This is a genomic window from Frigidibacter sp. MR17.24 (assembly GCF_037095655.1).
Classification (GTDB): domain Bacteria; phylum Pseudomonadota; class Alphaproteobacteria; order Rhodobacterales; family Rhodobacteraceae; genus Frigidibacter.
In genome coordinates this window covers 206935-434935 of the sequence record NZ_JBAWKE010000003.1, presented here as the reverse complement: position 1 = coordinate 434935, position 228001 = coordinate 206935, and the positions used below count along the sequence as shown (strand labels likewise).

Sequence of the window (228001 nt, the reverse complement as noted above, 5' to 3'; positions counted from 1 at the left end):
GCACCATCTCGCGCGCCATGCCGTAGCGGATCACGCGGTTGCCGCCGGCATTGGTCCCGAGGTTGCCGCCGATCTGGCACGAGCCGCGCGCCCCGAGGTCGAGCGGGATGAAGAAGCCCTCGGCATCGGCGGCCTTCTGGATCACCTCGAGCGGCGTGCCCGCGCAGACCGTCAGGGTCGAGGCGGCGGGGTCGATCTCCTCGATGCCGGTCAGCCGCTCGAGCGAGATCATCACCGCGCCCGCGACCGGGTGGCCGCCGCCAGCAAGGCCGGTCAGGCCGCCCTGCGGCACGAAGGGCACGTGGTGGCGCGCGCAGATCGCGACGGCACGGGCGACGCCGGCAGGGTCGGCGGGGCGCACGACGGCCAGCGGGCCTACGGCGGGCAGATAGCTCGTGTCCTGCAGGTTGCGTGCCGGGATCGCATCCCCGGCAAGAAGCGCCGCGCCGGGGAAGGCCTCGGTCAGAGCGGTGAGACAGCCCTCGGGGTCGGGGCGGGTGGCATGATCGAGCATGGGGAACCTGTGAAACCGGCTTGCGGCAGGGAACATTTGGCGGAGGAGGAGGCGGGGCCCGCGCCGGGGCCCCGCCGGGGGGAACGGTCAGTTCCCGCGCAGCTTCTTCAGCTCGGCCATCAGCAGGTCGTAGTTTTCCTGGCCGATGGTCGGGATCGCGGCGTCATAGGCGGGAACGACCAGCTCGCGCAGGTGGTCCATCGCCTCGGGCGTCAGGTCGTTGACCTCCATGCCCTCTTCCTTCAGCGTCGCCAGCGCCTCGTCGACCGCGGCCCGCGACCGGGCGATCTGCGCGGTGCGGCCCTCGGCGGCGCAATTGCGCGTCAGCGCCTGCTCGTCGGCATTCAGCCCGTCCCAGACCTGCTTCGAGATCAGCACCGGGGTCGGCGAATAGGCGTGGCGGGTCAGCGTGAGGTAGCTCTGCACCTCGTAGAAGCGGCTGGCCTGGATCAGCGGCAGCGGGTTTTCCTGCCCGTCGACGGCCCCGGTCTCGAGCGCGGTGAACACCTCGCCGAAGGCCATCGGCACCGGGTTCGCGCCGAGGCGGCGGAAGGTGTCGAGGAAGATCGGGTTCTGCATGACGCGGAAGTTCATGCCGCCGAAGTCCTCGGCCTTCTCGATCGGGTGCTTCGAGTTGGTCGTGTTGCGGAAGCCGTTTTCCCAGATCGACAGCAGGATGAGGCCGTGACCCGGCATCTTCTCGGCGACGTGGTCGAAATAGGGACCGGTCATCACCGCGTCGACCTCTTCGTCCGACGAGAACAGGAACGGCAGCTCGAAGGCCGACATCGCCGGCTCGATGCCGCCGATCGCGGCGGCGCCGGTCACGACCATCTCGATCGAGCCCGAGCGCACCGACTGCGTCGCCTCGGCATCGTCACCGAGCTGGCCGTTGTAGAAGCCGCGCAGCTTCATCTTGCCGTCGGACCCGGCCTGCATGCAGGCCGACATCGCGTCGACGCCGGCCGAGACCGGGTGATCCTCGGCCGCGCCGTTCGACACCTTGAAGGTGTGGCGCCCGTAATCGGCGGCCGCCGCCGGCAGGGCGGTGCCCAGCGCGGTGGCGAGGGCCAGGGCCGCGGTCGCGCCGCGGGCGAGGGTGGTGGCTTTCATGGTCATTTCTCCTCCCATGAGACATGAAGACGTGAAGGCAGGCGGCCGCTCAGCGCAGCCATTCCATCGGGGCGAGCACGAGCTGCGGGAAGATCACCAGCAGCAGCAGCACGAGGACCTGCATCGCGAGGAACGGCATGTTGCCGCGCGCGACCCGGTGCATCGGCACCCCCGAGACCCCGGCCGAGACCGACAGCACGATCCCCACCGGCGGCGTCACGAGGCCGATCGCGGTGTTGATGACGAAGATCACCCCGAAGTAGACCGGGTCGATCCCAGCCTCTTCCACCACCGGCAGCAGCACCGGCGCGAGGATCAGGATCGAGGGCCCCATGTCGAGCATGGTGCCGACGACGAGGATCACGAGCATGATCGCGAGCAGCAGCAGCGTCGGCGTGTCGACCAGCGGCTCGACAAGGCCCAGCACGATGCCCGACAGGTCGGCGATCGAGATGAACCACGAGGTGGCCAGCGCGGCCGCCGCGAGCAGCATCACCACGGCGGTGGTGGTCGCGGCCGAGCGGAACACCTCGAACAGCTGCGAGGGCTTCAGCTCGCGGTAGACCACGAGGCCGACGAACAGCGCGTAGACGGCGGCGATCACGGCGGCCTCGGTCGGGGTGACGACGCCGAAGCGGATGCCGCCCAGGATGATCACCGGCAGACCCAGCGCCCAGAGCGCCTCGCGGAAGGTGCGCAGCCGGGTGGCCCAGCTCTGGCGGGGCAGCGGCTCGACCTTGTCGTGGCGCACCACGATCATCCAGGCGATCAGCGCGCCGATGCCCATCATCGCGCCGGGCACGATGCCGGCCATGAACAGCTGGCTGATCGACAGGTTCGTCGCCACGCCGAAGATGATGTAGGCGATCGAGGGCGGGATGATCGGGGCGATGATGCCGCCCGAGGCCATGAGACCGACCGAGCGGGCCTCGTCATGGCCGGCCGCGCGCATCATCGGCAGAAGGATCGAGATCAGCGCCGCGGTATCGGCCGCGGCCGAGCCCGAGAGCGAGGCGAGGATGATCGCGGCGAAGATCGCGACCACGCCGAGCCCGCCGCGCAGGTGGCCCACCAGCGACATGGCGAAGGCGATGATGCGGCGCGACATGCCGCCCGCGTTCATCAGCTCGCCCGCCAGCAGGAAGAACGGGATCGCGAGCAGCGAGAAGTTGTTGGCGCCCACGATCAGCCGCTGGCTGATGATCTGGGGATCGAACATGTCGAGCGTGATGCCCATCGTCACCGCGCACAGGATCAGCGCGAAGGCCACGGGGACGCCGGTCGACAGGGCCGCGCCCAGCGTCACCAGGAAGATCACGAGGCTCATTGGTGGATCTCCTCGGCGGTATGCGCCTCGGTCTCGCGGCCGGTCGCGTAGCCGATCATCCGCCAGGCCGCCATCGCCCCGATCGCGATCGCCGCCGGGACGGCGACGCCGAACACGACCGACATCGGCAGGCCGGTCACTGGCGCGCGGTTGGTCGCGTTGATCTGCCACTGCTGCAGGGTGCCGGTCAGCAGCAGGCCGCAGCAGAAGACGATCAGCGCATGGGCGATGGTCAGCAGCACGCGGCGCGTGCGCGGGCCGACGACGGTGATGACGAGGTCAAAGCCCATGTGCTGATGGCGCCTCATGGCCGAGATCGACCCGAGGAAGATCAGCCACACGAAGCAGAAGCGCGACATCTCCTCGGAGATGTCGATGCCCGAGCCGAAGCCATAGCGCAGAACCACGTTGCCGAAGACCATGATCGTCATCGCTGCCAGCAGCAGCACGAGCAGCAGGTCGATGATGCCGTAGAAAAGGGAATCGAGTCGTTTCACTTGCGTCCTCCTCCGACGCGGATGATTTCCCCGGTCACGTAGCCGGCGCCGAACAGCAGCCAGTCGGCTGCCTCGGCGACCTCCTCCGGCTGCCCGACCCGGGCCAGCGGTATGCCCGACGCGGTCGCGGCCAGCGCGGCGCGGTCGGCGAAGACGGTCTTCTGGATGTCGGTGTCGATGATCCCGGGCGCGATCGCGTTCACGCGCAGCTCGGGTGCCAGATCGCGCGCCATCGCCGCGGTCAGCGCCAGCATCGCCCCCTTGGTCGCCCCGTAGACCGCATGGCCGGGCGCGCCGCCGTTGACCCCGGCGATCGAGGCCATGTTGACGATCGCGGCCTGGGGATGGGGCACCCGGGCGCGCAGGAAGGCAGAGGTCACCAGAAGCGTGCCGCGCAGGTTGATCGCCAGCGCGCGGTCGATCTCGTCCGCGTCCATCTCGGACAGCGCCATCGGGCGCCCGAGGATGCCCGCGTTGTTGACCAGGTGCGTCGGGGGCCGTTCGGCCAGCCGCGCCTCGGCGGCGCGGATCGCGTCGGCATCGGCGACGTCGACGACCGCGGCATGCGCCTGCGGCCCGATGTCGGCCGCGGTGCGCGCCAGCGCCTCGGCGTCGCGGTCCCACAGCCAGACGTCGGCGCCGCGCGCCGCCGCGGCCAGCGCGACCGCGCGGCCGATCCCGGCCGCGGCGCCGGTCACGAGGATGCAGGCCGTGCCGATCATGCCTCGAACTCGTGCGCGAAGTGCTGGTGCTCGGCCAGGTCGACGAGGCCCGAGAAGCCCGCGTAGTCGAAGGCCTCGGCCGACGGGTCGGGGCGGCCGGCCTGCCGCAGCCGCCCGAGCGCCGCCGCCTGCGCGCCAAGCCCGGCCAGAAGGACGGTCAGCGCGAACAGGCAGATGCGGAAGTCCATCTGCTCGAGCGTGTCGAGCGTGACGCGCGCCGCGTCGGTGCCATCGACGATCGAGACGATCTTGGGCGCCTTCAGGCCCTCGGCCACGGCCTCGACCTGTGCCTCGGTCTTGATCCCGTCGACGAAGACCAGGTCGACGCCGGTATCGGCGTAGCGGCGCGCGCGTTCCAGCGCGCCCTCGATCCCCTCGACCCCGAGCGCGTCGGTGCGGCCGATGACCAGCATCCCCGACCCGGTCGCGTCGCGGGCGGCGACGGCGGCGCGCAGCCGGGCGGCGGCGGTTTCGGCCGAGACGAGCCGCGCCCCGGCCAGCTGGCCGCAGCGCTTGGGCATCTCCTGATCCTCGACGTGGAACGCGGCGACGCCGGCGCGGGCATAGTCGTCGATCACCCGGCGCAGGTTCAGCGGCCCGCCATAGCCGGTGTCGGCATCGGCGATCACCGGGATCGCCGTCGCCGCCGCCATCGCGCGCGCCTGGTCCGACATCTCGGTCTGCGACAACAGGCCAAGGTCGGGGCGCCCGATCCGGGTCGCCGTGGCGCCGAGCCCGGTCATGTACACCGCCTCGAAGCCCTGCGCCTCGACCAGCCGCGCGGTGAGCGCGTCGATCGCGCCCGGCGCGGCGACGATCCCGGGGCGGGAGAGGCGATCGCGCAGCCTTTGCGCGGCAGGTGTGGGGATCATTTCGTGTCTTCCCTGCGAGAGGTCAGTTGCTGGCTCGCCACGCGCCGGGTGCGGTCGACGTGTTCGTGCAGAATGGTTTCGAAGGTCGCGAGATCGTCGGCCCTGAACGCGGCCAGCATCTCGCGGTGCTCGTCGAAGCTCGACCGGCGGCGCTCGTCGTATTGGGCGGTGAGAACCGTGCGCAGCGTGGCGATGCGCGCATCCGCCAGCTGGTAGGCGTTGCGCACGAGCGCGTTGCCGCACAGGTCGAAGAAGGTGGTGTGGAACGCGGTGTCGGCCTGGGCATAGGCGCGGGTGTCGCCGGCCGCCTCGGCGCGTTCCATCGTGGCGATCAGGGTCTCGATCGCCGCGATCAGGACGTCCCTGTCGGCGGCATGCGCAAGCCGCGCGGCCTCGCGTTCAAGCATGAAGCGGAACTGGCACAGCTCGGCCACGTCGTCGAGCGAGGGCGAGAAGACGAAGCTGCCGCGCTTGGGGCGGACCTCGACGAGACCGGTGAACTGCAGCGCCGCGAGCGCGTCGCGGACCGGCGAGCGGCTGACCCCGAAGACCGAGGTGAGACGGTCTTCCGAGATGTTTTCGCCCAGTGCGAACTGTCCGTCGATGATCGCCTCGCGCAGGCGGTCGGTGACCATGGCGGTCAGCGACTGCGGCTGCACGAGCCTGAGATCGTTGATCCCGGCCATAATACCCTCACTCCCTTACATGTAACATGTAACACATAAGCGAACGGATCAAGCCCGGTTCTTCGGCGGGCGTCGGATGCCCGCTCGGCGCGCGGGCACCGTCCGGAATCTGCTGGTGGGAGACGAGGTTGCGACGGCGCCGGTCAGGCCCGCGCGCCGCGCGCGGCCGAGGGGGGGGAGGCGCCGGCCGGCGCCTCCGGTCGCGAATCGTCGCGGGTGGTCGAGGGGGATCGGGGGGGGGGATCGGGGGCGTCAGCCCCAGTGGTGGTCGGCCTCGTCGAAACGTTCGAGCCCGACGATCTCGGAGAACTCGGCATAGGCGACCATGCGGTCGGCCACGCCCCGGGGCGTGCCGTCGCTTTCCAGCCGGCCAAGCACGTCCGACACCGCGCGGACCGAGGCGAACAGCGCGGTCAGCGCGTAGAACACCATGCTGAAGCCCATCTCTTGCAGGTCCGCGGTCCGCAGCGCCACCGTCTCGTTGCCGTCGACGATGCTGACCACCTTCGGCCCGGGCACGCCGCGGGCGACCGCCTCGACATCGGCGATCTGCTTGATGCCGTCGACGAAGACCAGGTCGACCCCGGCGTCGCGATAGAGGTTCGCGCGCCGGATCGCCTCGTCGATGCCATGGGCGCCCAGCGCGTCGGTCCGGGCGATGATCATCATGTCCGAACTGCCGCGCGCCTCGACGGCGCAGTGCAGGCGGCGCAGGTTCTCCTCGGCAGGGATGACGCGGACGCCGGCGCGCTGGCCGCAGCGCTTGGGCATCTGCTGATCCTCAAGATGGATCGCGGCGACGCCGGACTGGGCGTATTCCTCGACCGTGCGGATCAGGTTGGCGATGCCGCCATAGCCGGTGTCGGCATCCGCGATCACCGGGAGTGCGGTCGCGCGCACCATGTCGCGGGCATGGCCGGTCATCTCGGTCTGCGACATCAGCCCGATGTCGGGCAGGCCGAGCCGCGCGGCGGTGGCGCCGAAGCCAGTCATGTAGACGGCCTCGAAGCCCGCGCGTTCGACCAGCCGCGCGGTCAGCGCATCCGGGGCCCCGGGCGCGCGGACCAGCGTCCCGGCATCGATCATCGCGCGCAGGCGGGCGGCGGGGGTGGGGATCTGGGTCATGTCCGGGCCCTCCTCAGCGGCCGCCCGAGACATCGACGAGCACGGCGGTGATGTAGCTCGACGCGGGCGACAGCAGCCAGACCGCCGCTTCGGCCACCTCGGCCGCGGTGCCCAGCCGGTGCATCGGGATCACGTTCGACATCGCCTCGATCTTCGCGGGATCCGCGAAGACGTCCTTCTGGATCGCGGTGTCGATGACCCCGGGCGCCAGCGCGTTCACGCGGACCTCGGGGGCCAGCTCCTTCGCCAGCGCCACGGTGAACGACGCGATGGCGCCCTTGGTCGTGGCATAGGCGATGTTGCCGACCATGCCGCCCGTGCGCCCGGCGATCGACGAGAGGTTGACGATCGAGCGTCCCTCGCGCGCCGACATGTTCGACACGAAGGCATGCGAGACATGGAAGGCCGAGCGCAGGTTCACGCCCAGCACCCGGTCAAGCTCGACCGGGTCGTAGTCGCGCACCGACATCCGGCGCCCGATGATGCCCGCGTTGTTCATCAGGTGGTCGATCGGGCCCCAGTCCGCCGCGAGCTTCGCCATCGCCGCCTCGACCGCGGCATAGTCCGAAACGTCGACCTTCTGGGCATGGACCATGTCGGGATGGGCATCCGACAGGTCGGACAGCGCCGCATCCTGCAGGTCCCAGACCGCGACCTGCGCGCCGTGCGACAGCAGCAGGTCGGTGGTCGCGCGACCGATGCCGGCGGCGCCGCCGGTCACGAGGATCTTGCGTCCCGCAAAGAACGACGCGGGGGCAGGGGCGAATTGCATGGTCAGTCTCCTCCGGTGTGGGCTGCCCCTTAGATCCGTCCGCGTCCGCCGGAAGTCAACTGGTATCCCAGTTAATGTATCCTACTTGCGGAATTTCAGATCGGCCCTATAGTCCGGCCCCGGAGGGTCCCGAGTGGGGGACGGACAACAGGGAGGGTTTCCATGGCAACCGCAGCCATTCGTGCATCCGCGACATCCGAGGTGCGCGACCGCACCATCCGCAAGCTGAACATGCGCATCGTGCTGTTCGCCTTCATCTGCTTCATGGTGAACTACCTCGACCGGGCGAACCTCGGCTTCGCCGCGCTGCACATGAACGACGACCTGGGGCTGACGGCGCAGATGTTCGGCCTGGGCGCGGGCATCTTCTTCATCGGCTACATGGCGTTCGAAGTGCCGTCGAACATGATGCTGCACCGGTTCGGCCCCCGGGTCTGGATCGCGCGGATCATGGTGACCTGGGGCATCGTGTCGTGCTGCATGGCGCTGGTGACCGGCCCGGCCAGCTTCTACATCCTGCGCTTCCTGCTCGGGATCGCCGAGGCGGGCTTCGCGCCGGGCGTGCTGCTGTACCTGACCTACTGGTTCCCGAAGAAAGAGCGCGGCCGCGCCGCGGCGCTGTTCATGACCGCGACGGTCCTGTCGATCGTCCTCGGCGCGCCGCTGTCGGGCTGGCTGATCGACGCCTCCGAGGGGCTTTTCAGGCTGCACGGCTGGCAGAACATGTTCATCCTCGAAGGCGTGCCGGCGGTGCTGCTGGGCATCTTCACCCTCTTCTACCTCATCGACCGGCCCGAGAACGACACCCGCTGGCTGGCCGAGGACGAGCGGCGCTGGCTGATCGCCGAGCTTGAGGCCGAGCGGCGCGAGCATGGCGACGATACCCGCCACAGCCTGCGCGAGGCCCTGTCGGACGGCCGGGTCTGGCTGCTGACCGCGGTCTACATGTTCTACGGCATCGCGGTGTACGGCGTGCTGATGTGGCTGCCGCAGATCGTGCGGTCGCTGGGCGACTACACGGCGCTGCAGACCGGCTTCATCTCGGCGATCCCGTTCTGCTTCGCCGCCGCGGGTCTGGTGGTGCTGTCGCGCAGCTCGGACCGCACGGGCGAACGCAAGTACCACAACGTCGCCGCGGGCGTGTTCGGCGGCCTGCTGCTGGGCCTGAGCGCGCTGGTCGCAAGCCCGGTGCTGGGCCTGGCGATCCTGTGCGTCTGCGCCTTCTTCCTGTGGTCCTATCTCGGGATCTTCTGGACGCTGCCCACGCAGTTCATGTCAGGGGCGGCCGCGGCCGGCGGCATCGCCGCGATCAACGGCTTCGCGCAGCTTGGCGGCTTCACCGGCCCCTACATCGTCGGCTTCGTGCGCGAGACGACCGGCAGCTTCCAGATCGCGCTGCTGACGCTGGCGATCTTCCCGCTGATCGGGGCGGCGCTGCTGATGACCTTCCGCGCCCGGCGCGACTGACCGCGCGGCCACGGGGCGGCGGCGCGGCCCGCGGGGCCGCGCCATCCGCGTCTTGACCGCGGCCCGCGCCCCCCGCATCTATGCACCATGTCCAGACAGCCCGCCGCCCCTCGCGAGAACCTTGCCGCCCGCATCGCCGAGCACATCCGCGCGGCGATCATCGACGGTGAGCTGGAGCTGGGCGAGAACCTGTCCGAGGACAGCCTCGCCACCGCCTTCGGCTGCAGCCGGACCCCGGTGCGCGCGGCGCTGAACCAGCTGCAGATCGAGGGGCTGGTGCATGTGGTGCCGCAATCGGGCACCTACATCTTCCGCCCCACGCACGAGGACGTGGCCGAGCTGTGCGATTTCCGCGCGACGCTGGAAATGGCGGCGGCGCGCGACATCGCCGGGCGGCCGCAGCCCGCGCTTGCCCGGCTGCTCGAGGATCAGATCGCCGCGATGGAGCGCGCCGCCGCCGCCGGCGACAGCGAGGGCTACGGCCGGGCCGACACCGCGTTCCACCGCGCCATCGTCGAGGCCGCAGGCAACCGCCACCTGCAGCAGGCCTATCTCAACATCCTTGGCCGGGTCGCGGCGCTGCGCACCCATCTCGTGCGCCATGCCGAGGGCGAGCCGGCGCGGTCGTTCGCCGATCACCGCCGGATCGCCGCGATGACGGCCTCGGGCGCGATGGCCGAACTGCCGGCCCTGCTCGAACATCACATCCTGCGCACGCGCGAGAACTACCTGAACGCGATGGCGCGGCGGGCGTCGGGATGGGGCGATCCGCGGACCGAGCGGCTGCGCCGCCGGCTGCTGCGCGACGGTGCCGAGACCTTCGCGACCGAGGCCGCCGGCGCCCGCGCGCCGCGTGCCGCGCCCGGTGAGACGGTGCCCGGCCCGAAAGGTTAGCGCGCCCGGGCGCGGGTCCTGCCCGAACGGGGCCCGGTCGCGCGGCCGGTTGACGGACCGCGTCGCGCCGCCCCTAGCGCGCGCCGGCGCCGCAGCTTTCGCGGATCACGAGGCTTGGCGTCAGCCAGTGCACCGAGGGTGCCGCACCGCCCGAGGCCTGCTCGATCAGGAGTTCCGCCGCAAGCCTGCCGAGCGCCGCGATCGGATGCGCGACCGTGGTGAGGCGCGGGACGGAATAGCTGGCCTCGCGGATGTCGTCGAACCCGACGACGGCAAGGTCGTCGGGCACGCGCAGGCCGCGATCCGCCGCGGCGCGCAGGACCGAGAAGGCGATGATGTCGTTGCCCGCGAAGATCGCCGGCGGCCGGTCCTCGGACAGAAGCCGGCAGGCGAGCGAATAGCTGCTGTCGCGGTCGTAACCGCTGTGATGCAGCTCCGGCGTCAGCCCGGCGGCTTCCATGCAGCGCCGATAGCCCGTCGCGCGTTCGTTGCCGAGCGAGGCCGGGCCCGCCAGCGCCACGATCCGCCGGTGGCCAAGCGACATCAGGTGGCGGGTCGCGATCTCGCCGCCCAGGATGTTGTCGGTCTTGATCAGCGTCGTGGCACCGCTGTAGTTCATTGCCCGGTCCAGCAGCACGCAGGGCACGGCCAGCTCTCCGATCAGGCGGCGCAGCTCCTCCGAGGTGCTGCCCGAGATCAGGACCACGCCGTCGACCCGCCGGTCGACGAGCGTGCGGACATAGTTCAGCTCGCGCCCGGCATCCTGATCGGAATTGCACAGGATCAGCGAATAGCCGCGGCTGTCGACCTCGGCCTCGATCGCGCGCGCAAGCTCGGCGTAATAGGGGTTGGCGATGTCGGGGAAGACAAGGCCCAGCACCTTCGAGCGGTTGCCGCGCAGCGCCTGCGCCAGCAGGTTCGGCCGATAGCCAAGCTCTGCGATCGCGTCGAGCACGCGCTGGCGCGTCTCGGCCGCCACCGGGCGGGGCCCGTCGTTGATGACGTAGCTGACCACGGCCGTCGAGGTTCCCGCCCGTTTCGCGACGTCCGCCCGCGTGACCATTCCCTGTGCCGCCTCCGTTATCCCGCGCTCACCGCCGCCGGTCGTATCCTGCCGGCTTTCTCAAGAAAAGCATCCGAACATGTGCGCAACGACCCGCTGGCACAGCAGGCTGTCGGGATCGCCGAAGCCGGTGTTGGCGGCATGGTGGTTGGCCCCGGGGATCGGCATCAGCTCGGCCCGGTTCCCGGCCGCCTGCCAGGCGGCGCAGAAGTCGGTCGACTGGCGGTGGAACTCGTCGCTTTCCTCGGCCCCCCAGGCGACAAGCTGGGGCGGAAGGTCGGCCCGCGCGAGGACCATGGGCGAATTGCGGGCGATCTGCTGGCCGGTCAGCTGGATCTTGGGCTGCAGCCATGTCCACTGGAACGGCTGCAGGTCGTACAGCCCCGAGATCGGGCAGCCGCCCTTCACCGTGTCGGCGGGCAGGTCGTAGTCGCCGGCCCAGTCGGTCAGCGAGACCATGGCCGTCAGGTGGCCGCCGGCGGAATTGCCGGTGACGTAGAGGCGGTCGCCGTCGGCGCCCAGGGCCGCGGCATTGGCATGCAGCCAAGCGACCGCCGCGCGGCACGAGCGGGTGATCTCGTCGATCGTCACCTTGGGGCAGACGTCGTAATCGATGACCGCGACCGACACGCCATGCGCGTTCAGGCCGCGCGCGACCCACGAATAGTTCTCCTTGCGCAGGCGGCCGTCGAACCAGTAGCCGCCGTGGATGAAGACAAGGATCGGGCTGCCGGCGCCGGCCGAGAAGAAGTCGAGCGACTCGAGCCGGGTCGGGCCGTACTTGAGCCCGGCCTGCATCTTCAGCTCGCGCCGGGCCGCGGCGGCCCATTCGATGCGCGAGGCGATCACCTTCTCGAAGATCGACGGGTCGGTGATCCGCGCCTCGGGGCGGTATTCGTCGTCAAGCTCTTCCTGGGTGCGGAACTGTCGGTAGAGGGTCATGGGTGCGGTCTCCGCGCAGGTTCAGCCGGTCATGCCGCTGCGGGCGACCGAATTGACGAAATAGCGTTGCAGCCAGAGCATCAGCCCGGCCGGGACGATCGACAGCACGAGCGCGCCCGCGAACATCTGCGAGAAGTCGACGGTGCCCGCGAGGCTGACGAGGCTGGCCAGCGCGACCGGCCCCACCTGCATGTCGGGCCGGGTCGAGATCAGGAGCGGCCAGAGATAGGCCTGCCACTGGAAGACGAACAGCGTCAGCCCCGCCGCGATCACCGGGCCCTTTGAGATCGGAAGATAGACGCTCCAGAGCACGCGCAGCCAGCTGGCGCCGTCCAGGCGCGCCGCCTCGGCCAGGGATTTCGGGATGCCGGCGAAGAACTGGCGCAGCAGGTAGATCGCGAAGCCGTTGCCCAGCCCCGCCAGCGACAGCCCGAAATACGAGTTTGTCAGCCCCAGATCGCGCACCGTGGCCGACAGCGGCACCGCGACCGCGTCGAAGGGCACGCTGAAGCCGATGACGAAGAAGCCGAACAGCAGGTTCTGGCCGGGGAAGGTCAGCACCGAAAGCGCGAAGCCGGCAAGAAGCGCCATCGAGATGCCGACGACGGTGGTGATCGCGGTCACGATCAGCGAGTTCAGCAGCGACCGCCCGAACCCGGTGCCCATCAGCCCCGAGATGTTGGCCAGCGTCCATTCGCGCGGCCAGATCGAGTGCCAGCTCAGCGGGTGGAAATGGGCGAAGATCTCGGCGTTCGGGCGCAGGCTCGAGGTGAACATCCAGATCACCGGCAGCATGAACGCGAGCGCCGCGAGGAAGCCCAGAAGGGTGAAGACGATCTGTCGCGACAGGCGGGCGAAGCGGGTCATCAGGTATTGCTCCGAAGCAGGCGGAACTGCAGCGCCACGATCGCCAGCATCACGATCAGCACCAGCACGATCTGGGCATTGGCAAGCGAGACGTCGCCCTGCAGGTAGGCCTGCGTGTAGATCTCGTACATCAGGAAGCGGGTCGTGTAGTTCGGACCGCCCTGGGTCAGGATCGCGGCCGGCACGAACTGCAGGAAGTTCGCGACGGTGTTGGCCACGACGACGAAGGCGAGCGGGCGGCGAAGCAGCGGCAGGGTGATCGAGAAGAAGGTGCGCAGCGCGCCCGCCCCGTCCATGGCCGCGGCCTCCTTCACGTCCTCGGGGATGTCCTTGAGGCCGGCGATCAGGAAGACCATCCAGTAGCCGACCCCGATCCACGAGGCGGTGAGCACCACTGACCACAGCGCCTGGTCGGGCGAGGCCAGGAAGGGTTGCGCGGCGATGCCAAGGCGTTCGAGCGCCGCGTTCAGGATGCCGTCGCCGCGCATGGCGGTGCCCCAGACCACGGCCGAGACCGCGACGGGGATGGTGATCGGGATGAAGACCAGCGTGCGCCAGAACGACATCGCCCAGCCGCGCTGCACGAACAGCAGCGCCAGCAGCAGCGCCGCCACCGTCTGCACCGCGACGGTGACAATCACGAAGGTGACCGTCACCTTCATCGACTGCAGGAAGGTCGGAGACTGGGTGAAGAGGAAGACGTAATTGTCGAACCAGACCCAGATTTTCTCGTCCGGATTGAAGAAGGAGGCCTGGCGGAAGCTGTCGACAAGCGCGATCAGCGCCGGCACCACGCGCAGCACCAGCAGCGCGAGGATGGCCGGCGCGCAGAGCAGCCAGCCCATGGCCCAGTCGTTGCCAAGGCCGAGGCGGGCGCGTCGGCGTGCGGCGGGGGGAGTGTCGGTCATCTGCGTCTGCCTGTCGTTTCGGGTGCGGCCCGGCCGCCGGGCCGGGCCGCGCGGTGTCAGCGGATCCGCGACAGCGTCGTCTGCAGCTGCGACTGCGCCTGGTCGAGGCGCGCCGCGGCGTCGGTGCCGTTGATGATGTCCATGTTCGCCTGCAGGAATTCCGTCTCGAACTGGATGTAGCCGACCGAGGCGGGGCGATGGACGCAGGTGGTGCTCACCTCGTGCTCGATCAGCTCGGTCAGCCCGTCGAGGTTCGGGCTCGCGCTTTGCATCGCTTGCGAGACCTTGTTCATCACCAGCAGGTTCGCGGGCACGTTGGGCGATTCCGCCGCCGCCGCGAGGCCGCCCTCTTCGGTGGTCGCAAGCCACTTGAGGAATTCGACCGCCTGGGCCTGGTGCTTGGAATACGGGTTCACGCCGATCGCGAAGCTGTCGCAGGGCGTGTAGGGCGTTCCGCCCTCCCACATCGGGAAGGCCGCGACGCCGAAGGTCTTGCCCTGCTTCTGCAATTCGCGGACCCGGTCGCTGGTGGTGGCAAGGAACGGGGTCTGGCCGGCAAGGAAGATGCTGTCCATCTGGGTGAAGGGCACGCCGCGCGGCGCGAGCCCGTCGGCGTAAAGCCCGCCATACCAGGCCATCGCGGTCTTCCATGCCGCGCCGTTGACGTTCGGGGTCAGCATGTTCGGACCTTCAAGCCCGATCGAGCCGCCCGCCGACATCACGATCGGCTGCAGCTGGTAGAAGGTGTGCCCCTGCGAGAAGGCGATGCCGTAGTCGAGCGACAGCTTTTCCTTGATCTCCTTGGCCTCGGCAGTCAGCGCCTGCCAGGTGATGCGCTTGTCGGGGTCGATCGACGGCGGGGCGACGCCCGCCTTCTCAAGCAGTTCGGGGTTGTAGATGAGGATCTGGGTCGAGTTGAAGACCGGCACCGCGTAGAGCTTGTCGCCGTAGGTCACGGCCTTGAGCGATTCCGGGTTCGTCGTCTTTTCGAGATCGGCGCCGAGGATCGGGCCCAGGTCGGTGAGAAAGCCGCGCGCGGCCTGCGAGGCGGTGCGGGGGGGATCGACGATCAGCATGTCGAAGGAATCGTCCTTCGAGCGCATCCGCGCCTCGATCACGTCGTTGAGCTGGGCGAAGGGGATCACCTCCTGCTCGATCTTGATGTCGGGATGCGCGGCGCTCCAGGCCTCGATCGCCGGGCCGAAGTAGGTGGCCTTGCAGCACGAGACGTAGTGCAGGGTGACCGGGCCGGTGTCGCCGGCGCCGGTGATCTGCTGGGCGAGGGCGGGAACCGCGGTGGCGACAGTCATCACCGTGGCGGTGACGAGGCGTTTCAGCATGGTGTCTCTCCGTTGGTGAGTTTCAGGGCCGGTCATTCCAGGCGCCGGCCGCTTTCGGTGTCGAACAGGTGGACCCGGCCGGTCGGCACGCCGATCTGCACCGGCTGGCCGGGATGGTCGGCCACGCGGTCGCGCAGCACCGCCGACAGCGTCTCGCCGCCGGCGTCGAGCCGGACCTGGGTGTCGGCGCCCATCGGCTCGACCAGTGCGACCTGTGCCGCAACGCCGTGGCTGACAAGCGAGAGGTCCTCGGGGCGGATGCCGTAGGTGACGCCGGGCCGGTCGCGCGCCGCCGACGGCGGCACCGGCAGCGCGAGGCCGCGATCGGACACGAAGCGTCCGTCGCGGATCGCGCCGGGCAGCAGGTTCATCGCCGGCGAGCCGATGAAGCCCGCGACGAACAGGCTTTCGGGGCGGTCGTAAAGCGCGAGCGGCGCGCCCATCTGCTCGATCCGGCCGCCGTTCATCACGACGATCCGGTCGGCCATGGTCATCGCCTCGATCTGGTCGTGGGTGACGTAGATCGTGGTGGTGGCAAGACGCTGGTGCAGGGCCTTCACCTCGCTGCGCATCTGCACGCGCAGCTTGGCATCGAGGTTCGACAGCGGCTCGTCGAACAGGAACACCGCCGGATCGCGCACGATCGCCCGGCCCATCGCCACCCGCTGGCGCTGGCCGCCCGACAGCTCTCGCGGCAGGCGGGTCAGGTAGTCGTCCAGCCCCACGATCGCGGCCGCCTGGCGGACCCGGGCGTCGATGTCGGCGCGCGACAGCCCCTTGATCTTCAGCGAGAACGCCATGTTCTGCGCCACCGTCATGTGGGGGTAGAGCGCGTAGTTCTGGAACACCATCGCGATGTCGCGGCCCTTGGCCGGCACCTCGTTCACGCGCTGCCCGCCGATCGACAGATCGCCGCCCGTGATCGTCTCGAGCCCGGCGATCATGCGCAGCAGCGTCGATTTCCCGCAGCCGGAGGGCCCGACCAGGGCCACGAACTCCCCGTCCGCGATGTCCATCGAGACGGACCGGACCGCTTGCACGGTGCCGTAGAACTTCTCGACCTGTGTGAGTGAAACCTCAGCCAATGTGACGCCTTCCGCTGGGCAGACCGGAAATCAACGCGGTTGTCTTTTCGATCTACTCGTGTAGATAACGACTCATCGGTAACAAGATCCAGCCCCCCTGTCAAAGACTGGATGCAGGCCCGGCAGGGGACGCGGGAGCAGAGACGGAAGGACAGACATGTCTGCGCTGAAAGTGCTGATCGTGGGCGAGACCTGGATCACGACCTCGACCCATACGAAGGGCTTCGACTCCTTCATCACCTCCAGCTACGGCGAGGGATACTCCTACCTGAAGACGGCGCTCGAGGACGGCGGTGCCGAGGTGACGGTCATCACCAACGAGCGCGCGCCGATCGATTTCCCCGACACGGTCGAAAAGCTGGCGGCCTATGACGTGCTGGTCCTGAGCGACATCGGCGCCAACACGCTGCTGCTGACGCCCGACACCTGGAAGCTGGCGCGCGTGGCGCCGAACCGCCTCGAGGTGATCCGCGATTACGTGATGCAGGGCGGCGGCCTGGTGATGGTGGGGGGGTATCTCACCTTCACCGGGATCGACGCGAAGGGCTTCTGGAAGGACACGCCGGTCGAACCCTGCCTGCCGGTGCGGCTGATGGCGACCGACGATCGGTCCGAGCAGCCGCAGGGCATCAGCGGGACCACGGTGAAAGCCGATCACCCGATCCTGGCGGGCGTGCCCGAGGGCTGGCCGGCGGTGCTGGGCTACAACCGCACGACCCTGGCCGAGGGGGCAGAGCTGATCGCGACCATCGGCGCGGATCATCCGTTCATCGCCGCCGCCGACTGCGGCAAGGGACGCAGCGTCGTCTTCACCTCGGACTGCAGCCCGCACTGGTGCCCCGAGCCCTTCCTTGCCTGGGAGGGCTATCCGGTGCTGTGGCGCAACATCTGCGCCTTCGCGGCGGGTCGCTCCTGATGGTGCTCCCGCTCCTGCTCGATTGCGACCCCGGCAATGACGATGCCGTCGGCATCCTCGCGGCGATGGGCGATCCGGCGCTGCGTCTTCTCGCGGTGACGACCTGCTTCGGCCATCTCTCCGGAGCGAGGACGGCGCAGAACGCCGCGATCGCGGTCGCGGTCGGCGGGGGCGGGGTGCCGGTGCACCGCGGTGCGGACGAGCCGCTGAAGCGCGAGCGGATGGTGGCGCGGTTCCTCGATCTCGAGACGGCGCTCGACGCCGAGCGGCCCGACCTGCCGAGCGTCGCGCTGTCCCCGGCCACGAGCGTCGAGGCGCTGTCGGCGGCCCTTGCCGCCGAACCCGGCGCCACGATCGTCACGACCGGCCCGCTGACCAACATCGCGCTGCTTCTGGAACGGGATCGCGATGCCCGCGACCGGATCGGCGCGCTGATCTCGCTCTCCGGGGCGTGGGGCCTCGGGACCAAGACGCCCGCGGCGGAATGGAACGTGCTATCCGATCCCGATGCGGCGGCCGCGGTCTTCTCGGCGGGGCTCGACCTGACCCTGATCCCCGTCGACGCGGCCGTGCACGTTCCGATCGAGGCGGCGACCATCGCCGCGCTGGCGGCCTTGCCGGGCCCGGTCGGCGGCTTCGCGGCCGAGCTTCTGCGCTCGTTGCAGGCGGTGCACCGCGCGCCGCCGGTCGGCCCCGCCGCCGCGCCGCTGAACGACCCCTGCGCCGTGCTCGTCGCCGCCCAGCCCGATCTGGCCGAGACCCGGCCCGCGCAGGTGACCGTGGACCGGCGCGACGGGCTGACCTATGGGCGCACGGTGTTCGATTTCGCCGGAGATCACCCGAATGCCCGGGTGGTGACCCGGATCGATGCCGCCGGGCTGAACCGCCGCCTCACCGAGGTCGTGGCCCGTCTGGCAAGCCGCGAGACGGCGTGAGCCCGGGGACGGCCCTTCCAACCGGCCGGCGAGGCTTCCCCCCCGGCGCCGAGCGTCGGTGACATCAGCCGCGAAGGCGGGCGAGATGTCGCCCGCTTTCCGGCGGTCCGGGGGGGGGGAACTGACGCCGCGCGGACCGGACGCCCCTGCGGGCGAGGCGGCGGCGACCGGCCAGCCCGGTGCGCGCTCCGTCGCGCGGGGGCTTCGGCCTGCCTCGTGCCCGAGGTCTCTCCCCGGCCGCGAGACCGGCACGGGCCTGTCGCCACCTGCCGATCTCTCGCGGCGGCGTCGGAGGCGCCTGCGGCGTGCCATGGCGTCAGGAAAGCGCGCGTTGGCCGGATGGCGAAGATCGCGCGCCGGCGGGTAGCCGCCCGGGCCGATCCCGCCGCCGCGCGCCGAAGACTGGCGCGTCAGCTGGCCATCTCGGGGCGCTCGAACGGGCGCGGCGCCTCGGCCGGTCCGGCGGCCCGGATCTCGACCAGGCAGGAATGGGCCGTGCACCCCTGGCTGATCGCGCTTGCCGGTCGGTCGTCCGTCAGCGCATTGGGGTTGCCGTGCCGTTCCCGCCCGTCAACGCCCGGGTCGTACCAGGCGCCGGTCGAAAGGCGGACCACCCCGCGCCGGACCTCGCCCGACAGGCGCAGCGTCGCCAGGCAGGCGCCCCGGTCGTTGAACAGCTCGACCACTTCGCCCTCCATCAGGCCGCGGTCGGCGGCGTCGGCGGGATGCATGGTCACGGGCTCGCGGCCGCCGGGCTTGCCGGCCACGGAATGGGGCGAGCTGTCGAGCTGGCTGTGCAGTCGCCGCTCGGGCTGGTCCGAGATCAGGTGCAGCGGCAGCCGTTCCGCCGCCGGGGCACCCAGCCATTCCCGCGGCGGGATCCACACCGGGTGCCCCGGCTGCCCCTCGAGCCCGAAGCCCGCGATCCGGTCCGAGAAGATCTCGATCCGGCCCGAGGGGGTGGTGAGCGGCTGGCCGGCGGGATCGGCGCGGAACGACGACAGGAACACGCGGTCGGGCTCGTCCCAGGGCGACAGGTCGATCAGCCCGCGCGCGCGGAACGCGTCGAAGCCGGGCAGATCGACGCCCTTCGCCTGCCAGCGGCCGCGCGTCTCGTCATAGAGGTGGCGCAGCCAGTCCTCGGCGCTCCGGCCCTCGGTGAAGGCCTGCGCGACCCCCATCTTCGCCGCGATCTCGCTCAGGATGGCGAAGTCGTCGCGCGCCTCGGCGAAGGGCGCGGCAAGGGCGCGCGAGGCGACCATCCAGCCCTCGAGCGTGGCATAGCCGATGTCCTCGCGCTCGGTCGTCGTCGTCACCGGCAGCACGATGTCGGCGCGGCGCGCGGTCGCGGTCCAGAACGGCTCGTGCACGAAGATCGCCTCGGGCCGGCGCCAGGCACGGTCCAGCCGGGCGAGGTCCTGGTGGTGGTGGAACGGGTTGCCGCCGGCCCAGTAGATCAGGCGGATGTCGGGATAGCTGTAGCTGGCGCCGTTGTAGCTGAAGGGCGCGCCGGGGTTTTCCAGCATGTCGGCGATGCGCGCCACCGGGATGAAGTCCGACACCGGGTTGTCGCCCTGCGACAGGGTCGGGCCCGAGAGTTCGGCGCTGGACGAGCCGAGCAGGTTCTCGCAGCCGTAGCCAAGGGCGAAGCCGCCGCCGGGAAGGCCGACCTGGCCCAGCATCGCGGCCAGCGTCACCGCCATCCAGAACGGCTGCTCGCCGTTGTCGGCGCGCTGCAGGGCCCAGACGATGTTGATCGTCGTGCGCTTCGTCGTCATCTCGCGCGCAAGCTCGCGGATCCGCGGGGCGGCGATGTCGCACAGGGGCGCCGCCCAGTCCGCGTCCTTGGGCTGCCCGTCCGAGGCGCCGGTGAGGTAGGGCTCGAACCGGTCCCAGCCGGTGCAGTGGCTGGCGAGGAAGGCGCGGTCGTGGCGGCCGAGGCGATGGATCTCGTGCGCCAGCGCCAGCATCAGCGCCGTGTCCGACCCGGGCCGCACCGGCAGCCAGTCGACCGGGCCGCCGGTCTCGAGATTGCTCGAGATCGGCGAGATGTTGACGAAGCGGCAGCCGGCGCCGGCCATCGCGCGCAGCCCGTAGCGGACCCGGTGCCGTCCCGCGCCGGCCTGGCTGATCTGCGCGTTCTTCGCCGGCACGCCGCCGAAGGTGACGAACAGCTCGCAATGGCGGGCGAGCATCTCCCAGGTCGTGTGCTGCTTCATCAGCACGCCCATCTCGCCCACGACATGCGGCAGGATCACGTGCGCGGCGGCGAGCGAATAGCTGTCGCGGTGGCGCACGAAGCCGCCGATGCAGTTCAGGAAGCGCTTGAGCTGCCCCTGCGCGTGGTGGAACCGCCCGGCCGAGGCCCAGCCATAGCTGCCGCCGAAGATCGCGCGGTTGCCATGCGCGCGACGCACGCGGTCAAGTTCGCCGGCGACGAGGCTGGTCGCGGTATGCCAGTCGACTTCGACGAAGGGCTCGCGCCCGCGCAGGTCGGGGCGCGCGCCCGGTCCCTCGGTGATCCAGCTGCGCCGCACGGCGGGGCGCTGCACGCGGGTCCGCTCCACGTCGGGCGAAAGCTGGTGCAGCCCGATCGGCGAGGCGTCGGGATCGCCGGCCATCGGGCGCAGGCGCGGGCCGTCCCGGCCGTCGACGGCCTCGTAGATGCCCCAATGGGCGGTGGTGTAGCGGGGATCGGTCATTCTTGGGCCACCGGGGCTTAGTGCTGGGTCTGGGAGCGGGCGAGGAACCCGGTGCGGGGCAGGGTGCCCGGCACCGGCTCGTCGAGCCCCCCGAGCGATAGCAGACCGGGCGGGCCGTTGCATCCCCCGGCGTCGGCCCGCAGGCCCGCGGATGCAGGCCGGCCCCATGGGCGGGGCCGTCGCGCATCGAAACGCCTAGGGGCACCGGGGGATCGGACATGCCGCGCCATCTCCCGGGGGCGGTGTCGCGAAGACCGGGACGTGCCTTGCGCCCGGCAGCCGGGGCGGCAACCGGCCTTGCGGGCTGTCGGACCTGACGCTTCGCCGGACGGGCGTGATGGAAACGTCGGACCGTCCTCGCGAACATCGCCGCGACAGGCTTTGGCGGCCCTGCCGACAGGCCGCGGGCGACGTTTCGCATCGCCCGCTGACGCGCTCAGTAGCCGCGGCCGCTGTCGACGAGGTCGATCATCTCGCGGCCGCCGAGGTAGGCGTCGAGATTGGCAAGCACCTTGGCGCGGAAGCGCGTCTCGTCATCGCCCCCCTTGTAGGAGATGTGGGGCGTCAGCAGGACCTTGGGATGTGTCCACAGCGGGTGTCCCTCGGGCAGCGGTTCGGGCGTGGTGACATCGAGCGTGGCGGCGGCGAGACGCCCGGAGTCGAGCGCGTCGATCAGCGCCTCCTGATCGACCAGCCCGCCGCGCGAGACGTTCACCAGGTGCAGGCCCGGCTTGGCGCGGGCCAGCAGCGCGGCATCGACCAGCCCCTGGGTCTGCGGCGTGAGCGGCGCCGCGATCACCAGGTGGTCCGCGGCGGCGATCACCTCGGCCGGCGAGGCGCAGGCGGTGATCCCCGGCTCGTCCGAGACCCAGGGGCCGCGGCGGCTGACAAGCACCTGCATCCCGAAGGCGCGCGCCCGGGTGGCGGTCTCGCGCCCGATGGCGCCGAAGCCGATCAGCCCGAGGACCTTGCCGCGCAGCGAGCCGACGGGCGCGTCCTTCCACGCCGCGCGCGCGGTCACGCGCAATGCCGAAAGATCCTTTTCGATCCGCAGCATCGCCGCCAGGGCATATTCGCCGATCTGGTCCGAGTTCAGCCCGCGGCCGCAGGTCAGCAGCCGCCCCTCGGTCAGCCAGGCCGGATAGATCTCGACCCCGGCGGAATAGGTCTGCTCCCATTTCAGCGATCCGAGGTCGGCCGCCGTCGGGGCCGCCCCCCGCCAGGCCGGCAGGGCGCGGGTGATCAGGATCTCGGCGCCCTCGGGCAGGTCCCAGGGGCGCGCGCTGTCGAGGTGGTCGATCACCCGCGGGGCCGAGGGATGGGCGGCCAGTGCGGCGCCGAACGCCGGGTTGATCTGGTTGATGATGACGGGTCCGGTCTTCGCGGCGGCGGTCATGGCAGGTCCTTCCAGGGCAGGGGGCGACGGTGTCTGCCGGGGGGGGCGCCGGTCCGGATCGTCACGGGGCAAGCTTTAGGGGACTTCCGTGGTCCGGTTCAACCGCTTCAACCGCGCGCGCGTCGCCCGTGGACCCTGGCGGATGCCTGATGACGCCGCAGATCGAGACGCGCGACGGCCCTGTCCCCGGCGGTGCGATCGGATGCGACATCGATCTTCTCCGGAAGGATGGCTGCACCTAGGCGAAACGCCTGCCCGCCGGGGACTGCCCAGGGGCTGCCGAGCCTTGGGTTCGGAAAGCAGCGCCCGCGCGGCTTGCGCCGCGGCTGACCGGCCACGACTGAGCGCAGCGATGCCACTCGCAGGTCGTGCGATGTCAGGGCGGACCGGACACCCGGCGCGCCCCCTTGGCCATCGCGACCCGCCGGGTTCGGACCGCCCGCGCGGCGTCAGAAGATGCGCCCCGCATTGAGGATGCCGTCCGGGTCCAGCGCACGCTTCAACCGCCGCATCGTGGCCAGCTCCGCCGGGCTGCGGGTCAGCGCCAGCCACTTGCGCTTGTTCAGCCCGATGCCATGCTCGGCCGAGATCGAGCCTCCGGCGGCGGCGACCAGTTCCATCAGCCGCGCCTCGGCGGCCTGCTGGTGGCGCGTCTGGAAGACATAGTGCAGGTTGCCGTCGGCGATATGGCCGAAGATCAGGAACCGCGTGCCGGGATCGATCTCGCGCAGCGCGGCCCGGCTGTCGGCAAGGAACCGCGCCAGGCTCGCCGGGGGCACGCTGATGTCGGCATTCACCCGCTGCCCGAGCGTGCGCAGATAGTCGGCGCAGGCGTCGCGCATGTCCCACAGCGCGAGGTATTCGCGCCGAGACTGGGCGATGACCGCGTCGAGCACCTGTCCCGCCTCGATCGCCGCCATCAGGCAGGCGGCGAAGGCCTCGGCGCAGCCGTCACCGGCAAGTTCGGACTGGATCTCGGCCAGGACGTAGACCGGGGCCGCGGTCGTCAGGGGCGGGGTCATCTGGAGATGCGCCGTCACGCCGTCGTAGATCTCGTCCAGCATGATCTCGAAGGCCGAGAGCTGCCGCCCGACCGCGTCCCGCAACCGCGACAGCAGCGCCAGCGCGGCCTCGGCCGAGGGCAGCGCGAGCAAGGCGTTGGCCTCGGTCACCGGACGCGGGTGCAGCCGCAACAGCGCGCGGGTGACGATGCCGAGCGTCCCCTCCGAGCCGACGAACAGCCCGTTCAGGTCGTAGCCGCTGTTGTCCTTGTCGAGCCCGCGCAGCCCGGTCAGCACCGTGCCGTCGGCCAGCACCGCCTCGAGCCCCGCCACCTGCGCCCGCAGCGAGCCGTAGCGCAGGACCCGGATCCCGCCGGCATTGGTCGCGATGTTGCCGCCGATCAGCGCCGTGCCGCGCGCGCCGATGTCGACGCCGAACATCAGCCCGGCCCCGTCGGCCGCCTCCTGGATGCGCTGCAGCGGCACGCCCGCCTCGGCAAGGATCGTGCGGGCGTCGGGATCGGCCGGCGACAGCGCCGTCATCCGCTCCAGCGACAGCACCGCCTCGCCCTCGAGCACCCGGTGCCCGCCCGACAGGCCGGTGCGGCCGCCCTGCACGACAAGCCGCTGGCGCGCGTCGCAGCAGGCGGCCAGCGCGGTCGAGACCTCGGCGGTGGAGCCCGGGCGCAGAACGAAGCGCGGCACGGCCGAGGGCCCGTCGCGCATGTCCTCGCGGTAGCGCGATCCGATCGAGTCGCCGGTCAGCAGCGCGGCCGCCGGCAGCGCCCGCGACAGCCGCTGCAGCAGCGCCGCGGTTTCGGGCCCGTCGTGATCGGTCATGATGTCCTCCCCGGGCGGCGCCGCAGGGCACGCCCCCGTCATCGCCGCAGCGCGCGCGTCCGCACGGGGCCCGCCGCCGCCCATCACGTCGCCGCCCATCACGCCGTTTCCCGCGCGAGGTCGGCCGCGGCGTCGCGCAGCAGGAACTTCTGGATCTTGCCCGTCGAGGTCTTCGGCAGCTCGGCGACGATCACCCGGGCGGGCGCCTTGAACCCCGCGAGCGCACCGCGGCAGTGCGCCAGCAGCTCGGCCCCGGTCGCGGCGTGTCCGGGGCGCAGCTCGACGAAGGCGCAGGGGCGTTCCCCCCAGGTGCGGTCCGGCATCGCCACGACCGCGCAGAGCGCGACCGCCGGGTGGCGGAACAGGACCTCCTCGACCTCGATCGACGAGATGTTCTCGCCGCCCGAGATGATGATGTCCTTGGACCGGTCCTTGATCTGGACATAGCCGTCCGCATGCATGACGCCGAGGTCGCCGGTGTGGAACCAGTCGCCCGCGAAGGCGGCCTCGGTGGCCTCGGGGTTCAGCAGGTAGCCCTTCATCAGCGTGTTGCCGCGCAGCATGACCTCGCCCAGCGTCCGGCCGTCGGCCGGCACCGGCCGCATCGTGTCGGGATCGCGCACGGACACCGCTTCGAGCGACAGGAACCGCACACCCTGGCGCGCCTTCAGCGCCGCGCGGTCGCGGGCGGGAAGCCCGTCCCAGTCCGCCTTCCACTCGTTCACGGTGGTCGGGCCGTAGGTCTCGGTCAGCCCGTAGACATGCAGCACCTCGAAGCCGGCGGCGGCCATCGCCTCGAGCACGGCCTCGGGCGGCGGGGCGGCGGCGGTGGTGAAGGTCACCGGGCCCGCGACGCTGCGCCGCTGGTCCTGCGGCGCGTTCAGCAGCGTCGACATGACGATGGGCGCGCCGCTCAGGTGCGTGACGCCGTGATCGGCGATGGCGTCGAAGATCGCGCCGGCGCGGACCCAGCGCAGGCAGACATGCGTGCCCGCCTGGATCGAGACCGCCCAGGGCAGCGACCAGCCGTTGCAGTGGAACATCGGCAGCGTCCACAGGTAGACCGGATGACGCCCCATGCCCGCGTGCAGCGTGTTGTTGATGGCCGACAGCGCCGCGCCGCGATGCGAGTAGACGACGCCCTTGGGGTTGCCGGTGGTGCCCGACGTGTAGTTGAGCGCGATCGCGTCCCATTCGTCGCCGGGGGGCGTCCAGTCGAACCCCGGATCGCCCTCGGCCAGCAGCGCGGGCCAGTCCAGGTCGCCGATGCACGCGCCCTTCGGCCGCGGGGCGTCGGCGGGATACTGGTCGTCGTCGACGTCGATGACCAGCGGGCGGGTCCGGGCCAGCGCCAGCGCGGCCGCCGCCACGGCCGAGAATTCGCGATCGACGATCAGCACGCGCGACCGGGCATGGTCGAGCTGGAAGGCGATCGCCGCGGCGTCGAGCCGGGTGTTGAGCGCATGCAGCACCGCCCCGTCCGCCATGGGCACCCCGTAATGCGCCGCGACCATCGGCGGCGTGTTCGGCAGCAGCACGCTGACCGTGTCGCCGCGGCCGATGCCGCGGCGGGTCAGCGCCGAGGCCAGTCGGCGGCAGTCGCTCCAGAGCGCGCGATAGCTTTGCCGCGCCCGGCCGTGGATCACCGCCACGCGGTCCGGATGCACCTGCGCCGCGCGCTCCAGCCAGGAGATCGGCGTGAGCGCCCGGTGATTGGCGGGCCGGCGTCCCAGCCCCTCGTCGTAGATCGACATGTCGTCCCCCCTCGTGCCCGTCCGCGCCGTCAGCCGGACTTGCGCTCGGCCACGGCGCGGCCGGCCGCCTTCCAGGCCGAGAAGCCGCCCCGCAGCGACCGCGCTTCCAGCCCCATCTCCTGCGCGAGCCGCGCCGCCAGCAGCGACCGCCAGCCGCTCGCGCAGTAGAAGACGTAGGTCGCGCCCTCGGCGAAGCGGGGCTTGTGATAGGGGCTTTCGGGGTCGATCCAGAACTCGAGCATCCCGCGCGGCGCGTGGAAGGCGCCGGGGATCATGCCCTCGCGTTCCAGCTCGCGCGGGTCGCGGATGTCGACGAGGATGGTCCCCGGCGCGTCCTCGGCGGTGTCGTCGATGGTGACCGAGGTCACCCGCGCCTCGGCCTCGGCAAGCATGTCCTTGTATCCCTTGGCCATGATCAGCGTCCCAGCGCGTAGAATTCGGGGTTCGGCCGCATCGAGGTGACATTGGCCATCCGGTTCGACATGCCGAAGAAGGCGGCGATGGCGGCGATGTCCCAGATGTCGTCCTCGGTGAAGCCGTGGCCGGCGAGCGTGGCGAAATCGGGCTCGCCGACCTCGTAGGCCGCGGCCGAGACCTTCATCGCGAAGTCCAGCATCGCCTTCTGCCGCGGCGTGATGTCGGACTTGCGGTAATTGATCGCGACCTGATCGGCCACCAGCGGGTCCTTGGCGCGGATCCGCAGGATCGCGCCGTGGGCGATCACGCAGTACTGGCACTGGTTCGCGGTCGAGGTGGCGACGACGATCATCTCGCGCTCGGCCTTGCTGAGGTTGCCGGGCCGGTCCATCAGCGCGTCGTGATAGGCGAAGAAGGCGCGGAATTCGTCGGGCCGGTGCGCAAGCGTCAGGAAGACGTTCGGGATGAAGCCGGATTTTTCCTGCACCGCCTCGATCCGGGTGCGGATGTCCTCGGGCATGTCCCCGAGCGCGGGGACGGGAAAGCGGCTGACCGGCGGGGCGGCCTGCAGGGGCGCGGGTGTGTTCATCATCTCCTCCCAGGGGTTGAAACGGGTGTGGGGCAGGGCTCAGCCGTCGGGCAGGATCTCCGCCAGCTGGGCCTGATAGGTGTCGATGGCGTCGCGGTTGTCGCCGGGGTGGCGCGCGACCCGCACCAGGCAGGTATGGGCCGAGCAGCCCTGCCCGAAGGCCGAGGTGCCGATGTCGAGCGTCAGGACGTTGGGGTTTCCGGCCAGGTCGGTGCCGTCGCTGCCGATGGTCATCCAGGCGCCGGTCGGCAGCACCGCGACGCCGCGGGCGGTGCCCGGGTCGAGCCGCGCGGTGGCGAGGCAGGCGCCGCGGGCGTTCCACAGCCGGACCGTCTGGCCGTCACCGATCCCGCGCACCTGCGCGTCGCCGGGGTTCAGGCGCACCTGCTCGCGCCCGGCGCGCCGGTGCACGAGGCTGGCCGGCGCGGTCTCGAGCTGGCTGTGCAGGCGCCCCTCGGGCTGGTGCGAAATCAGGTGCAGCTCGTCCGCGGCGCCGGCGCCCAGCCATTCGGCAGGCTCCAGCCAGGCCGGGTGCGGCGGGCAGTCGGGCAGCGCGAGCGCGGCGAGCGTCCGGCTGCCCAGCACGATCCGCCCGCTCTCGGTGGCCAGAGGCTCGGCCTCGGGGTCGGCGCGGAAGCCAGACAGGTAGGTGTGGTCGCGCTGCACCGGGGCGGGGGCGTGGCCCTCGGCCCAGAAACGGTCGAACGGCGGCATCTCGAAGCCCAGCCGCTCGGCCGCGTCGGCGCGGCTCTGCTCATAGAGATGGCGGATCCATCCCATCTCGTCGCGGCCCTCGTTGAAGGCGGGACCGGTCCCGAGCCGCTCGGCCAGCGCGTTGAAGATGTCGAAATCGGCCCGCGCCTCGCCCAGCGGCGGGATCGCCCTGTGCATGGCCAGCACCATGTCGCTGCGCTTGTTGCCCGCGATGTCGTTGCGCTCGATCGAGGTCGAGGCGGGCAGCACGATGTCGGCGCGCCGCGCGGTCGCGGTCCACATCGGGTCCTGCACGACGATCGTCTCGGGCCGGGTCCAGGCCGCCTGCAGCCGGTTCAGGTCCTGGTGGTGATGGAAGGGATTGCCCCCCGCCCAGTAGACCACGCGGATGTCGGGATAGGTCCGGTCCTCTCCCTGATAGGTGTAGCTGCCGCCCGGGCAGCTCAGCAGGTCGGTGATCCGGGCGACGGGGATGAAGCTGTCGATGGGCTTGCGGCCCTGCGACATGCCCGGCGACCTGCCGATGGCGAAGGGGGCGCCGACCCCCCCGAGCGAGCCGTAGCCATAGCCGACGCCCCCGCCCGGCAGGCCGATCTGCCCAGTGACCGCCGCCAGCCCCAGCGCCGCCCAGAACGGCTGCTCGCCGTGATGGGCGCGCTGCAGCGACCAGCTGACGGTCAGCATCGCGCGGGTGTCGACCAGCCGCGGCGCCAGCGCCCGGATCGCCTCGGCCGGCAGGCCGGTGATCGCCGCCGCCCAGCGGGCGTCCTTGACCACCCCGTCCGGGCGGCCGCGCAGGTAGTCGAGGTAGAGGTCCGCGCCGCTGGTGCAGCGGGCGAGGAACGCGTGGTCCTCGCGCCCCGCCGCGACGACCTCTCCGGCAAGGCCCAGCATCAGCGCGGCATCGGTGTTGGGCCGGATCGGCCACCATTCGGCCCCCACCCAGCCGGGCAGGTCGTCGCGCAGCGGCGAGACGTGGATGATGCGGGTCCCGCGCGCAACGATCCGGCGCAGGAACTGCTCGAGCTGGTGGGTCCCGATCCCGCCCGCCTCGGACTGCGCGGTGCGCGGAGACATCGCGCCGAAGACCACCAGCGTCTCGGTATGGGCGGCGACGGTGTCGAGCGTGTTGGCCTGGCCGCCGCAGGCGCGGTCGTCGCCCAGCGTGTGGCGCAGGATCACCGGGCCTGCCGCGATCGAATAGGTGTCGACATGACCGGTATAGCCGCCCGAAAGGTTCAGCATCCGCTTGAGCAGCGACGAGGCATGGTGGAACCGTCCGCAGGAGGTCCAGCCATAGCTGCCCGCGAAGATCGAGGCCGGTCCGTGATCGGCGGTGACGCGGGCGATCTCGCCCGCGACCATGTCCAGAACCTCGTCCCAGGGCAGGGCGACGAAGGCCTCCTGCCCGCGGCCGGCGCCGGTCGCGCCGCGCGCCGCGCCGCCGCGCGCGGCAAGCCAGCCCTCGCGGACCATCGGGCGCAGGACGCGACGCCCGGGCCGGGCCCAGTCCGCGACCGACTGGATCAGCGGCGAGGGCGCCGGGTCGAGGGCGAAGGGCTCCACGCCGACGATCCGGCTGGCGGCGCCCTCGCCCTCGACGAGGATCGTGTAGGCGCCCCAGTGGCTGCAATGCGGTACGCGGCGGATCATTGGCCCTGTCCTCAGATGACGGCTTCGATCAGGAACGGCCCCTTCGATGCCAGCGCGGCGCGGAGGATGTCGCAGAACCCCTCGATCGTGTCGGCCCGGGCGGCCTCGACCCCGAGCCCGTTGGCGATCTTCACCCAGTCCAGCGCCGGGTCGTCGAGGTCGAGCATCTTGCGCGCATTGTCGACCGCCCGGGTGATGCCGACGTTCTTCAGCTCGCCGTGCAGGATCGCGTAGCGGCGGTTGGCGAAGACGATCGTGACGACGTCGAGCCGCTCGCGCGCCTGGGTCCAGAGCCCTTGCACGGTGTACATGCCGCTGCCGTCGGCCTGCAGCCCGATCACCTTGCGGTCGGGGCAGGCGACGGCGGCACCGGTCGTCATCGGGATCCCCAGGCCGATGGCGCCGCCGGTCAGCTGCAGAAAGTCGTGCGGCTCGGCGCCATGGGTGAAGCGGAAGAAGTCGCGGCCCGAGCTGACGGCCTCGTCGCAGATGATGGCGTGCGCCGGCATCATCCGGGCGATGGCGGCGGCGATCGCATCGGGGGTCAGCGCGCCGGCCGGCAGGTCCGGGACCAGCCGCTGCGCATGGCGCGGGGCCGCGACGCCGTGCGCGCCGGTCTCGTCGGCGAGGGCCGCGACGGCGGCGGCAAGGTCGTCGTCGGGCCCGGCCAGCGCGATGACCCGGCAGTGTTCGGGCAGCATGCTCGACGGCTTGCCGGGATAGGCGAAGAACCCGACCGGGGCCTTCGCGCCGATCAGGATCACCGTCTCGGTCGCGGCGAAGGTCGCGAGCGCCTGGTCGATGACATAGGGCACGCGGTCGACCGCGACGCGGCCCGCGCCGCGCTGCATCCGGCCATTGGCCTGCTGCGCCATCAGCCGCGCCCCGGTCTTCTGCGCGATCCGGTCGAGCAGGTCGAGCTGCGCCTCGCGCAGCGCGAGGCCGGTCACGAGGATCGTGACCGCGCCGCCCGCCGCGAGCGCCCCGGCGGCCTCGCGCAGCGCCGCGGCGTCGGGGCCGTCGCATCCCGGCGCGGCGACCGGCGCCGGGACCGCGGCCGCGGTGTCGGTCCAGGCCGCGTCGGCCGGCAGGATCAGCGTGGCGACGCCGCCCGCGCCGGTGATCGCGGCGCGGATCGCCTCGGAGGTGGCCTGGCCGAGGTCGTCTGCGGTCGCGGCGCGGCCGACCCAGTGCGACATCGGCCGCGCGAGGCTTTCGATGTCCGCGGTCAGGGGGGCGTCGTAGGGCAGGTGGTAGCCCGCGTGATCGCCGACGACATTGACCATCGGCGTCCGCGCCCGGCGCGCGTTGTGCATGTTGGCCAGCGCGTTCGCGAGGCCCGGGCCGGTGTGCAGCAGGGTGGCCGCCGGCCTGTCGGCCATCCGGGCATAGCCGTCGGCGGCCCCGGTCACCACGCCCTCGAACAGGCCCAGGACGCAGCGCATCCGCGGCTGGCGGTCAAGCGCCGCCACGAAATGCATCTCGGACGTGCCGGGGTTGGCAAAGCAGGTGTCGATACCGTTGGCGAGCAGGGTTTCGCACAGGAGATCAGCGCCGTTCATCTTCTTCCTCCATCAGCCCTTCCGCCTCTGCCCGCAGGTCCGCGAGCGCGGCCCAGTGGCGGGCCGCCGCGTCGACCGTGGCGGCGAAGAGCGCGTATTTGCGGGCGGCATAGGCCGCGACAGCCGGGCCCGCGGGCACTAGACGGTCTTCCGGCGCGCCGAGCCAGTCCCGACCAAGCGTCACGGGATCCGCGCCCAGCAGGAACCGCGCGCCGATCGCGGCAAGCCCGCGCAGCCCGGCCTGATCGTTGGGGCTGCGCTCGACGGGGCCGCCGGTCAGCGTGGCCAGGAACTGCGCGAAATGGCCGTCGCGGGCGAGACCGCCGCCCAGCGACAGCGTGCCCTCCGGCGCCGCCATCATCGCGTGGCTGCGATGGGTGACGAAGGCCAGCGCCTCGCGCCCCGCCCAGGCGATCTCGGCCGGGGTGGTCGCGGCGGTCAGGCCGAATGCGGCGCCGCTGGCCGCCGGATCGGTCCAGGGCGCGCGCTCGCCCCCCGGTTCGAGGAACGGGTGCAGCACCAGCGCTGAGTAGCATGGCGCGGGATGGGCGGGCAGGGCGCAGAAGGCCCGCGACAGGTGGTGCAGCGCGGTCGCCCCGTTGAAGCTCGGGTGCAGGCAGATGAAACCCGGGCCGAGCGCGAAGCGCTGCACCATCGCCCCGGCCGGGCGCGCGGGCATCGCGTCGGGGTCGTCATGCAGGCAGGCATGGATCGCCGAGGTGCCGAAGATCGACGCGCGGGTGACGCCGGCGCGGGTGCCAAGCCCGAGACCGATCAGCGTCGACTGCACGTCGCCGGGGCCGAGCAGCACGGGCAGTCCCGCCGGCAGGCCGAGGTCGGCGGCGGCGGCGGCCGAGAGGCCGGCGCGACAGGCGCCGATCTCGGCCAGCCCGGGCAGCAGCCGCTCGGCACCCGCCAGCCCGAGCGCCTCGCCGACCGCGGGCAGGATCGCACCGCTGCGCCAGTCGCCCCAGACCGGCAGCAGCGCGCTCGGCTCGGCCATCACCCGCCCGGTCAGGCCGAGGAACAGCCACTCCTTCAGCCTCAGCGCATGGGCGATGCGCGCGAAACGCTCGGGCTCGTGGCGGCGCAGCCACAGCAGCTGCAGGCTCGCCGCGGCGGCGGTCGGGCGCGAGCCGGTGGCGCGCTGGATCGCGTCGAGCGCGCCGCCCAGGCCGGCCGCGAGATCCCGCGCCCGGCCGTCAAGCCAGGTGATGGCCCGGCCGAGCGGCCGGCCGTCGCGGTCGACCGGCCAGAGCCCGTCGCCCTGCCCGGTGACCACGATCCCTTCGACGCGCCCGGGACCGCCCAGGCGCGCAAGGCAGTCGCGCAGCACCGCGAAGGCCTGATCGCGCGAGCGGTCCATGTCCTGCTCGACCCGCGGGCCATCGCGGTGCAGCGCGGCGTTCGGCGCCTCGGTGCAGGCCAGCAGGCGCCCGGCCGCGTCGAGGGCCGCGGCCTTGACCGCCGTGGTGCCGGAATCGAGACACAGGAGCAGGTCGGACATGGGTCAGGACGCCTGGCGCAGCCCTTCGAGCGCGGCGCTGGACTGCTGGCCATAGGTCTTGAACTTCACCAGCACCTCGGCGATCTGCGCGTCGGACAGCACCGGCGGCTCGCAGACCGGCAGGCACAGCAGGTACTGATGCGCCAGTTCCTCGACCGTCACGGCCAGCGCGAGCGCGCGCGCGATGCTGACATGCCCGGTGATGACGCCGTGATGCGCCATCAGGCAGGCGCGGCGCCCCTCGAGCGCGACGACCACCCGGTCGGCCAGTTCCTGCGAGCCGAAGATCTCGTAGGGGGCGCAGCGGATCGTGCTGCCGCCGGCGGCGGCGATCACGTAGTGGATCGCCGGGATGTCGCGCCCGAGGATCGACAGCGCCGTCGCATGGGTCGAATGCGTGTGCACCACCGCGTTCAGGTCGGGCCGCGCCCTCAGGATGTCGCGGTGGAAGCGCCATTCCGAGGAGGGCTGGACCTCGCCCTCGTAGGTCGCGTCCCAGCTCATCGCGACGACATGCTCGGGTTCGAGCTTGTCGTAGGGGATCCCGGTGGGCGAGATCAGGAAGCCGTCGCCGTGGCGGACGCTGATGTTGCCCGAGGTGCCCTTGTTGATGCCCAGCCGGTTCATCGACCGGCAGGCCTCGATGAGTTCGCTGCGCAGCGCGCGGTCTTCGTCGGTCATGATGGCCTCACTTGCAGGGATGAAGCGGCGGCTGGCCGCTCTGGATCAGGGCGATGTCCTCGGCGATCATCCGCGCGGCCTTGAGCGCGGAATAGCGCGAGGCCCCGGCGATATGCGGCGAGAGCGTGACATTGGGCAGCTTCAGCAGCGGCCAGTCGGCGGGCGGCGGCTCGGGGTCGAAGGTGTCGAGCGCGGCGCCCTTCAGGTGGCCCGAGCGGAGCGCGTCGTAGAGCGCGGGATAGTCGAGCACCTGCCCGCGGGTGGTGTTGACGATGTAGCCGCCGGGCTTCATCGCCATGATCCGGTCGCGCGACATCATGCCTTTGGTCTCGGGCGTGACGCGGGGATGCAGGGTGACCACGTCGGCGCGGGCGATCAGCGCGTCGAGCCCGCATTTCTCGAAGCCCGCCGCCTGTTCCTCGGGGGTCAGGTCCTTGAACGGGTCGTAGATCAGGATCGCGCAGCCGAAGGGCCGCAGCAGCCGCGCGACGCGGGTGCCGATGTCGCCGTAGCCGACGATGCCCACGGTCAGCTCGCACAGCTCGGGGCCGGTGTGGTCGTAGTGGTAGAAGCTGCGCCCGAACTCGCCGCGCGCGACGGTCTGGTGGCCGCGGATCAGGTTGCGGGTCTCGGCCAGCAGCGAGGCCACGGTGAACTCGGCCACGGCCGAGGCGTTGCGGCCGGGCGTGTTCACCACGGCGATGCCGCGTGCGCGGGCCGCCGCCATCTCGATGTTGACCGGCCCGCCGCGCGACACCGCGATGGTCTTCAGCCGCGGCGCATGCTCGAGGCTGCGGGCCGTGATCGGCGCGAGATGCGTGATCAGGATGTCGAGATCGGCGAGGAAGTCGAAATAGTCCTCGGGGCGTCCGACGAATTCGCCGACCGGCAGCGTCGGGTCGACCTTGGTCGATTTCAGCCGCAGCGGCCAGTCCAGCTCCATGGTGCGGATCTCGGGCGCGGGTCCGGCGAGGGTGGCGCGCAGCGCCTCGGCGAAGAAGGCGGGCTGCATGAAGCCGTCGCCGATGATGCCGATGGTGGGGGTCTTGCTCATCTGGTCCTCAGGCCGTCTTTTCGGGCAGGGCGGGGCCGATCAGCGCCTCGGCGTAGCGCTCGGGCTCGAGGCCGGCCTCGGCCAGCACCTCGGCGCTGTGCTGGGCGAAGCCGGGCGGCGCGCGGCGATAGCTTGCCGGGGTGCGCGACAGCTTGATCGGGCTGCCGGTGCCGCGGTAGGCGCCGATGTCCACGACCATCTCGCGGTGAAGCGTGTGCGGGTCCGCGACGACCTGGTCGATCGACCGCACGGCGCCGCAGGGGACCCCGGCCTTGATCAGCGCATCGGCAAGCGGGGCGCAGTCGAAGTCCGCCAGCGCGGCCTCAAGCTCGGCCTTCAGCGCGTCGCGGTTGACGACGCGTTCGGCATTCGCGGCGAAGCGCGGATCGGCGGGCAGGTCGGGTCGGCCGATGACCCCGCACAGCGTGGTGAACTGGCGATGGTTGCCGACGGCGAGGAAGATCGGATCGCTGCCGGTGGCGAAGGTGTCATAGGGGCAGATGTTGGGATGGGCATTGCCCGACCGCCCCGCGACCTGGCCCGACAGGTACAGGTTCGGCAGGTGCGGATGCAGCAGCGACACCCCGCAGTCGTACAGCGTGGCCTCGACGAACTGGCCCTTGCCGCTGGTCGCGCGTTCGTTCAGCGCCATCAGCACGCCCAGGGCCGCGTTCAGGCCGGTGACCATGTCGACGACGGGCAGCCCGACGCGCAGGGGGGTGCCCCCCGCCTCGCCGTTGACGCTCATGATGCCGCAGACCGCCTGGATCGCGGCATCGTAGCCCGGCAGCCCGCCCATCGGCCCGTCGGCGCCGAACCCCGAGATGCGGCAGTGCACCAGCCGCGGAAAGCGGCGCGACAGCTCGTCATGGCCAAGGCCCCAGCGCTCCAGCGTGCCGGTCTTGAAGTTCTCGAGCAGCACGTCGGCATCGGCCAGCAGGGCCAGCAGCACCTCGCGCCCCGAGGCGAGCGTCAGGTCGAGGGCGATGCCGCGCTTGTTGCGGTTCAGCCCCAGGAAATAGCTGGCGGCATCGCCGAGGAAGGGCGGGCCCCAGCCGCGGGTCTCGTCGCCGGTCGGAGGCTCGATCTTGATCACGTCGGCGCCGTGGTCGGCGAGGATCTGGCCCGCATAGGGCCCGCCGAGCACGCGGCTGGCGTCGATCACGCGCAGGTTCTGCAGCGATCCGGGTGTCATGCGGTGGCTCCTTCCGGGGCATGGGCCGCCAGGTCGCGGGCCCAGTCGGCCGCGAAGGCGGGGTAGGTCTCGGCCAGCTCCTCGAGGATGCGGCCGCGCATCAGCCGCAGCGTCGCCGCGTCGGGTCCGGGGGTCGTCGGCGGCGCCGGGTCATGGGCGAAGCCGAAGCCCGTGGCCTGCCGGACATCGTCGAGGGTCTGGCCCGGGTGCAGGCTGGCGAGGGTGAAGCCGGGCCGGGCGCGGTCGAAGCCGAACAGGCAGCGGCTGGTCAGCAGCGCGACCGGTCCGCCGGGCCGGTAGACGCCGGGCGGGCTGGTGCCGGGGGCCGAGATGAAATCGACCTTGTCGACCATCACCCGGGGCGAATGCTCTTCGCGGAACAGGATCACCTTCGGGACGGTGAAATACAGGTAGGCCGACCCGAACGACCCGGGCCAGCGGACATCGACCTTGGGATAGTCGCCGGTGCCGACGAGATTGACGTTCGCCTGCCCGTCGATCTGCCCGCCGCCAAGAAAGAACGCGTCAAGCCGGCCCTGCGCGGCGCTGTCGAACAGCTCTGCCGAGCCGTTGGTGAAGAAGTTGTGCCGGACCGAGCCGAGGATCGAAAGGCGCACCTCGCGCGCGGCCTCGTCCAGCGCGCGGCGCAGCATCGCCCCCGCGGCCGGGATCGGCGAAGAGGCCCCGACCGCGACATGGCGCACCCCGTCGAGCAGGCCGGCGATGGTGTGGATCAGGATCTCGCGCGGCAGGGCGGGGCTCATGCGGCGACCTCCGATCCCATGTAGGCCGCGAAGCCGTCCTCGGTCCGGGCCGCGGCGGCGTAGCGCTTGAGCGCGTCGGTGTCGGTCGGGTAGGCGCCCCACAGACCATAGGGCCAGGCGCCGCGCGGAGCCTCGGCCACGGCGGTGACATACAGGGCGGGCAGGGTGCCCGCCGCGGTGGTCTCGTCGGCCAGAAGGTCGTCCTCGACGATGCGCTCGGCGGTGACGATGGTTTCGGTGGCGGCATAGGCCATGGCCGCAAGCTCGCGCCGGCGCCCGATCCAGACGTTGCCGGACCGGTCCGCCATCGGCACGTGGAAGATCGCCACGTCGGGGCACAGCGCCGGGATCAGCACGATCGGATCGCCCGCGGCCGCGAAGGGGTTGTCGATCACCCGCCAGTCCGGCCGCCGCGCCAGCACGTCCGACCCGATCAGCCCGCGCATCGGCACGAAGGGCACACCCTTCTGCGCCGCCATCAGGCCCGCGTGGATCGCCGGGCAGGTGGCGTCGAGGATCTCGATCCGGCCGGCCTTCACCGCCGCGTTGAAGCGCGGCGCGCCGCCCGCCTCGCCCAGCGAGACCGCGCTGGTCTCGACGCGCCGGACCAGACCGGCGCCGATCAGCTGGTCGACCTGCAATCCCCCGGTCGGCACGCAGATCAGGTGCAGATCGCCCGCGCCGTTGTCGATCAGCGGTCGCGTCATCGCCATCGAGACGCCGGCATAGTCGACCGGCAGCGCCACGGTCATGCCGGGGCGGATGCGCCGCGCCAGTCGCGCGAGATCGCTCGTCATAGCTGTTCCTCCCTGTGGATCCGCGCCTCCCAAGCGGATCCAATGTCGTTCCATATAATAGAACGCCATTCTGTTAGTTAGCGTACCCACGGCGAGAGGGCTGAGTCAATCGCGGTTGTGTCGCCGGCAGGCCGAATTCCGGGAATCGCCGGTTTTTCCAGTTAGAACCGATGGATAAGGATTTTGTTGACAAGATCGGCGCTGCCCCGAAAACTAAATACGGGAAGCCGTTCTATAATATGGAACGGAGGGAGGATGACATGGCTCAGATACTGGCGCGGCGCGACATGGGCGCCGAGGCGCCCCGGGAAACCGTGACCGCAGCCGCCGGCGGGCGCGAGGTGATCGGCGCAGGCATCGAGATCCGGGAGATCACCAAGAAATACGGGGCGTTCCTGGCCGCCGACCGCATCAGTCTGGACATCGAGCCGGGCGAGTTCATCACGCTGCTCGGCCCGTCGGGCAGTGGCAAGACCACGCTTCTGAACCTGATCGCCGGCTTTCACAGGATCGACGGGGGCCAGATCCTCGTCGATGGCAAGCCGGTGCAGCACGTGCCCACGCACCGGCGCGGCTTCGGCATGGTGTTCCAGAGCTATGCGCTGTTTCCCAACATGACCGTGGCGCAGAATGTCGGCTTCCCGATGCGGATGGCCGGGATGGATCGCGCGACCACGGACCGCCGCGTCGCCGAGACGCTGGACATGATGCGGCTGTCCGAACACGCGGGGAAATCGCCCGCGCAGATGTCGGGCGGGCAGCAGCAGCGCGTCGCCATCGCCCGCGCCATCGTCATGCGGCCGCGGGTGGTGCTGATGGACGAACCGCTGAGCGCGCTGGACCGCCGCCTGAGGGAATCGATCCAGATCGAGCTGCGCGACCTGCACCAGGCCCTGGGCAGCACGATCCTGTTCGTCACCCACGACCAGTCCGAGGCGCTGACCATGTCGGACCGGATCGCGGTGATGGATGCCGGCCACATCGTGCAGGTCGGCCGCCCGACCGAGATCTATCGCCAGCCGCAAAGCCGGTTCGTGGCCGGCTTCGTCGGCGAGAGCAACCTGATCGAGGCCGAGGTCGTGGCCCGGCGCGAGGGGGCGCTGACGTTGAAGATGCCCGGCGGCCAGATCTTCGAGGCCGAGGCGCGCGCGATCGTTCCGGGGCGCATCGCCACCGTGCTGGTCCGGCCCGAGCGCATCGCGCTGCACGAGGCCGCGCAGCCCGGGACCATGCCGGCCACCGTCACCTCGGCCCTGTTCCTGGGCGAGGTGCTGCGCATCGAGGTCGCGCTCGAGGACGGGCAGACGCTGCTGGTGCGCTGCACCGACACGGCGGCGCGCAGCCTGCCGCGGATCGGGACGCGGGTGCATGTCGGCTGGGGGGCGGCGGATTGCTGGGTGCTGGCATGACCGATGCCGCCGCCCCGCCCCGTCTCTCGCCCCACCTGCCGCCCACCCGTCCGCCCGCCACCGTGACCGCCACGGGGCCGGGGCTGTCGCAGCGGCTGACGTCGCCCGCGCTGCTGCTGCTGCCGGCGGTGCTGTTTCTGGCCGTGATCTACCTGATGCCGCTTGTCGACCTGACGCGGATCAGCTTCACCGGCCCCAGCTGGTCGGCGCATTTCGAACGCGTCTTCGCGACGCCGCTCTATTTCGACTCGCTCGTCCGCACGATGCAGATCGCCTTCACCGTCGCCTGCCTTTGCGCGGTGCTGGGCTATCCGACCGCGCTTCTGATCCACCGCAGCCGCGGCAGCGTGCAGATGCTGGTCGCCGTGGCGGTGATCCTGCCCTACTTCATCGCGATCCTGATCCGCACCTATGCCTGGATGGTGCTGCTGGGGCGCAACGGGCCGATCAACAAGCTGCTTGGCACGCTGGGGCTGATCGACAGCCCGCTCGCGCTGCTGTTCAACCGCGGCTCGGTGCTGCTGGGGATGACCGCGGTGCTGCTGCCGATCATGGTGCTGAGCATCTATGCCAGCGTCGCGCGCCTCGACCAGAGCCTGACGCGCGCGGCGCTCGCCTCGGGGGCGGGGCCGCTCGCGGTGTTCTGGCGGGTGCTGCTGCCGCTGACCTTCCCCGGCATCGGCGCGGGCTTCCTGCTGGTCTTCGTCGCCGCGCTCGGCTTCTTCATCACGCCGACGCTGCTCGGGGGCCCGGGCGACCAGATGTTCGCCATGCACATCACCCAGCAGGCCGATTCCGTGACCGGCGAGGGGTTCCTGCAGGCGCTTGCGGTGGTGCTGCTGGTGATCACGCTGGTCACCGTCGGCATCGCCGGGCGGCTGATCGGCTTCGAGTTCATCTGGGGCGGCGGCAAGCTGGACGAGATGGCCAGGCGCCCGAAGGCGCGCGCGGCACGACGGTCGCGGCGTGGCCCCGGCACGCTGCTTGCCGATGCGCTGGGCTGGCCGCTCTTGCGGCTGATGGGGCCGCTGCTCGCGTCGGCGGGCCTGTGGACGGTGCGGATCATGGGCGGGCTCGTCGTGGCCACGCTGATGGTGCCGATCATCGTGGTGATGGTGATCTCGTTCAGCAAGGCAAGCTACCTCACCTTCCCGCCGCCGGGCTGGTCGCTGCGCTGGTACGAGAAGTTCTTTTCGGACAGCAACTGGATGGACGCGTTCTGGAACTCGCTCGGGATCGCCGCGCTCTCGGCGCTGATCGCGGTGACGCTCGGGGCGACGGCGGCGATGGGGATCGTGCGCAGCCGGATCCGCTGCAAGTCGGCGCTGATGCTGCTGCTGGTCAGCCCGATGATCGTGCCGCCGGTGGTGTTGGGGCTGTCGCTCTACAGCCTGTTCCTGCAGCTCGGGCTCGTGGGGACGCACCTCGGGCTTGCCGCGGCCCATGCCGTCGGCGGGATCCCGATCGTCGTGGTGATCGTCGCGGCCTCGCTGCAGGCGGTGGACCGCCGGCAGGAGCAGGGCGCGGCCGTGCACGGCGCCGCGCCGTTGACCGTGTTCCGGCTGGTGACCCTGCCCGCGATCGCGCCGGGCCTGGCGGCGGCGGTGTTCTTCGCCTTCCTGCATTCCTTCGACGAGCTGGTGCTGTCGCTGTTCCTGTCGAGCCCGCGGATGAAGACGCTGCCGCTGATGCTCTGGGCCGACGTGAACTACCAGCTGAACCCGGTGCTCGCCGTCGTCTCGACGCTCGAGGTGCTGCTGGTCGTCGGCGGGATCATCCTGTGCCGCCCGGTCCTGACGCGGGGCCAGGCACACTGACGTTCGACCCACAAATTCCAGAGGAGGAGATGGAATGCGTGCTTTTGAAGCAAGCCGGGGCCTTGTGTCGTCCCTTGCGGTGATGTCGCTGCTGGCGGGGCCCGCGCTCGCCGAGGGCGAGGTGGTGATGCAGGACCCGGGCGGTGCCTATGGCGACGCCCTGCGCGAGGTGATGTACGACCCGTTCGAGGAGGAGACGGGCATCGACGTCGTCACCGTGCAGGAGGCGCGGTCGGGTCCGCGGATCAAGGCCCAGGTCGAGGCGGGCAAGACCGAGTGGGACCTGACCTTCATCTTCGACCAGGAGACGAAGCTGCTGGGCGACTGCTGCCTGTCCGACATCGACTATTCCAAGCTGTCGCCCGAGGCGCAGGAGACGCTGGCGACGATGCCCGAGAACCTCAAGCGCCCGAAGGGCGTGGCGCTGCAGGTGATCGGGGTGGCCATGGTCTACAACACCGACACCTATGCCGACGACAAGCCGCAGAGCTGGGCGGATTTCTGGGACACCGAGCGGTTCCCGGGCCGGCGCTGCCTTCCCGCCTGGCCGCGCTTCGTGATGGAGGCGGCGCTGATGGCGGACGGGGTGGAGAAGTCGGACCTCTACCCGGTCGATGTCGCGCGGGCGCTGAAGAAGATCGAGGAGATCAAGCCGCACGTGTCGAAATGGTGGACGACCTCGGCCCAGGCGCCGCAGCTGCTGCTGGATGGCGAGGCCGACATGTGCATGGCCTATACCGGGTCGTCCTCGGTGCTTGCGCTCGAGGGCGCGCCGCTCGAGGTCGAATGGAACCAGGGCTTCGTCTACTACGACTTCTTCGCGATCCCCAAGGACGCGCCGAACTACGACAACGCGCTCAAGCTGCTGTCGTGGCGGCTCGACGCGACCCGCGCGGCCGAGCTGACCTCGGCCTACCCGGTCGCGCTGCCCTCGCGGCTGGTGTTCGAGGCCGCCGACCCCGAGCGCAGCAAGTACTGGGCCAACAACCCGACCAACCTTGCCAAGGCGATCGAATGGAGCCCGGACTACTGGGGCGCGATGGCCGAGAGCGGCACCATGACCAACGAGGAATACGGTCAGGAACAGCTGAACGCGCTTCTGGCCAAGTGAAACGACGTGCGGGCCATGGCATCGCGCCACGGCCCGCGCTATGGCAGACCGATCAGCGAGCAGGCCGGGCAGCTAAGCAGGCCGGGCAGCAGGCAGGCCGGCATCGAGCAGGCGGGCACCGATCAGGCGGGCACCGAGCAAGCGGGACGTATGGACAAGGCATTCATCAAGGGCCTGCGCCTGATCGAGGCGTTGGCATTCAGCGACCAGCCCCGCGGCATTTCCGAACTCGCGCGCGAGCTCGAGCTGACCAAGAGCAACGTGCACCGGCTGCTCGCCACGCTGATCGACCAGGGCTACGTCCGGCAGGTCCCGCCGATGAGCCATTACGAGCTGACGACGCGGATCTGGGAACTGGGCAACCGCGTGTTCCGGCGCATGGACCTGACCGAGATCGCCCGTCCCGCGATGCTGCGGCTGGCCGAGGCCACCGGCGAGACCGTGCACCTTTCGGTGCTGCAGGGCACGGAGGTGCTGTATCTCGACAAGATCGAGAGCGCCCACCACGTCCGCGCCCATACCAGCGTCGGCGCGCGCGCGCCCGCGCATACCGTCGCCACCGGCAAAGCGATGCTGGCGCAGATGCCCGAAAGCTATCTCGACCGCTTCGGCCAGACGCTGGAGCGCTATACCGACACCACGCGCACCACGATCGCCGAACTGCGCGAGGACATCCGCATCGCGCGCGAGCAGGGCTATGCGCTGGTGCCGGAAGGCGAGTGGCGCGAGGGCATCGCCGCCTGCGCCTGCGCGATCCTCGACGGCTCGGGCGAGCTTGCCGGCGCCATCGGCATGTCCGGGCCGGACTCGCGCATCAAGCGCAAGCAGCTCAAGGAGCTGGCGCCGCATGTCGTCGAGGCCGCGCGGATGATCTCGGCCGCGCTGGGCTACGTGCCGAAACCCTAGGGCGGGCCGGGACCGACCGCGCCGGTCCCGTTGCTGCACATACCGCACCGCGCGGCGCCAGTGTGCGCGGCCATGGCGCGCCCGGCGCTTGGCGGCGCGATGCCGCCGGGCGCGGGGGTCAGATCACGTCGTCATAGGCGAAGATCGCGGGCATGCCGCCGGTGTGCAGGAACACGCTTGGCCCCTCGAGCCGCCCTTCCTGCGCCAGCGCGATCAGCCCGGCCATCGCCTTGCCGCTGTAGACCGGGTCGAGGAAGATCGCCTCAAGCTCGGCGACCGTCTGCAGCGCGGCGCGCATCGCCTCGGTCGGCTGGCCATAGCCCGGGCCGACGAAGCGGTCGTCGACAAGGATCTCGCGTCCGGCCGCGCCGGCAAAGGCGGGAAGGCTGCGGGCCCCCTCGGCGACCAGCGCGCCGACCTTCGCCGCAAGCTCGGCCGCCGACGACGCGACCGAGATGCCCAGCACCGGGATCGCGGTGCCCAGCACCAGCCCCGCCTGCGTGCCCGCCGACCCCGAACCGGTCACGATCCGTGCCGGCGCCAGACCGATGGCGGCGGCCTGCTCCTCGATCTCGGCCGCGGCGCGGGCATAGCCCAGCGCGCCCGTCAGGTTCGACCCGCCGACCGGGATCGGGTAGACCCGCGCCCCCCGGGCCTCAAGCTCGGCCACGGTCTCGGCGAAGGCGGCGGCCCCGTCGCTGCCCGCGGGCAGACGGCGGATCTCGGCGCCCAGCAGCCGGTCGAGCGCGAGGTTCCCGCCCCGGTCATAGGCGGCGGTGCGCCCGGCGACGGCCTCGGTCAGGACCAGCACCGCGCGCATTCCCAGCCGGGTCGCGGCGGCCGCGGTCTGACGGGCATGGTTCGACTGCAGCGCGCCCGCGGTCACCACCGTGTCGGCGCCCGCGGCCTTCGCCTCGGCCATCAGGTATTCCAGCTTGCGCACCTTGTTGCCGCCGCCGGCAAAGCCCGTGAGGTCGTCGCGCTTCATCCAGATCTCGGCGCCCAGATGCGCCGACAGCCGGTCCAGCCGCTCGAGCGGGGTGGGCAGCTGCGCGAGCAGGACGCGCGCCGCCCCCGTGGTGTCGGTGTGGTCCTTCATGCCTTGATCGCCTTTCTGTCGGTCCTGCGCCCGGCACTGCCGGCCGTCGTCGTCGCGTGTGTCGTCCGGTCCCGGGCCGAACCAGGGTCCGGACCGGGGTCCGTTGCGGGGGGCGTGCCCATCCGCGCGGCCATGCTTTTCGCGCAGATGAAGCCCATGGTCATGTGCGGCCCGATCGTGGTGCCCGCGCCGATCGCGCGGGTGCCGATCGGGTTCGCCATCGCGTTGCCCGCGGCATAGAGCCCGCCGATCGCCTCGCCCTCGGTGTCCAGCACCCGGCCCTCGGCATCGGTGCGCGGCCCGCCCTTGGTCCCGAGGATCGAGCGGTTGACCGGCATCGCGTAATAGGGCCCGCGATCGGCGATCCCGCCGAGGGCGGCGTTCGTCTCGCCGTCCTTCCAGTTGCCCGAGCGGAAGCGTTCCCAGACCGGCTCGCCCCGGTGGAAGTCGGGGTCGCGGTTCTGCGCGCAGTGGCCGTTGAACCGCGCCACGGTGGCGGCGAGCGCCGCGGGATCGAGCCCGATCTGGCCCGCGAGCGCCGCCAGCGTCGGCGCCTTGCGCACCCAGCCCGGCGCGCGCAGCGCGTACCAGGCGAAGGGACGCGACTGGCGCAGGAACCGCCCGTCGCAGATCACCCACGCGGGCAGGTTCAGCGGCTGGCCGTCCGCGCCGCGGCGGTTCAGGTGGTCGCCGAGGTTGTAGTCGTATTCGCTGGCGAAGCGCTGCGCCTGCCCGTTGACGATGATCCCGTTCGGCCCGACATGCCAGGCCACCGGCATGCCATGCGCACGGCCCTCGTAACGCGTGGGCAGCGCGGGGTGGACATTCGCCTCTTCCATCTGGTCGAGCGCCGCGCCCGCCGCCTCGGCCAGTGCAAGGCCGCCGCCCGCGTTGGTGTCGGGGGTGCACAGCCAGTCGGTCTGCCCCGGGAAGTGCCGGGCATAGCGGTCGCGGTCCCATTCGAAGCCGCCGGTCGCGATCAGCACGCCGCGCCGGGCGCCGATCGTCCGGCCGTCGGCCAGCGTGACGCCGGTGACCCGGCCGCCTGCCTTCGTCAGCGCGCGCACGGTGGTCTCGGGCCGGATCGCGACGCCCCTGGCCAGCGCGCCGCCGATCAGCCCGGCCATCAGGGCCGAGCCCTGGCCGCCGGAATTCGTCAGCCAGCGGCGCAGCAGTTCGGGCCCCATGCTCAGCACCGTGCGCACCGGCCGCTTCCAAGGATTGGGCGAGAACATGTCGTGGTAGGTGAAGAGATGCGGCAGGGTCGAGCGGCGCAGCCGCTTCGCGAAGGGCCCGGCATGGCGGCGCGGCAGCGCCAGCGGCGAGACCATGCGCCCGCGCCGCTTCGCCCCCGGCACGTCGATCGGATCGGGTTCGGGCGTGATCGCGAAGGTCAGCGGCGTCTCGGCCTCGACCAGCCTCAGCATCGGCCCGGCGGCATCGGCCAGCGCCTTCCACAGCGGGCGGAAGCGGTTGCCAAGCTCGGGGCCAAGCGCGTTCTCGTAATAGGCCAGCGCCTCGTCCGGGCTGTCCGCGATCCCCTCGGCGGCGGCGAGGTGGTTCGCGGGCACCCAGGTGCCGGCGCCCGACATCGCGCTGGTCCCACCGACGAGGCGGCTTTTTTCAAGCACGACCACGGACAATCCCTCGGTCGCCGCGGTCAGGGCGCAGGTCATGCCCGCCGCGCCGGAGCCCAGCACGATGACGTCGAATTCCTCGTTCATTGGTGAAACTGCCTGTTTATTCATCTTGTATGATCTCTTGGCCGGTGCCCGGGCCGCGGCGGGGTTGCCGGTGCCGGTCGGCGCGGTACGGGCTGGGGCCCGGGCGGCAGCGATCGCCGCCCTGCCGCCCGCGGGTCGCGCGGGCCCTGGACGACGCATGGACACGAGACTTCCCGCCCGCGGCTTCGACAGCACCGATCTCGACGACGAACGGCTGGGCCTGATCGTCGCCTTCATGGCGGTGGTGGACGCGGGCAGCTTCGCGGCCGCGGCGACGCGGCTGCGCCAGACGCCCTCGACCGTCAGCCGCAAGGTCGCACGGCTTGAGGAACGGCTGGCCGTGCGGCTGCTGAACCGCACGACGCGCAGCCTCGCGCTGACCGAGGCGGGCGCGGTCTACCTGCGCTACTGCCGCTCGATCTCGGAACTTCTGGGCGCGGCCGAGGCCGAGGTCAGCTCGCTCTCCAGCTCGCCGCACGGGCTGGTGCGGGTGACGCTGCCCGTCGCGTTCGGCCAGCGCCATGTCACCAAGCTTCTGGCCGAATTCCTGGAGATCTATCCCCGCATCGAGATCGAGGCCGCGTTCAACGACCGCTTCGTCGACATGATCGCCGAGAACTACGACCTGTCGATCCGCATCGGCAACCTGCCGGATTCGAGCCTCGTGGCGCGCAAGCTGACCTCGAACCGCCGGCTTCTGGTCGCGGCGCCGGTCTATGTCGAGCGCTTCGGCACCCCGGCCGAGCCCGCCGACCTCGCCCATCACGACTGCATCCGCTACCTGCTCTATCGCTCGTCGGGCAACATCTGGCGCTTCAGCCACCGCGACAACCCGCGGCGCGAGCAGACGGTGAACGTCGTCGGCTCGTTCCGCTGCGACAACTCCGAGGCGGTGAACACCTTCGCGCTGTCGGGGCTGGGGGTGGGGATCGTGGCAGACTACATCTGCCACGACGCGCTGGAGCGGGGCGAGCTGGTGCAGCTGCTGCCCGACTGGCGGGTGGTGCCGGAATCGGGGATCTACGCCTGCTGGCCGGGCACCCGGATGCTGATGCCCAAGGTCCGCCACCTGGTCGATTTCCTGGGCGCGCGGCTGTCGCAGCAGACCTGGTCGCGCTTCGGCTGAGCGGGGGGCGGAGGCGGGGCGCATCAGTAGCGCCCCGTGAAGACCGGCCGCGCGATCGCGGCGCGGACATGGTCGATCATGGTGATGAAGTCGAAGACCGGCAGGCCCGTCGCCTTCTGCACCGCGGCCGAATAGGGCGGCAGGTTCGAGCATTCCAGCAGCAGCATCCGGATCCCGGGGTGCCTCTCGACCAGAGCCGTGGCCACCGCGACCGTCTCGGCCTCGACCTGGTCGGTGTCGAGCCGGCCCTGTTCGTCCAGGATCGCCTCGCGGAAGCCGGGGCAGTCCTGCATCCCGGCCACGCGCACCGTGCGGTCGCGCCCCGGCCAGGCGCGGTCCAGCACGCCCGCGTTCATCCGCTCCTCATGCGCGCAGACAAGGCCGATCTCGGCGCCCGGCGGGATCAGGCTGCCCATGAATCGCAGCTGCAGCAGGCTCGACATCATCACCGGCACGCTGACCGCCGCGGCCACCAGGTCCTGGTAGGCCAGCATGTAGCCGCAGTCCGAGGTGATCGCCTTGACCCCCTCGCGCTCCAGCTTGCGCGCGGCGGCGACCATCGCGTCGATCGCCGCCGTCTCGCCCCGTTCGACGAGGCTCTCGATCGTCACGCCCTCCACCGTCTCGTAAAGCACCGGGTAGCCGTAGGTCGAGGCATTGCCCACGTCGCCGGGCGGGAACGGGTTGAAGCATTCCATCAGGAGGATCCCGATGTCGTGCCCATAGCTCTGGGCGCCGCGGCGTCCGTGGTAGATCGGCATGGAGCGCTCCGGTCTCAGGCGTCGGCCGCGAGGGCTTCGAGATAGCGGAACGGGTCCGAGTTGAAGATCGCGCCGCCCGCGACCAGCAGCGTCGCGCCCGAGACATAGGCCGCCACGTCCGAGGCGAGGTAGACCGCGGCGCCCGCGACGTCCGAGGGCTGGCCGATGCGGCCGAGCGGGTAGAACTTCGAGCGGTCCTTGATGATCTCGGGGGTCGACAGGAACGGGGCCACCAGCGGCGTCTGCACCACGCCCGGCGCGATCGAGTTCACGCGGATGCCGAAGCGGCCCAGCTCGGTCGCCAGGGTGCGGGCGATGTGGGTGATCGCCATCTTGGCCGCGCCATAGCAGCCCTCGCCGCCGGGGCAGGCGTTGAACGCGTCGAGCGAGGACATGAAGATCAGGCTGCCGCCGGTGCCGCCCTGCTTCATCGCCCGCGCCGCAGCCTGCGCGCCGTAGACATAGGACGAGACGTTGAGCGCCCACATCTGGTCCAGCGCCTCGGGCGTCACGTCGACCCAGTCGACCATCGCGCCGTCGATGAAGCCGCCGGCATTGTTGACCCAGATGTCGACCTTGCCGAAGGCGGCAAGGGCCGCGTCGGCCAGCGCGTCGATCGCGGCCTTCGAGGTCACGTCGGTCGGCACGGCCAGCGCGGCGCCGCCCGCGGCCTCGATCTCGGCCTTCAGCGCGTCGAGGTCGGCGGCGCTGCGCGCGGCCAGGACCACCTTGGCGCCCTGTTCGGCATAGGCCAGCGCGATCGCGCGGCCAAGGCCCTTGCCGGCCCCGGTGACGACGGCGACCTTGTCGGTGAGGGTGAAGTTCATGGGAGGTCCTTTCGGGGTCTGGTCAGGTCAGAAGCGTGGTGTTGCGGTAGATCCGCATCCCAAGGTCGAGCGCCGCGCGGCGCATCGCCCGGGCGGGGCGGGGGGCGGCGGGCTCCAGCGGCAGCGGCCGCGGCCCGTCGCGGCCCATCGCGATATCGGCGAGCATGGCGCCGAAATAGCTGTTCGGCGCGATGCCGCGGCCATTGCAGCCGATGGTGCCGATCAGACCGTCTTCGGGCGAGATCAGGCGTGGCATGCCGTGGCTGGTCAGGCCCAGCGTGCCCTGCCAGACGTGGCTCCAGCCCGGATCGGGCAGGCCGGGCCAGAGCCGCGCGAGCGCGCGCGCCGCCCAAGCTTCGGGGCCGCGGCGGCCGTCGCCGAGAAAGCCGAGCGAGCCCACCATCAGCCGCCCCTCGGGGTCGTAGCGGAAGAACAGCGGGATCTTGTGGGTGTCGTAGAGCGAATGGCCCTGCGGCAGCACCATGGCGCGCGCCGCGGTATCGAGCGGCTGGGTCGCGACGCCGAAGGCGCCCGAGGTGACGAGGGTCTGCGCGAAGGCGGGGTGCAGCGCGCCCGTGTAGGCATTGGTGGCAAGGATCACCTTGCGCGCGCGCAGGGTCACGCAGCCGCGCACCTGCGCCCGCCACAGGCCGTTCTCGCGCACGAGGCCCGTCACCGGCATCCGCTGCGCCAGCCGTGCGCCCGCCCGTTGCGCGGCGCGGGCAAGGCCGCGGGCATAGGCGAGCGGCTGGATGGTGAAGCCGCGCCGGTCGAGCATCGCGGCCTCCCACCGGTTCGATCCGGTGAGCGCGCGCAGCTCGGCGCCGCGCACCATCTCGACCGGCTGGCCGAGCGCCGCCCATTGCCCGGTCTGCGCGCTCAGCATCGCGGCCGAGGCCGCGTCATGCGCCGCGCGGATCACCGGGCGGAAATCGGCGTGGCAGTCGATGCGGTGGCGGTCGATCAGGTCGGCCACCAGCGCTGGGGCCGCGCCCAGTTCGCGCAGGAAGACCTCGCCGTGGTCGGCGCCCAGCACCTTGCGGATCTCGTCCGGGCCTAGGAACTGGCCGGGGTTCACCATGCCGGCGTTGCGCCCCGAGGCGCCCTCGCCGATTTCGCCCGCCTCGACCAGCAGCGCATCGGTGCCGCATTCGGCCAGCCGCAGCGCCGCCGTGAGGCCGTTGAAGCCGCCGCCGATCACCAGCACCTCGGTGCTGGCGTCGGTGGTCAGGGCGGGCGCCGCGATCGGGGCGCCGGCGGTCGCGTGCCACATCGAGGCCGGCAGCGCGGGCTCGGCCGCGGCCAGCGCGCTTCGGTCGCGGCGGGGAAGCCTGTCCTCAGGCATGGGCGGCCTCGCGCGCGGCAAGCTCGTGCTGCCAGTCGCCGACACGCAGGCAGGCGACGCGGCGGCCGGGGGCGGGCACTTCGTCGGTGGGCGCCGTGGTGGCGCAGAACGGCGCGGCGAAGGGGCATCGGGTGCGGAACCGGCACCCCGAGGGCGGGTTCATCGGGCTGGGCAGTTCCCCCTCGAGGACCAGCGGTGACAGCCCCTCGTCCCGGGCCGAGAGCGTGTTGGCGATCAGCGCGCGGGTGTAGGGATGTTGCGGATCGCGCCAGACCTGCTCGACCGGGCCGGCCTCGACGATGCGGCCGAGGTACATCACCGCCACCTCGTGGCTGACGTAGCGGATCACGTCGAGGTCATGGCTGACGAACAGCATCGCGAGCCCGCGTTCGGCCTGAAGGTCCACCAGCAGGTTCAGCACCTGCGCCTGAACCGAGACGTCGAGCGCCGAGACCGGCTCGTCGCAGATCAGGAGTTCGGGGTCGAGGATCAGCGCGCGGGCGATGCCCACCCGCTGGCGCTGACCACCCGACAGCTGGTGCGGCAGGCGGTCGAGGAAGGCGCGCGGCAGGCCCACGCGGTCCAAGAGCGCCGCGGCCTTGCGGGCGCGGTCGTCGCGGGTGCCAAGGCCGTGGACATGCAGCGGCTGCTCGACGAGGTCGCGGATCGTCGATCGCGGGTTGAGCGAGCCCATCGGGTCCTGGAACACCATCTGGATCCGGCGCGCGCGCTCCAGCCGGGCGCGGGGGCCAAGGCTTGGCAGCGCGTGCCCGTCAAGGCTGAGCCCGCCGCGCGAGGGCCGTTCCAGCCCGGTCAGCGCCCGCGCGAGGCTCGACTTGCCGCAGCCGGATTCCCCCACCAGCCCCAGCGTGCGCCCGCCCGGAATGGCCAGCGTCACCCCGTCGACCGCATGCACCGTGCCGCGGCGGGCGCGGTAGCTGACAGTCAGGTCGCTCACGTCGAACATCTGCATCAGGCGGCTCCTTGGATGATCGCGGTCCCGGCGTGGTGGCAGGCGACACGGCCGTCGCCCAGCGGCCGGACGGCGGGACGCTCGGCCGCGCAAAGCGCGGTCGCGGCCGGGCAGCGCGGCCGGAAGGCGCAGCCCGAGGGCCGGTCCGAGGGCTGCGGCACGGTGCCCGGGATCTCGGTCAGGCGCGGGGCGCCGGCGGCCATCGCGCCTTGCGGGCGCGCCGACAGCAGGCCGCGGGTATAGGGATGCGCGGGGGCGGCGAAGATCGCGTCGGCACCGCCGGTCTCGACGATGCGGCCGGAATACATCACCGCCACCCGGTCGGCGATCATCCGCACCGCCGGCAGGTCATGGGTGATCAGCAGGATCGCCAGCCCGATGTCGGCGCGCAGCTGGTCCAGAAGCGTCATGATCTGCGCCGAGATCGTCACGTCGAGCGCGGTCGTGGGTTCGTCGGCCAGCAGAAGGCCCGGCTCGCCCGCCAGCGCGATCGCGATCATCACCCGCTGGCGCATGCCCCCCGACAGGCGGTGGGGATATTCGTCCAGCCGCTTCGCCGCCTCGGGGATGCGCACCAGCTCCAGCAGCTCGATCGCGCGGGCGCGGGCGGCGGCGCCGGTCAGGCCCTTGTGCAGCTTCAGGCTTTCCATGATCTGGCGCCCGACGGTCAGCACCGGGTTCAGGCAGCTGAGCGGGTCCTGGAAGATCATCGCCGCGGCGCCGCCGCGGATCTGGCGCAGCCGCCGGGGCGCGGCATGGGTGATGTCCTCGCCCCCGAGCACGATCCGCCCGCCGGTCACGCGGATCGCATCGGCCGGCAGCAGGCCCAGGAGCGCCATCGCCGACAGCGACTTGCCGGCGCCGGATTCGCCCACCAGCGCCAGCGTCTCGCCGCGCGCCAGGGTGAAGCTCACGTCCTCGATCAGCGCGGCGGGCTTGCGGCCCGTCGTCTCGATCCGAAGACCCTCGACGGAGAGAAGGGGGGCGGTCATCGGGTCACCGCTTGCGCAGATGCGGGTTGAAGGCGTCATTGATCGCGTCTCCAAGCAGGTTGAGGGCAAGGACGGTCAGGATCACGAAGCCGCCGGGGATCAGGGCGATGTACCAGGTGGTGCGGATCGAGGGCCGCCCGAGGTTGATCATCGTGCCCCAGCTCATCACGTTCGGGTCGCCCAGCCCGAGGAAGGCGAGGCCGGCCTCGGTGATGATCGCCGAGGCCACGAGCACCGAGGCGATGACGATCACCGGCGAGAGCGAGTTGGGGATCACCTGCGTCAGGATGATGCGCGCGTCGGACATGCCGATGACCTTGCAGGACTGCACGAACTCGCGCTTGCGCACGCTCAGCACCTCGGCCCGCATCAGCCGCGCGACGGCCGGCCAGCTGACCAGCGAGATCGCCAGCACGATCGAGGTGATCGAGGGCGAGACGACGGCGACGATCACGATGGTGAACAGGAACGCGGGCACGGTCTGCACCGCGTCCGTCAGCCGCATTAGCACCGCGTCGGTGCCGCCGCCGAAATAGCCCGCGACCGAGCCGACCGCGATGCCCAGCACCAGCGACACCGCCGCCGACACGAGGCCCACCAGCAGCGAGATCTGCGCGCCCCAGAACATCGCGGCAGTCATGTCGCGGCCCAGCACGTCGGTGCCCATCAGCGTGGTGCCGGCCCCCGGCCAGATGTAGGGCCGCCCGACCATCGCCCAGGGTCCGAGCGGGAACAGGATCGGCGCCAGCGCCGCCATCGCGGCGATGCCCAGCATCAGCAGAAGCCCGATCACCCCCTTGGGCGAGCCGAGCACGCGGCGGGTGGTGGCGAAGCGCGGCGGCCGCGGCGGCAACGCCTCGGCCAGGGCCGCGGCGTCGGTGGCGGACAGGGTGGTGTCGATGGCGGTCATTGGTCGAGCTCCACGCGCGGGTCGAGGCGGGTGTAGAGAAGGTCCACCGCGAGGTTCACGAGGACGATGATGAACGAGCACACGATCAGGATGCCCAGCATCAGCGGGAAGTTGCGCGAGAAGACCGCGTCATAGGCCAGCCGCCCGACGCCGGGCAGGCCGAAGATCGTCTCGGTCAGGACCGCGCCGCCGAACAGCTCGGTGATCTGCAGGCCGGCCATGGTCACCACGGGCAGCATCGCGTTGCGCAGCGCGTGGCCGAGGATCACGTTGACTTCGGACAGGCCCTTGGCGCGGGCGGTGCGCACGTAGTCCTGCGTCATCACCTGCAGCATCGAGGCGCGCGCGAGGCGGGCGTAGATCGCGATGTAGAACATCGACAGCGACGCGACCGGCAGCACAAGGTGTTCGGCCATGTCGAGCGCGGTGGCGAACAGCCCCTCCTGCGCGCCGGCGGTGGTCAGCCCCGCCAGCGGCAGCCAGCCGAGCTTGACCGAGAAGATCAGCATCATGCCCAGCGCGGTCAGGAAGATCGGGGTGGCGTAGAAGGCCAGGACGATCATCGACAGCACGATGTCGACCGCGCGGTGCGCATGGCGCGCGGCCAGCACCCCGGTCACCGTGCCCACCAGCACCGAGACCATGACCGACAGCACCACCAGCAGCGTCGTCGCGGGCAGGCGCTGCAGCACCACGTCGAGCACCGGCTGCGAATGCGGCCAGCTGTAGCCGAGGTCGCCGGTCAGCACGTTGCCCACGTAGTCGATCATCCGCACCGGCAGCGGCTGGTCGAGCCCGAAGCGTTCGCGCAGCGAGGCCATCAGCTCGGCATCCATGTCGCCGCCGCGGCCCGCCATGACATCGACGAGATCGCCCGGCACGGAATTGAGCAGGATGAAATTGCCCATGATGATCACGAGGATCACCACGACCGACTGCAGCAGCCGCCTGCGAAGATAATGGCCCATCTGGCTCTGGCCCCCGGTGTGCTGGATGAGGAAGGGCCGGCCCGGGCGCAGGGAGAGGATCGCGCGCCGGGCCGGGTGTCGAGGCGGCTCAGGCCTTGGGGTCGAGCCAGACCTCGGCGAAGTTGGCATAGGTGCCATGGGCGTTGATCGTGTGGTTGTGCACGCGCTTGTTGGCGACGGTCACGCTTTCCACGGCCACGATCGGCAGCACCGGCAGGTCGGTCATCGCGAGCACCTGGAACTGGTGGTACAGCTCCTTGCGCTTGGCCTCGTCCATCTCGGCCGAGGCGGCCTCGATGATCTTGTCCATCTCGGCCGAGACGTAGTGCGACCCGTTCGAGAAGCCGACGCCGGGCTTGAAGCTTTGCGACCAGAAGGTGCGGTGGGTGCCGATGGTCGGGTCCGACCCGCCCGTCAGCAGGTTGACGGTGAACTGGAAGTCGCGGTCGGTGTAGACCCGCTTGACGAAGCCCGCGAAGTCCTCGTTGCGCACCGTCAGCTTGACGCCGATCGCGCGGAAGGCCTCGCGCATGTAGTTGGCGGTCATGTTCTGGTATTCGCCGTAGGGCAACGGATCGACCGTCAGCTCGAGCGTGCCGCGCGGATAGCCGGCTTCTTCCAGCAGCGCCACGGCGCCCATCGGGTCATAGTCGTACTTCGGCACGCCGTCGGTGTCGTAGAGCGCCGAGAGCTGATAGTGCAGCGGCGTCTCGGCGGCCTTGCCATAGCCGAAGAACACGTTGTCGACGATCCACTGCTTGTCGATCGCCATCGCGATCGCCTTGCGCACCTTGGGGTTCGACATGACCGGATCGTCGAGGTTGAACTCGATCATCTGGACTTCGTTCTGGAACTCGTAGCCCTTGGTGGTGATGTCGAACTTGCCGCTTTCCTTCAGGCGCGGCAGGTCGGGCTTGGGCAGCAGCGACTGGTTCACCAGATCGAACTCGCCCGATTCAAGGCCTGCGGTGACCGTGGCCGGGTCCGACACGAAGCGGAAGACCAGCGTGTCGATATGGGGCTTATTCTCGTCCCAGTAGTCGGGGTTCTTCTCGAGCACGAGGTTGTCGCCGGCGACGAACGAGACGAACTTGAACGGGCCGGTGCCGACCGGCTTGAGGTTGTAGGGGTTCGTCATCGGGTCCGTGCCCTCGTAGAGGTGCGCGGGCAGCAGCTGGGTCTGCTGGGCGGCGAGCGACTTCAGCATGCCGGGCGAGGGCTTGCTCATCACGAAGACCGCGGTGTGATCGTCGGGCGTCTGCACCTCGGTCACGTTGCCGAAGATCGTGCGGCCGCGGCCGTGCAGCACCTTCCAGACCTGCATGCAGGTGTAGGCCACGTCCTTCGAGGTGAAGGGCGTGCCGTCGTGCCACTTCACGCCCTGGCGCAGGTTGAAGGTCACCTGCAGCCCGTCGTCGCTGACCTCGAAGCTTTCGGCCAGCTGCGGTTGGATGGTCATGTCGAAGTCGTAGGTGAACAGGCTGTCCGAGATCTTCGAGGACACGACCTGCTCGGCGCCCGAGGTGGTCATGGCCGAGGTCAGGATCTGCGGGCTGGGCGAGATCACGAAGGTCAGCGTGCCGCCTTCGCTTTTCGCGGGTTCGATGGCCGCGAAGACCGCGCGGGGGGCGAGGGTCGCGAGGGCCAGGGTCGAGAGCGATGCCATCAGCATCTGTCTGCGATTGAGGGTCATGGGGTGGCTCCGGTCCTGTTGGGAGGGGGGCAGTCTTTTTCCCGCGCGTCCGTGCCGGGCGCGGGGGTCTTGGTCAGCCTTCCGGCGACGAACTCGGGGGCGGAATGCACCCGAATGGGTGGAAGCGACGAGCGCCAGGCCTCGATCTCGACAAGGCAGCTTTGCGCGGCCGACCCGCCCGAGAGGCTCGAGGTCGGCCGGTCGTGGGTCAGCACGTTGGGGTTGCCGTGCACGTCGAGGCTGCCGGGCTCGCCGGGGTGGATCGGGTCGAACCAGGCGCCGGTCGCCATTTCGACGACGCCGGGCAGCAGGTCACCGCTCAGCGCGATCCCGACAAGGCAGGCGCCGCGGTCGTTCCAGACCCGCGCGACGTCGCCGTCGCGCAGGCCGCGCTCGGCCGCGTCGCGGGGGTGGATGCGCAGCGGCTCGCGGCCCTGGATCTTCGACGCGCGGCTGCCCGCGACCGGGTCGAGCTGGCCGTGCAGGCGGTGCTGGGGCTGGGTCGACAGCAGGTGCAGCGGGAAGCGGCGGGCGAGGGGCGCGCCAAGGCCTTCGCGCGGGCGCATCCAGACCGGGTGGCCGGGGCAGTCGGGGTAGCCGAAGCCCGCGACGGTCTCGGAATAAAGCTCGATCCGGCCCGAGGGCGTGCCGAGCGGCGCCGTCGCGGGATCGTCGCGGAACGCGGCGAAGGCATCGAACGGGGTGTCGTTCAGCGGCTTTTCGAACACGCCGGCCGCCCGCCAGTCCTCGTAGCCGGGCAGGGTGACGCCGCGGGCCGCGGCGCCCTCGCGCGTGGTCTCGTAAAGGTGGCGCACCCAGTCGGCGGCGCTGCGGCCCTCGGTGAAGGCCTCCTCGGCGCCCAGCCGGCGCGCAAGTTCGGTGAAGATCCAGAAGTCGTCGCGCGCCTCGCCATGCGGCGCGGCCAGCTGGTGCATCGCCACGAGATAGCGGTCGTTCGAGGACGAGGCGATGTCGTCGCGCTCGATCGCCATGGTCGCGGGCAGCACGATGTCGGCGTGGCGGGCGGTCGCGGTCCAGACATGGTCGTGCACCACGACCGTATCGGGCCGGGCCCAGCCGCGCAGCAGGCGGTTGAGGTTCTGGTGATGGTGGAACGGGTTGCCGCCGGCCCAGTAGATCATGTGGATCTCGGGCAAAGCGATCTCGCGCCCGTCGTAGGGGATCGTCTCGGTCTCGCGCAGCAGCAGGTCGGTCAGGCGCGCGCAGGGGATGGCGAGGCCGGTGGGGTTCGCGGGCGCGGGCAGCACCGGGCTTGGCAGGCGCGCGACGGGATTGCCGGTGCCGTTCATCGACCCGAAGCCGAAGCCCAGCCCGCCGCCCGGCAGGCCGATCTGGCCAAGGATCGCGGCCAGCGCGACCGCCGCCCAATAGGGCTGCTCGCCGAAATCGGCGCGCTGAAGCGACCAGTTGAGGTTGATGAAGCAGCGCGTGCCCGCCATCTCGGCGGCAAGCGTGCGGATGCGCGTGGCGGGCAGGCCGGTGATCTCGGCCGCCCAGTCCGCGTCGAAGGCGCCGCCCTCGTTGCCGGTGCCGAGATAGGCCTCGAGCCGCCCGGCCCCCACGGTGCAGCGCGCGAGGAAGTCGCGGTCCGCGCGGCCGGTCGCGAACAGCTCGTGGCAGAGCGCGAGGATCAGCGCGGTGTCGGTGCCGGGCCGGATCGCCAGCCATTCCCCCGCCTCGGGCGCGTCCGAGCGCATCGGCGAGACGTTGATCATCCGGCCACCCGCGGCGCGGTAGGCCGCGCGGTAGTCGCGCTGGACATGGGTGCCGACGCCGCCGCTCTCGATCTGGCCGTTGCGGGCGGGCAGGCCGCCGAAGCTGACGAACAGCCGGGCCGAGGCGCAGATCGCGTCCCAGCCGGTGGTCGGGCCATAGAGCATGCGGATATCGCCCACCACATGCGGCAAAAGCACCATGGCGGCGCCGAAGCTGTAGTTGTTCAGCTGCTCGACGCAGCCGCCGACGGTGTTGATGAAGCGCTTGAGCTGGGTCTTGGCATGGTGGAAGCGCCCGGCGCTCGACCAGCCGTACGATCCCGCGAAGATCGCCTCGTTGCCATGGGTCTGGCGGATGCGTTCGATCTCGCCCGCGACGAAGTCGAGCGCGGTGGGCCAGTCGACCTCGACGAAGGGCTCCGCGCCGCGGCCGGGGGCCGGCTGACCGGGGCCCGCCTGCAGCCAGCCCGCCCGGATCGCGGGGCGCAGGATGCGGGTCTCGTGCGTGCGGTACTCGGCCATGCCGCCGATCAGGGCCGAGGGATCGCGGTCGGCGGCGACCGGGCGCAGGGCCAGCGGTTCGCCGGGGCGCGAGCTGGATTCGAATGTTCCCCAATGGGCGGCGCTGACAGGCAAGTCTTTCTCCGTCGGAGAGGATTGGCTTCGGCCAGAGCCTAAGGTCCCGTCCTGTCCGGCGTGAATATGGTGGTCGCGCACGTGTTTCGTGCGGCGGGCGCACGAATGGGCCCGCTCGCGCGGGGCGGTGGTCAGCGTCTCGGGGGCGTCTGTTCAGGGCGGACCGGGGCGACGCCCGGGCCCGTGGGGCGGGCCGGGGTGCCGCGCGGGCGGCCGCCACGGGGGGGGCGCAGAGGGGCCGCGCAAGGCCCCTGTGGCCGGGGCGGTCTGTCACCCGCCGGGCCGGCAGCCGTCGACGGCCCCGCCGCGGTGGACCAAGCCACCGCGGTCAGAGCCGGCGGCCCGGCCGGTCATTCGCCGTAGGGCACCCAGATGTTCTTCACCTGCGTCGCCCGGGCAAGGAAGCCGCGGCCCTGGCCCTCGGCCCCGGCCCAGCCGCGCGCGGCGCCGTCCTCGGTCCAGGTCTGCTTGAGGTTGCCGGCCGAGGCGGCCTCGACCATCCGCGCGCCCGCGGCGGTGCCGAAGTACCAGACCGCATCGACGTCGTCATGCTCGGCCAGCGTCTTCGCCATCGGGTCGCGTTCGCCGGTGACGATGTTGACCACGCCGCCGGGCAGGTCCGAGGTGTCGAACACCTGGTAGAGATCCGTGGCCGCCAGCGGATGCACCTGCGACGGGATCGCGACCACTCGGTTGCCCATCGCGATGGCGGGCAGCACGAGGCTGACGAAGCCCAGCAGCGGCAGCGCCGTCGGGCAGGCGATGCCGACCACGCCCAGCGGCTCGTGCATCGCCAGCGTCACATGCGCACTGCGCGTCTGGTGCACCGCGCCGTCGAACTTGTCGGCCTGCGCGGCATACCAGAAGATCCGGCGGATCGCGGTCTCGACCTCGGCCTTCGCGGCCGAGGAGCCCTGCCCGAAGCCGCGCAGCCGCTCGGTGAACTCGGCCTCGCGCGCCGAGAGGTTCTCGGCCAGGTAATACAGCACCTGCGCGCGGTTGTGCCCGGTCTGCGCGCCCCATCCGGCGGCCTTGTGCGCGGCCTCGACCGCGTTGCGGATGTCCTTGCGGCTGCCCATCGCGGCCAGCCCGACCGGCCCCTTGGCCCCGGCGACCGCGTAGGAATAGCCGCTGTCGGGCCGGGCCTGCTTGCCGCCGACATAGATCTTCGCGGTGCGGTCGATCCCGGTCGCCGCCAGCCCCGCGACCGGGGTCGCGACCGGGGCTGCGGGCGTCTCCTCGCCGCGCCGGGCCTTGGGCGCGGGATGGGCGAGATAGGCCGCCATCCCCTCGCGTCCGCCCTCGCGGCCAAAGCCGCTCTCGCGGTAGCCGCCGAAGCCGGCGCCGGCGTCGAAGATGTTGGCCGAGTTGATCCAGATCACCCCCGCCCGGATCTTCGCCGCCACATCCAGCGCGAGGTTGATGTTCTCGGACCAGACCGACCCGGCCAGCCCGTAGCGGGTGTTGTTGGCCAGCGCGACCGCCTCTTCGGGGGTGCGGAAGGTCGAGAGCGTGACCACGGGGCCGAAGATCTCCTCGGTGGCGAGGACCGAGGCCGCCTCGACGCCGGTCGCGAGGGTCGGGGGATAGAAGCAGCCGCCCGCGACCCTGCCCGCCGGGGCGCTGCCCTGGTGCAGCGTCACGCCCTCGGCCTTGCCCTGCGCCACGAGGCCGCGGATCCGCTCCAGCTGCACCGGGTGGACGATCGCGCCGATGTCGGTCGATTTCTCGAGCGGGTCGCCGGTGATCAGCTTCGCCAGCCGCCGGCGCAGCAGCTCCTCGAAGCGCGGCGCGACGCTTTCGGCCACCAGGATGCGCGAGCCCGCGCAGCAGACCTGGCCCTGGTTGAACCAGATCGAATCGACCACGCCCTCGACCGCCGCGTCGAGATCGGCATCGGCGAAGACGACGAACGGCGACTTGCCGCCCAGCTCCAGCGTCAGCGCCTTGCCCGAACCCGCGATCTGGCGGCGGATGATCCGGCCGACCTCGGTCGAGCCGGTGAAGGCCACCTTGTCCACCCCCGGGTGGCCGGTGATCGCGGCGCCGGTGCGCCCGTCGCCGGTGACGATGTTCAGCACGCCCTTCGGCAGCCCGATCTCGGCCGCGATCTCGGCCAGCGCGAGCGCGCTCAGCGGCGTGTATTCGGCGGGCTTCAGCACCACCGTGTTGCCCGCGGCGAGCGCGGGCGCGACCTTCCACGCCAGCATCAGCAGCGGGAAGTTCCACGGGATCACCTGGCCGCAGACTCCATGCGGCGCCGCGCCGGGGAATTCGTCGGCCAGGATCTCGGCCCAGCCGGCGTGGTGGTAGAAGTGGCGCACGACCAGCGGCACGTCGATGTCGCGGCTTTCCCGGATCGGCTTGCCGTTGTCGACGGTTTCCAGGACCGCGAGGAACCGCGCGTGCTGCTGGATGTGCCGCGCAAGCGCGTAGAGATATTTCGCGCGCTCGTGGCCGGGCAGCGCCGCCCATTTCGGCTGTGCCGCGCGCGCGGCCTTCACGGCGGCCTCGACATCGGCCTCGCCGCCCTGCGAGACCCGGGCGATGACCTCGCCGGTCGCGGGGTTCGAGACGTCGAACAGCTCACCCGGGCGGGTGAAGCCGCCGTCGATGAAATGGCCGAAGCCCGCGTCGTGCCGGGCCAGCCAGTCGCGCACGATGGTCGCATCCTCGGGGGCCGGGCCGTAGTCCATGCGTTTCAGAATGTCCGTGATCGTGGTCATCTCTTGTCCCTCTCAGGCGAGCGCGTGGCGCGACGAGGCGGCGTAGCGGCCGGTGACGAAATGCTCGAGCTGGCGCTCGATGTCGCCCAGCATCGACGAGGCGCCGAGGCGGAACAGATGCGGCTCGAGCCAGTCGCGCCCCATCTCCTCCATCATCAGGAATTCCCAGTTCAGCGCGTCCTTGGCGGATTTCATCCCGCCCGCGGGCTTGAAGCCGACGCGGTGGCCGGTCGCGTCGAGGTAGTCGCGCAGCGCGCGCAGCATCACCAGCGAGACGGGGATCGTGGCGTTGACGCCTTCCTTGCCGGTCGAGGTCTTGATGAAGTCGGCCCCCGCCTGCATCGACACCATCGAGGCCGCGTAGACGTTGCGGTAGGTCTGCAGGTCGCCGGTGGCGAGGATCGCCTTGAGATGCGCGGCGCCGCAGGCCTCGCGCATCTGCGCGACCTCGTCGTGCAGCGCCTGCCAGTTGCCGTTCAGGACATGCTCGCGGGTGATGACGATGTCGATCTCGTCGGCCCCCTCGGCCACGGCATAGCGGATCTCTTCCAGCCGCAGCTTCAGCGGCATCAGCCCCGCCGGGAAGCCGGTCGCGACCGAGGCCACCGGGATGCCGCTGCCCGCCAGCGCCCGGACGGCATGCGGCACCATCGTCGGGTAGACGCAGACCGCCCCCGTGGTGAGCGCGCCAAGACCGAGCCCTTCCATGATGTGCGGGGCGAGCGGCTGGCGCGCCTTGGCGCACAGGCGCTTCACCCGGCCCTCGGTATCGTCGCCGGCCAGCGTGGTCAGGTCGATGCAGCGCACGGCATTGATCAGCCAGGCGGCCTGCCACTGCTTCTTGACCGAACGGCGCGCGCCCAGCGAGGCGGCGCGGCGCTCGGCCGCCGGGCGGTTGACGGCATGGGCCTCGAACATCTCGGGGCGCAGGCCGGTGCCGGGGTTGCGGGTGTCGTTGGACTGCGGCGCGGGGGGATGCAGCGCGGGGACGGCATCGGCCACCACGCGCGAGGCGTCAACGGTCATGGGCATGCTCCAGTGCGAAGGTTGCGGTCGCCTCGTCGGTGACGAGGACGTTGATCAGGCCCGCCTGCAGCGCGCCCAGGGTGACGTCGTGTTTCGCGGCCCCGGTGGCGATGCCGATCACCCGCTCGCGGGCGCGCAGGTCGGCAAGGCCGAGGCCGATGGTGCGGGCATCGAGGTCGCTGTCCACGACCTCGCCCCGCCGGTTGATGAAATGCCCCAGCACGTCGCCGACGGCGCCGGCGCGGATCAGCTGCGCCATCTCGTGCTTGAGGATGTTGCCCGAGCGCAGCAGGACCGAGTCGTCGCCGACGATCCCCAGCGAGAAGGCGAGCACCTGCGCCGAGCGCGCGAGGCGCAGCACGTCGGTGACGATGCGGTCGCGTTCGAGCACCTCGCGCGTCTCGCGGTGCCCGACGATCGCGGGCACCGGCAGCGGCACCATGCGCCCCTTGCCCTTGCGGGCGAAGACCTCGGCCACGTCGTTGTGATGGGCGAGGCCGGGGGTGGGCGCGACGGTGCCGTTGATCTGCACCACGGTGACGCCGTCGGCCCAGTCGGGCGGCAGCCAGTGGGCGATGCTGCCCATCGTGCGCCCCCAGGAGACGCCGATCAGCTGCGGGCGCGGCTTGATCTGGGCCAGGTACTGGCCGGCGGCCTTGGCCACCGCGTCGATGCCCTGCGGGCTGTCGTCCGGCCCGGGGACCACCAGCGCGTCGCGCAGCCCGAAGGTGCGGGCGAGCGCGGTCTCGAGATCGGGGTGGCGCAGCGTCCGGGGCACGATCTCGATGCGGACGATGCCGGTGTCGCGGGCTTCCTGCAGCAGCCGGCTGACCTGCCAGCGGTTGAGGCCGGTCTCGGTCGCGATCTCGGTCAGCGTCCGGTCCTCGTGGTAGGTCATCCGCGCGACCTGGACCATCAGCTGGTCGCGGGCGGCGTCGTCGACGGGCAGCCGGTTCGGCGCGCGGTCCTGGGGATCGTCCTTCATTGCGCGGCCTCCTGCCGATGCTCTGCCTGGCGGGACGTGCCATCGGCGAGGGCATGCAGGATCGGGGTCAGGATTTCCACCGCCTCGCGATACTGCGCAAGCAGGCGCCGATACTGGGCGTGGCGCGCCATGTCGGGTTGCAGCATCCGCACCGGGGCGCGCAGCGCATGCGCCGCGGTGACGAGATCGGGCTGCAGGCCGATCCCGACCGTCGCCGCGACGGCATTGCCGATCAGCGTGAGGTTGTCGTCCTCGGCCAGGCCGACCGGCTTGCCGATGGCGTCGACGGTGGCGCGCAGCCAGACCGGGTTGCGCATGATCCCCCCCGCCATCACGATCCGGTCGACCCGCACCCCCTGCCGCTCGAGGTCGAAGATCACGTTGGCGGCCCCCAGCGCGACGGCGGTCAGCGCCGCGCGGTAGATCGCGGCGCGGTCATGCGACAGCGACAGCCCCAGGAACGCGCCGCGCAGCCGGGCGTCGCGATAGGGGGTGCGGTTGCCCATCCAGAAATCGAGCGCCATCAGCCCGGTCGCGTCCGGCTCGATCCCCTCGACCTTCTCCAGCAGCGTCGGCAGCTCGGTGTCGGCCATCCCGAAGATGTCCTGCGACAGCCACCTGAGGATCGAGCCGGCCGAGACCTGGCCGCCCTCGATCATCCGCATGCCGGGGGTCAGCGCATGGGGATAGGGCCCCCAGACGCCGGTGATCTCGGCGCCGTCGTCGGGCACCTGGGTGATGTGGACGTTCGAGGTGCCGCCGATCAGCAGCATGGTGCCGGGCGTCACGCAATCGGCACCGAAGCTGCCCATGTGCGCGTCGATGCCGCCCTGCACGACGACGGGGGTGCCCCTGATGCCAAGCGCCGCCTTCGCCGCCGGCGTCACCGGGGCGATCACCGCGCCGATGTCGACGATGCGCCGGGGCAGGCGGTCGGCGATCTCGGGAATGCCGAGCGCGTCGTAGAGATCGGGGCAGAAGGCGCGGGCGCGGCTGTCATAGTTCCACTTGCAGGTCGCGTTCATCAGCGAGCCGGCCCATTCGCCGGTCAGCCGGAAGTTCACGAAATCCAGCGCCTCGCAGATCACCCCGGTGCGCGCCCAGAGGCCGGGATCGTTCCGGGCGACCCACATCGCCTTCGGGATCAGCCATTCGACCGCGTTCGAGCCGCCCGACAGCGCCAGCACCGGGTGCTCGACCCCGGCCGAGAACGCCGCCTCGGCCGCGGCGCGGGCATCCATCCACAGGATCGCCGGGGCGAGCGGCGTGCCGTCGCGGTCGGCCAGCACCACGGTCGAGGCGAAGGTGGCGACGGTCACCGCCGCGATCTCGGGATCGCCGGCCTCGGCCAGCACCTGCGGCACCACCCGGCACAGCGCCTGCCACCAGTCCTCCGGGTCCTGCTCGGCCCGGTCGGGCGGCAGGTGGCGGGTCGGATAGCCGGCCTCGCCCCGGGCGATCAGGCAGCGGGCATCGGTGTCGAAGACCCCCGCCCGGGCACCGTTGGTGCCAAGGTCGAGGCTGAGAACATGGGGCATCCGGGCCTCCTCTCCCGAATGGCGGCCCCGGGTGCCGGGGCCGGGTTCCGATACGGCGTCAGGGTCGGAAAAGGACCTTCGAGAAATGCAGGTCCTTCGCGTCGAACCGCCGGAAGATCTCCGGCAGCTCGGCCAGGTCGAGGTCGTGCGAGATCATGAATTCCCACTTCAGCTCGCCGGTGCCGAATTTCTCCAGCGTCGTGGTCCATTGCGGGCCGGGGAAGGGCGCGCCGAAGCTGTTCCACGACCCGTGCAGCGAGATCTCCTGGCGCAGGAAGTACTGGAAGGTGGCGTTCGACAGCTTCACGTCCGGCACCGGGATGCCGATGAAGGCGACATGGCCGCCGGGGCCCGCCAGCATCACCGCGCCGTTGATCGTCGCATCAAGGCCCACCGCCTCGATCACCACATCGGCCTTGACCGTGTTTTCGGCCAGCGCGCCCGACAGCACGCAATGCGTCGCGCCGGCCTCGCGCGCGAGCGCGAGCTTCTCTTCGGACACGTCGACCGCGACGACCTGCGAGGCGCCCATGATCCGCATCCACTGGATCGCGAACAGGCCGATCGGACCGCAGCCCATCACCCCGCCGGTCTGGCCCACTGTCATGCCGCCCGCCTTCCAGATCGCGTGCAGCGCGATCGACGCCGGATCGGTCATCGCGATCGCGCGGGGGTCGACATGCTGGGGCGCCTTCAGCAGGTTGGCGGTCGGGACCGCGACGTATTCGGCATAGGCCCCGTCCCGGCGCGAGCCGAAATAGTCGTAGTCCTTGCAGCGCGAGAAATTGCCGGTGCGGCATTCGTCGCAGTCATAGCAGGGCAGCAGCGGCGCGATCGCGACCAGCTCGCCCTTTTCCCAGCCGCTCACCCCCTCGCCAAGCTCGGTGATGTGGCCCGAGAATTCGTGCCCGGTGATCAGCGGCATCTTCCATGCCCCCTTCACCAGCATCCGCGGCAGGTCCGAGCCGCAGACCCCGACCGAGGCGACTTTGACGACCACCTCGCCCGGTCGGGCCACCGGGGCCTGACGTTCCTCCAGCTGAATGTCCTTCGCGGCATGCAGAACGATCGCGCGCATGGGTTCTCCTCCCGATTCTACGCCCGTGATGTCTCCTCACATCCGTGATACGAAATCACCGATGTGATGATCAAGCACGAATGTGCTATGCGGCGCTGGAAAGCGAGCGCGAGATCCGGTTGAACAGCGGCGACAGCGACTGCAGCGCATCGATGTAGGCGTCGACATAGGGCGCGTAGGCGCGGGTGAGGTCGGGGCGGGCCTCGGCCGCGGGGCGGGTGTCGCCGGCAAAGCGCCGCGCCGTCGCGGCGAGATCGAGGAACAGGCCCACGGCGTGACCGGCGACGATGGCCGCGCCGAGGGTGCCGAATTCCTCGCGGTCCATGCAGCGGTAGTCGAGGCCCAGCGCGTCGGCCTTGATCTGGCGCAGCACCTGGCTTTTCGCGCCGCCGCCGATGTTGACGGCAAAGCGCGGGTCGTAGCCGGGGGCGATCTCGCGGACCGCGCGCAGGTAGAGCGCGTATTCGTAGGCGATGCTCTCCATGATCGCGCGCACCATGTGCGGCTTCTCGTGCCGCCAGGTCAGGCCGAGGAAGGCGCCGCGCATGTCGGGATCGTTCGGGGTGTTGCGCCCCGACAGATGCGGCAGGAACAGCAGCCGCTCGGCCCCGGGCGGAACGCCGCCCGCCGCCTCGGCCAGCGCGTCGTAGGGATTGCGCCCGGCCTGTTCCCACTGCGCCTTCTCCATCGGCGAGAGCGTGTCGCGGAACCAGCGCAGGTTCAGCCCGCCGCCCGCGACATAGGCCATCGGGAACCACAGCCCGGGGATGACGTGCGGACAGGTCATCAGGCAGCGATAGGTGGTGTCGGTGCCGAAGCTGTCGATGACGGTGGCGAAGACCGAGGCCGTGCCCGAGGTGTCGAAGACCACGCCCGGATCGACGAGCCCCCCGCCCAGCACGTTCGCGCTCTGGTCGCCGCAGCCCGCGGCGATCGGCAGCCCCTCGGGCAGGCCGGTCCGTGCCGCCCAGTCGGGCCGCAGGTGGCCCACGATCTCCCACGGCTCGCAGATCCGGGGCAGTTTCTCGGTCGTCAGCCCGAAGCGCGCCAGCAGCGGCTCGTTCCAGGTGAAGGTCTCGCCCGAGGCGAAGCCCGAGAAGACGACATAGGTGCGGTCCATGAACGCGTCCGCGCCCGCCAGCCCGGCCAGCCTGCCCGCGACGAAGGCGGCCGGTTGCAGGAATGCGGCGATCCTGGCCCATGTCTCGGGCTGGTCGCGCCAGTACAGCAGCTTCGGCGCGTGGTTGAAGGCCAGCGCCATGCCGCAGGTGCGGATGATCTCGTCCTCGTGCGGGCGGAGCTCGTCCAGCCAGGGCGCGCAGCGGGTATCAAGCCAGCTGTCGTAATGCGTGACCGGGTTCCAGTCCGCATCCACGGCCATCAGCCCCGCCATCTGCCCGTCGAGGGCGATCGCGGCGATCCGGTCCGGCGCCAGGCCCGAGGCCTGCATCGCGCTGCGCACCGTGTTGACGACAGAGCTGAAGATGTCCTCGGGGTCCTGCTCGACCAGGCCGGGGCCGGGATAGATCAGGCGGCTTTCCTCGAAGGCCTCGCCCTTCAGGCGCCCCTCGCTGTCGTAGATCCCGGCCTTGGTGCCGGTGGTGCCGATATCGACACCGATGACGTGATCCCGCATGCGCCGGGTCTCCTCCCATACGCACGGCGCGGCGGATCGCCGCCGCCGTTGCTCCTCCCTTCGCCCGGGCGGTCCTCCTCGACCCCCCCGACGCTCTCACCGCAGCATCGCACGCTCGTCGCGCCGACCCCACCGGTCTTTCACCGGCTGCAGGGACGCCTCGGGGCGGCCCGGATAGATGACGATCTTGCCCGAGACCGCGCCCCCCGCCACCGCCTCCAGCGCGGCGGGCAGGGCGTCAAGCCCGGCCACGGCCTTGATGTTTGCCGCAAGGTCCAGCTCTCCGGCCAGCACCCGCGCCATCACGCCCTGCATGTCCTCGACCGAACAGCCCGTGGACCCGGTCAGCCGCAGCCCGCGGGCGACGCGCGCAAGGTCGAGCGGGATGCCCTGTCCGAAGGGAAAGCCCGCGAAGACGTTCAGCAGGCCGTCCGTGGCAAGCCAGCCCGCCGCCGTGGCGATGGCCTGCGGATCGGGCGCGACCACGACGGCATCGTCGAGCCCGCCCGGGGCATGGCGGGCGACCGCGTCGGGCAAGGCGGCGGTGTCGACGACGACCAGGCGCTTGCCCCGCGCCGCCGCGAGCGGTGCGAAATCGGCCTCCAGATCGGCGAGGCGGCGCCCCTTGCGCGACGAGGCGAGGATCGTGCGCGGTCCCTCGGCCAGGCCGATCAGCCGGTGGACATGGATCCGGCCCATCGCCCCGCCCGCGCCATGCACAAGCGCCACGCCGCCGGGGCGCGCGTCGAACCGGGGCCGGAACGCGGTCTCGAGCGCGGTCTCGGTGGTGCCCAGAAAGCTGAGCGCGTCGTAGTGGATCCGCGCGGGATCAAGCGCGACCGGCCCCGGCGAGGGCGCGCGGCGCCCCTGCAGCAGCAGCCCGCCCGGCGCCAGCGCCTCGGCAAGGCGCCCGAGGGTCGCGGCGTCGTGGTCACCCAGCGCGAGGATGTCGTCATAGGGACCGGTTACCGCCGTGACCGGATCCGCCTGCGGCGCGAAGGCGGGGGCGGGTCCGCCCAGCACCTCGACCGCGGACCAGCCCGGCCCCTGGCCGAGCGTGAAGACCTCGCCGTCGGACGCCATCGCGATCAGCGCCCGCCCGCCGGGCCGCAGCGCGGTGCGCGCGTTGATCCGCCAGGCGCGTTCGACGCAGCCATAGGGTTCAAGCAGGGCGACAGCGGCGGCCGACAGGCTTTCGGGCACGTCGAAGACGTAGTCTGCCAGCGCCTCGGGGCCCAGCACGATGAACTGCGCGAAGCCGCCGGGCAGGTCCATGCCGATGATCCGCCGCGCGCCGCCGACCCGCATCGCGGGCTGCAGCCCGAGACGCTGCCCGGGGCGGAAGCGGCCACGCTGCGCGGCGCCGACCGCGTGGACGCGCAATGCGACCTCGTGGCCCAGCACGGTGTCGACGGCGCCCTCGCGAAACAGCGGGTGGTCCGAGCCCATGCGCACGACCTTGATGTCGGAGGAGCAGATCGACACCGCCTCGACCCGGGCGACAAGCTCGTCGGGGCCGGGCTGCGGGATCGCGGCCTCCTCGGGCCGGCTGGCGAGAAACGCGTCGAACGAGCCGCCGCGATAGGGCCAGTGGCGGTTGGTGCCGAAGCTGCGGGGCGGATCGACCGTCATCGCCCGCCCTCCGGCCGCCGGGCCGACCGGCTGTCCTGGATGAAGGCGTCGCCGCGCTTGACCGCGGCGACCGAGGCGTCGAACTCGGTCAGCGCGACCAGCGAGTACAGCGCGTCGATCGCCACCAGCTGGCCGATCTTCGACACCATGCTTTCATATAGCGGCTCTTCGTTCGGCTGGTAGCCGGCGGGGGTCACCAGGGTCAGGTCCGCGATCCGCGCCAGGGGCGAGTCGGCGAAGGCCGTCAGCGCGATGGTCGGCACCCCGGCCGCGCGCGCCGCGGTGAGCGCGAGCACGGTCTGGTTGGTCCGCCCCGAATCGCTGATCGCGATCCCCAGCGACCCGCGCCGCAACGAGCCCGCGAGCAGGATCTGGTTGTTGCGGTCGCGGTGGAAGATCGCGGGCTTGCCGATCCGGGCAAACCGCAAGAGCGCGTTCTCTGCCGACAGCGCCGACAGGCCCGCCGCGAAGAAGTAGACGGTGTCGGCGGCCCGGATCATCGCCGCCGCCCGTTCCAGCGCCGCGGGGTCCAGCGTCGAGAGGCAGGCGCGCGCCACGTCGGCGGTGCGGTGCGCGACCTTGGTCAGGATCGTCTGCGCAGTGTCGGCGCGGCCGATGTTTTCGTAGATCTGGCCCTCGTCGGGCACCTGCGACCGGGCGGGCAGGGTGGTCGCCGCATCCTCGACCATCCGCAGCTGGAACGCGCGATAGCTCGGCAGTCCGATTCCCCGCACGAAGCGGCTGATCGACGCCTCGGACACGCCGCAGGCGGCCGCGAGTTCCTTGATGTTCATCGACCGCGTTTCGGTCGGACGGGCCAGAACCGCGTCGGCCACGACCTGGAGGGTCGGCTTCAATCCGCCCCTAAGGCTTTGTATGTGTTCGAGGATGCTGATTTCGGCCGTCATCTGTGGCTTTCCCTTCAGGGGACGCGCCGGTGTCGCCCCGTCGTGAAATTATCCATCGGTGAAACTTACTTTCAAGGCGTAAATTTTTCTAGACAGCTAATTTTCAGGTGTTACCGTTCCGACATCCGGTTGCTGCGCCGGGAGGACATCGCCGCCAGGGCGATGCGGATGCCAGCACCGCAGACATCGGAGGACATCATGTTTCATGCCATTTCAGGGCGGCGCCGCGCCGTCCTCGGTTGCCTCGTTTCCGGCACGTTCGCGGCCCTTGTCGCGCTGCCCGCCGCGGCGCAGGAGGGGCGGACCTATGTCTATGCCTCGCAGCTTCAGGGGCATCCCTACCTGCTCGATAGCCTGCTGGGAATGGATTACGCCCAGTCGAAGTTCGGCGTGAAGATCGAGCGGCTGGGCCCGCAGGGCTGGGACCCGGTCGCGGGCGCCGAGGCGGTGGAACAGGCCATCGCGCGCAAGCCCGACGGCATCATCACCACGCTGTGGGAGCCGGGCGCGGTGCCGGGCATCCGTCGGGCGATGGAACAGGGCATCCCGGTGGTCGTGATCGAGGCGGTGACGCCCGACGACGGCGGTGCGCTGACCTTCATCGGGCTCGACAATTACGAGGCCGGGGTCGACACCGCCAAGGAGCTGATCGCGCGCGGCGGTGACGAGGGGACCTATGTCGCCTCGGGCAACTGGGGCGCGTCGAACACCGACGCCAAGTTCCAGGGCCTGCAGGACTATCTGAGCGCCCATTCGAAATGGACGCTGGCCGGCCGGATCGACGACAAGGCGACGACCTCGACCGCGATCGACGCGGCCAAGACGATGTTCAACACCTATCCCGACATCACGGCGGTGGTCGGCCTCGACAGCTCGTCGGGCACCGGGATCTGCCTGGCGGCAGAGGAACTTGAGAAGGACATCGAGGATCTCACGGTCATCGTCCACGACCGCGAGGACCCGGTGCTGGAATGCATCGCCGACGGGGTGATCGACGCGACGATCATCAACAAGACCGCGCTGCAGGCCTATCTCGCGGTGCAGATGCTCGAGGCCTACAACGATGCGGATGTCGGCCTGGCAGGGGTTCCGATCTCGTCCGACAACCCCGCGGCCGGGGTCAATCCGTTCCCCAAGGCGATCTACATGGGCACCGAGGTGATCGACGCCGAGAACGTCGAGTACTTCGAGCGCAAGGCCCTGCCGCAGTTCTGAAACCGACCTGGATCCGGCCCGCGCCCCACCGGCGCGGGTCCTCGCGCGGGAGGATGCGATGACGATTGCCGAACGGATCTCGATGGAGCGGTCTGCCCCGGCGCCGGGCCCGATCCTCGAGCTTGAGGGCGTGAGCAAGAGCTATGGCGCGGTGCAGGCGCTGCGCGGCGTGTCGTTCCGCGTCGCGCGGGGCGAGGTGCATGCGATCCTGGGCGAGAACGGCGCGGGCAAGTCGACCACGCTCAAGATCATCAACGGCGAGATCGAGCCCGACGAGGGCCGCGTGCTGGTCGCCGGCCAGGCGACCGAGGCGCGCGAGCGCAAGCGCGGCGACATCGCCATGGTGCACCAGGAACTCGCGGTCTTTCCCAACATGTCGGTGGCCGAGAACATCTTTGTCGGCCGCATCCCCCTGACCGGCCGGCGGATCGACTTCGAGCGGATGCATGCGCGCGCGCGCGACCTGCTGCGCCTGTTCGGGCTGCGGATCGACACGCGCGAGATCCTCGGATCGCTGACCCCCGGTCAGCAGCAGATCGTCGAGATCCTGCGCGCGGTGGAAAGCGAGGCGAGCCTTCTGATCCTGGACGAGCCGACCTCGGGGCTGAACAACCACGAGGCGGCGACGCTGATGGGGTTGATCAAGCGGCTGCGCGACGATGGCCAGACCATCCTCTATGTCTCGCACCGGCTGCCCGAGGTGCTCGAGATCGCCGACCACGTGACGGTGCTGCGCGACGGCCAGTTCATCGAGACGCTGCGCAACGCGGATCTGGGCGAGGATGACCTGATCCGCCGGATGGTCGGGCGCGACCTCGGGCCGGTCGCCGCCGCGCCGCGCGCCGCGGCACGGGACGCCCCGGTGCTGTTTGCCGCGCGCGGCCTGTCGCAGGCCGACCAGTTCCGCGACATGGACGTCGAGATCCGCGCCGGCGAGATCGTCGGCGTCTTCGGCCTGGAGGGGTCGGGGGCCGAGCAGTTCTCGCAGGCGCTGTTCGGGATCGTGCCGCCGACCTCGGGGACGATCGAGCTGAAGGGGCGCAGGGTCGCCTCGGTCAGCCCCGCCGCGCTGGTGCGCGCGGGCATGTCCTACCTGCCGGGAAACCGGAAGGAGGCGGGGCTCTACATGGAGCGGTCGATCGCCGACAACGTTTCGGCCCCGGTGCTGGACCGGCTGTCGCGCTGGGGCGTCGTCGATGCGCGCCGGGTCGACGCGCAGGCGAAGGACGACATCCGCCGCTTCGCGATCCGGGTGCCCGGGCCGCAGGGGCTGCCCAGACAGCTGTCGGGCGGGAACCAGCAGAAGGTGATGGTGTCGGCCTGCCTCGCGACCGGGCCCGAGGTGATCGTGCTGAACGAGCCGACGCGCGGCGTCGACGTCGGCGCCAAGGCCGAGGTGCACGAGGCCGCGCGGGCCGAGGCGGCGAGAGGGCGGGCGGTGCTGGTCTTCTCGTCCGACCTGCCTGAGCTTTTGCGGCTGTCGCACCGGATCGTGGTGATGCGCGGCCGCCGCTTGGCGGGCGAGGTCGCGGGCGCGGCCATGGGAGAGGAAGCGGTGATGGCGCTGGCCGCCGGAACGCGCTGAGGAGGGCGAGATGAGCATGACGCAACCCGCGGGTGTCGCAGAGCACCGGCCCGGCCCCGCCGCGCGGCGGCGCGGCTGGCTGGCCGGAAACGGCTTTGGCGCGAACATCCTGCCGCTGGCGGTGATCACGCTGGCCGTGGCGCTGTTCCTGGCGCTGACGCGCGAGAATTTCGCCACCGGGTCGAACATCAGCTCGATCCTGTTCGGGGTCTCGATCGAGTTCCTGGCGATCATCGGCTTCACCTACGTGATGGTCATGCGCGAGATCGACCTGTCGGTCGGGTCGGTCTTCGCGCTGACCGGGATGCTGACCGGCGCGCTGCTGGTCGCCGACTGGCCGTTCTGGCCCGCGGCGCTGGTCGCGCTGGTCGTCGCGGCCGCCATCGGCTTCGTCAACGGCTTCCTCGTCGTGCGCTTCCAGATCAACTCGCTGATGCTGACGATCGGCACGATGCTTCTGGTGCGCGGTCTTGCCAACGTGCTGGCGAATGCGCTGGGCGGGCAGACCTATCCGCGCGCCTTCCGCCAGTTCGCGCGGACAGACCTGTTCGACATCCGCATCACCATCGTCGTGATGGTCGCGGCCGTGGTCGCGGCCTGGTGGTTCCAGCGCCGGATGGGCCTGTTTCGCAAGATGTGCTTCATCGGCGAGAACCCGAGGTCGGCGGTCGTCCACGGCATCCGCGTCGGGAGGATCAAGATCGCGGCCTTCGTGGCGAGCGCCGTGACCGCCGGCATCGCCGGGATCTTCACCGCCTCGCGCATCACCCATGCCGACAACCAGATGGGCATGGGTCTGGAATTCGTGATGGTCACGGCCGCGATCATCGGCGGCGCCAGCCTCTATGGCGGCAAGGGCGACCTGCGCGGCTCGGCCCTCGGGCTGCTGCTGCTGGCGCTCGTGCTCAACGGAATGATCATGTACGACATCGAGCCCGTCTTCCAGCAGTTCGTCATCGGGGCGCTGCTGATCGCGACGGTGGCCTTCGACACGCTGGTGAACCGGAGGACGAAATGACCGACCAGATCCGCAAACCCTCGGTGCTGCGCGCCGCCCGGCTCGAGCAGGAAAGCCTGACCTGCGGCGTGGTGATCGCGCTGGCGCTGGTGCTGGCGGTCGTCTCTCCGGCCTTTCTCGATCCCAACAACCTCGCCTCGCTGCAGACGGCGGTGGCGCCGAACCTGATCGTGGCGCTGGGGATGATGACCCTGTTCATGATCGGCCGCTTCGATCTGTCGGTGGGCGCGGTGATGGGGATCGCGGGCATCGCCTCGGCGATGGCGCTGAACGCGGGCTGGCCGGTGCCGCTGGCCTTCGCGGCGGGCATCGGCACGGGGCTCGCGATCGGGGCGTTCAACGGCGCCATGGTCGCCTTCGTCGGCATCAATCACCTGATCGTCACGCTGGGCGTGCTCTACATGACGCGCGGCGTGATCGAGGTGGTGATGTCGGGGCAGGCGCTCGCGGGGTTCACCAGCTTTCCGCCGGGGTTCGTGACGCTGGGAACCTGGGGCGTGGCGGGGCTGTCGGGGCTGTTCCTGTTCGCGCTGCTGCTGTCGCTGTGCTTCGAGGGCGGGCTGCGGCTGACGCTGACGGGGCGCAAGCTGCTGTTTCTGGGCGGCAACCCCGCCGCGGCCGAGGCGACGGGCATCCGGCGCCGGCGCACCGAGTTCTGGTGCTTCGTCCTCTGTGGCGGGCTTGCGGCGCTGGCGGGCGTGCTGATGACCGCACGGGTCGGCATGGCCAACCGCTACATGGGCGAGGGGCTCGAGATGCAGATCTTCATCGCCTGCCTGATCGGCGGCGGCTCGATCGCGGGCGGCAAGGGCAGCTATGTCGGCGCCCTGGCCGGCGTCGCCTTCGTCACCCTGCTGACCAATGCCTTCAACCTGCTCTCGGTGCCGTCGGCCTGGCAGGCGGTGGTGATCGGCGCCGTGCTTGTCGCGGTGGTGGTGGTCGACGGGGTCATGGTCCTGCGCAAGGCGGGCCGCCCCTGGAGCGCGATCCTCGGGCTGTTCCCGAACCGCATCGCCGCCGGCCGGGCCTGACTGCCCAAGCCGCAGGCCGGACGGCAAAAGGGCCGGGTGACGGAACGCGTCACCCGGCCCTTTTTCGTCCTGGCGCGGATGCCGCCGCCGCCCTCACGCCTCGAGCGGGTTGCCCGAGACGAAGCCGCCGTCGACCTCAAGGCACATCCCGGTCACGTAGCCGGCCGCCGGCGAGGCGAGGAACAGGCACGGGCCGACCAGATCCTCGGTCGTGCCCCAGCGCCCGACCGCGGTGCGGGTCGAGACCGCCTTGTCGCCGAACGGATCCGACCAGATCGGCCGGGTCATGTCCGTCTTGTGATACCCCGGCGCCACCGCGTTGACGCGGATGCCGTCGCGGCCCCACTTGTGCGCCAACGCCCGGGTCAGCCCCAGCACCCCGGTCTTCGACGCGGTGTAGGCCGGGACATTCGCGTCGGCCATGTAGGACAGCATCGAGGCGATGTTGATGATCGCCCCGCGCGCCGCCGCCAGCTGCGGCTTCAGCGCGACCGACAGGAAGAACTGGCTGTTGAGATTGACATCCATCGTGTCGAGCCAGATCTCCTCCTCCCATTCCGCGCCGCCCCGCGCGATGCCGGCGCCGTTGAGCAGGACGTCGCAGCGGGTCTGGCGGGCGGCGAAGGCGCGGATCGCCTCGCGGTCGCGCACGTCGAGACGCTCGAAGCGGATGCCGGGCTCTTCGGCAAGCGCTGCGATCTTGTCGGCCGAGGAGCCCGTGGCCGTCACCTCGGCCCCGAGCGCCGCGAAGCCGCGCGCGATCGCAAGCCCGATGCCGCTGGTCGCGCCCGCCAGAATGACGTGCTTTCCGGCAAAGAGATCCGGGCGGAAGGTCGCGACGATCTCGTCCGCGGGGGGCAGGTCTTTCATCTCGGGCTCCTCATGCCAGTTCGCGCAGCGCCGCGACGACCATGTCGGGCGTGACGCGGATCGGTTCGTTCTCCATGATCTCGCCGGGACGGCAGGCGCGCGCGGCGATCGTCTCGAGCTTGGCGTCGGTCACCTCGGCGATGCCGAGGTCGGCCAGCCGCGTCGGCAGCCGGACCGAGGCGCAATAGTCGCGCACCTGCGCGAACTCGTCGCGCCGCCCGTGGATCAGCAGCGTGGCCAGCACGCCGATCGCGACCTTCTCGCCGTGCAGGTGATGGTGCACGTCGGGCAGTTCGCACAGCCCGTGGTGGATCGCATGCGCGCCGGCGACGCCGCCGGATTCGAAGCCCGCGCCCGACAGCAGGATGTTGGCCTCGACCACCTTCTCGAAGGCGGGCCCGGCGGTGTCCGCATCGCATTCGGCCAGCGCCGCCGCGCCGTGTTCGAAGATCGTGTCGCCGCACAGGCGCGCGATCTCGAAGGCGAGGGGCGAGCCGTGCGTGCCCCAGCAGTTCGGGGCATCGGCGCGTCGGGAGCTCTCGGCCTCGTACCAGGTCGCCAGCGCGTCGCCGATCCCGGCGGCCAGGAAGCGGGCAGGGGCCTTGGCCACGACGTCGGTGTCGACCAGCACGAGGTCGGGGTTGCGCGGCAGGAAGGCGTCGTGATCGACGGTGTGATCGTCGCGGTAGATGACGGCGAGCGCCGAGCAGGGCGCGTCCGACGCGGCGATCGTCGGCACGATGACGCAGGGCACCCCGCCGAGGCGATGGGCGACCGCCTTGGCGGTGTCGAGCGTCTTGCCGCCGCCGATGCCGATGACGATCTCGGCGCCGGCCGCGGTTCCCGCCTCGACGCCGCGGTCGATCTCGGCCTGCGAGCATTCGCCGCCGTGCACCAGCAGGTTCAGCTCCAGCGGGCTGGCGCCGCGGCGCACGGCCTCCTCGAGGAAGGTCACGTTGCCGTCGAGCAGGCAAAGCGCCCGGGTGCCAAGCGGCATCGCCTCGGCCCCCAGCCGGGCCAGAAGCCCCGGGGCCTGGATGTATCGGCCCGGGAAGCGGGCTCCGGTCACGCGCATGTCAACCTCCTCACCAGCAGGTATAGCCGCCATCGGCCAGCACGATGGACCCGGTCATCAGGCTCGCGGCCTCGGACGCGAGGAACAGGATCACCGCGGCGACCTCGTCGGGCCGGCCCATGCGGTTTTGCGGGGTGCCGCCGACCCAGTGGCGCATCAGCTCGGGGTCGTCGTAGACGTAGTTGTTCATCTCGGTCGCGATGTAGGTGGGCGCCACGGCATTCACCCGCACGCCCCGCGCGGCCCATTCGGCGGCGAGCGACCGCGTCAGCTGGTGCACCGCCGCCTTCGAGGCGTTGTACTGCGCCTGTTCCTGCGGGCGGTTGACGATGAAGCCCGACATCGAGCCGACGTTGACGATGCTGCCAGATCCGCGCTGCAGCATCCGCGCCCCGAAGGCGCGGCAGCACCAGAACAGGCCGTTGAGGTTGATGTCGATGACGCTCGACCAGACATCGTCCGACATGGTCTCGGCCGGTTCGTTCGACCGGGCGATGCCGGCGTTGTTCACCAGCACGTCGATCTGCGGATAGCGCGCGGCGAGGGCCTCGACCGCGGCCGAGCTGGTCACCTCGAGCCCGGCGGCGGTCACGTCGTGGCCCTTGGCCCGCAGGGCCTCGGCCGAGGCTTCGGCCGTGGCGAGGTCCCGGTCGGTGAGGATCACCGCCGCGCCGGCCTCGGCCAGCGCCTCGCAGGTGGCAAGGCCGATGCCGCGGGCGCCCCCGGTGACGAGGGCGGTCTGCCCGGCCAGGCGGAAGCGGTCGAGATAGGGGGTCATGCGGTTCTCCGGTGGGGATGCGCCGGCGTCGGCGCCTGCGCGGCGTCGAGCGCGTCGAGGTCGTCGTAGAAGGTCTGGGCCGAGGCATAGAGGCGGTCGAAGACCGGCTGCATGCGGGCGTAGGTGTCGGCCCAGGCCGGATCGGGGCGGATCTCGCGGCCGTGGCGCACCAGCCGGCCGGCGGCCTCGGCCACGTCGCGCGCGGCACCGGTCGCGACCGCGGCCAGGATCGCGCAGCCGACGAGGCCGCATTCGGCCTCTTCCGGGATCAGGATCGGGCGGTCGTAGATGCTGGCCTTGATCTTCAGCCACAGGTCGGCCTTGGCGCCGCCACCCGAGGCGATCAGCGCCTCGGGCCGGGTGCCGGTCGCGCGTTCCATCACCGCGAGGTGGCGGTTGACCGCGAAACCCACGCCCTCGAGCACCGCGCGGTGCATCTCGGGCAGGCCGTGCCGGGCGGTCAGCCCGAAGAACTGCGCGCGCGAGTTGCGATGCGCGCCCAGCCGTTCGCCGACCAGATAGGGCAGGAACAGCAGGCTGCGCGACCCGGCCGGCGCCTCGGCCGCCTGGTCGAGGATCTCGGCATAGGACAGCGCGTTGCCATGGAAGGCGCGGCGGGCCCAGCGCGCGGCGTCGCCGCCGCTTTCCAGCAGCACGAACCCGCCCCAGTTGCCCTCGGCCGTGCCGACGTTGCTGATCTCGGGGTCCAGCAGCGGTGCCTTCGCGACCAGGGTCAGGATCGCCGATGTCCCGGCGACCTCGGAGGCGAGGCCCGGCCGGCAGACGCCCGATCCCAGCAGCGCGACCGGATAGTCGCCGCCGCCGCACAGGACCGGCGTGCCCTGCGACAGCCCGGTCTCGCGCGCGGCCTCGGCCGTGACCCGGCCCACGATCTCGGTCGGAAGCCGGATCGGCGGCATCCGGGTGATGTCGAGCCCGAGCCGGTCGAAGATCCGCGGCGACCAGTCGCCGGTCGCGGGGTCCATGAGGAAAGAGCACGCCGCCTCGGTCCAGTCCATCGCGCGCGCGCCGGTCAGCCGAAGGTTCACCCAGTCCTTGGGCATCATCACCGTCCGGGTCCGGGCCCAGGCGGCGGGATCGTGGTCGCGCAGCCACTGCTGCTTGAAGGCGGGCCAGGCGGGGGTGGGCGGGTTGGCCGTGGCCGGCAGCCACTCGGCGAGGTCTTCCCGCGCCTCGAAGGCGCGCACATAGTCGAGCGTGCGCTTGTCGTTCCAAAGCGGCACGGTCTCGCGTGCGGCGGCGCCGGCCTCGTCGACCAGCACCGTGCCGTGCATCTGGCCGCAGGCGGCGACGGCGGCGATGGTGTGGCCCGCGGCGCGGGCCGCCGCGGTCACCTCGCGCAGGGCGGCGGCGGCGGCCGACCACCAGTCGGCCGGGCGCTGCTCGGACCAGCCGAAGGCGGGCACGATCTGCTGGTATTCCCGCACCGCGAGCGCCAGCACCCGCGCATCCGGTCCCATCAGCGCGGCACGGGTCGACCCGGTGCCGATGTCGATGGCGATGGTGCAGTCCATGGTCTTGCCGTCCATGATCAGCGGCGCAGCAGGGTGGAGCCGTTCTGCAGCACCACGGCGATGACGATGATGACCCCCAGGTAGACCTGCTGGTGATAGCCCGGCACGCCCGCGAGGTTCATGATGTTGCCGATCACGCCCAGGATCATCACCCCGAGGAAGGTGTTCACCACGCCGCCGCGTCCGCCCATCAGGCTTGCGCCGCCGATGACCACGGCCGCGATCACGTCAAGCTCGTTGCCCTCGCCGACGCTGGCCGACCCGACGCCCGAGCGCGAGGTGATGATGACCCCCGCCACCGCCGCCAGCGCGCCCGAGATGACGTAGACCGACAGCACGTACCACGGCACCGAGATGCCCGAGAGGCGCACCGCCTCCTCGTTCGAGCCGATGGCCTTCACCAGCCGCCCGAAGCGCGAGAAGTTCAGCACCACGAGCGCGATCAGGAACAGCGCGAACATCAGCAGCGCCGGGTTGGGGAAGCCGAAGGTGAACGAGGTGCCGAAGCTTGACAGCGCCTTGCCGGGCGCGCCGAGGGTGATCGGCTGGCCGTTCGACAGGATCAGGGCGAAGCCGCGGGCGGCGGTCATCATCGCGAGCGTGATGACGAAGGCGGGCAGGCGGAAGAAGGCGATGAAGATGCCCGACAGAAGGCCGCAGGCCGCGCCGATCCCCACCACCATCGCGATGCCGACGGGCAGGGGGTATTCCCTGAGCAGGATCGCCGAGGACACCGATCCCAGCGCCGCGATCGAGCCCACCGACAGGTCGATGCCCCGGGTCAGGATCACGAACAGCATGCCGATCGCCATGATCCCGATGCCGGACATCTGGCGCAGCACGTTCATCGCGTTGCGTTCCGACAGGAAGGCGTCCGACTGCGCGGCGGCGACGACCAGCAGGATCAGGAAGATCACGAAGGTTCCATAGGTGTGGAACGCCTTCATGAAGTCGAAGCGGCGCGCGGGCGAGGCGGGCTCGGGGTTGGTGGCGGTGGCTTCGGTCATGCGTGTGTCTCCCTGGCCGTCTGGGGCCTGACAGTTCCGGGCTGCGACTGGCGCATCATCGACAGCGCGAGCAGCTTCTCTTCCTCGAAATCCTGCGGCTGCAGCTCGCCGCGCAACTCGCCCTCGCCCATGACGAGAACGCGGTCGCACAGGCCGAACAGCTCTGCGTGTTCCGAGGAGATGACGATCACCGCCTTGCCCTCGGAGGCGAGGCGATGGATCAGCGAATAGATCTCGGTCTTGGCGCCGACGTCGACGCCGCGGGTCGGCTCGTCGAGGATCACGAGGTCGGGATTCGCGTTGAACCACTTGGCGAGCACGACCTTCTGCTGGTTCCCGCCCGAGAGCGAGGAGACCGGGTCGTGCATCGAGCCGAGCTTGATGCGCAGCGAGCGGATCAGCTCCTGCACCAGCGAGGCCTCGGCATCGGGGCGGAAGAACCCGGCGGTGGTCACCCGGGCGCTGTTGGCCATGGTCGCGTTCTTCGCGATCGCCATGTCCAGCACCACGCCCTGGCCCTTGCGGTCCTCGGGCACGAGGCCCACGCCGCGCCGCACGGCCTGCTTGGGCGTGCGGGGGCTGTAGGGCCGGCCCTTCAGCACCATCTTCCCCGCGCTGACCGGGTCGGCGCCGAAGATCGCGCGCGCGACCTCGGTCCGGCCCGAGCCCACGAGGCCGCCAAGGCCCACGACCTCGCCGGCGCGGATCGCGAAGCTGACGTCGCGCACGCCGTTGGGCAGGCACATCCCGTCGACGCGCAGGATCTCGTCGCCGATCGTCGTCTCGGGCTTGTCGCCGAACAGCTGCGACAGCGGGCGGCCGACCATCATCGGGATCAGGTCCTGCACCGGCACTTCGGCCGGTGTCACGGTGCCGACCCGGCGGCCGTCCTTCATCACGGTGATCCGGTCCGAGATGGCGTAGATCTCGTCAAGCCGGTGCGAGATGTAGACAACGCCCACGCCGTCGGCGCGCAGGTCGCGGATGATCTGCAGCAGCCGCGTCGCATCGCCGGTCGACAGCACCGCCGTCGGCTCGTCGAAGACGATCGCCTTGACATCGCGCGACAGCGCCTTGGCGATCTCGACGACCTGCTGGTGCGCGACCGGCAGGCTCGAGACCTCGGCGCGGGGCGAGATCGCGAAGCCCAGCCGCTCGATCAGCTTGCGGGCCCGCTCGTTCAGCCGCGACCAGTTGATCTGCGCGGGCAACTGGCCAAGGAAGATGTTCTCGGCCACCGTCAGGTCCGGGGCCAGCGCCATCTCCTGGTGAATCACCGCGATGCCGCGGCGGATCGCGTCGGTCGGCCCGGCCAGGCGGATCTCCTCGCCCTCGATCAGCTGCCGCCCGCCGCTCGGGCGCATCTCGCCGCCCAGCACGCGCATCAGCGTCGACTTCCCCGCGCCGTTCTCGCCGACCAGGGCATGGACCTCGCCCGCGTTCAGGTCGAAATCGACCTCGCGCAGGGCGTGGATGCCCGAGAAATTCTTGGAAATGGCCTGAAGTTCGATCAGTGCCGTCACGCGCGCCCCTCCCGGTCGTGCCTGTCGCGACCGGTGTCGCGCGGGCCTCCTCGCCCGCGCGACACCGGCCCTGTGCTGGGCTCAGAACAGCGACTTGTCGTTGTAGTACTTGTCCACGTTGTCCTTCGTCACCACCGCCGGATCGGTGAAGGTGAACTTGGTCAGCGGTTCCTGCGTCCCGGCAAGCGTGTCGAGCCCGATCTTCACCGCAAGCTCGGCGAGCGCCTTCGGATCGTTGAGCCCGGTCGCGCCGTACTCGCCGTTCTTGATCATCTCGTAGGCTTCCTTCTGGCCGTCCGCGGCCGCGACCAGCAGCACGCCGTCCAGCCGGTTCGCGGCCTTCAGCGCCTCGCGCGCGCCGATGACCATCGAGTCGTTCTCGCCCAGCACGACGTCGATGTCGGGATGCGCGGTCAGCAGATCCTCCATCGCCGTCAGGCCGCCCTCGGTCGCCCAGTTGCCCCAGCCCTGGCCGACGATCTCGTAGCCGGCGTGGCCGTAGTTGTTCAGCTGCGCATCGACGAGACCGGCCAGAACGCCCATCCGGCGCGCCTGGCCGACGACATTGCCCTGCGACCCCGACAGCAGCGCGATCTTGATCGGCTCGCCGTTGGTCTGCTTGGCCAGCCATTCGCCGACCAGCTTGCCGTTCGCCTCGTTCGAGGCCGAGACGTTGGTGATGAAGTCGGCGGAGGGGTCGAGCATCGAGTCCATCGCGACGACATGCACGCCCTGCGCGGTCGCCGCGTCGACGGCGGGCACCAGGCCCAGCGAGTCCCGCGGGTTGACGATCAGCACGTTGACGCCGGCAGCGACCATGTCCTCGATGTCGCCGATCTGCTTGACCATGTCGTTCTGGCCGTCGGCGGTGCGGACCTCGCAGCCGGCGGCGGTGGCGGCCTCGCGCGCCGCGACCTCCTGCGCCGCGAAATAGGGCGCGCCGAGCGTGTACATCGAAATTCCGACCGAGCAGTCCGCCGCCTGGGCAGAGGCCGCAGCTGTCAGGGCCGTGGCAGCCGCAAGGGCCCCGGCAATCGTTCTGGTTTTCATGTCTTCCTCCCTAAAGGAACCGGCCGTCGGCGCAGTCCGCGGATCGGGTCCGTCGGGCGTCGTCGACGCTGGCTCGGGATGGAGGCTAGGGCCGGCACATCGGCGCGTCAATGGGTTTGATTGCCTGTTCGGTACTAAAATTACAGAATATGACTTGCCACCTCGCAAACTGACCCGTAGTTTCGGGCTGAAAGGGTAGCTGTGCTACGCCTTGAGGGAGGATATCATGAAATTTGCGGAACCGCGTCTCTGCGACGTGTCGATCCCGGACGGGCTGCTCAGGGGCGGCGACGGCCATTATCGCAAGCACTACAGCGATCTGGAGGGGCTTTACGCCGATTCCGCGGCCTTTGCCGCGATCCTGGCCGAGAAGGCGGGCGAGGTCGCCTATGAGGTGACGTCCTACACGCCCGGGGGCAAGACGTCGGACATCATCACCGGCGTGACCCGGATGGAGCCCGGCAAGGTCGGGCGCGAATACTACCTGACCCGCGGCCACATCCACGCGCGGGGCGACCGCCCGGAAGTTTACTACGCGCTGGCCGGTCGCGGGCTGATGCAGATGGAAAGCCCCGAGGGCGACGTGCGGCTGGTCGAGATGCAGGCGGGCCAGATCTGCTACGTGCCGCCCTACTGGATCCACCGCTCGGTCAACCTCGGCACCGAGGACCTGGTGATGCTGTTCGCCTACCCGGCGGATTCGGGCCAGGACTACGGAATCATCGAACGCTCGGGCGGGATGCGCGTGCGGGTGATGGACGACGGCAACGGCGGCTGGGTGGCCGAGGACAATCCGGCCTGGCGCCCGCGCACCGCGCAAGAGGTCGCGCAGATCGTCGGCGAGGAGGTGGCGGCATGACGGCGGGACCCGAAACCCAGGTGTTCGAGCGGGTGGCGGCCATCGGCGTGGTGCCGGTGATCGCGATCGAGAAGGTCGAGCATGCGGTGCCGATGGCCGACGCGCTGCTCGAGGGCGGGCTGTCGGTGGCCGAGGTCACCTTCCGCACCGAGGCCGCCGCCGACGTGATGGCGGTGCTGCACGACCGGCGGCCCGAGCTGCTGCTGGGCGCGGGGACGATCCTGAACCCCGACCAGGTCACGCGGGCGCTGCAGGCGGGGGCCACCTTCGGCCTTGCCCCCGGCTTCGACCCCGAGGTCGTGCTGGCCGCCGACGAGGCGGGCCTGCCCTTCGCGCCGGGGATCATGACTCCCTCGGACATCTCGCTTGCCGCGGCCCGGGGCTGCCGGCTGATGAAGTTCTTCCCCGCCACGCCCGCGGGCGGCCCGTCGATGCTCAAGAACATCTCGGCCCCCTTCGCGCATCTCGGGCTGCGTTTCATCCCGACCGGCGGCGTGACGCCCGAGACGATGAAGGACTGGCTCGCGCTGCCGCAGATCGCCGCCGTCGGCGGGACCTGGATCGCCAAGCCCGAGGACATGCGCGCGGGCGACTGGTCCGGCATCGCCGCCAAGGCGCGCGACGCCGTGGCCCGGGCCCGCGCCCTGCGCCCCGAGGGGGTGATCGCATGACCGAGATGCCCCGCGCCCTCGCGCCGCCCTATCCGCCGGCGCGCAAGCCCACGCTCTATTTCATCGGCGTCACCACCGCCAAAAGCTCGATCATGAAGGTGTTCCCGGCCTGGGCCGAGGAGCTTGGCCTTGGCGATGTCGAGATCCACGGCATCGATTTCCCGCTGCATGCCGACCCTGCCGCCTACCGTGCGGCGGTCGAGTTCATCCGCGACGATCCGCTGTCGGCCGGCGCGCTGGTGACGACGCACAAGATCGATCTCTTCGAGGCCTGCCGGGACCTGTTCGACGTGATCGACCCGCTCGCGCGGCTGATGGGCGAGACGTCGTGCATCTCGAAGCGCGACGGCCGGCTGGTCTGCCACGCGAAGGACCCGATCTCGTCGGGGCTGTCGATCGACGGCTTCCTCGGCCCCGACTATTTCGCCCGCACCGGGGCCGAGGTGTTCTCGATCGGGGCGGGGGGATCGACCATCGCGCTGACCTGGCACCTGATGCGCCGTGCGCGCGGCGCCGACGTGCCGGCGCGGATCGTGGTGTCGAACCGCTCCGCGCCGCGCCTGGACGAAATCCGCCACGTGCATGCCCAGATCGACAGCGACGTGCCGGTCGATTACGTCCTCGCGCCGACGCCGGCCGACAACGACGCGGTGTTGCCGGGGCTTCGGCCCGGCTCGCTCGTGATCAACGCGACGGGGCTTGGCAAGGATGCGCCCGGCTCGCCGCTGGCGTCCCCGGCCTTCCCGCGCGACGCGGTGGTCTGGGACCTGAACTACCGCGGCGATCTCGTGTTCCTCGACCAGGCGCGGGCGCAGGCCTCGGCCCGCGGCCTGACCATCGTCGATGGCTGGACCTATTTCATCCACGGCTGGACGCAGGTGATCGCCGAGGTCTTCGACATCACCATCGGCACCGATGCCGCCACCATCGACCGTCTGACCGCCAGCGCCACGCGCGCGGCAAGGGGGTAACCCATGGCCCGGATCCTGATCACGCCGCGCTCGCTGACATCCGACCCGCCGGCCGCGCTCGACCGGCTGCGCCATGCCGGGCACGAGGTCGTCTTCTGCACGCCCGGAAAGACCCCCGGCGAGGCCGAGCTTCTGTCGCTCGTGCCCGGCATCGACGGCTGGCTTGCGGGGGTCGAGCCGGTCTCGGCCAGCGTCATCGCCGCCGCCGACCGCCTGCAGGTCATCAGCCGCAACGGCACCGGAACCGACAGCCTGCCGATGCCCGAGATCGAGGCGCGGGGCATCCGCGTCACCCGCGCGCTGGGCGCCAATGCCACCGGTGTCGCCGAGCTGGCCCTGGGGCTGATCCTGGCCGCTTGCCGGCACCTGCCCGACGAGGCGATGGGGATTCGCGCAGGGCAGTGGCCGCGCCTGAAGGGCCGCGAGATCGAGGGCGCCGTCGTCGGTATCGTGGGCATGGGCGCGATCGGGCGCAGGGTCGCGCGGGTCCTGTCCGAGATGGGGGCCGAGGTCATCGCCCATGACCCGTTCCGCCCCGACCTCGGGGCGCTGGCGGGGCGGGTGAGCTATGTCGGGCTTGTCGAGCTGCTGTCGCGGGCCGAGATCGTCTCGCTGCACTGCCCGATGCCCGAAGGCGGCCGGCCGCTGTTGGACGGCGCGGCGCTGGGGGTGCTGCCGCAGGGCGCGATCCTCGTGAACACGGCGCGGGCGGGTCTCGTCGACGAGGCCGCGCTGATCGCCGCGCTGGATGCCGGCCGGCTGGCAACCTACGGCACCGACGTGTTCGAGCCGGAGCCGCCGGCGCCGGGCGGGCTGGCCTCGCATCCCCGGGTGATCGCCACCAGCCATATCGGCGGGCTGACGGATGCGAGCGTGCGGCGCGCGACCGAGGTCGCGGTCGAGAACCTGCTGGCGGCGCTGGCCATGACGACGTTCGACCATGCCGCGCAGTGACCTGAGGCTGGGCGACGAGGTCGCCGCCGGGGCAGGCGGTGCGGGTGGTGCAGGTGGCGCGGAGGCGGGCGGCGGCTGGACCGCCGCGCCGCGCTCGGCGCCGCTGGCGGAACTGCTGGCCGCGCCGCCGGGTGCGGCGCTGCGGATCCACTGGCTGGGGCAGGCGGGTTTCGTGATCGACGGCGCCGGTCGGCGGGTGGTGATCGACCCCTACCTGTCCGACTGTCTGGCCGAGAAGTATCGCGGCAAGCCCTTCGATCACCAGCGGATGATGCCCGCGCCGGTGCGCGCCGACGAGATCCGCTGCGTCGACATGGTGGTGTCGACCCACGCCCACACCGATCACCTCGATCCCGGCGCGCTGCCGCAGCTGATGGCCGGCAACCCCACCGCGCGGCTGCTCGCCCCCGAGGCCAGCCGCGAGATCGCGCTCGGCCGGGCGGGGATCGGCGCCGACCGGTTCATCGGGATCGACGCGGGCGGCGTGGTCGAGATGCCCGGCCTGCGGATCGTTGCCGTCCGCGCCGCGCATGAAGCGCTCGAGACGGATGACGCGGGGCGGCACCGGTTTCTCGGCTACGGCATCACGCTGGGCGACGTGACCGTGTTCCATTCCGGCGACACGGTGCCCTTCGCCGGCCAGCTCGCCGAGGTCGCCGCGCTCGGGGCGGCGATCGCGCTGCTGCCGGTCAACGGCCGGCGGGCAGAACTGGCCGCGGCGGGCGTGCCGGGAAACCTGACCATGGCCGAGGCGGTGGCGCTCGTGCGCGGCGCGGGCATCCCGGCGATGATCGGCCATCACTTCGACATGTTCGCCTTCAACACCGTCCCGCGGGCCGAGGTCGAGCGCGCCGCCTTGGAAGCCGCACCGCTTTGTGTCATGGCAGCGCGGGTGGATCGGACCTATCTTCCGGGGCGGAACAATGACGGGAAACGACCGCGCGATGAATGAGGCCGGGCACACCACTGGAACCGCCAGTCCGCGCAACGTGCTCGAACTCGTGCGCACGCTGCGCGCCGACCTGCGCAAGTCCGACCGCAAGGTCGCCGACGCGCTGCTGGAAAACCCGCACCGCATCCTGAGCGCGACCGTGGCCGAGACCGCCGAGATCGCCGAGGTCAGCCAGCCGACGGTGATCCGCTTCTGCACCGCCATCGGCTGCGACGGCTATCAGGACTTCAAGATCCGGCTCGCGCAGAGCCTCGCGCTCGGCACGCCCGCCACGCAGTCGGCGATCGACGAGGAGGACACCCCCGAGGAGGTCTCGGCCAAGATCTTCGACTACACGATGACCTCGCTCGACTGGGCGCGCCACAAGCTCGACATCGTGCAGATGAACGCGGCGGTCGACCTGATCCTGAACGCGCGCAGCCTCGAGATCTTCGGTTTCGGCGCCTCGGCGATCGTTGCGCAGGATTTCCAGCAGAAATTCCCGCTGCTGGGCATTCCCGCCCATGCCACGCTCGACAGCCACCAGCAGGTCATGGCGGCCTCGATGATGCGGCCCAACGACGTGGCGGTCACGATCTCGAACACCGGCGCGACGATGTCGATCGTCGAACTCGCGCGGCTGGCGCGCGAACAGGGCGCCAAGGTGATCTCGATCACGGGCGACAAGCACACCGCGCTGGCGAACTATTCCGACATCCTGATCAACGTCGAGACGCTGGACAATACCGACCTGTTCACGCCGACCACCTCGCGGATCGCGGCGCTGGTCACCGTCGACATCCTGTCGACGCTCGTCGCCCGCCGGCTGGGTCGCGCCCACAACCAGCGACTGGTGCGGATGAAGCGCTACCTCGCGCAGATGCGCAAGAACGAGGTCTTTTGACGGATGCGCTCACCCGCCCGCGCCGGGGTCGTTCCGGCACGCGGGCACCTGTGCGCTGCATCACGACCGGCGGGGGCGCTCGCCGTCGAAGGCCTGTGCCTGCGGCCCGGCGGCGGCGTGGCCCATCGGCATGAGGTCCACAGGCCCCCCGTCGTCGATTTTGCCGCTCTCGGAGTTCCCGACGCGGCCGTCCGGCACAGCGACGTCCAGCCATCCCGCCCTGTTCCACATGGGCTTGGTACGCATGTCTGGGCGTGTGGCCCTGCCTCTTGGGGTGGCTGTGCTGGCCATGAAGCGGAAGCTGTCGTTTCCGGTCTCCAAAACGTGGCAGCTGTGGGTGAGGCGGTCGAGCTGCGCGGTGGTCATCGTGGCGTCGCCGAAGGTGAGCCATCAAGGCGCCATCGGTCCGGGCCCGATGGCGACTGGCCATTCGCTTAAGATGAGACTCGTGGTGATCACCACGCTGGTGCGCTCGTGAAGCTTGCACGAGAGGTGGAAGAGTGGCGCCGCCTGAGGCGCTGAACGGCAGGTACCCCAGCCCGTCCCGGATCGATGAAGATCAGAAAGTGATCCTTGGGGATCATTTTCCTGAGGAGCGGGGCGGGGCGAGCCAAGTTCTCTGCGGTCTGCCCCGCCTTGCCCCCGGCCTTCTCCTGCTCGGGCGTGTTGACCGGTTCGATCGTCGAGAAAGAAGCAGACCTTCCGGCGGTGATGCTCGCTCGCCTCGAAGCCGAGCGCTGTCGCGATATGGGCCCTGCCGGTGCCGGGCCTGCCGATGAGCACGACGCGTCTCGCGCGCCATCGATGATCGAGCCGGCGTGTCGCCACCGGGCCGGGACCGCCGGCGAGGGCAGCGGCCCATGTGCCGGACCGTGGCCTCGTTGACCTCGGCCGCGGCGAAGTCACAGCCAGCCAAGACCTTGCAGACCGGGAAGCGCGCGGCCTTCATGGGATAGGCAATTGAGTACCGGTGCGCTCCTCGCCATTGTCCTCGGACCACTGGCATACCATGGCATTGATCGATGCGATCGGTTGCCGCTGGGCCATGCCATACATCTTCATGCTTCGCACCATGATGCCGAGGGCGCCGCTGCCGGGATCATGACGCATGGCGCCCCTCGGTGCTGGACACGCGCGAGGCTTGTCATATCGACCGACATCGGCCTTTGGCTCAAGACGCAGGAGCAATGCCTCTGAGGTATCGACGTTCGGTCCATGACGGCGAGGATATCGACCATCTCCCGATTCCCGCCCACGCGCTTCAACCTCCTACAGCCGACGGAGGCCGTCAGGCAGGTCGACAAAGGGGGCGTTCCCGGTTCCGTCACCGCTCACTGCGCAGTCCGCCCGGCCTGCGCTGAAACTCTGTCAGGTTATGCGCCTAGTCGTAGATCGCCCGCGGCGGCAGGGGATGTGACCGGTCGGTCCGGAGCTCGTGTTCACACATGATCTGCCCCTCGGCCACGATCACGAGGCGGTCCGGGTAGATCCTGCGGCTCACCGGCCGGTTGGCCAAGGGGGTGCGGGGGCCGTGTCCCCGGCGGAGCCGCGCAGGCCCGCAGCATGGGACGCGTGTCACGATTGCGCTCGTATCTGATCAGGAAGGTCAGCTAGGCCCGGTTGCGTCTCTCGACGAAGCCATCGAATGCTGGCGGTACCGGCATCAGCGCGGCCTGCCCATCGGCGAAGACGTCCGCGATCGTGCCGGGGAGGCGGCCATGCGGCATCTCTTGCGAAAGCTCGCGGCACCGCCGATCAAGTCAGGCATTGAGGCCATCGATGTCGGGGACGTTCGGTATCGGTTGCCGGAGCCGCGGCCGCGCATGGCTCACACGTTCTCCGTGACCAGCCCCTGCGCGAGCGGGCTCGGACCGATGGCGCCTCGCCGGCTCGATCCCGGCCGGACGCGGGATTGCAGAACTCCGGCTCGACGACCTCGTGGTTGGCCATGACAAGGACGCGCATGTTGATCTGCCGCTTCTGGCCGCGACCGATGCGGTCCACCGCAGTCTTCCCTCGCCATGGGCCCCGGAGTTGCCGGTGGTGCGCCGCTGGTCCGAGTGCCACTGGCGACGGCGGCACCATGGCTCGATGTCTTGCGTCCACCGGTCAGACACGCCGCAGAAGGCGCGGAAGGCATGCCAATGGGCGTCGAACATCCAAGCTTCGGGCGCCATCGGTCCGGGCCCGATGGCCGAGGTCGCGGGTCTGCGAGCCGGATAGGCCCGCACCGTGAAGGCGCGGCTGTGCAAGCGCTTCGTGTGCGCGGCCTGCAGGCTCGTCCGTTCGCTGTTGATGATGGCAAGGTCTTCGCTCCGGTCGAGTTGGAAGGCTTCACCGGGCCGGAACGCCAGCGGCACGAACGTGCCGCGCCCCGGTTGCAGGCGCCGGTGTCGCGGGGCGCCACGAGATCGGCATGCGGATGCGTCGCGGGCCGGCGCCGCTTGCGTGACTTCGCGGCCTCGGTCTTTGGCCAGCCAGCGACTGTGTCGGCGAAGGGATCGATTTTTCCGGACGTTCGGGCACCGAGACCTCCCGCCAGATCGTGTGGGCGCTCAGATATGTCTTGATGCCTCAGCCATGGGCCTCGGACCAACGGGGGCCCATGTCTTCGATCCGCGTGAGCCCGGTGCACCGGGCGATCTCCCGGATCGGCAGCTTCTGACGAAGCGCCAGGTCATGCATGACGTCCAAAAATGTCATGTCGGTCACTCCATTCGTCCCCCGTCACTTGCGGCGCTCGGAGGAAGGGTCACATGGGTCAAATCGCATTGGAACTCAGGCGCCAACCCGGACCGGTTCTGCTTGGAAAGCAACAGCCTGCGTGGACATCCGGGCTGATGGGGCCGCTTTCGTTCATCGGAGCCAACAGCGCCGCCATCTGACGAAACTGCCATGCCGCGATGTGGCCGGGCACATGGCTCGGCAGCCTGTCGACACCCAACCTGCCGGTGTCGGTCAGGATGGGATCGACCGACAGGATGGCGCGCTTCGTTCAGGCCATGCTGAAGACGAGGCAGGTCTACCGGGCTCCGGCCGTGGCGGCACAAGAGCCATCAGCGGTCGTGAGACGGCATTGGCAAGGCCGGAACGCGACCAAGGCCATCGTGCGGCGGCATTGATCTGGTGCTGATCCGCGACTACCGCTCTTGCCCACAGCAGCCTAATCGGTCTGCTGCGAAGCCTGATCGAAGCGGACAGGGCAGAGCGGACGTCTGACGCGGCCATCTCGGTGATCTACGGCAGCCGGACGCGGCTGGGGCCGAGCCTTGGCGGCATGTCGGCCAGCCGAGAACTGCTGCCGGGCGCGCGGATCGACGAGATGCCCGATCGCGCCGAGGCGTGGGGGCGATGATGGGGCCGTGCCGCATCCTGATGGTGCCCACGGGGCGCGGTCTGACGACGGCGACGCGCAAGCCGGCCGGACATCGTCGGCCGCGCGGCTCAGATCGCGGGCAGCACGAAGTCGGGCAGGATCGCCGCGCGGCGCAGCTGCTCGTCGGCGGGCACCTCGCGCAGGGCGCCGTGCCCGGTCACCAGCGCGGTCGCGAAGCCCCGCGCCGCGCCGCCCAGAACATCCGTGTGCAGCGTGTCGCCGACCATCAGCACCCGGTCGGGCGCCACCGGAACCGGTTGCCGGGCCAGCGCCATGTCGAAGATCTCGGGGAAGGGCTTGCCGAGAAACTCGACCCTCGCGCCGGCCTCGGACATCAGCCGGTGCGCCCAGTAGCCGGGTTCCAGCGACAGCCCGGCGTCGCGGGGCGCGACGAGATCGGGATTGCCGCAGAGCACGGGACGGTCGCCCTCGCGCAGCGCCTCGGCTAGCAGCGACTGGCGCCGCTCGGTCCAGTTGCCGGCACCGATGAGCAGGAAGCCCTCGACCGCGGCGTAATCCGCGGCGCAATCGCCAAGCCGGCGCAGCGACAGGGTGCGCAGGTTCCCGAGGTCATGCCCCTCGTCCAGCATCGCGCCCCAGTGCCGGCGCAGGCCGGCGATGCGCGCGAGCAGGGCGTCGCGGCTCGACACGACCTCGTCGTCGGTGAAGTCGAATCCGAGCCGGCGCCAGCGGGCCATCATGTGCGCCCGCGGGTAGGCGGCGGAATTCGACACCACCATCACCGCCTTGCCCGCCGCCCGCAGGGCCGCCACCCGCGCGGCGGCGCCGGGGATCGCGGTTTCGCCGCGGTTGAGCACGCCGTAGGCGTCGAGCAGCACGAGGTCGTGGCCGCGCGCCGCCTCGGACAGGTCGGCGCAGGGCTTGGCGCGCCCCTGTCGCGGGCAGGGCGGCAGCCGGCCGCGGATGCCGAGATAGGCCGCGAAGGCCGCGGCCGGCTCCAGACCCGGCGCCCCTGCGGCCGGCACGCGGGGGGCGGCGACGCGGGCGGACACGGTCACAGGATCCGCCGGCGCAGCCAGGCCGAGATCACCTCGCCCAGCACGACCAGCGCGAGGATGCACAGAAGCACCGTCGCCGCCTCCTGCCATTTGAACGTGTCGATGGCCGATTGCAGGATGATGCCGATCCCGCCGGCGCCGACCAGGCCCAGCACCGTCGACTCGCGCAGGTTGATGTCCCAGCGCAGGATCGTCACCGCCCAGAACGTCGGCATCACCTGCGGCACGATTGCGTAGAGGATGACCTTCATCCGGCTGGCCCCGGTCGCCTCCAGCGCCTCGACCGGGCGGGTGTCGATCTCCTCGATCGCCTCGCCCAGCAGCTTTCCGACGAAGCCGATCGAGCGCAGCATGATCGCGACGATCCCCGCCACGATGCCGGGACCGAAGATCGCGACGAAGAGAAGCGCCCAGATGATGGTGTTGATCGACCGCGACGAGACCAGGATGAACCGCCCCAGCCAGAGCGTCGCGCGGTTCGGGGTGGTATTCTGCGCGGCAAGCCAGGCCACGGGCAGAGAGACGGCGACCGCGAAGATCGTCGCGATCGTGGCGATGTTCACCGTTTCCCACAGCACGGCGAGGATGGTCGCGAGGTTGGTGGTGTCGGGCGGCACCATGCGCCCGAACAGATCGCCCATCTGTTGGGGCGCATCCCAGACCCAGGCCCAGATCACGTCGATCGAGCCGACCGACCAGCCGATCGCGATGGCGGCGGCCAGAAGCCCGGCCCAGCGCGCGAGCCGCTGGCGCGGGGTGAAGCGGTCCCAGTGGTCGGGAATCGCCGTGCGCAGCGGCGGCGCGGAAAGGGGCGTGTCGGTCATATCCGCTTCCTGATCTGGCCGCTGATGGCCTCGGACACGAGGATCGCGCCGACGATGACGATGGTGATCGCCAGCGCGAAATCGTAGTCGTAGCGCCCGAAGGCGTTGGCGAGCGTGGCGCCGATGCCGCCCGCGCCGACGATGCCGATCATCGCCGAGGCGCGCAGGTTGCTGTCGAGCTGGTAGATCGACAGGCCGATCTGGCGCGGCAGGATCTGCGGCATGATCGCGTAGGCCAGCGTCGACAGATAGGGCGCGCCGGCCGCGCGCATCGCCTCGACCTGGCCGAAGTCGATCTCCTCGATCCGCTCGGCCAGCATCTTGGCGACGAAGCCGACCGAGTAGACGATCAGCGTCAGCACCCCGGCGAGCGGGCCGAAGCCCACCGCCTTGACGAAGAGGATCGCGACGATCACCGGATGGAAGCTGCGCGCGACGATGATCAGCGCACGGCCCAGGTAGAAGACCGGCAGCGGCGCGATGTTGCGCGCGGCCATGAAGGCGATCGGGATCGACAGGATCACGCCGCCGAAGGTCGACAGGATCGCGATCTTCAGGCTTTCGAGGAACCCGTCGATCAGCAGGCCGCTGCGCTCGAAGCTCGGGGGGAAGGCGCCGCCGAAGATGCGCCCGGCGCGGGTGAAGCCCTGCGCGACGCGCGGCCAGTCGATCGGCAGCGAGGCGAGCGTGCCCAGCACATAGGCCGCCAGTGCCAGCCAGACCGCCCAGCGCAGCACCGGGTTGGCGATGAATCGCGGCTTTTGCCAGCTGTCGCGCACCGCGGTCGTCATGTCGCGGCCTCCATGCGCAGGGCCGGGGCCGGCTCGGCCTCGCGGTCGCGCGCGGGGACGCCGGCATAGATCTCGTCCATCGCCTCGGGTGTCAGGTCGTCGGGCACGCTGTCGAAGATGATCCGGCCATAGCGCATGCCGACGATCCGGTCGGTGTATTCCTTGGCCTCGGCGACGTTGTGGATGTTGATCAGCACCGGCAGCTTCAGCTCTCCGGCCAGGTCGCGCAGCAGCTGCATGATCTGCTCCGAGGTCTTGGGGTCGAGCGAGGCGGTCGGCTCGTCCGCCAGCAGGATCTCGGGGCGCTGCATCAGCGCGCGCACCACCCCGACGCGCTGCCGCTCGCCGCCCGAGAGCGCGTCGGCGCGCTTGTCGGCGTAATGCGCGATCCCCACCCGCTCCATCAGTTCGTAGGCGCGGCGGATGTCCTCTTTCGGATAGCGCCGCGTCAGCGCGGCCCAGGTCGAGATGTAGCCCAGCCGCCCCGACTGGACGTTCTCCATCACCGTCAGCCGGTCGACGAGGTTGAAGCCCTGGAACACCATCCCGATCTTGCGCCGCGCCTCGCGCAGCGGTCGCCCGTGCAGTCCGGTCAGCTCGGCCCCGTTCAGCACGATCGAGCCCGAGGTGGGTTCGACCAGCTTGTTGATGCAGCGCAACAGCGTCGACTTGCCGGCCCCGGACGAGCCGATGATCGACACGACGCTCTCGCCCTCGATCGTCAGGTTGAGGTTCTTCAGGACCGGCTCGCCCGAGCCGTATCGTTTCACGAGGTCGGTGATCTTGAGCATGCGGGGGGGCTCCGTGCGGCAGGCAGGGGCGGCAGACAGCGGCTGTCGGGGGCTGACGGTGAGGAAGGGCAGACGGGGCCCGGGCCCCGTCCGCGCCGCTCACTTCTCGGCGGCAAGGCCTTCGGGCGTGTACTGCACGCCGTTCGCGGCCTGGATGTCGCGGATCACCGCCCAGTCGTCCTTGTAGGTGACCGGCACGAATTTCGACACGCCGTCGAATTCCTCGCCCAGCGCGGTGCCGGTGAAGTCGAAGTCGAAGAAGGCCTGCTTGATCTTCTCGACCAGCGCCGGGTCAAGGTCGTGGGCATAGGTGTAGGACGTGGTCGGGAAGGGCTTCGATTCCCAGACGATCTTCACCTCTTCGGGGTCGTAGAGGCCGCGTTCGGCCATCCGGTCGACGACCTCCGAGGCGACCGGGGCCGCGTCGTAATCCCCCGCGACCACGCCCAGCATCGACTGGTCGTGCGAGCCGGAATAGACCACCTCGTAATCCTTCTCGGGCGTGACGCCCAGCTCGGGGAACAGCGCGCGCGGCGCGAGGTTGCCCGAGTTCGAGGTCGGCGAGGTATGCGCCACCCGCTTGCCCTTCAGATCCGCCATCGTCTCGATCCCGCTGTCTTTGCGGGTGTAGACCTGCAGCTTGTAGCCGAATTCGCCGTCCTCCGATCCCATGATCGCGAAGGGCACCGCCCCCGCGAGGTTCACCGCGAAGGGCGTGGGGCCGGTCGAGAAGCCCGCGATGTGCAGGCGGCCCGAGCGCATCGCCTCGACCTCGGCCGAGTTCGACTGCACCGCGAAGAACTGCACGTCCTTGCCGGTGACCTCCTCGAGATGGGCGATGAAGGGCTCCCAGATGTCCTCGTAGATCGCCGGGTCCTCGACCGGGGTATAGGCGAAGACCAGCGTGCCGGGGTCCTGCAGCTCCTCGGCCGGCGCATCCGCCACCAAGTCTCCGTCGGTGTCGCAGAACATCGTGTCCAGCGTGCCGCGCTCGCAATCCTGGGCAAGGGCGGGGGCGGCGCTGGCAAGCGCAAGGATCGAGCCCGCGGCAAGGCCGCGGATCAGCTGGGTCTGGGGCATGTGGTCCTCCTCGGGGGTCATCCCACGCCGGTCCTCCCCCGGCTGAATGTGGGAATTTCCACAAAGCATGCACCGTAATGTCCGAATTGCAATGAATACGTTACATTTCTGTTGTAATTCGGTGGTGCGAATTGGGGAGAGCTTGGGTGAGCGAGCGTCTGCGCAAGACCGAACGCCAGGAAAGAATCCTGTTGGAGCTGCGGCTTAGATCGCATCTTCGCATCGCCGACCTGGCCGAGGGCTTCGGCGTCGCGACCGAGACGATCCGGCGCGACGTCGCGGAACTCGAGGCGGCGGGACGACTCAACAGGGCCTTCGGCGGGGTCACCGGCATGGCGGCCGACGGGGTCCCCGACGTCGAGACCCGCAACCGCGCCCGCAAGGACGAACGCGAACGGATCGCGCGGCGCGCGCTGCAGCTGGTCCGGCCCGGCGACACGATCATGATCGACGCCGGGTCGACGACGCAGCAGCTGGCCCGCGCGCTGGCCTTCGCGGGGATCCGCGTCACGGTGATCACCAACAGCCTGAACGTCGCGCTGATCCTGGGGCAGGGCGCTGATGTCACGGTCCGTGTCTGCCCCGGCGACCTGCTGCCCGGCGAGGCCGCGGTGACGGGGACCGACACGATCGACTACCTGCGCCGCTTCAACGCCGCGACGGCCTTCGTCGGCGCCTCGGCCGTCGGCCCGCGCGGCGTGACTGAGGCGGTGCCCGGCTTTGCCGCCGTCAAGCGCGCTATGCATGCCCAGAGCGACGCGCTGGTGGTGCTGGCCGATGCCAGCAAGTTCGGCATGACCCATTCGGACACCGTCGCCGCGCTGTCGGCCGGGGTCACGCTGGTCACCAGCGACTGGCCCGCGCCCGACACGCTGGCCGGGATGCGCGCCGGGGGGGCGACGATCCTCGTGTGACGGGCGATCCCGGGCCGGCAAGGCCCGGTCCGGCCCGATCGAAGGGCGCGGCGGCCGAAGGGCCGCCGGCGGAAACCTGCCGCCCGGTCCCGGGCTGCGGCGATCCGTCGGCACCGGAATGCCGCCCTTGGCGTTGGGGGGCTTGCCGGCGGGCCGCGATCTCTGCCATTTGCGCCGAGCGGCGAGACGGTGCCTTCGGGCCAGCCCGATATTTCCTGCGCTTGAAGGTAGGCGGACGTGACGCACAGACGTGACCTGGACGGAGTGCGGGGCCTCGCGGTCCTGTCGGTGGTGCTGTTCCATGCCGGGGTGAGCGGCTTCGACGGCGGCTATGTCGGTGTCGACGTCTTCTTCGTTCTCAGCGGCTACCTGATCGCGGCGGCGGTCGGCGCGGGGCAGGCGACGGGCCGGTTCGGGCTGGGCCAGTTCTACGCGCGGCGTGCGCGGCGGATCCTGCCCGCGCTGTTCGTCGTGGCCTTCGCGGTGGTGCCCTTCGCCTGGATCGTCATGCTGCCGGGCCAGTTCCGGCAGTTCGGCGAAAGCCTGGGCACGCTGCCGCTGATGCTGCAGAACTTCTATTTCCTCAGCAAGCTCGGCTATTTCGGCCAGGAGGCCGAGGTGCAGCCGCTTCTGCATACCTGGAGCCTCGCGGTCGAGGCGCAGTTCTACTTGCTGGCCCCGCCGCTCCTGCTTGCCGCGCGGCGCTTCGGGCGTGGTGCCGCGGGGGTGGTGATCGTGCTGCTGGCGGTGGCAAGCTTCGGCTTCAGCGAATGGGCGATCACCGAGAACGCCGGGCGGAACTTCTACTTCTCGGGCTCGCGGCTCTGGGAATTCCTTGCCGGAGCGCTTTGCGCGGGGCTGCCCCGCGGCGGCTGGCCGCGGCTGGCCGGCCCGGCCTGCGCCGCGGGTCTTGCGGCGATCCTGTTGCCGGTGGCGCTCTATTCCGAGCGGCTGCCCTCGCCGAGCGGCTGGACGCTGATCCCGGTGGCGGGCACCATGCTTCTGCTGCATTTCGGGCGCGAAGGCACGCTGGTCGACCGGCTGCTCGGGCTGCGCCCGCTCGTCTGGCTGGGGATCATCAGCTACAGCGTCTACCTCTGGCACCAGCCGCTGTTCGCGCTGGCGCGGCTCGCGCAGGACAGCGCCCCATCGCCGTGGCTGACGGCGGGGCTGCTGGCGGCGACGCTCGCTCTTGGCTGGGCGACATGGGCCTGGGTCGAACAGCCGTTCCGCGTCGCGCGCGTCCCGGCCGGGGTGCGGCGCGCACGGGCCGCGCTGCTGGCCGGCGCCGGGGTGCTGGCGTTTGCGTTCGGGGTCACGGCCAGCGTGACCGAGGGGTTCCGCAGCCTCTGGATCGGCAGCAACGGCGCCGACCGCGTGGCGCTTCTGAACGCGATCGAGGATGCCGAGCGCATCGACATCGCCTTCGGCGGCGCCTGCCAGCTGAAGGCCAAGGCGCTGGATGCCGCGCTGCGCGATCGCATCGACGACTGTGCGGCGCGGCATGGCGCGGGGATCCTGCTGATCGGCGACAGCCATGCCGAGGACCTGTTCGACATGGTGGCCGGGCCGGATCGCGACCCCTTCGTCATCGCCGTCGCGGACGGGGGCTGCCGCGTCGCCTCGGCGCGCGAGGATGGTGACGGCGATGGCGACGACGACGGCCGGGCCGAGTGCCATTTCCGCCAGATCCACGACTACCTGCGCGACCATGGCGACCGGTTCGAGATGGTGATCTACGAACAGGCGGGCTTCTACCTGTTCACCAGCTACGACGAGCCCGCCTCGCGCGAGACCTTCACCTCGGTCCCGGTCGACCGCGCCGTGCCGGGGCTTGGCATCGATGCCGCGGCGACCGCGGCCGTCGCGGAGTATCTCGCCTCGCTCGACGCCTTCGTGCCGACGATCTGGCTGGGGCCGCGGCTGGAACATCACGTGCCGCTCGAGATGGTGGTGGCGGGCCTGTGCGACGGCCGCGCGCCGGTGCGCCCCGACACGGTGCAGACCTTCACCCGGCTCGAAGCCGCGCTCGACGCGCAGGCCGCGGCCGCCGGCATCGACTACCTGTCGCAGAACGACGTCGTCGGCTACAGCTTCCCGCGCGACTACGGCACCTGCGGCCGTCTCTACTGGAACGACGGCGACCACCTGAGCGACATGGGCGCGCAGGCCTTCGGTGCCCGCGCGGACCTTGTCGACGCGATCCGCCGCGACAGCCCCGACGTGCCGGACGACCGCGCCGGGTCCTGAGACTGCCGGCGGGCGCGGGTGCGCGCCCGGCAGGGTCCCCGCACTCTCGGCCGCCGCGACGATCAGCCGGCCACGAGCAACCCGCGCCGCGTCTGCGTCAGGCGACGCCCGCCGTCCGGGGTGACCACCACCGTCTCCGAAAAGCCCAAGCCCTCGGCCGTCGTGTAGACGTGGAACACCATGTTCTTCTCCAGCGCCCAGTGCTGGTCCGGCAGGAACACGCGCGAGAAGTCGCTGCTGCGCGGCGTGCGGCTGTAAAGGCCGAGGGTATAGGCGGTCACGTTGGTGTAGTCGTCGCGCAGCCCCGCCGCCACCACGCCCTCGCGCAGGATCGCGTCGACCTCGGCGGCGATGGCCCCGGGGCGCATCGCGGCGATCTGGGCATCCTGAAGCGCGAGGAGAGCGGCCGCGACCTCGTGCTGGCGCCGCGTCGGCGTGCCGATCACGACCGGCCGCATCATCCGCGCGCCATAGCGGGCGACATAGGGGATGAGTTCGACATGCAGCACGTCGCCGGCGGCGAGCGCGTCGGTGCGGAACAGCCCGTGCAGGAATTCATGGCTGCCGCGTCCCAGCACGATCGGACCGGTCTCGCCGGTATCGGCGCCATTGCGCAGGAAGCAGGCGGCGGCGATGGCGGCGGCGTCGCGGGTGGTGGTGCCGGGGCGCGCCGCCGCGGCGATCTCGGCCATCGCCCGGTCGGCGATGGCCGCGGCCGCCGCGAGATGGCCGATCTCGGCCGCCGATTTCACCCAGCGCAACGAGTCCGTCAGCCCCTCGAGGCTGACGAAGGCCGCCGCCGGCAGGGCCGCGGCCAGCCGGTCCATCCGTGCCGGGTTCCAGCTGATCGAGGCGAAGTCGACCCCGATCCGGGCCGCGCCGAAGCCGCGCCGCGCGATCTCGGCCGCGATCACCGTCTCGGGGCGGTCGGTGTCGAGATAGCCTATGATGTCGCGCAGCCAGCCGCCCTCGCGGCAGGGCCCGGCATCGAGATGGCGCAGCACGATCCAGGGCAGCCCGTCGCGCGGCAGGAACACCGCGCGGTACATCGTCTCGGACACGCTGTAGCCGGTGAGCCAGGCCAGACTCTCGCCGCTGTCGAGGATCAGCAGCTCGCAGCCGGCCGCGGCCATCGCCGCCTGCGCCTTCGCGACCCGCCAGGCGTATTCGGCAGGGATGTCAGGCCGCATCGTCGACGCCGCAGATGTCCATGATCGTCAGCATGTAGACCCGGATCAGGTCGAGGTAGTCCGCGATGTCGACGCGTTCGTCCGGCATCGTGTTGTACCGCCCGCCGCTGCCGCAGACGATGCCCTCCATCCCGCCGAGCGCGCAGAGGTGACCGGCATCCGACCCGTAGAAGCGGGTCGGCGTGATCGGCCCGGTGGGCTGGTCCTCGCCGCGCACGGTCCGGTAGGCCGCGTTGATCGCGGTGACGATCGGGCTGTCGCGGCGCACCTCGTAGGGCGGCATCAGCGCAAGGCCCTTCTCCTCCATCGTGTCCATCGAGATCAGCCGGGTCTTCAGGCCCGGGAACCGCTCGCGCAGCGATGCAAGCTCGACCTCCATGTCGGCCAGCACGCTGTCGCGGGTCTGGCCCGGAGCATAGCGCGACGATCCCTTCAGCACGCAGAAGTCGGCGACCTGCGGCGGGCGCCATTCCTCAAGCTCGCGCCCGAGCGCCGCCTTGAACACGCCGACATGGCAGCGGTTGACCGAGGCGTGGTCGTCGCTGGCCGCGCCCGAGAAGGTCATCGCGTTCAGCCGCCCGACAAGGTCGCAGCCCGCCACCAGCGCATCGACCGCCTCCTCGCGCTTGGACAGGTGGCGGGTGTCACCGGTCAGCTCGATCTGGAACTTCAGCGCGGCGGCATGCATCGTCACCGCCACCAGGTCGCTCGGCTCGCCGTTGATGAAATAGTCCGCCCGGATCCCGTCGCGCAGGAAGGCCTCGGTCCCGACGCCGCCCTGAAGCTCGCCCACGACATAGGTCAGGATCACGTCGCCCTTCAGCTTCACCCCGGCCGCCTGCAGCGCGCGGACCGCGCAGAAGAAGGCCGCGTTCGAGGATTTCATGTTCGACACGCCGATCCCGTAGATGAACCGGTCGTCGACGAGCCCGCCCCAGGGATCGACGGTCCAGCCCTCGGTCACCGGGTTGGTGTCGACATGGCCGTTGTACATCAGGCTGCGGCCGCCGCCGGTGCCCTTGAGCGTGCCGATCGCGTTGCTGCGGCCCTTGTCGCCGAAGCCGTGGACATCGGCGTCGATGCCGATTGCGCGCATCTCCTCGACCATGCGGCGGACCATGACGGTCTCGCCCTCGGTCTCGGAATAGGTCTTGTGCCTGACCATCATCGACACGAAGTCGAGGCAGGCCTTGTCGTCGACACTGGCCATCAGTGCGGTGCGGTCCATCGTCTGGGTCCTTGCAGTCAGTCTTGGGGCGTCGTCGCGAGGCGCGCCGAGGCCGGGGGCGTCACCGCCTCCAGCAGCTGGCGCGTGTAGGGGGCGCGGTCGGGGTCGGCGATGCGCTCGGCATCCGCGATCTCGACCAGGTCGCCGCGGTACATGACCGCGATGCGGTGCGCGATCTGGCGCACGAGGTTGATGTCGTGGGTGATGAAGACATAGGCCGCGCCGGTGTCGCGGTGCAGCTCCATCAGCAGCTCGATCACCGAGGCCTGAACCGAGACGTCGAGCGCCGAGGTGATCTCGTCGCAGATCACCAGCCGCGGGTTCGACAGGAAGGCGCGGGCGATCGCGATGCGCTGCTTCTCGCCGCCCGACAGCTGGTGCGGATAGCGGTCGACATAGCTCGCGGGCAGGCGCACCCGTTCAAGCATCGCCGCGATCCGGGCGCGCGGATCGCCCTGGCCGCGGCCGTAAAGCCGCAGCGGCCGCGCGAGGATCTCGGCGATGCGCTGGCGCGGGTTCAGCGAGGCGTCGGGATGCTGGAAGATGATCTGCACGTCGCGGCGATAGGCGCTGTCCATGTCCGACAGCCCCGTCACCGGCCGGCCGTCGAAGTCGATCAGCCCGTCGAACCGGTTGAGCCCGGTCATCGCCTTGGCCAGCGTCGACTTGCCCGACCCGCTCTCGCCGACGATGCCCAGCACCTCGCCCGGGCGCAGCTCGAGCGTCACCGCGCGGCTGCCGACGACCGGCGCGTAGTCGCGCCGCAGCAGCGTGTCGAGCAGCGACTTGCGGCCGTAGTTCACCGTCACGTCGCGGACCGACACCAGCGGTGCGCGGGTGGTGTCCAGCGGCGTGACCAGGCGCCGGTCCGGCTGCGGGGCGGCGGCGATCAGGGCCTTGGTATAGTCATGCTGCGGGGTGCGGAACAGGCCGGCGGTTTCGCCCTGCTCGACGATCACGCCCTTCTGCAGCACCGCGACCCGGTCCGCGGTCTGCGACAGCAGCGCGAGGTCGTGCGAGATGTAGAGCGAGGCGACGCCGGTCTCCTGCTGGAGCCCCGCGAAAAGATCGAGGATCTGGCGCGCCGTGATCACGTCGAGCGCCGTCGTCGGCTCGTCGAAGATGATCAGCTCGGGATTGCAGGCGAAGGCGGTGGCGATGACCACGCGCTGCTTCTCGCCGCCCGACATCTCGTGCGGCATCCGCGCCATCATCTCGCGCGGGGTCTTCAGCCCGACATGGGCCAGGCGCGCCTCGCCCTCGGCCCAGGCCTGCCTGGGCGTCAGGCCGCGGTGGCGCACCAGCACCTCGGCCAGCTGCTCGCCCAGCCGCAGGGTGGGATTGAGAGAGGTTGCGGGGTCCTGGAACACCATCGAGACCCGGCGGCCGCGGATGTCGGACATCTGCCGCTCCGTCTGCGCGCGCAGGTCGGTCCCGCCCAGCCAGATCCGGCCGTCGTTCTCGCGCGCATTGCCCGCGAGATGGCGCATGATCGCGCTGGCCATGCTGGACTTGCCCGAGCCGCTTTCGCCCACCAGCCCCAGGATCTCGCCGCGCCGAATCGACAGGTCGATCCCGTTCAGCACCCGGGCCTGTCCGCCCTTGACGTCATAGGCGAGCGAATAGCCCTCGACGCGCAGCGCCATGTCGGTGTCGGTCATGCCACGCTCCTCAGGTCCTGGGGTTCAGGGCATCGCGCAGCCCGTCGCCGAGAAGGTTGAAGCCGATCGCGGTCAGCGCGATGGCGGCACTGGGCCACATCAGGATCCAGTACGAACGGTGCAGGTACTGGCGCGCCTCGGACACCATGAGGCCCCAGTCGGTCGCGGGCGGCTGCGCGCCAAGCCCGAGGAACGACAGCGTGGCGAACAGCATCACCGCGAACGAGACCCGGATCGTCATCTCGACCACGATCGGGGCGATGACGTTGGGCAGCATCTCGCGCAGCACGATGTAGGCGGCGCCCTCGCCGCGCGCGATCGCGGCGCTGACATAGTCCTGCTTGCGCACGGTCAGCGCGACCGAGCGGCTGATCCGCGCCATCGAGGGCATGAAGGCGATGGCGATCGCCAAAAGCGCGTTGGCCGAGTTCGACCCGAGCAGCGAGACCACCATCAGCGCCATCAGAAGCGACGGGATCGCCATCACCGCGTCGTTGGTGCGCATGATGAACTCGTCGGCGCGGCCGCCGAGATAGGCCGACCCGGTCCCGAGGATCGCACCGCCAAGCGTGCCGATCACCGTCGCCGCGACGGCCATCACCACGGTCGACCGCGCGCCGTCCAGCAGCCGGCTGAGGATGTCGCGGCCGTACTGGTCGGTGCCCAGCCAGTGCGCGGCCGAGGGATCCTTGTAGCGCGCGAGGGGCTGCATGTCCTCGGGGCCGTACGGGGTCAGGTAGCTGCCGAACACCACCGCGACCAGGATCAGGCCGACGATCAGGCAGCCCAGCGCTCCCTGCGGGCTCCGCAGCAGCCGGCGCAGAAAGTCAGTCATACTGGATCCTCTTGTCGAGCCACGCGTACATGAGGTCGGCGGCGAAGTTCACGATCGAATAGGTGGCGGCCATGATCATCACGCCGGCCTGGATCACCGGCAGGTCGCGCGACTGGATCGCCGACATCAGCGCGCGGCCGATCCCGGGGATCGAGAAGATCTCCTCGACCACGATGATCCCGCCCAGAAGGTAGCCGACGTCGAGCGCGACGATGGTGATCGTGGGCAGCAGCGCGTTGCGCAGGCCGTGGCGGATCAGCACCCGGCGCGGGGTCAGCCCCTTCAGCCGTGCGGCGCGGATGTAGTCGGTGTGCATGACGTCGACCAGCTCCGAGCGCACCATGCGCGAGACATGGGCGATCATCATGATCGACGCGACCGACACCGGCAGGATCAGGCGCTGCAGCCCGCCCCAGAAATCCTCGGCCAGCGGGACATAGCCCGCGGGCGGCAGCAGGCCCCAGATGTCGGCCACGACCACGACGGCAAGGGTCGCGGTCACGAATTCGGGCAGCGACACCCCGATGTAGGAGACGAAGCCCACCACCAGGTCCGCCGCCCTGCCACGGCGCACCGCCGCGAGGATCCCCATCGGGATCGCCAGCACCAGCATCACCGCCAGCGCCAGCACCGCCAGCGTCAGCGAGGTGCCGAGCGCCGAAAAGAGCGCCGGCCCCACCGGCTGGCCCGTGCGCAGCGAGGTGCCGAAATCGCCCTGCACCACGCCCGTCGCCCAGTGCAGGTACTGCGCCCAGATCGGATCGTTCAGCCCCATCTGCTGGCGCAGCGCCTCGAGCGCCTCGTCCGTCGCATTCTCGCCCAGCATCATCACCGCCGCGTCGGCGGGCAGGATCTGGGTGATGCCGAAGACGAGGATCGAGACGATGAAGAGCGTGTAGAAGATCAGCGCGATGCGCTTGAGGATATAGCTCGCCGACACGTCAGCTCCCTGTGGCTTGGCCTGCCCCGGGAAGGGCAGGCCGGTCAGTGACGGGCGTCAGCCCTTGGTCGGCGCCGCGGCGTCGAGCCAGGCGAAGTCCAGCCGGAAGACCGAGGCGCGCGGGTGGATGTCATAGCCCTGCATCCAGGCGCGCTTGGCGCCCAGCACGTCGAAGAACGCGGGGATGATCGCGGGGACCTCGTCGTTCATCAGGGTCTGGGCCTCGGTGTAAAGCTCGGTGCGCTTGGCCGGGTCGATGGTGCTGCGGGCCTGCGCGATGAGCGCGTCGAAGGCGGTGTTGTTCCAGCGCGTCTCGTTCCAGGCCGCGTCCGAGGTGAACAGCAGCTTCATGATCCCGTCGGGGGTGGGCTGCATGTTGTAGAAGCCGACGTAGAAGGCGCCCTTTTTCCAGACCTGGTCGAGGTAGGTCGCATGCGGCATGGTGGTCACGTTGATCGTGATCCCGGCCTCCTTGGCCATCTCGCGCAGCGCGACGGCCAGCTGGGTGCGGATCGCGGGGCGGTCCGAGGCGATCAGTTCCGCCTCGAACCCGTCGGCGAGGCCCGCCTCGGCCAGAAGCTTCTTGGCTTCCGCGATGTTCTGCTCGCGCTGGGGGATCTGCTTGAAGAACGGGTACGAGCCGTTCAGGGGCGTGTCGTTGCCCTTGGTGCCCAAGCCCTCGGTCATGAAGTCGACCATGGCGTCGCGGTCGATGGTCAGGGCCAGCGCGCGGCGCACGCGGGCGTCGTTGAAGGGCGCGATGTCGGTGCCGAAGTTGACGTTGCAGAACTGCCCCGAGGCCGAGCGCAGCACGTCGATGCCGTCCTGGCCGTCAAGGCGCATGAAGTCGTTCGGGCCGAGCGTCGCGATCATGTCGATGTCGCCGGCGAGCAGCGAGGAGACCTGGGCGCCGAGATCGGGGAAGACGTGCAGCTCGACCCGGTCGAGGTAGGGGCGCGCGGGATCGTAGAAGTCGGGGTTCTTCTCGACCACCACCAGCCGGTCGGGTTCATAGCTCACCAGCTTGAACGGGCCGGTGCCGTTGGCCGAGGTGCGCAGGCTCTCGAACGAGCCCTCGACGACCGAGGCCTGGATGATGCGCGCGTTGTTGTAGGACAGCGCGACCGGGAAGTCGGCATAGGCCGTCTTCAGCGTGAAGCGCACGGTGGTGTCGTCGACGGCCTCGATCGTGTCGATCGGCCCGACGTTGTTGCGCGCGGGCGAGGCGAAGTCGGGGTTCAGGATCGCCTGGAAGGTCGCGACGACATCGGCGGCGGTGCAGGCGGCGCCGTCGTGGAAGGTCACGCCCGGGCGCAGCTTGAAGGTCCAGACGGTGAGGTCGTCGTTGGCCTGCCATTCGGTGGCGAGGTCGGGCTCGGCCTGCATGTCGCGGCCCAGGCGGGTCAGGCCGGAATACAGCAGCTCGGCCGTCATGTACTCGGGGTTCACCCGGGTCAGCAGCGGGTGGATGACGCTGACGGCCTGGTCGATTGCGACGCGCAGCACGCCGCCGGCCTCGGGCGTGGCCTGCGCCATCGCGACGCGGGGCAGCACGGTGGCCAGCGCCGCGACGGCGACGCTGGTGCCAAGGAAGGCGCGACGATTGAAGGGCATGGGGACTCCTGTCGGACGTTAGTTATTGGGGGTGGTCGGGTCGGGGGCGGCGGCGGCGGCGGGCGCAGCCATCAGCTCGGGGTTCAGCTCCGGCGCGAAATCCGCCGCCAGGTAGCACAGGATCGCCTTCGCCAGCGCGGCAAGGTCGGCACGGGTCGTGTGTTCCTCGGCGCCGTGGGCATTGGACCCCGGCCGGATCAGGCCGCCCAGGTTGATCTCCTGCAGCACCCCGGCCTGCTGGACGTAGCCGGAATCCGAGGCGCTCGCGGCCGCGTATTTCACGAACTCCTCCGGCGCATAGCCGAACCCCTCCTGCACGGCGCGGATCCAGCGCGGGGTATGGCTGCCTTCGGGGTCCGCGGTCGGCGTCAGGTGGCCGATCAGGTCGAAGTCGAGCGTGGCGCCGGCGGGGCAGGCGTCGCGGATCGCGGTCTCGATCTCGGTCCGGGCGGTGGCGAAATCCTCTTCGGGGGCATAGCGGCGCGACACGAGGAAGACGAAGCGGTCGGGCACCTGGCCGCCGCACGTGCCGCCCTCGGCGACGGTGATCGCGATCTGGGCCGCGAGCGGCGGCTGCCCGGGCGCGACCGGCAGCGCCGAGATCCGCGCGGCGACGGCGGGGCGCAGCGCCTGCACCGCCTGCATCATCGGCAGCGCGGCCTCGATCGCGTTGATCGCGTGCTTCGAGCGGTCGGCGGCATGGGCGGCAAAGCCCCGGACGGTGACCTGCAGGTTGAAGCTGCCGAAACAGCCGCCCCAGATCCGCGGGCCGGCCGATCCGTTGAAGTTCAGCAGGTGCCCGGCGATCATTCCCTGCTCGGCCAGGTGGCGGATCCCGGGATACAGCCCGCCCTCCTCGTCGGTGCACAGCAGCAGCTGCGGCCGATAGGCGAGCGTCAGCCCCAGCCGCTGCGCCACGCGCAGCGCATGGACCGCCGCCGCGATCGCGCCCTTCATGTCGGCCGTGCCAAGCCCGTAAAGCCTGCCGTCCTCCTCGGTCAGCACGAAGGGATCGCGCTGCCAGCCGCCCGCCGCGCAGACGGTGTCGACATGGAAATACAGGCTGCAGGCGGGGCCGGTGCCGGGCGCCTCGGCGATCAGGTTGATCCGCTCGCCCCGCGCCGGTCCGCGGGCGACCTGCCAGAGCGCGTCGGGAACCGTCTCGCGCCGGGTCGGCAGCGGCAGGTCGGCAAGCAGCTCTTCCATCAGCGTCGCGAAGGCGCCGTAGCCGGCCCCCGGCGGAAACCGGGTGTCGACCGCAACCATCCGCGCGAGATCCGCCACCGCGCGATCCAGCTCTGCCTCGATCAGCGCCATCGCGGCGCCGCGCCTGTCCGTCCCGGTCATCGTGTCCGTCCCGGTCATCCTGCCCTCGCGTGGTCGCCTGACCACGTCGTGTTAAACTATAAACTATATAGAAATAAACCGAAGACCGAGGCTTGACGTCAATGGCAAAGCAGCGAAGGTCTGCGCAAGGGCATGTGCCAGCGTCTAGATCCTGCCGGAGCGGTCAAATTTCAGTCAATCAGCCCCTCAATGTGCCGATCTATCGGGCGGTGTATGAACAGATCGCCGCGAGAATCGACACCGGCATCTGGCCGGCCGGAACGGTGCTGCCGTCCGAGACGGCGCTGGCGCAGGAATTCCGCGTCTCGGTCGGCACGATCCGCCGCGCACTGGGCGAGCTGACGGCGGGCGGCGCGCTGTCGCGGCGGCGCAAGACCGGAACGGTGGTGACCGGGCGGACGCCGCGCCATTCGTTGCGGTTCATCTACAACTACTTCCGGCTGCATTCGCGCTCGGGCGAGTTGCAGAACTCGACGCCAAGCGTGCTGGGCATCACCCAGCGGCTCTCGACCCCGGCCGAATCCGACCGCCTCGCGCTGTCCGAGCCGGCGATGATCCACGAGATCCGCCGCCTGCGGTCGGTGGGTGGCCGCGCGGTCATGCACGAGACGGTGATCCTGCCGATGAGCCTCGTGCCCGGCTTCCCCACCACGCCCGAGGCGGTGCCGCAACTGATCTACCAGGCGCTCTGGCATGACTACGGCCTAAAGATCTCGGCCATCCGCGAGCAGGTCGAGGCCGAGCTGGCCAACGAGGACGACATCGCGCTGCTCGGGCTGACGGCGCCGGCGGCGGTGCTCGTGCTGCAAGAGGTCGCCTATGACGAGATGGCGCAGCCGATCCTGCTGAACGACCACCGCGCCTGCACCCGCGACGACGTCTACATCAACGAGATCCAGTGATCCGCCGCGGCGCCGCGCGGGCCGGCCGTCGCGTCAGCCGCCCGCAGCGCGGACGTGGTCGATGAAGGCGCGCAGCGGCGGCGGCAGGAAGCGGCGGTTGGCGTAGTAAAGCCGCGGGCCGTCATAGCTTGGCCACCAGTCGCGCAGCACCGGCACCAGCGCGCCGCTTGCGAACCGCGGCTCGAGCCAGTTGCGGAACATGCAGCACAGCCCGAGCCCGGCCGCGGCATGTTCGATCACCGCCATCGGCGCCGCGACCCCGACGGTCAGCCGCGGCTCGGGATCGACCCGCACCACCTCGCCCGCGCGCTCGAACTCCCACCGCGCCATCGCGCCGCTGGTGAAGCGCACCATCAGGCAGTCATGCGACAGAAGATCGGTCGGATGCGCGGGCGTGCCCCTGCGCGCGAGATAGCCGGGCGCCGCCGCGAGCGCGCTTTGCTGCACCCGTGGCCCGATCGGCACCGCGATCATGTCCTGCGCCAGCGCCTCGCCATAGCGGATGCCCGCGTCGCAGCCCGCGGCGACGGCATCGACCATCCGGTCTTCCACCATGATCTCGACCCGGACCTCGGGATGGCGGGCGAGGAAGCCGTCGATCAGCGGCGGCAGGATGTCGACCATCACCGCGCCGGGCACGTTCAGCGTCAGCCTGCCGCGCACCTCGCCGCCCCGGCTCATCGCCGCATCGACCGCGGCCGCCGTCTCGGCCAGCAGCGGCGCCAGCCGCGCGGCCAGGTCGCGCCCGACCTCGGTCGGGGCCACGCTGCGCGTCGTGCGCGTCAGCAGCCGCGCGCCCAGCCGCGCCTCGAGCCGGGTGATCGTGTCGCTGACCGTCGAGGGCGACAGCCCGAGATCGCGCGCCGCATCGCGGAACCCGCCGCGCCGGACCACGGCCAGGAACACGGACAGGTCGTCGAAGGAGGGGGCGCTGTTCGGCATACCGAACAGGGTATCCGGGATTGCCCGGATTATCAAATCCCGCCGCATCCGCCATCTTCACCGGGACACAGCATAGGAGCCTTCCATGACCACCCGCTTCACCTTCCCCGGCACCACGCTCAGCGTGAACCGCATGGGCTATGGCGCGATGCAGCTTGCCGGTCCGCATGTCTTCGGCCCGCCGCAGGACGAGGACGAGGCCCGCGCCGTGCTGCGCGAGGCGATCGCGCTGGGCATCGATCACATCGACACCAGTGATTTCTACGGCCCGTTCCACACCAACCGCCTCATCCGCGAGGCGCTGTTCCCCTATCCCGAGGCGCTGGTGCTGGTGACGAAGATCGGTGCCTGGCGCGACGACGGCGGGGCGTGGAACCTGCGCCGTGACGACGATTTCCTGCGCCGCTCGGTCGAGGACAACCTCGGGCGGCTCGGGCTGTCGCGGATCCCGGTCGTGAACCTGCGCATGGGCACGCCCGAGGACGACGTCGCGGCGCCGATGCGGATGATGCGCCGGATGCAGGACGAGGGGATCATCGGCCACATCGGCATCAGCACGGTCACCGGCGCGCAACTGGCCCGGGCGCGCGACATCGCCCCGATCGTCTGCGTGCAGAACCACTACAACCTCGTGCACCGGGTCGATGATGCGATGATCGATGCGCTGGCGGCCGACGGCATCGCCTACGTGCCCTATTTCCCGCTGGGTGGCTTCTCGCCGCTGCAGTCCGAGGGGCTCGCGGCCGTCGCGGCCGAGATGGGCGCGAGCGCGCAGCAGGTCGCGCTGGCATGGCTGCTCGCGCGCAGCCCGAACATTCTGGTGATCCCAGGCACCTCGCGCCGCGCGCACCTGCGCGAGAATGTGGCCGCGGCGGCGCTGCGGTTCACCGATGCGCAGAAGGCGCGGCTTGACGGGCTCGCCGCCGGCTGAAGCGGCCCCGGCCCTGCCGCCGCAGGTCCCGGCGGTCCCGCGGCGGGCAGTGGTGACCCGGGGCCGGGCCCCTGCGCCGCCCGTGCCGGAACGGCGCGGGCGGCAGGCCCGCCTCGGCCTCAGAAGCCGCGGGTGAGCGGGCGGCGGGCGTTGTCGACGATGTTGTGGATCATCGTCATGATCGCGATCTGCGTTGCCCCGGTGGTGCCGTCGACACCCTTGGCCTGGCGGGCGGTCAGCCCGTCGACCGCGCCCGCCCGGGCGCAGGCCGCCAGCATGTCGGCCTCGACCTCGAGGTCATGGAGCGCCTCGGGCCGGCCGGTGGCCAGCGCGAGCCCGCCCGCGATCGCGTAGCCCGCCCAGTTCGAGATCGCGGCGACAACCAGCACGTCGGCCGGCACCACCGTGCCCACGCCGCCACCGCAGCCGCAGCGGCAGGCGCGGCCATATTGCTGGATCTCGGCCACAGCCTCGGGGATGCGGCCGAAGCCGACCTCGTTGCCGCCGTCGCCGATGCCCAGCGTCGGGATCCCGGCCGCGACCGCCGCCGCGTGCAGGTGGTCGGCGCTGGCCATCACCGTGCGGTCGCGGCCCATGCCGGTGATCGTGTGGAACACGCCCCGGTCGTTCGGCGCGCCCTTCTCGACGAAGATCACCATCGACGGCGCGTGGCGCGCGATCAGGTCGCGCGCCTGCGCCGCCGTGTCCTCGGGGGCGAGCGCGAGCGCCTCGCAGAGCGCGGCCTGGGGCCGGGCGGCGAACAGCTCCTCGCTCAGGCACGACAGGCCCGCGGCCTCGGCCGAGGCGATGATCGGGCCAAGGTTGCGGTCCTCGGACAGGAACACGGGCTTGGCGCCCAGCCCGCGGTCAAGCGCGTGGCCGATGGCGACCGCGCCCAGCGGGCCGTCGGTCTCGCCCACGGGCAGGAAGGGCGGCGCGCCGGCGCCGGTCACGATCAGCACCCGGTCGCCGGGCTTGACGGCGGCGATGATCGCCTCGACGGCGAGGGTGGTCAGGGGCCGGCCCTGCTCGGCGCGGGCGGCGTCGTAGAGGCGATGGATGATGCCGCGCGGAACGCCCGAGGCATAGCGCATCTCAACGTTGATCAGGCGGTCCAGCGCTTCGCCGATGATGTCGTCCAAGGGTCGTCTCCGTATCTTCGTCTTCCGGGGGCCCGGCCCCTCGGGCCCGGCCGTCGTGTCGGGGCCCGCGCGGCGGCACCAGGGCACCGCCGCGCGGGTGGGAGGGCCTGCCGTCACGCCGGGAGGGGGGCGGAGGCGGGCCCCGGCGGCCCGGCCGGGGGAGAGGGTCCGGCCGGGCCACGTTCGAATGCCGGGGCGGGCGACCGGGCCGCGCGGCGGCGGCGCCGTCGCAGGTCCCGGTCGCGGGGCCCGGTCGCTGGGCCCGGTCGCAGGGCCCGCCGGCGCAGCAGGTGGCGCAGCCGGCGGCGGGGTGGCTCAGTTCGTGGCCTTCAGCCCGGTGATCGGGCCGACGATCGCGTCGAACTTCTCGGCGCAGTCGGCACCGCAGCGGCCGACCCAGGCGGGGATCACCACCGACGACAGCTTTTCCTTCAGCGCCGCGGTGTCCGCGTCCGAGGCGTTGGTGACGCTCATCGCCTGATCGCCGGTCACGACCTGGCCGATCTTGCAGTTGGCCGCGTCGCCGGTGTTGCAGGCGACGCCGTCCTGGGTGCCGGCGGCGGCCAGCGCCCATTCCTCGTCCGAGATCTTGGCATAGAGATCGCCCACGAAGTTCTGCACCGCCGGGTCGAGGCTGTCCCACCAGGCCTGGCTCACGTAGTAGCCGCCCGTGCCCCAGCTGACGGGGATGTTCAGCATCGATTCGGTGACCTCGTACCACTTGGCGGCATTGCCCGAGAGCGCGGCGGTGACGGCGCAGTCGGCGACGCCGGTTTCCAGCGCGCCGTAGACCTCGGGGAAGCCGATCGAGACGGTCTGGGCGCCGAAGCTTTGCACCAGGTCGTTCTGCGACGGGCCGAAGGTGCGCACCTTGCGGTCCTTCAGATCGGCGAGGCCCTTGATGTCGCCCTTGCAGAACATGACGTTGGCCGGGAAGGGATAGGTGCCGATGATGCGGATGCCGTATTTCGACAGCGCCTCGTTCGAGCTGTCGATCACCGCGTCGGTGACGGCCTTGGCGGTCTTGACGTCGGGCGAGAGGCCCGCGAGGTCCGCGATCTCGAGGAACGGCACCTGGCCCGACACCTGCGCGAGCGGCGCCGCGCCGACGTCGATCTGGCCCTGGCGGACCAGGTTCAGGATGTCGGCGGCCTGCACGCCGTACTCGGCCCAGGTCGAGGCCTCGATCTTCACCCGGTCGTTCGACCAGGCGGGGACCTGGGCGTAGTTCGGCTGTTCGACCTTGGTGTACTGGGTCAGCGTCGGCAGGGTCTGGGTCACGGTCTTGAGCGTGACCGCGTCGCCGGCCTCGGTCAGCGAGGGATCGGCGGCGAAGGCGGGCATCGCGCAGGCCAGCGCCAGCGCCGAGGCGGTGAGGAAGGTCTTCATGGTTCGTCTACCCTGTTGTTGTCGTTGGGATGGTCGCTCTCAGCCCTTGGGCATGAGGATCGGGTTGCGGTCGAAGCCGGTCAGCTGTTCGAAGCCGGTCTCGGTCACCAGGTACGTGTCCTCGATGGCGAAGCCGCCGTGGACGGGGTCGAGGAACAGCGTCTCGACGTTGATCATCATGTCCGCCTCCAGCACCGCCTCGCCCGTGCCGATCAGCGGCGGGTTCTCGTGGTGCTCGACGCCCAGCCCGTGGCCCACGTGTTCCATGCGGAAGGTGGGGATCCGGTCGCGGGCGGTGCGGATCGCGATGTCGTAAAGCTCGCGCACCGGGCGGCCGGCGCACAGCAGTTCGGCCGCCGCGCGCTGGCTGTCGAGACAGCCGCGATACAGGTTCTCCTGCGCGGGGGTCATCTGCTTCCACATCCGGGTCACGGCCGTGTCGGCGTGATAGCCCTTGTAGCGTGCACCAAGGTCGAAGCGGATCGCGTCGCCCGGGGCAAGGCGGCGCTCGCCGGGGATCGCGTGGCTGACCGCGCCGCCGGGGCCGAAGCCCAGCACGAAGTTCGCGATGTTCTCGCAGCCGCGCGACGAGACGCCGGTGGCGTAGATCCGGCCCATCTCGGCCTCGGTGATGCCGTCATGGGCGGCGGCGAACATGTCGCCCACCGCGGCCTCCATCGCGCCGGTGGCGATGCGGATGCGTGCGATCTCGTGCTCGGTCTTGACCATGCGGATGTCGCGGACCGACCGCTGGGCATCGACCAGCGTCAGCTCGGGGCGCAGGCCCACGATCACGTCGCGGATCCATTTCGGCAGATAGCGTTCCTCGACCCCCATGCGGCCGGTCTTCGGCAGCCAGCGGTCGAGCGCGACCTTCCACGACGGCAGCAGCCCCTCGTCGCGGTCGGTCGCGAACTCGGTGTAGCCGACCGACTCTGTCACCCAGCTGCGGACCCGGAAATCGTCGATGTCCCAGCTGGGCACGATCGCCTTCGTCGTCGCGCCGTCGACCAGCGCCAGAAACGGCCGGTCGAGGAACGAGAAGGTCGAGGGCGCGGTGAAGTCGGTGGCGTAAAGGAAGGTGCGCGGGTCCGACAGCAGGATCAGGTCGAGCCCGTCGCGCTCCATCACCCGCGTCGCGCGGTCGCGGTTGAAAAGCATCACGCCCCCCATGCCGCTTTGAGCACGCGCAGCGCGTTCAGCCCGCAGATCCCCTCGACCTCGGCCGCGGAGAAGCCCGCGGCTTCCAGCGCGGCCGGCAGGTTCGGCAGGTCGCGGTGATCGGCCAGACCCTCGGCATAGAGCGTCTCGAAGACATAGGGGCCGACCATCTCGGGGTACATCCGGCGGGTGCCGTTCTCCCACTTGATCTTGGAATGCGGGAAGTAGTCGGTGCCGATCGCCACGTGCTCGGGGCCCACCAGATCGGCCACGTAGCGGAAGTGCCTGAGCACGTCGTCGAGCGTGGGCCGCGCATCCGTGCCGCAGAAGGGCGAGTAGGGCGAGATGCCGATCACGCCGCCGGTCTTGGCGAAGGCCCTGATCTGCTCGTCGGTCAGGTTGCGGCCCGACGGCGTCACGGCCTTGGCGTTCGAATGGGTCGCCGCCACCGGCACCTCGGACATCTCCGCGATCTCGAGGCTGGTGCGCTCGCCCGCGTGGCTCACGTCGATCAGGATGTTGCAGCGGTTCAGCTCGCGCACCGCGCGCCGGCCCATCAGCGTCAGCCCGGTGTCGATCGGGTCGAGACAGCCCGCGCCGAACTGCGTGGCCTCGTTGTAGGTCAGCGCCGCGACCCGCAGGCCGAGCGTGGCGAGGATCTGGATGTAGGGAGTCTGGTCCTCGATGAAGTGCAGGCCCTGCACGCCCTGGATCACCCCGAGCCGGCCCGAGGCGCGCGCCTCGAGGATGTCGGCGGTGGTCTTGACGTGCAGCAGCCGGTGCGGCGCGTCGGCAAACAGGTTCTGGTAGTCGAAGAACTCGACCAGCACCGGTTTGATGTCGCGCGCATAAAGCGCCATCGTCAGGTTCACGGCCGACAGCCCGCCGTCGGTCAGCTTCTTGCCATAGGCCAGCGGATCGGTCGCGGGCGGGGTCAGCAGGCCCACCGCGCCGCCCAGCATGTCGATCATCAGCGGGGTGTTGGGAAGAGTGTCAGTCATCTCGTCAGGCTTTCGTCAGAGGAACATCAGCGCGAGGCCGGGGAAGAACAGCAGCAGCACGATCACCGCGAGGTAGGCCCCCACGAAGGGGATCACGCCCTGGAAGATGTCGGTGATCGGGCCGGACTTGCGCAGGCCCTGCAGCACGTACATCACCGTGCCGTCGGGCGGCGTGATCAGCGCGATCTCGACCAGCAGCGTCACCATGACGCCGAACCAGATCGGGTCGTAGCCCAGCTGGACCACCACCGGGAAGATCACCGGGATCGTGGTCACGACCATCGAGAAACCCTCCATGATCGTGCCCATCGCCAGGTAGACCAGCACGATCGCGGCCATGATCACCCAGCCCGGCACCGGCAGATCGGCGATCATGCCGGCGACGTTCTGCGGCACGCGCAGGCTGGTCAGCACGTAGTTCAGCACGAAGGCCCCGATCAGGATCAGCCCGACCATCGCGGTGTTGCGCGCGGCGGCCAGCGCGCTTTCGTTCAGGGCGCGCAGCGTCAGCTTGCCCTCGATCAGCGCGAAGAAGGCCGCGCCCGCGACGCCGAAGGCCGCGGCCTCGGTCGGCGTGGCAAGACCGCCGTAGATCGTGCCCAGCACCAGCGCGATCAGGATCAGCGTCGGCACGATGCCGACCGTGCCCTTCAGCTTGGCCGACAGCGGGACGCGGACACCGCTGTCGGGCAGCGGGTGGCGCAGGCCGTGCACGAAGATCACCCCGATGCAGAACAGCGTCACCAGCGCCGCCGGCACCAGCGCCGCGGCATAGAGCCCCCCGACCGATGTGTTGGTCAGAAGCGCGTAGATGATCAGGATCGTGCCCGGCGGGATCAGCGATCCCAGCGCCCCGCCCGCGGCCAGCGAGCCCAACACCACGCGCTTGTCATAGGCCGTGTCCTCGAACTGCGGCAGCGCGACCGAACCCATGGTCGCCGCGGTCGCGATCGACGAGCCCGACATGGCCGAGAACATGGCGCAGGAGGCGATGTTGGTGTGCAGGAGGCCGCCCGGCAGCCGGTTCAGCCAGAGGTTCAGCGCCTTGTAAAGCTTGGCCGAGACGCCCGAGCGCAACAACAGTTCCCCCATCAGCAGGAACAGCGGCAGCGCGATCAGCACGTAGTTCGACGAGGTCGTCCAGGCGACCGAGCCGATGAAGTTGTAGAACGGCCGGTCCGAGAAGACGAAGCCGGTGACGACGCCCAGCACGCCCAGGATCGCGGCGATGTAGACCCCGGCGGCGAAGCAGCCCGCGAACAGCAGCGACAGCCCGATGATCGGCCAGATCGCGATGTCGGGCGCGTGCCCGGTCAGCGAGGCCCAGACGAACAGCCCCAGGAACAGGACGAAGACGGCCAGGATGATCATGCGCGGGTCTCCTCTTCGGCCTCGTGCAGGGCGCGGATCGTCTCCTCGCTCTCGTCCTCGGCGGTGCGCGAGCGCATCAGGGTCTCGATCTCCAGCGGCCGGCCGGCGGCGAGAAGCAGCACCACCTCGAGCGTCAGGGCGAAGGCGAACAGCGCCAGCATGAACATGCCGAAGGCCCAGAGCCCCTGCGGCCAGATCATCGGGATGCGCAGCGCCGACAGGTCGCGGGCGTCGAACAGCAGCGTCTCTTCCAGCACGTTTGTCGCCGACCACACGAGGATCGCGATCAGCGCCAGCAGGGCCAGCAGCGCCACCAGATGCGCCCAGACCCGCGCCGCAAGCGGCAGCTTCTCGACCAGCAGGTCGATGCGGATATGGGCACGCTCGGCCAGCCCGTGGGCCAGGCTCCAGCTGATCCCGAAGGCGAGCAGGTAGCCCGAGATCTCGGTCGTGGCGCCCGAGCTCACGCCCAGGAACTTGCGGGCGAGCACGTCGCCGGTGATGAAGAGCGCGGTCGCGAGATAGGCCCAGCCCGCCGCGAGCGCCATGACCTTCGCCACCGCCTCGATGGCGCGGCGCAGGCCGGTTCCGACTGTCAGCACGGTGTCCATCAGCGGGCCTTTCGTTCGGTCGCGGGGCCCCAGCCGCCGCCGCCGGGGGTCTCGATCACCAGCACCGAGGCGGGGGTGATCTCGATGCGCGAGGCTTTTTCGGACAGCGCCTCGGGCGCGTCCTGCCCGTCATGGGTCAGGTAGAAGCGCCCCGGCCGGCCCGGCTCGCCGCCCTCGAGCGGCCAGGGGGCGATGCGGAAGCGCTCGCCCGAGCCCGAGAAGACGGTGGTGTGCCCAAGCGGCCGGATCGCGCGGGCGATGCCGCGGCCGCCGCGGGTGCGGCCCGCGCCGCCCGACCCCTCGATCAGGTTGTAGCCTTCGACGAGCAGCGGGTATTCGGCCTCGATCGCCTCGACCGGCAGGTTCGAGGTGTTGGTCAGGCCGGCCTGCACGCCATCCTTGCCGTCGCGGGTCAGCCGCGCGCCCGAGCCGCCGCCGAGCGTTTCGAAATAGACGTATTCCCGGCCGCTGCGCGGATCGACGCCGTAGAACATGGCCGAGGTGTTCGACCCGTTCGAAGCGGCGGTGACCGCCTGCGGCAGCACCTCGGCGAAGGCGCCGAAGATCGCGTCGACGACGCGCATGCCGGTCTGCACCCGGTGGGCGACGGCGGCGGGGGCGACGGCGTTGACGATCGAGCCGCGCGGCGCGGTGATCCGTACCGGGCGCAGCAGCCCCGAGTTGTTGGGCGCATGCGGGTCGAGCAGGACCTTCAGCGCGAAGCTGACCGTCGATTGCAGGCCATTGAACACGAGGTTGATGTTGCCGGGGACCTGCCTGCCGGTGCCGGCGAAATCCATCGCGATCTCATCGCCCTTGACAGTGATCTTCACCCGGATCGGGATGTCCGTCACCTCCAGCCCGTCGCCGTCCATCAGGTCGCGGAACGTGTAGCTGCCATCGGGGATCTGCGCGATCGCGGCGCGCATCCGCCGCTCGGTCCCGTCGAGGATGCCGGCGAAGGCCGCGCGCAGCGTCGCGGCGTCGGTGGTCCGCGCCAGTTCCGCCATCCGCCGCAGCCCGAGACGCGAGGCCGCGAACTGCGCGTTGAAATCGCCAAGGCGCTCTTCGCGCATGCGCATGTTCAGAAGGATCAGCCGCCAGATGTCGTCGATCCGCCGGCCTTCGCTGTAAAGCTTGACCAGCGGGATGCGGATGCCCTCCTGCCAGATCTCGGTCAGGCCCGAGGCCATCGAACCCGCGCGCGCGCCGCCGATGTCGGAATGGTGCGCGATGGTGCACACGAAGCAGGTCAGTTCGCCGTCGATGAACACCGGCTCGGCGGTGTTGATGTCGGGCAGGTGCGAGCCGCCGCCCTCGTGCGGGTCGTTGGCGATGAACATGTCGCCGGGGCGGATCGTGTCCAGCGGATGCTCGGCCCGGATCGCGGCGACAAGGCCGATCAGGCCCGACAGGTGGATCGGCAGCGACTGCTGCGCCTGGGCCACCAGGTTGCCGTCGGTGTCGATGATCGCCGTCGAATGGTCGCGGCGTTCCTTGATGTTGCCGGAGAAGGCGGTGCGCGTCAGCGCCGCGAACATCTCGTCGGTGACCGAGGCCAGCGCGTTTTGCAGCAGTTGCAGGCGGATTGGGGACAGGGTGAGGGTCATTGGAAGGCGACCTCGATGATCAGGTTGCCGCGGGCGTCGGCGGTGGCGCGGTCGCCGGGGCCGATGACGACGGTGCTGTCGGTCTGCTCGACGATGGCGGGGCCGGTCACCGACTGGCCCGGACCGATCGCCTCGCGGCGGTAGACGCGCGCCCCGACCGGGCCCGCGGCGTCGTGGATGACGGGGCGGGTGCCGGTCGGGACGGGTTCCGCGCCGGGGAGAGACGGCGCGGGGTCGGGGGCGCGGGGCAGCGCGATCAGGGCCTCGGCGCGCAGCGCGACGATCTCGATCGGGGCGGCCTCGTCGGCGTGGCCGTACATCTCGCGGTGCGCGGCGACGAAGGCCGCGCGCAGCACGGGCTCATCGACGCGCTCGCCCAGCGGCACGCGCAGCTCGTAGTTCTGGCCGACATAGCGCAGGTCGACCGACAGGCCGATCTCGCCGGGGGAGGCCTGCGTGGCGAACCAGTCGGCCGCCCGGGCGCAGAGCGCGCCCGCGGCCTCGTCCAGCGCGACAAGCCCCTTGTCGTCGAGCCGCAGCCCCAGCGCCTGCACGTAATCCTCGCGCAGCGGCGCGTTCAGCAGGCCCTCGGCGCACAGAAGCCCGGGGCGGGCCGGGATGATGACGCGCGCGATGCCAAGCGCGCGCGCGACGTCGGCCCCGTGCAGCGGACCCGCGCCGCCGAAGGCCACGAGGTCGAAGCCCGCCGGGTCCAGGCCACGCTCGACCGAGATCTGGCGGATCGCGCGGACCATGGTCGCGTTGACGATCTCGATGATCCCCAGCGCGGTTTCCTGCGGCGACAGGCCCAGCGGTTCGGCGATCTCGGCCACGACGCGGGCCGCGGCCTCGGCGTCGAGTTCCATCGCGCCGTCGAGCAGCTTCGGCGACAGCCGGCCCAGGTACAGGTTCGCGTCCGAGACCGTGGCGACGGTGCCGCCCTTGGAATAGCAGGCGGGGCCGGGAACGGCGCCCGCGGATTGCGGCCCGACCTTCATCAGCCCGTCGGTGTCGATCCAGGCGATCGAGCCGCCGCCGGCCCCGACCGCGTTGATGTCGACCGACGACAGCTTCACCGGCCGCCCCTCGATCTCGCGTTCCGAGGTGAAGGTGGGGGCGAAGCCGCGCACGAGGCTGACATCGGCCGAGGTGCCGCCCATGTCCAGCGTGATGAAATCGCCCTGCGAGCTGTCGCCCAGCGTCTCGAGCACGCCGACGATGCCGGCGGCGGGGCCCGACAGCGCCGTGCGCACCGGCAGTTGCGCCGCGCGCCCGATCGGCATCAGCCCGCCCGAGGACTGGTTGATGCCGATCTTCGCGGCCGATCCCAGCGCGGCGAGGCCCGCCTCGAGCCGGGCGAGGTACTGCGCCATCTCGGGCTGGACGAAGCCGTTGACCGCGGTGGTCGAGAAGCGCTCGAACTCGCGGAACTCGGGGTGCACCTCGTGGGACAGCGACAGGAAGATGCCGGGCAGGCGGGCCTTCAGCGCCGCCCCGATGCGCGCCTCGTGGTCGGGGTTGCGATAGGCGTGGATCAGGCAGACGGCGCAGGCCTCGGCCCCCGAGGCCGCGACCTGTTCGACCACGCGGGCGATTTCCGCGTCCGTCAGCGCGACATGGACCGCGCCGTCGGACAGCAGCCGCTCGGTGATCTCGAAGCGGCGGTCCTCGGGGACCAGCGGGCGGGGGATGTCGGTGTGGAAGTCGAACATGTGCGGCCGGATCTGGCGGCCGATCTCCAGCACGTCGCGAAAGCCGCGGGTGGTGATCAGCGCCAGCTTCGCGCCGCGGTCCTGGATCAGCGCATTGGTGGCGACGGTGGTGCCATGGGCGACGCGGGCGAAGTCGGCGGGGTCGATGCCGATGCGCGCCGCGAGGCGCGCGACGCCTTCAAGCATGGCGGCATCGGGGGCCTTGGGGGTCGAGGGCAGTTTCAGCACTTCCATGCGCCCGTCGCCCAGGTGAACGGCGGCGATGTCGGTGAAGGTGCCACCCACGTCGATGCCGATGTTCCAGCCGGTTGCGGTCATGAGGGGTCGTCCTTTCAGCGCAGGTAGTCGGCGAAGCGCACCAGCCGGTCGCAGGCATCGGCGAGGTTGGCGCGCTTGATCCGTTCGGCCGCCTCGCCGTCGCGGGCGATCAGGGCCTCGATGAGGTCGCGGTGCATCCGCAGGCCGACATCCGTCCGGCCCGGCAGCAGGATCGAGCGGCGGGCGAGCACCGCGGCCCGATCGCCCAGAAGGCCCATCGTCTCGACCAGCACCGGGTTGCGGGCATGGTCGACAAGCCCCTGCTGCGCGGCGTTCACCAGCCGGCCATAGCCGTCCAGATCGGCCGCGGCGATCAGCGCGTCGGCCTCGGCGCCGAAGCGCCGGGCCAGTTCGTCCCAGGCGCCGCTCGGGGCGCGGTCGGCGGCGAGACGGGCGGCAAGGCCCTCGACCGCGCCGCGCACCTCGTAAAGCTCGACGATCTCGGTCGGGCCAAGCCGGGTGACGGTGACGCCGACATTGGCCTGCCGGGTGAGAAGCCGGCGCTCGGTCAGCACGGCGAAGGCCTCGCGCACCTGGGCGCGCGAGGTGCCGAATTCCTCGGAGATCTGGCGTTCGCGCAGCCGCTGCCCGGCGCCGTAGACCTCGCGCACGATGCGCTGGCGCAGCTCGGCGATCAGGTCCTCGGTGTCGAAGCGGTCCTCGGTCTCGAGCTGGTCGGTCATGTCGGTCTCCCCCGGTGTCGGCTTATTGTGTGCAAAGTGGTTGACCGGATTGTCAACCAAATGTTCTGGTCAATCCCGAGGGTCCTGTTCCCTGCCTGCCCGGTAGGCATGAATGGCGCGAAATTGGGCGATGTGCGAACGTGTTTTTGCCCGTCTGCGCGAAAGGGACCATTTCGGGGGGCGGCTGCGCCGGGTCGGGGGGCGTGCGGGGTTGACCGGCGGGGACGGTTGAGTCGAAGCTGGCACGCAAGACATCTGACGATCGGCATCCGAGCCTCGCACCCTGCGGCCCCTTTCCTGGCGCCGTGACGGGACGCGGGGCTTTTCGCGTTTGGGAAGGCTGCAATGAAACGGGACATCCGCATCGGGCTGCTGCTGTCGCAGTCGGGACCCTACCGGCTGATGTCGCACGCGGTTCGGGCCGGGGCCGTCGCGGCGGTCGAGGCGGTGAACCGCGATCCCGCCAGCCCGGTGCGGCTGGAGCTGGTCGAACGCGATCCGCGCGGCGACATCGACCGCTATGCGCCGCTGTGCGAGGAGATCATCGCCGCGGGCGCGCGCCACGTCGTCGGCTGCGTCACCTCGTGGAGCCGCAAGGAAGTGATCCCGGTGCTGGAGCGGATGGGCGGCAGCCTGTGGTATCCGCTGCCCTACGAGGGGTTCGAGACCTCGGACCACGTGGTCTACCTGCATGCCTGCCCGAACCAGCACCTGCTGCCGCTGCTCGACTGGTGCTTCGCGCGCCATGGCCGGCGCGGCTACCTGACCGGGTCGAACTACATCTGGGGCTGGGAGATGAACCGCATCGCCCGCGAGCGCATCACCGAGGCCGGCGGCGCCGTGCTGGGCGAGCGCTACCTGCCGATCGGCGCGACCGAGGTCGCGCGGATGATCGAGGAGATCCGGGTGACCCGGCCGGACTTCGTGCTCAACAACCTGATCGGCACCTCGGAATACGCGTTCCTCGCCGCGTTGCGCGCGCTGGGCGAGGCCGATCCCGCCTTCCGCCCCGACCGCTGCCCGGTGCTGTCTTGCAACCTCACGGAATGCGAGCTGCCCGAGATCGCGCCCGCGGCGACCGAGGGGCTGATCTCGGCCGGGCCCTATTTCGCCCCGGGCGAGGGCGGATTCGGCTCGTCGCCCGAGGCGGCGGCCCATGCGGCGGTGCGGCTGCTGGCGGCCCTGCTGGCCGAGCCGGGGGGCGAGGCGCGCGATCTTGCCGCGCTGATGCGCCGCCCGGCGGCGGCGGCGGCGGGGCTCGACCCCGAGACCCACCACCGCAGCCTGCCGGCGCTGATCGCGCGCGCCCGTGCCGGCCGGTTCGAGGTGATGGAGGACCGCGGCACCCTGCGCGCCGATCCCTACCTGTCGCGGCCCGTCGCGCCGGTCGCGCCGCGGCTGAGGCTGGTGCCATGAGGCGGCGGGTCCGGATCGGCAACCTCGGCGGGGCGCGGGCGGTGATCCTGCACCGGCCCCACGCCACGGTGCAGGCGCTGGAGCGCCAGCTGGGCGCGATCGGCCTGCTGGTCGAGGCGCACTGGCCCGAGCTTCCGGCGGCGGCGCTGGCGGCCGACTTCATCTTCTTCGACGCCGATCTGGGCCATGACGGCCAGTTTCCCTGGGCGCCGGGCGCCGCGCCGATGCCGATGATCGCGCTGATCGGCTCCGAGGCGCCGGGGCGGATCGAATGGTCGCTCGACATCGGCGCCGATGCCCATGTGCTCAAGCCCGTGGGCGGGGCGGGGGTCTATTCGGCGCTGCTGATCTCGCGCTCGGCCTTCGAGGCGCGCCAGCAGCTGGCGGCCGAGGTCGCGGCCCTGCGCGACCGGCTGGAAAAGCGCCAGACCGTGGTGCGCGCGGTCGCGATGCTGATGGGGCTCGGCAAGTCCGAGGACGAGGCCTATGCCCAGCTGCGCCGCATGGCGATGGCCTGGCGGGTGAGCTTCGAGGAGGCGGCCGAGCGGCTGGCCGAGGCCCCGCGCGGGCCCGATGCGGGGGCGCGCCACGATGGCTGACACCACGCTTGCCGATCGTCCGGTCCCGGCCGGCATCTGGCGCCGGCTGGCGCGGCGCCCCCTGGCCCTGCTGGGTCTGGCCACGATCCTGGTCGTCGTGCTCGGCGCGGCCTTCGCGCCGCTGATCGCGCCCTATGGCCCCGACGAGCAGCTGTTCGAGGGGCTGACGCTGCAGGGCGCGCCGCTGGCGCCGAACGGCCAGTTCGTCTTCGGCACCGACCTTCTGGGGCGCGACCTCTTCTCGCGCATCCTCTACGGCGCGCGCACCTCGCTGGTGATCGGGGTGGTGGCCAATGGCGTCGCGCTGGCGATCGGCACCGTCGTCGGCGTGGTCGCGGGGTTCTTCCGCGGCTGGATCGGGGCGGTGCTGATGCGCTTCACCGACCTGATGATGGCCTTCCCGGCGCTGCTTCTGGCGATCTGCCTGGCGGCGATCTTCACGCCCTCGCTGTGGATCGTGGCGATGGTGATCGCGCTGGTGAACTGGGTGCAGACCGCCCGCGTCGTCTATACCGAGACCACGACCCTGTCCGAGCGCGAGTTCATCGCCGCCGAGCGGACACTGGGCGCGGGCAGCGCCCGGATCCTGCTGCGCCACATCCTGCCGCACCTGGTGCCGATGATCATCGTCTGGGGCACGCTCGGGATCTCGACCACGGTGCTGCTGGAAGCGACGCTGAGCTATCTTGGCGTGGGGGTGCAGCCGCCGACGCCCAGCTGGGGCAACATCATCTTCGAGAACCAGACCTATTTCCAGGCCGCGCCCTGGCTGGTGTTCATCCCCGGCGCCTTCATCCTGGCGCTGGCGCTGGCCTTCAACCTGGTGGGGGACGCGCTGCGCGACGTGCTCGACCCGACGCAGCGGGGGCGCGACTGATGGCGGCCTATCTCGCACGGCGGCTGGTGCAGGCCGCGCTGATCCTGCTGGGGGTCAGCTTCATCACCTTCCTGCTGCTCTATGTCCTGCCCGCCGACCCGGTGCGCCAGATCGCCGGACGGTCGGCCACCGCGCAGACGGTCGAGAACATCCGCCGCCAGCTCGGCCTCGATCAGCCGTTCCTGGTGCAGTACGGGCGCTACCTTGCCGGGCTGGTGCAGGGCGACATGGGGCGCAGCTACCTGCAGCGCACCGAGGTCGCGACGCTGATCTGGGCGCGGCTGCCCGCATCGCTTCTGCTGATGGCGGGCGGCATCCTGTGCGAGCTGGCGATCGGGCTGACGCTCGGGATCGTCGCGGCGCTGTGGCGGGGCCGCGCGCTCGACCAGTCGCTGATGGTGGGCAGCTTCGTCGCGGTCTCGGCGCCGCAGTTCGTGGTCGGGCTCTTGCTGCTTTACGTCTTCGCGGTGCGGCTGGGCTGGTTCCCGATCGGCGGCTACGGCACCTTCGCGCATCTGGTGCTGCCGGCCCTGACGCTCGGGATCCTCGGATCGGGCTGGTACAGCCGGATGATGCGATCGTCGATGGTCGAGGTGCTGCGCGCCGACTTCATCCGCACCGCCCGCGCCAAGGGGCTGGGCCGCGCCCGGGTGGTCCTGCGCCATGCCCTGCCCAACGCGATCCTGCCCGTGATCGCCATGATCGGCATCGACATCGGCATCTTCATGGGCGGCATCGTGGTGGTGGAAAGCGTCTACGGCTGGCCCGGCATCGGCCAGCTGGCCTGGCAGGCGATCCAGCGCGTCGACATCCCGATCATCATGGGCGTCACCCTGGTCTCGGCCACCGCGATCGTGCTCGGCAACCTGCTCGCCGACCTGATCGCGCCGATGATCGACCCCCGCATCCGCCTGAAATGACCCCGAAACGAGGCCGAAGCGGCCCGCATCCGACAACAGGAGAGACGATGAAGCACTGGCTGACCAGCACCGCGATCACCCTTGCCCTGGCGCTTCCCGCCGCGGCGCAGGACTATACCCCCGACCCGGCCGCGACGCCCGGCGGCAACATGGTCGTCACCTACAAGGACGATGTCGCCACGCTCGACCCGGCCATCGGCTACGACTGGCAGAACTGGTCGATGATCAAGTCGATCTTCGACGGGCTGATGGACTATGTCCCCGGCACGACCGAACTGCGCCCGGGCCTTGCCGAAAGCTACGACCTGTCCGGGGACGGGCTGGTCTTCACCTTCCACCTGCGCAAGGGCGTGACCTTCCACAACGGTCGCGAGATGACCGCGGACGACGTGAAATACTCGCTCGACCGGGTCACGAACCCCGAGACCCAGTCGCCGGGCGCGGGCTTCTTCGCCTCGATCGCCGGCTATGATGCCGTGGCCTCGGGCGAGGCGACCGGGCTGTCGGGCGTGAAGGTCGTCGATCCCGCGACGGTCGAGATCACGCTGTCGCGCCAGGACGCCACCTTCCTGCACGTGATGGCGCTGAACTTCGCCTCGGTCGTGCCCAAGGAGGCGGTCGAGGAATTCGGCGCCGATTTCGGCAAGCACCCGGTCGGCACCGGCGCCTTCAGCCTCGCGAGCTGGACCATCGGCCAGAGCCTCGTGCTGGAGAAGAACCCCGGCTACTGGCGCGACGGCGTCCCCTACCTGGACCAGATCACCTTCGAGGTCGGCCAGGAACCGGTCGTGGCGCTGCTGCGGCTGCAGAACGGCGAGGTCGACGTGCCCGGCGACGGCATCCCGCCGGCGAAGTTCCAGGAGGTGATGGCCGATCCCGACCAGAAGGCCCGCGTGGTCGAGGGCGGGCAGCTGCACACCGGCTACATCACCCTCAACGTCACCCAGCCGCCCTTCGACAAGCCCGAGGTGCGCAAGGCGGTGAACATGGCGATCAACAAGGATCGCATCACCCAGATCATCAACGGCCGCGCCGTGCCCGCGACCCAGCCGCTGCCGCCCTCGATGCCCGGCTATACCGAGGGGTACGCGGGCTATGCCTACGACCCGGCCAAGGCCAAGGAGATGCTGGCCGGGGCCGGCTTCGCCGACGGGTTCGACACCGAGCTGTTCGTGATGAACACCGACCCGAACCCGCGCATCGCCCAGGCGATCCAGGCGGACCTGAAGGCGGTGGGGATCACCGCCTCGATCCAGGCGCTGGCGCAGGCCAACGTGATCGAGGCCGGCGGCGCCGGCACCGCGCCGATGATCTGGTCGGGCGGCATGGCCTGGATCGCCGACTTCCCCGATCCCTCGAACTTCTACGGCCCGATCCTGGGCTGCGCCGGCGCGGTCGAGGGCGGCTGGAACTGGTCGAAATACTGCAACGAGACGATCGACGCCGAGGCGACCAAGGCCGACAGCTTCGCCGACCCGGCCGATCCGGCGCGGCTCGAGATGTGGTCGGACGTCTACCAGAAGGTGATGGAGGACGCGCCCTGGGTCCCGGTCTTCAACGAGAACCGCTTCACCATGAAGTCGCCGCGGATGGGCGGGGCCGATGACCTCTATGTCGATCCGGTCTCGATCCCGGTGAACTACGACTACGTCTTCATCAAGGAGTGACGCCGATGTGCCGGGCCTGCAACTACACGATCCACGCGGCGCAGCACCATTTCGGCTGGGACAATTCCATCGCCCCGGTCCAGCGGGTGAGCCCCGGCGAGAGCGTGCTCTATCACTGTCATGACAGCTCTGCGGGCCAGCTTGGCCCGCAGTCGACCGTCGCCGATGTCGCGGCGCTCGACTTCGGCCGGATCAACCCGGTCTCGGGCCCGGTCTGGATCGAGGGGGCCGAGCCGGGCGACGCGCTGAAGATCACGCTCGACAGCTTCGCGCCGCAGCCGGCCGCCTCGGGGCGCGGCTGGGGCTGGACGGCGAACATCCCGGGCTTCGGGCTGCTGGCCGACCAGTTCACCGAGGCCGCGCTGATCAGCTGGGATTTCGACCCGGCGACGATGGCGCCGGCGATGTGGTCGAAGGAGGGCCGCGTGCCGCTCAAGCCCTTCACCGGCACGATCGGCAACGCGCTGGCCGAGCCGGGGCTGCACTCGGTGGTGCCGCCGCGCCGGGTCGGCGGCAATCTCGACATCCGCGACCTGTCGGCGGGGACCGAGCTTTGGCTGCCGGTCGAGGTCGCGGGCGCGCTGTTCTCGGTCGGCGACACCCATGCCGCGCAGGGCGACGGCGAGGTCTGCGGCACCGCGATCGAAAGCCCGATGGACGTGGTGCTGACCTTCGACCTGGTGAAGGACGCGCGGCTGAAGATGCCGCGGTTCCGCACGCCCGGACCGGTCACGCGCCATCTCGACGCCAAGGGCTACGAGGTGACGACCGGGGTCGGGCCCGACCTGATGGCTGGGGCGCGCGACGCGGTCGCGGGCATGGTGGACCTGCTGTGCGCCACCCGCGGGATGCCGGCGGTCGAGGCCTACATGCTGGCCTCGACCTGCGGCGACCTGCGCATCTCCGAGATCGTGGACATGCCGAACTGGGTGGTCAGCTTCTACTTCCCCCGCGCCGTCTTCGAGTGAGCGCGATGGAGCCTGCGGTCCTGTCGGTCGAGGGGCTGACCGTCTCGGTGCGCGCGCAGGGCCGCGACCGGGCGCTGGTGCGCGACCTGTCCTTCACGCTGGCGCGCGGCGAGACGCTGGCCATCGCCGGCGAAAGCGGGTCGGGCAAGTCGCTGACCTCGCTCGCGGTGATGGGGCTGCTGCCGCCGCCGGCGGTGCGGGCCAGCGCGGGGCGGGTGATGCTGGGCGGGCAGGACCTGCTGGCGCTGCCCGAGGCCGAGATGCGCCGGGTGCGCGGCGCCCGGATCGCGATGATCTTCCAGGAGCCGATGACCTCGCTGAACCCGGTGATGACGATCGGGGCCCAGCTGGTCGAGGCGGTGCGCGCGCATGATCCGGTGGCCCCGCGCGTCGCGCGCGGCCGGGCGCTTGCCGCGCTGGCGGCGGTGCGGATCTCGCAGCCCGAGCGGCGCATGGGGCAGTATCCGCACGAGCTGTCGGGGGGCATGCGCCAGCGGGTCATGATCGCGATGGCGCTGGCGCTGAAACCCGACGTGCTGATCGCCGACGAGCCGACGACGGCGCTTGACGTGACGGTCCAGCGCGAGGTGCTGGACCTGCTGCGCGACCTGCAGCGCGAGACCGGCACCGCGATCGTGCTGATCACCCATGACATGGGTGTGGTGGCCGAGATGGCGGACCGGGTGATCATCCTGCGCGATGGCGCGCTGGTCGAGGAGGGGCCGGTGGGCGCGATCTTCGCGCAGCCGCGGGCCGATTACACCCGCGAGTTGCTGGCCGCGGTGCCGCGGATGGGGCGGCGGCCGGGGGGCCGTCTGCCCCCCGGACCCCCCGAGGATATTTCCGCCAATGCGGAAGCCCCGGTCGCGCGGCTGCACGACGCCTCGGTCGGGTTCGAGATCCGCGGCGGGCTTTGGGGCCGGGTGACGCACCGGGTGCATGCGGTCGAGCGTGTCAGCCTCGAGATCCGGCCGGGCGAGACCTTCGCGCTGGTGGGCGAATCCGGCTGCGGCAAGTCGACGATCGCGAAGGCGCTGGCGGGGCTCGTGCCGCATGCGGGTCATGTCGAGGTGGCGGGTCAGGCGCTGGCGGGGCTGACCGCGGCGGGGCGCCGGACGCTGACGCGCGACGTGCAGATGGTGTTTCAGGACCCGATGGCGGCGCTCGATCCGCGGATGCGGGTCGGCGATGCCGTGGCCGAGCCGCTGGCGATCCACGGCATCGGCTCGCCCGCCGAGCGGCGGGCGCGGGCGGCGGAGCTGTTCGCGCGCGTCGGGTTGGCGGCCGATCAGCTGGACCGCTATCCGCACGAATTCTCGGGCGGGCAGCGCCAGCGGATCTGCATCGCCCGCGCGCTGGCGCTGAACCCGCGGCTGATCATCTGCGACGAGAGCGTGTCGGCGCTGGATGTCTCGGTGCAGGCGCGGGTGCTGGCGCTGCTTGGGGAGCTGAAGCGCGATCTGGGGTTGAGCTACCTGTTCATCTCGCACGACATGGCGGTGGTCGAGATGATCGCCGACCGCGTCGCGGTGATGTACCTTGGCCAGATCGTCGAGATGGGGACGCGGGACCAGGTGTTCGGCGATCCGCGCCATCCCTATACCCGGCGGCTGATCGCGGCGGTTCCGGTGCCCGACCCCGCGGCGCGCCGCCCGCCGGCGGACCGGCTGTCGGGCGAGGTGCCAAGCCCGATCCACCCGGTCGGCTCGGCTCCGGCGCGGCTGCGGCTGGTCGATGCGGGCGGGGGGCATCTCGTCGCGTCGTGACGCCCCCGTGACGCCCCCAAGGCAGCGGCTGCGGGCGGGGGCGAAAACGGTGCCGCATTCTGACCCCTCGGCACGGTCGGCAGTTGCCGGGGCGCCGCAGATCTGTAGGTTTGTGGAAACGGGCAGTGATCGCCGCCGCGCCGTTTGCCCGGCCCCGCCCAAAGGACACCGCATGAAGCCCGCAGCCCGCCGAACCCTGATCCTGGAACTTATCGCGGAGACGGGAGAGGTGCATGTCGACGCGCTCGCCACGCGGTTCGACACCTCGCGCGAGACGATCCGCCGGGACCTTGCCGAGCTGGATGCGCTTGGACAGGCACGCAAGTTTCACGGTGGCGCCCGCGCCGCCGGCAGCGGCGCGGAGCCGCAGGCGACCGAGGGGCCCTTTGACAAGCGGCTGGGGGAGATGGCGGCCGAAAAGGATGCGATCGGGCGGACGGCCGCCGCCCTGTTCCCCGAGGGCTCGGTGCTGTTCGTCGACACCGGCTCGACCACGATCGCCTTCGCCCGCGCGCTGGCCGAGCGCAGCGGGCTGACCGTGATCACAAATTCGCCCGAAATCTCCTTCATCCTTGCCCGCTCCCACGGTCATCACGCGATCTACCTGCTGGGCGGCGAGATCGCGGCCGAGGGGCGCGAGACGCTGGGGATGCTGGCGATCGACCAGCTGTCGCGCTTCACCGCCGAACATGCCGTGCTGACCATCGGCGCCATGACCCGGACCGGAATCATGGATTACGACCTGCGCGAATGCGAGATGGCCCGGGCGATGGTGGCGCGGGCGTCGCGGGTTACCGTGTTGGCGGACCACGAGAAACTTGACCGTGCGGCAGTGTTCGAGGTTGCGTCGCTCTCGGCCGTGCACAGGCTGGTGACCGACCGCGAGCCGCCCGAGGCGCTGCGCCGCGCCCTCGACGCGGCGGGGGTCGAGGTGGTCGTCGCGAATTTCGCGTGATCAGCGCCGAAAAACCAAGCATCGGCACCGGGATCAGACATATCGGACGTCGGTTTCATGTTTTTAATTGTGGATTCGGTCAAAAATATGCACGGTCGCACAAAGTAGCCGTCGCCTGCCCGGGACGGCCCTGACCACGGAGACGACCCTTGGCCGCAAGCCCGACCGTTCCAGACATCGCGATCATCGGCGCCGGCGTCGTCGGCTGCGCGATGGCGCGGAAGTTCGCGATGGAGGGGGCGAGCGTCGTCGTCCTCGAGGCCGGCGCCGACATCCTGTCGGGCGCCTCGAAGGCCAACAGTGCCATCCTGCACACCGGCTTCGACGCGCCGCCGGGCTCGCTCGAGCTGTCGTGCATGCAGGCGGCCTATGACGAATACCTGCGGATCCGGACCGATCTGAACCTGCCGGTGCTGGAGACCGGCGCGATGGTCGCCGCCTGGACCGCCGAGGAAGAGGCCCGCCTGCCGGACCTGCTGGCGCAGGCGCAGGGCAACGGCGTCACCGACACGCGCCTTCTGTCGCGCGACGAGACGCTCGCGCGCGAGCCGAAGCTGGCGGCGCATGTCCGGGGCGCGCTGCTGGTCCCGGGCGAGGTGCTGATCGACCCGTGGTCCGCGCCGCTGGCCTATGCAACGCAGGCGCAGGCGCTGGGGGCGCGGTTCCACTTCCTGGCCCCCGTCACCGCCGCGCATGACGAGGGCACGCACTGGTCGCTCGAGACGCCGGCGGGCCGGATCGCGGCCCGGTCGGTCGTGAACTGTGCCGGGCTGCAGGGCGACCGGATCGAGGCGATGCTGCTTGGCGCCGCGCGGTTCGAGGTGCGGCCGCGCAAGGGCCAGTTCGTGGTCTATGACAAGGCGGCGGCCGCGCTTTTGCGCACGATCCTGCTGCCGGTGCCGAACGACCGCACCAAGGGCGTGGTGCTGACGCGCACGATCTTCGGCAACCTGCTGGTCGGACCCACCGCCGAGGAACAGCAGGACCGCGACCGTCCCGACGTCACCGAACCGGAGCTGGAAGGCCTCATCGCCAAGGCCGAGGAGCTGGTGCCGGGCCTGCGCGGGATGCCGGTGACGGCGGTCTATGCCGGCCTGCGACCGGCGACCGAGCGCAAGGAATACCGCGTCCATGCCGAGCCGGCGCGCCGCTACTACTGCGCCGGCGGCATCCGGTCGACCGGTCTCACCGGGGCGCTCGGCATCGCGGGCCATGTCTTCGCCCTGTGGCTGGGGGCAGAGCCGCGCGACCTTGTCGCGCCCGGCGTCGTGCCGCAGCCGCGGATGCCGAACCTGGCCGAACACCTGCCGCGCGACTGGCAGGCGCCCGGCCACGACGGCATCGTGTGCCACTGCGAGATGGTCACCCGGCGCGAGATCGAGGCGGCGCTCGACAGCCCGCTGCCGCCCGGAGACTACGGCGGGCTGCGCCGGCGCACCCGGTGCGCGATGGGCCGCTGCCAGGGCTTCAACTGCCTCGCCCGCCTCGCGACCCTGAGCGAGGGACGCCTGCGCGCGCCGATCCTGCCGGAGGATGCCCGATGACCGAGACCTGCGATGTCGCCGTGATCGGCGCCGGCCCCGCGGGCCTTGCCGCCGCGACCGAGCTGAAGCGCCTAGGAATCGGCCGGGTCGTGGTCTTCGAACGCTTCGGCGTCGCGGGCGGCATCCCCCGCCACTGCGGACACCCACCGTTCGGGATGCGCGAATTCGCCCGTGTCCTGACCGGGCCGGCCTATGCCCGCCGCCTGGTGCGCCGGGCCGAGCGCGCGGGGGTCGAGATCCGGCTCAATCACACCGTGACCGCGATCGGGGCCGGCGGGCGCCTGACCGTGGCCAGCCTCGACGGCGCCGGCGAGATCGCCGCCGGGCGGGTGCTGCTGGCCACCGGCAACCGCGAGCGCACGCGGGCGCAGCGCCTTGTGCCGGGCCTGCGCCCGGTCGGGGTGATGAACACCGCCGCGCTGCAGTCCTTCCTGTACGAAGAGGACCGGGTGCCGTTCCGCCGGCCGGTCATCTTCGGGTCCGAGCTGGTGTCGCTGTCGGCGGTGCTCAGCTGCCGGCGCCACGGCATCCGCCCGGTGGCGCTGGTCGAGACCGGCGGGCAGGTGAAGGTGCCGCGCCCGTTCCTGCTGATGTGCCGCGCACTGGGCGTCCCGGTGATCGAGGGCGCGCAGCTCGTGTCGATCGAGGGGCAGGGCCGCGTCTCGGGCGTCCGGCTGCGCGATGCCGCGGGCCGGGATCTGCAGCTTGCGGCCGACGGGGTGATCTTCTCGGGCCAGTTCACGCCCGAGGCGACGCTGGCGCGGGCAAGCGGGCTGGCGCTCGATCCCGGCACGCTGGGGCCGTCGATCGACCCGGTCGGCCGGTCTTCGGATCCGCACGTGTTCGTGGCGGGCAACGTGCTGCACCCGGTCGAGACCGCGGGCTTCTGCTGGGCCGAGGGGCGCCGCGTCGCGCGCATCATCGCAGCCGACCTGCGCGGCCCCGGCGCGGCGGCACCGGCACGGCAGTCGATCCGCGCCGGGGCCGGCATCCGCTACGTCGTGCCGCAGACCGTGACCGCGGCGGGGCCGGTGCGGCTGAACATCCGGGCCGAGGGCGCGGCGAAGGGCCATCTCTACCTGCGCGACGCCGCGGGACGCACCATCGCCTGCCGCCGGGTGCACGGCCATCCCGAAAAGCCGCTGCGCCTCGACGTGCCGGCGCTGGACGGCGACGCGCTTGCCGGGGCCCTCAGCCTGACGCTCGAGCGGGAGACCTGACCATGCGCATCCTCGCCCTCGACCAGGGAACCACCTCGACGCGCGCGCTTGTCGCGGGGCCGGAGGGGCAGGCCGAGGTCGTCCATGCCTGCCGCCACGACCAGCATTTCCCCGCCGCGGACCGGGTCGAGCATGATCCGCGCGAGCTGCTGGCCAACCTGCGCCAGTGCCTTGATCGGGCCGGACCGGTCGATGCGATCGCGCTGTCGAACCAGGGCGAAAGCTGCCTTGCCTGGGATGCGGTGACCGGCGCGCCGCTCAGCCCGGTGATCGTCTGGCAGGATCGCCGGACCTCGGCCGACCTCGCGCGGCTCGCGCCGCACGAGGATCTCGTGCGCCATCGCGCTGGCCTTCCGCTCGATCCCTATTTCTCGGCCTCGAAGCTCGCGTGGCTGCTGCGCAGCCTTCCCCAGGTGCAGGCCGCCCGTGCCGCGGGCCGGCTGCGGCTGGGCACCACCGACGCGTTCTTCCTGCAAAACCTCACCGGTGTCTGCGCGACCGATGTGACCACCGCCTCGCGCACCTCGCTGATGAACCTCGCGACCGGGGCCTGGGACCCGGAGCTTTGCGCGCTTTTCGGCGTGCCGATCGACTGCCTGCCCGAGATCCGCAGCAGCGTCGACGATTTCGGCCGGATCGGCGGGGTGCCGGTCACGGCCGCCATCGTCGACCAGCAGGCGGCGCTGCACGGCCACGGCTGCCAGGCGGCGGGGTCGGCCAAGGTCACCTTCGGCACCGGCGCCTTCGCGCTGGCCCTGGCGGGGGACCGCCCGCCCGAAGTGCCCGCGGGGCTGTTCCCGACCGTCGCCTGGCGCGTCGGCGGGCAGACCACCTATGCGACCGAGGGCGGTGTCCATGCCGCGGGCGCCGCGGTCGAATGGGCCTGCCGGATCGGCCTTGTCGACAGCTCCGAGGCGCTTCGGCAGTTCGACGCGCCCCCCGCGATCGACCGCGGGCTGGTCTTCGTGCCGGCGCTGGCCGGGCTTGCCGCGCCCTACTGGGACGGCTCGGCGGCCGGGATGTTCCTGGGCATGACCGGGGCCACGACGCGGGCCGACATGGCGCAGGCGCTGGTCGAGGGGATCGTGCTGCGGGCGGTACAGGTGCTTGACCTCATGGGGCCGCTCACGGCGGTCTCGGTCGATGGCGGGCTGACGCGCTCGGGCTATCTGTGCCAGTTCCTGGCCGACATGATCGGCGCGCAGGTCACGCTTCCCGGCACGGACGAGCTGACGGGCTTCGGCGCGGCGCAGCTGGCCGCGCGCGGGCTCGGGCAGACGTTGGCCGCGCCGGGCCTGCGGGGCGCCTGCCCCCCGCGCGCCTGCGACCGCGCCGGCCGCAAGGCGCGCTTTGCCGACGCGGTCGACCGGGCGCGCGGCTGGCGCTGAGCGCGCGACCACAGCATTGCAAAAGACCAAGGGCCGCTTCCGGGGAAGCGGCCCTTGATCGTTTCGGGGACGGTTGCGGAAAGCCTGCGCTAGCGCAGCAGGCTCAGGGGAACGGTGACGATCTGCGGGAAGATCACCAGCAGCGCCAGCACCGCGATCTCGGCGATCAGGAAGGGCATCACGCCGACGATGATCCGGTCCAGCCGAACCTTGCCGACACCGGAGACCACGTTCAGCACGTTGCCGACCGGCGGCGTCAGCATGCCCAGCGCGCCGGCGATGGTGAAGACGACGCCGAAATAGATCAGGTCGATCCCCGCGGCCTTGCCCAGCGGGATCACGATCGGCATCAGGATCAGCGAGAGCGGGGTGAAATCCAGCACCATCCCCAGCAGCAGCGTCAGCACCACGATCATCCCCACCAGCAGCCGCGGCTCGTCCATGAACGGCTGCAGGAAGGCGATGACCTGCGCGGGCAGGTTGGCGATGGTGATCAGCCAGGCCGAGACCATCGAGGTGCCCACGAGGAACATCACCACCGCCGCGGTCTTGCCCGCCTCGACCAGCCCCTCGTAGAACGAGGCCAGCGTCAGCTCGCGGTAGACGAAGGCGCCGACCAGCGCGGCATAGACCACCGCGATCACCGCCGCCTCGGTCGGGGTGAAGACGCCGACGCGCAGCCCGCCGATGACCACGACCGGCAGCACCAGCGCGGGCAGGGCGCGCCACACCGCGCGCAGCACCGCGGCCCGGTCCTGCCGCTCGAGCGTGACGAAGTCGCCGCCGCGCGAGACGAAGCGCCAGGCCACGATCAGCGACAGCGCCATCAGCACGCCGGGCACGATCGCGGCCATGAACAGGCCCGAGATCGAGACGTTGGCGACGGCGCCGAAGACCACCAGCGCGATCGAGGGCGGGATCACCGGGGCGATGACGCCCCCCGCGGCCAGCAGGCCCCCCGACGGCCCCTCGGGATAGCCGGCAAGGCGCATCATCGGGATCAGGATCGCGGCCAGCGCGGCGCTGTCGGCGATGGCCGAGCCCGAGAGCGAGGCCATGATCAGCGAGGCGATGATCGCGACATAGCCCAGCCCGCCCGAGACGTGGCCGAAGCCGGCCATCGCGGCCTCGATGATGCGCCGCGACAGACCGCCGCGGTTCATCAGCTCGCCCGCGAGGATGAAGAACGGGATCGCGAGCAGGATGAAGTTGTCGGTGCCCAGGATCATGTTCTGGGCGATGATCTGGGCGTTGAAATAGTCCAGGTGCAGCATCAGCGCGATGCCGCAGGCGATGAGCGCCCAGGCGATGGGCAGGCCGAGCACGATCCCGAGGATCAGCACGCCAAGGAAGATCACGAAGGTCATGTGCGGTTACTCGGCGATATCGGCGGAAGCCGCCTGGAAGAAGCGGTCGGCGGGCATGCGGCCGGACAGGATCAGCGCCATCCGGCCCGCCACCACGAGGGCGAGCGCGGCCCCGGCGAGGGTCGCGGTGACGTAGATCGTGGCCGAGGGCAGGCCGGAGATCGGATAGGACGAGCTGAAGTTCAGCCGCGCCTGCGCCCAGGCGCCCTGGGCCAGCAGCCAGTTGCCATACAGCATCACGATCCCGGTGATCAGGACCACGACCTTCTTGGCGGCTTCGGGCAGGCGGTCGACGACCAGGGTCATCGAGATGTGGCGCTGCTGGATCAGGGCCAGCACCGCGCCGCTCAGGATCAGGATCGACATCGTGATCCGCGACAGCTCTTCGGTCACGACGATGCCCGAGTTCAGGAAGAACCGCAGCATCACGTTGGTGAAGACCATCGCGACCAGCACGAACAGAAGCAATGCGACGAAGGCTTCCAGGAGTTTCTCGGCGAAGCGCAGCGCGCGCATTGGGGACCTCGGGTCGGCTGAAGCGAAGACAGGGCCGGCGCGGGGCATCCGCGCCGGCCCGAAGGCTGGGTCACTGGGCCGACAGGACCTTTTCCATCTCGGCATAGACCGGGCGGGTCTTGTCGGTCAGCAGCGCCTCGGTCACCGGCGCGACGGCCGCGACAATCTCGGCGCGGGCCTCGGGGGTGAAGTCCGAGACGGTCATCTTGCCCTCGGTCTCGAGGAAGGTGCGCGCCTTGGCGACCGCGTCGCGCATGATCCGGCGGTTCTCGATCGCGGTGTTGTCGGCGGCCTTCTGGATGATCGCCTTGTCCTCGTCCGACAGGCTGTTCCAGTAGGGCTGGCTGACCAGCATGACCAGCGCGGAATAGGCGTGCTTCGAGGCGGTGAGGTATTTCTGCACCTCGTAGAAGTTCGCGTCGCGCACGGTCAGCAGCGGGTTGTCCTGGCCGTCGACGGTGCCGGTCTCAAGCGCGGTGTAGACCTCGGTGAAGGGCATCGGCACCGGGTTGGTGCCAAGCGCCTTGAAGGTGTTGATGAAGACCGGCGCGCCGATGACGCGGAACGACAGGCCCTGGAAATCGGCCAGCGACTCGATCGGCTTTTTCGAGTTCGACAGGTCGCGGAAGCCGTTGTCGATGTAGGTCAGGCCCTTCATGCCCGACCCTTCGAGCCCGTCGAGCATCTCCTTGCCGACATCGCCCAGCAGCACCTTGTCGGTGGCGGCGTCGTCGGGGAAGGCGAAGGGCAGGTCGATGACCTGGAACAGCTCGTTGTACTTGATCAGGTTGGTCGAGGAGGTGATGAGCATCTCCTGCAGGCCGCCCTGCAGCGCACCGATCTGCTGCGCCTCGTTGCCGAGCTGGCCCGAGGGGAAGTTCGTGACCTTGATCTTGCCGCCCGACAGCTCCTCCACCTGCTTGGCAAAGTAGTCGACACCTTCGTTGAACGGCGTGCCGGGGTTGCCGAAGTGGCCGATCTTGATGTCGCGCGCCTCGGCCGGCGCGATCATCGCGGCGCCGATGCCGGCGGCCAGCATCAGGCCGGCGAAACGGGTGGTGAAGCTCATCGTTCGTCTCCTTTGGCGCCCCGGGCCGCTCGGCGGTTCCGCGGGACGATTCCCTGGCGATTGGTGTCGTCGTACCGTCATGATGGGCAATATTGAACGAACGAGCGACAAAAAATGAGCGTTCGGGCATTTATGACCGGAAAATTTCCGGACGCAACGTCCGCATCACGTAAATTTGCCCAAAAAATCGGCAAACTTGATGCGCCCGGGACGGGCCGCGCCGGTTAGGCAGACCCCGCCGACAAGGCGCGCCCGATGCGAATTACGCAGGCTGGTGCGATTTTCCCGCCGGACCCGGCAAAATCACCCGGTCTGCGACGATTGGGCGTGACGCCTGCGGGGCGGCCACATAGAAAGTGACCGAAACCACAAAACATGGCCGCGCCCTGCCGTCGGCCCAGCGAAAGCCACCGCCCGTGACCCAGCCCCTTCCGTTCCGCTGTCGCAAGTCGCCCGCCACCGGCACCCGGGGCGTGGTGGTGACGAACCACCCGCTCGGCTCCGCCGCGGGGCAGGAGATGCTTGCGGTCGGGGGCAATGCCGTCGATGCGGCGGTCAGCGCGCTGCTGACCCTGACGGTGGTCGAGCCGATGATGGTCGGCATCGTCGGCGGCGGCGTGGCGCACCTGCGCCTGCCCGGCGGCGGCCACACCGTCTACGACTGCCTGTCGCAGGCCCCCGCAGCCGCGACCGAGGACATGTACCAGCCGGTCTCGGACGTGCTGCCGGACTACATGGAGACCGCCGGGCGCCGCAACCTCGTGGGTCCGGCCTCGGTCGCGGTGCCGGGCAACCTGCGCGGCTGGTGCGACATGCATGCCGCCCACGGCCGGCTGCCCTTCGCCGACGTGATCGCCCCGGCGATCCGGCACGCGGCCGAGGGCTTCCGCGCCACCGCCTACCTGTGCTCGAACATCGAGCGCCACGCCGAGGACCTTGCGCAGGATCCCGAGATCGCGCGGATCTTCCTGCCGGGCGGCACGATCCTGAAGCCCGGCGAACGGGTGGTCCAGTCCGACTATGCCGCCGCGCTGCGCCTCGTCGCGCGCGAGGGCGCGGCCGCGCTGCACGGCGGCGCGCTGGGGCAGGCGCTGGTCGACCGGCTGGCGCGCGACGGCGACCGGGGCACGGTGTCGATGCAGGACCTTGCCGGCTATGCCGCGCGCGAACGCGAGGCGATCTTCGCCAGCTACCGCGGCCATGACATCGTCGGCCCGCCGCCGCCGGCCTCGTCCGGCATCCATGTCGCGCAGATGCTCAACATGCTCGAAGCCTATGACCTCGGGGCGATGGGCTTCGATTCCGCCGAGCGGCTGCACCTGCTGGCCGAGGTGATCCGCGTCGCGTTCGAGGATCGCCGCGCCGCATCGGGCGATCCCGATTTCGTCGACATCCCGGTCGGCAGGCTGATCTCGAAATCCTATGCCGAGACCTGCCGCGGCCGGCTGCGCGACATCGGCGCGCCGGGGGCGGTGGTGCCGGGATACGAAAGCAACAACACCACCCACATCACCGTCTCGGACGCGGACGGGATGATCGTGTCGGCGACCCACACGATCAACGGGCTGTTCGGCGCGCGCTTCATGGTGCCGGGCACCGGCATGATCCCCAACAACTACATGTACAACTTCGACCCGCACCCCGGCACCGCGCGCTCGATCGCGCCGGGCAAGCGGGTGCCGACCTCGATGGCGCCGATGATCGTCCTGCGCGACGGACGCCCCGCCTTCGCCCTCGGGCTGCCGGGGGCGCTGCGGATCTTCCCCTCGGCGATGCAGTCGATCCTGAACCTGATCGACTTCGGCATGACCGGTCAGCAGGCGGTCGAGGCGCCCCGGATCTGGACCGAGGGCGCGCATGTCGAGCTTGAACCCGGCTATGCCCACCACGCCGAGGCGCTGCGCGCCCGCGGCCACGAGATCCGCATCGTGCCGCATATCGGCGGCGGCATGAACGCGATCACCTTCGGGCCCGAGGGCATGACCGGCGCCGCCTGCTGGCGGGCCGACGGCACCGTCGCGGCCCTGGGCGGCGGCCCGGCCGACGAGGGCGTGGCCTTCCACATCTGACCGCGGGCGCAGGCCCGGCGCCGCGACCCCGACCGGCGCGGCCGCCCCCCTTGGCGGGGGCGCCGCGCCCGGTGTCGCGCGGCAGCGATCCGGGCCCGGTGCCGCCTGTGGGGGCTGTCGCGGCGCCGGGCCCGGACCAGGCCGGGTCACATCGCCGGCATCACGGTGAAGTCGATCACGTCGCCCTCGATGCCCTCGACCATGACCGCCTCGGTCGCGGCCCCGGTCTCCAGATCGACGGCGTAGATCGTGCCCGACACCATCAGCCAGGCCGAATTCGTGCCGTCCGCCGTGGTCTGGATGTCGAAGGCGGGCGTGCTGTCGCCCATCTCGATCCCCAGCTTGCCGATCGCGGCAAGCGTGCCGTCGTTCGGCGAGGTCTGGCGGATCAGCGCGCCGATCGTGGTGTCGATGTCATACATCGCCGTCTTCTCGGGCTTGCCATAGGCGTTGATATAGGCCGCGGCCGCGATGGCGGGGGCCTCGCCGGCATGCATGTCGCCGCTTTCGAAGGCGAGCGAGCCGTCGACGGTGACCTCGCCGGTGTCGACGTTGACCCGGTGGTTGGTGGTGCCGGTCATCAGCCGCAGCCGGTCGGCCATCGGGTTGAAGTCGACGATCACCGGCATGTCCGAGGCGGGCAGCATCGTCGTCATCGTCGACAGGTCGGTCGCGGCGCCCGTGGCGGGGTCGATCGTCACGATCCCGCCCGCGGCGGTCACGCCCACCAGCGTGTTGTTCGCCGGGCGCAGGTCGATGCCGACAAGGTCCTCGGCCCCCGTCACCTCGATCATCGTCACCTCGGCCGGCATCCCGGTGTCGAACGAGACCAGGTCTCCGCTGTCCAGAAGCGCGATCACCGGGGCGGCCAGGGCCGCGGGCGCGGTCAGGGCCAGGGCAGAGCCGGCAAGAAGCATTGTGCGGAACGTCGTCATGGGCGTGTCCTTTCGCTGTGCGGAGGCGACCTCCCGCCGCCTCTCTGCCCCAAGGACACGCCGGCGGCCCGGATGGATGCGCCGGCCCGGAATTTTTTTCGCGAAGGATCGCGGGCCCTGCATCCATTCGCCGCCGCCGGAGTGTCCTCAAGTCACAGAGGCGGGACGGCACGGACGGAGACGACGATGCGCGAACTGGAATACGGGGCGCTGCTCGTGCAAGGCTGTCACGAGGTGGGGCCGATGCCGGGGAGACGTTCGGACATGACCGGGGAGGCCGGGGGAACAGCGGGCTGCGAGATCGGCGCGGCGATCCGGGGCTGCGCGCGCGGCGACGAGGCGGCGCTGCGCCGCATCGTCGAGTTGGAGGGCGGGCGGCTGCTGGGCGTCGCGCAGCGCATGCTGCACCGGCGCGACCTTGCCGAAGAGGCGGTGCAGGACGCGCTGGTGCAGGTCTGGCGGCGGGCGGCCCAGTACCGCGAAGGGTCGGGCCGCGGCTGGCTGTTCGCGATCCTGCGCAACCGCTGCCTGAACATCCTGCGCGACGGCGGGCGGCTGTCGACGCTCGACGACGGCGCGCTTGCGGCGTTGCAGGACGGGCGGCGGATGGCGGCGACGGCCAGCCTCGACGCGCTGGGCGACCGGGTGGCGCTGAAGGACTGCCTCGCCGCGCTCGAGCCGCGGGCGCGGCAGGCGATCCTGCTGGCCTATGTCGGCGGCTTCAGCCACGGCGAGATCTCGGCGCTGCAATCCGTCCCGCTCGGCACCTGCAAGTCCTGGATCCGCCGCGGGCTCGAGCTGCTGAGGGGGTGCCTGTCATGACCGGCGATCTCGACACCCGCGCCGACGAATTCGTCCTCGGCCTGCTCGACCCGGCCGGGGCCGCGGCCGCGGAGGCCGCGCTCGGCACCGAGCCGGACTGGGCTGCGGCGGTCGAGCGGGCGCGGCTGCGGTTCCTGCCGATCGACCTTGCGGCGGCGCCGCTGCCGGTGCCGGCCGGGTTCTGGCCCGCGCTCGCGGCACGCATCGCCGCGGCGGAGCCGGGCGACGCCGATGTCGACGCCAGAGATGGGGCCAGAGATGGGGCCAGAGATGGGGCCAGCGCCGGCTCCGGGACCGGCCCGGCCCGGCCGCCGGCGGCGAACGCCCCGTCGGCGCCGCGGCGGCGGCTGCGCCTTGCGCTGCCGGTCGCGCTCGCGGCCGGGATCGGTGTCCTTGGCGGGGTGTTCCTGGCAGAGCGGCTGCTGCCGCGCGAGCCGCTGGTGATCGCGGTGCTGCTTGACGAAACGGGCGCCCCGCGCGCGGTGGTCGAGGATTTCGGCCACGAGGCCGCGCGGATCCGCTTCGTCGCCGATGTCGCGGTCCCGGCGGGGCGGCAGATGCAGGTCTGGACGCTGCCGTCGCCGCAGGCGGGCCCGGTGTCGATCGGCCTGCTCGACGGGGCCCGCGGCACCCGGCTCGCCCCGCCCGCGCTCGACGATCCGCAGGGCGGCCAGCTGTACGAGATCACGCTCGAGCCGCTGGGCGGCTCGCCGACCGGCCGCCCGACCGGGGCGATCCTCGCGAAGGGCTTCGCCGCGGAACAGCTCTGAGACCGGGCGCCGCCGGGCCGACGCTGGCGGCGCCCCCCTCAGTCGGAACCGGGCGCCCAGTCGGCGCGCCCGAGCGCCTCGGTGACCAGCCGCACCGCCGGGCGCTCGGCGGCGCCGCGCATCCAGCTTGCCCCGATCTCGCGCTCCATCGCGAAACCCGGCAGGTCCAGCGCCCGCAGCCGCCCGGCGACGCTCGGCAGCGCGAGCTTCAGCCCCGAGATGAAGCTCAGATACCCCGTCCCCGCGATCAGCTCCTCGAGGATCGCGATCGACGAGGCCTCGACATGCGGCCGCGGCGGGCGATAGCCGCGCGCGACCAGCGCCGCGTCGAACCACTGGCGCATCGCCGCGGCGCGCGAGGGCAGCACCCATTTTTCGGCCAGGATCTCCTCGAACGACACCGGCCGGCCCTGCAGCCTGTGCTGGAGCGAGGCCGCGACCGTCACCCGGTCCCGGATCAGCGTCACCGTCTCGGTCTCGCCCGGATCGCCGCGATCGATCACGCCCAGCGAGATGTCGATCTCGCCCCGGCGCAGCGCGTCGCGCAGCACGTCGTTCATGCCGCTGCTGATCGAGATCGTCAGGCCCGGATGCGCCTGCGACAGGCCGCGCAGGAAGCCGGGAAGGAACACGGCCGCCGTCGTGGCCGCGACCCCCAGCCGCACGTGTCCCTGCGTTCCCGCCGCGATCTCGGCGACCTGGCCGCGGATCACGTCCAGCCGGCCGACCATCCCCGCCGTCGACCTGACCAGATAGCGCGCGGCCTCGGTCGGCTCGATCCCGCGGCCCGCCCGGGTGAACAGCCGCACCTGCAGCGCCTCCTCCAGCCGCCGCACCGCCTTGGTGAGCGCGGGCGGCGTCCGCCCCACCGCCTCGGCCGCGGCGACGATGCTGCCCTCGCGCAGGATCGCCGCCAGATAGCTCAGGTCGCGGACATCCATGATTGCTGCCTGAAAGTTATTCGTTCCTGAAAATAACTGAATTTTCCGGCAGCGTCACCTGCCCCATATCCCGGGGGACACGCACAGGGAGACCGGCCATGACACCGCTCGCGGGCATCCGCATCCTCGACCTGACCAACGTGCTGGCGGGGCCGTTCTGCTGCCACCAGCTCGTGCACCTTGGCGCCGAGGTGATCAAGGTCGAGGCGGCGGGGCGGGGCGATCTGGCCCGCAACCTCGGCGCCGACGCCGAGCTGAACCGGCGCGGCATGGGCGTGTCGTTCCTTGCGCAGAACGCCGGCAAGAAGTCGGTGACCGTCAACCTCAAGCATCCCGAGGGCCGGGCACTGCTGCGCCGCCTCGTGCAGGGGGCCGACGTGCTGGTCGAGAACTTCCGCCCCGGGGTCATGGACCGGCTCGGCGTCGGCTACGAGGTGCTGCGGGCCGACAATCCGCGGCTGATCTACTGCGCGATCTCGGGCTTCGGTCAGGACGGACCGTGGCGCGACCGGCCCGCCTACGACCAGATCGTGCAGGGGGCGTCGGGGGTGATGTCGATCACCGGCGACGCGGATAGCGCGCCGCTGCGCGTGGGCTACCCGCTGGCCGACACGATCGGCGGGCTGACCGCGGCGATGGCGATCTCGGCGGCGCTGAACGCGCCCGAGCGGGGCGGGCAGATCGACGTCTCGATGCTCGAGGCCGTCGTCGCGACCATGGGCTGGGTGGTGTCCAACTACCTGATCGGGGGCGTGGTGCCGGGCGCGAACGGGAACGAGAACATGACCTCGGCCCCCTCGGGCACGTTCGAGACCGCCGACGGGCCGATCAACATCGCCGCGAACAAGGAGGAGCAGTGGCAGGCGCTGGCGCGCCACCTCGGCCGCGACGACCTGCTCGCGGCGCCGGACTTCGCCACGCGCGAGCTGCGCAAGGCGAACCGCCACCGGCTGCGCGCGGCGCTCGAGCGCTCGCTTGCGGCCAAGGGGGCCGAGGCTTGGGCGGCCGAGCTGAACGCGATCGGCGTGCCGGCGGGGGCGGTGCTTTCGGTGCCGCAGATCCTGGCGGCGCCGCAGGTGGCGGGGCGCGGCCTGCTGGCCACCTTCGCGGCGCCCGACGGGGTGGGGCGCGACATCACGGTGGTGCGGACCGGCGTCAAGCTCGACGGCCGCGCGCCGGCGGTCGCGGCGCCGCCGCCCATGCTCGGGGCCGACAATGGCGAAGTCTACGGCGCGCTTGGCCTGACCCCGACCGAGATCGCGCGCCTTGCGGCGGAAGGAGCGATCTGATGCAGGACACGGGACCGCAGGACGGGGCCGACCGGCGGCTGGCCGAGGACTGGTGGCGCACCGACATCATCCGCATGCAGCCCGGCGAGATCCGGCTGCGGGGCTATGCGGTCGAAGAGCTGATCGGCCGGATCAGCTATCCGCAGATGGTCTGGCTGATGACGCGCGGTTCGCTGCCAAGCCCGGCGCAGGCGCGGCTGATGGAGGCCGCACTGGTCGCCGGCGTCGATCACGGGCCGCAGGCGCCCTCGATCGCGATCGCGCGGATGGCGGTCACCGGCGGGGTCGGCATCAACGGCGCCATGGCCTCGGCGATCAACGTGCTCGACGATGTCCACGGCGGCGCGGGCGAACAGGCGGTGGCGCTGTTTCACGAGATCGCCGCCGAGATCGCCGCCGGGGCCGGGCCGCCGGAGGCGGCGGTCGCGCGGGTGCTCGGGCGCAGGCAGGCGGCGGGAATGCGCTATGTGCCGGGCTTCGGCCACCGCTTCCACCCGGTCGACCCGCGCGCGCCGCGGCTGCTGGCGCTGGTGGACGAGGCCGCGGCGGCCGGACTGGTCGAGGGGCGCTTTGCCGCGATCGCCCGCGCCATCGACGCGCATCTCAAGGCCGCGAAGTCGCGGCCGGTGCCGATGAACATCGACGGGGCGACGGCGGTGATCTATGCCGAGCTTGGCTTCGCCCCGGCGCTGTGCCGCGGGCTTTTCATCCTGTCGCGGGCGGTCGGGATCCTCGCCCATGCCCACGAGCAAAGCCTCGCGCCCGCGCGCAACAAGGGGCCGCTGCCGCGGCAATGGCTCTGGACCTATGGCGGCGCGCCGGACCGCGCGCTGCCGGATGAGGGCGATCGCTAGGGCCCGCGCCGGCGCGACCCTCTCCGTCAGCCCGCGCCCGGCCCGGTGCCCGTTCCAGTGCCCACCGGCCGCGGCGTGAGCCAGGGCCGCGCGGCACGGGCCGCGGCCTCGTGCCGCTCGATCGCCGCAAGGTCCTGAAGCGTCTCGGCAATCTCGTCGAGCCCGAGGAGCAGGCGGCGCTTGGCCACCGGGTCGATGTCGAAGGTGACAGGCGCCAGCCCGGCGCAGCGAAGCGTCTGCGCGGCAAGATCCACGGTGATCCCGGCGCCGGGCGCGGCGGCGATCCGCGCCGCCAGCCGGTCATGCGCCTCCGGCGCCAGCGTCAGCGTCAGAAGGCCGTTGCGCTGGGCGTTGTTGCCAAAGATGTCCGCGAACCCTTTCGCCACCACGACCCGGATGCCATGATCGACCAGCGCATAGACCGCCGCCTCGCGCGAGGATCCGCAGCCGAAATTCGCGCCGGCCACCAGCACCATCGGCGGCTCTGCCCGGCCGTTCAGGGGAAATCCCGCCCGTTCCGCGCCTTGTGCGTCGAACCTCAGGTCATGCAGCAGCTGCTGGCCGTAACCCTCGCTGCGGCTGCGCTTCATGAACCGGGCCGGGATCAGCTGGTCGGTGTCGACATTGTCGAGCGCCAGCAGCGCGCCGGTCCCGGTCGCGGTGGTGAAGGGGGTCATTTCGCGATCTCCGACAGGTCGGCGCGGGGCAGCTGGCGCGCGTCGGTGATCCGGCCGGTCAGCGCCGCGGCGGCGACCATGGCCGGGCTCATCAGGTGGGTCCGCGCGCCGGGGCCCTGCCGGCCGCGGAAATTGCGGTTCGAGGTCGAGGCGCAGCGCTCGCCCTCGGCCACCCGGTCGCCGTTCATTGACACGCAGAGCGAACATCCCGGCGCGCCCCATTCCGCCCCCGCCGCGCGGAAGATCCCGGCCAGCCCCGTCGCCTCGGCCTGTGCGGCAATGGCCTCGGATCCCGGCGAGACCAGAAGCGGCACGGCGACGCGGCGGCCCTTCAGCAGCTCGGCTGCGGCGACGAGGTCGGACCAGCGCCCGTTGGTGCACGACCCGATGAAGCCGCGCTGCACCGCCAGCCCCTCGATCGGGGTGCCGGCGGCGATGCCCATGTAGTCGAGCGCGTCGGGCTCGGTCGCGGGCACGGCGGCGGTGACCGGGGCGACATGTTCGGGGCTGGTGCCCCAGGTCACCATCGGCGCGACCTCGGCCGCGTCGAGCGTCACCGCGCGTCCGTAGCGCGCGCCCGGGTCGCTGCGCAGCGTGGCCCAGTCGGCGACCGCCGCGGCCCAGTCCGCGCCCGACGGCGCCATGGCGCGCCCCGCCAGCCAGTTGAAGGTCACCGCGTCGGGCGGCACGATGCCCGAGCGGGCGCCCATCTCGATCGTCATGTTGCACAGCGTCATCCGCGCCTCCATCGACAGCGCCGCGATGGCGGGGCCCGCATATTCGACGGCATGGCCGGTGGCGCCACCGGTGCCGATGCGGGAAATGATGTGCAGCGCCAGGTCCTTGGCCGTGGTGCCGCGCGGCAGGCTGCCCAGGACCGCGATGCGCATCATCGGCACCGGCCGCTGCCAGAGCGTCTGCGTGGCCAGCACATGCGCCACTTCCGACGCGCCGATCCCGAAGGCGAAGGCCCCGAAGGCGCCATGGGTCGCGGTGTGGCTGTCGCCGCAGACGATGAGGGTGCCGGGCAGGGTCAGCCCCTGTTCCGGCATGGCGACATGCACGATGCCGCGCCGCGCGTCGCCAAGGCCGAAGCTGTCGATGCCGTGGCGGGCAGTGTTCGCGGCCAGCCGGTCGATCATCACCGCCTGCGCCGGGCCGGCCCGGTCGGGATGGCTGGGGGCATAGTGATCGGCGACGGCGAAGGTCAGCCCGGGGTGGCGGACCCGCAGCCCGGCGGCGGCGAGGCGGTCGAAGGCGTGGTGCGATCCCTCATGCAGCAGGTGGCGGTCGACCGAGAGCAGGTCGGCCCCGTCGCGGTGCAGCACCCGGTGACGGTCCCAGATCTTCTCGACAAGCGTCCGTGGCCCGGCCGTGGCGGCATCGTGCATGTGCTGGTCCTCCGGCGTCCCCTCCCCGGGACATGCCCGAGCCGATCATGGTCATAATGTCATGTCAATATAACAATTGGCTTCCGCGCCGTCCGCGGGGGCGATAGGCTTGCGCCGAGAAGAGGGGAGACCATGGCAGAAAGTTCGGTCCTTCCGAAGCACCACCAGGTCTATCTGGTGCTGCGCCAGCAGATCCGCGACGGCGCGTTCGCCGGGCAGGCGATGCCGCCCGAGCTGGCGCTGGCCGGGCAGTTCGGCGTGTCGCGGATCACGATCCGGCGCGCGATGGAGCGGCTGACGGCCGAGGGGGCGGTCGAGCGCGCGCGCGGGCGGGGCACCTTCGCCCGGGCCGGGGAGGGGGCCGGAGCCTCGCCGGTCGCGGCGAGCCTGTCGGGCAATCTCGAGAACCTGCTGGCCATGGGGCTGGAGACCGAGGTGCGGCTGCTGTCGCACGGCTTCGTTCCGGCGCCGGCCGAGGTGGCCGGGGCGCTGGGGATCGCGGCGCGGGCGCAAGTGCTGCGCACCGAGCGGGTGCGCGCGCTGGCGGGGCGCCCCTTCAGCCACCTCACCGCCTGGCTGCCCGAGGAGATCGGCCGCGCCCTGCCCGTCGAGGGGCTGCGCACCCGTCCGCTGCTGGAGCTGATCGAGGCGGCGGGGCACCGGGTCGCGCGGGCGCGGCAGGTGATCTCGGCCAGCCTGGCGGCCCCCGATGTCGCGGCGGCGCTGGAGGTCGAGCCGGGGGCGGCGCTGCTGGCGATCCGCCGCACGGTCTTCGACGACGGCGGTCGGGCGGTGCAGCGGATCCACGGGCTCTACCGCCCCGACACCTACGAGCACGAGATGGAGTACGAGCGCGGCCCCGGGGCGGCGCCGCTGTGGAACGGCTGAAACGGGAGGTTCGGCGATGGATGGATTGAAGCGGCTGCTTCGCACGGGGCAGGGGATCCTGGCGCCCGGGGTCTATGACGCCTTCGGGGCGCTTCTGGCCGAACAGGCGGGGTTCGACTGCCTGTACCTGTCGGGCGCCTCGGTCGCCTACACGCGGCTGGGGCGGCCGGACGTCGGCCTGGTGACGGCCTCGGAGGTCGCCGAGACGGTCGCGCTGATCCGCGACCGGGTGGCGCTGCCGCTGATCGTCGACGGCGACACCGGCTTTGGCAACGCGATGAACGTCAAGCGCACGGTGCGGATGTTCGAGCGCGCGGGCGCGAGCGGGCTGCAGCTGGAGGATCAGGGCTTTCCCAAGCGCTGCGGGCACATGAAGGGCAAGACGGTGATCCCCGCCGCCGAGATGGTGGGCAAGATCCGCGCCGCCTGCGACGCGCGCGGCTCGGACGCGCTGCAGATCATCGCGCGCACCGATGCGATCGCGGTCGAGGGCTTCGAGGCGGCGCTGGACCGCGGCGAGGCCTATCTCGAGGCCGGGGCCGACGTGCTGTTCGTCGAGGCGCCGCGGTCGCTGGAGCAGATGGCCGCGATCGCCGAACGGTTCGCGGGGCGGGTGCCGCTTCTGGCCAACATGGTCGAGGGCGGGCACACGCCGATCCGGGATGCCGACGCGCTGCACGCGGCGGGGTTCCGGATCGTGATCTTCCCTGGCGGGCTCGCGCGGGCGGTGCTGCGCCAGATGCAGGACTATTTCGAAAGCCTGAAGGCGCATCGCTCGAACGCGCCCTTCGCCGCGCGGATGGCGGATTTCGACGGGCTGAACGCCGCGATCGGCACGCCCGAGCTGCTGGCCGAGGCCGGCGGCTACGAGGCGCTGGCCGCCGAATGACGAACGCCCGGGGAGAGGGCGATCCTCTCCCCGGGCGGGCTTGCGCCGGCGGTCAGTTGGCGGCGATGTCGGCGGTGTATTCGCCGGCCAGCGCCTCGCGCGCGAGGCTGGCGTCGTATTTCTCCTCCGAGAAATCGTTGAGATAGTCGATGGCCTTGTTCAGCATCGCCTCGGTGATCACCGGCGTCTCGGGATAGGCCAGGGCCATGTTGTCCCAGGCCGCGTCGAACAGCTTCTTGTCGAACTGTTCCAGATGGGCGGCATAGACCTTGTCGCGGACCTCGTGGCCACGCTCGGGGTCGCGGATCGCCTGCTGGGCCTTGGCGATCGCGGTGACGAAGGCGGTCGCGCGGGCGGGGTCCTCCTTCAGCCAGGCCTCGCGGGCGTCGAGCGTGATGTAGGGATAGCCGTTCAGCTCCTCGATCGCGCCGTTGACCATGTCGAACATCAGGAAGCCGTCCATGTCCATGACCGCGGTGTCCGAGGTCGGGTTCGACAGGATGAAGCCGTCGATGCGGTCGTTCTCGAACGCGGCGAGGATCTCGCGCGAGCCGCCGATGAACATGATCGTCGCGTCGCGGTCGGGGTTCATGCCGCCGCGCTTGAGCAGGTAGAGCGCGAGCTGGTGGGTGCCGCTGCCGGCGCCGGTGACCGCGATCGTCAGCCCCTTGAGCGCGGCGATGCGTTCGTCGAGCGTGGAGTCCGCGGTCAGGCCCAGTTCCTTGGCCTTCTCGCCGGTGATCACCATGTTCGAGGCATATTGGTCGAGCAGCGTGCCGAAGATGCGGATGTCGGTGCCCTGGCTTGCCGCGCGCAGGCCGGCGGAGGGGGTGCCGGGGTAGATGTCGACATCGCCGCCGATCACCGCGGCCATGATCGCGCTGGACTTCATGGTCTGGGTGGTGACCTTCAGGCCCTCGTCCTCGAAATAGCCCATCGTGTCGGCGACGTAGATCGGCAGGTAGAGCATGCCGGTGGTCGAGGTCGCGACCGAGACGGGCTTGAGATCCTGCGCCAGCCCGGCGGTGGCGCCGAAGGCGCAGAGCGTGCCGAGGACGAGGCCCCGGAAGTTGGTCAGCATGGTCATCGTTACTCCTCCCTGAGAACGGATGTTGGCTGCGCAGCACCTCTGTGCCCACGGGCCGCGGGGCCCGTGGCGGGACGCCCCGCAGACCGGGGGTGATCCGCGCGCCGGCCGGGCCTCCACTCCCGGCCGGATCGCGGGTCTTGGCGGGGGCGGCGGCGCGCCCCCGCAAAGCTCAGATCGACATCTCGCGGCTGTCCTCGGCAAGCTTCCAGGGCATCGCCTTGCGCTCGACCACCTTGACCGCGAGGTTGAGCGCGAGCGCCAGCACCATGATCGCGATCAGCGCGGCGAACATCGCCGAGGTGTCGTATTGCCCCGAGGCATTGGCCAGCAGGTAGCCCAGCCCCTTGTTCGAGGCGATCAGCTCACCCACGATCGCGCCGATCAGCGCGTAGGGCACCGACAGGCGCAGGCCGTTGAAGACCCAGGTCACCGCCGAGGGCAGCACGACCTTGCGCAGGATGTGGCGTTCGCGCGCCCCCATCAGCCGCAGGATCGCGACCTGTTCGCGGCTGACCGAGCGCACGCCGGCATAGGTGTTGAGGAACACCAGGAAGAAGACGATGGTCGCGGTCAGGTAGATCTTCATGTCGATGCCGATCCCGAACCACAGGATGAACATCGGCGCGAGCGCGACCTTGGGCAGGCTGTAGAACATCATCAGGAACGGGTCGACGATTTCGGCCAGGGTCTGCGCGCGGCCCATCAGCACGCCCGCGGCCATGCCCACGAGGCTGCCGAGCAGGAAGCCCGCGAGCGCCTCGATGCTGGTGATGCTGGCGTGGTAGAACAGCGAGCCGTTCACCGCCCAGGCCCAGAGCTTAGTGGCGATGGCGTCGGGCCGGCCGATGAAGAAATCCGAGATGAAGTACATCGCGGCGATCTGCCAGGCCGCGACGAAGGCGACGAGAAAGCCGCCCCGCGCCATCCAGATCCGGTTGCGCCGCTGCCGCTCGCGGTCGCGCTTGCGCGAGGTGGCGCTGGCTTCGGGCGCGGTCATCGCGCCGGCGGGGGCGGTGAGGTTCATCTGTGTCATGCCCGGCCCCTCATTCCATGTCCGGTGCGAGCAGCTGCCAAAGCTCGGCCGTCAGGTCGCGATAGCTGTTGTCGTGGCGCAGCTGCATCAGGTCGCGCTCGCGCGGGAGCGGCACGTCGACCACGCGCGCGATCGTGCCGGGCCGCTGGGTGAAGACCACGCAGCGGTCGGCGATCGACACCGCCTCGTCGAGGTCGTGGGTGACGAAGACCACGGTCTTGTTCAATTCGAGCGCGAGGCGGCGGATCTCGATCTGCATCCGGGTCCGCAGCTGGGCGTCCAGCGCGCCGAAGGGTTCGTCCATCAGCAGCGCCTCGGGGTCGTAGGCCAGCAGCCGCGCCAGCGCGCAGCGCTTGCGCATCCCGCCCGAAAGCTGTGCCGGATAGGCCCTCTCGAACCCCTTGAGGCCGACCTTGTCCAGAAGCTGCTGCACGCGGTCGCGCGCCTCGGCCCTTGGCATGCCGCGGATCTCGAGCGGGATCATGACGTTGCCCTGGACATCGCGCCAGGGCAGCAGGTGGTCGTTCTGGGTCATGTAGCCGACGCGCCGGTTGTAGGGCGTCACCAGCGTGTCGCGGTAGTGCACCGAGCCCGTCGTCGGTTCGAAGAGCCCCGCCGCCATGTTCAGCAGCGTGGACTTGCCGCAGCCCGAGGGGCCGACGAGGGTCACGAACTCGCCCTCGCGGATGTCGAGCGTGATGTCGCGCACGGCGGTCATCGACCCGCGGTCGGTCTCGAACACCTTGCCGACGCCGCGGTAGGAAATGAGGACCGGGGCCTCAGTCGGTTGTCGCGCATTCGGGTCGTCCAAAGTCTGACCGACCCACGCGGTCGCTGCCGAGTGTCGCACATTCTCCTCCCTGGCATATGCCCGGCCGGATCGCGCGCTTCGTCCTCCTCGACGGGCCCGCGCGACCGGGTCAATGAGCTTCAAGTCTAGGAAACCACAGCTATGGAAATAAGCAACTCATATTCGGCCTTTGAGTCGTAATTTTATCAACTGATATTCCGCATTGCGGAACTGGCGCGCAAGGCGGCGTCAGACCCGCTCCAGCGCGATGGCGATGCCCTGACCGACGCCGATGCACATGCTGGCAAGGGCGCGGCGGGCGCCGGTCTCGCGCAGCTCGGTCACCGCGGTGCCGACGATGCGGGCGCCCGAGGCGCCCAGCGGATGGCCCAGCGCGATCGCGCCACCGTTCGGGTTCACCCGGGGGTCGTCGTCGCGCAGCCCGAGGCCGCGGGTGCAGGCCAGCGCCTGGGCCGCGAAGGCCTCGTTCAGCTCGATCACCTCGACATCGTCGAGGCTCCAGCCGATCCGGGCGGTCAGCTTGCCGATCGCCGGGACCGGGCCATAACCCATGACCCGCGGGGCGACGCCCGCCGTGGCGCCGCCGACGATCCGGGCGAGCGGTTCGAGCCCCAGCCGTTCGGCCGCCGGACCCGAGGCGAGGATCAGCGCCGCGGCGCCGTCGTTGACGCCCGAGGCGTTCCCGGCCGTCACCGTGCCGCCGGCGCGAAACGGCGCCCTGAGCTGCGCCAGCGCTTCGAGCGTGGTGGCGCGGGGGTGCTCGTCGGTCTCGACCACGACCGGATCGCCCTTGCGCCGCGGGATCCGCACCGGCACGATTTCCCGCGCAAGCCGGCCCGAACCCTGCGCCCGCGCGGCCTTTTGCTGCGAGGCGAGCGCGAAGCGGTCCTGATCCTCGCGGGTGATCTGGTGATCTTCGGCCAGGTTCTCGGCGGTTTCGGGCATGGCGTCGGTGCCATAGGCCGCCTGCATCGCCGGGTTGACGAAGCGCCAGCCGATCGTGGTGTCGAACATCTCGGCCTGGCGCGCGAACGCGGTGTCGGCCTTGCCGATCACGAAGGGGGCGCGGCTCATGCTTTCGGTGCCGCCGGCGATCATCAGCCCGGCCTCGCCCGCCCGGATCGCGCGGGCCGCGGTCACGACCGCATCCATGCCCGAGCCGCAGAGCCGGTTCAGCGTGACGCCCGGCACCGCGTCCGGCAGGCCGGCCAGCAGCGCCGACATGCGCGCGACGTTGCGGTTGTCCTCCCCCGCCTGGTTGGCATTGCCGAAGACGACGTCTTCCAGCTCCTGCGCCCAGTCGATGTCGGGGTGGCGCGCCATCAGCGCCCGCAGCGGGATCGCGCCCAGGTCGTCGGGCCGGACCGCGGCCAGCGCGCCGCCGTAGCGGCCGAAGGCGGTCCGGGCATAGTCGCAGATGAAGACGTCGGTCATGGGCTCTCCGGCGCGAGCGTGGCGGGAGGCCGGACCGGCGCGCTGTGCTTGCCGGGGGTCGGGTCCAGGAGGGCGCCTCCCGTCGCCGTCCTGCTGTCGGATGACCCTAAGCCGGGATTCGGGAATAAACAATCCCTAGATTCCGCTATGCGGTATTGATATGCTTTTTTGTAATCCGCTGGTCGCGAAGCGGACTTTGCCTGGCACTGCGGAGGGAATCGCCATGGCCATCGTGCGAGAGACGGACCCGGCGCCGGGGGTGGCGCTGATCCGGCTGGCCCGACCCGAGGCGCTGAATGCGCTGAACCTGCCGATGCGCGAGGCGCTGGTGGCCGAGCTGGACCGGATCGAGGCCGATCCGGCGATCGGGGCCAGCGTGCTGTGCGGCGACCTGCGCGCCTTCGCGGCGGGGGCGGACGTGGCGCTGCTGGCCGAGAAGGGCAGCGCGGGGGTGCAGGCGCTTGGCCTGCCGCGGCTCTGGGCCCGGGTCTTCGCGCACCGCAAGCCGCTGATCGCGGCGGTGAACGGCTATGCCTTCGGCGCGGGGTTCGAGCTGGCGCTGCTGTGCGACCTGATCGTCGCCGGGCCGGGGTCGCGCTTCGCGCTGCCCGAGATCAAGCTGGGCATCATGCCGGGCGCGGGCGGCACGCAACGGCTGGTGCGGCTGATCGGGCGGCACCGGGCGATGGGGATGCTGCTGTCGGGCGCGCCGATCGATGGCGAGACCGCCGCCGGCTGGGGCATCGTGACCGACCTCGTGGCCGATGATCAGGTGCAGCCGCGCGCGATCGAGCGGGCGGCCGAGATCGCGGCGATGCCGCCGCTGGCGGTCGAGATGATCAAGCAGGCGGTGATCGAGGGCGCGGACCTGCCGCTGTCCGCGGCGCTGCTGATCGAGCAGCGCAACATGCAGATGCTGTTCGACACCGAGGAACAGAAGACCCGGATGGCCAGCTTCCTGGCGCGCCGGGGCAAGGGATGAGGAGACGGCGATGACCCCGGGGATCCTGGACGGACTGGAACTGGTCGAGGTGTCGGCCTTCATCGCCGCGCCGCTGGCGGGGCTGTCGCTGGCGCAGCTTGGCGCCGAGGTGATCCGCGTCGACCAGACCGGCGGCGGGCCGGATGCGCGGCGCTGGCCGCTGGGGCCGGGCGGCGAGAGCCTGTACTGGCAGGGGCTGAACAAGGGCAAATCCTCGGTCCATCTCGACCTGCGCAGCCCCGAGGGCCAGGCGCGCGCGGCAGAGCTGATCGTGCAGACCGGCATGGTGGTCACCAACCGCCCCGACGCGGGCTGGCTCGACTATGCGCGGCTGTCCGAGCGCCGGCCGGACCTGATCATGCTGGCGATCCGCGGCACCCATGACGGACAGGGGGCGGTGGATTACACGGTGCAGGCGCGCACCGGCCTGCCGTTCCTGACCGGACCCGCGCGCGGCGATGCGCCCGTCAACCAGATGCTGCCGGCCTGGGACGCGGTCTGCGGGCTGCTGGCGGCGCAGGGGCTGCTGGCCGCCGAGCGGCGCCGGCGCGAGACCGGGGCGGGCGGGCTGATCCGGCTGTCGCTCGAGGATTGCGCGCTGTGGATGATGGGCAATCTGGGCCTGCTGGCCGAGGCCGAGCTGAACGCCGCCCCGCGCGAGGCGTCGGGCAACGACGTCTATGGCGCCTTCGGCACCGATTTCGCGACGCGCGACGGCCGGCGGGTGATGGTCGGCGTGCTGACCCCGCGCCACTGGCGCTCGCTGCTCGAGGTGACGGGCACGGCCGAGGCGATGGGCCACCTGGCCCGCGCCTTCGGGGTGGATCTCGCGACCGACGAGGGTCGCTATGCCGCGCGGGCGGCGATCAAGCTTCGGCTCGCGCCGTGGTTCCAGGCGCGCGACCTGGCCGAGATCGCGGCGGCGCTGGACGCGCACCGCGTGCTGTGGGGGCCGTACCAGAGCGTGAAGGAACTGGTGGCCGACGATCCCGCCTGCTCGCTTGGCAACCCGATGTTCACCCGGCCCGACCATGCCGGGGCCGGGCGCTACCTGACGCCGGGCACGCCCCTGGATTTCGGGCTGGCGCGCGACCCGGCCCGGCTGCGGGCCCCGGCGCAGGGCGGCGACACGGACCGGATCCTCGGCCGCCTCGCGGCGGCCCTGGCCTGAGGAGAGGCGGATGAAGCTCGACACCAAGATCAAGCCGACCCTGGTTCACGCCGAGACCCGCGGCGGCCTGCGGGTGATCCGCCTGTCGGACCCGGAGCGCCGCAACGCCCTGTCGGCCGAGATGCGCGCGGCGATCGAGGCCGCGCTTGCCGCCGCCAATGCCGATCCCGCGATCGCGGGCATCGTGCTGGCGGCCGAGGGGCGGGCCTTCTGCGCCGGCGGCGACCTCGGCACGATGGAGGGGATGACGGCGGCCGAGGCCGAGGCGCGGATCCGCGACGCCCATCGCCTGCCGCGCGCGATCCACGCAAGCCCGAAGCCCGTCGTCGCCGCGGTCGAGGGGATCTGCGCGGGCGCCGGCCTTGCCCTGGCGTCGATCTGCGACCTGATGGTGATCGGGGCGGGGGCGCGCTTCGTCACCGCCTTCGAGAAGGTGGGGCTGATGCCGGATCTGGGCGCCTGCTGGTCGGTGGCGCAGCGGATCGGGCCGCAAGCGGCGCGGCGGCTGTTCCTGCTGGGCGGCGATCTCGACGCGCATGACGCGGCGGCGCTGGGGCTGTGCGACCTGCTGGTGGCCGAAGGCGCGGCCGAGACCGAGGCCGAGGCGCTTGCCCTGCGTCTTGCCCGCAGCGCGCCGGGCACGCGCAGCGCGGTGCGCGCGCTGTTCGCGGCGCTGCCGGCGCGGCTTGACGACGTGCTGGCGGCCGAGGCCGCGACGCAGCCCCGGCTGTATCTGAGCGAGGACCTTCGCGAGGGGATCGCCGCCTTCCGCGCCCGGCGCGACCCGGTCTGGACCGGGCGGTGAGCGCCCGGGGCCAGTGCGCCGGCCAGTCCGCCGGTCGTGGCGCCTGTCAGAGCGCGTCCGGCGTCAGCAGCGACAGGCCGAGGGTTGCGCGCCGGCGCAGCCAGGGGCTGGGGCGATAGCGCGGATCGCCGGTCAGGCGCTGCAGCCCCTCGATCACGGCAAGCACCCTGTCGGGCCCTAAGCGGTCGCCCATGGCCAGCGGCCCGTCGGGATAGCCAAGCCCCAGCCGCACCGCGAGATCGACATGCGCCGGCGCGGCGACGCGCTGCTGGGCGATCTCGCAGCCGAGGTTGACGATCACCGCGACGATGCGCTGCGCGATCATCGCGACGGCATCGTTGGCCATCGTGACGGCCGTGCCGTCGGCGGCGAACAGCGCATGGGCGGCGGTCACGGTGTCGGGGCTGGCCCCGACCGGGACGGCCAGCGACCGGCGCGGGCCGTCGAGGCCGAAGAACGTGTCGATCCCCGCGCAGCGCGCGACCGGCCAGCCGTTGCGTGCGGCGATGGTCGCGACATCCTCGCCGATCGGCGCGGTCAGGATCAGGGCATCGTCGGCAGGGGTGGCGCCGCCGTCGACCGTGGCGCCCAGCCCGCGGACCAGCGCCGCGAGTGCGTCCTGCGCAGGCCCCGGCGCGATGAAGACCCGCGCCGGCAGCGGTCCGGCGGGGGCGGGATCCTCGGCGGGGCGCAGGATCTTCTGCCCGTCGTAGCGGTAGAAGCCCGCGCCGGTCTTGCGCCCGTGCAGCCCCGCGGCGATGCGGCGCCGGACGATCGGCGACGAGCGATAGCGCGGATCGCCGAAATACTGCGCGTGCACGCTTTCGACCACCGGGCCCGAGACGTCGATGCCGGTCAGGTCGAACAGCTCGAACGGGCCCATGCGGAACCCCGCGAGGTCGCGCATCAGCGCGTCGATCGCCTGCGGCGGGGCGACATTGTCCTGCAGCAGCTGCAGCCCCTCGGTGTAAAGCGCCCGGCCGGCGTGGTTGACCACGAAGCCGGGCGTGTCGGCGGTGGTCACCGCCAGATGCCCCGCGGCCTCGGCCACGGCCGCCAGCCGCGCGACGACGCCGGGATCGGTCCGCTCGCCCCGGATCACCTCGACCAGCTTCATCAGCGGCACCGGGTTGAAGAAGTGGCAGCCCGCGACCCGGCCCGGCAGCCGGCAGTCGGCGGCGATGGCGGTCACCATCAGCGACGAGGTGTTGGTGGCCAGGATCGCATCCTCGGCCACGATCGCCTCGAGATCGCGAAACAGGGCCTGCTTGATGTCCAGACGTTCGGCCACCGCCTCGATCACGATCCGCGCGGGGGCGAGCGCCTGCAGCCCGCCCGCGGGTTCAAGCCGGGCGACGGCGGCCTCGGCCGCGTCGCGGGTCGTCTCTCCCTTCTCGGCCCGGCGCCGCAGCATCCGGGCGATGAAGCCGGTGGCGTCGCTGACGGCGGCGGGATCGCGGTCGTGCAGCAGAACCGGATGGCCGGCGCCGGCGAACAGCTGCGCGATCCCGCGGCCCATGGTGCCCGCGCCGATCACGGCGATCGTGTCGAGCGCCATCAGTGCGCCTCCGGCCGGGTGATCTGCACGAGGCCGTCGACGGCCACCGCGCCCTCGCCCTCGGGCCCGACCAGAACGGGGTTGATCTCGGCCGCCGCCACGGCGGCGCCCGATGGCGTCGCGAGCGTCGAGAGCGCGGCCACGATCGCCGCCAGCGCCTCGAGATCGCCCTTCGCCTGTCCGCGCGCGCCGCGCAGCGCGGCAAAGCCCCTGACCTCGGCCACCATCTCGCGCGCGGTGTCGAGCGTGACGGGCGCGAGGCGGACCGCGACGTCCTTGTAGACCTCGGCGAGGATGCCGCCGGTGCCGACCATGACCACGGGCCCCGCGACCGGGTCGTCGTGGAAGCCGACGATCGCCTCGGCCAGGCCGCGGTGCATCTTTTGCACGAGGATGCCGGCCGGCACGATCCCGGGCAGGTGGCGCGCGACGGACCCGAGGATGCGGCTGCGCGCGGCGTCCAGCGCGGGCGCGTCGGCGATGCCGACGACGACGCCGCCGAGGTCGGACTTGTGGGCGATCCGGTCGGACAGGACCTTGGCCACCACCGGATAGGCGATGTCGGGCGGGATCGGCGCGTCGGGCCCGAGCACGCGGCTGTCGGCCGTCGCGATCCCGAGGTCGCGGAACAGCCGCAGCGCGGCCTCCTCGTCAAGGGCGTCGCCGGCGAGGTGGGCCGAGATCGCGGCGGGCAGGTCGCGTCGCGGCAGCGGGCGCGGGTCGCGCCACGACAGGTAGGCCTCGATCGCGTCGGCGCAGCCTTCGGGGGTGCGGAAGGCAGGGATGCCGGCCTGTTGCAGCAGCCCCAGCGACTGGACGGCATTGGGGCAGAGGAAGGCCGCGACCGGGGTTCCCGCCTCGGCCCATTTCGCAAGCGGCTTGACCGCGAGATGGGGGTGGAACTCGGAGGACGAGCCCACGACCATCACCACGATGTCGACATCCTCGCGCGCGGTCAGGGCGCCGAAGCAGGCGTCGACCACCTCTTCGCGCGTGCCGCCCATGGTCAGGTCGACGATGGGCGAGGTGCCGATGTCGAGCCCGTGGCCCTTCAGCGTCTCGCGCAGCCCCTCGTCCGGCGGCACGATCGCGATGCCCCGCGCGCCAAGATTGTCGGCGACCAGCGCGCCGCCGCCGCCGGTGGTGGTCACGACCGCCGCGCGGCGCCCGCGCGCCTTCGGCCGGCCGGCCAGCAGTGCCGGCGCCTCGATCAGCGTCTCGAACAGGTTGACGCGCAGAAGGCCCATGTCCTGCAGGAAGGCGTCCATCGCGACGGCGTTGCCGGCCAGCGCGCCGGTGTGCGATTGCGCAAGGCTGCGGCCGAAGTCGGACTGCCCCAGCACATAGGCCAGCACCGGCTTGCCGGCGGCCTGTGCGTCCCAGGCCATCCGCTCCAGATCGTCGCGGTGACGCAGAGTCTCGAGGAACAGGCTCACCACCTCGATCGCCGGGTCGCGCAGCATCATGCTGGCGATCTCGCCCACCGACAGGTCGGCCTCGTTGCCGACCGAGACCAGCGTGCCGTAATGGATGTCGCGCGCCTGCCCGCGCGAGACGAGCGCGCCGATCAGGCTGCCCGACTGCGAGATCAGCCCGAGCGATCCGGGGGCGATGTCGTCGCGTTCCAGCACCGCATTCGCGCTGAGCGTCATCTTGGCATTGGGGTTGATCACCCCGAGGCTGTTCGGCCCCAGAAGCCGCAGCCCGCCCTCGCGCGCCATGGCGACGATGCGTGCCTGCAGCGCCTCGCCCTCGGGTCCCGCCTCGGCGAAACCGCCCGAGAAGATCGATGCGCAGGGCACGCCCGCCTCGATGCAGTCGCGGACCGACCCCTCGATCGCCCCGGTCGGCACCATCAGGTAGGCGTGGTCGACCGGCCGCCCGATCGCGGCGAGCGAGGGGTGGCAGGGCGTGTCGAACAGGGTCTCGTAGCCCGGGTTGACCGGGAAGACCTCGCCCGCATAGCCGTGACGCGCGAGGTAGCGCTGGGGGCGGCTGTTGTTCTTTGCGAGGTTGGCCGAGGCGCCGACGATGGCCACCGACCGGGGCCGGAGAAGCGCGTCGGCGAGGTCGGGCCGGGGGTGCTGCATGATCGTCATTCCGCGGCCTCCATCACCACGGGACGCGGCGGGCGCTGCGAGAAGCTGCGCCCGAAGACCCCCTCGGCGATGCGGTTGCGCATCATCTCGAGCGAGCCGCCCGCGATCATCCAGCCGCGGGTCTTGCGGAAGCAGTATTCCACCAGATGCTCGTCGCAATAGCCGGTGCCGCCCATGATCTGCACCGCCTCGTTCGCGGCGTCGAAGCCGGCGCGGTTGCACATCAGCTTGGCCAGCGCCGTGTCCTGCGCCGAGGGCAGGCCGGTATCGGCCGCGACCGCCGCGCGGTAAAGCAGCATACGCGCGCTTTCCAGCGCGACCTGCATGTCGGCGAACTTCCACTGGATGCCCTGGAAGTCGCACAGCGGGCGGCCGAACTGCCGACGTTCCAGAGCGTGGTCGCGGGCGGCGGCGAAGGCGAATTCGCCCAGCGCGCGGGCGCGGGCGGCATTGCCCAGACGCTCGGCGTTGAAGCCCGAGATCTGCTTCTTGAAGCTGCCGGGGCCGAGCATGACGTTCTCCTTCTCGACCCGGACATTGTCGAAATAGAGCGCGCACCACTGTTCGGTGTTCATGTAGTTCGAGGGCTGGCCGAAGCTGAACCCCTCCTGCCCGCGCTCGATGATGACCGAGCCGATGCCGTCGACGCCGGGGCCGAAGCGACAGTAGATCAGGAAGACGTTGGCCTCGGCGGAATGGCTGGTGAAGACCTTGCCGCCGTTCAGCCGCCAGCCGTCGCCATCCGGCGTCACGCTGGTCACGAGATCGGTGACCGCCGATCCGGCGCCGGCCTCGGTCATGCCCAGCCCGATCGCGACCTCGCCGCGCAGCATCCCGGGCAGGTAGCGTTCCTTTTGCGCCGGTGTCGCATATTCCGCGACGGTGCGGATCGCGCCGAAATTGCCCTGCTGGATCGCGTCGGCGCCGCGCGGGTCATGCAGGGCGACGGTCTCGATCGCGATGATCGCATCCATCAGCGTGCCGCCCTGGCCGCCCTCGGCCTCGGGGATGGTGATGCCCAGAAGACCGGCCTCGGCGGCCAGCCGCGAGGCGTCGAACGGAAATTTCGGATCGTGGGCGCGCTTGAGCGCACCCGGCGCAAGCCGGTCCCGGGCGAAGCGGTCGACCGAGTCCCGGAACTGCCGTTGCTCCAGCGTGAGGTTGAAATCCACGGCTGTCCTCCCTGACGGTGTCGGAGCCTCCCCGCTCCTCAAATGTATAGTCAGGTATACAGGTGTCTGCGTCAACCCTCGTGACCGGACGTCACTGCGGGGGCCGGCGTCCGGCCCCCGGATCGGCCGTCAGGCCGGCCGCCAGGTGTCGCCATGCGCCGCCGGGTCGGAATGCATCGAGATTTCGAACTCGTAGCGGTCGGGGTGATAGAACACCTGCAGATGCTCGACGACACGGCCGAGGTCATCCTCGACCCGGCGCTCGATCCCCAGCACCGGATGGCCGGCGGGCAGGCCCAGCAGCGGGCCGGTGGTCTGGTCGGCGCTGGTGGCGAAGACGCGCTGGTGGGCCTTGCAGGCGCGCACGCCGGCGCTGCGCAGCAGCTGGGTCAGCGACTTCTGCGCCAGGTCGGCGCGGGCGAAGGTCTGGCCGTAGTCTTCCGGGATCCAGGCGATCGAGTAGGAAAAAGGCTTGTCCTTGTAGTGCCGTAGCCGGACCGTGTGCAGGGCCTGCCGGCCTTCGGGCAGGCCCATTTCGCGCCGGATCCGGGCGGGCGGCGTCTCGAAGGCGAAGTGCAGCACCTGCACCTGCGTCCGCAGGCCCAGCACCAGCAGGTTCTCGACCAGGCCCGAGACCTCGGCCCGCACCGGCTCGACCGCGCGCCCCTCGAGCACGACGCTGCCGCGGCCCTTGGCGCGGGCGATGAGCCCGTCTTCGGCCAACTGGTCCATCGCCTTGCGCATCGTCATGCGCGACACGCCGAATTGCCGCGCAAGCTCGACCTCGCCCGGCAGCACCGCGCCCGGCGGATAATGGCCGTCGCGGATCCGGGTCCGCAGCTGGCTGTGAAGGGTCTGGTAAAGCGGCAGTCCGGCCATGTGTCTCTCCTGTCGGACCGCCAGTATAGGCGGCCGGACGCGCGTGGCACAGGGTAATTGTTGTATAGGCGTCTGGACAGGTTACTCTGGCCACCGACTCAAGCCGTCGGGGAGGACAGGTATGGTCGAGATCACGAAAGAGCTGGCGTCGTTCTGCGCCGCGCTGGGAATGCAGGCGCCGCCAAAGCCGGTGCAGGTGCCCGAGACGGTGCGGGCGCGCGCGGCGCTGCTGACGCTTGACGCGCTGGCGATCGCGGTGCGGGCGGGGCATGACGGCGACTCGACGCCCGCGCTGGTCGAGGGGCTGGCGGCCGCGGGCCTTGCCCCGGGCCCGGCGACGGTGCTGGGGCTGGGGTCCGGCCATGGCGCGGCGGTGGCGGCGGGGATCAACGCGGCGCTCGTGCACACGCTCGATTTCGACGACACGCATATCGGCGCCTCGATCCATGTCACCGCGCCGGTGGTGCCGGCGGCGCTTGCCGCGGCAGAGGCCGTCGGCGCCCCGGGCACGGCCGCGCTGCGGGGCATCATCGCCGGGATGGAGGTGATGACCCGCCTCGGCCGCGCGCTGGTGCCGCCGCGGCACTACGCGAAGGGCTATCACCCCACCGCGACCAGCGGGGTCTTCGGCGCGACCGCCGCCGCCTGCGTCGCGATGGGGCTGTCGGCCGAGCAGATCGAGAATGCCTTCGGGATCGCGCTGTCCTCGTGCGGCGGCACGCTGCAGTTCCATGCCAACGGCGCCTGGACCAAGCGGTTGCAGGTGGGGCTCGCGTCCGAGGCCGGGGTCCGCGCGGCCTTCCTGGCCCGGGCCGGCTTCCGCGGCGCGGCCGAGGCGATCGAGGGCGAGCGCGGGTTGCTGCAAGTCTTCAGCGACGCGCCCGAGCCCGGACTGGCGACGGCGGGGCTGGGCACGGGCTGGGAGGTGATGGAGATCGGGGTGAAGCCCTATCCGGCCTGCCGCTTCGCCCATGCCGCGGTCGACGCGCTGCTGGCGATGGCGCGGGCCGAGGGGGCGGGCTTCGCCGCGGCGGTGACGAAGATCGAGATCGGGCTGTCGCGCAAGGCGCTCGCCGCCGTGGCCGAGCCCGAGCCGCGCAAGCGCCACGCGGCCAATATCGTCGATGCGCAGTTCTCGGTCTATTTCCTGGCCGCTGCCGCGCTTCTGACCGGGGGCGTGCGCTGGGACGATTACCCGGGGCTGCTGGGCCGGGCGGATATCGATGCGCTGGCCGACCGGGTGATGCCCTGGCACGATCCGCAGATCGAGGCGCTGTATCCGCGGCGGATGGCGGCCTCGGTCCGGGTGTCGCTGGCGGATGGCCGCAAGCTTGAGGCGCTGGTCGAGTCGCCCTCGGGCGAACCCGACAGTTTCCCGGAGCCTGCGGCGATGATCGACAAGGCGCTGACCCTGACGACACCGGTGCTGGGCGCTGCGCGCGCGCGGGGCTTTTGCGACGCCGTGCGCGGGATCGAGACGGAGCAGGTGGGCGCGATGCTGGCCGCGGGCCTGCCCGAGCTCGCCACCCGGATGGCGCGGCTCGGCTGAGGGCGGCCGGCGGCGGGCAACGCGCGTCGCCGGATCGGGCCGGGCGGATCTTGCCGGGGGAGGGTGGGGCGCGCGACGCCCCCGCCCGCCCCCGGCGGCCGCTCATTTCGCGAGGCTCTCCACCACCGGGCGCATGTCCGTGACCTCGTCCAGCGACCAGATCCGCCGGGCGATGCCGGTCGCCGTCGCCTCGTCGAAGACCAGCCCGGCGAGGGACAGGAACTTGCGCTCCAGCGCATCGTCGGCCAGCGGGTTCGCGGGCGCGCCGTAGGGGTGGTCGAACCGGCAGTCGAGGCTGCGCCCGTCCGTCAGCACCAGCGTCACCACCGCCGGCCGCGTCTCGGGATAGGAGCTGTCACAGTCGGGATCGACCGAGACGGAGACCCGTCCCGCCAGCTCTGCGGTGACCGGGTCGTCGCGGTGCGCGCGGCTGAAGATGTCGACATCGGCGCGGCCGAAGCGGGCGGCCGAGGCGATGACGAAGGGGATGCTCATCTGCGCGCCGGTGAAGCTGGACCAGCTGCGCAGGTCATGCGCCGCGGCGACGGCATAGGTGCCGACGTGGATCCGGGCGATGTCGTCCACCGTCAGCCCGTGATCGCGCATGAGCGTCTGCAGCGCGTCGATCGGCGCATGGATGTGGCGGCAGCAGGCATGGGGCTTGATGTAGCATTCGGTGATTGCGTAGGGCGACCCCTTGCCGGCCGACAGCAGGTCGAGCTGGCCGTAGTCGAAGCTGCCGCTGTCGCCGCCGCCATAGGCGTGGAAGAAGCCGTCGCGCGCCTCGAGGCAGCCGGGTGGGCCCTGCAGACCCTCTTCGGCCAGGACGCCCGCCAGAAGCCCGCGGCTGGCCGCGAACCCGGCGTGCAGCCGCTTCACCTCGCCGCCGTGCAGGAAGGTGAAGAGACCCGAGGCGGTCGAGCAGGCCGCGCCAAGCGCGTTCTCGACCCGGTCGGCATCAAGGCCGCGGATCACCGACCAGACCGCGGCCGCGCCGAAGACCCCGGTCGCGGGCGTGTTGTGAAAGCCGCGCCAGCGCGCGCGCGGGTGGATCGCGGCCGACAGCCGGCACATCACCTCGTAGCCCGCGATGACCGCGCGCAGGAAGGTCGGGCCGTCGCAGCGCGCGTGCCAGGCCGCGGCCAGCGCGGCGGGAATGACGACGGTGCCCGGGTGGACCGAGCCGGCGCGATAGCCGTCATCGACCTCGAGCCCGTGGCCGGCCGTGCCGGCGATCAGCGCCGCGGTCGGCAGGTCGTAGCGTTCGGCCCGGCCGGGGACCGGCACCGCGCCGGTGGCGCCGAAGGCGCGGTGCGCGGCGACCGTGGTCTCGGTCGTCTCCTGCACGGCCCCGGAGATGAGCGCCCCGACGGTGTCGAGCGTGTGGTAGCGCGCCCGGTGCAGGGTGCGCGTGTCGAAGTCCATGTCGCGGGCCGCGGCCACGAACTCGGCCAGTTGCCGGGTCGCGCCCTGCCGGAGCGCCGCGTCGAGCGGTTGCTGGATGGTCATGTCGTCCTCCCTGTCGCCGGCATGGGGCCGGCCACCTCCGTTCGCGGTCCGGGTGCCGGCCGCGTCCTGTCCTTCCGTCCGTGATGAAGGCGCCGGCCCGCGCGGACGGGGGCCGGGTGCCGGATCTAGCGCAGCATCGGCGTCAGCTGGCGGCTGAGATGGGCGAGCTGCGGGCCCAGTTCCTCTTCCAGCTTCTCGCGGCTGACCGCGAAGGACGGCGCGCCGCACAGCAGGCTTTTGAGCGGCTGGGCCCCGGTCGATTTCAGCGGCGTGCCGACCGCGCGCATGCCGTGGTGCCAGTCATCCTCGACATAGCAAAAGCCCCGCTGCTCGACCTGCTCGATGGCCGCGTCGATCTTGGCGCGCAGCAGGCTCCAGTCTTCGGGCGCGTGCTTGCGCTGCAGCAGGTCGTAGAAGAACAGCCGCTCCTCCTGCGGCAGCCCGGCGAGGAAGGCGCGGCCGACCGCCGTCGTCTCGATCGGCACCCGCGACCCGGCCTCGAGATGCAGCGAGGACAGCGAATTGGCGTTGAAGGCATCGACGATGATCATGCTGGAGCGGTCGCGGGCGGCCAGCGCCACCGTCACGTCCTGCGCAAGCGCGAGCTTCTGCATCGGCTCGCGCACCACCTGCCGGACCGTCATGTTCGACAGCACGGCATAGCCCAGCGCGAGGATCGACTCGGTCGGCTCGTACTTCGCCTCGCCCTTGAGGTAACGCAGGTAGCCGAGTTCGGACAGCGTGTGCGTCAGGCGCGTCACCGTGGCCTTCGGAATGCCGGTCGCGAGCGACAGTTCCTGATTGCCCATCGGCCCGGCCCCGGGCTTGAAGGCGCGCAGGATGTCGAAGCCCCGGGCGATCGAGTTGATGAACTTGCGGTCGGCCCCGCGGTCCTCGTCCTGGAATTCGCCTGCCAGCGCCTCTGCCGCGCTGAGGCGCGCGTTCTGCTTGGCCATGCCTGTCTCTCCTGCCAGATCCGGTGCCACGAACCTACCCATACCGGTCCCGCGCCGCAATGACTGCGCATCAAGGGGTCAGGATGAAGTTTAAATGTACCGCATTGCGGAATTCAAGTTCTGAATCCGTCGATTTCAAGCGGCGGGCCGAGGGCCGCGACGGGCGCGCACGCGACCCTCCGCCCCCTTCGCGCCTGACAGCGCTCGGCTGGAGGGTCCGGGTCCCGGAACCTGTGAGGCGTGTTGCAGGGCTTGCGGGCAGGGTCGCGGGCGCCGGCGCCGCGGCGGTCAGAGCCGCCCGCGGTCGGCGCGGGGCGGCATCGCGGGGCTGCCCGCCACCGGCGAATGCGCCAGTTCGCGCCCAACGTAGAGCGTGTAGCTTTCGACGAAATTCAGGAAGGCGGTGGCACGCTCGAGCGCGGCGGCCTCGTCCCCGGCGATGACTGCGGCGGCGATCTGGATGTGGAACTCGGTCAGCTGTTCGTCGCGGTAGCGGCGTGCGAACAGGCTGCGGTATGCCAGCCAGAAGCGCCGGGACAGCGAATACAGCGGCAGCAGCTGGCGCATGAAGGGGTTGCCCGACATGCTGACCAAAAGCGCGATGAAGCTCCGATCGGCCAGCAGCAGTTCGTGCGGGTCCTCCGATCCGAGCTTTTCGGTGAAGGTCTCCATGATCCGCTTGAGCGCGCGGGCCTGCTCGGCCGAGCGGCGGCGGGCGGCGGCGGGCACCAGCACCAGTTCCAGCGCCCGGCGCGTCTCGTAGACCTTCATCTGCGAGGCGAAGCCGAGTTCGCGCACCACCATGCCACGCCGGGGCTGCGCGACCAGCAGCCCCTCTGCCGCGAGCCGCATCATCGCCTCGCGCAGCGGGGTGCGCCCGAACGGCAGCTCCTTCATCAGCGAGGCCTCGACCACCCGCGCCCCCGGGGCGAGGGCCATCGTCACGATCATGTCCTCGAGCGCCTGGTAGGCGAGGTCGGTCTGGTTGTCTCCCGCCAGCTGCATCATCGGCTCCATCGTCCCGGTCTCCTCAGGCGCCTTGCCCCGCGCCCCTGCGCGCCTGCGACCCTTCCGCCCGAGTCTACCGGCGGCGCCGAACGCGGCAAAGGTCCATTCACGCAGGGCGGCGGATTCGGATATCCAGCCGGCCACATGGTATGCGGACGCTCTCCATATAATATATGATCAGTACGACTGCATATATGAAGTGCAAGCGTCCGGTATTTCAGCATCCGGCGCGCGGGGGCAAGAAATACCGACGCGAGGCTGGGTTTTCCTTTGCCCGCGCGGGCAGGCTGTTGCGTGCTCGGGTCCGAGGGCCCCGTTCGGGGGCGGGACACGGGATCGGGACGGGCATGGTGCGACAGCTTTTCAGGAACGCCGACTGGATCGTGGCCTGGGATGCCGCCAGCGGTCGCCATGCCTATCAGCGCCATGCGGATCTGGTGATCGAGGACGGCCGCATCCTTCATCTCGGCCATGGCTATCAGCCACGCGGCGACGAAGCGGTGACCGAGGCGGCGGGGATGATGATCTCGCCCGGCTTCGTCGACATCCACAGCCACCTCTCGCTCGAGCCGATCAACAAGGGCTATACCGACGAGACCGGCTCGCCCGCGCTCTACAACTCCAACCTTTACGAATACATGCCGACGATGGTCGGCGATGCCGAGTCGCTGCCCGACCAGACGCGGATGGCCTGCGCCGAACTGCTGATGTCGGGCGTGACCACGATCGTCGACATGTCGGTCCGGCACGACAGCTGGATCGAGGTGATGGCCGACAGCGGGCTGCGCGCCTGCATCGCGCCGCTGTTTCGCGAGGCCACGTGGTTCACCCGCACCGGCCATGTCGTCGAATACGACTGGAACCGCGACGCGGGCTTTGCCGAGATGGAGGCCGCGCTCGACATCATCGCGCGGGCCGAGGCGCATCCCTCGGGGCGGCTGTTCGGGATGATGACGCCCGCCCAGATCGACACCTGTTCGCCCGAGCTGATCCGCGCGACCCATGCCGCGGCCGAGGCGCGCGGACTGGTCTGGCAGATCCATGCCGCGCAGTCGGTGCCCGAGTTCCACGAGATCACCCGCCGCCACGGCGTCAGCCCGATCCGCTGGCTGCACGATCTTGGCGTGCTGGGGCCGAAGACCATCGTCGGGCACGGCATCTTCCTGGACGACCATCCCTCGACCCCCTGGGGCAGCCGCGACCGCGACCTTGCCCTGCTGGCCGAAAGCGGCGCGACGGTGGCGCATTGCCCGACGGTGTTCTGGCGCCGCGGCATGGCGCTGCAGGATTTCGGCCGCTACCTGCGCGCCGGCGTCAACATGGGCATCGGCACCGACACCTATCCGCACAACATGGTCGAGGAGATGCGCCACGTCGGGATGCTGGCGCGGCTGACCGGCGGGCGGCCGCACACCGTCTCGACCGCCGAGGTCTTCGACGCGGCCACGATGGGCGGCGCGCGGGCGCTGCACCGCGACGACATCGGGCGGCTCGCGCCGGGATGCCGCGCCGACTTCTTCATGGTGGACATGGCGCATCCGCTGATGAACCCGGCGCGCGATCCGCTGCGCTCGCTCGTCTACGCCGCCGCGGACCGCGCGATCGCCCATGTCTTCGTCGACGGGCGGCAGGTGGTGCGCGACGGCGTCGTGCAGACCATCGACCTTGCCGCCGCCGCGGCCGCGGTGAACCGCGCGCAGCAGCGGGCCGAGGCCGAGGTGCCGGGGCGCGACCGCGTCGCGGGCCGCAGCGGCCGCGAGATGTCGCCCCTGTCGTTCGACTTTCTCTGATCTCCGCGCCCGGCCGCCGCGCCGGGCCGCAAATGCCACGCAGATGGCCCCTCCAACAGGACCGGAACCGATGAAGACACTTGGATTTGCCCGCCTGCTCGGCACCGCCGCCGTCCTGGCGATGCTGCCGCTCTCGCTCTCGGCGCAGACGTTGAAGGTGGTGATGGAAAGCCGCCTCTCGGCGCTCGACCCGATCGTCAGCGCCTCGCACCAGACCCGCGATCACGGCTACCTGATCTATGACACGCTGCTCGGGCTTGATGCCGAGCAGGTCGTGCAGCCGCAGATGGCGGACTGGGACGTGTCCGAGGACGGCAAGGTCTACACCTTCACCCTGCGGGACGGCCTGGCCTTCAGCGATGGCGCGCCGGTGACCAGCGCCGACTGCATCGCCTCGATCGACCGCTGGTCGCAGCGCGACACGATGGGCAAGGCGCTGATGACGGTGACCGAGCGGATCGAGGCCATCGACGACAAGAGCTTCCGCGTCACCCTGTCGACGCCGACCTCGATCATCCTCGACGCCTTCGCCAAGCCCTCGGGCGTGCCGCTGTTCATCATGCCCGAGCGCGTCGCCAAGGCCCCGCTGTCCGAGCCGATCACCGATTACACCGGCTCTGGCCCGTTCGTCTTCGAGGCCGACCGCTTCGAGCCCGGCGTGCACGCGTTCTATCGCAAGAACGAGGCCTATGTGCCGCGCGACGAACCGCCGAGCTGGTTCGCCGGCGGCAAGGTCGCGAAGGTCGACGAGATCGAGCGCATCGAGATGGCCGACCAGCTGACCTCGCTGAATGCGCTAACCAGCGGCGAGATCGACTATCTGCAGACCGTGCCCTTCGACCTGATGCCGATGCTCGAGGGCAACGAGGACATCACCAGGGTCACGCTCGATTCGATCGGCTACCAGATCGGCTACCGCCTGAACGCGCTGCAGCCGCCCTTCGACAACAAGCTGGTGCGCGAGGCCGCGCTTTACGCCATCGGCCAGGCCGACGCGATGCAGGCCCAGTTCGGCGATCCGTCGTTCTACGAGATCTGCGGGGCGGCCTTCGGCTGCGATCTGCCCTATGCCTCGGACGAGATGGCCGACATGGTCGTCGAAAGCGACATCGACAAGGCCAAGGCGCTGCTGGCCGAGGCCGGCTATGACGGCGCGCCGGTCATGCTGTTCCACGTCACCGACATCTCGGCCTTCGACAGCGTGCCGCTGGTCATGGCCGAGCAGCTGCGCGCCGCGGGCTTCACGGTCGAGATGCAGTCGATGGACTTCATGACGATGCTGTCGCGCCGCGCAAACAAGGGCCCGGTCGCGGACGGCGGCTGGTCGATCTTCGTGACCTCGTGGCACAAGACCGAGATCTCGGACCCGATCCGCAGCTACATGGTCTCGGCCTCGGGCGAGGATGGCTATGCCGGCTGGGTGAAGGTCCCCGAGATCGAGGAGCTGCGCACCGCCTTCCTGTCGGCCGCGTCCGAGGAGGAGCGGCTGCGGATCGCGAGCCGGATCCAGACGCTGAGCTACGAGAACGGCGTCTTCGCGCCGCTCGGCGGCTATCGGCGTGTCACCGGGCTTGGCAAGGGGGTCACGGGCGCGATCGAGGCGCCGGCGAACCTGTTCTGGAACATCTCCAAGGACGGCGAGTGATCCCATGTGGGGCTATGTCCTGAAACGGACCCTGTCCATCATCCCCGTCTCGGGGGTGGTGGCCGTGCTGGCCTTCCTGCTGCTGCGGCTGTCGCCGGGCGACCCGGCCATCATCATGGCCGGGGATTCCGCGACGGCCGAGCAGATCGCCGCGATGCGCAGCCACATGGGGCTGGACCAGCCGCTGGTGGCGCAGTTCCTGCTGTGGCTGAGCCACATCCTGCGCGGCGACCTTGGCGTTTCGCTGCATTCCGCGGTGCCGGTGACCGAGATGATCGGCGGGCGCGTCGGCCCGACGCTGGCGCTGGCGGTGACGACGATGACCTTCTCGGTGCTGGTCGCGATCCCGATGGGGCTGCTGGCCGCCTGGGCGCGGGGCACCTCGCTTGACCGCGCGATCATGGCGCTTGCGGTGCTGGGCTTTTCGGCGCCGGTCTTCGTCACCGGCTACACGCTGGTCTGGCTGCTGTCGATCAAGGCCGGCTGGTTCCCGATCCAGGGCTATGCCGGCCTGTCCGAGGGCTTCTGGGCCTTCGCCCGCCACATCGCGCTGCCGGCGCTGTCGCTGTCGACGATCTATGTCGCGCTGATCGCCCGGATCTGCCGCAGCTCGATCCTCGAGATCCTGAACGAGGATTTCATCCGCACCGCGCGGGCAAAGGGCGCGGGCGAGACCACGGTGTTCCTGCGCCATGCGCTGCGCAACGCCGCCGTGCCGATCGTGACCGTGATCGGGCTGGGCGCGGCCTTCCTGATCTCGGGCGTCGTCGTCGCCGAGAGCGTGTTCAACATCCCGGGCGTCGGGCGGCTGGTGGTCGAGAGCGTGCTCGCGCGCGACTACCCGCTGATCCAGGCGCTGATCCTGCTGTTTTCTTGCGTCTACATCCTGCTGAACCTGGTGATCGACCTCAGCTACACGCTGCTCGATCCCCGGATCCGGTACTGAGCGAGGGCCCGTCATGCGCGCAAACCCGTCATCCCCCCGCCACCCGGTGCCCGGCCGATGATGCCGCCCGCAAGGTCCCTTGCCCCCGCGCTGCCGGTGCACGCGGTCCCCGCCAGCCTGCTGCGGCGTGCCGCCGGCAACTGGACGGTGACGCTTGCCGCGACGGTGCTGGGGCTGATGGTGGCGGCCGCGGTCTTCGCGCCGCTGCTGAGCAGCCATTCGCCGCTCGACATCTCGCCCACCACCCGGATCAAGCCGCCCTCGGCGGCGTTCTGGTTCGGCACCGACATGCTGGGGCGCGACATCTACACCCGCGTGCTTTACGGCGCGCGCACCTCGCTGGTGGTGGGGGTGGTGGCGGCGGTGCTGTCGATCGCGCTGGGTCTCGTGTTCGGGTTGCTCGCGGGGTATTTCCGGCTGCTGGACGCGATCCTGATGCGGATCATGGACGGGATCATGTCCGTGCCTTCGATCGTGCTCGCGGTCGCGCTGGTCGCGGTCGCGGGATCGAGCCTCGGCACCGTGCTGGTCGCGATCGTGATCCCCGAGTTTCCGCGCGTCGTGCGGCTCGTGCGCGGGGTGATCCTGAACGCGCGGACCGAGCCTTATGTCGAGGCCGCGATCTCGATGGGGACGCCGCTGCCGCGGCTGCTGTGGCTGCACATGATCCCCAACACCGTGGCGCCGCTGATCGTGCAGGGCTCGTTCATCCTGGCCTCGGCGATCCTGACCGAGGCCGCGCTCAGCTTCCTTGGCGTGGGCCTGCCGGCCGAGGTCCCGTCCTGGGGCAACATCATGTCCGACGGGCGCAAGTTCTTCCAGATGCTGCCGGGTCTGATCTTCTTCCCGGGTATCTTCCTCGCGCTGACGGTGCTCAGCATCAACCTGATCGGCGACGTGCTGCGCGACGCGCTTGATCCCCGGCTGGCGAGGCGCCGCTGATGACCGACCCGACACCCCCCGTCCTGCAGATCCGCGACCTGACCATCGGCCTGAAGGCGGGCCCGGCGCTGGTGCGCGACCTGACGCTCGAGATCGCGGCCGGCGAGACGCTCTGCGTCGTCGGCGAGAGCGGCTCGGGCAAGTCGCTGACCTCGCTCGCGGTGATGGGGCTTCTCGACCGCGAGGCGCTCGAGATCCGCGGCGGCACGATCGGCGTCGCCGGCGAGGACGTGCTCGCCGCCACGCCTAAGCGGCTGCGCGAGATGCGCGGCGGCGTGATGTCGATGGTGTTCCAGGAGCCGATGACCGCGCTGAACCCGGTCGAGCCGGTCGGCGCCCAGGTCGAGGAGGTGCTGCGCCTGCACGGCGAGCGCAATGCCGCGCGCCGCCGCGCCCGGGTGCTGGAGATGCTGGCCGAGGTGCACCTGCCCGAGCCCGAGCGGATCTATCGCAGCTATTCGCACGAGCTGTCGGGCGGGCAGCGCCAGCGCGTGGTGATCTGCATGGCGCTGGTGATGCGCCCCAGGCTGCTGATCGCGGACGAGCCGACGACGGCGCTGGACGTGACCACGCAAAAGCAGATCCTCGCGCTGATCGACGAGTTGAAGGCGCGCACCGGGACCGCGGTCCTGTTCATCACCCACGATTTCGGCGTCGTCTCCGAGATCGCGGACCGGATCTGCGTGATGAACCGCGGCGACGTCGTCGAGACCGGCACGCGCGATCAGGTGCTGTCCGCGCCCCGGCACGACTACACGCGGATGCTCGTCGCCTCGGTCCCGGGCCTGGTGCCGCCGCCGGCGCGCGCGGTGGGCCGGGACGTGGCGCTGAAGGTCGACGCGCTCGCCAAGACCTATGGCGCGCGCGGGATGTTCGGGCGCGGCCGCAGGGTGCAGGCGCTCCGGCCCTCGGGCTTCGCGCTGCACCGGGGCGAGATCGTCGGCATCGTCGGCGAGAGCGGATCGGGCAAGACCACGATGGCGCGCTGCCTGTCGCGCCTGATCCAGCCGACGGCAGGGCGGATCGAGCTTGAGGGGCGCGACATCTCGGGCCTGCGCGAACGGGCGCTGCGCGAGAGCCGGCGCAACCTGCAGGTCGTGTTCCAGGACCCGTTCCGCTCGCTGAACGCGCGGATGAAGGTGCGCGACCTGATCTGCGAGGGCATGATCAACTACGCCGTCCCGCGCGCCAGCGCCCATGCCCGCGCGGGCGCCCTGCTTGAGCGGGTCGGGCTTGGCCGCGATGCGCTCGACCGCTATCCGCACCAGTTCTCGGGCGGGCAGCGCCAGCGCATCTGCATCGCGCGCGCCCTCGCGCTCGATCCCTCGGTGCTGATCGCGGACGAGGCGGTCTCGGCGCTCGACGTCTCGGTGCAGCGCCAGGTGCTGGACCTGCTGGCCTCGCTGCGCGACGAGCGCGACATCGCCATCCTCTTCATCACCCACGACCTGCGCGTCGCCGCCCAGATCTGCGACAGGATCCTGGTGATGAAGGCGGGCGAGGTGGTCGAGCAGGGCCCGGCGGCGCGGGTGCTGACGGCGCCCGACCATCCCTATACCCGCGACCTGCTGGCCGCGGCGCCCGGTCGCGACTGGGATTTCGCGAATTTCCGCCCCCAGCGCGCGACCGCCGCGCCGGCCCATGGATGACCCCCAGATGATCACAAGGAGAACGACATGCGCCAGATAGGTGTCGATGTCGGTGGCACCTTCACCGACCTGGCCTTCTCGGACACGGAGACCGGCCGTTTCGAGATCCACAAGCTGCCCTCGACGCCCGACGATCCGTCGCGCGCGGTCATCGACGGGATCAACCAGCTGTGCGCGCAGATCGACCTGCCGCGCGCGGCGCTCGACAAGGTGATCCACGGCACCACGGTCGCGACGAACGCGATCCTCGAATATGACGGCGCCGAGGCCGGGATGATCACCAACGCGGGCTTCCGCGACATCGTGCACATCGGCCGCCACCAGCGCCCGCAGCACTATTCGATCGCGCAGGACATCCCCTGGCAAAGCCGCCCGCTGGTCAAGCGCCGCTTCCGCAAGACCGTCGGCGGCCGACTGGTCCCGCCCTTCGGCGCGGAACTCGAGGCGCTGGACGAGGCGGGCGTGCGCACCGCCGCCGAGGAGCTGCGCGACGCCGGCATCCGCTCGATCGCGATCTGCTTCCTGTTCTCGTTCCTCAACAACGCCCACGAGGAGCGCGCGGCCGAGATCGTGCGCGAGGTGATCCCCGACGCCTTCGTCACCACCTCGTCCTCGGTCACCCAGCAGTTCCGCGAGTTCGAGCGCTTCACCACCAACGCGATGAACGCCTTCGTCGGCCCGAAGGTGCGCACCTATGTCCAGCGGCTCGAGGCGGCGCTGAAGGACGCGGGCTATGGCTGCGACCTGCACATCATGGCCTCGAACGGCGGCATCGCCACGGCGCAGACGATCATCGACAACCCGGTCCTGACGCTGATGTCGGGCCCGGCGGCGGGCGTGATCGGCGGGGCTTTCGTCGGCGCCGCCTCGAAGCGCGACCGGCTGATCACCTTCGACGTCGGCGGCACCTCGGCCGACATCGGCATCGTCGTCGACGGCAAGTATGCCGAGGCGACCGCGCGCGACACCGAGATCGCGGGCTACCCGGTGCTGGTGCCGATGATCGACGTGCACACGATCGGGGCCGGCGGCGGCTCGATCGCCTATCGCGACAAGGGCGGCGCCTTCTGCGTCGGGCCCCGCAGCGCCGGCGCGCGCCCCGGGCCGGCGGCCTATGGCCACGGCGGCACCAGCCCGACGGTCACCGACGCGAACGTGGTGCTGGGCCGGCTGGACAGCGACAATTTCCTCGGCCAGGGCATGCGGCTTGACGTGGCGGCGGCGCAACGGGTGATCGGCGCGCTGGCCGAGACACTCGGGCTCGACCCGCTCGAGGCGGCGGCCGGCGTGCAGACCGTGGTCAATGCCAACATGGCGAACCTGATCCGCACCCGCACCGTGCAGAAGGGGCTCGACCCGCGCGAGTTCACGCTGGTGGCCTTCGGCGGCGGCGGGCCGCTGCAGGCGATCGAGGTCGCCGACGGCCTCGGGATCCCCGACGTCCTGATCCCGCCCGCGCCCGGCATCAACTCGGCCATCGGCCTTCTGACCACCGACATCCGCTATGACGAGGTGCGCACCACCTTCGAGAAAAGCACCGCCTTCGACCTGCCGCGCTTCGCCGGCATCGTGCGCGGCATGGCCGGTCTCGTGGCCGCGAGCCTCGCGCGGGACGGCTTCGCGCCCGAGGCGACGCGCACCGCCTATGCCGCCGACCTGCGCTATGAAGGGCAGGGCTACGAGCTGCGGGTGGATCTTGATCCGGGCCTCGACGCGGCGGCGGTGACGCGGCTGTTCGCCGACTTCGAGGCGCTGCACGAGGCCGAATACGGCAAAAGCTTCCCCGGCAACCCGATCGAGGTGGTCAACGTCCGCGTCATCGGCCGCGGGCTGGTGCCGAAATTCCGCGGGCTGACCCATGCCGGCGGCCCGGATTTCGATGCCTGCCGGATCGGGGCCAAGCCCGTCGTCTTCCGCCGCGACGGCGTTCTGACCCCGGTCGACACCCCGATCTACGAGCGTCGCGGCCTGCCCCTGTGCGAGGGGCGGCCGGGCCCGGCGCTGATCGTGCAGAAGGACACCACCACCTACGTTCGCCCCGAAGACAGCTTCACCGTCGAGGCGAACGGCAACCTGATCGTCCACGTCAACGCGCTCGCCGGCACCGCGGCCGCGCTGCGGGCAGCAGAGGAGGCCTGAGACATGAGCCCCAAGGACCTGACCAAGATCGACCCGGTGATGGCCTCCGTCATCCAGGGCGCGCTGCAGAACATCGCCGTCGAGATGGGCCACAAGCTGATGCGGATGGCCTATTCCTCGATCATCCGCGAATCCGAGGATTTCGGCGCCGCGCTGACCGATGCCGAGGGCCTGCAGATCGCCGAGACCACGCAGTCGACGCCGCTGCAATGCGGCCCGATCCCGGGCTACGTGCGCGACGTGCTGGCCCGGATCGCCGAGCGCGGCGACATCATCCGCGACGGTGACGTGATCCTGCACAACGACCCCTACGGCGGCGCGAGCCACGGGCCCGACATCGCGGTGATCGTGCCGATGTTCCACGAGGGCACGCTCGTCGGCTTCTCCTGCACCACGGCGCACCACCTCGACGTGGGCGCGCTGACGCCGGGCTCTGCCGGGATCGTCGACGCGATCGACGTCTTTGCCGAGGGGCTGCAGATGAAGGCGCTGAAGTTCCATGACGCGGGGCGGCGCAACGACGTGGCCTGGCAGTTCCTGCGCGACAACGTGCGCGCGCCCGACATGGTGGTCGGCGATCTCGAGGCGCAGGTGGCGGCCTGCCGCATCGGCGCGGGCCGCTTCGCCGAGCTGATCGGGCGCTACGGCGTCGAGGCGATCCGCGCCGCCGCCGCCGACCTGATGGACTATTCCGAACGCCTGATGCGCCAGGCGATCGCGGCGCTGCCCGATGGCACCTACCGCGCCGAGACCATGCTCGACGGCTTCCTCGACGACCCGGCCGAGCATCGCCGCGACCTGCCGGTCGTGGTGACGCTGACCGTGACCGGTGACGAGCTGATGGTCGATCTCGAGGGGACCGCGCCGCAGGTCGAGGACCGCCCCGTCAACATGCCCTTCGTCGGCACCACCGACATCGCGGTCTGGCTCGCGGTGCGCTCGATCCTTCTGGACAGCGACACCTATGGCTACATCCCGCAGAACTCGGGGCTGACGCGGCCGATCACGATCCGCGCGCCGAAGGGCTGCCTTGCCAACCCGATCTTCCCCGCGCCGGTCATCGCCCGCTTCACCGGCGGGTTGCAGCTGTCCAACACCGTGATGAAGGCCCTGGCGCAGGCCGCGCCCCGGCTGGTCTCGGCCGGGGTCGGCAACCTCAAGGTCATCTCGTTCTCGGGGCTGCGCGACACCGGACACTGGGTGCACATGGAGATCTTCGAGGGCAGCTATGGCGGGCGCTTCGGCAAGGACGGGCTCGACGCGGTCGACACGCTTTACGCCAACACCCGCAACAACCCGATCGAGGACATCGAAAGCCACTTGCCGCTGCGCGTCACCCGCTACGAGCTGAACGACGCCGGCCGCCCCGGCGCGGGCAAGTGGCGCGGCGGCTACGGCTCGATCCGCGAATTCGCCTTCCTCGAGACCGGCGGCGCCTCGGTCGAGGGCGACGGCCACAAGTACCGCCCCTGGGGCTTCGACGGCGGCACCGAGGGCGCGACGGCGGCGCTCGACCTTGTCGATGCCGCCGGCACCGTGCGCTCGATGCCCTCGAAGATCCCCTATACCCGGGTCGGCAAGGGCGGGGTGTTCCGCGCGACCGGCCCGGCCGGCGGCGGCTATGGCGACCCGTTCGAGCGCGATCCCGCGCTGGTGCGCGAGGACCTGCTGGACGGGCTGCTGAGCGCCGAGGCGGCGGCCGAGGATTATGGCGTCGTGATCTCGGCCTCGGGCGAGATCGACCTTCCCGCAACCCAGGCCCGGAGGACCCGCGCATGAGCCTGCATCCCGACCGTCTCGCCGTGGCGCAGATGGGCCCGAACAACCGCGCCGACAGCCGCGCCCAGATCGTCGAGCGCCACATCGCGCTGATGGAGGAGGCGGCCTCGGCCGGGGCGGGCTTCGTGCTGTTCCCCGAACTGTCGCTGACCACCTTCTTCCCGCGCTGGCTGATCGAGGACGAGGCCGAGCTTGACAGCTTTTACGAGGCCGAGATGCCCAACGACGGGGTCGCGACGCTGTTCTCGCGCGGGCGCGAACTGGGGATCGGCTTCAGCTTCGGCTATGCCGAGCTGGCCGAGGAGGCGGGCGCCAGGCACCGCTACAACACCTCGATCCTCGTCGACGGGCAGGGCCGGATCGCGGGCAAGTACCGCAAGGTGCACCTTCCGGGCCATTCCGAACCGCAGCCGCGCACCTTCCAGCACCTTGAGAAGCGGTATTTCGAACCCGGCAACCTCGGCTTCCCGACCTTCCCCAGCATGGGGCGGACCTTCGGCATCTGCATCTGCAACGACCGCCGCTGGCCCGAGACGCACCGCTCGCTGCGGCTGAACGGCGCGGACACGATCATCGTGGGCTACAACACGCCCACCGATCACACCGGCCACGCCTCGGTCGACGCGCTGTCGCTGTTCCACAACCAGCTGTCGCTGCAGGCCGCGGCCTACCAGAACTCGGTCTGGGTGCTGGGCGCGGCGAAATGCGGGGTCGAGGATGGCTCGTTCATGCTCGGGCAGAGCATGATCGTCGCCCCCTCGGGCGAGATCGTGGCCCAGGCGCGGTCGGTCGCGGACGAGGTGATCGTGGCGACCTGCCCGGTGGCCGAAACCGTGCCCTACCGCGAGACGATCTTCTCGTTCGAGAAGCACCGCCGCCCCGAGTGCTACGGCGCCATCACCGCGCCGCGCTGAGACGACGGGCCGCGGCCCGCCCGGGGCCGCGCCCGCGAACCTGTGCCGCCCCGCCCGCCGGGGTCCCGCCATCGGAGGCGTCATGGCATTCGACATCACTTCCGGCGCGCCGCTCGGCCGCGCGGTGCGGCTTGACGGGCTGGCGAAGTCCTACCGCGATTTCCACGCCGTGCGGCCGATGTCGCTCGAGATCGGGGCAGGCGAGTTCCTGTCGTTCCTCGGACCCTCGGGCTCGGGCAAGACCACGACGCTGATGATGCTCGCGGGGTTCGAGCGGCCCTCGGCGGGGCGGATCCTGCTTGGCGGGACCGAGATCACCGCGATGGCGCCGGCGCAGCGCGGCATCGGCATGGTGTTCCAGAGCTATGCGCTGTTTCCGCACATGACGGTGGCGCAGAACGTGGCCTTCCCGCTGCGGATGCGCGGCATCGACCGCGCGGCGCAGGTGCGGCGCGTGGGCGAGATGCTGGAGCTGGTGGGCCTGGGCGACCTGGCGCGGCGCCATCCCGCGCAGCTTTCGGGCGGTCAGCAGCAGCGCGTCGCGCTGGCGCGCGCGCTGGTCTTCCGCCCGCCGGTCCTGCTGATGGACGAGCCGCTCTCGGCGCTCGACAAGTACCTGCGCGGGCGCCTGCAGGTCGAGATCAAGCGCATCCAGCGCGAACTGGGGATCACCGTGGTCTTCGTCACCCACGACCAGGAAGAGGCGATGTCGATGTCCGACCGCATCGTCGTGATGCAGGAGGGCGCCGTCGCCCAGATGGGCCCGCCGGAGGTGCTGTACCAGCAGCCGCGGACCGAGTTCGTCGCGGGCTTTCTGGGCGAGACCAATTTCATCACGCGTCCCCTGCTCGGCACCGCGGCGGGCCGGCTGACGATCGACATGGCGACCGGGCCGGTCACGGTGGCGGTGCGGGCGGACGCGGTGCCCGGCGCCGTGACCGCCGGCCCGGTGACCGTCGCGATCCGGCCCGAGCATCTGGGCTTCCACCCCGATCCTGCCGGGATCGCGGTGGTGCGCGAGGTGACCTATGTCGGCGATCACCGCCGCTACGAGCTTGCGCTTGATGACGGCACCGAGATGGTCGCGCGGCGGCAGGAGACCGAGGGCGCGGCCCCGGTGGCGCGGGGCGCGCGCGTGACGCCGGACTGGCCGCTGTCGCGGCTGCGGCTGTTTTGCGACGGGCGGGCGCTGCAATGACCCTGCGGGCCGATGCCCCGGCACCGGCGGGTGTGCCGGCGCGGTCCTGCGGGCTGCTGCTGCTGCCGCTCGCGGCCTTCATCCTCGTGTTCTACCTTGTCCCGGTCGCCCTGATGCTGGGCCGCAGCGCCGGGCCGGCCCTGGATTTCGCGCCCTACGCGACCGCCCTCGGCTCGGCCGTCGCGGCCAAGGTCTTTCTCTACACGGTGCAGGTCGCGGCGGTGACGACGCTGCTGACGCTGATCATTGCCTTCCCGCTGGCCTATGTCATCGCGACCAGCCCGCCGCGCGTGGCCGCGATCCTGATGGCGATCGTGCTGGTGCCGTTCTGGACCTCGATCCTGATCCGCTCCTATGCCTGGATGGTGCTGCTGGGCCGCAGCGGCATCCTCAACGAGCTTCTGCTGTGGTCGGGCCTGGTCGAGACGCCGGTGCGGATGCTGAACACCCGCTTCGCCGTCTACGTCGGGATGGTGCACGTGCTTTTGCCGTTCATGATCCTGCCGGTGCTGGGGGCGCTGCGCGGCATCGACGGGCGGCTGGTGGCCGCGGCCGAGAACCTGGGCGCGGGTCCCTGGGCGGTGCTGCGCCACGTGATCGTGCCGCTGGCGCTGCCGGGCGCGGTCGCGGGATCGGTGCTGGTCTTCGTGCTGTCGCTGGGCTTCTACATCACGCCCGCCCTGATCGGCGGGCCGTCGGACATGACGATCTCGATGCTGATCACGCAGGAGGTCGAGCTTTACCGCTGGGACGTCGCCGCGGCCTATGCCGCGGTGCTTCTGGTGATGACGCTGGCGATCCTGGCGTTCGCGTCGCGGGTCGTCCGGCTGGACCGCGTCCTGGGAGGGGGCGGGAAATGAGCCGCGCGATCCGTCTCTCCGGGCCCCGGACGGGGGCGCTGCTGTGGCTGGCCGCGGGGCTGGTCGCGCTGTTTCTCATCCTGCCGGTGCTGATCATCCTGCCGGTCTCGTTCTCGGCCGGCAGCTTCCTGTCGTTCCCGCCGCCGGGCTGGAGCCTCAGGTGGTACCGGGTGCTGCTCGAGCGCGACGTCTGGTGGCAGAGCGCGTGGCTGAGCCTGTGGATCGCCGCGCTGGTGACGCTGGCCGCGACGGTGCTGGGCACCGCTGGGGCGTTCGGGCTGGTGCGCGGGCGGTTCCCCGGGCGCGGGCTGCTTCTGGCGGTGATCCTGTCGCCGCTGATCGTGCCGGGGGTGATCGTCGCCATCGCGCTTTACTTCTTCTACGCCCGGCTCGGCTTCGTCGGGTCGCCGCTCGCGATCGCGGTCGCGCACACCACGCTCGCGGTGCCCTTCGTCGTCGTCAATGTCGCGGCCGCCCTGCAGGGCGTGGACCGCCGGCTCGAGATGGCGGCGATGAACCTTGGCGCCGGCGGCTGGGACACGTTCCGGCTGGTGACGCTGCCGATCATCCGCCCCGGCATCCTCGCCGGGGCGCTCTTCGCCTTCATCTCGTCCTTCGACGAGCTGATCATCTCGCTTTTCGTGGCCGGCCCGCGCCAGGTGACGCTGCCGCTCCGGATGTGGGAAGGGATGCGCAGCTCGCTCGACCCCTCGCTGGCGGCGGTCTCGGTGCTGGCGATCGCGGCCTCCGTCGCGCTGTTCGTCACCTCGACCTGGCTGCAGGCCCGCGCCAGGCGCCGCACCGGAGCCCGCCCATGAGCCCGCCCACAAGCCTGCCCGAAAGCCCTTCCGCAAGCCCGTCCGGGCGCGGGTCCGTCGGCCTGCCCGTGACGCCGCGGCGCATCCTGATCACCTGCGGCCACGTGATCGGGTTCCGCGACGGGGCGCACCGCCACCTGCGCAACGGCTCGGTCGTGGTCGAGGGCAACCGCGTGGCCGAGGTGACGGGCGCCACCGTGGCGGGCGATTTCGACCAGCGCGTCGACTGCCCCGAGGGTCTGCTGACGCCGGGGCTGATCGACATGCATGCCCACATGGCCTCGGCCCCCTACGACCGGTCCTTCGTCGAGGATGTCGGCAAGCCGGGCTTCTACTTCTCGGGCCTGCCCGAGCTGCTGCCCGCGCTGGTCGCCGCGCTCGATCCCGAGGCGGAGCGCGCGGCGATCGACTTCTCGATGGCCGAGCTGACCCGCAGCGGCACCACCACGGTCTTCGAGATCGGCGGCCGTGGCGACGACACCGCCGCGGCGGTCGAGCGCGCGGGCCTGCGCGCCTGGATCGGCGAGGGCTACGGCGCGGCGAAGTGGCGGACGCGCGACGGCCGGCGGATGAGCTTCGACTGGAAGCCCGACGGCGGCCTGCCGGGGCTGGAGGCCGCGCGCGACTTCTGCGCCCGCGTGCACGGCCGGGCCGGCGGCCGCATCCACGGCCAGTTCACGCCGATGCAGGTGGCCATGGTCACGCCCGAGCTGCTGGCGCGCACCGATGCCATCGCCCGCGAGATGGGCCTGCCGGTGACGCTGCACACCGCCGAAGCCGTGTTCGAGTTCCACGAGATGGTCCAGCGCGAGGGCTGCACGCCGATCGAGTGGCTCGCGCGGCAGGGCGTCCTGTCCGAGCGGATGATCCTGGGGCACACCATCTTCACCAGCGGCAATTCCTGGCTGAACCATCCCGGCCGCGACCTTGCGATCCTGGCCGACAGCGGCGCCTCGGTCGCGCATTGCGCCTGGGTCTTCGCCCGGCGCGGCATCATGATGGAAAGCTTCGCGCGGTATCGCGACGCGGGCGTGCGCATGTGCCTGGGGTCGGACACCGCGCCGCAATCGATGCTGCAGGCGATGCGCAGCGCCTCGATCCTGTGCAAGGTCGCGGATCGCGACAGCCGCCGCGCCTCGGCGCGCGAGGTGTTCGATGCCTGCACCCTTGCGCCCGCGGCGGTGCTCGGGCGTGACGACCTGGGCCGCATCGCGCCGGGGGCGATGGCGGACCTGCTGATCTGGGACACGCGGGGCGTCTCGCTCGCGCCGCTGCGCGACCCGTTGCGCAACCTCGTCTTCTCGGCCCAGCCCGAGGACCTTGCCCATGTCATGGTCGACGGCGACTGGCTGATGACCGGGGGGCGGCTGCTGAAGGTCGATGCCGCCGCCGCGAGCGCCGGGCTGCAGCGGGCGGCCGAACGCGTCTGGGCGCGCATCGGACCCGGCGACTGGGCCGGTCGCGGCATCGACGCGCTGTCCCCGCCGGAGCTGGCGCCATGGTGATGGCGGACCCTCTCGCCCCGGGGCGCGGGGCCGGGCGCGACGGCAACCTCGTCGACCTCGCCTACGAGCGGATCGAGGAGCTGATCGTGCTGATGCAGATGGCGCCCGGCGCGCGGGTCGTCGAACACGCGCTGGTCGAGCGGCTGGACATCGGCCGCACGCCGGTGCGCGAGGCCCTGCTGCGGCTGGCCGCGGACGGCCTTCTGGTGCCCGCGGCGCGGCGCGGGCTTCAGGTGTGCGACCTCGACTTCGGGCTGCAGTTCCGCGTTCTCGAGGCGCGCCGCGCGCTGGAATGCGTGCTGGTGCCCGCCGCCGCGCGCCGGCGCAGCCCCGAGGAAGCCTGCGAGATGCGCGCCCTTGTCGCCAGCTTCCGCGCGCTGTCGGGCAGCGCCCGCAGCGACGAGCTGCTGCGGCTGGACGGCCGCTTCGTCCGGCTGCTGCTGCGGCTGTCGGGCAACCCGTTCCTCGCCCGGATCCTGCCGCTCTATTCGCTGTCGCGGCGGTTCTGGCTCGCGCATCGCGATCTCTACCTGCGCCAGTTCCGGGACGAGACGCTGACCGAGTTCCACATCCGCATCGGCGAGGCGGTGGCCGAGGGGGACGAGGCCGCGGCCCGCGCCGAGACCGAGGCATTCCTGACCTGCGTCGAAGCCTATACCACCTACCTCGGCCGCGAACTGGCCGGGCGCGAAAGGACCTGAGATGACGACCGACGACCGCGCCCCGGGCGCAACGCTGATCCGCGGGATCGACTGGCTTCTGGCCCATGACGCGGGCGCGGACCGCCACGTGATGCGGCGCGGCGCCGATCTTGCGTTCCGGGACGGGGTCTTCGTCGATCCCGCCGCGCTGGCCCCTGCCGACATCGCGCAGGAGATCGACGGCCGCGACCTGATGGTGATGCCCGGTTTCGTCGACATCCATGCCCACCCCGGCTTCGAGACGATGCTGAAGGGCCTGACCGAAGAGGTCGCGAGCCGCGCGCTGGGCCTCAGTTCGCTTTACGAATACCTGTTCCTGTTCGACACCACGCACGAGGGGATGGTCGCCGCGACGCAGGTGGCGCTGACCGAGCTGATGCAAAGCGGCATGACGACGATCTGCGACCTGTCGACCCCGCACGAGGGCTGGATCGACACGCTCGCCGCCAGCGGCCTGCGCGCCTATGCGACGCCGATGTTCCGCGACGGGCGCTGGTACACGAAGAACGGCCACGAGGTGCTGTACCAGTGGGACACCGCCGCGCAGGCCGATGCCCGGATGGCCGCCGCGCTGGCCGAGGTCGATGCCGCGATCGCCCATCCCTCGGGGCGGTTGTCGGGGATGATCTGCCCCGCCCAGATCGACACCTGCACCGAGGGCCGGTTCCGCGATGCGCAGGCCGAGGCGCGGGCGCGCGGGCTCAAGCTGCAGACCCATGCCGCCCAGAGCACCGTCGAGTTCCGCGAGATCGTGCGCCGCCACGGCTGCACGCCGATCGGCTGGCTCGAGAAGATGGGGATCCTCGGGCCCGACACGATCGTCGGCCACGGCATCTTCCTTGACCACAACCCGCGCGTGGACTGGCCCGAGACCCGCGATCTTGCGGCGATGGCGGCCTCGGGCACCAGCCTCGCCCATTGCCCGACCGTCTTCGCGCGGCGCGGGATCTCGCTGCAGACCCTGGGCGGCTATCAGCGCGCCGGGGTCGAGGTCGGCATCGGCACCGACACCTACCCCCACAATTTCGTCGACGAGATGCGCACCGGCATCTACGTCGCCCGCGTCGCCGGGCAGGATGTCCGGGCGGCCGAAGCCTCGGCCATGATCCATGCCGCCACGATCGGCGGGGCGCGGGCGCTGGGGCGCGACGATATCGGCCGCATCCGGCCCGGCGCCAGGGCCGACTTCTTCACCGTCGACCTGCGCCACCCGTCGATGCGGCCGGTGCACGACCCCGTGCGCAGCCTGATCTTCAGCGCGGGCGAGCGCGCGATCCGCGACGTCTGGGTCGATGGCCGGCAGGTGGTGCGCGCTGGCCGCGGCCTTGCCTTCGACCTCGAGGACGCGCTCGGCCGGCTCGAGGCGGCGCAACGGGCCTCGGTCGCGCAGGTCGCGAAATACGACTGGGCCGGGCGCGACGTCGACACGCTGATGCCGCGGGCGTTCTAGGCGTCTTCGGCGTGCGACAGGTCCGCTTCCGAACGCGGCGTCTGGGCGGGATGGGGTGCCGAAATAATATACGAAACAACCAAGATAAGAGATGAACATCGAAATCCCGGATATTGTTCTTGCCGGGATCCGGCGCGCCCCGGAAGCTTGGCGCAGGGTGGGCGTCCGGCCCGATCCGCGTGCCAGGAGACCGACATGGCCGACCATGATGACGATCCGATCGCGAGGCTGCGCGCCTCGGTAAACGTGCCGCCGACCGCCCGCCGGGATTTCATCAAGATGTTCGGCGGGGCCGCCGCGCTGGCGATGGCCGGGCCGGCGCTGCCGCGCGCGGCCTGGGCGCAGGCCGCCGCGCTGCCCGAGTTCGAGGCGATCCCCGACGGCTGGAAGGGCGAGGGCGAGGTGGTCGTCGTCACCTGGGGCGGCATCGGCACCGAGATGCAGCGCAAGGCCTGGTTCGAACCGTTCGAGGCGCTCTGCGGCATCAAGGTGGTCGAAGCGATCGGCCCCGACCCGGCCAAGCTGAAGGCGATGGTCGACACCAACACCGTCGAATGGGATGTCTGCCAGATCGGTCGCGGCTCGATGATCGAGCTGCTGCGCCAAGGCGATTACCTCGAACCCATCGACTACAGCCTTGTCGAGGCGGGCGTCACCGAGGCGTTCCGCGGCTCGCATGCGCTCGACATCGTGCAATATGCCCAGATGCTGGCCTATCGCACCGATGCCTGGGACCGGGCCCCTGCCGGCTGGGCGGATTTCTTCGACACCGCGGCGTTCCCGGGTGGCCGGTCGCTGCCTATCGCCACCAAGGGCAACGTGCCGGAGCTGGTCGGCGCGCTGTTGGCGGACGGGGTCGCGAAGGCGGACATCTACCCGATCGACATCGACCGCGCGATCGCGAAGCTGGGGCAGATCAAGCCCGAGATCGTGAAATGGTGGGAGTCGGGCGCCCAGCACATGCAATTGCTGCTCGATGACGAAGCGCCCTTCGTCACGGCCTGGAACGGCCGCATCCAGGCCGCGAAGGACGAGGGCCGCCCGGTCGAGCTGATCTGGGACGGCGGCATGGTGATGAGCAATGCCTGGCTGATCCCCAAGGGGGCGCCGAACCTGTCGAACGCGCAGAAGTTCGCGGCCTTCTCGTCGTCGGCCATCGCGCAGGCGCGCTATTCCTGCCTGCTGCCCTACGGCTGCACCAATGTCGACTCGGCCAAGCACATCCCCGCGGCGGTGCTGGCGAACCTGCCCTCGGCGCCCGAGAACTATGCGCGGCTGGTGCCCTATCAGCACCAGTGGTGGGCAGACCACCGGCCCGAGACGATCGAGAAGTTCAACGCGATGATGTTGTCCTGACCGCCCCCTGCCGGTCCCTGCCGCGCGGCACCGCGTCGCGCGCCGGGGGCCGGGTTGGGGGCCGGATCGGGGGCCCGGATGGGGCCTAGGCCTCGAAGAACTTCGCCATCGCGGGCGCGGTGGCGGCGCCGATGACGCGCGCATTGCCGCCGACCGCTGCCTCCTCGATCGCCGGCGCGGTCAGGCCGCGCAGGTCGAGCGCGGCAAGCTCGCGCCGTGCGGCGGCGACCAGACGGGCGCGGACCGCGGTCGGGAAGGCGCCGTCGATCAGCACCACCGGGAAGTCGATCACCGCGCAGACCGCGCGGGCGGCCTCGGCCAGCCCGCGGGCCGCGCGCGCGATCCAGTCGTCCAGCGCGGGACCCAGCCGCGACCAGTCCTGCGGCTGGTGCCAGAGCGCGCCGGCCGGGAAGCCTGCGGCATTCAGCGTGTTCTCGAGCAGGTACAGCGACGCCTCGTCGATCAGCGCCGCCGTGCCGCCGCGGGCGCCCGGCACCCGGATCGCGCCGAAGGCGCCGGCATTGCCGCGCAGCCCCTCGACCACGCCGCCGTTCAGCGCGACGCCGCCCCCGACGAAGGATCCGATGAAGAAGTAGGCGTAGTCGCTCAGCTCGCGGCCGCGGCCGAACACGTGCTCGGCCCGGCAGGCGGCGGTGGCGTCGTTGACCAGGAACAGCGGCAGCTCGGAGAAGGCCGCGACCTCGGCGGCGAAGTCGATCTCGCGCCAGATCGAGAAGTCGGCGGGCGCGTCCAGCGCGTCGACCCAGCTCCAGATCTCGGCGGGGGCGGCGATGCCGATGCCCGCCAGCCGCGTGCGCTGACGCGGGGACAGCGCCCCGGCAAGGCTGTCCATGCCCTCGCGAAGGTAGGCGAAGATCTCGGCCGGCATCGGGTAGGGATAGGTGATCTGGCTCTGGCCAAGCACCCGCCCGGTCAGGTCCAGCACCGCAAGGTCGGCCGACCGGCGCCCCAGCTTCATCCCGAACGACAGCGCCCCGTCCGGGTCGATCTGCATCGGGATCGAGGGCTTGCCCACCCGCCCGCGCTGCGGCTCGCCCCGCGCGAGGAAGCCGTCATTCTCGAGCTTGCGCAGGATGTTGGACACGGTCTGCGCCGACAGTGCCGTGCGCTTGGCGATCTCGGCGCCCGGAAGCGCCCCGCCGCGCCGGATCAGCGACAGGATCAGCCGTTCGTTGTGCGCGCGCACGCCGATCTGGTTGACGCCGGAACGCGAGCCGATGCGGTCGTTGCCATCCATGCGAGATCCTCCCCAAGCCTGCCTAGCATGCCTGCGGCGGCCTGGCCACGCAATTAATAAATCGAATGGATTTATTTATTGACCAAGCCGGGGAATCGCGTCACTTTGATCCTCGATCCGCTGGAGGAGCGGGGGCGTCGGGATCTGCCGGGAGGGCGGGCGGCGCGGGACTTTTGGGAGGATGACGATGAAGACGCTGTTTGCGGGTACTGCCCTCGCGCTGGTTCTGGGCGCCGGTGCCGTCTCGGCCGCCGAGACCACGGCCTGCCTGATCACCAAGACCGACACCAACCCGTTCTTCGTGAAGATGAAGGAGGGGGCGGGGGCCAAGGCCAAGGAGCTGGGCCTGACGCTGAACACCTATGCCGGCAAGCTTGACGGCGATGTCGAGACGCAGGTGGCGGCGGTCGAAAGCTGCATCGCGGCCGGCGCCAAGGGCATCCTGATCACGCCCTCGGACAGCCGGGCGCTGGCGCCGGTGGTCGGCAAGGCGCGCGAGGCGGGCGTGCTGGTGATCGCGCTGGACACGCCGTTCGAACCGATCGAGGCCGCCGATGCGACCTTCGCCACCGACAACTTCCTGGCGGGCGAGCTGATCGGCCAGTGGGCGGCGGCGAAGATGGAGGATCCGGCCGACGCCAGGATCGCGCTTCTCGACCTCAACCCCTCGCAGATCTCGGTGGACTATCTGCGCGACAACGGCTTCCTCAAGGGCTTCGGCGTCGACATCAAGGACCCCACCAAGATGGGCGACGAGGATGATCCGCGCATCGTCGGCAACGACGTGACCAACGGCAACGAAGAGGGCGGGCGCACCGCGATGGAGAACCTTCTGCAGAAGGATCCGGGCGTGAACCTCGTCTACACGATCAACGAACCCGCCGCCGCCGGCGCCTTCGAGGCGCTCAAGGCCGTGGGACTCGAGGAACAGGCGCTGATCGTCTCGGTCGACGGCGGTTGCCCGGGCGTGCAGAACGTCGAGGCCGGCGTCATCGGCGCGACCTCGATGCAGTTCCCGCTGAAGATGGCCTCGATGGGGATCGAGGCGATCAAGGCCTATGCCGAGACGGGCGAGAAGCCCAAGGCCTCGGAAGGGCTCGATTTCACCAATACCGGCGTCGAGCTGGTCACCGACCAGCCGGTCGAGGGCATCCCCTCGATCACCTCGAAGGAAGCGCTGGAAAAATGCTGGGGCTGAGCCCCGTCGCCACGGCGCGGCAGCCCTGACGTCGCGCCGTACCCGGAGGGGCCCCCACGCCCCTCCGGGACCCCAACCCTTCATCAGATGAGGCCGCCATGAGCGAGACCATCCCGTCGACGCGCCGGGCCGCGCAGGAGTTCGAGACGGTGATCGACGGCGCCGACCGCCGCGTCGCCGCCTTCGATCCGCACCGCCGCGGTCCCGTCGAGAAGCTGCAGCACGCGCTGCATTCCAATCCCACGCTGGTGCCGGTGATCGTGCTTCTGGGCGCGGTCGCGGTGTTCGGCGTGATCTCGGGGTCGAAATTCTTCTCGGCCTTCAACCTCACGCTGATCATGCAGCAGGTGTCGATCATCGGCATCCTTGCCGCGGCGCAGTCGCTGATCGTGCTGACCGCCGGGATCGACCTGTCGGTCGCGGCGATCATGGTGCTGATGTCGGTCATCGCCGGCAACCTCGCGGTCTTCTCGGGCGTGCCCGCGCCGCTCGCGCTGATCGTGGCCTTCGCCGGCGGCGCGTTGGCGGGGATGTTCAACGGCTTCCTCGTCACCCGGGTCAAGCTGCCGCCCTTCATCACCACGCTCGGCACCTGGTCGATCTTCTTCGCGCTGAACCTGTGGCTGTCAGGCGCGCAGTCGATCCGCAGCCAGGACATCGACGCCGAGGCGCCGCTGCTGAAGGTCTTCGGCGAGACGATCGCCATCGGCTCGGCACGGATCACCTGGGGCTCGATCCTGATGGTCGTGGTGTTCCTGGTGCTGTGGTACATGCTCAACAAGACCGCCTGGGGCCGCCATGTCTATGCCGTGGGCGACGATGCCGAGGCGGCCGAGCTTGCCGGCATCCGCACCCGCCGCACGCTGATGTCGGTCTATGCGCTGGCCGGGCTGATCTGCGGCATCGCCGCCTGGGCCTCGATCGGACGCGTGGGCTCGATCAGCCCCCAGGCCTTCTACGAGGGCAACCTGCAGTCGATCACCGCCGTCGTGATCGGGGGGATCTCGCTCTTCGGCGGGCGCGGCTCGATCCTGGGCGCCCTGTTCGGAGCCCTCATCGTCGGCGTCTTCCAGTCGGGACTGCGCCTCGCCGGGGTGGACGTGCTCTGGCAGGTCTTCGCCATCGGCTGGCTCATCATCATCGCGGTCGCCATCGACCAGTGGATCAGAAAGGTCTCGGCATGAACGCCCCCATCCTCTCCGCCCGCGGTCTGCAAAAGCGCTATGGCCGGGTCACCGCCCTCGACGACTGCGACTTCGACCTCTACCCCGGCGAGATCCTCGCGGTGATCGGCGACAACGGCGCCGGAAAATCCTCGCTGATCAAGGCGCTGTCGGGCGCGATCCGCATCGACGCAGGCTCGATCACGCTCGACGGGCAGGAGGTCAGCTTCGCCTCGCCCCTTCAGGCGCAGGAGGCGGGGATCGCGACCGTCTACCAGACCCTCGCGCTGTCGCCTGCGCTGTCGATCGTGGACAACATGTTCATGGGCCGCGAGATCCGCGCCAAGGGCTTCGCCGGGCAATGGCTGCGCAAGCTCGACCACGGCGCGATGCGCGACATCGCCCGCCAGAAGCTGTCGGAACTGGGGCTGATGACGATCCAGAACATCGACCAGCCGGTCGAGACGCTGTCGGGCGGCCAGCGGCAGGGCGTGGCGGTGGCCCGGGCAGCGGCCTTCGGGTCGAAGGTGATCATCCTTGACGAGCCGACGGCGGCGCTGGGGGTGAAGGAAAGCCGCAAGGTGCTGGACCTGATCCAGGACGTGCGGGCGCGGGGGATCCCGATCATCCTGATCTCGCACAACATGCCGCATGTGTTCGAGGTGGCCGATCGCATCCATGTCCACCGGTTGGGGCGCAGGCTCTGCACCGTGCGGCCCGAGGACTGCTCGATGTCGGACGCGGTGGCGCTGATGACCGGCGCCAAGGCCCCCCCCGGCGAGAGCATCGCTGCATGAGACAGGTCGATGCCGGGCAGCTGCTGGGCATCCTGACCGAGGCGGCGCGGAACCCTCCGCGCCGCCTCGTGGCGCTTGCCGGGCCGCCGGCGGCGGGCAAGTCGACGCTGGCCGAGACGCTGGCGCAGGGCTTGGGCCCGGTGGCGCAGGTGATCCCGATGGACGGGTTCCACCGCGAGAACGACTGGCTGGACGCCCACGGGCTGCGCGCCCGCAAGGGCGCGCCGGAAACCTTCGACGTCGCGGGCTTCGCGGCGCTGGTCCGCACGATCCGCGAGGGGGCCTCGCCGGCCTATCCGCTGTTCGACCGCGGCGCTGACCGGACGCGGCCCGGGGCCGGGCAGGTGGACCCGGCGGCGCGGCTGCTGATTTTCGAGGGCAACTACCTGCTGCTCGACCGTCCCGGCTGGCGGGACCTTGCGCCGATGTGGGACCTGACCGTGGCGCTCGCCATCGACGAGGCCGTGCTGACCCGGCGGCTGGTGGCGCGCTGGCGTCACCACGGCCTCGACCCGGATGCGGCGCGCGCGCGGGCAGAAGGCAACGACCTGCCCAACGGCCGCGTCGTCCTGCGCGAAAGCCGCGCGGCGGATTATTGCGTGGGCTGATCGCGAAGGCCCGGCGCGCGGGGGATGCAAGGCCGCGCATGCGGGGATGCGCGGGCGCCCGCGCGGTGGCATGCTGGCCCCGGGGACCGACAGGCAGGGAGAGCGGGGTGGTCCAGTCTCGCGGGCAGCATCACATCGTCGGCGGCGGCATCGCCGGCCTCGCCACCGCCGTCTTCCTGCTGCGCGACGCGGGCGTGCCGGGGGCGGACATCCACATCCACGAACAGCTCGACCGGCCCGGCGGCTCGCTCGACGGCTCGGGCGACGCGCGGCAGGGCTACCTCGTGCGCGGCGGCCGGATGTTCGAGGAGCATTTCGCCTGCACCCTCGACCTGCTCGCGGGGATCCCCTCGGCCGATGACCCCGCCGTCTCGGCAGCCGAGGACATCCTGGCCTTCAACCGCGCGGTCCATGCCTCGGGCAACTGCCGGATCGTGCGCGGCGGGCGGCCCGCTGCGGACCGCGACCGGCTGGGCCTTGGTCGCGGCGCGCTTCTCGACCTCGCGCGCCTCGTGCTGCGCCCCGAGCGGTCGCTGGGCGACCGCACCATCGCCGCGTGCTTCCGCCCCGCCTTCTTCGACAGCAACTTCTGGCTGATGTGGGCGACGATGTTCTCGTTCCAGCCATGGCATTCGGCGGTCGAGATGCGCCGCTACCTGCGCCGCTTCATCCACCTCTTCCCCGGCTTCACCCGGATCGAGGGCGTGCTGCGTACCCGCTACAACCAGCACGACGCGATGATCGCGCCGATGGTCTGCTGGCTGCGGCAGCGCGGCGTCGACATCGCCCCAGCCCGGCAGGTGACCGACCTGACGATCGGGGGGACCGCGCCGGCGCGCCGCGTCACCCGCCTTGCCTTCGCCGACGGCACGGCACTGGCCGTCGGGGCCGAGGACCGGGTCTACCTGACGCTCGGATCGATCACCGAGGGCTCGGCGACCGGATCGGCCGACCGCGCACCCGACCCGGCGGTGCGCGAGGGCGGCGGCTGGGGGCTGTGGCGCAGGCTTGCCGCCGCGCACCCGGGCTTCGGCCGGCCCGAGGCCTTCTGCGGCACGCCCGAGCGGACCTCGTGGACGTCGTTCACCGTCACGCTCGACCGGCCCGGGTTCTTCGCCCTGATGGAGGATTTCACCGGCAACCGCGCGGGCACCGGCGGGCTGGTCAGCTTCGCGGGATCGGCCTGGGGCCTGTCGATCGTGCTGTTCCACCAGCCGCATTTCCGCGATCAGGCGGCGGGCACGCAGGTGTTCTGGGGCTATGGCCTGTGCGACGACCGGCCGGGAGAGGTCACGGGCCGCACCCTGCGCGAGGCGACGGGCACGGAGATCCTTGCCGAACTTGCCGGGCAGCTTGGCCTGTCGCGCGACCAGCGCGCCGTCCTGTCGGGGGCGCGGGTCGTTCCCTGCCGGATGCCTTTCATCACCAGCGTCTTCATGGCCCGTCGCCCCGGCGACCGCCCGGCGGTGTGCCCGGACCCGGGCGGCAATTTCGCGGTGATCGGCCAGTTCTGCGAGCTTGAGCGCGATTGCGTCTTCACCGTCGAATACTCGGTCCGCTCGGCGCGCGCGGCGGTGGCGCAGCTGACCGGCCGCACGCCGCCGCCGCCACCCGTCGCCCGCACCGACCGCGATCCGCGCGTCGTTCTGCGCGCGCTGCGGGTGCTGCTCGGGCGCCGGCCCGCCCAGGATCAGCGCGCCGCCGCCGGCCCCGACGCGCTTGCCAGAAGGTGACCGACGACCCCGGCGACCGCCGGGCGGTCCCGCGCCGGCCGGCGCAGCCCGAGGAAATTGCCGCGCCCCGCCGTGATCGTCGCCGGGTGGGCCGGGACGAGCCGACCGTCGGCCATCTGCGCCTCGATCAGGTGGCGCCAGCCCAGCATCACCCCTTCGCCCGCCACCGCCGCCTCGATCAGCAGGCCCACCTTGTTCGAAGCCAGGGCCGGCGGCCCGGGCGGCGCGGCCTCGCCGCGTGCGCGGAACCACTCGGCCCAGCCGAGCGGCTGCCAGCCGATCGCCTCCGAGGACCAGTGCCGTTCGTGCAGGTGCAGGAGCGGCATCTGCGACAGGCGGTGCGGATCGTCGAAGGGCCCGTGCTCGGCGAGAAAGCCGGGCGAACAGACCGGCTGCGCGATTTCGGGGAACAGGAAATGCAGCTCGTCGCCGACCTCGCAGCGCTCGTTGCCGCACAGGATCGCGATGTCGACCTCGGCATAGTTGCGCAGCGCGTCGTCCTCGTCCGAGGCGAGGACGGTGAAGGTCACCTCGGGGGTCTGGCGCCGATAGGCCGCAAGCCGCGGCGCCAGCCAGAAGGCCGCCATCGCGTCGGTGGCCGAAATCGTGACCACCTGCGGTCCGGTCTCGCCGCGCAGCTGCGCGACGCCGGCGCCGATCGAATCCAGCCCGGCGGTGACCGCGACCAGCAGGCCCGCGCCGTCCGGCGTCAGCGACAGCGCCTTGTGGCCCCGCACGAACAGCGCCGTGCCAAGCGCCTTTTCCAGCAACCGGATCTGCTGGCTGATCGCGCCCTGCGTCACGTTCAGCTCTTTCGCCGCCAGCGTGAAGCTCAGGTGCTTCGCCGCGACCTCGAAGGTCGCGAAGGCCCCGAGCGAGGGCAGGTGCCGGCGTCTGAACTGAACCATCGCTTGTCCCCCCGCCGCCTATTCCGCGCGCGACTGCCACTCTTTCCAACGCATGTAGACATTCGCGCCGATCGTGTCGAAGGGATGTGGCGGCAGGCGGTCGGGCTCGGCCTCGGCGGCGAAGAACCCGCCCAGCGCGCTGCGCTGTCCGCAGGCCAGCTCTGCCGCGCCGATCCCGGTCAGGGTCGAGCGGGTGGAGCCGAGGCCGTTGCAGACCGCGGCGGCGATCAACCCGGGCTCGAGTTCGCGCATGACCGAGACGCCGTTGCGGCTGAGGCAGAGATGCCCGGACCAGGCATGTTCGAAGCGGATGCCGCGCAGCATCGGGAAGCGGTCGTCGAACTTGCGGCGCATCCGTGCGACCAGCCGGGCGAGGTCGCCGGCGCTGGTCCGCATCCCGGGGCGGTAATAGCCGCCCTGTCGGATCACGATGCGGTTGCCGCCCTGCGCGGGGCCGATCCGGCGCACGGTGGTGCCCATCGGGTCGGCGGGAGTCGCGCCCCAGCATTCGGTCCCGCCCACTGCCGCGACGGCCTCGGGCGGCAGTTCCTCGGTCATGCAGGCGCTGAGCATGATGTGCATCAGCCGCCCCGGGCGGAAGCCGAAGCTTTCGAGATGCCCGTTGGTGGCAAGGATGACCTTCGCCGCCGTCACCGCGCCGCCCGGTGTCGCCAGCCGCCAGCCCTGCGCCGCGGGCTCGATCCGGGTGACCGGAGAGCGCTCGTGGATCGCGACGCCCGCGCGCGACAGGCCCGCGGCAAGGCCAAGCGCATAGCCTGCCGGCTGGATCATCGCGGTGCCCGGCGTGAACAGCCCGCCCCGGTAATAGCGGCTGCCGGTGATCGCCTGCATCGCCTGCGCGTCCAGCATCTCGTGCGGCTCGCCCAGATCGGCCAGATGGCGGGCGTAACGCCGGTTCGCGGTCAGCCCGGCCTCGGATGCGGCGGCGTTGATCTTGCCCGACCGCCGGAAATGGCCCTTGGGGATCGCATAGTCGCCGACCGCCTCTTCGGCGAAGGCGATGGCTTGGCGGTTCAGCCCGGTCAGCACCCGGTCGCGCGCCGCGCCGCCGCCGGCATACTCGCCCGCGGCCAGCTCGTGCGGCAGGTCGATCATGAAGCCCGAGTTGCGCCCGGTGCCGCCCTCGGCGATCCGCGCCGCGTCAAGCAGCACGATTCGCAGGTTCGGATCGATCTGCACCAGCCGCCGCGCGGCCGATAGGCCGGCAAAGCCCGCGCCGACGATGGCGATGTCGGCGCCGGTCTCGCCCAGCAGCGGGGCGCGGTCGGGCGGGGGCGGCAGGATCGCCCGCCAGCCCGCGGTGCCGGTGAAGACCGGCAGCCGGGTCGCGGCGTGCCCGGCGTGGCGCGGCGGGGCCATGTCAGTCCAGCGCCGTGTCGGCATGATCGGTCAGGTCCAGCCAGATGGTCTTGAGCTGCGTGTACTGGTCATGGGCATGGATGCCGTTGTCGCGCCCGCCGAAGCCCGATTGCCGGTAGCCGCCGAAGGGCGTGGTGATGTCGCCCTCGCCGAAGCTGTTCACCGTCACCGTGCCCGCGCGCAGCATCCGCGCGCCGCGCAGCGCCCGCTTGCCGTTCGCGGTGAAGATCGAGGCGGCAAGGCCATAGTCGGTGTCGTTGGCGACCGCGATCGCCTCCTCGAAGCTGGCGACGGGGATCACGGTCAGGATCGGCCCGAAGATTTCCTCGCGGGCGAGCCTCGCGGCATTGCCTGTGACCTCGACGATGGTCGGCTCGACGACGCCGGGCGCAGGCGCCGTGCCGCCCATCAGCACCGTCTCGGTCGCGCAGGCGGTGAGATAGCCCGTGACCTTGGCGAAATGCGCGGCCGAGATCAGCGCGCCGACGCGGGTCGCGGGGTCGAGCGGATCGCCGGTGATCCAGTCGCGGGCATGCGCCTTCACGCGCTCGATCAGCCGGTCCCTGATGGCGCGGTGCACGATCAGCCGCGACGCGGCCGAGCAGTTCTGCCCCATGTTCCAGAACGCGCCGTTGACGACATGGGCTGCGACCGCGTCCAGATCCTCGGCATCGTCCAGCACGATGCAGGGGTTCTTGCCGCCCATCTCCAGCACCACCTCCTTGAGGTTGCTGTCGGCCGCATAGTGCAGGAACCTGCGCCCCGTCGCGGTCGAGCCGGTGAACGAGACCATGTCGACATCCGGGTGCCGGCCCAGCGGCTCCCCGACCTCGGCCCCGGTGCCGGGCAGCACGGCCAGGACCCCGCGCGGGACGCCCGCCTCGTGCGCGAGTTCCGCCACCCGCAGCGCGGTCAGCGGCGTGTCCTCGGCCGGCTTGACGATGACCGCGCAGCCAGCGGCCAGCGCCGGCGCGATCTTCCAGGCCAGCATCAGCAGCGGGAAGTTCCAGGGCAGCACCAGCCCCACGACGCCCACCGGCTCTCGCAGCACCAGGGCCAGGTGATCGTCCGAGGCTGGCGCCACCTGGTCGTAGATCTTGTCGATCAGCTCGGCATGCCAGCGGATCACGTGGATCGTCTCGGGAATGTCCACCGTCTCGCAATCATGGATGGTCTTGCCGCTGTCGAGGCTTTCCAGCACCGCAAGTTCGCGCGCGTCGCGCTCCATGAGCCGGGCGAGCCGCAGCAGCACCGCCTTGCGCGCGCCCGGGGGCAGGCGCGACCAGCGCCCGTCCTCGAAGGCCTCGCGCGCCTTGGCGACGGCAAGGTCGACATCCGCCGCGCCGCAGGCCGCGACCCGCGTCAGCACGGCGCCGGTGGCGGGGTTCACCGTCTCGAAGGTCGCGCCGCCGATCGCGGGGCGGAAGCCGCCGTCGATGAAGGCGTTCTGCGGCAGGTCGAGCCCGGCGGCGATGGCGCGGTACTCCTCGGTGGTCAGCAGCTCGGCCATGGCTCAGTTCCCTTCCTTGATCGCCGCGACCGCGGTCTTCAGCGTGCGGATCACCTGCTCCAGCGCGCGCTTCTCATCGGTGGTCAGCCCCCGCAGCGGCGGCCGCATCGGCCCGGTCGACAGGCCGGTCATCGCCGTGCCGTGCTTCACGCACTGGATGAACTTGCCGCCCTGCTCGAGCACCCGCATCAGCGGCAGCATCGCCGACATGATCCGCCGTCCCGTGGCGAAATCGCCCCGCAGCACGCAGGTTTCGTAAAGAAAGACATGCTCTTGCGGCAGGAAGTTCGACCCCGCGCAGATCCAGCTGCGCGCGCCCCAGGCGAAGAATTCCAGCGCCTGATCGTCCATCCCGCAGGACATCTGGACATGCGGATAGTCCCGCGCCAGCAGGTGCAGCCGGTTGATGTCGCCCGAGCTTTCCTTGATTCCGATGACATTTCGCGACCGGCCCACGCGGTCGAGGAAGTCGCGCCCCATCTCGACGCCCATCCGGCTGGGGTAGTTGTACAGGATGACCGGCAGGTCGGCCGCGCGGTCGATGGCCAGCGCGTTCAGCGCGTTCTCGCGCTCGGTCGGGACCGAATAGGGCGGGGTGCCCAGCAGGATCGCGTCGGCCCCCATCTCGCGCGCCCCGCGCGCCAGCGCGAGGCTGTCTGGCGTGCGCATCGCGCCGGTGCCCACGATCACCGGCAGCCGTCCGCGCGCGGCCGCGACGACGAAGCGCGCGATCTCCAGCCGCTCGTCGACGGTCTCGGCATAGTTCTCGCCGGTCGAGCCGCCCGAGATCAGGCCATGCACACCCTTGGCGATCAGGGTCTCGACCAGCGCGGCAAGGCTGTCGAAATCGACCGAGCCGTCGGCGTGAAACGGGGTGATGAGCGGTGTGTAGATGCCTTCGAGCACCATCCGGGGCGGCATGGGCGATCTCCGATCCTGGGTTCGGGGCGAAAATCGCCAAAAGCCGTGCCTCGCGCAAAGGAGAAGATTCAGCGCCTCTGCATTAGGAAAACTATCGCAAGGACGGTTGCGCACCGGCCGGGCGAAGGATCGCCGCGGATCCCTGCGTCGCGGGCGTGTCAGGATCGCGCAGCCGCGCTAGCTCAGGCTCAGGGCCGTCGCCCGGCAGGAGTGCGCGATGCCAGAGAGACCCAGGACGATGACCGCGATCGTCACCACCGGCGTCGGCGGCTACGACCGGCTGGAGTGCCGCCAGCTGCCGGTACCCGCGCCCGGGGCGGGCGAGGTCCTGCTGCGGGTTCTGGCGGCCGGGATCAACAACACCGACATCAACACGCGGCTTGGCTGGTATTCGGCATCGGTCCGGGACGGGACCGGCGCGGCCGCGGGGGACCGCGCGATCGCCGATGGCGGCTGGAACGCGGCGACGCCGTTCCCGCTGATCCAGGGCGCCGATTGCTGCGGCCGGGTCGTGGCGGCCGGCGCCGGGGTGGACCCGGCGCGGATCGGGCAGCGCGTCATCGTCCGGCCCTGCATGCGCCCGCGGGGCTTTGACGATCCGGCGACGATCTGGATGGGGTCGGATTTTGCCGGCGCCTTTGCCGGCTACGTCGCGGTGCCCGCGATCGAGGCCTTCGCCGTCGACTGCGGCTGGAGCGATGCCGAGCTTGCCTCGATCCCCTGCGCCTATGGCACTGCCGAGAACATGGTGCGGCGCGCGGCCGTCGGCCCCGGCAGCCGCGTGCTGGTTCCCGGGGCCTCGGGCGGTGTCGGGAGCGCCGTGGTCCAGCTGGCGCGGCGCCGCGGCGCCGAGGTGATCGCGGTCACGAGCCCCGACAAGCGCGCGGCGGTCGAGGCGATCGGCGCGACCCGGGTCATGCTGCGCGACGACGACCTTCTGGCGTGCCTCGGCCCGGAAAGCGTCGATGTCGTGATCGACAATGTCGGCGGCACGGGGTTCGCGACGCTGCTGAAGATCCTGCGGCGCGGTGGCCGGTACGCGACCTCGGGCGCGATCGCGGGCCCGGTGGTCGAGCTGGACCTGCGCGACCTCTACCTCAAGGACATCACCCTGATCGGCTGCACCGCCTGGGACGAACCCGTCTTCGCCGACCTCGTGTCCTACATCGAAGCGGCCGAGATCCGGCCGCTGGTCGCCGCGACCTATCCGCTGCGGGCGATCGCCGAGGCGCAGGAGGCGTTCGGGCGCAAGGCGCATGCGGGCAAGCTGGTGCTGCTTCCGGCGCCCTGATCCGGTTTCGCGGGTGACGAAGGGCCTCGCGCCTCAGCCCAGGTGGGTCCTGAACCAGTCGATCGTGCGCGACCAGGCAAGGTCCGCCGCCTCCTTGTCGTAGCGGGGCGTGGAGTCGTTGTGGAAGCCGTGGTTGGCGCCGTCGTAGATGTAAGCCTCGTAGGTCTTGCCCGCGGCGTCGAGCGCCTGTTTGTAGGCCGGCCAGCCTGCGTTGATCCGGTCGTCCAGCCCGCCGTAGTGCAGCAGCAGCGGCGCGGCGATCCGGGGCACGTCCTCGGCCGCGGGCTGGCGACCGTAGAAGGGCACGGCGGCCCCAAGCTCGGGGTAGGCGACCGCCGCGGCATTCGCCACGCCCCCGCCATAGCAGAAGCCGGTGATGCCGACCTTGCCGGTGACATCCTCCTGTGCCGCGAGGAACTCGACCGCCGCGAAGAAGTCGTTCATCAGCTTGGTGCCGTCCACCTGCTGCTGCAGCGCCCGGCCGGCCTCGTCATTGCCGGGATAGCCGCCCATGGGGGTCAGGCCGTCCGGGGCCATCGCGATGAAGCCCGCCTTGGCGAGCCTGCGCGCGACGTCCTGGATGTAGGGGTTCAGGCCGCGGTTCTCGTGCACGACCACGACGCCCGGGGCCGCGGCGGTGCCCGCCGGGCGGACGTAATAGGCCCGCATCTCGCCGTGGCCGTTCGGCGAAGGGTAGGTGATCCAGGTCGCGGTGATGTCGGGGTCGTTGAAGCTGACCTGTTCGGCCAGCGCATAATCCGGGCTCATCATCGACAGCACCGCCGCCGCGGTCAGGCCGCCGACGGTGAAGCGCGCGGCGCGGTCGAGGAACTCGCGCTTGGTGATGATGCCGTGGGCGTAGAAATCGTAAAGCTCGAGCAGCTCTGGGCTGAAGTCCTTGGCGGTCAGACGGGTCGGGGTCTCCATGCGCTCTCCTCTCCATGGTGCCGGGCCACGCGGGGCCGTCCGGGCGCGGCCACCGACAAGTCAGCCCCGAGTCGGCGCCCCGGTCAAACCGCATGTCCGTGACGGTGCGCGTGGTCGCGGGGATCCGCGCGCGCCAGGTCTCCGCGCGGCGTTCTCGCCCGAGATCCCGGCCCCGGGGACCAAGGCCCTGTCCCGTCCACCGGGATCACCGACGCCGATGGCCGCGGCGCCTGCCCCGGCTGTGGGCAGGGATGCCGCACGGGGATTTCGCGCGCGGCGCGGCCCCGCGCCGGATTGCGGCGTCGGGGCGCGATCCCGTTGCGGCACGGCCGCGGTCCGCGCGCGGGCCGTTGCAGGGCAGGCGGGCGAGCGGTGCGGTCAGGCGCGGGGTCGCGCGGCAACGGGGCACGGGCGCAGCGCATCGATCGCCCGGGCGAAGAAATCCGGCCCGCCCATCTGGCCGCCCTTGAGCACCATCGGCAGCTCGCGCCCGCCACGGCGCGCGGACAGGATCGGCACACCGGCGCAGACCTCGCCCGCATGGCGCAGCCAGTCCGGCGCCAGCCGCGCGACGATCGCGCTCGAGGTGTCGCCACCCGCGACGACCAGCGCCCCCGCATCGGTGCAACCGAAAAGGCCGGCGACGAATTCAGCGCTGCGGCGGGCCAGTTCGGCGGGATCGATTTGGCCGAGGTGATCGGCGGTCAGGTAGAGGATGCAGTCCAGCCCGCGGGCCAGCCGCTCGCGCGCCCAGCGGTCGGCGGCCGCGCATGCCGCGCCGCCCTCGAGCATGTCGCGCGGGTTGACCGGCAGGCGGGCGATGCCGTCCGCCGCCGCGACCTGCGCGGTGGTCAGCGACGAGCGCGACCCCGCGAAGCCGAGGACCGGGCCGGTGAGCGGTGGCAGTCCCTTCGCTGGCGCGGCGGCCCCCCGGGCCGGCCGGGGCCGCGCGGCGAGCCAGGCCTCGGCCACAGACGAGGCGCCGACGACGACCACGGGACCCGGCGCACGCGCGAGGTCGCGGCCCGCGGCGGCGATGTCCTGCTGCGACAGCGCGTCGTAGAAGCGGGGAAAGGCGCCGCCGGCGGCCCCGCCCCCGACCCGTGTCAGCCCGTGCAGCCCGATCGCGGCGAGGTGGCGCAGCAGGTCGGCCTCGTGCATCGGCGTCACGGGATGGCGCGACATCACCGGGTGGCGGTCGAGGCGGTGCACGGCCCCGTCGGGCGCCGCGGCGAAAAGCGTGCCGAACACCGCGTAGCGCCCCAGCGAGGGCTGGCCGCCGATCACCGCCAGGTCCCGGATCCCCGCGGCATCGGCGAGACCCTGCGCGAGCAGGGCGATGTTGCCCGTCGCGTCGCTGCTGTCGAAGGTCGAGCAGACCTTGACGTGCAGGAAGCGGGGCGCGCCCGCGGCAAGCCCCGCGCCCAGCCGCGCCGCCAGCGCCGCCATCGCCGGCCGGCCGAGCGCGCGCGCCGGCGTCGCGATCCCCCAGGCGTCGAGCCCGGCGATGTCGGAGGGGGCCGGCAGGTCGAGAAACAGCCGCGTCGCGCAACCGCCGCGCGCCAGCGTCGCCAGCGTGTCCGAGGCCCCGGTGAAATCGTCGGCGACGAAGACATAGCTCATGGCCGGTCCGGCCCGAAGGCGGCGAGCGCCCCGGCCAGCGCCGGATCGGCGCCGGCGGCCTCGGCCAGGCTGCGCCCGTCGCGCACGGCGGCATGGGCCGCGCGCAGGCTTGCCAGCCCCTCGGCCGGGCCGCCGGGATGCGCCATGATGCCGCCGCCGCACAGGAACATCAGGTCGTCGGAGCCGACGCGCGCCAGGGTGTGCGGCAGCGTGCCCGCCCACTGCCCCGACGAGAAGACCGGCATCACCCTGTCGTCGACTGCCGCCATCGGGCGCAGGCAGTGGCGCGCCGCCGCGGCGACCTCGTCGTCGAGATCGGCGAACTTGCCGCCCATGCCGTGCACGTGCATGTGGTCGATCCCCGCCAGCCGCCACAGCGCCTGGTAGGCCGGCACGCCCATGCCCAGAAGCGGATGGCGGCTCATGCCGCCGAAGCCGTTGCGGTGGCCGTGGATCGCGAGCGGCGTGTGCGCGCGCAGCGTCTGCACCGCCGACATCCCGCACCAGTTGAGCGAGACCATCGCGCAGCTGCCGCCCTCGGCCTCGATCAGGTCGGCGTGGCGGCGCATGGCGTCGGTCTCGTCGGTGATGTTGAAGGCGACCATGACCTGCCTGCCGGTCGCGTCGCGGTGGCGCCGCAGCACCGCCATCACCGCGCGGATCCGCGCCGGGACGGGCGCGTGAGGATGGGTGCCCGCGATCTCGTCATCCTTGATGAAATCGGCGCCCGCCGCGGCCAGCCGGCCGACCAGTGCAGCGATCTCGTCGGGCGAGAGGCCGATGTTGGGCTTGATGATCGTGCCGAACAGCGGCCGGTCCGACACGCCCGCCGCCGCCCGCGTCCCCGCGACGCCCATCGCCGGCAGCGCATAGCGGGCCCGGTAGCCGGGGGTGAGCGCCACGTCGACCAGCTTCAGCCCGGTGACCTCGCCGAGGTCGTAGAGATTGCCCGCCACAACCGCGGCCAGCGTGGGAAGGTTCACCCCGACATTGTCCTCGGGATAGTCGATCACCACGCGGTGGATGCCGCGCGGGCCGGTGAGGCCCCGCCGCTCGGCCCAGGCCGAGCGCAGGCTCGGCCGCTCTGCGCGGCCGATCTCCTCGGTCTCGGCGACGCGGGCGCCGAAACGGGCGCGCAGCGCGTCGGTCTCGCCCTCGACGCGCACGAAGGTGCCCGAGGATTGCTCGCCCGCCATCATCGCGGCGACCTCGGCGATCGGGCAGGGCGTCTCGACCAGGTAGGTGGCGCGGATCATGGCTCAGATCCGCGACAGGTCGGGGAAGGGGCGGACCGGATCGGCGCCGTCCCAGCCGTCGGAGGCGGCGCGGATCATCGCGAACATCCGGCCCTTGGGACCCTTGACCTCGGACAGCTCGATCACCGTGCCGGGATGGGTGTCGCGATCGAAGTAGGCGAAGCGCCCGGCCTCGCCGACCTTGCCCGACATCTTTACCCGGAACCCCTCGGCCTGCATCCGCGCAAGGTCGCGGTCATAGTCCTCGGTCCAGTAGGCGGTGTGCTGCAGCCCCCAGTTCCCGGCGTCGGTGAAGTCCTTGTACATCGAGGGCACGGCGTTGCGGCACTGGATCAGCTCGACCTGGACATAGCCGGCATTGGCGAGCGCGACCGAGTTCTCGGGCTCGTAGCGCCGGCCGTCGTAGGTGTAGTCCTCGATCGGGACGCGCGGGTTGTAGAAGAACGGGCCGACGCCCATCACGCCTGACCAGTGGGCCATCGCGGCCTCGATATCGGGGACGACGAAGCCAAGCTGGCGGATCGGGCCGAGAAAGCGGCTCATCGGGTCACTCCATCAATAGGGTTGGGCCACCGCTAGGGTCGGGCCATCAGCAGGGTGGGAAGCCAGGCGGTCAGGCCCGGGAACAGGGTGACCAGCGCAAGCGCCAGCACCAGGGGCAGGAAGAAGGGCGCGACCCCGCGCAGCACCTCGGCAAAGGGCATCTTCACGGTGATCGCCATCATGTAGAGGCTCATCCCCACCGGCGGCGTCAGCAGGCCGATCATCAGGTTCAGCACCATGACGATCCCGATCTGCTCGGGCGGGGCGCCGGCTTGGATCAGCGCCGGGGTCACGATCGGCGCGATGATCAGGATGGCCGCGATCGATTCCAGCACCATCCCCGCGACCAGCAGCACCACGTTGAGGATCAGCAGCAGCACCAGCGGGTTGTCCGAGATGCCCAGCAGCCAGGCCGAGGCCTTCATCGGCACCTGGTCCATCGTCAGCACCCAGGCGAAGATCGCGGCGGCGGCGACGACGAACAGGATGTTGGCGGTGGCCATGACCGTTTCCTGCGCCGACAGAACCAGCATCCGCAGCGTCAGCCGCCGGTAGACGACCACGCCGATCAGGATCGACCAGGCCACCGTGATGCCTGCCGCCTCGGTCGGGCCGAACAGGCCCGACAGCAGCCCGCCGATCAGCAGGACCGGCGTCAGCATCGCCGGCAGCGACACCACCGCGAGGCGCAGGAACGCGGGCAGGCTCGGGCGCAGCTCGTCGCGCGGCAGGTCCTGCGCCCGCGCCACCAGCGCGACATGTCCCATCAGCATCGCCGCCAGCATCAGCGCGGGCACGATCCCGGCCAGCAGCAGCCGCACCGGCGAGACCTCGGCCGCGGCGGCGAAGATGATCAGCGGGATCGAGGGCGGGAAGATCGGCCCGATCGTCGCCGAGGCGATGGTGAGGCCGGCAGCGAAGCGGCGGGTATAGCCCTGCTTCTCCATCTCGCGCACCTGCATGCCGCCCAGCGCGCCGATGTCGGCGAGCGCCGCGCCCGACATCCCGGCGAAGACGAGGCTGAGCAGCACGTTGACATGCGCCATGCCGCCGCGCAGCCGCCCCACGATCATCCGCACCAGGTCGAACATCACGCCGGTGACACCCGTCGCCGACAGCAACCCCGCGGCAAGGATGAACATCGGCACCGCCAGCAGCGGCGAGCTGTCCACCGAATTGACCGCGCGCTGCAGCAGCACCGACATCGGCAGGCCGTAGGCCCAGATCGTCAGCGCCGAGCTGAGGCCGAGCGCCACCGCGATCGGCGCGCCCACCACGAGGAGCGCTGCGAAGCTTGCCAGAAGCAGGGGCGTCACCGGGCCGCCCTCCCGGCGCGGGCGGCCGCGGCGATGCGCCAGCCCGCGATCGCGACGATCAGCGCGAAGCACAGCATCACCGGCCCGAAGTACCAGATGTTCTGCATCCCCAGCGCCGAGGTGCGGAATTTCCACGCCCGCCGCAGGTAGAGCCATCCGCCCCACAGCGTCATCAGCGAGAAGCCCAGCGTCGCCGCCTCGGCGAGGATGGCGCAGGCCAGCCGCGGCAGCCGCGGCATCAGCCCGGTGAAGGCGTCGACGGCGACGTGCTGGCCGTGCAGCGCCAGCATCGGCGCGGTCATGTAGACCGCGAGGATGCCCGCCAGCCGCGACAGCTCCTCGGCCCGCGGCAGGCCGAGGTTCCACAAGTTGCGCGCGACGATCTGCGCGAGGATCAGCACCACGATCAGCAGGACGAGACCCGTCGCCACCAGGAACAGCCCCCTGGCGGTCAGCTCCAGCGCCCGCGGCGGGGCGGGCACCGGACCGGTTTGGGCAGCGGGGTCGACCATGTCAGGCGACGGCCGCGATCTTGGCGTAGAGATCGCCCCACTGGCTGTCGAACTCCTTGGACACCCGGGCGGTCACGCTGTCGCGGAACGCCGCGAGGTCGAGGCCCGCGGCCTCGTCCAGCACCGTCATCCCGTTCGCCTTCAGCGTCTCGAGATCGCCCGCCTCGGCCCTGAGCATCTCGTCGGAGGCACGGGCGCGGGTCTCGGAGGCGGCGGCGGCGACCGCCTCCTTCGTCGCGTCGTCAAAGCCCTGCCAGACGTCCTCGTTCATCATCACCACCTGCGCGGCCGAGATGTGGCCGGTCAGCATCAGGTGGCTCTGCACCTCGTAGAGCTTGGCGCTGACCAGCACGTTCATCGGGTTCTCCTGCCCGTTGACGACGCCGGTGGCGAGCGCGGTCGGCACTTCGGCCCAGTCGACGGGCACGGGCACCGCGCCCAGACCCTCGACCGTGGCCATGTAGATCGGGAACGGGATCGAGCGGATCTTGACGCCCGACAGCTCGGCCGGGTTCCTGGCCGCGCGGTCGGCGGTCAGGTTGCGGGTGCCGAAGTAGAAGGCATAGAGCGCGCGGGTGCCCGAGGCGTCGATCAGGCCCTCGTTCAGCTCCGTCATCACCGGGCCCTGCGCGTCCATCACCGACATCAGGTGGTCGACGTCGCGGTAGAGATAGGGCGTGTCGAAGGCCGCGAAGGGCGCGTAAAGCGAGCCGACCGCGCCGGCGGTGTTGTGCGAGAAGGCGATCGACCCGGTCGAGACCGCCTCGGCCAGTTCCTGCAGCTTGCCAAGCTGCGAATTGGGGAAGATCTGGATCTCGATCGCGCCCCCGGTCTTCTCCCGGACCGCGGCGGCGAACCACTCCGCTTGCGCCCCGGCGATCGAGGCGGGGGTGTGCATGTGGCCATAGCGCAGCACGGTCGCGGCGCGCGCGCCCCTGCCCAGGAACGGCAGCGCCAGTGCCGCGCCGCCGGTCGCCATCAACCCGCGCCGGGTCACTCTTCGGGTCTGCATCATCGTCTCCTCCCTCTCGATGCTGCACGCGGGCCTCCCTGCCCGCGGTGATTGACGGCAAGCCTATGCGGCGCGCATAACCGGCTCAACGCCGGTTTCTTGATGGGATTTGATGGGATGCCGCGGGCAGGCATACGCGAGATCGCCGCGGCAGCGGGCGTGTCGGAGGCGACGGTGGACCGGGTTTTGCACGGCCGCCCGAACGTGCGCCCCGGCACCGCCGAGCGCGTGCTGGCCGCCGCCGCCGCCTGCCGCTACCTGCCCGAGGCCGAGATCGCGCGCCTTGCCCGCCCCGACCGCAAGCGCCTTACGGTGGTGTTCCCGCGCAGCGCGAACCCGTTCATCCGCGGCCTGAACCACGAGTTGCGGGAATGGGCGCAGGTGCGCGACCGCGGCGCGCGCATCCACAGCTACCTGCTCGACTCGATGGACCCGGCGGTGCTGGCGCGGTCGCTGCGCCGGCTGGGGCGCAAGTCGGACGCGATCGCCTTCTTCGGCGTCGACCATCCCGAGGTGCGCGATGAGGCCGACCGACTTGTCGATCAGGGCAAGCTGGTGCTGACGCTGATCAGCGACCTGACCGGCAGCCGGCGCCAGGGCTTCGTCGGGATCGACAACCTTGCCGCCGGGCGCACGGCGGCCTTCCTGCTGGCCAGCGCCAGCGGCGGGCGCCCGGGCAAGCTGGCCGTGGTCGCGGCCACGCGCCAGTTCCGGGCCCATGTCGAACGCGAGCTTGGCTTTCAGGAACTGATCCAGCGCGATCACCCGAACCTGCAGTTCGCCGGAACGCTCGAGGGGCAGGACGACAGCTGGACCAACATGCAGATGACGCTTGCGCTGCTCGACCGCCATCCCGACCTTGTCGGCATCTACAATGTCGGCGGGTCCTCGGAGGGGATCGGGATGGCGCTGCGCCGCACCGGGCGGCTGGGACAGGTGCGGCTGGTCGGGCACGGCTTCAGCGCCGATACCCGACGGATGCTCGAGGAAGGGGTGATGATGGCCGTGCTGACCCAGCGCAACCAGACGCTGCTGGAAGTGCTGATCGACCAGCTTCACGCGGCCGAGCCGCCGGCCCCGCTGCCGATGCAGATCATCTTTCCGACCAACCTTCCGGGCCCCGCACACCGGCCGGGGGCCGCGCCGGGCGGCAGGGATCGGTCCTAGCCGCCGCCGCGCGAAGCGCGCACAGGGTTAGGGGCGGGCGGTCGGGGTCCGCAGGATGCAGGGCACGTTGATCACGCGCCGCGGCGCCTCGGCCCCCTTGGCCATCTGCCGCAGCAGCTCTGCAACCAGCCCGGCGACGTCCTGTTCGACCATCCCCACGCTTTGCGGCAGCAGCGCGCCGAACGGGTCGTAGTCGAAGGTGCCATAGCGGATCGCGGCCGCCACGGCGGGGTCCAGCGACTGGATCCAGTGCACGACACCCTCGAGCGTGATCGTCGAGTTGACGAAGATCCCGCGCGGGCGGACCGGCAGCGCCTCGAGCGCCGCGCGCGCGCGCGCCGGGGCGTAGCCGGGCGTCAGGATCGCCGTCTCGGGGACGGTGATCCCGCGCGCGGCATGCGCGTCGAGGAACCCGCGCCGGCGCTCCTTGGTGTTGTGGTCGTCGAGGCGCCCGCCGATAAAGGTGAGCGGCCCGGCCAGCCCGAGGTCGCGCGCGCAGGCATCGAGGATCAGGCCCGTCAGCTCGCGGGCCGCGCTGTAGCTGTCAGAGATGATCGAGGGCGCGAGGCTGCCCGGCAGGTCGAGGTTGATCGTGGGCACACCGGCGGCACGGCACAGCTCGGCGATCCGATCGGGATCGGTGGCGCCGCAGGCCACGAGGCAATCGACCTGGTAGGACAACAACCCCCGCGCGGCCTCGACCTCGAGCGCCGCGTCACGCTGCGTGCAGGTGATCACCGGAAACCGGCCCTCGGCGCGCATCGCCTCTTCGAACCGCTCGGCGATCGCGCCGAAGAAGCGGTTGTCGTATTTCGGGATGATCATGCCCACGATGTCGGACTTGTCGCGCCGCAGCACGCTGGCCTGGATGTTCAGCGCATAGCCGTTGTCCTCGGCCGCCTGCAGCACGCGATTCGCGAGGCTCTCGCTGATCCGCCGCTTCTTCCAGGTCCCGTTGAGCACCGAGCTTACCGCGCTTGGCGAGGTGCCGACGACAGAGGCCAGATCGTAAATCGTTGTTCTGCGCGAAGAAGCCGGGCCGTTGCGATCCATCCTCGGCCCTCCCTGCATCCGGAACCGGGATCATATTGACAGTATCGACGACACAGGACAATGATGCTCCATCGATTGAGCATTCATTTCTGCGGGTGCACAATCGATGAAGCGCCGAGGGAGCGGCGCGAGGGAGGAGGAGGGTCGCCAGGGACCCGGGCCGCGTGCCCGGTGCCGCGGCGTCCACCCGGCCGCGTGGCTCCGACAGGTCGGTCTGACAGGAGGAGCAACATGATCCAGACCCGTATTCTCGCCGCGTCCGCGCTGGCGATCGCATCCGCCGGCATGGCGCAGGCCGAGGCCACCGTGGCCTTCCTGATGCCCGACCAGGCATCGACCCGCTACGAGCAGCACGACTTCCCGGGCTTCAAGGCGGCGATGGAGACGCTGTGCCCGGACTGCACGGTGATCTACCAGAACGCCAATGCCGACGTCTCGCTGCAGCAGCAGCAGTTCAACTCGGTCATCGCGCAGGGCGCCAAGGTCATCGTGCTCGACCCCGTCGACAGCGCCGCCGCCGCGGGTCTCGTGCAGATCGCGCAGGGCCAGGACGTGAAGGTCGTGGCCTATGACCGGCCGATCCCGGACATGCCGGCCGACTTCTACGTCTCGTTCGACAACGAGGGGATCGGGCGGTCGATCGCCCAGTCGCTGGTCGACCATCTCAAGGAGATGGGCGTGGCCGATGGCGCGGGCGTGCTGCAGATCAACGGCTCGCCCACCGATGCCGCGGCGGGCCTGATCCGCGACGGCGTCGACAGCGCGCTCGACGGCTCGACCTTCAAGACGCTGTCGGAATTCGACACGCCGGAATGGGCGCCGCCGAAGGCGCAGGAATGGACCGCCGGCCAGATCACCCGCTTTGGGGCCGAGATCAAGGGCATCGCCGCCGCCAACGATGGCACCGCGGGCGGCGCGATCGCGGCGATGAAGGCGGCGGGCGTCGATCCGCTGCCGCCGGTGACCGGCAACGACGCGACGATCGCGGCCCTGCAGCTGATCATCGCGGGCGACCAGTACAACACGATCTCGAAGCCCTCAGAGATCGTCGCCGAGGCCGCGGCCAAAGTCGCGATGGCGCTCGTCAACGGCGAGACGCCGGAGGCGACGACGACGCTTTACGACACGCCCTCGCAGCTCTTCGTGCCGGCGGTCGTCACGCGCGAGAACATCAAGGCCGAGATCTTCGACAAGGGGATCCAGACCGCGGCCGAGGTCTGCACCGGCGAATACGCGGCAGGCTGCGCCGAACTCGGGATCAAGTGATCCGGGCCGAAGACTGCCGGGGGACGCCGCGCGCCCCCCGGCGCCACAGGGGAGGAGGGCCCGATGCAAAAGGGTGAACTGATACTCAGGCTGCGCGGCGTGTCCAAGCAGTTCGGCGCGGTGACGGCGCTCAGCGACATCGAACTCGACGTCCATGCGGGCGAGGTCGTGGCGCTGGTCGGCGACAACGGTGCGGGCAAGTCGACGCTGGTGAAGACGCTGGCCGGCGTGCACCAGCCCACCGCGGGCCAGATCGAATGGTGCGGCTCGCCGGTGACGCTCGACAGCCCCGGCCGTGCGCTGGAACTCGGGATCGCCACGGTCTTCCAGGACCTCGCGCTGTGCGAGAACCTCGACGTGGTGTCGAACCTCTTCCTGGGCCACGAGATCTCGCCCTGGCGGCTGGACGAGGTGCAGATGGAGGTCCGCGCCTGGACGCTTCTGCAGGAACTCGCGGCGCGGATCCCCTCGGTGCGCGAGCCGATCGCCTCGCTCTCGGGCGGGCAGCGCCAGACCGTCGCCATCGCGCGCTCGCTGCTTCTGGACCCCAAGATCATCATGCTCGACGAGCCGACCGCCGCGCTGGGCGTCGCGCAGACCGCCGAGGTGCTGAACCTGATCGAGCGCGTCCGCGACCGCGGGCATGGCGTGATCCTGATCTCGCACAACATGGAGGACGTGCGCGCGGTGGCCGACCGCATCGTGGTGCTGCGCCTGGGGCGCAACAACGGCGTCTTCACCGCAGAAACCTCGCAAGAGGAGCTGGTCGCCGCCATCACCGGCGCGACCGAGAATTCCGTGTCGCGCCGCATGGCGCGCAAGCAAGAGGAGGTCGGCGCATGACCGGCGCACAGCTCGATCGCGCGGATGCGCGCCTGCGCCAGGACGAGGGCCTTGCCGGCGCCTTCCGCGGCTTCATCGACCGGGTCCGCTCGGGCGACCTCGGGATGCTTCCGGTCTTCGTGGGGCTCTTGCTGATCACGGTGGTCTTCGCCTCGCTGAACCCGGTGTTCCTGGCGCCGAACAACCTGGTGAACCTGCTCTTCGACGCGGCGGCGATCGGTCTGATCTCGCTGGGCGTGGTCTGCGTGCTGCTCCTGGGCGAGATCGACCTGTCGATCGGCTCGATGAGCGGTCTCGCCTCGGCGATGGTCGGCGTTCTGTGGGTCAATTCGGGCCTGCCGATGCCGGTCGCGGTGCTGGGCGCGGTGCTGGCGGGCGCGGTCGTGGGGCTGATCTACGGCACGCTGCGCAACCGCTTCGAGATGCCGTCCTTCGTGGCCACGCTGTCGGGCCTGCTCGCGCTTCTGGGGCTGCAGCTCTACCTGCTGGGCGCGACCGGGTCGATCAACCTGCCCTATACCTCGGGGCTGGTGCGGTTCGGCCAGATCCTGATCATGCCCGACTGGCTGTCGTACCTGGCCGCAGTGCTGCCGGGCGCGATGGTGCTGATCTCGGGCCTGCGCACGATCCGGCGGCGGCGCGAGGCCAACCTCTCCAGCCCCGGCCTCTCGGTGCTGCTGGTGAAGGCGGGCGTGCTGACCGTCGCGCTGCTGGCCTGCGCGGCCTATCTGAACCAAGGCCGCGGCGTGCCCTACATGTTCGGCGTCTTCACCCTGTTCGTCATGGCACTGGACTACGCGCTGCGCCGGACGAAATGGGGCCGCTCGATGTTCGCCGTCGGCGGCAATGCCGAGGCCGCCCGCCGTTCGGGCATCAACGTCCGCGCGATCCGGCTGTCGGCCTTCACGCTCTGCTCGTCGCTCGCGGCGCTTGGCGGGGTCTTCGCGGCCTCGCGCCTCGCCTCGGCCTCGCAGCAGGCGGGCACCGGCGACGTGAACCTCAATGCGATCGCGGCGGCGGTGATCGGCGGCACCTCGCTCTTCGGCGGGCGCGGCTCGGCCTGGTCGGCGCTTCTGGGGATCATCGTCATCCAGGCGATCTCGAACGGGCTGACGCTGCTGAACCTGTCCTCGAGCCTGCGCTACATGATCACCGGCGCGGTCCTTGCCATCGCCGTGATCGTCGACAGCCTCGCCCGCCGCTCGCGCGCCAGCCACGGCCGGGCGTGACACCGGAAGGAATGACCATGAAACTTGACGGAAAATCCGCCGCCATCACCGGGGCGGCCTCGGGGATCGGCCTGGCCTGCGCGCGCGCGCTTCTGGCCGAGGGGGCGCGGGTCGTGCTGATCGACCGCGACGGCGCCAAGCTGGCGAAGCTGTGCGACGAGTTGGGCGCCAACGCCCATCCCCTCGTGCTCGACCTCTTCGACGGCCCGGCGGTCTCGGGGATGGTGCCGGCGATCGAGGCTCTGGTGGGTCCGCTCGACATCTTCCACGCCAATGCCGGCGCCTATGTCGGTGGCGCCGCGGCCGAGGGCGACCCCGACGCCTGGGACCGGATGCTGAACCTCAACATCAACGCGGCCTTCCGCTGCGTGCAGGCGGTGCTGCCGGGGATGGTGGCGCGCAAGGCGGGCGACGTGCTCTTCACCTCGTCGGTGGCGGGCGTGGTGCCGGTGGTGTGGGAGCCGGTCTATACCGCGTCGAAATTCGCGGTGCAGGCCTTCCTGCACGCGACCCGCCGGCAGGTCGCGCCGCATGGCGTGCGGATGGGGGCGGTGCTGCCCGGCCCCGTGGTCACCGCGCTTCTCGACGACTGGCCGAAGGAGAAGATGGAGGAGGCGCTGGCCAACGGCTCGCTCATGCAGCCCGAGGAGGTGGCCGAGGCCGTCGTCTTCATGCTGACCCGGCCGCGCGGCGTGGTGATCCGGGACCTCGTGATCCTGCCCAACAGCGTGGACCTGTGACATGCGGCTGATCGGGATCGACGTGGGCACCGGCTCGGCCCGGGCCGGGGTGTTTGACGAAAGCGGCCTGCTTCTGGGCAGCCATGCCCAGGACATCGCCATCTGGAAAGGCCCCGAGGGCCGGGTCGAGCAGTCGAGCGAGGACATCTGGCAGGCGGTCTGCGGCGCGGTGCGCGGCGCGGTCGAGCGGTCGGGCAGCGTGGCCGCGGACATCGCGGGCATCGGCTTCGACGCGACCTGCTCGCTGGTCGTCCTCGGGCCGGGCGGCGCGCCGCTGCCGGTGGCGGAGGACCGCAACATCATCGTCTGGATGGATCACCGGGCGACCGAGCAGGCCGAGCGGATCAACGCGATGGGCCACCCGGTGCTGGACTACGTCGGCGGCCGGATCTCGCCCGAGATGGAGACGCCGAAGCTTCTGTGGCTGAAGGAGAACGCGCCCGAGATCTACGACGCCGCCTGGCAGTTCATGGATCTGACGGATTTCCTGACCTGGCGCGCCACGGGCGACCTGGCGCGGTCGGTCTGCACGGTGACCTGCAAATGGACCTATCTCGCGCATGAGAACCGCTGGGACCCGGGCTATTTCGACGGGATCGGCCTTGGCGATCTGGCACGGAAGGACTTCGTGCGGATCGGCGCGCGGGTGGTCCCGGCGGGCAGCGCGATGGGGCAGGGCCTGACGGCCGAGGCCGCGCGCGACATGGGGCTGGCCACCGGCACCCCGGTCGGCGCGGGGCTGATCGATGCCCATGCGGGGGGGCTTGCCACGGTGGGCACCGCCGGCGATCCGACCGCGGACTTGGCCTATGTCTTCGGAACCTCGTCCTGCACGATGACGACGACGCGGGCGCCCTGCTTCGTGCCGGGTGTCTGGGGGCCCTATCACTCGGCGATGATCCCGGGCCTGTGGCTGAACGAGGGCGGGCAGTCCGCCGCCGGCGCCGCAGTCGACCAGTTGCTTGCCCACCATCCCTTCGCCCCCGAGGCGCGCCGCCTTGCCGCCGAGGCGGGGATGTCGCTGCCCGACTGGCTGGCCGCGCGGGCCGGCGACCGCGACATCCTCGAACTGGTGGCCGGCGTCCATGTCGTGCCCGAGGTGCTGGGCAACCGCGCCCCGCATGCAGATCCGCACCGCCGCGCGACCATCATGGGCATCGGCATGGACCGCGGGCCCGACAGCCTGCTTGCGCTTTACCTCGCGATCCTGTGCGGCCTCGGCTACGGGCTGCGCCAGATCATCGAGGCGCAGGAGGCCGCGGGCGCGCCGACGCGCCGGATCGCCATCAGCGGCGGCGCCGGGCGAAGCCCGCTCGTGCGCCAGATCCTTGCGGATGCCACCGGCCGGCCGGTCGTGGCCCCGGGCACCGAAGAGCCGGTCCTTCTGGGCTCGGCGATGCTCGGCGCGCTTGCCGGCGGGCTGCACGGCGATGCGACCGAGGCGATGACGGCGATGGCGCAGCCGGGCTCGACCGTCGAGCCGCGCCCCGACACGCTCGCCCGCCATGCAGAGCGCTACCGCATGTTCGAAGCCCTGCAGGCGCTGGCGGCAGGGACCTGACGCCGGGCGCCCGCAGGGGTGCAGGGTCGGGTCCGCCGCGACCGGCGCAGGCGGCGCCGGCGCCCCGACCCGGGCCGCCGCGGGGCGCGGGCCCCGAGCGCGGCGAGCGTTCCGTCGTCGCGCGATCGGGTGGGCCTATGCCTCCGGCATCGTCAGGACGATCTTGCCGCCGATATGACCCTCGGCCGCGCGGCGATGGGCGCGGGCGGCCTCGGCGGCGGGAAAGACGGAGTCGATCACGATCCGCACCCGCCCGTCCGACAGCAGCCCCGCCGCCGCGTCGAGCTGCGCGCCGTTCGACCGGACCTGCGTGCTCGACACCGTGACGCCGCGCCGGGCGGCGGCGTCATGCGCCTCGAAGCCCAGCGGGTTGACGATGAACAGCGCGCCGCCGGGCCGTAAAGCGGGCAGGAACCGCGCCGCGCCGGCGCCGCCGACGCAATCCATCACCAGATCCAGATCGCGGTGCAGATCCTCGGCCCGCGCCCGGCTGTAGTCGACGACCTCGTCCGCCCCGAGATCGCGCAGAAGCGGGCCGTGGCGGCCCGAGGCGACGGCGATGACCCGGGCGCCCTGCGCCTTCGCCACCTGCAACGCGAGGTGGCCGACCCCGCCGGCCGCGCCGTTCACCAGCACCCGGCGCCCCTGCAACGGGACCGGCGCGTGGGGGTGGGGCTGGAACGGGTTCGCCGCATCATGGCCGAGATCGACGAGGAACTGCCAGGCGGTCAGCAACGACATCGGCGCGCCGGCCGCCTCGACATGGCCAAGGCCCGCGGGCTTGCGACCGACCTGCGCGGCCGGAACGGCGACGAACTGCGCATGCGCCATGGCCTGGCCCATCATGCCTTCGGGGAAGCGGACCATGGCATAGACCTCGTCGCCCGGGGCAAAGCCCGCGACCTTGGGCCCGACCGTCTCGACGACACCCGAGACGTCGGTGCCAAGGATCAGCGGAAAGCGCCCTTCGGGCCGCCAGTCGGGCGGCAGGCTGCGATAGCCGTCGCGCAGGTACCAGTCGGGCGGGTTGAGGCCGGCCGCGACGACGCGGATGCCAAGCTCGTCGGGGCCCGGCGCAGGCTTCGGCGCGTCCTCCCAGCGCAGGACATCGGGGCCGCCGAAGGCATGCTGGCGAATGGCTTTCATCGTGCCGGTCATGGGGATCCCTCCGTTTCCATTTCGGTCGGTGGCTAGATACGCCCTGCCGTCTCGCTCTATAATGGTGCGACAGATCACTTGAGTTGTGCCGCCATGGAACAGTTGGGGCTTGAACGCCTGACCGGCCTCGTCGCCTTCGCGCGTGCGGGATCGCTGGGCAGCTATTCGGCCGCGGCGCGATCGCTGTCGGTCTCGCCCTCGGCGGTCAGCAAGAGCGTGCGACGGCTCGAGACCCAGCTCGGGGTCGCGCTCTTCACCCGCACCACCCGCTCGCTCGTGCTGACGCCCGAGGGGCAGGCGCTGCACGACCGCGCGCTGCGGCTGATCGAAGCCGCCGAGGACATCGAGCAGACGGCCGGGGCGCTGCGGGCCGCGCCGTCGGGGCGGCTGCGCATCGCGGCGCCGCTCGCGCTGGGGATCCACGTCATCGCGCCGCTGCTGCCGGCATTCCGGCGCGCGCATCCGAAGGTCCGGGTGGAGCTGCGGCTGAACGACCGGCTGGTCGACCTGATCGAAGAGGGGATCGATGTCGCGATCCGCATCGGCGATCTGGCGGATTCGCGCCTGCTGTCGCGCGTGCTGATGCGCCAGCGGCTGTGCTGCTTCGCGGCGCCGTCCTACCTTGCCGGCAGGGCGGCGCCGCGCCGGCCGGCGGACCTGGCCGGGCACGAGATGGTGGCGCTGCGCTATCAGGGATCCGGCCGGCTGATGCGCTGGTCGTTTGCCGGCCGCGGCGGCCCGGTCGAGATCCGGCCCGACGCGGGGATCGTCGTCGATGCCAGCGACGCGCTCGTGTCGGCGCTGGTGGCGGGGGCGGGGATCGGCATGACCTCGACCGTGCTGGCGCGCCCGCACGTGGCACGGGGCGCGCTGGTGCCGGTGCTTGAGGATCATGCCGTCGAAGGGCGGGCGATCACCGCCGTCTATCCCGAGAGCCGGCGCGCGAACCCGGCCGTGCGCGCCTTCCTCGACTTCCTGCCCGGCGCGCTGCAACCGCCCGGTGACTAGGGTCGGGCCGCCGGGGCCCGATCATCGCCCGACCCGCGGCGGATCGCGCGGTTGCGCCGGATCAGGGCGGCAAGGAACAGCACCGTCAGCGCAAGCACGATCGTGGCGGCGGGCGAGGCGTCGAGGAAGAACGACGCGTAGACGCCCGCGGGAAGGGCCAGCACCGCGCTTGCGACCGAGGCCGCGAGCATCCGCCCGAAACTGCGCGCCAGCAGGAAGCCGATCGCGCCGGGCAGGATCAGCAGCGCCACGGCAAGGATCAGCCCGGTCGCGGACAGTGTCGCCACCACGCAGGCCGAGATCGCGGCGAGCAGGCCGTAGTGCAGCAGGCCCGTGCGCAGCCCGGAGACCCGGGCCTGGACCGGGTCGAAGGCGGCCAGCATCAGGTCGCGCCAGAACAGCCCGAGGCCGGCCGTCACCACCAGCGCGATCAGGCCGGTGGTCCACAGATCGCCCGGGCCGATCCCCAGCATGTTGCCGAACAGGATGTGGTCGAGGTGCAGGTCCGACGGCGTCGCGGTCATCAGCACGATCCCCAGGCCGAACATGCCCGAGAAGACGACGCCCATCACCGTGTCGGGCTTGACCCGGCTGTTGGCCGCAAGGAAGCCGGTGGCGGCCGAGGTCGCGATCCCGGCCGCGAAGGCCCCGAGCAGGAGCGGCAGGCCAAGGATGTAGGCCAGGACGATCCCCGGCAGCACCGCGTGGCTGACCGCGTCGCCCATCAGCGCCCAGCCCTTGAGCACGAGGAAGGCCGACAGCAGCGCGGTCGGCACCGCGATCATCAGCGCGATGGCGAAGGCCATGCGCATGAACGGAAACTGGAACGGCAGCAGCAGGGTATCGGCCATCACGCGCCCTCGCGCAGCGCCGCGCGGGCCCGGGCGCGCGCCGCGAGGATCCCGTGCTTCGGTCCCAGCAGGAAGGCCGCCAGGAACACCAGCGTCTGCAGGCAGGCGATGATGCCGCCGGTGGCGCCGTTCAGGTGGAAGCTTGCATAGGCCCCAAGGGCGCAGGTCAGCGTGCCGATGCTGACCGATGTCGCGATCAGCCGCGGGAAGCGGTCGCACAGAAGGTAGGCCGTGGCCCCGGGCGTGACCACCAGCGCGATCACCAGGAACGCGCCGACCGTCTGCATCGCCGCCACGACCGAGGCCGAGAGCAGCGTGAAGAACAGCGCCTTCAGCCGGCGCGGATTCAGGCGGATCGCGCGGGCATGGGCCTCGTCGAAGAAGGTCACCATCAGGTCCTTCCAGCGCAGGCCCAGCACCGCGAGCGAGACCGCGCCGATGAGCGCGAGCTGTGCGGTATCGGCCGGGCTGATCGCCAGGATGTTGCCCATCGTGATGGTCTGGACCGAGACCGACATCGGGTGGATCGACACCATGAAGAGGCCGGCCCCGAAGAAGGCCGAGAAGATGATGCCGATCGTGACGTCGGACTTCAGCCCCGAGCGGTCCTGAAGCCCGAGCATCGCCAGCGCCGCGAGCCCCCCCGACAGGAAGGCCCCCAGCGCGAAGGGCAGGCCCAGCATGTAGGCGCCCGCCACGCCCGGCACGACCGAATGCGATAGCGCGTCGCCGATCAGCGACCATCCCTTCAGCACGAGGTAGGCCGACAGGAAGGCGCAGACACCGCCCACCAGCGCCGAGACCCAGATCGCGTTGACCATGTAGCCGTAGGCGAAGGGATCCAGCAGCGCGCTCACGGCCCGTCCCCCGCGCGCTGCACCCGGTCGCCGTAATGGACCAGCGGGCGTTCGTCGTCGGTCAGGATCGACAGCCCGCGCGGGTCGTCGTCGTCATGCAGCGCCGCGCCCCCGAGGGTGATCTGGCGCAGGACACCGCCGAAGGCGGCCTGCAGGTTGGCACGGGTGAAGGTCTCGGCCGTGGGGCCGGCCGCCAGCACCGTGCCGCGCACCAGCACCACCCGGTCGCAGAACTCGGGCACGGATCCAAGGTTGTGGGTCGAGACCAGCATCACCCGGCCCTCGTCGCGCAGCGCGCCCAGAAGCGCCACGATCTGCGCCTCGGTCTGGACATCGACGCCGGTGAAGGGCTCGTCGAGCAGGATCACCCGCGCGTCCTGCGCCAGCGCCCGGGCGAGGAAGACGCGCTTGCGCTGCCCGCCCGACAGCTCGCCGATCTGGCGGCGGCGGAACGCGGTCATGCCGACGCGCTCAAGCGCCGCCGCGACGGCGGCGCGATCCGCGGCCCGCGGACGGCGCAGCAGCCCCATGTGTCCGTAGCGGCCCATCATCACCACGTCCTCGACGAGGACCGGGAAGGACCAGTCGACCTCCTCGGACTGGGGCACATAGGCCACGAGGTTGCGCCTGAGCGCCGCCGCGACCGGCAGGCCCAGCAGCCGGATCCTTCCCGTCGCGGCCGGGACGAAGCCCATGATCGCCTTGAACAGCGTCGACTTGCCGGCGCCGTTCACGCCCACGAGCGCGGTGATCGTGCCGGTCGGGATCGCGAAACTCGCCCCGCGCAGCGCGGTGTGGCCATTGCGATAGGTCACGGCGAGATCGCTGACCTCGATGCCTGCGCCGTCATGCGATCCGGTCATCGCGGCCTCAGTTCGCCGTGGCGCCGAGACCTTCGGCGATGGTGCGGGTGGTGACTTCGAGCAGGTCGAGAAAGCTCGGCACCGGTCCGTCCGCGGCCGAGAGGCTGTCGACGTAAAGCATCCCGCCGTACTGCGCGCCGGTCTCGCGCGCGACCTGCTGCGCGGGGGCCTGCGAGACGGTGCTTTCGCAGAAGACCGCCGGGATCCGGTGCTGGCGGACGGCATCGACGACCGCGCGGACCTGCTGGGGCGTGCCCATCCGGTCGGCGTTGATCGGCCAGAGGTACACCTCTCTCAGGCCGAGGTCGCGGGCGAGGTAGCTGAAGGCGCCCTCGCAGCTCACCAGCCAGCGGCGATCTTCGGGCAGGGCGGCGATCTGCGCGCGCAGCGGTCCGATCGCGGCCGAAAGCCTGTCGCGGTAGGCCGCGGCATTGGCGCGGTAGGTGGCGGCGTTGCCGGGGTCGCGGGCGATGAAGGCGGTCTCGATGTTGGTGACATAGGTCAGCGCCGTGTCGAGGCCCATCCAGGCATGCGGGTTGGGCTTGCCCTGGTAGGTGCCGCCCGCGATCGCGATCGGCGCGATCCCGTCGGACAGGGTGACTGCGGGCACCGGGCCGAGCGAGGCGAGGAACTGTTCGAACCAAAGCTCCAGGTTCAGCCCGTTCCACAGGATCAGGTCGGCATCCTGCGCGCCGACGATGTCGCGCGGCGTCGGCTCGTAGCCGTGGATCTCGGCGCCCGGCTTGGTGATCGAGACGACTTCGGCCGCGTCGCCGGCAACCTCGCGGGCCATGTCGGCGATCACGGTGAAGCTGGTCACCACCTTCATCCGCCCGTCGGCGGCACGGGCCGCGGCGGGCAGGGCGGCACCGACGATGACGAGGGTCGAGGCAGCGGCCAGGACGAGGGCCCGCAGGGTCATGCGCGATCTCCGTTCGGAACAGGAACCGTCATACTGTAATTGCGAAGCATTCGCAACTGAATGTGGAAGTCGCGCGTCGACCTGCCCCGGCCGACCGTCCGGCACGGGGCTTATGCGGGACAATCGGTGGGGGGATGGGGTCCCTGCGTCGTCGAGCGGATTCGTTGGTGCCAACCGCCCCCGGAGCCCCGGGGGCTTCGCGCGCGGGACCGAAGACCCGATGCCGGCTGCAAAAGCGCCTGTCCCGCAGCGTCGGGAACGGGGGGCCGCGCAGGTTCCTCAGCACCCCCTCAGGCGACCGGCTCGGCTCCGACGGGCCACCCCGCTGCGGCATCCGCCCGCGACGTTCGGATCGAACCGGCACCGGGATCGCCGCCGAGGCGCGCAGTGCCAAGCGTCTGACTGTTGCGATCGGGAGACCCGGGCAGCGCCGGCAAGGCCAGGGGGGCGATGCGACGGCATCGGGCAGTGTCGACCCCGCACCACAACCCTCCCAGCGCCGCAATTTTTGCCATTGCATTTTAAAATGCAAAAGACCAAAGATCCGATGTCACCAGATCAGGGAGGAGAACGTGACCCGATTTCTCAAGGCAGCCCTCTGCGCCATCATCGTCGCGGTCCCGGCCGGGGCCCAGGCGTTCGAGCCGCAGAATCCCGAATGCATCGCCCCCGCCGCGCCGGGCGGCGGCTGGGACTTCATCTGCCGCACCACCGCCAAGCTGATGCGCGAGCTGAACCTCGTGCCGGGCACGATGCAGGTCACCAACATGACCGGCGGCGGCGGCGGCGTGGCCTTCGCCCATGTCGTGGGCAAGCGCAACGATGACGCCAACCTCATCATCGCCGCCTCGAACGGCACCACCACGCGCCTCGCGCAGGACGCGTTCTCGGGCGCGACCGAGGATGACGTGCGCTGGCTCGCGACCTTCGGCGCCGAATACGGCGTCGTCGCGGTCGCGGCCGACAGCGAGTTCAACGACCTGCCGTCGCTGATCGCGAAGATGAAGGAGAACCCGCGCAGCGTGTCCTTCGCCGGCGGCTCGGCGGTGGGCGGCTACGACCACCTCAAGATCCTGAAGCTTGCCAAGGTCGCTGGCCTGCCGGACGTGCGGCAGGTGAAATACGTGGCCTTCTCGGGCGGCGGCGAGGCGATGACCCAGATCCTCGGCGGCTCGGTCACCGCGTTCTCGGGCGACTTCTCCGAAGTGCGCGGCTTCGTCGAGGCCGGCGACATGAAGATCCTCGCGGTGCTGGCGCCCGAGCGGCTGGCGGGCTTCCCCGACTTCCCGACTGCGAAGGAGCAGGGGCTCGACGTGACCGGCGCCAACTGGCGCGGACTCTACGTGCCCAAGGAGATGCCGCAGGACGCCTTCGACTTCTGGGGCAACGCGATCGAGAAGATGGTCGCCTCGCCCGAGTTCCAGAAGATCCGCGCGGATGCCGGGATCGAGCCGCTCGACAACTTCGGCGCCGATGCCGATGCCTATGTCCACGACAACGTCGCCGAGATCCGCGCGCTGTCGAAAGAGATCGGCATCATCAAGTAAGTCTGCCCTCCCCGGCAGAGGGGACGGCGGCGCCGCGCCGCCCTCCCCGAGGGGCCATCAAACGACATTCTCAGGGAGGATCGCATGAGCGATCGCATCATGGGCGGCATCGGGCTCGCGCTGTCGCTGTTCTATATCTGGGCCGCGACGATCATCCCGGAAAGCTTCATGGCCGACGTCATCGGCCCCTCGACCTTCCCGATCATCATCGGCGTGCTGATGGCGGTCTGCTCGCTGGTCTTCATCGCCCGCCCCGATCCCGATCCCGTCTGGCCGCCGCTGAACCGGCTGGCCGAGATCGGCTTCGCGATCCTCGTGTGCTTCCTTTACGCGCAGCTGATCGACGAGCTGGGCTTCGCGATCTGCACCGCACTCGCCTCGGGCTACCTGTGCTGGCGCCTCGGCGGGACGCCGGTCACGGCGGTGCTGACGGGCCTTGGCCTCGCGGCGGGGCTCTATCTCATCTTCAAGACGATCCTCGGCCTGTCGCTGGCCGCGGGCCCGCTCGGCTTCTGAGGACCGATCCATGGACACGCTTGCCAATCTCGCCGATGGCTTCGCCATCGCGATCACGTTTCAGAACCTCGGCCTTGCCCTGATCGGCGCCTTTCTCGGCACGATGATGGGGGCGCTGCCGGGACTGGGCCCCGCCAACGGCGTGGCGATCCTGATCCCGATCTCGTTCTCGCTGGGCTTCGGCCCGCTGTCGTCGCTGATACTGATGACGGCCGTCTATTACGGGGCGATGTACGGCGGGCGGATCTCGTCGATCCTGCTCAACATTCCCGGCGACGAGCCGGCGATGATGACCTGCCTCGACGGCTACCCGATGGCCCGCAAGGGTATGGCGGGCGAGGCGCTGTCGCTGTCGGGCATCGCCTCGTTCGTGGGGTCGATCTTCGCCACGATCGGGCTTGCCGTGCTGGCGCCGCAGCTGGTGAAGATCGCGCTGCTGTTCGGGCCGGCCGAGTATTTCGCGCTGTTCACCATCGCCTTCGCGACGCTGGGCGGCGTGGCCTCGGCCAACCAGGCCAAGGCGGCCTTCGCGGCGATGCTGGGCCTTGGCATCGCCATGATCGGCGTCGACACCCAGACCGGGGTCGAGCGTTTCACCTTCGGCGAGATGCACCTGATGGACGGGATCGACTTCCTCGTCGCCATCGTCGGTCTCTTCGCGCTGTCCGAGGTGTTCATCTTCCTCGAGCACCGCTCGACCGGGGGCGCGGACGAGGGCAAGCTGAAGAACATCGGCAGGATGATGGCGCCCTGGTCGATGATCCGCGCCTGCATCCCCACCTTCACCCGCGGCACGGTGATCGGCTTCCTCGCCGGCGTGCTGCCCGGCGCGGGCGCCTCGCTGGGCTCGTTCCTGGCCTACACGGCCGAACGCCAGATTGCCGACCCGCAGGGCCGGACCTTCGGCAAGGGCGATCCGCGCGGGGTCGCGGCGCCCGAGGCCGGCAACAACGCCGCCGCCGGCGGCGCGCTGGTGCCGATGCTGGCGCTCGGCGTGCCCGGCTCGGGGACGACGGCGGTGCTGCTGGCGGTGCTCTTGTCGCTCAACATCACGCCCGGGCCGCTTCTCTTCGCCCAGCAGCCCGACGTGGTCTGGGGCCTGATCGCCGCGCTCTTCATCGCCAACGTGATGCTTCTGATCCTCAACATACCGCTGGTGGGGCTGTTCTCGCGCGTGCTGCTGGTGCCGATCCACATCCTGATGCCGCTGGTGGCGATGGTGTCCTTCATCGGCGTCTACGGCATCTCGGGGTCGAGCTTCGATCTGACGATGATGGTCTGCTTCGGCATCCTCGGCTGGCTTCTGCGCAAGATGTCGGTGCCGCTGGTGCCGGTGATCCTGGGCATCCTCCTTGGCAACGAGATGGAGGTGAACCTGCGCCGCGCGATGACCCTGTCGGACGGCGACTGGCTGACGCTGGTCGGCAGCCCGCTCGCGGTCGCGCTCTGGCTGATCGCCATCGTCGGCTTCGTCGCGCCGATGGTCTTCGGCGCCCGGCTGAAGCGCAAGATGGCCGAAGAACACGACGAGGTGGCGGCCGGCGACTGACCGCCACCGCCCCCCCGATCCACCCCGCAACGAACGGATAGAGCCTTGCCCCCCGTGCACCAGATCCCGCCCGCGCCCCTGTCCCTGACCACCACCGCCGGAGACCTGATCCTGACCGACCTGCGGGCGCAGGTCGGGGCGGTGCTCGACCGGCTGCCGCATGTCCTGCGGCTTCTGGCCGAGAACCACCTGCGCGCGGGCGGCGATGCGGCCTGCTTGCGCGCCGCGCTCGGCGACTGGCTCGACGGCCGCGAGACGGCGTTCGAGCTGACCTTCCGCCCGAACCGCCTGCTGATGCACGACACGACCTGCACCCCGGCGCTGGCCGACATCGCGGGCCTGCGCGACGCGCTGGCCGAGGCGGGCGGCGATCCCGCCAGCCTCAGCCCCGTGCTGCCGGTCGAGGTTTCGGTCGACCATTCGCTGGCCGTCGACCTCTATGCCCGGCCGGGCGCCGCCACCGTGAACCTGCGCGGCGAGATGGCGCGCAACGCCGAACGCTACGCCTTCATGAAATGGGCCTCCGAGGTGATGGAGACGGTGCATGTCAACCCGCCCGGCACCGGCATCATGCACACGCTGAACCTGGAACAATACGCGACGCTGCTGTCGGTCGGCCCCGACGGGCGCGCGCATCCCGACATGATGCTGGGCACCGACAGCCACACGCCGATGATCAACGGCATCGGCGTCATGGCCTGGGGGATCGGCGGGCTCGAGGCGGAGTCGGTGATGTTCGGGCAGAGCGTCTCGCTCGCCATGCCGCGCGTCGTCGGCGTGCGGCTCGAGGGGCGGCTGGGGCAGGGGGTGCTGTCGACCGACCTCGCGCTCGAGGTCACGCACCGGCTGCGCAAGCTGGGCGTGACCGGCGATTTCGTCGAATTCTTCGGCCCCGGCGTCGCGACCCTGACCGCCGACGACCGCGCGGTGATCGCCAACATGACACCGGAATACGGCGCCTCGACCGGCTTCTTCCCCGCCGATGCCGAGGCGGTGGCCTACCTGCGCCGCACCGACCGTCCCGAGACGCTGACCGCGGCGATCGAGCCCGCCTTCCGCGCCATGGGCCTGTGGTTCGACCCCGCCGAAACCCCGCGCTTCGACACTGAGATCACCATCGACCTGTCCGCGCTGCCGCCCCTGGTCGCCGGTCCGCGCCGCCCGCAGGACGCGGTCGCCGCCGGCACCATGCGCGCCGCGACCGAGGCCGCGCTCGGCCGCGCGCTCGCGCCGCTGCCCGCGACGGTGACGGACCTGCCCGACGGCGGCGTCGGGATCGCGGCGATCACCAGCTGCACCAACACCTCCGACCCGCGCCTGCTGATCGCGGCGGGGCTCCTGGCCCGCAAGGCGCGCGCGCGCGGGCTCGGCCCGGCGCCCTGGGTCAAGACCTCGCTCGCGCCAGGATCGCCCTCGGCCGCAAGCTACCTTGCCCGCGCGGGGCTGCTCGAGGATCTGGAAGCCGTGGGCTTCGGCATCGTCGGCTTCGGCTGCACCACGTGCATCGGCAATTCGGGCCCGCTGCCCGAGGCGGTCGAGACGGCGCTCGCGGCCGGCCGCGCGGTGGTGGCCGTGCTGTCGGGCAACCGCAACTTCCCGGGCCGGGTCCATGCCAAGCTCGACCTCGGCTATCTCGCCTCGCCGCCGCTCGTCGTGGCGATGGCTCTGGCCGGGCATGTGCACGGCGACATCCTGCAGGACCCGATCGGCCGTGATCCCGAGGGGCGCGAGGTGCGGCTGGCCGACCTCTGGCCCGCGAGCGAGGAGATCGAGGCCGCGATGGCCGCGGCCTTCCGGCCCGAGGACGTGCCCGCCGATTTCGCCCGCGCCTCGCTCAATGCCGACTGGGCCGCGCTCGAGGCGCCGAAGACGGTGCGCTTCCCCTGGGACCCGGCCTCGCGCAGCCTGCGCCGGCCGAAGTTCGCCCGGCCTTCGACGCGCAGCAATCTTGGCCGCTATACCGCGCATCCGCTGCTGGTGCTGGGCGACGACATGACCACCGACCACATCTCGCCCGCGGGCTGGATCGACCCCGAGGGCGAGGCCGGGCGCTGGCTGATCGAGCGCGGCGCCGACCCCAAGGCGCTGAACGTCTACGCCAGCTATCGCGGCAACTGGGAGGTGATGCTGCGCGGCCTCTTCACCAACCGCGCCGCGATCAACGCGCTGAACCCGGACCTGCCGCCCGCGCATCTGCGCATGCCCGGCGGCGAGGTGCTGCCGCTGCACGCTGCCGCCACCGCCTGGGAGGCCGAAGGCCGCTCGGCCGTGATCCTCGCGGGCGAGCGCTACGGCATGGGCTCCAGCCGCGACTGGGCGGCCAAGGGCGCGGCGCTTCTGGGGGTGCGCGCGGTCATCGCCCGCAGCTTCGAGCGGATCCACCGCACGAACCTGATCGGCATGGGCATCGTGCCCCTGCTGATCGAGGGCGACTTCCAGCCCGCGCTTGCGGGTCTCGGGGTCGACAGCCGGATCTTCCTGGATCTGCCCGAGGCCGAGCTGATGCCGGGTCACCCGGTCCGCATGGGCCTCGAGTCGCCCGATCTCGAGCTTTCGCTGCGTGTCGCCGTCGAGACGGGGCAGGAGATCGAGACCCTGCGCGCGGGCGGTGTGCTGCCGAAGATGATCGCCGAGCGGACCCGCGCCCAAGTCGCGTGAGGCCGGTGGGGCGGCACCGGGCCGCTCCCGCCCCTCCGGGCCCCGGCCGCGCCGAGGGCCGGCCCGGTGTCGCTGACCCCGTGGCGGCGTCGGCGCTGGCGGATCGCTTCGCGATCCCGCCTGCGTCGGTGCGGCGCGCGCGCGGGTCGAACCACGGCGGCTGGAGGGGTGCGGTTCCGCCGGGACGCGTCCTCGGCCGACGACGGCTGGCCCGCACGGGCGCAGAGAGCGGGGGGGCCAAGCGTTGGCCATGATGCAAGGCGTCGTGGGCCAGCCCTGTCGGTTGCGGGGGCCCGATCCTCGGCCGTCACCCGCTGGACGGCGCCGACCACCCCGCATCCAGCTCAGGCCGAAGGCAGGCGTGCACCGGCGGACGCCGCGCCGTCGCGCCGTGGACCGGATCTTCGGGAGGCCGGGTGGTCGTTCGGCCGCCTGCGGCTCTCCCGGACGGGTCCACCGCGGTCCCTCGGATCACCGCTAGCGCCGGGCGTTGTCCCCGGTCTGATCCGGGTTTCCGACCGGCCAAATCCCGGGAGCACCGCGCCCGTGACTGGCCACCAAGTGCCAGTAACCTGTCCGGTCGCGTCGGGCCGCCGCCACGGCTGGCGCCGCGCGGCTGTCGGGGGTCAGAGCGTCACGGGCCGCCCGGTGCGGATGCTCTCGTCCGCGGCAAGGCAGATGCCCAGCGATGCGACCGCGTCCGCCATGTGCCGCGTCAGGTCCCTGTCCTCGACGATGGCGCGGTAGAGATAGTCCTGCTCGCGGTCGCACAGCCCCTGGTGATCGGGCTCGCCCTCCATGTCCAGCCAGTCGTCGGCCCGCGCGAGCGCGCCGTCCGCGCCGGTCTCGGCATGGTGGACGCGCAGCCGCGAGGTCTGGGTATGCGCATTGATGTCGGCCGAGCCCGCCTTGTCCTCCATCACGATCGAGACCGACCCGCCGGGCGAGATCACGTCCTTCACGAAATATGCGGTCTCCGAGATCATCGGGCCCCAGCCGGCCTCGTACCAGCCGATGCTGCCGTCGTCGAACAGCACCTGGAACTGGCCGTAGTTGTACATGCCGTCCTTCAGCCCGGGCGCGAGCGCAAGACCCATGCCACGCACCTCGACCGGGCGGCCGTCGGTGATCTGGCACATCACGTCGACATAGTGCACGCCGCAATCGACGATCGGCGAGGTGGTTTTCAGGATCTCCTGGTGGATCTTCCAGGCGGGCCCGCTCGACTGCTGGTTCAGGTTCATCCGGAACACGTAGGGGCCGCCAAGGTCGCGCGCCTCCGAGATCAGGCGCATCCAGGACGGGTGGTGGCGCAGGATGTAGCCGACCACGAGCTTGCGCCCGTGCGCCGTCGCCGCCGCGGTGACGCGCTCGGCCTCGGCCACGGTGGCGGCGAGCGGCTTTTCCACGAAGACATGGGCGCCGGCCTCGATGGCGGCGATCGCCATCTCGGCATGGGTGTCGGTATGGGTGGCGATCGACACGACGTCGGGCTTCAGCGCGGCGAGCGCCGCGGCGAAGTCATGGTGCAGCGGATAGCCGGCCAGCGCCCCGGGCAGGTCCCGGGCCGAGCGGTTGACGAGGCCCACGATCTCGAAGCCGGGATGGGCGTGATAGGCCAGCGCGTGGCTCTGGCCCATCTGGCCCAGTCCCACGACCATGACGGTCAGCTTGCGGTGCGCGGTCTCGGTCATCTCTCGGTCCCCGTGTGGGCAGGTCAGGCAGGTCGTGCAGGTCGGGCGGCGTCGGCAGGTCGGGCGGTCCCGCGCCTCAGGCGGCGGCGGTCACGCCCCGGCGCGCGGCGGCGATATGGGCGGCGCCCATGCTCGCCAGCGCGACGATGAACGGGGTCGGGTTGGTGGCGGTCATCGTCGGGATCACGCCGTTGCCGGCGACGTGCAGGTTGTCGAACCCCCAGACGCGGCTGTGGCGGTCGCAGACGCTGCTGCCGTCGTCGGTCTCGCCCATCCGCAGCGTGCCCTGGTAGTGCAGCGAGTTGCCGGTGGGCAGCTTCACCGCCGCGAACCCCGGCAGCGGCTTGCCCAGCGCATGGGCGATCCGATCGGCCATCGCCTTGCCGCGGTCGATCCGCGCGAGGTCGGCCGCGCTCGGCGGCGCGTGGATCGAGAAGCTCGGCAGGCCCTTCCAGTCGGGACGGGTGTCGTCGAAGACGATCCGGTTCTCGGGGCTCGGGTCTGCGGGAACGAACAGGCCCATCCCGGCCAGCGTGCCCTCGACCGGTTCGGGGAACGGGAAGTTCGCCGGGTCGTTGCCGTGCAGCGTCACCGAGAACGGGAACTCGGTCGCATCCACACTGGGGATCCACGACATCGAGGTCAGGGGCCCCGCGATGTCGGTCACGAAATAGCGGTTGATCAGGTAGTGGTCGTTCAGATGCCGCCCCAGCGCCGCCGGACGGATGCCCGAGGCGTGCAGCAGCTGCGGGCCGTGCAGGCTGTCGCAGGCGACGACCACGCTGCCGGCGGCCACGGTGACCGTCTCGCCCGTCGCGAGGTCGACCAACTCGACCCCGGTCGCGTGCCCGTCCTCGTGCAGGACGCGTCGGCAGGCGGTCCCGGGCAGGATCGCGAAGGTCTCGGCGGGCTCGTCCACCATGTCGCCAAGGATGTGGTCGGTGCCGTGGCGGGTGACGCCCTCGGGCGTCACGGTGAAGGCCAGCGGCATCGGCTGCACCCGGCGGTCGGCCGGCCGGCCGGCGTCGAAGATCGCCGCAAGCCGCGCCCGCAGCTCGTCCGAGCCGCGATCCTCGGGGAAGGGATGCCTGTTCGCGCCCAGCAGCTCGTCCGCCAGCGCCAGCGCCGCCGTCATCTCGGCCTCGGGGATGAACGACACCCGCTCGCCCTTCGAC

193 protein-coding genes and 1 pseudogene (2 of these 194 running past the window's edge) are annotated in these 228001 nt (G+C 71.0%); 77 read left to right on the top strand and 117 right to left on the bottom strand.

From position 1 onward, the window contains the following. The 9 genes from V8J39_RS14210 to V8J39_RS14170 form a co-directional block, all read right to left on the bottom strand. A protein-coding gene (locus V8J39_RS14210) for an FAD-binding oxidoreductase (RefSeq protein WP_336461585.1) crosses the window boundary here: on the bottom strand, window positions 1–514 show its start. The gene continues 911 nt to the left of window position 1, outside the view; only the first 514 of its 1425 coding nucleotides appear in the window; the start codon lies at window positions 512–514; its stop codon lies off the left edge, out of view. A gap of 87 nt (window positions 515–601) precedes the next feature. Then, window positions 602–1627 (bottom strand): TRAP transporter substrate-binding protein DctP, encoded by a 1026-nt coding sequence (gene dctP, locus V8J39_RS14205; RefSeq protein WP_336461584.1) that lies wholly within the window; start codon window positions 1625–1627, stop codon window positions 602–604. A gap of 49 nt (window positions 1628–1676) precedes the next feature. Further along, complete coding sequence (locus V8J39_RS14200) at window positions 1677–2954, bottom strand: TRAP transporter large permease (protein ID WP_336461583.1); 1278 nt, start codon at window positions 2952–2954, stop codon at window positions 1677–1679. Continuing rightward, window positions 2951–3451 (bottom strand): TRAP transporter small permease, encoded by a 501-nt coding sequence (locus V8J39_RS14195; RefSeq protein WP_336461582.1) that lies wholly within the window; start codon window positions 3449–3451, stop codon window positions 2951–2953. The genes V8J39_RS14200 and V8J39_RS14195 overlap by 4 nt, the downstream gene beginning before the upstream one ends. After that, window positions 3448–4173 (bottom strand): SDR family NAD(P)-dependent oxidoreductase, encoded by a 726-nt coding sequence (locus V8J39_RS14190; RefSeq protein WP_336461581.1) that lies wholly within the window; start codon window positions 4171–4173, stop codon window positions 3448–3450. The genes V8J39_RS14195 and V8J39_RS14190 overlap by 4 nt, the downstream gene beginning before the upstream one ends. After that, entirely contained in the window at window positions 4170–5045 is an 876-nt protein-coding gene (locus V8J39_RS14185; RefSeq protein WP_336461580.1) for an isocitrate lyase/PEP mutase family protein, read from the bottom strand. Before V8J39_RS14185 ends, V8J39_RS14190 begins: the two co-directional genes overlap by 4 nt. After that, window positions 5042–5731 carry a GntR family transcriptional regulator gene (locus tag V8J39_RS14180; protein WP_336461579.1) on the bottom strand — a complete coding sequence of 230 codons (690 nt, stop codon included), beginning with the start codon at window positions 5729–5731 and terminating at the stop codon, window positions 5042–5044. The genes V8J39_RS14185 and V8J39_RS14180 overlap by 4 nt, the downstream gene beginning before the upstream one ends. Window positions 5732–5983: 252 nt before the next feature. Further along, on the bottom strand, window positions 5984–6856 hold the full coding sequence (locus V8J39_RS14175; protein WP_336461578.1) for an isocitrate lyase/PEP mutase family protein: 873 nt from the start codon (window positions 6854–6856) through the stop codon (window positions 5984–5986). A gap of 13 nt (window positions 6857–6869) precedes the next feature. Next, window positions 6870–7628: an SDR family NAD(P)-dependent oxidoreductase gene (locus V8J39_RS14170; RefSeq protein WP_336461577.1), complete on the bottom strand. Its 759-nt coding sequence runs from the start codon at window positions 7626–7628 to the stop codon at window positions 6870–6872. A gap of 162 nt (window positions 7629–7790) precedes the next feature. Here V8J39_RS14170 and V8J39_RS14165 point away from each other — a divergent pair, with 162 nt between their 5' ends. Continuing rightward, window positions 7791–9095, top strand: a complete 1305-nt coding sequence (locus V8J39_RS14165) for an MFS transporter (RefSeq protein ID WP_336461576.1) — start codon at window positions 7791–7793, stop codon at window positions 9093–9095. A gap of 87 nt (window positions 9096–9182) precedes the next feature. Next, window positions 9183–9989 carry a GntR family transcriptional regulator gene (locus V8J39_RS14160; RefSeq protein WP_336461575.1) on the top strand — a complete coding sequence of 269 codons (807 nt, stop codon included), beginning with the start codon at window positions 9183–9185 and terminating at the stop codon, window positions 9987–9989. Between the two features lie 73 nt (window positions 9990–10062). Here V8J39_RS14160 and V8J39_RS14155 read toward each other — a convergent pair whose 3' ends face one another. From V8J39_RS14155 to V8J39_RS14130, 6 genes are read right to left on the bottom strand one after another with little or no spacing between them, the layout of a single operon-like run. Continuing rightward, a complete protein-coding gene (locus V8J39_RS14155; protein WP_336461574.1) occupies window positions 10063–11052 on the bottom strand; it encodes a LacI family DNA-binding transcriptional regulator in 990 nt (329 codons plus the stop codon). Window positions 11053–11112: 60 nt separating this feature from the next. After that, window positions 11113–11994 (bottom strand): alpha/beta hydrolase, encoded by an 882-nt coding sequence (locus tag V8J39_RS14150; RefSeq protein ID WP_336461573.1) that lies wholly within the window; start codon window positions 11992–11994, stop codon window positions 11113–11115. A 21-nt stretch (window positions 11995–12015) separates the two neighbouring features. After that, entirely contained in the window at window positions 12016–12861 is an 846-nt protein-coding gene (locus tag V8J39_RS14145) for a carbohydrate ABC transporter permease (protein ID WP_336461572.1), read from the bottom strand. Next, window positions 12861–13769 (bottom strand): carbohydrate ABC transporter permease, encoded by a 909-nt coding sequence (locus V8J39_RS14140; RefSeq protein ID WP_336461571.1) that lies wholly within the window; start codon window positions 13767–13769, stop codon window positions 12861–12863. The genes V8J39_RS14145 and V8J39_RS14140 overlap by 1 nt, the downstream gene beginning before the upstream one ends. Window positions 13770–13825: 56 nt before the next feature. Beyond that, window positions 13826–15109, bottom strand: a complete 1284-nt coding sequence (locus V8J39_RS14135; RefSeq protein WP_336461570.1) for an ABC transporter substrate-binding protein — start codon at window positions 15107–15109, stop codon at window positions 13826–13828. Between the two features lie 32 nt (window positions 15110–15141). Then, complete coding sequence (locus tag V8J39_RS14130; protein WP_336461569.1) at window positions 15142–16194, bottom strand: ABC transporter ATP-binding protein; 1053 nt, start codon at window positions 16192–16194, stop codon at window positions 15142–15144. Window positions 16195–16351: 157 nt separating this feature from the next. Here V8J39_RS14130 and V8J39_RS14125 point away from each other — a divergent pair, with 157 nt between their 5' ends. Next, window positions 16352–17110 (top strand): glutamine amidotransferase, encoded by a 759-nt coding sequence (locus V8J39_RS14125; RefSeq protein WP_336461568.1) that lies wholly within the window; start codon window positions 16352–16354, stop codon window positions 17108–17110. Continuing rightward, window positions 17110–18045, top strand: coding sequence for a nucleoside hydrolase (locus V8J39_RS14120; protein ID WP_336461567.1), 936 nt, complete (start codon window positions 17110–17112; stop codon window positions 18043–18045). Before V8J39_RS14125 ends, V8J39_RS14120 begins: the two co-directional genes overlap by 1 nt. A gap of 410 nt (window positions 18046–18455) precedes the next feature. On the opposite strand, the gene V8J39_RS14115 is transcribed toward V8J39_RS14120, so the two are convergent. The 14 genes from V8J39_RS14115 to V8J39_RS14050 form a co-directional block, all read right to left on the bottom strand. Further along, complete coding sequence (locus V8J39_RS14115; protein ID WP_336461566.1) at window positions 18456–20747, bottom strand: molybdopterin-dependent oxidoreductase; 2292 nt, start codon at window positions 20745–20747, stop codon at window positions 18456–18458. Between the two features lie 436 nt (window positions 20748–21183). After that, complete coding sequence (locus V8J39_RS14110; RefSeq protein ID WP_336461565.1) at window positions 21184–22143, bottom strand: NAD(P)-dependent oxidoreductase; 960 nt, start codon at window positions 22141–22143, stop codon at window positions 21184–21186. A 449-nt stretch (window positions 22144–22592) separates the two neighbouring features. Then, on the bottom strand, window positions 22593–23984 hold the full coding sequence (locus V8J39_RS14105) for an FAD-binding oxidoreductase (protein WP_336461564.1): 1392 nt from the start codon (window positions 23982–23984) through the stop codon (window positions 22593–22595). Between the two features lie 98 nt (window positions 23985–24082). Further along, entirely contained in the window at window positions 24083–25738 is a 1656-nt protein-coding gene (locus tag V8J39_RS14100; protein WP_336461563.1) for an acyl-CoA synthetase, read from the bottom strand. A gap of 29 nt (window positions 25739–25767) precedes the next feature. Beyond that, the gene (locus V8J39_RS14095; protein WP_336461562.1) at window positions 25768–26151 is read right to left on the bottom strand and encodes a rhodanese-like domain-containing protein; all 384 of its coding nucleotides are present in this window, start codon (window positions 26149–26151) and stop codon (window positions 25768–25770) included. A gap of 2 nt (window positions 26152–26153) precedes the next feature. Continuing rightward, window positions 26154–26744 carry a peroxidase-related enzyme gene (locus V8J39_RS14090; protein WP_336461561.1) on the bottom strand — a complete coding sequence of 197 codons (591 nt, stop codon included), beginning with the start codon at window positions 26742–26744 and terminating at the stop codon, window positions 26154–26156. 39 nt (window positions 26745–26783) lie between these two features. Beyond that, the gene (locus tag V8J39_RS14085) at window positions 26784–29111 is read right to left on the bottom strand and encodes a molybdopterin-dependent oxidoreductase (protein WP_336461560.1); all 2328 of its coding nucleotides are present in this window, start codon (window positions 29109–29111) and stop codon (window positions 26784–26786) included. A gap of 11 nt (window positions 29112–29122) precedes the next feature. Beyond that, window positions 29123–30673 (bottom strand): acetolactate synthase large subunit, encoded by a 1551-nt coding sequence (locus V8J39_RS14080; RefSeq protein ID WP_336461559.1) that lies wholly within the window; start codon window positions 30671–30673, stop codon window positions 29123–29125. Beyond that, a complete protein-coding gene (locus V8J39_RS14075; protein ID WP_336461558.1) occupies window positions 30660–32180 on the bottom strand; it encodes an FGGY family carbohydrate kinase in 1521 nt (506 codons plus the stop codon). The genes V8J39_RS14080 and V8J39_RS14075 overlap by 14 nt, the downstream gene beginning before the upstream one ends. A gap of 3 nt (window positions 32181–32183) precedes the next feature. Then, a complete protein-coding gene (locus V8J39_RS14070; protein ID WP_336461557.1) occupies window positions 32184–32861 on the bottom strand; it encodes a class II aldolase/adducin family protein in 678 nt (225 codons plus the stop codon). A gap of 7 nt (window positions 32862–32868) precedes the next feature. Beyond that, a complete protein-coding gene (locus V8J39_RS14065) occupies window positions 32869–33915 on the bottom strand; it encodes a 2-hydroxyacid dehydrogenase (RefSeq protein ID WP_336461556.1) in 1047 nt (348 codons plus the stop codon). A gap of 7 nt (window positions 33916–33922) precedes the next feature. Beyond that, window positions 33923–35110, bottom strand: a complete 1188-nt coding sequence (locus tag V8J39_RS14060) for a CaiB/BaiF CoA transferase family protein (RefSeq protein WP_336461555.1) — start codon at window positions 35108–35110, stop codon at window positions 33923–33925. Next, a complete protein-coding gene (locus V8J39_RS14055; RefSeq protein ID WP_336461554.1) occupies window positions 35107–35874 on the bottom strand; it encodes a CoA transferase in 768 nt (255 codons plus the stop codon). The genes V8J39_RS14060 and V8J39_RS14055 overlap by 4 nt, the downstream gene beginning before the upstream one ends. Beyond that, window positions 35871–36671: a CoA transferase subunit A gene (locus V8J39_RS14050; RefSeq protein ID WP_336461553.1), complete on the bottom strand. Its 801-nt coding sequence runs from the start codon at window positions 36669–36671 to the stop codon at window positions 35871–35873. Before V8J39_RS14050 ends, V8J39_RS14055 begins: the two co-directional genes overlap by 4 nt. Before the next feature lie 260 nt (window positions 36672–36931). On the opposite strand from V8J39_RS14050, the gene V8J39_RS14045 reads away from it, so the two are divergent. The 4 genes from V8J39_RS14045 to V8J39_RS14030 all read left to right on the top strand — a co-directional run bounded on the left by V8J39_RS14045 (window position 36932) and on the right by V8J39_RS14030 (window position 41914). Beyond that, window positions 36932–38080, top strand: coding sequence for an ABC transporter ATP-binding protein (locus V8J39_RS14045; protein WP_336461552.1), 1149 nt, complete (start codon window positions 36932–36934; stop codon window positions 38078–38080). Further along, entirely contained in the window at window positions 38077–39897 is a 1821-nt protein-coding gene (locus V8J39_RS14040) for an ABC transporter permease subunit (RefSeq protein WP_336461551.1), read from the top strand. The genes V8J39_RS14045 and V8J39_RS14040 overlap by 4 nt, the downstream gene beginning before the upstream one ends. Window positions 39898–39931: 34 nt before the next feature. Beyond that, window positions 39932–41008 carry an extracellular solute-binding protein gene (locus V8J39_RS14035; protein ID WP_336461550.1) on the top strand — a complete coding sequence of 359 codons (1077 nt, stop codon included), beginning with the start codon at window positions 39932–39934 and terminating at the stop codon, window positions 41006–41008. A gap of 150 nt (window positions 41009–41158) precedes the next feature. Further along, complete coding sequence (locus V8J39_RS14030; protein ID WP_336461549.1) at window positions 41159–41914, top strand: IclR family transcriptional regulator; 756 nt, start codon at window positions 41159–41161, stop codon at window positions 41912–41914. Between the two features lie 118 nt (window positions 41915–42032). Here V8J39_RS14030 and V8J39_RS14025 read toward each other — a convergent pair whose 3' ends face one another. Continuing rightward, window positions 42033–43013 carry a D-cysteine desulfhydrase family protein gene (locus V8J39_RS14025; protein WP_336461548.1) on the bottom strand — a complete coding sequence of 327 codons (981 nt, stop codon included), beginning with the start codon at window positions 43011–43013 and terminating at the stop codon, window positions 42033–42035. Then, window positions 43010–44761: an FAD-dependent oxidoreductase gene (locus V8J39_RS14020; protein ID WP_336461547.1), complete on the bottom strand. Its 1752-nt coding sequence runs from the start codon at window positions 44759–44761 to the stop codon at window positions 43010–43012. Before V8J39_RS14020 ends, V8J39_RS14025 begins: the two co-directional genes overlap by 4 nt. A gap of 133 nt (window positions 44762–44894) precedes the next feature. Here V8J39_RS14020 and V8J39_RS14015 point away from each other — a divergent pair, with 133 nt between their 5' ends. Continuing rightward, window positions 44895–45863 carry a LysR family transcriptional regulator gene (locus tag V8J39_RS14015; protein WP_336461546.1) on the top strand — a complete coding sequence of 323 codons (969 nt, stop codon included), beginning with the start codon at window positions 44895–44897 and terminating at the stop codon, window positions 45861–45863. Between the two features lie 23 nt (window positions 45864–45886). Here the strand turns inward: V8J39_RS14015 and V8J39_RS14010 are convergent, their stop codons facing one another. The 17 genes from V8J39_RS14010 to V8J39_RS13930 all read right to left on the bottom strand — a co-directional run bounded on the left by V8J39_RS14010 (window position 45887) and on the right by V8J39_RS13930 (window position 68233). Continuing rightward, window positions 45887–46624: an aspartate/glutamate racemase family protein gene (locus tag V8J39_RS14010; RefSeq protein WP_336461545.1), complete on the bottom strand. Its 738-nt coding sequence runs from the start codon at window positions 46622–46624 to the stop codon at window positions 45887–45889. Between the two features lie 14 nt (window positions 46625–46638). Continuing rightward, window positions 46639–47451, bottom strand: a complete 813-nt coding sequence (locus V8J39_RS14005) for an SDR family NAD(P)-dependent oxidoreductase (protein ID WP_336461544.1) — start codon at window positions 47449–47451, stop codon at window positions 46639–46641. Between the two features lie 22 nt (window positions 47452–47473). Then, window positions 47474–48796, bottom strand: a complete 1323-nt coding sequence (locus tag V8J39_RS14000) for an NAD(P)/FAD-dependent oxidoreductase (protein ID WP_336461543.1) — start codon at window positions 48794–48796, stop codon at window positions 47474–47476. Beyond that, window positions 48789–49769, bottom strand: a complete 981-nt coding sequence (locus V8J39_RS13995; protein ID WP_336461542.1) for an ABC transporter ATP-binding protein — start codon at window positions 49767–49769, stop codon at window positions 48789–48791. The genes V8J39_RS14000 and V8J39_RS13995 overlap by 8 nt, the downstream gene beginning before the upstream one ends. Continuing rightward, window positions 49769–50761: an ABC transporter ATP-binding protein gene (locus tag V8J39_RS13990; protein WP_336461541.1), complete on the bottom strand. Its 993-nt coding sequence runs from the start codon at window positions 50759–50761 to the stop codon at window positions 49769–49771. The genes V8J39_RS13995 and V8J39_RS13990 overlap by 1 nt, the downstream gene beginning before the upstream one ends. A gap of 4 nt (window positions 50762–50765) precedes the next feature. Then, the gene (locus V8J39_RS13985) at window positions 50766–51671 is read right to left on the bottom strand and encodes an ABC transporter permease (RefSeq protein WP_336461540.1); all 906 of its coding nucleotides are present in this window, start codon (window positions 51669–51671) and stop codon (window positions 50766–50768) included. Next, entirely contained in the window at window positions 51668–52639 is a 972-nt protein-coding gene (locus tag V8J39_RS13980; protein ID WP_336461539.1) for an ABC transporter permease, read from the bottom strand. The genes V8J39_RS13985 and V8J39_RS13980 overlap by 4 nt, the downstream gene beginning before the upstream one ends. 88 nt (window positions 52640–52727) lie before the next feature. Next, on the bottom strand, window positions 52728–54332 hold the full coding sequence (locus V8J39_RS13975) for an ABC transporter substrate-binding protein (protein ID WP_336461538.1): 1605 nt from the start codon (window positions 54330–54332) through the stop codon (window positions 52728–52730). Then, on the bottom strand, window positions 54329–56704 hold the full coding sequence (locus tag V8J39_RS13970; protein ID WP_336461537.1) for a molybdopterin-dependent oxidoreductase: 2376 nt from the start codon (window positions 56702–56704) through the stop codon (window positions 54329–54331). The genes V8J39_RS13975 and V8J39_RS13970 overlap by 4 nt, the downstream gene beginning before the upstream one ends. Window positions 56705–57054: 350 nt before the next feature. Beyond that, window positions 57055–59430, bottom strand: coding sequence for an aldehyde dehydrogenase family protein (locus tag V8J39_RS13965; protein ID WP_336461536.1), 2376 nt, complete (start codon window positions 59428–59430; stop codon window positions 57055–57057). Between the two features lie 12 nt (window positions 59431–59442). Next, window positions 59443–60435 carry a deoxyribose-phosphate aldolase gene (gene deoC / locus V8J39_RS13960; RefSeq protein ID WP_442902596.1) on the bottom strand — a complete coding sequence of 331 codons (993 nt, stop codon included), beginning with the start codon at window positions 60433–60435 and terminating at the stop codon, window positions 59443–59445. A gap of 10 nt (window positions 60436–60445) precedes the next feature. Then, complete coding sequence (locus V8J39_RS13955) at window positions 60446–61441, bottom strand: sugar-binding transcriptional regulator (RefSeq protein WP_336461535.1); 996 nt, start codon at window positions 61439–61441, stop codon at window positions 60446–60448. Then, a complete protein-coding gene (locus V8J39_RS13950; RefSeq protein ID WP_336461534.1) occupies window positions 61438–62979 on the bottom strand; it encodes an FGGY-family carbohydrate kinase in 1542 nt (513 codons plus the stop codon). The genes V8J39_RS13955 and V8J39_RS13950 overlap by 4 nt, the downstream gene beginning before the upstream one ends. Before the next feature lie 58 nt (window positions 62980–63037). Continuing rightward, on the bottom strand, window positions 63038–64057 hold the full coding sequence (locus V8J39_RS13945) for a galactitol-1-phosphate 5-dehydrogenase (RefSeq protein WP_336461533.1): 1020 nt from the start codon (window positions 64055–64057) through the stop codon (window positions 63038–63040). A gap of 85 nt (window positions 64058–64142) precedes the next feature. Next, window positions 64143–65693, bottom strand: a complete 1551-nt coding sequence (locus tag V8J39_RS13940; protein WP_336461532.1) for a xylulokinase — start codon at window positions 65691–65693, stop codon at window positions 64143–64145. Between the two features lie 96 nt (window positions 65694–65789). After that, the gene (locus tag V8J39_RS13935; protein WP_336461531.1) at window positions 65790–67325 is read right to left on the bottom strand and encodes an alcohol dehydrogenase catalytic domain-containing protein; all 1536 of its coding nucleotides are present in this window, start codon (window positions 67323–67325) and stop codon (window positions 65790–65792) included. Then, the gene (locus V8J39_RS13930; RefSeq protein WP_336461530.1) at window positions 67322–68233 is read right to left on the bottom strand and encodes a MurR/RpiR family transcriptional regulator; all 912 of its coding nucleotides are present in this window, start codon (window positions 68231–68233) and stop codon (window positions 67322–67324) included. The genes V8J39_RS13935 and V8J39_RS13930 overlap by 4 nt, the downstream gene beginning before the upstream one ends. A 198-nt stretch (window positions 68234–68431) precedes the next feature. Between V8J39_RS13930 and V8J39_RS13925 the strand changes: the two genes are divergently transcribed. From V8J39_RS13925 to V8J39_RS13910, 4 genes are read left to right on the top strand one after another with little or no spacing between them, the layout of a single operon-like run. Further along, a complete protein-coding gene (locus V8J39_RS13925) occupies window positions 68432–69448 on the top strand; it encodes a substrate-binding domain-containing protein (protein WP_336461529.1) in 1017 nt (338 codons plus the stop codon). Between the two features lie 58 nt (window positions 69449–69506). Next, entirely contained in the window at window positions 69507–71033 is a 1527-nt protein-coding gene (locus V8J39_RS13920; RefSeq protein WP_336461528.1) for a sugar ABC transporter ATP-binding protein, read from the top strand. Between the two features lie 10 nt (window positions 71034–71043). Next, entirely contained in the window at window positions 71044–72051 is a 1008-nt protein-coding gene (locus V8J39_RS13915) for an ABC transporter permease (RefSeq protein ID WP_336461527.1), read from the top strand. Beyond that, on the top strand, window positions 72048–73082 hold the full coding sequence (locus tag V8J39_RS13910; protein ID WP_336461526.1) for an ABC transporter permease: 1035 nt from the start codon (window positions 72048–72050) through the stop codon (window positions 73080–73082). The genes V8J39_RS13915 and V8J39_RS13910 overlap by 4 nt, the downstream gene beginning before the upstream one ends. A gap of 93 nt (window positions 73083–73175) precedes the next feature. Here V8J39_RS13910 and V8J39_RS13905 read toward each other — a convergent pair whose 3' ends face one another. The 7 genes from V8J39_RS13905 to V8J39_RS13875 all read right to left on the bottom strand — a co-directional run bounded on the left by V8J39_RS13905 (window position 73176) and on the right by V8J39_RS13875 (window position 80920). Next, the gene (locus V8J39_RS13905; protein ID WP_336461525.1) at window positions 73176–73952 is read right to left on the bottom strand and encodes an SDR family NAD(P)-dependent oxidoreductase; all 777 of its coding nucleotides are present in this window, start codon (window positions 73950–73952) and stop codon (window positions 73176–73178) included. A 10-nt stretch (window positions 73953–73962) separates the two neighbouring features. Further along, window positions 73963–75027, bottom strand: a complete 1065-nt coding sequence (locus tag V8J39_RS13900; RefSeq protein ID WP_336461524.1) for a glycerol dehydrogenase — start codon at window positions 75025–75027, stop codon at window positions 73963–73965. Window positions 75028–75037: 10 nt separating this feature from the next. After that, window positions 75038–75805: an SDR family NAD(P)-dependent oxidoreductase gene (locus V8J39_RS13895; RefSeq protein ID WP_336461523.1), complete on the bottom strand. Its 768-nt coding sequence runs from the start codon at window positions 75803–75805 to the stop codon at window positions 75038–75040. Then, window positions 75802–77355, bottom strand: a complete 1554-nt coding sequence (locus tag V8J39_RS13890; protein WP_336461522.1) for a xylulokinase — start codon at window positions 77353–77355, stop codon at window positions 75802–75804. Before V8J39_RS13890 ends, V8J39_RS13895 begins: the two co-directional genes overlap by 4 nt. A 2-nt stretch (window positions 77356–77357) precedes the next feature. Continuing rightward, window positions 77358–78347: an ABC transporter permease gene (locus V8J39_RS13885; protein ID WP_336461521.1), complete on the bottom strand. Its 990-nt coding sequence runs from the start codon at window positions 78345–78347 to the stop codon at window positions 77358–77360. Further along, window positions 78344–79870, bottom strand: a complete 1527-nt coding sequence (locus tag V8J39_RS13880) for a sugar ABC transporter ATP-binding protein (protein ID WP_336461520.1) — start codon at window positions 79868–79870, stop codon at window positions 78344–78346. Before V8J39_RS13880 ends, V8J39_RS13885 begins: the two co-directional genes overlap by 4 nt. 81 nt (window positions 79871–79951) lie before the next feature. Next, entirely contained in the window at window positions 79952–80920 is a 969-nt protein-coding gene (locus V8J39_RS13875; RefSeq protein ID WP_336461519.1) for a substrate-binding domain-containing protein, read from the bottom strand. Between the two features lie 226 nt (window positions 80921–81146). Here V8J39_RS13875 and V8J39_RS13870 point away from each other — a divergent pair, with 226 nt between their 5' ends. The 6 genes from V8J39_RS13870 to V8J39_RS13845 are packed head-to-tail and all read left to right on the top strand — an operon-like array spanning window position 81147 to window position 86210. After that, a complete protein-coding gene (locus V8J39_RS13870) occupies window positions 81147–81779 on the top strand; it encodes a glucose-6-phosphate isomerase (RefSeq protein ID WP_336461518.1) in 633 nt (210 codons plus the stop codon). Beyond that, window positions 81776–82450 carry a bifunctional 4-hydroxy-2-oxoglutarate aldolase/2-dehydro-3-deoxy-phosphogluconate aldolase gene (gene eda / locus V8J39_RS13865; protein WP_336461517.1) on the top strand — a complete coding sequence of 225 codons (675 nt, stop codon included), beginning with the start codon at window positions 81776–81778 and terminating at the stop codon, window positions 82448–82450. Before V8J39_RS13870 ends, eda begins: the two co-directional genes overlap by 4 nt. Next, complete coding sequence (locus V8J39_RS13860; RefSeq protein ID WP_336461516.1) at window positions 82447–83421, top strand: shikimate dehydrogenase family protein; 975 nt, start codon at window positions 82447–82449, stop codon at window positions 83419–83421. The genes eda and V8J39_RS13860 overlap by 4 nt, the downstream gene beginning before the upstream one ends. Window positions 83422–83424: 3 nt before the next feature. Further along, window positions 83425–84375 carry a phosphoglycerate dehydrogenase gene (locus V8J39_RS13855; protein ID WP_336461515.1) on the top strand — a complete coding sequence of 317 codons (951 nt, stop codon included), beginning with the start codon at window positions 83425–83427 and terminating at the stop codon, window positions 84373–84375. After that, window positions 84362–85327 (top strand): MBL fold metallo-hydrolase, encoded by a 966-nt coding sequence (locus V8J39_RS13850; protein WP_336461514.1) that lies wholly within the window; start codon window positions 84362–84364, stop codon window positions 85325–85327. The genes V8J39_RS13855 and V8J39_RS13850 overlap by 14 nt, the downstream gene beginning before the upstream one ends. Beyond that, window positions 85320–86210: a MurR/RpiR family transcriptional regulator gene (locus V8J39_RS13845; protein WP_336461513.1), complete on the top strand. Its 891-nt coding sequence runs from the start codon at window positions 85320–85322 to the stop codon at window positions 86208–86210. The genes V8J39_RS13850 and V8J39_RS13845 overlap by 8 nt, the downstream gene beginning before the upstream one ends. 279 nt (window positions 86211–86489) lie before the next feature. Here the strand turns inward: V8J39_RS13845 and V8J39_RS23570 are convergent. The 7 genes and pseudogenes from V8J39_RS23570 to phnD form a co-directional block, all read right to left on the bottom strand. Further along, window positions 86490–87320 (bottom strand): annotated as a pseudogene (locus V8J39_RS23570) (ATP-binding protein); the annotation flags it as partial. A 1464-nt stretch (window positions 87321–88784) separates the two neighbouring features. Continuing rightward, window positions 88785–88913: a hypothetical protein gene (locus V8J39_RS13830; protein ID WP_336461510.1), complete on the bottom strand. Its 129-nt coding sequence runs from the start codon at window positions 88911–88913 to the stop codon at window positions 88785–88787. Between the two features lie 741 nt (window positions 88914–89654). Then, a complete protein-coding gene (locus tag V8J39_RS13825; protein WP_336461509.1) occupies window positions 89655–90599 on the bottom strand; it encodes an HAD-IIA family hydrolase in 945 nt (314 codons plus the stop codon). Between the two features lie 2 nt (window positions 90600–90601). Next, window positions 90602–91429: a phosphonate ABC transporter, permease protein PhnE gene (gene phnE, locus V8J39_RS13820; protein WP_336461508.1), complete on the bottom strand. Its 828-nt coding sequence runs from the start codon at window positions 91427–91429 to the stop codon at window positions 90602–90604. Then, window positions 91426–92220, bottom strand: a complete 795-nt coding sequence (gene phnE, locus V8J39_RS13815; RefSeq protein WP_336461507.1) for a phosphonate ABC transporter, permease protein PhnE — start codon at window positions 92218–92220, stop codon at window positions 91426–91428. Before phnE (V8J39_RS13815) ends, phnE (V8J39_RS13820) begins: the two co-directional genes overlap by 4 nt. Further along, window positions 92217–93011 (bottom strand): phosphonate ABC transporter ATP-binding protein, encoded by a 795-nt coding sequence (gene phnC, locus V8J39_RS13810; protein WP_336461506.1) that lies wholly within the window; start codon window positions 93009–93011, stop codon window positions 92217–92219. Before phnC ends, phnE (V8J39_RS13815) begins: the two co-directional genes overlap by 4 nt. A 99-nt stretch (window positions 93012–93110) precedes the next feature. Continuing rightward, window positions 93111–94091 (bottom strand): phosphate/phosphite/phosphonate ABC transporter substrate-binding protein, encoded by a 981-nt coding sequence (gene phnD / locus V8J39_RS13805; protein ID WP_336461505.1) that lies wholly within the window; start codon window positions 94089–94091, stop codon window positions 93111–93113. A gap of 146 nt (window positions 94092–94237) precedes the next feature. Here phnD and V8J39_RS13800 point away from each other — a divergent pair, with 146 nt between their 5' ends. Next, window positions 94238–95005: a DeoR/GlpR family DNA-binding transcription regulator gene (locus tag V8J39_RS13800; RefSeq protein ID WP_336461504.1), complete on the top strand. Its 768-nt coding sequence runs from the start codon at window positions 94238–94240 to the stop codon at window positions 95003–95005. 237 nt (window positions 95006–95242) lie between these two features. Next, on the top strand, window positions 95243–97255 hold the full coding sequence (locus tag V8J39_RS13795; protein ID WP_336461503.1) for an acyltransferase family protein: 2013 nt from the start codon (window positions 95243–95245) through the stop codon (window positions 97253–97255). A gap of 62 nt (window positions 97256–97317) precedes the next feature. Here the strand turns inward: V8J39_RS13795 and V8J39_RS13790 are convergent, their stop codons facing one another. The 7 genes from V8J39_RS13790 to V8J39_RS13760 are packed head-to-tail and all read right to left on the bottom strand — an operon-like array spanning window position 97318 to window position 106070. Next, complete coding sequence (locus V8J39_RS13790) at window positions 97318–98445, bottom strand: M24 family metallopeptidase (protein WP_336461502.1); 1128 nt, start codon at window positions 98443–98445, stop codon at window positions 97318–97320. Then, window positions 98435–99673 carry a M20 family metallopeptidase gene (locus V8J39_RS13785; RefSeq protein WP_336461501.1) on the bottom strand — a complete coding sequence of 413 codons (1239 nt, stop codon included), beginning with the start codon at window positions 99671–99673 and terminating at the stop codon, window positions 98435–98437. Before V8J39_RS13785 ends, V8J39_RS13790 begins: the two co-directional genes overlap by 11 nt. 17 nt (window positions 99674–99690) lie before the next feature. Continuing rightward, on the bottom strand, window positions 99691–101334 hold the full coding sequence (locus V8J39_RS13780; protein ID WP_336461500.1) for an ABC transporter ATP-binding protein: 1644 nt from the start codon (window positions 101332–101334) through the stop codon (window positions 99691–99693). Window positions 101335–101344: 10 nt separating this feature from the next. Continuing rightward, complete coding sequence (locus V8J39_RS13775) at window positions 101345–102169, bottom strand: ABC transporter permease (protein WP_336461499.1); 825 nt, start codon at window positions 102167–102169, stop codon at window positions 101345–101347. Further along, window positions 102162–103109 carry an ABC transporter permease gene (locus V8J39_RS13770; protein ID WP_336461498.1) on the bottom strand — a complete coding sequence of 316 codons (948 nt, stop codon included), beginning with the start codon at window positions 103107–103109 and terminating at the stop codon, window positions 102162–102164. The genes V8J39_RS13775 and V8J39_RS13770 overlap by 8 nt, the downstream gene beginning before the upstream one ends. A gap of 57 nt (window positions 103110–103166) precedes the next feature. Then, window positions 103167–104723, bottom strand: coding sequence for an ABC transporter substrate-binding protein (locus V8J39_RS13765; RefSeq protein ID WP_336461497.1), 1557 nt, complete (start codon window positions 104721–104723; stop codon window positions 103167–103169). An 18-nt stretch (window positions 104724–104741) separates the two neighbouring features. Continuing rightward, window positions 104742–106070, bottom strand: coding sequence for a M20 family metallopeptidase (locus V8J39_RS13760; protein WP_336461496.1), 1329 nt, complete (start codon window positions 106068–106070; stop codon window positions 104742–104744). Between the two features lie 209 nt (window positions 106071–106279). Here V8J39_RS13760 and V8J39_RS13755 point away from each other — a divergent pair, with 209 nt between their 5' ends. Then, complete coding sequence (locus V8J39_RS13755; protein WP_336461495.1) at window positions 106280–106972, top strand: GntR family transcriptional regulator; 693 nt, start codon at window positions 106280–106282, stop codon at window positions 106970–106972. Window positions 106973–107005: 33 nt separating this feature from the next. Here V8J39_RS13755 and V8J39_RS13750 read toward each other — a convergent pair whose 3' ends face one another. Beyond that, window positions 107006–107914, bottom strand: a complete 909-nt coding sequence (locus V8J39_RS13750) for a LysR family transcriptional regulator (RefSeq protein WP_336461494.1) — start codon at window positions 107912–107914, stop codon at window positions 107006–107008. 85 nt (window positions 107915–107999) lie between these two features. Here V8J39_RS13750 and V8J39_RS13745 point away from each other — a divergent pair, with 85 nt between their 5' ends. Beyond that, entirely contained in the window at window positions 108000–108845 is an 846-nt protein-coding gene (locus V8J39_RS13745) for an oxidoreductase (protein WP_336461493.1), read from the top strand. A gap of 119 nt (window positions 108846–108964) precedes the next feature. Here V8J39_RS13745 and V8J39_RS13740 read toward each other — a convergent pair whose 3' ends face one another. The 9 genes from V8J39_RS13740 to V8J39_RS13700 all read right to left on the bottom strand — a co-directional run bounded on the left by V8J39_RS13740 (window position 108965) and on the right by V8J39_RS13700 (window position 119843). Continuing rightward, window positions 108965–109987, bottom strand: a complete 1023-nt coding sequence (locus V8J39_RS13740; RefSeq protein ID WP_336461492.1) for a glutamate cyclase domain-containing protein — start codon at window positions 109985–109987, stop codon at window positions 108965–108967. 315 nt (window positions 109988–110302) lie between these two features. Next, window positions 110303–111376 carry a TRAP transporter substrate-binding protein gene (locus V8J39_RS13735; RefSeq protein ID WP_336461491.1) on the bottom strand — a complete coding sequence of 358 codons (1074 nt, stop codon included), beginning with the start codon at window positions 111374–111376 and terminating at the stop codon, window positions 110303–110305. 39 nt (window positions 111377–111415) lie between these two features. Beyond that, window positions 111416–112537, bottom strand: coding sequence for a Xaa-Pro peptidase family protein (locus tag V8J39_RS13730; protein ID WP_336461490.1), 1122 nt, complete (start codon window positions 112535–112537; stop codon window positions 111416–111418). Beyond that, window positions 112537–113538, bottom strand: a complete 1002-nt coding sequence (locus tag V8J39_RS13725) for a dipeptidase (RefSeq protein ID WP_336461489.1) — start codon at window positions 113536–113538, stop codon at window positions 112537–112539. The genes V8J39_RS13730 and V8J39_RS13725 overlap by 1 nt, the downstream gene beginning before the upstream one ends. Before the next feature lie 15 nt (window positions 113539–113553). Next, complete coding sequence (locus V8J39_RS13720) at window positions 113554–114909, bottom strand: TRAP transporter large permease (RefSeq protein ID WP_336461488.1); 1356 nt, start codon at window positions 114907–114909, stop codon at window positions 113554–113556. Beyond that, entirely contained in the window at window positions 114906–115520 is a 615-nt protein-coding gene (locus V8J39_RS13715) for a TRAP transporter small permease subunit (RefSeq protein WP_336461487.1), read from the bottom strand. Before V8J39_RS13715 ends, V8J39_RS13720 begins: the two co-directional genes overlap by 4 nt. Next, window positions 115520–117130 (bottom strand): hydantoinase B/oxoprolinase family protein, encoded by a 1611-nt coding sequence (locus V8J39_RS13710; RefSeq protein WP_336461486.1) that lies wholly within the window; start codon window positions 117128–117130, stop codon window positions 115520–115522. The genes V8J39_RS13715 and V8J39_RS13710 overlap by 1 nt, the downstream gene beginning before the upstream one ends. Next, window positions 117127–119160, bottom strand: coding sequence for a hydantoinase/oxoprolinase family protein (locus V8J39_RS13705; RefSeq protein WP_336461485.1), 2034 nt, complete (start codon window positions 119158–119160; stop codon window positions 117127–117129). Before V8J39_RS13705 ends, V8J39_RS13710 begins: the two co-directional genes overlap by 4 nt. Window positions 119161–119174: 14 nt before the next feature. Further along, window positions 119175–119843 (bottom strand): GntR family transcriptional regulator, encoded by a 669-nt coding sequence (locus tag V8J39_RS13700; protein ID WP_336461484.1) that lies wholly within the window; start codon window positions 119841–119843, stop codon window positions 119175–119177. 345 nt (window positions 119844–120188) lie between these two features. Between V8J39_RS13700 and V8J39_RS13695 the strand changes: the two genes are divergently transcribed. The 11 genes from V8J39_RS13695 to V8J39_RS13645 all read left to right on the top strand — a co-directional run bounded on the left by V8J39_RS13695 (window position 120189) and on the right by V8J39_RS13645 (window position 133163). Continuing rightward, window positions 120189–121259 carry a transporter substrate-binding protein gene (locus tag V8J39_RS13695; RefSeq protein WP_336461483.1) on the top strand — a complete coding sequence of 357 codons (1071 nt, stop codon included), beginning with the start codon at window positions 120189–120191 and terminating at the stop codon, window positions 121257–121259. Continuing rightward, entirely contained in the window at window positions 121256–121858 is a 603-nt protein-coding gene (locus V8J39_RS13690; RefSeq protein WP_336461482.1) for an ANTAR domain-containing response regulator, read from the top strand. The genes V8J39_RS13695 and V8J39_RS13690 overlap by 4 nt, the downstream gene beginning before the upstream one ends. Beyond that, window positions 121851–122735, top strand: coding sequence for an ABC transporter permease (locus V8J39_RS13685; RefSeq protein ID WP_336461481.1), 885 nt, complete (start codon window positions 121851–121853; stop codon window positions 122733–122735). Before V8J39_RS13690 ends, V8J39_RS13685 begins: the two co-directional genes overlap by 8 nt. Continuing rightward, window positions 122735–123655 carry an ABC transporter permease gene (locus V8J39_RS13680; protein ID WP_336461480.1) on the top strand — a complete coding sequence of 307 codons (921 nt, stop codon included), beginning with the start codon at window positions 122735–122737 and terminating at the stop codon, window positions 123653–123655. The genes V8J39_RS13685 and V8J39_RS13680 overlap by 1 nt, the downstream gene beginning before the upstream one ends. Before the next feature lie 47 nt (window positions 123656–123702). Further along, complete coding sequence (locus V8J39_RS13675) at window positions 123703–125322, top strand: ABC transporter substrate-binding protein (RefSeq protein ID WP_336461479.1); 1620 nt, start codon at window positions 123703–123705, stop codon at window positions 125320–125322. 5 nt (window positions 125323–125327) lie between these two features. Then, the gene (locus V8J39_RS13670; protein WP_336461478.1) at window positions 125328–126290 is read left to right on the top strand and encodes an acetamidase/formamidase family protein; all 963 of its coding nucleotides are present in this window, start codon (window positions 125328–125330) and stop codon (window positions 126288–126290) included. 5 nt (window positions 126291–126295) lie between these two features. Beyond that, window positions 126296–128056: an ABC transporter ATP-binding protein gene (locus V8J39_RS13665; RefSeq protein ID WP_336461477.1), complete on the top strand. Its 1761-nt coding sequence runs from the start codon at window positions 126296–126298 to the stop codon at window positions 128054–128056. A 172-nt stretch (window positions 128057–128228) separates the two neighbouring features. Then, on the top strand, window positions 128229–129011 hold the full coding sequence (locus tag V8J39_RS13660) for a DeoR/GlpR family DNA-binding transcription regulator (RefSeq protein ID WP_336461476.1): 783 nt from the start codon (window positions 128229–128231) through the stop codon (window positions 129009–129011). 149 nt (window positions 129012–129160) lie between these two features. After that, the gene (locus V8J39_RS13655; RefSeq protein WP_336461475.1) at window positions 129161–130555 is read left to right on the top strand and encodes an NAD(P)/FAD-dependent oxidoreductase; all 1395 of its coding nucleotides are present in this window, start codon (window positions 129161–129163) and stop codon (window positions 130553–130555) included. Further along, on the top strand, window positions 130552–131775 hold the full coding sequence (locus tag V8J39_RS13650; protein ID WP_336461474.1) for an NAD(P)/FAD-dependent oxidoreductase: 1224 nt from the start codon (window positions 130552–130554) through the stop codon (window positions 131773–131775). The genes V8J39_RS13655 and V8J39_RS13650 overlap by 4 nt, the downstream gene beginning before the upstream one ends. Before the next feature lie 2 nt (window positions 131776–131777). Next, window positions 131778–133163 (top strand): FGGY family carbohydrate kinase, encoded by a 1386-nt coding sequence (locus V8J39_RS13645; RefSeq protein WP_336461473.1) that lies wholly within the window; start codon window positions 131778–131780, stop codon window positions 133161–133163. An 89-nt stretch (window positions 133164–133252) separates the two neighbouring features. On the opposite strand, the gene V8J39_RS13640 is transcribed toward V8J39_RS13645, so the two are convergent. The 3 genes from V8J39_RS13640 to V8J39_RS13630 all read right to left on the bottom strand — a co-directional run bounded on the left by V8J39_RS13640 (window position 133253) and on the right by V8J39_RS13630 (window position 136115). Further along, on the bottom strand, window positions 133253–134530 hold the full coding sequence (locus V8J39_RS13640) for a TRAP transporter large permease (protein WP_336461472.1): 1278 nt from the start codon (window positions 134528–134530) through the stop codon (window positions 133253–133255). A 6-nt stretch (window positions 134531–134536) separates the two neighbouring features. Next, window positions 134537–135046, bottom strand: coding sequence for a TRAP transporter small permease (locus V8J39_RS13635; protein ID WP_336461471.1), 510 nt, complete (start codon window positions 135044–135046; stop codon window positions 134537–134539). Between the two features lie 70 nt (window positions 135047–135116). Then, the gene (locus tag V8J39_RS13630) at window positions 135117–136115 is read right to left on the bottom strand and encodes a DctP family TRAP transporter solute-binding subunit (RefSeq protein WP_336461470.1); all 999 of its coding nucleotides are present in this window, start codon (window positions 136113–136115) and stop codon (window positions 135117–135119) included. Between the two features lie 416 nt (window positions 136116–136531). Between V8J39_RS13630 and ggt the strand changes: the two genes are divergently transcribed. Next, the gene (gene ggt / locus V8J39_RS13625; protein WP_336461469.1) at window positions 136532–138184 is read left to right on the top strand and encodes a gamma-glutamyltransferase; all 1653 of its coding nucleotides are present in this window, start codon (window positions 136532–136534) and stop codon (window positions 138182–138184) included. Between the two features lie 146 nt (window positions 138185–138330). Here the strand turns inward: ggt and V8J39_RS13620 are convergent, their stop codons facing one another. Then, on the bottom strand, window positions 138331–139119 hold the full coding sequence (locus V8J39_RS13620) for a DUF4394 domain-containing protein (protein WP_336461468.1): 789 nt from the start codon (window positions 139117–139119) through the stop codon (window positions 138331–138333). Window positions 139120–139305: 186 nt separating this feature from the next. Between V8J39_RS13620 and V8J39_RS13615 the strand changes: the two genes are divergently transcribed. Both V8J39_RS13615 and V8J39_RS13610 read left to right on the top strand, forming a co-directional pair. Next, entirely contained in the window at window positions 139306–139941 is a 636-nt protein-coding gene (locus V8J39_RS13615) for a sigma-70 family RNA polymerase sigma factor (protein WP_336461467.1), read from the top strand. Further along, complete coding sequence (locus V8J39_RS13610) at window positions 139938–140711, top strand: anti-sigma factor (protein ID WP_336461466.1); 774 nt, start codon at window positions 139938–139940, stop codon at window positions 140709–140711. The genes V8J39_RS13615 and V8J39_RS13610 overlap by 4 nt, the downstream gene beginning before the upstream one ends. 38 nt (window positions 140712–140749) lie before the next feature. Here V8J39_RS13610 and V8J39_RS13605 read toward each other — a convergent pair whose 3' ends face one another. After that, window positions 140750–141652: a LysR family transcriptional regulator gene (locus tag V8J39_RS13605; RefSeq protein WP_336461465.1), complete on the bottom strand. Its 903-nt coding sequence runs from the start codon at window positions 141650–141652 to the stop codon at window positions 140750–140752. A 98-nt stretch (window positions 141653–141750) separates the two neighbouring features. On the opposite strand from V8J39_RS13605, the gene V8J39_RS13600 reads away from it, so the two are divergent. Beyond that, window positions 141751–142941, top strand: coding sequence for a CaiB/BaiF CoA transferase family protein (locus tag V8J39_RS13600; RefSeq protein WP_336461464.1), 1191 nt, complete (start codon window positions 141751–141753; stop codon window positions 142939–142941). Then, window positions 142941–143795, top strand: coding sequence for a citryl-CoA lyase (locus V8J39_RS13595; RefSeq protein ID WP_336461463.1), 855 nt, complete (start codon window positions 142941–142943; stop codon window positions 143793–143795). Before V8J39_RS13600 ends, V8J39_RS13595 begins: the two co-directional genes overlap by 1 nt. A 26-nt stretch (window positions 143796–143821) precedes the next feature. Here V8J39_RS13595 and leuD read toward each other — a convergent pair whose 3' ends face one another. Then, window positions 143822–144472, bottom strand: a complete 651-nt coding sequence (leuD, locus tag V8J39_RS13590) for a 3-isopropylmalate dehydratase small subunit (protein WP_336461462.1) — start codon at window positions 144470–144472, stop codon at window positions 143822–143824. Continuing rightward, a complete protein-coding gene (leuC, locus tag V8J39_RS13585) occupies window positions 144469–145863 on the bottom strand; it encodes a 3-isopropylmalate dehydratase large subunit (protein ID WP_336461461.1) in 1395 nt (464 codons plus the stop codon). The genes leuD and leuC overlap by 4 nt, the downstream gene beginning before the upstream one ends. Window positions 145864–145995: 132 nt before the next feature. Here leuC and V8J39_RS13580 point away from each other — a divergent pair, with 132 nt between their 5' ends. Both V8J39_RS13580 and V8J39_RS13575 read left to right on the top strand, forming a co-directional pair. Then, window positions 145996–146751 carry a GntR family transcriptional regulator gene (locus V8J39_RS13580; protein WP_336461460.1) on the top strand — a complete coding sequence of 252 codons (756 nt, stop codon included), beginning with the start codon at window positions 145996–145998 and terminating at the stop codon, window positions 146749–146751. Window positions 146752–146767: 16 nt separating this feature from the next. Then, on the top strand, window positions 146768–147640 hold the full coding sequence (locus V8J39_RS13575) for an isocitrate lyase/PEP mutase family protein (RefSeq protein ID WP_336461459.1): 873 nt from the start codon (window positions 146768–146770) through the stop codon (window positions 147638–147640). Between the two features lie 52 nt (window positions 147641–147692). Here the strand turns inward: V8J39_RS13575 and V8J39_RS13570 are convergent, their stop codons facing one another. From V8J39_RS13570 to pcaF, 4 genes are all read right to left on the bottom strand, one after another. Next, entirely contained in the window at window positions 147693–148727 is a 1035-nt protein-coding gene (locus V8J39_RS13570; RefSeq protein WP_336461458.1) for an ABC transporter substrate-binding protein, read from the bottom strand. A gap of 172 nt (window positions 148728–148899) precedes the next feature. Next, window positions 148900–149763: an ABC transporter permease gene (locus tag V8J39_RS13565; RefSeq protein WP_336461457.1), complete on the bottom strand. Its 864-nt coding sequence runs from the start codon at window positions 149761–149763 to the stop codon at window positions 148900–148902. A 10-nt stretch (window positions 149764–149773) separates the two neighbouring features. Continuing rightward, window positions 149774–150505, bottom strand: a complete 732-nt coding sequence (locus tag V8J39_RS13560) for an ABC transporter ATP-binding protein (protein ID WP_336461456.1) — start codon at window positions 150503–150505, stop codon at window positions 149774–149776. Between the two features lie 297 nt (window positions 150506–150802). Further along, window positions 150803–152008, bottom strand: coding sequence for a 3-oxoadipyl-CoA thiolase (gene pcaF, locus V8J39_RS13555; RefSeq protein WP_336461455.1), 1206 nt, complete (start codon window positions 152006–152008; stop codon window positions 150803–150805). A gap of 223 nt (window positions 152009–152231) precedes the next feature. On the opposite strand from pcaF, the gene V8J39_RS13550 reads away from it, so the two are divergent. From V8J39_RS13550 to V8J39_RS13540, 3 genes are read left to right on the top strand one after another with little or no spacing between them, the layout of a single operon-like run. After that, on the top strand, window positions 152232–152990 hold the full coding sequence (locus V8J39_RS13550) for an enoyl-CoA hydratase-related protein (protein WP_336461454.1): 759 nt from the start codon (window positions 152232–152234) through the stop codon (window positions 152988–152990). A gap of 10 nt (window positions 152991–153000) precedes the next feature. After that, window positions 153001–154161, top strand: coding sequence for a CoA transferase (locus V8J39_RS13545; protein WP_336461453.1), 1161 nt, complete (start codon window positions 153001–153003; stop codon window positions 154159–154161). Between the two features lie 10 nt (window positions 154162–154171). Beyond that, the gene (locus V8J39_RS13540) at window positions 154172–154966 is read left to right on the top strand and encodes an enoyl-CoA hydratase/isomerase family protein (RefSeq protein ID WP_336461452.1); all 795 of its coding nucleotides are present in this window, start codon (window positions 154172–154174) and stop codon (window positions 154964–154966) included. Window positions 154967–155012: 46 nt separating this feature from the next. On the opposite strand, the gene V8J39_RS13535 is transcribed toward V8J39_RS13540, so the two are convergent. From V8J39_RS13535 to V8J39_RS13520, 4 genes are all read right to left on the bottom strand, one after another. Next, complete coding sequence (locus V8J39_RS13535) at window positions 155013–156524, bottom strand: 3-hydroxyacyl-CoA dehydrogenase (RefSeq protein WP_336461451.1); 1512 nt, start codon at window positions 156522–156524, stop codon at window positions 155013–155015. Next, window positions 156524–158623 (bottom strand): acetate--CoA ligase family protein, encoded by a 2100-nt coding sequence (locus V8J39_RS13530; RefSeq protein ID WP_336461450.1) that lies wholly within the window; start codon window positions 158621–158623, stop codon window positions 156524–156526. Before V8J39_RS13530 ends, V8J39_RS13535 begins: the two co-directional genes overlap by 1 nt. After that, window positions 158620–159795 carry an acyl-CoA dehydrogenase family protein gene (locus V8J39_RS13525; RefSeq protein WP_336461449.1) on the bottom strand — a complete coding sequence of 392 codons (1176 nt, stop codon included), beginning with the start codon at window positions 159793–159795 and terminating at the stop codon, window positions 158620–158622. Before V8J39_RS13525 ends, V8J39_RS13530 begins: the two co-directional genes overlap by 4 nt. Before the next feature lie 129 nt (window positions 159796–159924). Next, the gene (locus tag V8J39_RS13520; protein WP_336461448.1) at window positions 159925–160674 is read right to left on the bottom strand and encodes a GntR family transcriptional regulator; all 750 of its coding nucleotides are present in this window, start codon (window positions 160672–160674) and stop codon (window positions 159925–159927) included. 121 nt (window positions 160675–160795) lie between these two features. Between V8J39_RS13520 and V8J39_RS13515 the strand changes: the two genes are divergently transcribed. Next, window positions 160796–162223, top strand: a complete 1428-nt coding sequence (locus V8J39_RS13515) for an MmgE/PrpD family protein (RefSeq protein WP_336461447.1) — start codon at window positions 160796–160798, stop codon at window positions 162221–162223. A 102-nt stretch (window positions 162224–162325) separates the two neighbouring features. On the opposite strand, the gene V8J39_RS13510 is transcribed toward V8J39_RS13515, so the two are convergent. From V8J39_RS13510 to V8J39_RS13500, 3 genes are all read right to left on the bottom strand, one after another. Continuing rightward, the gene (locus V8J39_RS13510; protein WP_336461446.1) at window positions 162326–163732 is read right to left on the bottom strand and encodes an MmgE/PrpD family protein; all 1407 of its coding nucleotides are present in this window, start codon (window positions 163730–163732) and stop codon (window positions 162326–162328) included. A gap of 125 nt (window positions 163733–163857) precedes the next feature. Beyond that, the gene (locus V8J39_RS13505) at window positions 163858–164688 is read right to left on the bottom strand and encodes an IclR family transcriptional regulator (RefSeq protein ID WP_336461445.1); all 831 of its coding nucleotides are present in this window, start codon (window positions 164686–164688) and stop codon (window positions 163858–163860) included. Between the two features lie 288 nt (window positions 164689–164976). After that, entirely contained in the window at window positions 164977–165705 is a 729-nt protein-coding gene (locus V8J39_RS13500) for a GntR family transcriptional regulator (protein WP_336461444.1), read from the bottom strand. A gap of 338 nt (window positions 165706–166043) precedes the next feature. Between V8J39_RS13500 and V8J39_RS13495 the strand changes: the two genes are divergently transcribed. From V8J39_RS13495 to V8J39_RS13425, 15 genes are all read left to right on the top strand, one after another. After that, on the top strand, window positions 166044–167486 hold the full coding sequence (locus tag V8J39_RS13495; RefSeq protein ID WP_336461443.1) for an amidohydrolase family protein: 1443 nt from the start codon (window positions 166044–166046) through the stop codon (window positions 167484–167486). A gap of 70 nt (window positions 167487–167556) precedes the next feature. Further along, complete coding sequence (locus V8J39_RS13490) at window positions 167557–169131, top strand: ABC transporter substrate-binding protein (RefSeq protein WP_336461442.1); 1575 nt, start codon at window positions 167557–167559, stop codon at window positions 169129–169131. A gap of 4 nt (window positions 169132–169135) precedes the next feature. Beyond that, complete coding sequence (locus V8J39_RS13485; RefSeq protein WP_336461441.1) at window positions 169136–170077, top strand: ABC transporter permease; 942 nt, start codon at window positions 169136–169138, stop codon at window positions 170075–170077. Window positions 170078–170134: 57 nt separating this feature from the next. Then, entirely contained in the window at window positions 170135–171019 is an 885-nt protein-coding gene (locus V8J39_RS13480) for an ABC transporter permease (RefSeq protein ID WP_336461440.1), read from the top strand. Further along, window positions 171019–172668: an ABC transporter ATP-binding protein gene (locus tag V8J39_RS13475; protein ID WP_336461439.1), complete on the top strand. Its 1650-nt coding sequence runs from the start codon at window positions 171019–171021 to the stop codon at window positions 172666–172668. The genes V8J39_RS13480 and V8J39_RS13475 overlap by 1 nt, the downstream gene beginning before the upstream one ends. Before the next feature lie 27 nt (window positions 172669–172695). Next, window positions 172696–174807 carry a hydantoinase/oxoprolinase family protein gene (locus tag V8J39_RS13470; RefSeq protein WP_336461438.1) on the top strand — a complete coding sequence of 704 codons (2112 nt, stop codon included), beginning with the start codon at window positions 172696–172698 and terminating at the stop codon, window positions 174805–174807. 3 nt (window positions 174808–174810) lie between these two features. Beyond that, the gene (locus V8J39_RS13465) at window positions 174811–176586 is read left to right on the top strand and encodes a hydantoinase B/oxoprolinase family protein (protein WP_336461437.1); all 1776 of its coding nucleotides are present in this window, start codon (window positions 174811–174813) and stop codon (window positions 176584–176586) included. Continuing rightward, a complete protein-coding gene (locus V8J39_RS13460) occupies window positions 176583–177500 on the top strand; it encodes an N-carbamoyl-D-amino-acid hydrolase (RefSeq protein ID WP_336461436.1) in 918 nt (305 codons plus the stop codon). The genes V8J39_RS13465 and V8J39_RS13460 overlap by 4 nt, the downstream gene beginning before the upstream one ends. An 82-nt stretch (window positions 177501–177582) precedes the next feature. After that, on the top strand, window positions 177583–178698 hold the full coding sequence (locus tag V8J39_RS13455; RefSeq protein ID WP_336461435.1) for an ABC transporter ATP-binding protein: 1116 nt from the start codon (window positions 177583–177585) through the stop codon (window positions 178696–178698). Next, a complete protein-coding gene (locus V8J39_RS13450) occupies window positions 178695–179558 on the top strand; it encodes an ABC transporter permease (RefSeq protein ID WP_336461434.1) in 864 nt (287 codons plus the stop codon). Before V8J39_RS13455 ends, V8J39_RS13450 begins: the two co-directional genes overlap by 4 nt. After that, on the top strand, window positions 179555–180376 hold the full coding sequence (locus tag V8J39_RS13445) for an ABC transporter permease (protein WP_336461433.1): 822 nt from the start codon (window positions 179555–179557) through the stop codon (window positions 180374–180376). Before V8J39_RS13450 ends, V8J39_RS13445 begins: the two co-directional genes overlap by 4 nt. Continuing rightward, the gene (locus V8J39_RS13440) at window positions 180373–181881 is read left to right on the top strand and encodes an amidohydrolase family protein (protein ID WP_336461432.1); all 1509 of its coding nucleotides are present in this window, start codon (window positions 180373–180375) and stop codon (window positions 181879–181881) included. The genes V8J39_RS13445 and V8J39_RS13440 overlap by 4 nt, the downstream gene beginning before the upstream one ends. Continuing rightward, window positions 181875–182582 carry a GntR family transcriptional regulator gene (locus V8J39_RS13435; protein WP_336461431.1) on the top strand — a complete coding sequence of 236 codons (708 nt, stop codon included), beginning with the start codon at window positions 181875–181877 and terminating at the stop codon, window positions 182580–182582. Before V8J39_RS13440 ends, V8J39_RS13435 begins: the two co-directional genes overlap by 7 nt. Before the next feature lies 1 nt (window position 182583). Next, entirely contained in the window at window positions 182584–184032 is a 1449-nt protein-coding gene (locus tag V8J39_RS13430) for an amidohydrolase family protein (RefSeq protein ID WP_336461430.1), read from the top strand. A gap of 195 nt (window positions 184033–184227) precedes the next feature. After that, window positions 184228–185388, top strand: coding sequence for an ABC transporter substrate-binding protein (locus V8J39_RS13425; protein ID WP_336461429.1), 1161 nt, complete (start codon window positions 184228–184230; stop codon window positions 185386–185388). Between the two features lie 85 nt (window positions 185389–185473). Here the strand turns inward: V8J39_RS13425 and V8J39_RS13420 are convergent, their stop codons facing one another. Continuing rightward, entirely contained in the window at window positions 185474–186646 is a 1173-nt protein-coding gene (locus tag V8J39_RS13420; RefSeq protein ID WP_336461428.1) for an ROK family transcriptional regulator, read from the bottom strand. Between the two features lie 187 nt (window positions 186647–186833). Between V8J39_RS13420 and V8J39_RS13415 the strand changes: the two genes are divergently transcribed. The 5 genes from V8J39_RS13415 to V8J39_RS13395 all read left to right on the top strand — a co-directional run bounded on the left by V8J39_RS13415 (window position 186834) and on the right by V8J39_RS13395 (window position 192145). Beyond that, a complete protein-coding gene (locus V8J39_RS13415) occupies window positions 186834–187844 on the top strand; it encodes a sugar ABC transporter substrate-binding protein (RefSeq protein WP_336461427.1) in 1011 nt (336 codons plus the stop codon). Between the two features lie 98 nt (window positions 187845–187942). Continuing rightward, complete coding sequence (locus V8J39_RS13410) at window positions 187943–189028, top strand: ABC transporter permease (protein ID WP_336461426.1); 1086 nt, start codon at window positions 187943–187945, stop codon at window positions 189026–189028. Then, window positions 189025–189804: an ATP-binding cassette domain-containing protein gene (locus V8J39_RS13405; protein ID WP_336461425.1), complete on the top strand. Its 780-nt coding sequence runs from the start codon at window positions 189025–189027 to the stop codon at window positions 189802–189804. Before V8J39_RS13410 ends, V8J39_RS13405 begins: the two co-directional genes overlap by 4 nt. Further along, on the top strand, window positions 189801–190412 hold the full coding sequence (locus tag V8J39_RS13400; RefSeq protein WP_336461424.1) for a phosphoribulokinase: 612 nt from the start codon (window positions 189801–189803) through the stop codon (window positions 190410–190412). The genes V8J39_RS13405 and V8J39_RS13400 overlap by 4 nt, the downstream gene beginning before the upstream one ends. Before the next feature lie 107 nt (window positions 190413–190519). Next, window positions 190520–192145 (top strand): oleate hydratase, encoded by a 1626-nt coding sequence (locus tag V8J39_RS13395; RefSeq protein ID WP_336461423.1) that lies wholly within the window; start codon window positions 190520–190522, stop codon window positions 192143–192145. Here the strand turns inward: V8J39_RS13395 and V8J39_RS13390 are convergent. From V8J39_RS13390 to V8J39_RS13375, 4 genes are read right to left on the bottom strand one after another with little or no spacing between them, the layout of a single operon-like run. Beyond that, window positions 192103–193053: a LysR substrate-binding domain-containing protein gene (locus V8J39_RS13390; protein ID WP_336461422.1), complete on the bottom strand. Its 951-nt coding sequence runs from the start codon at window positions 193051–193053 to the stop codon at window positions 192103–192105. The two genes, V8J39_RS13395 and V8J39_RS13390, sit on opposite strands and share 43 nt — an antisense overlap. Window positions 193054–193071: 18 nt before the next feature. Continuing rightward, window positions 193072–194433 carry an NAD(P)/FAD-dependent oxidoreductase gene (locus V8J39_RS13385; RefSeq protein ID WP_336461421.1) on the bottom strand — a complete coding sequence of 454 codons (1362 nt, stop codon included), beginning with the start codon at window positions 194431–194433 and terminating at the stop codon, window positions 193072–193074. Between the two features lies 1 nt (window position 194434). Continuing rightward, window positions 194435–195943 (bottom strand): aldehyde dehydrogenase, encoded by a 1509-nt coding sequence (locus tag V8J39_RS13380; protein ID WP_336461420.1) that lies wholly within the window; start codon window positions 195941–195943, stop codon window positions 194435–194437. 3 nt (window positions 195944–195946) lie between these two features. Beyond that, the gene (locus V8J39_RS13375) at window positions 195947–196852 is read right to left on the bottom strand and encodes a dihydrodipicolinate synthase family protein (RefSeq protein WP_336461614.1); all 906 of its coding nucleotides are present in this window, start codon (window positions 196850–196852) and stop codon (window positions 195947–195949) included. A 229-nt stretch (window positions 196853–197081) separates the two neighbouring features. On the opposite strand from V8J39_RS13375, the gene V8J39_RS13370 reads away from it, so the two are divergent. Next, window positions 197082–198155 (top strand): alcohol dehydrogenase family protein, encoded by a 1074-nt coding sequence (locus V8J39_RS13370; RefSeq protein ID WP_336461419.1) that lies wholly within the window; start codon window positions 197082–197084, stop codon window positions 198153–198155. 33 nt (window positions 198156–198188) lie between these two features. Here the strand turns inward: V8J39_RS13370 and yghX are convergent, their stop codons facing one another. From yghX to V8J39_RS13335, 7 genes are all read right to left on the bottom strand, one after another. Beyond that, entirely contained in the window at window positions 198189–199082 is an 894-nt protein-coding gene (yghX, locus tag V8J39_RS13365) for a YghX family hydrolase (RefSeq protein WP_336461418.1), read from the bottom strand. 378 nt (window positions 199083–199460) lie between these two features. Further along, entirely contained in the window at window positions 199461–200705 is a 1245-nt protein-coding gene (locus V8J39_RS13360; RefSeq protein ID WP_336461417.1) for a four-carbon acid sugar kinase family protein, read from the bottom strand. Further along, the gene (locus V8J39_RS13355; RefSeq protein WP_336461416.1) at window positions 200702–201961 is read right to left on the bottom strand and encodes a RuBisCO large subunit C-terminal-like domain-containing protein; all 1260 of its coding nucleotides are present in this window, start codon (window positions 201959–201961) and stop codon (window positions 200702–200704) included. Before V8J39_RS13355 ends, V8J39_RS13360 begins: the two co-directional genes overlap by 4 nt. A gap of 3 nt (window positions 201962–201964) precedes the next feature. Then, window positions 201965–202504, bottom strand: a complete 540-nt coding sequence (locus V8J39_RS13350) for a VOC family protein (RefSeq protein WP_336461415.1) — start codon at window positions 202502–202504, stop codon at window positions 201965–201967. A gap of 32 nt (window positions 202505–202536) precedes the next feature. Further along, on the bottom strand, window positions 202537–203820 hold the full coding sequence (locus tag V8J39_RS13345; protein ID WP_336461414.1) for a TRAP transporter large permease: 1284 nt from the start codon (window positions 203818–203820) through the stop codon (window positions 202537–202539). Continuing rightward, window positions 203817–204302: a TRAP transporter small permease gene (locus tag V8J39_RS13340; RefSeq protein ID WP_336461413.1), complete on the bottom strand. Its 486-nt coding sequence runs from the start codon at window positions 204300–204302 to the stop codon at window positions 203817–203819. The genes V8J39_RS13345 and V8J39_RS13340 overlap by 4 nt, the downstream gene beginning before the upstream one ends. 31 nt (window positions 204303–204333) lie before the next feature. Then, window positions 204334–205344: a TRAP transporter substrate-binding protein gene (locus V8J39_RS13335; RefSeq protein ID WP_336461412.1), complete on the bottom strand. Its 1011-nt coding sequence runs from the start codon at window positions 205342–205344 to the stop codon at window positions 204334–204336. A 102-nt stretch (window positions 205345–205446) separates the two neighbouring features. Here V8J39_RS13335 and V8J39_RS13330 point away from each other — a divergent pair, with 102 nt between their 5' ends. Next, the gene (locus tag V8J39_RS13330) at window positions 205447–206511 is read left to right on the top strand and encodes a LacI family DNA-binding transcriptional regulator (protein WP_336461411.1); all 1065 of its coding nucleotides are present in this window, start codon (window positions 205447–205449) and stop codon (window positions 206509–206511) included. Between the two features lie 27 nt (window positions 206512–206538). Here the strand turns inward: V8J39_RS13330 and V8J39_RS13325 are convergent, their stop codons facing one another. Then, window positions 206539–207474, bottom strand: a complete 936-nt coding sequence (locus tag V8J39_RS13325) for a substrate-binding domain-containing protein (protein WP_442902595.1) — start codon at window positions 207472–207474, stop codon at window positions 206539–206541. Between the two features lie 321 nt (window positions 207475–207795). On the opposite strand from V8J39_RS13325, the gene V8J39_RS13320 reads away from it, so the two are divergent. From V8J39_RS13320 to V8J39_RS13300, 5 genes are all read left to right on the top strand, one after another. Further along, complete coding sequence (locus tag V8J39_RS13320; protein ID WP_442902594.1) at window positions 207796–208830, top strand: ABC transporter substrate-binding protein; 1035 nt, start codon at window positions 207796–207798, stop codon at window positions 208828–208830. Between the two features lie 63 nt (window positions 208831–208893). Then, entirely contained in the window at window positions 208894–209673 is a 780-nt protein-coding gene (locus tag V8J39_RS13315; protein ID WP_336461409.1) for an ATP-binding cassette domain-containing protein, read from the top strand. Further along, window positions 209670–210902, top strand: coding sequence for a sugar ABC transporter permease (locus tag V8J39_RS13310; protein WP_336461408.1), 1233 nt, complete (start codon window positions 209670–209672; stop codon window positions 210900–210902). Before V8J39_RS13315 ends, V8J39_RS13310 begins: the two co-directional genes overlap by 4 nt. Window positions 210903–210913: 11 nt before the next feature. After that, complete coding sequence (locus tag V8J39_RS13305) at window positions 210914–211642, top strand: SDR family oxidoreductase (RefSeq protein ID WP_336461407.1); 729 nt, start codon at window positions 210914–210916, stop codon at window positions 211640–211642. Window position 211643: 1 nt separating this feature from the next. Further along, window positions 211644–213203, top strand: a complete 1560-nt coding sequence (locus V8J39_RS13300) for an FGGY-family carbohydrate kinase (RefSeq protein WP_336461406.1) — start codon at window positions 211644–211646, stop codon at window positions 213201–213203. A gap of 135 nt (window positions 213204–213338) precedes the next feature. On the opposite strand, the gene V8J39_RS13295 is transcribed toward V8J39_RS13300, so the two are convergent. Then, window positions 213339–214361, bottom strand: a complete 1023-nt coding sequence (locus tag V8J39_RS13295) for an NADP-dependent oxidoreductase (protein ID WP_336461405.1) — start codon at window positions 214359–214361, stop codon at window positions 213339–213341. A gap of 93 nt (window positions 214362–214454) precedes the next feature. On the opposite strand from V8J39_RS13295, the gene V8J39_RS13290 reads away from it, so the two are divergent. Next, on the top strand, window positions 214455–215369 hold the full coding sequence (locus V8J39_RS13290) for a LysR family transcriptional regulator (RefSeq protein ID WP_336461404.1): 915 nt from the start codon (window positions 214455–214457) through the stop codon (window positions 215367–215369). Here the strand turns inward: V8J39_RS13290 and V8J39_RS13285 are convergent. From V8J39_RS13285 to V8J39_RS13270, 4 genes are read right to left on the bottom strand one after another with little or no spacing between them, the layout of a single operon-like run. Continuing rightward, window positions 215366–216220 (bottom strand): metal ABC transporter permease, encoded by an 855-nt coding sequence (locus V8J39_RS13285; protein WP_336461403.1) that lies wholly within the window; start codon window positions 216218–216220, stop codon window positions 215366–215368. The genes V8J39_RS13290 and V8J39_RS13285 overlap by 4 nt on opposite strands. Further along, on the bottom strand, window positions 216220–217077 hold the full coding sequence (locus tag V8J39_RS13280; protein ID WP_336461402.1) for a metal ABC transporter permease: 858 nt from the start codon (window positions 217075–217077) through the stop codon (window positions 216220–216222). The genes V8J39_RS13285 and V8J39_RS13280 overlap by 1 nt, the downstream gene beginning before the upstream one ends. After that, complete coding sequence (locus V8J39_RS13275) at window positions 217074–217940, bottom strand: manganese/iron ABC transporter ATP-binding protein (RefSeq protein ID WP_336461401.1); 867 nt, start codon at window positions 217938–217940, stop codon at window positions 217074–217076. Before V8J39_RS13275 ends, V8J39_RS13280 begins: the two co-directional genes overlap by 4 nt. A 7-nt stretch (window positions 217941–217947) precedes the next feature. Then, the gene (locus V8J39_RS13270) at window positions 217948–218862 is read right to left on the bottom strand and encodes a metal ABC transporter substrate-binding protein (protein WP_442902593.1); all 915 of its coding nucleotides are present in this window, start codon (window positions 218860–218862) and stop codon (window positions 217948–217950) included. Window positions 218863–219434: 572 nt separating this feature from the next. On the opposite strand from V8J39_RS13270, the gene V8J39_RS13265 reads away from it, so the two are divergent. From V8J39_RS13265 to acnA, 4 genes are all read left to right on the top strand, one after another. Further along, a complete protein-coding gene (locus V8J39_RS13265) occupies window positions 219435–220409 on the top strand; it encodes a Bug family tripartite tricarboxylate transporter substrate binding protein (RefSeq protein WP_336461400.1) in 975 nt (324 codons plus the stop codon). 84 nt (window positions 220410–220493) lie between these two features. After that, window positions 220494–220925 carry a tripartite tricarboxylate transporter TctB family protein gene (locus tag V8J39_RS13260; RefSeq protein ID WP_336461399.1) on the top strand — a complete coding sequence of 144 codons (432 nt, stop codon included), beginning with the start codon at window positions 220494–220496 and terminating at the stop codon, window positions 220923–220925. A 10-nt stretch (window positions 220926–220935) separates the two neighbouring features. Further along, window positions 220936–222474, top strand: a complete 1539-nt coding sequence (locus V8J39_RS13255) for a tripartite tricarboxylate transporter permease (RefSeq protein ID WP_336461398.1) — start codon at window positions 220936–220938, stop codon at window positions 222472–222474. A 54-nt stretch (window positions 222475–222528) separates the two neighbouring features. Beyond that, window positions 222529–225132 (top strand): aconitate hydratase AcnA, encoded by a 2604-nt coding sequence (gene acnA, locus V8J39_RS13250; protein WP_336461611.1) that lies wholly within the window; start codon window positions 222529–222531, stop codon window positions 225130–225132. A 626-nt stretch (window positions 225133–225758) separates the two neighbouring features. On the opposite strand, the gene V8J39_RS13245 is transcribed toward acnA, so the two are convergent. Together V8J39_RS13245 and V8J39_RS13240 are read right to left on the bottom strand one after the other, a co-directional pair. Next, a complete protein-coding gene (locus V8J39_RS13245; protein ID WP_336461397.1) occupies window positions 225759–226826 on the bottom strand; it encodes a Gfo/Idh/MocA family protein in 1068 nt (355 codons plus the stop codon). A 76-nt stretch (window positions 226827–226902) separates the two neighbouring features. Continuing rightward, a protein-coding gene (locus tag V8J39_RS13240; protein ID WP_336461396.1) for a GMC oxidoreductase crosses the window boundary here: on the bottom strand, window positions 226903–228001 show its 3' portion. Its footprint extends 404 nt past the window's final position; only the last 1099 of its 1503 coding nucleotides appear in the window; its start codon lies beyond the right edge, outside the window — the gene reads right to left on this strand; it ends in the stop codon at window positions 226903–226905.

What these genes read in the sequence shown, in the direction of transcription:
- dctP (WP_336461584.1), bottom strand. Translation starts at nt 1,627, where the DNA reads ATGAAAGCCACCACCCTCGCCCGCGGCGCGACCGCGGCCCTGGCCCTC.
- V8J39_RS14200 (WP_336461583.1), bottom strand. Translation starts at nt 2,954, where the DNA reads ATGAGCCTCGTGATCTTCCTGGTGACGCTGGGCGCGGCCCTGTCGACC.
- V8J39_RS14190 (WP_336461581.1), bottom strand. Translation starts at nt 4,173, where the DNA reads ATGATCGGCACGGCCTGCATCCTCGTGACCGGCGCCGCGGCCGGGATC.
- V8J39_RS14185 (WP_336461580.1), bottom strand. Translation starts at nt 5,045, where the DNA reads ATGATCCCCACACCTGCCGCGCAAAGGCTGCGCGATCGCCTCTCCCGC.
- V8J39_RS14180 (WP_336461579.1), bottom strand. Translation starts at nt 5,731, where the DNA reads ATGGCCGGGATCAACGATCTCAGGCTCGTGCAGCCGCAGTCGCTGACC.
- V8J39_RS14175 (WP_336461578.1), bottom strand. Translation starts at nt 6,856, where the DNA reads ATGACCCAGATCCCCACCCCCGCCGCCCGCCTGCGCGCGATGATCGAT.
- V8J39_RS14170 (WP_336461577.1), bottom strand. Translation starts at nt 7,628, where the DNA reads ATGCAATTCGCCCCTGCCCCCGCGTCGTTCTTTGCGGGACGCAAGATC.
- V8J39_RS14165 (WP_336461576.1), top strand. Translation starts at nt 7,791, where the DNA reads ATGGCAACCGCAGCCATTCGTGCATCCGCGACATCCGAGGTGCGCGAC.
- V8J39_RS14160 (WP_336461575.1), top strand. Translation starts at nt 9,183, where the DNA reads ATGTCCAGACAGCCCGCCGCCCCTCGCGAGAACCTTGCCGCCCGCATC.
- V8J39_RS14155 (WP_336461574.1), bottom strand. Translation starts at nt 11,052, where the DNA reads ATGGTCACGCGGGCGGACGTCGCGAAACGGGCGGGAACCTCGACGGCC.
- V8J39_RS14150 (WP_336461573.1), bottom strand. Translation starts at nt 11,994, where the DNA reads ATGACCCTCTACCGACAGTTCCGCACCCAGGAAGAGCTTGACGACGAA.
- V8J39_RS14145 (WP_336461572.1), bottom strand. Translation starts at nt 12,861, where the DNA reads ATGACCCGCTTCGCCCGCCTGTCGCGACAGATCGTCTTCACCCTTCTG.
- V8J39_RS14140 (WP_336461571.1), bottom strand. Translation starts at nt 13,769, where the DNA reads ATGACCGACACTCCCCCCGCCGCACGCCGACGCGCCCGCCTCGGCCTT.
- V8J39_RS14135 (WP_336461570.1), bottom strand. Translation starts at nt 15,109, where the DNA reads ATGCTGAAACGCCTCGTCACCGCCACGGTGATGACTGTCGCCACCGCG.
- V8J39_RS14125 (WP_336461568.1), top strand. Translation starts at nt 16,352, where the DNA reads ATGTCTGCGCTGAAAGTGCTGATCGTGGGCGAGACCTGGATCACGACC.
- V8J39_RS14120 (WP_336461567.1), top strand. Translation starts at nt 17,110, where the DNA reads ATGGTGCTCCCGCTCCTGCTCGATTGCGACCCCGGCAATGACGATGCC.
- V8J39_RS14115 (WP_336461566.1), bottom strand. Translation starts at nt 20,747, where the DNA reads ATGACCGATCCCCGCTACACCACCGCCCATTGGGGCATCTACGAGGCC.
- V8J39_RS14110 (WP_336461565.1), bottom strand. Translation starts at nt 22,143, where the DNA reads ATGACCGCCGCCGCGAAGACCGGACCCGTCATCATCAACCAGATCAAC.
- V8J39_RS14105 (WP_336461564.1), bottom strand. Translation starts at nt 23,984, where the DNA reads ATGACCGATCACGACGGGCCCGAAACCGCGGCGCTGCTGCAGCGGCTG.
- V8J39_RS14100 (WP_336461563.1), bottom strand. Translation starts at nt 25,738, where the DNA reads ATGTCGATCTACGACGAGGGGCTGGGACGCCGGCCCGCCAATCACCGG.
- V8J39_RS14095 (WP_336461562.1), bottom strand. Translation starts at nt 26,151, where the DNA reads ATGGCCAAGGGATACAAGGACATGCTTGCCGAGGCCGAGGCGCGGGTG.
- V8J39_RS14090 (WP_336461561.1), bottom strand. Translation starts at nt 26,744, where the DNA reads ATGAACACACCCGCGCCCCTGCAGGCCGCCCCGCCGGTCAGCCGCTTT.
- V8J39_RS14085 (WP_336461560.1), bottom strand. Translation starts at nt 29,111, where the DNA reads ATGATCCGCCGCGTACCGCATTGCAGCCACTGGGGCGCCTACACGATC.
- V8J39_RS14080 (WP_336461559.1), bottom strand. Translation starts at nt 30,673, where the DNA reads ATGAACGGCGCTGATCTCCTGTGCGAAACCCTGCTCGCCAACGGTATC.
- V8J39_RS14075 (WP_336461558.1), bottom strand. Translation starts at nt 32,180, where the DNA reads ATGTCCGACCTGCTCCTGTGTCTCGATTCCGGCACCACGGCGGTCAAG.
- V8J39_RS14070 (WP_336461557.1), bottom strand. Translation starts at nt 32,861, where the DNA reads ATGACCGACGAAGACCGCGCGCTGCGCAGCGAACTCATCGAGGCCTGC.
- V8J39_RS14065 (WP_336461556.1), bottom strand. Translation starts at nt 33,915, where the DNA reads ATGAGCAAGACCCCCACCATCGGCATCATCGGCGACGGCTTCATGCAG.
- V8J39_RS14060 (WP_336461555.1), bottom strand. Translation starts at nt 35,110, where the DNA reads ATGACACCCGGATCGCTGCAGAACCTGCGCGTGATCGACGCCAGCCGC.
- V8J39_RS14055 (WP_336461554.1), bottom strand. Translation starts at nt 35,874, where the DNA reads ATGAGCCCCGCCCTGCCGCGCGAGATCCTGATCCACACCATCGCCGGC.
- V8J39_RS14050 (WP_336461553.1), bottom strand. Translation starts at nt 36,671, where the DNA reads ATGACGAGCGATCTCGCGCGACTGGCGCGGCGCATCCGCCCCGGCATG.
- V8J39_RS14045 (WP_336461552.1), top strand. Translation starts at nt 36,932, where the DNA reads ATGGCTCAGATACTGGCGCGGCGCGACATGGGCGCCGAGGCGCCCCGG.
- V8J39_RS14040 (WP_336461551.1), top strand. Translation starts at nt 38,077, where the DNA reads ATGACCGATGCCGCCGCCCCGCCCCGTCTCTCGCCCCACCTGCCGCCC.
- V8J39_RS14035 (WP_336461550.1), top strand. Translation starts at nt 39,932, where the DNA reads ATGCGTGCTTTTGAAGCAAGCCGGGGCCTTGTGTCGTCCCTTGCGGTG.
- V8J39_RS14030 (WP_336461549.1), top strand. Translation starts at nt 41,159, where the DNA reads ATGGACAAGGCATTCATCAAGGGCCTGCGCCTGATCGAGGCGTTGGCA.
- V8J39_RS14025 (WP_336461548.1), bottom strand. Translation starts at nt 43,013, where the DNA reads ATGAAGGACCACACCGACACCACGGGGGCGGCGCGCGTCCTGCTCGCG.
- V8J39_RS14020 (WP_336461547.1), bottom strand. Translation starts at nt 44,761, where the DNA reads ATGAATAAACAGGCAGTTTCACCAATGAACGAGGAATTCGACGTCATC.
- V8J39_RS14015 (WP_336461546.1), top strand. Translation starts at nt 44,895, where the DNA reads ATGGACACGAGACTTCCCGCCCGCGGCTTCGACAGCACCGATCTCGAC.
- V8J39_RS14010 (WP_336461545.1), bottom strand. Translation starts at nt 46,624, where the DNA reads ATGCCGATCTACCACGGACGCCGCGGCGCCCAGAGCTATGGGCACGAC.
- V8J39_RS14005 (WP_336461544.1), bottom strand. Translation starts at nt 47,451, where the DNA reads ATGAACTTCACCCTCACCGACAAGGTCGCCGTCGTCACCGGGGCCGGC.
- V8J39_RS14000 (WP_336461543.1), bottom strand. Translation starts at nt 48,796, where the DNA reads ATGCCTGAGGACAGGCTTCCCCGCCGCGACCGAAGCGCGCTGGCCGCG.
- V8J39_RS13995 (WP_336461542.1), bottom strand. Translation starts at nt 49,769, where the DNA reads ATGCAGATGTTCGACGTGAGCGACCTGACTGTCAGCTACCGCGCCCGC.
- V8J39_RS13990 (WP_336461541.1), bottom strand. Translation starts at nt 50,761, where the DNA reads ATGACCGCCCCCCTTCTCTCCGTCGAGGGTCTTCGGATCGAGACGACG.
- V8J39_RS13985 (WP_336461540.1), bottom strand. Translation starts at nt 51,671, where the DNA reads ATGACCGCCATCGACACCACCCTGTCCGCCACCGACGCCGCGGCCCTG.
- V8J39_RS13980 (WP_336461539.1), bottom strand. Translation starts at nt 52,639, where the DNA reads ATGGGCCATTATCTTCGCAGGCGGCTGCTGCAGTCGGTCGTGGTGATC.
- V8J39_RS13975 (WP_336461538.1), bottom strand. Translation starts at nt 54,332, where the DNA reads ATGACCCTCAATCGCAGACAGATGCTGATGGCATCGCTCTCGACCCTG.
- V8J39_RS13965 (WP_336461536.1), bottom strand. Translation starts at nt 59,430, where the DNA reads ATGACCACGATCACGGACATTCTGAAACGCATGGACTACGGCCCGGCC.
- V8J39_RS13955 (WP_336461535.1), bottom strand. Translation starts at nt 61,441, where the DNA reads ATGAAGGACGATCCCCAGGACCGCGCGCCGAACCGGCTGCCCGTCGAC.
- V8J39_RS13950 (WP_336461534.1), bottom strand. Translation starts at nt 62,979, where the DNA reads ATGCCCCATGTTCTCAGCCTCGACCTTGGCACCAACGGTGCCCGGGCG.
- V8J39_RS13945 (WP_336461533.1), bottom strand. Translation starts at nt 64,057, where the DNA reads ATGCGCGCGATCGTTCTGCATGCCGCGAAGGACATTCAGCTGGAGGAA.
- V8J39_RS13940 (WP_336461532.1), bottom strand. Translation starts at nt 65,693, where the DNA reads ATGCGGGATCACGTCATCGGTGTCGATATCGGCACCACCGGCACCAAG.
- V8J39_RS13935 (WP_336461531.1), bottom strand. Translation starts at nt 67,325, where the DNA reads ATGACGGTCGATCCGCCCCGCAGCTTCGGCACCAACCGCCACTGGCCC.
- V8J39_RS13930 (WP_336461530.1), bottom strand. Translation starts at nt 68,233, where the DNA reads ATGACGGCCGAAATCAGCATCCTCGAACACATACAAAGCCTTAGGGGC.
- V8J39_RS13925 (WP_336461529.1), top strand. Translation starts at nt 68,432, where the DNA reads ATGTTTCATGCCATTTCAGGGCGGCGCCGCGCCGTCCTCGGTTGCCTC.
- V8J39_RS13920 (WP_336461528.1), top strand. Translation starts at nt 69,507, where the DNA reads ATGACGATTGCCGAACGGATCTCGATGGAGCGGTCTGCCCCGGCGCCG.
- V8J39_RS13915 (WP_336461527.1), top strand. Translation starts at nt 71,044, where the DNA reads ATGAGCATGACGCAACCCGCGGGTGTCGCAGAGCACCGGCCCGGCCCC.
- V8J39_RS13910 (WP_336461526.1), top strand. Translation starts at nt 72,048, where the DNA reads ATGACCGACCAGATCCGCAAACCCTCGGTGCTGCGCGCCGCCCGGCTC.
- V8J39_RS13905 (WP_336461525.1), bottom strand. Translation starts at nt 73,952, where the DNA reads ATGAAAGACCTGCCCCCCGCGGACGAGATCGTCGCGACCTTCCGCCCG.
- V8J39_RS13900 (WP_336461524.1), bottom strand. Translation starts at nt 75,027, where the DNA reads ATGCGCGTGACCGGAGCCCGCTTCCCGGGCCGATACATCCAGGCCCCG.
- V8J39_RS13895 (WP_336461523.1), bottom strand. Translation starts at nt 75,805, where the DNA reads ATGACCCCCTATCTCGACCGCTTCCGCCTGGCCGGGCAGACCGCCCTC.
- V8J39_RS13890 (WP_336461522.1), bottom strand. Translation starts at nt 77,355, where the DNA reads ATGGACGGCAAGACCATGGACTGCACCATCGCCATCGACATCGGCACC.
- V8J39_RS13885 (WP_336461521.1), bottom strand. Translation starts at nt 78,347, where the DNA reads ATGACCGAAGCCACCGCCACCAACCCCGAGCCCGCCTCGCCCGCGCGC.
- V8J39_RS13875 (WP_336461519.1), bottom strand. Translation starts at nt 80,920, where the DNA reads ATGAAAACCAGAACGATTGCCGGGGCCCTTGCGGCTGCCACGGCCCTG.
- V8J39_RS13870 (WP_336461518.1), top strand. Translation starts at nt 81,147, where the DNA reads ATGAAATTTGCGGAACCGCGTCTCTGCGACGTGTCGATCCCGGACGGG.
- eda (WP_336461517.1), top strand. Translation starts at nt 81,776, where the DNA reads ATGACGGCGGGACCCGAAACCCAGGTGTTCGAGCGGGTGGCGGCCATC.
- V8J39_RS13860 (WP_336461516.1), top strand. Translation starts at nt 82,447, where the DNA reads ATGACCGAGATGCCCCGCGCCCTCGCGCCGCCCTATCCGCCGGCGCGC.
- V8J39_RS13855 (WP_336461515.1), top strand. Translation starts at nt 83,425, where the DNA reads ATGGCCCGGATCCTGATCACGCCGCGCTCGCTGACATCCGACCCGCCG.
- V8J39_RS13850 (WP_336461514.1), top strand. Translation starts at nt 84,362, where the DNA reads ATGCCGCGCAGTGACCTGAGGCTGGGCGACGAGGTCGCCGCCGGGGCA.
- V8J39_RS13845 (WP_336461513.1), top strand. Translation starts at nt 85,320, where the DNA reads ATGAATGAGGCCGGGCACACCACTGGAACCGCCAGTCCGCGCAACGTG.
- V8J39_RS13830 (WP_336461510.1), bottom strand. Translation starts at nt 88,913, where the DNA reads ATGACATTTTTGGACGTCATGCATGACCTGGCGCTTCGTCAGAAGCTG.
- phnE (WP_336461508.1), bottom strand. Translation starts at nt 91,429, where the DNA reads ATGACCGACACGCCCCTTTCCGCGCCGCCGCTGCGCACGGCGATTCCC.
- phnE (WP_336461507.1), bottom strand. Translation starts at nt 92,220, where the DNA reads ATGACGACCGCGGTGCGCGACAGCTGGCAAAAGCCGCGATTCATCGCC.
- phnC (WP_336461506.1), bottom strand. Translation starts at nt 93,011, where the DNA reads ATGCTCAAGATCACCGACCTCGTGAAACGATACGGCTCGGGCGAGCCG.
- phnD (WP_336461505.1), bottom strand. Translation starts at nt 94,091, where the DNA reads ATGCCCCAGACCCAGCTGATCCGCGGCCTTGCCGCGGGCTCGATCCTT.
- V8J39_RS13790 (WP_336461502.1), bottom strand. Translation starts at nt 98,445, where the DNA reads ATGCGGCCTGACATCCCTGCCGAATACGCCTGGCGGGTCGCGAAGGCG.
- V8J39_RS13785 (WP_336461501.1), bottom strand. Translation starts at nt 99,673, where the DNA reads ATGGACCGCACCGCACTGATGGCCAGTGTCGACGACAAGGCCTGCCTC.
- V8J39_RS13780 (WP_336461500.1), bottom strand. Translation starts at nt 101,334, where the DNA reads ATGACCGACACCGACATGGCGCTGCGCGTCGAGGGCTATTCGCTCGCC.
- V8J39_RS13775 (WP_336461499.1), bottom strand. Translation starts at nt 102,169, where the DNA reads ATGACTGACTTTCTGCGCCGGCTGCTGCGGAGCCCGCAGGGAGCGCTG.
- V8J39_RS13765 (WP_336461497.1), bottom strand. Translation starts at nt 104,723, where the DNA reads ATGCCCTTCAATCGTCGCGCCTTCCTTGGCACCAGCGTCGCCGTCGCG.
- V8J39_RS13760 (WP_336461496.1), bottom strand. Translation starts at nt 106,070, where the DNA reads ATGACCGGGACGGACAGGCGCGGCGCCGCGATGGCGCTGATCGAGGCA.
- V8J39_RS13750 (WP_336461494.1), bottom strand. Translation starts at nt 107,914, where the DNA reads ATGCCGAACAGCGCCCCCTCCTTCGACGACCTGTCCGTGTTCCTGGCC.
- V8J39_RS13745 (WP_336461493.1), top strand. Translation starts at nt 108,000, where the DNA reads ATGACCACCCGCTTCACCTTCCCCGGCACCACGCTCAGCGTGAACCGC.
- V8J39_RS13735 (WP_336461491.1), bottom strand. Translation starts at nt 111,376, where the DNA reads ATGAAGACCTTCCTCACCGCCTCGGCGCTGGCGCTGGCCTGCGCGATG.
- V8J39_RS13730 (WP_336461490.1), bottom strand. Translation starts at nt 112,537, where the DNA reads ATGCTTTTCAACCGCGACCGCGCGACGCGGGTGATGGAGCGCGACGGG.
- V8J39_RS13725 (WP_336461489.1), bottom strand. Translation starts at nt 113,538, where the DNA reads ATGACTGACACTCTTCCCAACACCCCGCTGATGATCGACATGCTGGGC.
- V8J39_RS13720 (WP_336461488.1), bottom strand. Translation starts at nt 114,909, where the DNA reads ATGATCATCCTGGCCGTCTTCGTCCTGTTCCTGGGGCTGTTCGTCTGG.
- V8J39_RS13715 (WP_336461487.1), bottom strand. Translation starts at nt 115,520, where the DNA reads ATGGACACCGTGCTGACAGTCGGAACCGGCCTGCGCCGCGCCATCGAG.
- V8J39_RS13710 (WP_336461486.1), bottom strand. Translation starts at nt 117,130, where the DNA reads ATGACCCTCACCCTGTCCCCAATCCGCCTGCAACTGCTGCAAAACGCG.
- V8J39_RS13705 (WP_336461485.1), bottom strand. Translation starts at nt 119,160, where the DNA reads ATGACCGCAACCGGCTGGAACATCGGCATCGACGTGGGTGGCACCTTC.
- V8J39_RS13700 (WP_336461484.1), bottom strand. Translation starts at nt 119,843, where the DNA reads ATGACCGACCAGCTCGAGACCGAGGACCGCTTCGACACCGAGGACCTG.
- V8J39_RS13695 (WP_336461483.1), top strand. Translation starts at nt 120,189, where the DNA reads ATGAAACGGGACATCCGCATCGGGCTGCTGCTGTCGCAGTCGGGACCC.
- V8J39_RS13690 (WP_336461482.1), top strand. Translation starts at nt 121,256, where the DNA reads ATGAGGCGGCGGGTCCGGATCGGCAACCTCGGCGGGGCGCGGGCGGTG.
- V8J39_RS13685 (WP_336461481.1), top strand. Translation starts at nt 121,851, where the DNA reads ATGGCTGACACCACGCTTGCCGATCGTCCGGTCCCGGCCGGCATCTGG.
- V8J39_RS13680 (WP_336461480.1), top strand. Translation starts at nt 122,735, where the DNA reads ATGGCGGCCTATCTCGCACGGCGGCTGGTGCAGGCCGCGCTGATCCTG.
- V8J39_RS13675 (WP_336461479.1), top strand. Translation starts at nt 123,703, where the DNA reads ATGAAGCACTGGCTGACCAGCACCGCGATCACCCTTGCCCTGGCGCTT.
- V8J39_RS13670 (WP_336461478.1), top strand. Translation starts at nt 125,328, where the DNA reads ATGTGCCGGGCCTGCAACTACACGATCCACGCGGCGCAGCACCATTTC.
- V8J39_RS13665 (WP_336461477.1), top strand. Translation starts at nt 126,296, where the DNA reads ATGGAGCCTGCGGTCCTGTCGGTCGAGGGGCTGACCGTCTCGGTGCGC.
- V8J39_RS13660 (WP_336461476.1), top strand. Translation starts at nt 128,229, where the DNA reads ATGAAGCCCGCAGCCCGCCGAACCCTGATCCTGGAACTTATCGCGGAG.
- V8J39_RS13650 (WP_336461474.1), top strand. Translation starts at nt 130,552, where the DNA reads ATGACCGAGACCTGCGATGTCGCCGTGATCGGCGCCGGCCCCGCGGGC.
- V8J39_RS13645 (WP_336461473.1), top strand. Translation starts at nt 131,778, where the DNA reads ATGCGCATCCTCGCCCTCGACCAGGGAACCACCTCGACGCGCGCGCTT.
- V8J39_RS13640 (WP_336461472.1), bottom strand. Translation starts at nt 134,530, where the DNA reads ATGACCTTCGTGATCTTCCTTGGCGTGCTGATCCTCGGGATCGTGCTC.
- V8J39_RS13635 (WP_336461471.1), bottom strand. Translation starts at nt 135,046, where the DNA reads ATGCGCGCGCTGCGCTTCGCCGAGAAACTCCTGGAAGCCTTCGTCGCA.
- V8J39_RS13630 (WP_336461470.1), bottom strand. Translation starts at nt 136,115, where the DNA reads ATGAGCTTCACCACCCGTTTCGCCGGCCTGATGCTGGCCGCCGGCATC.
- V8J39_RS13620 (WP_336461468.1), bottom strand. Translation starts at nt 139,119, where the DNA reads ATGACGACGTTCCGCACAATGCTTCTTGCCGGCTCTGCCCTGGCCCTG.
- V8J39_RS13615 (WP_336461467.1), top strand. Translation starts at nt 139,306, where the DNA reads ATGCGCGAACTGGAATACGGGGCGCTGCTCGTGCAAGGCTGTCACGAG.
- V8J39_RS13610 (WP_336461466.1), top strand. Translation starts at nt 139,938, where the DNA reads ATGACCGGCGATCTCGACACCCGCGCCGACGAATTCGTCCTCGGCCTG.
- V8J39_RS13605 (WP_336461465.1), bottom strand. Translation starts at nt 141,652, where the DNA reads ATGGATGTCCGCGACCTGAGCTATCTGGCGGCGATCCTGCGCGAGGGC.
- V8J39_RS13600 (WP_336461464.1), top strand. Translation starts at nt 141,751, where the DNA reads ATGACACCGCTCGCGGGCATCCGCATCCTCGACCTGACCAACGTGCTG.
- V8J39_RS13595 (WP_336461463.1), top strand. Translation starts at nt 142,941, where the DNA reads ATGCAGGACACGGGACCGCAGGACGGGGCCGACCGGCGGCTGGCCGAG.
- leuD (WP_336461462.1), bottom strand. Translation starts at nt 144,472, where the DNA reads ATGACCCCCTTCACCACCGCGACCGGGACCGGCGCGCTGCTGGCGCTC.
- leuC (WP_336461461.1), bottom strand. Translation starts at nt 145,863, where the DNA reads ATGCACGATGCCGCCACGGCCGGGCCACGGACGCTTGTCGAGAAGATC.
- V8J39_RS13580 (WP_336461460.1), top strand. Translation starts at nt 145,996, where the DNA reads ATGGCAGAAAGTTCGGTCCTTCCGAAGCACCACCAGGTCTATCTGGTG.
- V8J39_RS13575 (WP_336461459.1), top strand. Translation starts at nt 146,768, where the DNA reads ATGGATGGATTGAAGCGGCTGCTTCGCACGGGGCAGGGGATCCTGGCG.
- V8J39_RS13570 (WP_336461458.1), bottom strand. Translation starts at nt 148,727, where the DNA reads ATGACCATGCTGACCAACTTCCGGGGCCTCGTCCTCGGCACGCTCTGC.
- V8J39_RS13565 (WP_336461457.1), bottom strand. Translation starts at nt 149,763, where the DNA reads ATGACACAGATGAACCTCACCGCCCCCGCCGGCGCGATGACCGCGCCC.
- pcaF (WP_336461455.1), bottom strand. Translation starts at nt 152,008, where the DNA reads ATGACCGACGTCTTCATCTGCGACTATGCCCGGACCGCCTTCGGCCGC.
- V8J39_RS13550 (WP_336461454.1), top strand. Translation starts at nt 152,232, where the DNA reads ATGGCCATCGTGCGAGAGACGGACCCGGCGCCGGGGGTGGCGCTGATC.
- V8J39_RS13545 (WP_336461453.1), top strand. Translation starts at nt 153,001, where the DNA reads ATGACCCCGGGGATCCTGGACGGACTGGAACTGGTCGAGGTGTCGGCC.
- V8J39_RS13540 (WP_336461452.1), top strand. Translation starts at nt 154,172, where the DNA reads ATGAAGCTCGACACCAAGATCAAGCCGACCCTGGTTCACGCCGAGACC.
- V8J39_RS13535 (WP_336461451.1), bottom strand. Translation starts at nt 156,524, where the DNA reads ATGGCGCTCGACACGATCGCCGTGATCGGCGCGGGCACCATGGGCCGC.
- V8J39_RS13530 (WP_336461450.1), bottom strand. Translation starts at nt 158,623, where the DNA reads ATGACGATCATGCAGCACCCCCGGCCCGACCTCGCCGACGCGCTTCTC.
- V8J39_RS13520 (WP_336461448.1), bottom strand. Translation starts at nt 160,674, where the DNA reads ATGGCCGGACTGCCGCTTTACCAGACCCTTCACAGCCAGCTGCGGACC.
- V8J39_RS13515 (WP_336461447.1), top strand. Translation starts at nt 160,796, where the DNA reads ATGGTCGAGATCACGAAAGAGCTGGCGTCGTTCTGCGCCGCGCTGGGA.
- V8J39_RS13510 (WP_336461446.1), bottom strand. Translation starts at nt 163,732, where the DNA reads ATGACCATCCAGCAACCGCTCGACGCGGCGCTCCGGCAGGGCGCGACC.
- V8J39_RS13505 (WP_336461445.1), bottom strand. Translation starts at nt 164,688, where the DNA reads ATGGCCAAGCAGAACGCGCGCCTCAGCGCGGCAGAGGCGCTGGCAGGC.
- V8J39_RS13500 (WP_336461444.1), bottom strand. Translation starts at nt 165,705, where the DNA reads ATGGAGCCGATGATGCAGCTGGCGGGAGACAACCAGACCGACCTCGCC.
- V8J39_RS13495 (WP_336461443.1), top strand. Translation starts at nt 166,044, where the DNA reads ATGGTGCGACAGCTTTTCAGGAACGCCGACTGGATCGTGGCCTGGGAT.
- V8J39_RS13490 (WP_336461442.1), top strand. Translation starts at nt 167,557, where the DNA reads ATGAAGACACTTGGATTTGCCCGCCTGCTCGGCACCGCCGCCGTCCTG.
- V8J39_RS13485 (WP_336461441.1), top strand. Translation starts at nt 169,136, where the DNA reads ATGTGGGGCTATGTCCTGAAACGGACCCTGTCCATCATCCCCGTCTCG.
- V8J39_RS13480 (WP_336461440.1), top strand. Translation starts at nt 170,135, where the DNA reads ATGATGCCGCCCGCAAGGTCCCTTGCCCCCGCGCTGCCGGTGCACGCG.
- V8J39_RS13475 (WP_336461439.1), top strand. Translation starts at nt 171,019, where the DNA reads ATGACCGACCCGACACCCCCCGTCCTGCAGATCCGCGACCTGACCATC.
- V8J39_RS13470 (WP_336461438.1), top strand. Translation starts at nt 172,696, where the DNA reads ATGCGCCAGATAGGTGTCGATGTCGGTGGCACCTTCACCGACCTGGCC.
- V8J39_RS13465 (WP_336461437.1), top strand. Translation starts at nt 174,811, where the DNA reads ATGAGCCCCAAGGACCTGACCAAGATCGACCCGGTGATGGCCTCCGTC.
- V8J39_RS13460 (WP_336461436.1), top strand. Translation starts at nt 176,583, where the DNA reads ATGAGCCTGCATCCCGACCGTCTCGCCGTGGCGCAGATGGGCCCGAAC.
- V8J39_RS13455 (WP_336461435.1), top strand. Translation starts at nt 177,583, where the DNA reads ATGGCATTCGACATCACTTCCGGCGCGCCGCTCGGCCGCGCGGTGCGG.
- V8J39_RS13450 (WP_336461434.1), top strand. Translation starts at nt 178,695, where the DNA reads ATGACCCTGCGGGCCGATGCCCCGGCACCGGCGGGTGTGCCGGCGCGG.
- V8J39_RS13445 (WP_336461433.1), top strand. Translation starts at nt 179,555, where the DNA reads ATGAGCCGCGCGATCCGTCTCTCCGGGCCCCGGACGGGGGCGCTGCTG.
- V8J39_RS13440 (WP_336461432.1), top strand. Translation starts at nt 180,373, where the DNA reads ATGAGCCCGCCCACAAGCCTGCCCGAAAGCCCTTCCGCAAGCCCGTCC.
- V8J39_RS13435 (WP_336461431.1), top strand. Translation starts at nt 181,875, where the DNA reads ATGGTGATGGCGGACCCTCTCGCCCCGGGGCGCGGGGCCGGGCGCGAC.
- V8J39_RS13430 (WP_336461430.1), top strand. Translation starts at nt 182,584, where the DNA reads ATGACGACCGACGACCGCGCCCCGGGCGCAACGCTGATCCGCGGGATC.
- V8J39_RS13425 (WP_336461429.1), top strand. Translation starts at nt 184,228, where the DNA reads ATGGCCGACCATGATGACGATCCGATCGCGAGGCTGCGCGCCTCGGTA.
- V8J39_RS13420 (WP_336461428.1), bottom strand. Translation starts at nt 186,646, where the DNA reads ATGGATGGCAACGACCGCATCGGCTCGCGTTCCGGCGTCAACCAGATC.
- V8J39_RS13415 (WP_336461427.1), top strand. Translation starts at nt 186,834, where the DNA reads ATGAAGACGCTGTTTGCGGGTACTGCCCTCGCGCTGGTTCTGGGCGCC.
- V8J39_RS13410 (WP_336461426.1), top strand. Translation starts at nt 187,943, where the DNA reads ATGAGCGAGACCATCCCGTCGACGCGCCGGGCCGCGCAGGAGTTCGAG.
- V8J39_RS13405 (WP_336461425.1), top strand. Translation starts at nt 189,025, where the DNA reads ATGAACGCCCCCATCCTCTCCGCCCGCGGTCTGCAAAAGCGCTATGGC.
- V8J39_RS13400 (WP_336461424.1), top strand. Translation starts at nt 189,801, where the DNA reads ATGAGACAGGTCGATGCCGGGCAGCTGCTGGGCATCCTGACCGAGGCG.
- V8J39_RS13390 (WP_336461422.1), bottom strand. Translation starts at nt 193,053, where the DNA reads ATGGTTCAGTTCAGACGCCGGCACCTGCCCTCGCTCGGGGCCTTCGCG.
- V8J39_RS13385 (WP_336461421.1), bottom strand. Translation starts at nt 194,433, where the DNA reads ATGGCCCCGCCGCGCCACGCCGGGCACGCCGCGACCCGGCTGCCGGTC.
- V8J39_RS13380 (WP_336461420.1), bottom strand. Translation starts at nt 195,943, where the DNA reads ATGGCCGAGCTGCTGACCACCGAGGAGTACCGCGCCATCGCCGCCGGG.
- V8J39_RS13375 (WP_336461614.1), bottom strand. Translation starts at nt 196,852, where the DNA reads ATGGTGCTCGAAGGCATCTACACACCGCTCATCACCCCGTTTCACGCC.
- V8J39_RS13370 (WP_336461419.1), top strand. Translation starts at nt 197,082, where the DNA reads ATGCCAGAGAGACCCAGGACGATGACCGCGATCGTCACCACCGGCGTC.
- yghX (WP_336461418.1), bottom strand. Translation starts at nt 199,082, where the DNA reads ATGGAGACCCCGACCCGTCTGACCGCCAAGGACTTCAGCCCAGAGCTG.
- V8J39_RS13360 (WP_336461417.1), bottom strand. Translation starts at nt 200,705, where the DNA reads ATGAGCTATGTCTTCGTCGCCGACGATTTCACCGGGGCCTCGGACACG.
- V8J39_RS13355 (WP_336461416.1), bottom strand. Translation starts at nt 201,961, where the DNA reads ATGATCCGCGCCACCTACCTGGTCGAGACGCCCTGCCCGATCGCCGAG.
- V8J39_RS13350 (WP_336461415.1), bottom strand. Translation starts at nt 202,504, where the DNA reads ATGAGCCGCTTTCTCGGCCCGATCCGCCAGCTTGGCTTCGTCGTCCCC.
- V8J39_RS13335 (WP_336461412.1), bottom strand. Translation starts at nt 205,344, where the DNA reads ATGCAGACCCGAAGAGTGACCCGGCGCGGGTTGATGGCGACCGGCGGC.
- V8J39_RS13330 (WP_336461411.1), top strand. Translation starts at nt 205,447, where the DNA reads ATGGGATTTGATGGGATGCCGCGGGCAGGCATACGCGAGATCGCCGCG.
- V8J39_RS13320 (WP_442902594.1), top strand. Translation starts at nt 207,796, where the DNA reads ATGATCCAGACCCGTATTCTCGCCGCGTCCGCGCTGGCGATCGCATCC.
- V8J39_RS13315 (WP_336461409.1), top strand. Translation starts at nt 208,894, where the DNA reads ATGCAAAAGGGTGAACTGATACTCAGGCTGCGCGGCGTGTCCAAGCAG.
- V8J39_RS13310 (WP_336461408.1), top strand. Translation starts at nt 209,670, where the DNA reads ATGACCGGCGCACAGCTCGATCGCGCGGATGCGCGCCTGCGCCAGGAC.
- V8J39_RS13305 (WP_336461407.1), top strand. Translation starts at nt 210,914, where the DNA reads ATGACCATGAAACTTGACGGAAAATCCGCCGCCATCACCGGGGCGGCC.
- V8J39_RS13300 (WP_336461406.1), top strand. Translation starts at nt 211,644, where the DNA reads ATGCGGCTGATCGGGATCGACGTGGGCACCGGCTCGGCCCGGGCCGGG.
- V8J39_RS13295 (WP_336461405.1), bottom strand. Translation starts at nt 214,361, where the DNA reads ATGACCGGCACGATGAAAGCCATTCGCCAGCATGCCTTCGGCGGCCCC.
- V8J39_RS13290 (WP_336461404.1), top strand. Translation starts at nt 214,455, where the DNA reads ATGGAACAGTTGGGGCTTGAACGCCTGACCGGCCTCGTCGCCTTCGCG.
- V8J39_RS13285 (WP_336461403.1), bottom strand. Translation starts at nt 216,220, where the DNA reads ATGGCCGATACCCTGCTGCTGCCGTTCCAGTTTCCGTTCATGCGCATG.
- V8J39_RS13275 (WP_336461401.1), bottom strand. Translation starts at nt 217,940, where the DNA reads ATGACCGGATCGCATGACGGCGCAGGCATCGAGGTCAGCGATCTCGCC.
- V8J39_RS13270 (WP_442902593.1), bottom strand. Translation starts at nt 218,862, where the DNA reads ATGACCCTGCGGGCCCTCGTCCTGGCCGCTGCCTCGACCCTCGTCATC.
- V8J39_RS13260 (WP_336461399.1), top strand. Translation starts at nt 220,494, where the DNA reads ATGAGCGATCGCATCATGGGCGGCATCGGGCTCGCGCTGTCGCTGTTC.
- V8J39_RS13255 (WP_336461398.1), top strand. Translation starts at nt 220,936, where the DNA reads ATGGACACGCTTGCCAATCTCGCCGATGGCTTCGCCATCGCGATCACG.
- V8J39_RS13245 (WP_336461397.1), bottom strand. Translation starts at nt 226,826, where the DNA reads ATGACCGAGACCGCGCACCGCAAGCTGACCGTCATGGTCGTGGGACTG.